Source organism: Alteromonas sp. 07-89-2 (genome assembly GCF_013113925.1).
GTDB lineage: Bacteria > Pseudomonadota > Gammaproteobacteria > Enterobacterales > Alteromonadaceae > Alteromonas > Alteromonas macleodii.
The window spans coordinates 57672-257070 of record NZ_VTYM01000003.1 but is presented as its reverse complement, the minus strand read 5'-3'; the positions used below and the strand labels follow the sequence as shown (position 1 = coordinate 257070).

The 199399-nt window shown below is 45.4% G+C and carries 174 protein-coding genes (1 of these 174 running past the window's edge); 104 read left to right on the top strand and 70 right to left on the bottom strand.

Annotated elements, in window-relative coordinates; translation table 11 throughout:
• Positions 1-489: 489 nt before the first annotated feature.
• The 6 genes from accC to cutA form a co-directional block, all read right to left on the bottom strand.
• Positions 490-1833: an acetyl-CoA carboxylase biotin carboxylase subunit gene (gene accC, locus F0261_RS03905; protein WP_039221532.1), complete on the bottom strand. Its 1344-nt coding sequence runs from the start codon at positions 1831-1833 to the stop codon at positions 490-492.
• 14 nt (positions 1834-1847) lie between these two features.
• The gene (gene accB / locus F0261_RS03900; RefSeq protein WP_039221534.1) at positions 1848-2312 is read right to left on the bottom strand and encodes an acetyl-CoA carboxylase biotin carboxyl carrier protein; all 465 of its coding nucleotides are present in this window, start codon (positions 2310-2312) and stop codon (positions 1848-1850) included.
• 14 nt (positions 2313-2326) lie between these two features.
• A complete protein-coding gene (aroQ, locus tag F0261_RS03895) occupies positions 2327-2767 on the bottom strand; it encodes a type II 3-dehydroquinate dehydratase (RefSeq protein WP_039221539.1) in 441 nt (146 codons plus the stop codon).
• A 232-nt stretch (positions 2768-2999) separates the two neighbouring features.
• Positions 3000-3827 (bottom strand): M23 family metallopeptidase, encoded by an 828-nt coding sequence (locus F0261_RS03890; RefSeq protein ID WP_171337271.1) that lies wholly within the window; start codon positions 3825-3827, stop codon positions 3000-3002.
• Positions 3828-3915: 88 nt separating this feature from the next.
• Positions 3916-5808, bottom strand: coding sequence for a protein-disulfide reductase DsbD (locus tag F0261_RS03885; protein ID WP_171337270.1), 1893 nt, complete (start codon positions 5806-5808; stop codon positions 3916-3918).
• Positions 5809-5875: 67 nt separating this feature from the next.
• Positions 5876-6190: a divalent-cation tolerance protein CutA gene (gene cutA / locus F0261_RS03880; RefSeq protein WP_014977752.1), complete on the bottom strand. Its 315-nt coding sequence runs from the start codon at positions 6188-6190 to the stop codon at positions 5876-5878.
• 214 nt (positions 6191-6404) lie between these two features.
• On the opposite strand from cutA, the gene F0261_RS03875 reads away from it, so the two are divergent.
• The 4 genes from F0261_RS03875 (at position 6405) to F0261_RS03860 (ending at position 9649) form a co-directional block, all read left to right on the top strand.
• A complete protein-coding gene (locus F0261_RS03875) occupies positions 6405-6929 on the top strand; it encodes an FxsA family protein (RefSeq protein ID WP_171337263.1) in 525 nt (174 codons plus the stop codon).
• Positions 6930-7206: 277 nt separating this feature from the next.
• Positions 7207-7497: a co-chaperone GroES gene (locus F0261_RS03870; protein WP_012520088.1), complete on the top strand. Its 291-nt coding sequence runs from the start codon at positions 7207-7209 to the stop codon at positions 7495-7497.
• 41 nt (positions 7498-7538) lie between these two features.
• On the top strand, positions 7539-9176 hold the full coding sequence (gene groL, locus F0261_RS03865) for a chaperonin GroEL (RefSeq protein WP_014980670.1): 1638 nt from the start codon (positions 7539-7541) through the stop codon (positions 9174-9176).
• A 167-nt stretch (positions 9177-9343) separates the two neighbouring features.
• Positions 9344-9649 carry a hypothetical protein gene (locus tag F0261_RS03860; RefSeq protein WP_171337262.1) on the top strand — a complete coding sequence of 102 codons (306 nt, stop codon included), beginning with the start codon at positions 9344-9346 and terminating at the stop codon, positions 9647-9649.
• A 175-nt stretch (positions 9650-9824) separates the two neighbouring features.
• Here F0261_RS03860 and F0261_RS03855 read toward each other — a convergent pair whose 3' ends face one another.
• A complete protein-coding gene (locus tag F0261_RS03855) occupies positions 9825-10457 on the bottom strand; it encodes a hypothetical protein (protein WP_171337261.1) in 633 nt (210 codons plus the stop codon).
• Between the two features lie 217 nt (positions 10458-10674).
• On the opposite strand from F0261_RS03855, the gene F0261_RS03850 reads away from it, so the two are divergent.
• Entirely contained in the window at positions 10675-11178 is a 504-nt protein-coding gene (locus tag F0261_RS03850) for a hypothetical protein (protein WP_171337260.1), read from the top strand.
• Between the two features lie 104 nt (positions 11179-11282).
• Here the strand turns inward: F0261_RS03850 and F0261_RS03845 are convergent, their stop codons facing one another.
• The 4 genes from F0261_RS03845 to F0261_RS03830 form a co-directional block, all read right to left on the bottom strand.
• The gene (locus F0261_RS03845; protein ID WP_171337259.1) at positions 11283-11708 is read right to left on the bottom strand and encodes a hypothetical protein; all 426 of its coding nucleotides are present in this window, start codon (positions 11706-11708) and stop codon (positions 11283-11285) included.
• A gap of 56 nt (positions 11709-11764) precedes the next feature.
• A complete protein-coding gene (locus F0261_RS03840; RefSeq protein ID WP_171337258.1) occupies positions 11765-12238 on the bottom strand; it encodes an RNase H family protein in 474 nt (157 codons plus the stop codon).
• Between the two features lie 40 nt (positions 12239-12278).
• Positions 12279-12449 carry a hypothetical protein gene (locus F0261_RS03835; protein WP_171337257.1) on the bottom strand — a complete coding sequence of 57 codons (171 nt, stop codon included), beginning with the start codon at positions 12447-12449 and terminating at the stop codon, positions 12279-12281.
• Between the two features lie 1321 nt (positions 12450-13770).
• Positions 13771-14328 carry a recombinase family protein gene (locus F0261_RS03830; RefSeq protein ID WP_171337256.1) on the bottom strand — a complete coding sequence of 186 codons (558 nt, stop codon included), beginning with the start codon at positions 14326-14328 and terminating at the stop codon, positions 13771-13773.
• 496 nt (positions 14329-14824) lie between these two features.
• On the opposite strand from F0261_RS03830, the gene F0261_RS03825 reads away from it, so the two are divergent.
• The gene (locus tag F0261_RS03825) at positions 14825-15586 is read left to right on the top strand and encodes a hypothetical protein (RefSeq protein WP_171337255.1); all 762 of its coding nucleotides are present in this window, start codon (positions 14825-14827) and stop codon (positions 15584-15586) included.
• Between the two features lie 198 nt (positions 15587-15784).
• On the opposite strand, the gene F0261_RS19855 is transcribed toward F0261_RS03825, so the two are convergent.
• From F0261_RS19855 to F0261_RS03805, 5 genes are all read right to left on the bottom strand, one after another.
• Positions 15785-17062 carry a tyrosine-type recombinase/integrase gene (locus tag F0261_RS19855; RefSeq protein ID WP_171337254.1) on the bottom strand — a complete coding sequence of 426 codons (1278 nt, stop codon included), beginning with the start codon at positions 17060-17062 and terminating at the stop codon, positions 15785-15787.
• A gap of 193 nt (positions 17063-17255) precedes the next feature.
• A complete protein-coding gene (locus F0261_RS03815) occupies positions 17256-19079 on the bottom strand; it encodes a DUF885 family protein (protein ID WP_171337253.1) in 1824 nt (607 codons plus the stop codon).
• 81 nt (positions 19080-19160) lie between these two features.
• Positions 19161-19544 (bottom strand): hypothetical protein, encoded by a 384-nt coding sequence (locus tag F0261_RS19850; RefSeq protein WP_014980668.1) that lies wholly within the window; start codon positions 19542-19544, stop codon positions 19161-19163.
• A 48-nt stretch (positions 19545-19592) separates the two neighbouring features.
• Positions 19593-19790: a hypothetical protein gene (locus F0261_RS19845; protein WP_014980667.1), complete on the bottom strand. Its 198-nt coding sequence runs from the start codon at positions 19788-19790 to the stop codon at positions 19593-19595.
• Complete coding sequence (locus F0261_RS03805) at positions 19790-20533, bottom strand: IclR family transcriptional regulator (protein ID WP_231513126.1); 744 nt, start codon at positions 20531-20533, stop codon at positions 19790-19792. The genes F0261_RS19845 and F0261_RS03805 overlap by 1 nt, the downstream gene beginning before the upstream one ends.
• A 516-nt stretch (positions 20534-21049) precedes the next feature.
• Between F0261_RS03805 and F0261_RS03800 the strand changes: the two genes are divergently transcribed.
• The 6 genes from F0261_RS03800 to cyoE all read left to right on the top strand — a co-directional run bounded on the left by F0261_RS03800 (position 21050) and on the right by cyoE (position 26618).
• Positions 21050-21457 (top strand): hypothetical protein, encoded by a 408-nt coding sequence (locus tag F0261_RS03800; protein ID WP_014980665.1) that lies wholly within the window; start codon positions 21050-21052, stop codon positions 21455-21457.
• Between the two features lie 150 nt (positions 21458-21607).
• On the top strand, positions 21608-22549 hold the full coding sequence (gene cyoA / locus F0261_RS03795) for a ubiquinol oxidase subunit II (RefSeq protein ID WP_014951264.1): 942 nt from the start codon (positions 21608-21610) through the stop codon (positions 22547-22549).
• 2 nt (positions 22550-22551) lie between these two features.
• Positions 22552-24540 (top strand): cytochrome o ubiquinol oxidase subunit I, encoded by a 1989-nt coding sequence (gene cyoB / locus F0261_RS03790; RefSeq protein WP_171337252.1) that lies wholly within the window; start codon positions 22552-22554, stop codon positions 24538-24540.
• Positions 24537-25154: a cytochrome o ubiquinol oxidase subunit III gene (cyoC, locus tag F0261_RS03785; RefSeq protein WP_168476750.1), complete on the top strand. Its 618-nt coding sequence runs from the start codon at positions 24537-24539 to the stop codon at positions 25152-25154. Before cyoB ends, cyoC begins: the two co-directional genes overlap by 4 nt.
• On the top strand, positions 25154-25525 hold the full coding sequence (cyoD, locus tag F0261_RS03780) for a cytochrome o ubiquinol oxidase subunit IV (protein ID WP_012520077.1): 372 nt from the start codon (positions 25154-25156) through the stop codon (positions 25523-25525). Before cyoC ends, cyoD begins: the two co-directional genes overlap by 1 nt.
• A 196-nt stretch (positions 25526-25721) precedes the next feature.
• Positions 25722-26618: a heme o synthase gene (cyoE, locus tag F0261_RS03775; RefSeq protein ID WP_014980663.1), complete on the top strand. Its 897-nt coding sequence runs from the start codon at positions 25722-25724 to the stop codon at positions 26616-26618.
• Positions 26619-26745: 127 nt separating this feature from the next.
• Here the strand turns inward: cyoE and F0261_RS03770 are convergent, their stop codons facing one another.
• Positions 26746-27258, bottom strand: a complete 513-nt coding sequence (locus F0261_RS03770) for a YgjV family protein (protein WP_014980662.1) — start codon at positions 27256-27258, stop codon at positions 26746-26748.
• Positions 27259-27444: 186 nt separating this feature from the next.
• Here F0261_RS03770 and ppiC point away from each other — a divergent pair, with 186 nt between their 5' ends.
• Complete coding sequence (gene ppiC, locus F0261_RS03765) at positions 27445-27726, top strand: peptidylprolyl isomerase PpiC (protein ID WP_012520075.1); 282 nt, start codon at positions 27445-27447, stop codon at positions 27724-27726.
• A 107-nt stretch (positions 27727-27833) separates the two neighbouring features.
• Here ppiC and F0261_RS03760 read toward each other — a convergent pair whose 3' ends face one another.
• The 3 genes from F0261_RS03760 to F0261_RS03750 all read right to left on the bottom strand — a co-directional run bounded on the left by F0261_RS03760 (position 27834) and on the right by F0261_RS03750 (position 30445).
• Entirely contained in the window at positions 27834-28580 is a 747-nt protein-coding gene (locus F0261_RS03760; RefSeq protein ID WP_171337251.1) for a hypothetical protein, read from the bottom strand.
• Between the two features lie 175 nt (positions 28581-28755).
• The gene (locus tag F0261_RS03755; RefSeq protein WP_171337250.1) at positions 28756-29862 is read right to left on the bottom strand and encodes a FecR family protein; all 1107 of its coding nucleotides are present in this window, start codon (positions 29860-29862) and stop codon (positions 28756-28758) included.
• Complete coding sequence (locus F0261_RS03750) at positions 29855-30445, bottom strand: sigma-70 family RNA polymerase sigma factor (RefSeq protein WP_171337249.1); 591 nt, start codon at positions 30443-30445, stop codon at positions 29855-29857. The genes F0261_RS03755 and F0261_RS03750 overlap by 8 nt, the downstream gene beginning before the upstream one ends.
• Positions 30446-30655: 210 nt before the next feature.
• Between F0261_RS03750 and F0261_RS03745 the strand changes: the two genes are divergently transcribed.
• The gene (locus F0261_RS03745) at positions 30656-33820 is read left to right on the top strand and encodes a TonB-dependent receptor (RefSeq protein ID WP_171337248.1); all 3165 of its coding nucleotides are present in this window, start codon (positions 30656-30658) and stop codon (positions 33818-33820) included.
• A 35-nt stretch (positions 33821-33855) separates the two neighbouring features.
• Here F0261_RS03745 and F0261_RS03740 read toward each other — a convergent pair whose 3' ends face one another.
• Positions 33856-34038, bottom strand: a complete 183-nt coding sequence (locus F0261_RS03740; RefSeq protein WP_039229326.1) for a DUF6435 family protein — start codon at positions 34036-34038, stop codon at positions 33856-33858.
• A gap of 164 nt (positions 34039-34202) precedes the next feature.
• Positions 34203-36530: a TonB-dependent hemoglobin/transferrin/lactoferrin family receptor gene (locus tag F0261_RS03735; protein ID WP_171337247.1), complete on the bottom strand. Its 2328-nt coding sequence runs from the start codon at positions 36528-36530 to the stop codon at positions 34203-34205.
• A 225-nt stretch (positions 36531-36755) separates the two neighbouring features.
• Between F0261_RS03735 and F0261_RS03730 the strand changes: the two genes are divergently transcribed.
• Genes F0261_RS03730 through F0261_RS03720 form a run of 3 tightly spaced genes read left to right on the top strand, consistent with a single transcriptional unit; the run spans position 36756 to position 39914 of the window.
• Positions 36756-37550 (top strand): DUF4198 domain-containing protein, encoded by a 795-nt coding sequence (locus tag F0261_RS03730; RefSeq protein WP_171337246.1) that lies wholly within the window; start codon positions 36756-36758, stop codon positions 37548-37550.
• A 25-nt stretch (positions 37551-37575) separates the two neighbouring features.
• Positions 37576-38475, top strand: a complete 900-nt coding sequence (locus tag F0261_RS03725; RefSeq protein WP_171337245.1) for a calcium-binding protein — start codon at positions 37576-37578, stop codon at positions 38473-38475.
• Positions 38475-39914 (top strand): DUF2271 domain-containing protein, encoded by a 1440-nt coding sequence (locus tag F0261_RS03720; RefSeq protein WP_171337244.1) that lies wholly within the window; start codon positions 38475-38477, stop codon positions 39912-39914. The genes F0261_RS03725 and F0261_RS03720 overlap by 1 nt, the downstream gene beginning before the upstream one ends.
• A 104-nt stretch (positions 39915-40018) precedes the next feature.
• Here F0261_RS03720 and F0261_RS03715 read toward each other — a convergent pair whose 3' ends face one another.
• From F0261_RS03715 to F0261_RS03700, 4 genes are all read right to left on the bottom strand, one after another.
• Entirely contained in the window at positions 40019-40726 is a 708-nt protein-coding gene (locus F0261_RS03715; RefSeq protein WP_171337243.1) for a DUF6445 family protein, read from the bottom strand.
• Positions 40705-41448: a SapC family protein gene (locus F0261_RS03710; RefSeq protein WP_171337242.1), complete on the bottom strand. Its 744-nt coding sequence runs from the start codon at positions 41446-41448 to the stop codon at positions 40705-40707. The genes F0261_RS03715 and F0261_RS03710 overlap by 22 nt, the downstream gene beginning before the upstream one ends.
• A gap of 27 nt (positions 41449-41475) precedes the next feature.
• On the bottom strand, positions 41476-43044 hold the full coding sequence (locus F0261_RS03705) for a tryptophan halogenase family protein (protein WP_061486785.1): 1569 nt from the start codon (positions 43042-43044) through the stop codon (positions 41476-41478).
• Positions 43045-43128: 84 nt separating this feature from the next.
• Entirely contained in the window at positions 43129-46035 is a 2907-nt protein-coding gene (locus F0261_RS03700; protein WP_014951247.1) for a TonB-dependent receptor, read from the bottom strand.
• Between the two features lie 541 nt (positions 46036-46576).
• Between F0261_RS03700 and F0261_RS03695 the strand changes: the two genes are divergently transcribed.
• The 5 genes from F0261_RS03695 (at position 46577) to speA (ending at position 52095) form a co-directional block, all read left to right on the top strand.
• Positions 46577-47734, top strand: coding sequence for an NAD(P) transhydrogenase subunit alpha (locus tag F0261_RS03695; protein WP_171337241.1), 1158 nt, complete (start codon positions 46577-46579; stop codon positions 47732-47734).
• Positions 47735-47736: 2 nt separating this feature from the next.
• Positions 47737-48018, top strand: a complete 282-nt coding sequence (locus tag F0261_RS03690) for an NAD(P) transhydrogenase subunit alpha (RefSeq protein WP_014951245.1) — start codon at positions 47737-47739, stop codon at positions 48016-48018.
• Between the two features lie 11 nt (positions 48019-48029).
• Positions 48030-49418, top strand: coding sequence for an NAD(P)(+) transhydrogenase (Re/Si-specific) subunit beta (locus F0261_RS03685; protein ID WP_014951244.1), 1389 nt, complete (start codon positions 48030-48032; stop codon positions 49416-49418).
• A 185-nt stretch (positions 49419-49603) separates the two neighbouring features.
• Positions 49604-50026, top strand: coding sequence for a hypothetical protein (locus tag F0261_RS03680; protein WP_039233749.1), 423 nt, complete (start codon positions 49604-49606; stop codon positions 50024-50026).
• Positions 50027-50184: 158 nt separating this feature from the next.
• Positions 50185-52095, top strand: coding sequence for a biosynthetic arginine decarboxylase (gene speA, locus F0261_RS03675; protein ID WP_014951242.1), 1911 nt, complete (start codon positions 50185-50187; stop codon positions 52093-52095).
• Positions 52096-52138: 43 nt separating this feature from the next.
• On the opposite strand, the gene F0261_RS03670 is transcribed toward speA, so the two are convergent.
• Positions 52139-53287: a serine hydrolase gene (locus tag F0261_RS03670; protein WP_014951241.1), complete on the bottom strand. Its 1149-nt coding sequence runs from the start codon at positions 53285-53287 to the stop codon at positions 52139-52141.
• 299 nt (positions 53288-53586) lie between these two features.
• Between F0261_RS03670 and F0261_RS03665 the strand changes: the two genes are divergently transcribed.
• The 3 genes from F0261_RS03665 to F0261_RS03655 are packed head-to-tail and all read left to right on the top strand — an operon-like array spanning position 53587 to position 56510.
• Positions 53587-55029, top strand: coding sequence for a DNA-3-methyladenine glycosylase 2 family protein (locus tag F0261_RS03665; protein WP_171337240.1), 1443 nt, complete (start codon positions 53587-53589; stop codon positions 55027-55029).
• 14 nt (positions 55030-55043) lie between these two features.
• Entirely contained in the window at positions 55044-55592 is a 549-nt protein-coding gene (locus tag F0261_RS03660; protein ID WP_039221607.1) for a methylated-DNA--[protein]-cysteine S-methyltransferase, read from the top strand.
• A 33-nt stretch (positions 55593-55625) separates the two neighbouring features.
• Positions 55626-56510 (top strand): DMT family transporter, encoded by an 885-nt coding sequence (locus tag F0261_RS03655; RefSeq protein ID WP_039221610.1) that lies wholly within the window; start codon positions 55626-55628, stop codon positions 56508-56510.
• A gap of 17 nt (positions 56511-56527) precedes the next feature.
• Here F0261_RS03655 and F0261_RS03650 read toward each other — a convergent pair whose 3' ends face one another.
• On the bottom strand, positions 56528-57949 hold the full coding sequence (locus F0261_RS03650; RefSeq protein ID WP_061486779.1) for a diguanylate cyclase: 1422 nt from the start codon (positions 57947-57949) through the stop codon (positions 56528-56530).
• A gap of 231 nt (positions 57950-58180) precedes the next feature.
• On the opposite strand from F0261_RS03650, the gene glmU reads away from it, so the two are divergent.
• The 8 genes from glmU (at position 58181) to F0261_RS03610 (ending at position 69248) form a co-directional block, all read left to right on the top strand.
• On the top strand, positions 58181-59539 hold the full coding sequence (gene glmU, locus F0261_RS03645; protein WP_171337239.1) for a bifunctional UDP-N-acetylglucosamine diphosphorylase/glucosamine-1-phosphate N-acetyltransferase GlmU: 1359 nt from the start codon (positions 58181-58183) through the stop codon (positions 59537-59539).
• 289 nt (positions 59540-59828) lie between these two features.
• Complete coding sequence (locus tag F0261_RS03640; protein WP_171337238.1) at positions 59829-60869, top strand: Gfo/Idh/MocA family oxidoreductase; 1041 nt, start codon at positions 59829-59831, stop codon at positions 60867-60869.
• Positions 60870-61066: 197 nt separating this feature from the next.
• A complete protein-coding gene (locus F0261_RS03635) occupies positions 61067-61879 on the top strand; it encodes a DeoR/GlpR family DNA-binding transcription regulator (protein ID WP_039221926.1) in 813 nt (270 codons plus the stop codon).
• Between the two features lie 2 nt (positions 61880-61881).
• Positions 61882-63714, top strand: a complete 1833-nt coding sequence (glmS, locus tag F0261_RS03630; RefSeq protein WP_171337237.1) for a glutamine--fructose-6-phosphate transaminase (isomerizing) — start codon at positions 61882-61884, stop codon at positions 63712-63714.
• Between the two features lie 274 nt (positions 63715-63988).
• Entirely contained in the window at positions 63989-64975 is a 987-nt protein-coding gene (locus tag F0261_RS03625; RefSeq protein ID WP_061486776.1) for an LLM class flavin-dependent oxidoreductase, read from the top strand.
• Positions 64976-65099: 124 nt separating this feature from the next.
• Positions 65100-66122 carry an ABC transporter substrate-binding protein gene (locus F0261_RS03620; protein ID WP_061486775.1) on the top strand — a complete coding sequence of 341 codons (1023 nt, stop codon included), beginning with the start codon at positions 65100-65102 and terminating at the stop codon, positions 66120-66122.
• Positions 66123-66141: 19 nt separating this feature from the next.
• Complete coding sequence (locus tag F0261_RS03615) at positions 66142-68067, top strand: ATP-binding protein (RefSeq protein ID WP_061486774.1); 1926 nt, start codon at positions 66142-66144, stop codon at positions 68065-68067.
• Positions 68068-68171: 104 nt separating this feature from the next.
• Positions 68172-69248, top strand: coding sequence for a diguanylate cyclase (locus F0261_RS03610; RefSeq protein ID WP_156078988.1), 1077 nt, complete (start codon positions 68172-68174; stop codon positions 69246-69248).
• Between the two features lie 26 nt (positions 69249-69274).
• On the opposite strand, the gene F0261_RS03605 is transcribed toward F0261_RS03610, so the two are convergent.
• Positions 69275-70273 carry an NADP-dependent oxidoreductase gene (locus F0261_RS03605; RefSeq protein ID WP_061096130.1) on the bottom strand — a complete coding sequence of 333 codons (999 nt, stop codon included), beginning with the start codon at positions 70271-70273 and terminating at the stop codon, positions 69275-69277.
• Positions 70274-70660: 387 nt separating this feature from the next.
• Here F0261_RS03605 and F0261_RS03600 point away from each other — a divergent pair, with 387 nt between their 5' ends.
• On the top strand, positions 70661-72019 hold the full coding sequence (locus F0261_RS03600; protein ID WP_014951198.1) for an OmpP1/FadL family transporter: 1359 nt from the start codon (positions 70661-70663) through the stop codon (positions 72017-72019).
• A 126-nt stretch (positions 72020-72145) separates the two neighbouring features.
• Here the strand turns inward: F0261_RS03600 and F0261_RS03595 are convergent, their stop codons facing one another.
• Positions 72146-73030 (bottom strand): LysR family transcriptional regulator, encoded by an 885-nt coding sequence (locus F0261_RS03595; protein ID WP_156078987.1) that lies wholly within the window; start codon positions 73028-73030, stop codon positions 72146-72148.
• 314 nt (positions 73031-73344) lie between these two features.
• Between F0261_RS03595 and F0261_RS03590 the strand changes: the two genes are divergently transcribed.
• Positions 73345-74355: a 5'-methylthioadenosine/S-adenosylhomocysteine nucleosidase gene (locus F0261_RS03590; protein WP_156078986.1), complete on the top strand. Its 1011-nt coding sequence runs from the start codon at positions 73345-73347 to the stop codon at positions 74353-74355.
• Between the two features lie 194 nt (positions 74356-74549).
• Here the strand turns inward: F0261_RS03590 and F0261_RS03585 are convergent, their stop codons facing one another.
• Positions 74550-74993 carry a DUF2721 domain-containing protein gene (locus F0261_RS03585; protein WP_014951195.1) on the bottom strand — a complete coding sequence of 148 codons (444 nt, stop codon included), beginning with the start codon at positions 74991-74993 and terminating at the stop codon, positions 74550-74552.
• 317 nt (positions 74994-75310) lie between these two features.
• Here F0261_RS03585 and F0261_RS03580 point away from each other — a divergent pair, with 317 nt between their 5' ends.
• On the top strand, positions 75311-77380 hold the full coding sequence (locus F0261_RS03580) for a TonB-dependent receptor (RefSeq protein ID WP_171337236.1): 2070 nt from the start codon (positions 75311-75313) through the stop codon (positions 77378-77380).
• A 185-nt stretch (positions 77381-77565) separates the two neighbouring features.
• Complete coding sequence (locus tag F0261_RS03575; protein ID WP_171337235.1) at positions 77566-78858, top strand: NAD(P)/FAD-dependent oxidoreductase; 1293 nt, start codon at positions 77566-77568, stop codon at positions 78856-78858.
• Between the two features lie 76 nt (positions 78859-78934).
• Here the strand turns inward: F0261_RS03575 and F0261_RS03570 are convergent, their stop codons facing one another.
• Both F0261_RS03570 and F0261_RS03565 read right to left on the bottom strand, forming a co-directional pair.
• Positions 78935-79501, bottom strand: a complete 567-nt coding sequence (locus tag F0261_RS03570) for a YceI family protein (protein WP_014951192.1) — start codon at positions 79499-79501, stop codon at positions 78935-78937.
• 22 nt (positions 79502-79523) lie between these two features.
• Positions 79524-80051: a cytochrome b gene (locus F0261_RS03565; protein WP_171337234.1), complete on the bottom strand. Its 528-nt coding sequence runs from the start codon at positions 80049-80051 to the stop codon at positions 79524-79526.
• Positions 80052-80511: 460 nt separating this feature from the next.
• On the opposite strand from F0261_RS03565, the gene F0261_RS03560 reads away from it, so the two are divergent.
• The 4 genes from F0261_RS03560 to F0261_RS03545 all read left to right on the top strand — a co-directional run bounded on the left by F0261_RS03560 (position 80512) and on the right by F0261_RS03545 (position 82437).
• Positions 80512-80745, top strand: a complete 234-nt coding sequence (locus F0261_RS03560) for a hypothetical protein (protein ID WP_014977718.1) — start codon at positions 80512-80514, stop codon at positions 80743-80745.
• 43 nt (positions 80746-80788) lie between these two features.
• Positions 80789-81352, top strand: a complete 564-nt coding sequence (locus F0261_RS03555; RefSeq protein ID WP_014951189.1) for a CBS domain-containing protein — start codon at positions 80789-80791, stop codon at positions 81350-81352.
• A gap of 130 nt (positions 81353-81482) precedes the next feature.
• Positions 81483-81908: a hypothetical protein gene (locus tag F0261_RS03550; RefSeq protein ID WP_171337233.1), complete on the top strand. Its 426-nt coding sequence runs from the start codon at positions 81483-81485 to the stop codon at positions 81906-81908.
• A 94-nt stretch (positions 81909-82002) separates the two neighbouring features.
• The gene (locus F0261_RS03545) at positions 82003-82437 is read left to right on the top strand and encodes a hypothetical protein (protein ID WP_014980625.1); all 435 of its coding nucleotides are present in this window, start codon (positions 82003-82005) and stop codon (positions 82435-82437) included.
• Between the two features lie 9 nt (positions 82438-82446).
• Here the strand turns inward: F0261_RS03545 and F0261_RS03540 are convergent, their stop codons facing one another.
• Positions 82447-83376, bottom strand: coding sequence for an alpha/beta fold hydrolase (locus tag F0261_RS03540; RefSeq protein WP_014980624.1), 930 nt, complete (start codon positions 83374-83376; stop codon positions 82447-82449).
• A gap of 146 nt (positions 83377-83522) precedes the next feature.
• On the opposite strand from F0261_RS03540, the gene arfB reads away from it, so the two are divergent.
• The 4 genes from arfB to F0261_RS03520 all read left to right on the top strand — a co-directional run bounded on the left by arfB (position 83523) and on the right by F0261_RS03520 (position 87047).
• The gene (gene arfB / locus F0261_RS03535; protein ID WP_014980623.1) at positions 83523-83939 is read left to right on the top strand and encodes an alternative ribosome rescue aminoacyl-tRNA hydrolase ArfB; all 417 of its coding nucleotides are present in this window, start codon (positions 83523-83525) and stop codon (positions 83937-83939) included.
• 126 nt (positions 83940-84065) lie between these two features.
• A complete protein-coding gene (locus tag F0261_RS03530; RefSeq protein ID WP_014980622.1) occupies positions 84066-84743 on the top strand; it encodes a hypothetical protein in 678 nt (225 codons plus the stop codon).
• 123 nt (positions 84744-84866) lie between these two features.
• A complete protein-coding gene (locus F0261_RS03525) occupies positions 84867-85778 on the top strand; it encodes a hypothetical protein (RefSeq protein ID WP_171337232.1) in 912 nt (303 codons plus the stop codon).
• A 249-nt stretch (positions 85779-86027) separates the two neighbouring features.
• Positions 86028-87047 (top strand): outer membrane beta-barrel protein, encoded by a 1020-nt coding sequence (locus tag F0261_RS03520; RefSeq protein ID WP_171337231.1) that lies wholly within the window; start codon positions 86028-86030, stop codon positions 87045-87047.
• Positions 87048-87088: 41 nt separating this feature from the next.
• Here the strand turns inward: F0261_RS03520 and F0261_RS03515 are convergent, their stop codons facing one another.
• Complete coding sequence (locus F0261_RS03515) at positions 87089-88465, bottom strand: S8 family serine peptidase (protein ID WP_171337230.1); 1377 nt, start codon at positions 88463-88465, stop codon at positions 87089-87091.
• Positions 88466-88816: 351 nt separating this feature from the next.
• Between F0261_RS03515 and F0261_RS03510 the strand changes: the two genes are divergently transcribed.
• Genes F0261_RS03510 through F0261_RS03500 form a run of 3 tightly spaced genes read left to right on the top strand, consistent with a single transcriptional unit; the run spans position 88817 to position 90676 of the window.
• A complete protein-coding gene (locus tag F0261_RS03510; protein ID WP_171337229.1) occupies positions 88817-89314 on the top strand; it encodes an RNA polymerase sigma factor in 498 nt (165 codons plus the stop codon).
• Complete coding sequence (locus F0261_RS03505; protein WP_171337228.1) at positions 89311-90165, top strand: DVU3141 family protein; 855 nt, start codon at positions 89311-89313, stop codon at positions 90163-90165. Before F0261_RS03510 ends, F0261_RS03505 begins: the two co-directional genes overlap by 4 nt.
• Positions 90155-90676, top strand: a complete 522-nt coding sequence (locus F0261_RS03500; protein ID WP_014980616.1) for a hypothetical protein — start codon at positions 90155-90157, stop codon at positions 90674-90676. Before F0261_RS03505 ends, F0261_RS03500 begins: the two co-directional genes overlap by 11 nt.
• Positions 90677-90833: 157 nt before the next feature.
• On the opposite strand, the gene F0261_RS03495 is transcribed toward F0261_RS03500, so the two are convergent.
• From F0261_RS03495 to F0261_RS03475, 5 genes are all read right to left on the bottom strand, one after another.
• Positions 90834-91025: a CsbD family protein gene (locus tag F0261_RS03495; protein ID WP_014951177.1), complete on the bottom strand. Its 192-nt coding sequence runs from the start codon at positions 91023-91025 to the stop codon at positions 90834-90836.
• A 201-nt stretch (positions 91026-91226) separates the two neighbouring features.
• A complete protein-coding gene (locus tag F0261_RS03490; protein ID WP_014980615.1) occupies positions 91227-92000 on the bottom strand; it encodes a siderophore-interacting protein in 774 nt (257 codons plus the stop codon).
• Positions 92001-92489: 489 nt separating this feature from the next.
• Positions 92490-93704: an MFS transporter gene (locus F0261_RS03485; protein ID WP_171337227.1), complete on the bottom strand. Its 1215-nt coding sequence runs from the start codon at positions 93702-93704 to the stop codon at positions 92490-92492.
• A gap of 727 nt (positions 93705-94431) precedes the next feature.
• Positions 94432-95325 carry a GGDEF domain-containing protein gene (locus tag F0261_RS03480; protein WP_171337226.1) on the bottom strand — a complete coding sequence of 298 codons (894 nt, stop codon included), beginning with the start codon at positions 95323-95325 and terminating at the stop codon, positions 94432-94434.
• An 80-nt stretch (positions 95326-95405) separates the two neighbouring features.
• Positions 95406-96314 carry a hypothetical protein gene (locus F0261_RS03475; protein WP_171337225.1) on the bottom strand — a complete coding sequence of 303 codons (909 nt, stop codon included), beginning with the start codon at positions 96312-96314 and terminating at the stop codon, positions 95406-95408.
• Positions 96315-96509: 195 nt separating this feature from the next.
• Here F0261_RS03475 and F0261_RS03470 point away from each other — a divergent pair, with 195 nt between their 5' ends.
• From F0261_RS03470 to F0261_RS03460, 3 genes are read left to right on the top strand one after another with little or no spacing between them, the layout of a single operon-like run.
• The gene (locus F0261_RS03470) at positions 96510-97091 is read left to right on the top strand and encodes a DUF3299 domain-containing protein (protein WP_014980613.1); all 582 of its coding nucleotides are present in this window, start codon (positions 96510-96512) and stop codon (positions 97089-97091) included.
• A 5-nt stretch (positions 97092-97096) separates the two neighbouring features.
• Positions 97097-97543 (top strand): hypothetical protein, encoded by a 447-nt coding sequence (locus F0261_RS03465; protein WP_014951169.1) that lies wholly within the window; start codon positions 97097-97099, stop codon positions 97541-97543.
• Positions 97544-97558: 15 nt separating this feature from the next.
• Positions 97559-98287: a DUF3299 domain-containing protein gene (locus F0261_RS03460; RefSeq protein ID WP_171337224.1), complete on the top strand. Its 729-nt coding sequence runs from the start codon at positions 97559-97561 to the stop codon at positions 98285-98287.
• 18 nt (positions 98288-98305) lie between these two features.
• Here the strand turns inward: F0261_RS03460 and F0261_RS03455 are convergent, their stop codons facing one another.
• The 4 genes from F0261_RS03455 to F0261_RS03440 all read right to left on the bottom strand — a co-directional run bounded on the left by F0261_RS03455 (position 98306) and on the right by F0261_RS03440 (position 101398).
• On the bottom strand, positions 98306-99103 hold the full coding sequence (locus F0261_RS03455; protein WP_171337223.1) for a 5'-nucleotidase, lipoprotein e(P4) family: 798 nt from the start codon (positions 99101-99103) through the stop codon (positions 98306-98308).
• 62 nt (positions 99104-99165) lie between these two features.
• Positions 99166-100092, bottom strand: a complete 927-nt coding sequence (gene folE2, locus F0261_RS03450; protein ID WP_041449890.1) for a GTP cyclohydrolase FolE2 — start codon at positions 100090-100092, stop codon at positions 99166-99168.
• 95 nt (positions 100093-100187) lie between these two features.
• Positions 100188-100664, bottom strand: coding sequence for a MerC domain-containing protein (locus F0261_RS03445; protein ID WP_253819172.1), 477 nt, complete (start codon positions 100662-100664; stop codon positions 100188-100190).
• Between the two features lie 71 nt (positions 100665-100735).
• On the bottom strand, positions 100736-101398 hold the full coding sequence (locus tag F0261_RS03440; RefSeq protein ID WP_253819171.1) for a DUF2796 domain-containing protein: 663 nt from the start codon (positions 101396-101398) through the stop codon (positions 100736-100738).
• Positions 101399-101488: 90 nt separating this feature from the next.
• On the opposite strand from F0261_RS03440, the gene F0261_RS03435 reads away from it, so the two are divergent.
• The gene (locus F0261_RS03435) at positions 101489-103918 is read left to right on the top strand and encodes a TonB-dependent receptor (protein ID WP_253819170.1); all 2430 of its coding nucleotides are present in this window, start codon (positions 101489-101491) and stop codon (positions 103916-103918) included.
• A 40-nt stretch (positions 103919-103958) separates the two neighbouring features.
• Positions 103959-105362 (top strand): 5-methyltetrahydrofolate--homocysteine methyltransferase, encoded by a 1404-nt coding sequence (locus tag F0261_RS03430; RefSeq protein ID WP_171337221.1) that lies wholly within the window; start codon positions 103959-103961, stop codon positions 105360-105362.
• A gap of 254 nt (positions 105363-105616) precedes the next feature.
• Here the strand turns inward: F0261_RS03430 and F0261_RS03425 are convergent, their stop codons facing one another.
• Positions 105617-106039 carry a DUF4440 domain-containing protein gene (locus F0261_RS03425; RefSeq protein WP_171337220.1) on the bottom strand — a complete coding sequence of 141 codons (423 nt, stop codon included), beginning with the start codon at positions 106037-106039 and terminating at the stop codon, positions 105617-105619.
• A 321-nt stretch (positions 106040-106360) separates the two neighbouring features.
• Positions 106361-106537 (bottom strand): hypothetical protein, encoded by a 177-nt coding sequence (locus F0261_RS03420; RefSeq protein ID WP_171337219.1) that lies wholly within the window; start codon positions 106535-106537, stop codon positions 106361-106363.
• 114 nt (positions 106538-106651) lie between these two features.
• On the opposite strand from F0261_RS03420, the gene F0261_RS03415 reads away from it, so the two are divergent.
• Positions 106652-107434 (top strand): sulfite exporter TauE/SafE family protein, encoded by a 783-nt coding sequence (locus tag F0261_RS03415; protein WP_171337218.1) that lies wholly within the window; start codon positions 106652-106654, stop codon positions 107432-107434.
• Between the two features lie 155 nt (positions 107435-107589).
• On the opposite strand, the gene F0261_RS03410 is transcribed toward F0261_RS03415, so the two are convergent.
• The 3 genes from F0261_RS03410 to F0261_RS03400 form a co-directional block, all read right to left on the bottom strand.
• Positions 107590-109707 carry a TonB-dependent siderophore receptor gene (locus F0261_RS03410; protein ID WP_171337217.1) on the bottom strand — a complete coding sequence of 706 codons (2118 nt, stop codon included), beginning with the start codon at positions 109705-109707 and terminating at the stop codon, positions 107590-107592.
• Positions 109708-109778: 71 nt separating this feature from the next.
• Positions 109779-110147 carry a hypothetical protein gene (locus F0261_RS03405; RefSeq protein ID WP_232306431.1) on the bottom strand — a complete coding sequence of 123 codons (369 nt, stop codon included), beginning with the start codon at positions 110145-110147 and terminating at the stop codon, positions 109779-109781.
• Positions 110148-110256: 109 nt separating this feature from the next.
• Positions 110257-111537 carry a sigma-54-dependent Fis family transcriptional regulator gene (locus tag F0261_RS03400; protein ID WP_171337267.1) on the bottom strand — a complete coding sequence of 427 codons (1281 nt, stop codon included), beginning with the start codon at positions 111535-111537 and terminating at the stop codon, positions 110257-110259.
• 155 nt (positions 111538-111692) lie between these two features.
• On the opposite strand from F0261_RS03400, the gene F0261_RS03395 reads away from it, so the two are divergent.
• From F0261_RS03395 to F0261_RS03370, 6 genes are all read left to right on the top strand, one after another.
• Positions 111693-112298: a DUF3365 domain-containing protein gene (locus tag F0261_RS03395; RefSeq protein WP_014980599.1), complete on the top strand. Its 606-nt coding sequence runs from the start codon at positions 111693-111695 to the stop codon at positions 112296-112298.
• Between the two features lie 328 nt (positions 112299-112626).
• Entirely contained in the window at positions 112627-114207 is a 1581-nt protein-coding gene (locus F0261_RS03390; protein WP_171337216.1) for a cytochrome ubiquinol oxidase subunit I, read from the top strand.
• Positions 114204-115340 carry a cytochrome d ubiquinol oxidase subunit II gene (gene cydB / locus F0261_RS03385; RefSeq protein WP_014980597.1) on the top strand — a complete coding sequence of 379 codons (1137 nt, stop codon included), beginning with the start codon at positions 114204-114206 and terminating at the stop codon, positions 115338-115340. The genes F0261_RS03390 and cydB overlap by 4 nt, the downstream gene beginning before the upstream one ends.
• A 10-nt stretch (positions 115341-115350) precedes the next feature.
• Positions 115351-115464: a cytochrome bd-I oxidase subunit CydX gene (gene cydX / locus F0261_RS03380; protein ID WP_012519975.1), complete on the top strand. Its 114-nt coding sequence runs from the start codon at positions 115351-115353 to the stop codon at positions 115462-115464.
• Between the two features lie 172 nt (positions 115465-115636).
• Entirely contained in the window at positions 115637-117502 is a 1866-nt protein-coding gene (locus tag F0261_RS03375; protein WP_367613847.1) for an ATP-binding cassette domain-containing protein, read from the top strand.
• Positions 117492-119081 (top strand): ATP-binding cassette domain-containing protein, encoded by a 1590-nt coding sequence (locus F0261_RS03370; protein WP_171337215.1) that lies wholly within the window; start codon positions 117492-117494, stop codon positions 119079-119081. Before F0261_RS03375 ends, F0261_RS03370 begins: the two co-directional genes overlap by 11 nt.
• A 19-nt stretch (positions 119082-119100) precedes the next feature.
• Here F0261_RS03370 and F0261_RS03365 read toward each other — a convergent pair whose 3' ends face one another.
• From F0261_RS03365 to F0261_RS03355, 3 genes are read right to left on the bottom strand one after another with little or no spacing between them, the layout of a single operon-like run.
• The gene (locus F0261_RS03365; RefSeq protein WP_171337214.1) at positions 119101-120669 is read right to left on the bottom strand and encodes a sugar porter family MFS transporter; all 1569 of its coding nucleotides are present in this window, start codon (positions 120667-120669) and stop codon (positions 119101-119103) included.
• A gap of 1 nt (position 120670) precedes the next feature.
• A complete protein-coding gene (locus F0261_RS03360) occupies positions 120671-121672 on the bottom strand; it encodes a LacI family DNA-binding transcriptional regulator (RefSeq protein ID WP_014980593.1) in 1002 nt (333 codons plus the stop codon).
• A gap of 18 nt (positions 121673-121690) precedes the next feature.
• Positions 121691-123049: a GH1 family beta-glucosidase gene (locus F0261_RS03355; protein ID WP_171337213.1), complete on the bottom strand. Its 1359-nt coding sequence runs from the start codon at positions 123047-123049 to the stop codon at positions 121691-121693.
• Positions 123050-123254: 205 nt separating this feature from the next.
• Between F0261_RS03355 and F0261_RS03350 the strand changes: the two genes are divergently transcribed.
• From F0261_RS03350 to nhaC, 3 genes are all read left to right on the top strand, one after another.
• Positions 123255-124517, top strand: a complete 1263-nt coding sequence (locus F0261_RS03350; RefSeq protein ID WP_014980591.1) for a sugar MFS transporter — start codon at positions 123255-123257, stop codon at positions 124515-124517.
• 12 nt (positions 124518-124529) lie between these two features.
• Positions 124530-127082: an exo 1,3/1,4-beta-D-glucan glucohydrolase gene (locus F0261_RS03345; RefSeq protein WP_171337212.1), complete on the top strand. Its 2553-nt coding sequence runs from the start codon at positions 124530-124532 to the stop codon at positions 127080-127082.
• A 231-nt stretch (positions 127083-127313) separates the two neighbouring features.
• Positions 127314-128801: a Na+/H+ antiporter NhaC gene (nhaC, locus tag F0261_RS03340; protein ID WP_171337211.1), complete on the top strand. Its 1488-nt coding sequence runs from the start codon at positions 127314-127316 to the stop codon at positions 128799-128801.
• 168 nt (positions 128802-128969) lie between these two features.
• Here nhaC and F0261_RS03335 read toward each other — a convergent pair whose 3' ends face one another.
• From F0261_RS03335 to F0261_RS03325, 3 genes are all read right to left on the bottom strand, one after another.
• On the bottom strand, positions 128970-130853 hold the full coding sequence (locus F0261_RS03335) for a GGDEF domain-containing protein (protein WP_171337210.1): 1884 nt from the start codon (positions 130851-130853) through the stop codon (positions 128970-128972).
• Positions 130854-130990: 137 nt separating this feature from the next.
• The gene (locus tag F0261_RS03330; protein WP_014980587.1) at positions 130991-133936 is read right to left on the bottom strand and encodes a TonB-dependent receptor; all 2946 of its coding nucleotides are present in this window, start codon (positions 133934-133936) and stop codon (positions 130991-130993) included.
• 66 nt (positions 133937-134002) lie between these two features.
• Positions 134003-136684: a glycoside hydrolase family 16 protein gene (locus F0261_RS03325; protein WP_171337209.1), complete on the bottom strand. Its 2682-nt coding sequence runs from the start codon at positions 136682-136684 to the stop codon at positions 134003-134005.
• Positions 136685-137078: 394 nt separating this feature from the next.
• Here F0261_RS03325 and F0261_RS03320 point away from each other — a divergent pair, with 394 nt between their 5' ends.
• Positions 137079-138074 carry a cation diffusion facilitator family transporter gene (locus tag F0261_RS03320; protein WP_171337208.1) on the top strand — a complete coding sequence of 332 codons (996 nt, stop codon included), beginning with the start codon at positions 137079-137081 and terminating at the stop codon, positions 138072-138074.
• Between the two features lie 122 nt (positions 138075-138196).
• Here the strand turns inward: F0261_RS03320 and F0261_RS03315 are convergent, their stop codons facing one another.
• The 4 genes from F0261_RS03315 to F0261_RS03300 form a co-directional block, all read right to left on the bottom strand.
• Positions 138197-140605 (bottom strand): TonB-dependent receptor, encoded by a 2409-nt coding sequence (locus F0261_RS03315; RefSeq protein WP_171337207.1) that lies wholly within the window; start codon positions 140603-140605, stop codon positions 138197-138199.
• A 309-nt stretch (positions 140606-140914) separates the two neighbouring features.
• On the bottom strand, positions 140915-142642 hold the full coding sequence (locus F0261_RS03310) for a solute:sodium symporter family transporter (protein WP_171337206.1): 1728 nt from the start codon (positions 142640-142642) through the stop codon (positions 140915-140917).
• A 16-nt stretch (positions 142643-142658) separates the two neighbouring features.
• The gene (locus F0261_RS03305; protein WP_171337205.1) at positions 142659-144725 is read right to left on the bottom strand and encodes an alpha-xylosidase; all 2067 of its coding nucleotides are present in this window, start codon (positions 144723-144725) and stop codon (positions 142659-142661) included.
• Between the two features lie 116 nt (positions 144726-144841).
• Complete coding sequence (locus F0261_RS03300) at positions 144842-145594, bottom strand: TSUP family transporter (protein WP_014951133.1); 753 nt, start codon at positions 145592-145594, stop codon at positions 144842-144844.
• Positions 145595-145693: 99 nt separating this feature from the next.
• Here F0261_RS03300 and F0261_RS03295 point away from each other — a divergent pair, with 99 nt between their 5' ends.
• From F0261_RS03295 to F0261_RS03255, 9 genes are all read left to right on the top strand, one after another.
• The gene (locus F0261_RS03295; RefSeq protein ID WP_171337204.1) at positions 145694-146443 is read left to right on the top strand and encodes a GntR family transcriptional regulator; all 750 of its coding nucleotides are present in this window, start codon (positions 145694-145696) and stop codon (positions 146441-146443) included.
• Between the two features lie 354 nt (positions 146444-146797).
• On the top strand, positions 146798-147751 hold the full coding sequence (locus F0261_RS03290; RefSeq protein WP_171337203.1) for an aldo/keto reductase: 954 nt from the start codon (positions 146798-146800) through the stop codon (positions 147749-147751).
• A 9-nt stretch (positions 147752-147760) separates the two neighbouring features.
• Positions 147761-148768: a TauD/TfdA family dioxygenase gene (locus F0261_RS03285; RefSeq protein ID WP_014951130.1), complete on the top strand. Its 1008-nt coding sequence runs from the start codon at positions 147761-147763 to the stop codon at positions 148766-148768.
• Between the two features lie 6 nt (positions 148769-148774).
• Positions 148775-149779, top strand: a complete 1005-nt coding sequence (locus tag F0261_RS03280) for a YeiH family protein (RefSeq protein WP_171337202.1) — start codon at positions 148775-148777, stop codon at positions 149777-149779.
• 94 nt (positions 149780-149873) lie between these two features.
• Positions 149874-151148: a sulfite oxidase gene (locus F0261_RS03275; RefSeq protein ID WP_253819175.1), complete on the top strand. Its 1275-nt coding sequence runs from the start codon at positions 149874-149876 to the stop codon at positions 151146-151148.
• A gap of 44 nt (positions 151149-151192) precedes the next feature.
• On the top strand, positions 151193-151594 hold the full coding sequence (locus F0261_RS03270; protein WP_171337201.1) for a hypothetical protein: 402 nt from the start codon (positions 151193-151195) through the stop codon (positions 151592-151594).
• A gap of 152 nt (positions 151595-151746) precedes the next feature.
• On the top strand, positions 151747-152829 hold the full coding sequence (locus F0261_RS03265; protein WP_171337200.1) for a methyl-accepting chemotaxis protein: 1083 nt from the start codon (positions 151747-151749) through the stop codon (positions 152827-152829).
• An 87-nt stretch (positions 152830-152916) separates the two neighbouring features.
• Positions 152917-154422, top strand: a complete 1506-nt coding sequence (locus tag F0261_RS03260; RefSeq protein ID WP_171337199.1) for an ATP-binding protein — start codon at positions 152917-152919, stop codon at positions 154420-154422.
• Positions 154423-154578: 156 nt separating this feature from the next.
• The gene (locus F0261_RS03255; protein ID WP_171337198.1) at positions 154579-156162 is read left to right on the top strand and encodes a PAS domain-containing methyl-accepting chemotaxis protein; all 1584 of its coding nucleotides are present in this window, start codon (positions 154579-154581) and stop codon (positions 156160-156162) included.
• A gap of 117 nt (positions 156163-156279) precedes the next feature.
• On the opposite strand, the gene F0261_RS03250 is transcribed toward F0261_RS03255, so the two are convergent.
• The 3 genes from F0261_RS03250 to F0261_RS03240 form a co-directional block, all read right to left on the bottom strand.
• Positions 156280-157578, bottom strand: coding sequence for an ABC transporter permease (locus tag F0261_RS03250; RefSeq protein WP_171337197.1), 1299 nt, complete (start codon positions 157576-157578; stop codon positions 156280-156282).
• A complete protein-coding gene (locus F0261_RS03245) occupies positions 157578-158381 on the bottom strand; it encodes an ATP-binding cassette domain-containing protein (protein WP_171337196.1) in 804 nt (267 codons plus the stop codon). Before F0261_RS03245 ends, F0261_RS03250 begins: the two co-directional genes overlap by 1 nt.
• 222 nt (positions 158382-158603) lie before the next feature.
• Positions 158604-158891 (bottom strand): YebG family protein, encoded by a 288-nt coding sequence (locus F0261_RS03240; protein WP_014951121.1) that lies wholly within the window; start codon positions 158889-158891, stop codon positions 158604-158606.
• A gap of 246 nt (positions 158892-159137) precedes the next feature.
• On the opposite strand from F0261_RS03240, the gene rpsF reads away from it, so the two are divergent.
• From rpsF to F0261_RS03210, 6 genes are all read left to right on the top strand, one after another.
• The gene (rpsF, locus tag F0261_RS03235; RefSeq protein WP_014951120.1) at positions 159138-159539 is read left to right on the top strand and encodes a 30S ribosomal protein S6; all 402 of its coding nucleotides are present in this window, start codon (positions 159138-159140) and stop codon (positions 159537-159539) included.
• Between the two features lie 11 nt (positions 159540-159550).
• A complete protein-coding gene (gene rpsR / locus F0261_RS03230) occupies positions 159551-159778 on the top strand; it encodes a 30S ribosomal protein S18 (protein WP_012519954.1) in 228 nt (75 codons plus the stop codon).
• A 26-nt stretch (positions 159779-159804) separates the two neighbouring features.
• Complete coding sequence (gene rplI / locus F0261_RS03225; protein ID WP_012519953.1) at positions 159805-160257, top strand: 50S ribosomal protein L9; 453 nt, start codon at positions 159805-159807, stop codon at positions 160255-160257.
• A 373-nt stretch (positions 160258-160630) separates the two neighbouring features.
• Complete coding sequence (locus tag F0261_RS03220) at positions 160631-163816, top strand: efflux RND transporter permease subunit (RefSeq protein WP_171337195.1); 3186 nt, start codon at positions 160631-160633, stop codon at positions 163814-163816.
• 13 nt (positions 163817-163829) lie between these two features.
• Positions 163830-164918 (top strand): efflux RND transporter periplasmic adaptor subunit, encoded by a 1089-nt coding sequence (locus F0261_RS03215; RefSeq protein ID WP_171337194.1) that lies wholly within the window; start codon positions 163830-163832, stop codon positions 164916-164918.
• 188 nt (positions 164919-165106) lie between these two features.
• Positions 165107-166159, top strand: coding sequence for an MBL fold metallo-hydrolase (locus F0261_RS03210; RefSeq protein WP_171337264.1), 1053 nt, complete (start codon positions 165107-165109; stop codon positions 166157-166159).
• A 22-nt stretch (positions 166160-166181) separates the two neighbouring features.
• On the opposite strand, the gene F0261_RS03205 is transcribed toward F0261_RS03210, so the two are convergent.
• Entirely contained in the window at positions 166182-166832 is a 651-nt protein-coding gene (locus F0261_RS03205) for an MOSC domain-containing protein (protein WP_171337193.1), read from the bottom strand.
• 117 nt (positions 166833-166949) lie between these two features.
• On the opposite strand from F0261_RS03205, the gene F0261_RS03200 reads away from it, so the two are divergent.
• The 5 genes from F0261_RS03200 to dnaB all read left to right on the top strand — a co-directional run bounded on the left by F0261_RS03200 (position 166950) and on the right by dnaB (position 171271).
• The gene (locus F0261_RS03200; protein WP_171337192.1) at positions 166950-167525 is read left to right on the top strand and encodes an RNA polymerase sigma factor; all 576 of its coding nucleotides are present in this window, start codon (positions 166950-166952) and stop codon (positions 167523-167525) included.
• A complete protein-coding gene (locus F0261_RS03195) occupies positions 167518-168030 on the top strand; it encodes a hypothetical protein (protein WP_014977659.1) in 513 nt (170 codons plus the stop codon). Before F0261_RS03200 ends, F0261_RS03195 begins: the two co-directional genes overlap by 8 nt.
• A gap of 13 nt (positions 168031-168043) precedes the next feature.
• The gene (locus tag F0261_RS03190) at positions 168044-169045 is read left to right on the top strand and encodes a DUF4097 family beta strand repeat-containing protein (protein ID WP_171337191.1); all 1002 of its coding nucleotides are present in this window, start codon (positions 168044-168046) and stop codon (positions 169043-169045) included.
• A gap of 254 nt (positions 169046-169299) precedes the next feature.
• Positions 169300-169770 (top strand): hypothetical protein, encoded by a 471-nt coding sequence (locus F0261_RS03185; protein ID WP_171337190.1) that lies wholly within the window; start codon positions 169300-169302, stop codon positions 169768-169770.
• Positions 169771-169885: 115 nt separating this feature from the next.
• Positions 169886-171271 carry a replicative DNA helicase gene (gene dnaB, locus F0261_RS03180; protein WP_014951107.1) on the top strand — a complete coding sequence of 462 codons (1386 nt, stop codon included), beginning with the start codon at positions 169886-169888 and terminating at the stop codon, positions 171269-171271.
• A 126-nt stretch (positions 171272-171397) separates the two neighbouring features.
• Here dnaB and F0261_RS03175 read toward each other — a convergent pair whose 3' ends face one another.
• From F0261_RS03175 to F0261_RS03155, 5 genes are all read right to left on the bottom strand, one after another.
• A complete protein-coding gene (locus tag F0261_RS03175; protein ID WP_075177285.1) occupies positions 171398-172594 on the bottom strand; it encodes an OmpA family protein in 1197 nt (398 codons plus the stop codon).
• Between the two features lie 101 nt (positions 172595-172695).
• Positions 172696-173133: a secondary thiamine-phosphate synthase enzyme YjbQ gene (locus tag F0261_RS03170; RefSeq protein ID WP_171337189.1), complete on the bottom strand. Its 438-nt coding sequence runs from the start codon at positions 173131-173133 to the stop codon at positions 172696-172698.
• Entirely contained in the window at positions 173123-173587 is a 465-nt protein-coding gene (locus tag F0261_RS03165; protein WP_014951104.1) for a chemotaxis protein CheX, read from the bottom strand. The genes F0261_RS03170 and F0261_RS03165 overlap by 11 nt, the downstream gene beginning before the upstream one ends.
• A complete protein-coding gene (locus F0261_RS03160) occupies positions 173577-174050 on the bottom strand; it encodes a transcriptional repressor (RefSeq protein ID WP_014951103.1) in 474 nt (157 codons plus the stop codon). Before F0261_RS03160 ends, F0261_RS03165 begins: the two co-directional genes overlap by 11 nt.
• A gap of 35 nt (positions 174051-174085) precedes the next feature.
• Entirely contained in the window at positions 174086-174550 is a 465-nt protein-coding gene (locus F0261_RS03155) for an Rsd/AlgQ family anti-sigma factor (protein WP_014977657.1), read from the bottom strand.
• Between the two features lie 161 nt (positions 174551-174711).
• Between F0261_RS03155 and nudC the strand changes: the two genes are divergently transcribed.
• The 3 genes from nudC (at position 174712) to F0261_RS03140 (ending at position 177552) form a co-directional block, all read left to right on the top strand.
• The gene (gene nudC, locus F0261_RS03150) at positions 174712-175545 is read left to right on the top strand and encodes an NAD(+) diphosphatase (RefSeq protein WP_081334030.1); all 834 of its coding nucleotides are present in this window, start codon (positions 174712-174714) and stop codon (positions 175543-175545) included.
• Positions 175546-175813: 268 nt separating this feature from the next.
• On the top strand, positions 175814-176905 hold the full coding sequence (hemE, locus tag F0261_RS03145; RefSeq protein WP_014951100.1) for a uroporphyrinogen decarboxylase: 1092 nt from the start codon (positions 175814-175816) through the stop codon (positions 176903-176905).
• 23 nt (positions 176906-176928) lie between these two features.
• Positions 176929-177552: a hypothetical protein gene (locus F0261_RS03140; protein WP_171337188.1), complete on the top strand. Its 624-nt coding sequence runs from the start codon at positions 176929-176931 to the stop codon at positions 177550-177552.
• Positions 177553-177616: 64 nt separating this feature from the next.
• Here F0261_RS03140 and queG read toward each other — a convergent pair whose 3' ends face one another.
• On the bottom strand, positions 177617-178759 hold the full coding sequence (gene queG / locus F0261_RS03135; protein ID WP_014980562.1) for a tRNA epoxyqueuosine(34) reductase QueG: 1143 nt from the start codon (positions 178757-178759) through the stop codon (positions 177617-177619).
• A gap of 6 nt (positions 178760-178765) precedes the next feature.
• On the opposite strand from queG, the gene F0261_RS03130 reads away from it, so the two are divergent.
• From F0261_RS03130 to F0261_RS03060, 15 genes are all read left to right on the top strand, one after another.
• Positions 178766-180265: an NAD(P)H-hydrate dehydratase gene (locus tag F0261_RS03130; RefSeq protein WP_171337187.1), complete on the top strand. Its 1500-nt coding sequence runs from the start codon at positions 178766-178768 to the stop codon at positions 180263-180265.
• A gap of 69 nt (positions 180266-180334) precedes the next feature.
• Complete coding sequence (gene tsaE / locus F0261_RS03125) at positions 180335-180817, top strand: tRNA (adenosine(37)-N6)-threonylcarbamoyltransferase complex ATPase subunit type 1 TsaE (RefSeq protein ID WP_171337186.1); 483 nt, start codon at positions 180335-180337, stop codon at positions 180815-180817.
• Between the two features lie 85 nt (positions 180818-180902).
• On the top strand, positions 180903-182252 hold the full coding sequence (locus F0261_RS03120) for an N-acetylmuramoyl-L-alanine amidase (RefSeq protein WP_049585701.1): 1350 nt from the start codon (positions 180903-180905) through the stop codon (positions 182250-182252).
• Between the two features lie 94 nt (positions 182253-182346).
• Positions 182347-184206, top strand: coding sequence for a DNA mismatch repair endonuclease MutL (mutL, locus tag F0261_RS03115; RefSeq protein ID WP_049585703.1), 1860 nt, complete (start codon positions 182347-182349; stop codon positions 184204-184206).
• 43 nt (positions 184207-184249) lie between these two features.
• Positions 184250-185143: a tRNA (adenosine(37)-N6)-dimethylallyltransferase MiaA gene (miaA, locus tag F0261_RS03110; protein ID WP_051129072.1), complete on the top strand. Its 894-nt coding sequence runs from the start codon at positions 184250-184252 to the stop codon at positions 185141-185143.
• Between the two features lie 78 nt (positions 185144-185221).
• A complete protein-coding gene (gene hfq / locus F0261_RS03105; protein WP_014951092.1) occupies positions 185222-185470 on the top strand; it encodes an RNA chaperone Hfq in 249 nt (82 codons plus the stop codon).
• 17 nt (positions 185471-185487) lie between these two features.
• Positions 185488-186777 carry a ribosome rescue GTPase HflX gene (gene hflX, locus F0261_RS03100; protein ID WP_014951091.1) on the top strand — a complete coding sequence of 430 codons (1290 nt, stop codon included), beginning with the start codon at positions 185488-185490 and terminating at the stop codon, positions 186775-186777.
• Positions 186778-186844: 67 nt separating this feature from the next.
• Positions 186845-187996 carry an FtsH protease activity modulator HflK gene (hflK, locus tag F0261_RS03095; protein ID WP_014980559.1) on the top strand — a complete coding sequence of 384 codons (1152 nt, stop codon included), beginning with the start codon at positions 186845-186847 and terminating at the stop codon, positions 187994-187996.
• A gap of 5 nt (positions 187997-188001) precedes the next feature.
• Positions 188002-188883, top strand: a complete 882-nt coding sequence (hflC, locus tag F0261_RS03090; protein WP_014980558.1) for a protease modulator HflC — start codon at positions 188002-188004, stop codon at positions 188881-188883.
• 319 nt (positions 188884-189202) lie between these two features.
• Entirely contained in the window at positions 189203-190780 is a 1578-nt protein-coding gene (locus F0261_RS03085) for an AbgT family transporter (RefSeq protein ID WP_014951088.1), read from the top strand.
• 212 nt (positions 190781-190992) lie between these two features.
• Positions 190993-192072, top strand: a complete 1080-nt coding sequence (gene hemH, locus F0261_RS03080; RefSeq protein WP_014951087.1) for a ferrochelatase — start codon at positions 190993-190995, stop codon at positions 192070-192072.
• 93 nt (positions 192073-192165) lie between these two features.
• Positions 192166-192567 (top strand): DUF4112 domain-containing protein, encoded by a 402-nt coding sequence (locus F0261_RS03075; protein ID WP_014977648.1) that lies wholly within the window; start codon positions 192166-192168, stop codon positions 192565-192567.
• Between the two features lie 142 nt (positions 192568-192709).
• Positions 192710-193594, top strand: a complete 885-nt coding sequence (locus F0261_RS03070; protein ID WP_171337185.1) for an intradiol ring-cleavage dioxygenase — start codon at positions 192710-192712, stop codon at positions 193592-193594.
• A 151-nt stretch (positions 193595-193745) separates the two neighbouring features.
• The gene (locus F0261_RS03065; protein WP_014980556.1) at positions 193746-195386 is read left to right on the top strand and encodes an acetolactate synthase large subunit; all 1641 of its coding nucleotides are present in this window, start codon (positions 193746-193748) and stop codon (positions 195384-195386) included.
• 32 nt (positions 195387-195418) lie between these two features.
• Entirely contained in the window at positions 195419-196849 is a 1431-nt protein-coding gene (locus F0261_RS03060) for an aldehyde dehydrogenase family protein (protein WP_061486730.1), read from the top strand.
• Between the two features lie 84 nt (positions 196850-196933).
• On the opposite strand, the gene F0261_RS03055 is transcribed toward F0261_RS03060, so the two are convergent.
• The gene (locus F0261_RS03055; protein WP_014951082.1) at positions 196934-197293 is read right to left on the bottom strand and encodes a DUF2237 family protein; all 360 of its coding nucleotides are present in this window, start codon (positions 197291-197293) and stop codon (positions 196934-196936) included.
• A gap of 164 nt (positions 197294-197457) precedes the next feature.
• On the opposite strand from F0261_RS03055, the gene ubiG reads away from it, so the two are divergent.
• On the top strand, positions 197458-198210 hold the full coding sequence (gene ubiG / locus F0261_RS03050) for a bifunctional 2-polyprenyl-6-hydroxyphenol methylase/3-demethylubiquinol 3-O-methyltransferase UbiG (protein WP_014980554.1): 753 nt from the start codon (positions 197458-197460) through the stop codon (positions 198208-198210).
• A 249-nt stretch (positions 198211-198459) separates the two neighbouring features.
• Positions 198460-199399, top strand: partial view of a triacylglycerol lipase gene (locus F0261_RS03045; RefSeq protein ID WP_014980553.1) — the 5' portion only. Its footprint extends 50 nt past the window's final position; 940 of the gene's 990 nt are visible here — the first part of the coding sequence; the start codon lies at positions 198460-198462; its stop codon lies beyond the right edge, outside the window.

The following is a 199399-nucleotide window of genomic DNA, read 5'->3' as shown; positions in this document are numbered from 1 at the left end:
TTCCCAGAATGAAGCTAGGAAGCTTGCCAGACCTTCCCGAAGGGCGAGTTTAAAATGTCCGTACTCTTTGTTGTGTCACCTTGATGTAGAACCACTATACCTGCAGTAACACGCCGCGATTACGAACATTTTAAATCTCGCTGAGTGGGTAATGATCTATGCAGACTGGTATTACTTAGCGCAACGAATAACGTAATTAGCGCTACGAATAACGGCTTAAGAAAAAAATACAAAAAAAAGCCGGCAGGGATGCCGGCAATAAGTGGAGTGGGACTCCAATGAGGGTAAAACACACAAAAGCATTAAAACTCAGGGAGAAGTCTTAAAACTTGTATGCAGTATAGAACCCGTTTTTAAATAGGAAAATCGTTAAAAATTGATTGTAGTAATCGGAAAATTAGAATGTGCTGAATAGCGAATAGCGAATAGCGAATAGCGAAGAAAGAAAATTGGGCTACACAAAAAACAGCGTGTAGCCCAAAGGGGGGATTAGGCTAAGCCTAGCTTCTTCTCTAGGTAGTGGATGTTGGTTCCACCCGCAAAGAAGTTTTCATCGGCCATAATGGCGCGCTGAAGAGGTATATTCGTTTTAATACCTTCAACTACAATCTCTTCAAGGGCGTGGCGCATACGAGCAATCGCTTCGTCGCGGCTTTCACCATAGGTGATAAGCTTACCAATCATTGAGTCGTAGTAAGGAGGCACGTGGTAGCCCGCGTAAATATGCGACTCCCAGCGAATACCTAAACCACCTGGCGCATGGAACATATTGATAGGACCAGGGCTAGGAATAAAGGTTTTAGGGTCTTCTGCGTTAATTCGACATTCAATAGCGTGGCCACGAATTTGAATTTGCGACTGATCAATTGATAGTGGCTGTCCGGCTGCAATGCGCAGCTGCTCTTTAATAAGGTCAACGCCTGTGATCATTTCAGATACAGGGTGCTCTACCTGAATACGGGTATTCATTTCAATGAAATAGAATTCACCGTTTTCATATAGGAACTCGAAAGTACCTGCTCCGCGGTAGCCAATTTCAATACAGGCTTTGCGGCAGCGATCGCCAATCTTGGTGCGCATTTGCTCAGAAATACCCGGTGCAGGCGCTTCTTCAACCACTTTTTGGTGGCGACGCTGCATTGAACAGTCACGTTCACCTAAGTGAATAGCGTTGCCTTGGCCATCGGCTAATACCTGAATTTCGACGTGACGTGGGTTTTCAAGGAATTTTTCCATGTAAACCGTTGAGTTGCCAAATGCAGCGCCAGCTTCCGCTTGCGTGGTTTCAATGGCTTTAATCAACTCAGCTTCGCTGCGTACTACGCGCATACCACGACCACCGCCGCCGCCCGCAGCTTTAACGATGATTGGGTAACCAATGCGCTTAGCAATGGCTTTGTTGCGCTCTACGTCGTCAGTTAGCGGGCCGTCAGAACCGGGTACACACGGTACGCCTGCTTTTTTCATGGCGTTGATAGCAGACACTTTGTCACCCATAAGGTTGATAGTTTCAGCTTTAGGGCCAATGAAAATAAAGCCACTTTTTTCTACCGCTTCAGCAAAGTCAGCGTTTTCCGCTAGGAAACCGTAACCTGGGTGAATAGCAATAGAGTTAGTGACTTCTGCAGCAGCAATAATGCGAGGAATGTTCAGGTAGCTTTCGGTTGCCGATGCTTTACCAATACAAATTGATTCGTCAGCCAGCAACACGTGCTTCAAGTTTTTATCCGCAGTAGAGTGCACTGCTACGGTTTTGATGCCTAGTTCTTTACAGGCTCTCAAAATACGCAGGGCAATCTCACCACGGTTAGCAATAAGTACTTTATCTAGCATAGTTAAGCACTCGCTTATTCAATGATAAACATTGGCTGGTCGAACTCTACAGGGTCTTGGTTTTCAACCAGGATTGCCTTAACCACGCCTGCTTTATCTGCTTCAATTTGGTTCATCATCTTCATCGCTTCAACGATACAAAGCGTGTCGCCAACTTTTACTTGCTGACCCACTTCTGCAAACGGTTTTGCAGTTGGTGAAGAAGCACGGTAGAAAGTACCGACCATTGGAGACTTAACAACGTGACCCTCTGGCTGTGCTGGCTCAGCTGGCGCTTCAGACGCAGTGGTAGCTGCCGCTGCAGGAGCTGGTGCCATTTGCGGTGCTGCTGGTGCTGCAAAGCTGTAGTTCATTGGCGCTTGAACACCCGTTGGACCACGGTGGATGCGTACAGACTCTTCGCCTTCAGTGATCTCTAGCTCGGCAATGCCAGATTCTTCCACTAGTTCGATGAGTTTTTTAATCTTTCTAATATCCATGTTCTGTCTCTGCTTTATTTTTGCGATTTCGGTAAATTGATTGCTGCAGTAAGCGCGAGCGAGTAGCCCATGGCACCAAGGCCAACAATGACGCCAGCTGCAACATCAGAAAAATAAGAATGATGACGAAAAGGTTCACGAGCGTGAACGTTCGACAAATGCACTTCAATAAACGGGATATTGACACTTAATAACGCATCGCGAAGGGCGACACTGGTGTGCGTGAAGGCAGCAGGATTAATAATAATGGCATCAACAGTTCCCATAGCAGCGTGTACGCGGTCGATCAGTTCATACTCAGCGTTTGACTGAAAATGCGTTAAGGTCACGTTGCTTGACGCGGCCTGCGCCTGCAAATCATCAACGATGTCTTGCAAGGTTTGCGTGCCGTATTTGTCGGGTTCTCTTTGGCCTAACATATTTAAGTTAGGGCCGTTCAATAACAAAATATTCATCTAGTTTGCTGCTATCTTCGGGAAAAAGTCACTGTTATTGCCATTTCAACAAAATTTTGTGACAGTTGCACGAAAAAAAGCCAATTAATTTTCTCGTTTACTGTGTTAACTGCTGATTATAGTGATAGATAAAGATTTCGCAGCAAAATACTGGTCTAATCAGGTGTTTTCGACGCAAAGTTTGAGGTGTGTTTTTACATAAAACCGCCACATGCTGCGTTCTTTAGAGGTATCAGTGTGTGTTGCCAGCAGACGTCTTGGCGAGAGAAAAAGGTACACTTACATATTTACCATGGAACTTAGCCACATAAATACCAAAGTGAAGGTGGGGCAAAGAAGAAAACCCCGTGTTGCCGCTATAACCAATAAGCTGCCCGCGCTTTACAGTTTGCCCTCTTGTTACTACAACACCTTTATATTTCAGGTGGTAGTATTCGCCGGTGGTTCCGTCGCTATGAAGAATAACAACGTAGTTAGCGTATTTTGCAAAACGCATAGAGGGACCGCCTTGGTTACCGTCATCTTTGGTATCTATCACTACGCCATCGCGCGCCGCAAGAACCGGTGTGCCAACAGGGGCGGCAAAATCCAACGCATACCGTGACGCCCCTGAGTGGCTATAGCTTCCATTGAAGCCCTGAACAATGCGGTATTCACCAGCAGGTTGTAGGGGTGATAGATAGGCGTAAGCGTTATCGTGCGAAGCATCTATGCGCCCTACCGTCCATTTCACACGCATTGATTGCCAAAATGCGTGGGTGTCTTTTACTACACCAAGCGGTATTGCCTCATCAGTACTTAAAAACGCATTGACGTGCGCTTTTGACTGTAACGCATCTTCGCCCGTTGGTATTTGAAACAGCGTATCTGAATACAACGTCAGGGCCACAGGCAGTGCCACTTTTCTTTGCACTGTCACCAGATAAAGTGAAGAAGACGAAGGGGTAAGCTCAAAGCAAAAGCGTTTGTTATCAAAGCAGCCTGATGTTTTTGCTGCCACTGAAAGAGAAAAAGAAAAGGAAATAGCAAAGAAGGTTAGCAAACACGCTAACCTTCTCATTAGTGACTGGTTCCAACTCGAAACTAAGATGGCCGAGCCTTGAGACGCTCGCCATGTTAGGGGGAGAAATGCCGCGGATTTAGGCTCCTTAGTTGGAGCCATTATTTTGGACGTTACTGGTGTTAGACCCATCGTTAAGCCATTCGTTTACGTGACCGGCAAAGGCGTCTGCTTTCATAAACCCGGTGACACGGGCTTTGGTTAGCTCGTCGCCGTTTTTGTCAAAGAACAAAATAGTCGGCAAGCCTAGCACCGTAAAGGTGTCGAAAATCTCCTGACGCTCTGGTGTGTTATCGGTAAGGTCCATTTGCATCCATACCGTATTGCTAAGCGCAGATACCACTTTCTCGTCAGGGAACGTGTACTTCTCGAACTCCTTACAGGCTACGCACCAGTCGGCGTACAAATCGACCATCACGGTTTTACCTTTTGTGTTAGCCGCCGCTATTTTATTACGTAAGTCTGCCAAGTCTCGCGCAACAACAAAGTCTGGATGCCCTGCGTGGACACCATCAGAGTCCTCGCCCCAAAGCCCTGTGTTTAGCCCTGCTTGATAAGTAAGGCCAGCACTTCCCATAATGCCTATCGCAACTAAAACAGCACGCACAAGCTTCATGAGCGAGTTTTTGCTGGCGCGATTGAGTACCCAGTAATAACCGAATAAACCAAAGCCAAGCAATGCCCATAAGAAGCCAGTAGCAGGGCTGTTGTATAGACGCTCAATAAACACAATGGCCACGGCAAGCATCATAAATCCGAAGGTGACTTTAACCACATTCATCCAGTTACCTGCTTTAGGTAGCAGTTTTCCGCCTGTCATGCCGAACAGGATAAGTGGAACGCCCATACCAATACTTAACAGGTAAAGAGAGATAAAGCCCAGAGTCATGTCGCCAGTTTGGGCAATAAATAGCAATATGCCGGTGAGCGGGGCAGTAGTACAGGGCGAAGCGATAAGGCCAGACAGTACACCCATAACAAACACACCTGCGAAACTGCCGGGCGTTTGGTTGTTACTCATGTGAGTGAGCTTTTCTTGATACTTTGCTGGCAGCTGAATTTCAAAGCCACCAAACAGGGCAACGGCAAGTGCTACAAATAGCACAATGAATACGCCCAGCACCACAGGGTGTTGCAGCGCAGCCTGAAACTGCGCTCCGGCTACCGCAACCACTAGTCCAAGCAGCGAGTAAGTAATCGCCATGCCTTGTACATAAACAAAGGTTAGCCAGAATGAATGCGATGCGGTTTTAGATTTGCCCTGACCAATCACAATGCCCGACACAATGGGGTACATAGGAAACACGCAAGGCGTAAAGGCGAGGCCTACGCCTAGGGCAAAAAATAGAGCTAGAGTAAGAGCAAGGTTATCTTTATCGATCAGCCTTTGCGCTAAATCGAACTGCTCGCTTTGTGAAGACGACGAGGTAGACGCGCCATTTGATTCTGCTGTCGCATCTGCGTTTACTGCACTATTGCTTCCGACTTCATTTAAATACACCACTTTTACTGTGGGCGGGTAGCAAAGCCCTGCGTCAGCGCAGCCTTGATAGCGAATTTTTACTACGCCGTCACTGAGTGCTGATTCTATGGGCAAAGTAATAGATACGCCGTTGTAAAATACTTCAGACTCACCAAAGAACTCATCTTCAATCATTACCCCATTTGGGTACTCAGGCTCGCCAATTTCGGCTTGTTTCGCCACAAACTTAAACTGTTTAAGGTATAAGTAGTAGCCGTCGGCAATGTCGAAATTTAAAGTAAGAACGTTATCTTTTTGACTAAAGTCAAAAGCAAACGCTTGGTCAACATCGAGAAATTGGGGCTCATTTGCAAATGGGTCGTCAAAAGCACTTGGCACTTGTGCGAACGCAAACGTAACTAACAGCGACATCAAACAAAGCACTGACAATACGGACGCAATAAAGCGACGAAACAGCGAAGCCAACGATAGGCAAGGCGAAGGCAAAAGGGTAGTCATAAGGTTGTCATTCATTTTAATCTATTTTTACGTCTTAGTTATTCTTGTTAAGAAAATACGGGTTCAGTTAGCGCTGCAGTGTGTTTTGTAGCCAATGCCCATAAGCGCTGCTGGCTTCAGCGTTAAGTTCTAACCATTCTGGTACGTCATAGGGGTGAAGTTCACTTACCTTATCAAACGCCTGCAAAACGTATTGTGTATTTGTTTTAATGAGTAACTGACATTCGGTGTCGGTTTCTATTTTTCCCTGCCACTCATACACAGACTCAATACCTTTAATAATGTTAACGCAAGCAGCAAGCTTATCTTCAACAAGCGTACTGGCAATTAATTGCGCTGTCTTTTCATCTGGCGTGGTACATAATACAAGCTTTATTGTCATAAACTTTTCCTACTTTATTTCGCGCCTGTTACTTTGCTAATGGGTCGATATGTAATTGACCTGAAAAGTCGCACTATTCTTTCACAGCGAAAGTATATCACGGTCGTTATCGGTCGCTTTAAGTGGCTATTTAAGCGAAAGGGTGGGCACCTTTTCTTGTTATTACGTACAAAGACCCTATAACAGGTTATGAATACATGAAAGAGGAAGCATTTTGCGGGTTTTATTTATACTGTTTGCCCTATTACCTATTTTAGAGATTGCGTTGCTGATAAATGTGGGCAGCGTGATCGGTGGTTGGAATACCGTTGGCTTGGTACTTCTTTCTGCCTTTATTGGTGCTTACTTTGTTAAACGCGAAGGCGTGAGTACACTGCAAACTGCACAAGAAAAAATGCAGCGAAATGAAGTGCCAGGAAAAGAACTAGTTGAAGGCTTGATGCTGGTGGTTGCGGGTATTTTACTTGTGACGCCAGGCTTTATTACCGATATTTTCGGCTTCTTATTGGCAATGCCAGGCTCTCGTCACTTCTTTGCTGCTCAGGTCAGTAAGCACATGAAAATGCGTGTTGTCGCTCCGGGTATGGGGCCGGGAACTGCAGGCTTCGGACAGGGTCAGACACCGTTTGGGCAAAGTCCTTTCGGTGATCGCTCTAACTCGTCCAATAGTGATGGTGATGTGTTTGAAGGTGAGTACACCGATCACACCACTAACGACCCAGATAAGCGCTTAAAATAGCGAGCCCCAACGCCCTCTCCGTCGGGTTATGAGCGCCGTTTACCGCGATAAACGGCGTTTACTTGCCCAATAAAAAGAAGTATTTAGCGAAAAAACCAATTTTTTTACATTTTTTTGCCTAAAAACCCTTGAAGTTATCTGGGTACTACCCCATCTATCCGTGCAGAAACGATTTTAACAGCTCAGTAATGAGCAACCTTAAACACGCGACGTTTAGATAGTCTGAATGTCGATAATTACATTCATTTGAATAGTGGAATTTTCAGGAGACTTGAAAATGGCAATTCGTCCTTTACACGACCGCGTAATCCTTAAGCGCGCAGAGCAAGAAAGCAAATCTGCAGGCGGTATCGTTCTGACTGGTTCTGCAGCAGAAAAATCTACACGCGGCGAAGTAATCGCAGTAGGTAACGGTCGCATTCTTGAGAACGGCGAAGTTAAAGCGCTAGACGTTAAAGTAGGCGACACCGTTATTTTCAACGACGGTTACGGCGTTAAAACAGAAAAGCTGGATGGTGAAGAAGTACTTATCCTAAGCGAAAGCGACATTCTAGCGATTGTTGAGTAATTACAACTAACGTTAAAACGAATTTTTAGAGGAATTTAATCATGGCAGCTAAAGAAGTACGTTTTGGTGATGACGCTCGCAGCAAAATGCTAAAAGGCGTAAACACACTAGCTAACGCAGTTAAAGTAACACTAGGTCCAAAAGGCCGTAACGTTGTTCTAGACAAGTCTTTCGGTGCACCGACTATCACTAAAGATGGTGTGTCTGTAGCGAAAGAAATCGAACTTGAAGACAAGTTCGAGAACATGGGCGCGCAGATGGTAAAAGAAGTAGCGTCTAAAGCGAACGACGAAGCGGGTGACGGTACTACTACTGCTACTGTACTTGCGCAAGCAATCGTAACTGAAGGTCTTAAGAGCGTTGCAGCGGGTATGAACCCAATGGATCTTAAGCGCGGTATCGACAAAGCGGTAGCGGCAGCAGTTGAAGAGCTTAAAGCCCTTTCTACTGACTGTGCAGACAGCAAGTCTATTGCTCAAGTAGGTACTATCTCTGCAAACTCTGATGCAGAAGTTGGCGATATCATTGCTCAAGCAATGGAAAAAGTAGGTAAAGAAGGTGTTATCACTGTAGAAGAAGGTCAGGCACTTCAAAACGAACTAGACGTTGTTGAAGGTATGCAGTTCGACCGCGGTTACCTTTCTCCATACTTCATCAACAACCAAGAAAACGGTACTGTTGAACTAGACAACCCGTTCATCCTATTGGTTGACAAGAAGATTTCTAACATCCGCGAACTACTTCCTACCCTTGAAGGCGTAGCGAAAGCTGGTAAGCCGCTAATGATCATCGCTGAAGATGTTGAAGGCGAAGCGCTTGCTACACTAGTAGTTAACAACATGCGCGGTATTGTTAAAGTTGCAGCGGTTAAAGCACCAGGTTTTGGTGACCGTCGTAAAGCAATGCTTCAAGACATCGCTATCCTAACTGGCGGTACAGTAATCTCTGAAGAGATTGGTCTAGACCTTGAAAAAGTGCAGCTTGAAGACCTAGGTACTGCTAAGCGCGTAGTTATCAACAAAGACAACACAACAGTTGTTGACGGTAACGGCGACCAAGAAGCGATTGAAGGCCGTTGTGCTCAAATCAAAGGTCAAATTGAAGACTCTACGTCAGACTACGACAAAGAGAAGCTTCAAGAGCGTCTAGCTAAGCTTTCAGGCGGTGTTGCAGTAATTAAAGTTGGTGCAGCAACTGAAGTTGAAATGAAAGAGAAGAAAGACCGCGTAGAAGATGCACTACACGCAACTCGCGCAGCGGTTGAAGAAGGTGTGGTACCTGGTGGTGGTGTAGCACTAGTTCGCGCAGCAGCTAAACTTGCTGACCTTACTGGCGACAACGACGACCAAACAGTAGGTATTAAGCTTGCACTACGTGCAATGGAAGCGCCTCTACGTCAAATCTCTATCAACTCAGGTGCAGAAGCATCAGTAGTAGTTAACGAAGTGAAGAACGGCGAAGGTAACTACGGTTACAACGCAGGTAACGACACTTACGGCGACATGCTAGAGATGGGTATCCTTGACCCAACTAAAGTAACGCGCTCTGCACTACAGTTCGCATCTTCAATTGCTTCACTAATGATCACAACTGAAGCAATGGTAGCTGAACTACCTAAAGAAGACGCACCAGCAATGCCTGATATGGGCGGCATGGGCGGAATGGGCGGCATGATGTAATCAATTGCTGTCTCTTATAGTCCTTTAAAATCAATGGCTTATGTTTAATGTATACAGTTAAGTATACGCAAATGTAGACAGTGATGTAGGACGAAAAGAAGCTTCAAGAAAGGCGTTGGGTTTAGACTCAGCGCCTTTTTTTCTCAATGTAATAAATGGAAGTAAAGATGAAGTATGCAATGTTAGTCTCATTACTAGCGGCAATATCAACTAATGCGACAGCGCAAAATGCAGATAGAATGAATATGGCAGTGTGCCTTGATGCATCATTTGTAAAAGGCTTTGCTGTGTTTAATGAATTCATGGAGGAGTGGAAAAAGGAAGTTTCACATCTGTCAGCTTTGGACGCCGAAAAGTACGAGTTTGCAGGAAGGGATTTTAGAAAAGAACAGATGCTTGCGACAGGGAACGATAGAAACACGCAACGTGAAGAGAACTGGAACAGCAGAAACTGTAAAAGGTTTCTAAACTAAAAATTTGCTGGTTCATTTGTAAGTTAAACTATCAGTGTTTCTTTTTATCTTAAGCTCTCGAACTAATATATTCGACAAATGCATAAGTTAAGCGGCCGACCTTTAAAAACCTGTAAAAGTTACAGCTAGGTCGCCGCCCAAAAAGCTTACATTATCAGTACTGTAGCGGCTTTATCTATTTAATATGCGCCACGTAAAAAGTCTTTAAGTTGGCCATAAAGTCTGGAGTAATATCAGAAGGTTCATAAATAACTGAGCGCTCACTGCCTGATACTTTCACGGCTAAACTGGAAGCATTCATGATTTTTTCATACTCAGATTTTGTAAGAAATATTGCACCAGACTCAATGATTTCACTCGATGCAGAACGGCTTACTGAGTTGTAGTAAGGTACATCTGCCCAGTCACTATTTGGCCCCTCGACTTCTTTCACTATTGGACTTTGGCCATCGACTACGAAAGAAACTTTACTCAATATTCCTAAACGATTTGGTCCACCGTAAGCGGTGTCAAACTGCGTCATATTATATATATCGAATAAAACACTAATCAGTGATGAATTGTCAGAAGAGCGAACCGCTACAGGGTTTAAAAATACTCCTTTGCCATCTATATGAGTACCGCCAGCAACCGACTTTGTTGAAATACGATTGTTTGAGGAGTAGTAAGTGATATTTTTAGACTCTTCAAATCGATTATCTGCTTGAGTAATTGTAAATTCGCCAGGTCCGAACAAACCACCTTGGCCTTGCGTAGCAGCGCAACCAGACAGAAACAGCGCAACAATTATGAAGGTTACTTTTTTCATTAGTTAAATTCCCTATTAAGTTTGAAAATAAAATACAGTAAGCAATGTAAAAGTAATAATCAGCTTCTGCATAGCGGCATGCTAAACTATTTTTGTTCATTAAGGCTATGGTTTTATCCACGTTGAGCTGTATATTGGAAAGCATTATTGCAGTAATAAATAGCTACCTACTAGTCATGCGTGGCGGACAACAGTCCACATGCTTATGGAGAAATATATGTACAAGGGAATGCTTATAGCTCTGTTGATGCTCGCTCATTCATCTGCCTTTGCAGGAAAGATATCAGAACTGTTTGCTGATGGTGCTTTCGGAGTTAAATGGGGGGCGGACATAAAGCAAGTTCGTGAAGTTCACCCCGAAGGTGAGATAAAGAAATACGTCGGTATCCTTAATTACGTAGTCCCTCACTCTAAGCCTGTCCTCAAAATAAACCGAAGAGACTCTGAAGTTACTTTTACATTCGACTCGACAGGAAAACTTCATGCTATTGGTATTAGTTTTGAGGGCAGTGATGTCGTAGAGCTATTTAGTAGCCTTAAGACCTACTTCGGGGAAAACAAGCCTTTGTCAAATTCGCCTCGAATCGAGTGGGAAAAAGATGGCTCAATTAAAATGTACCTTCTGTCTATGCCATCTGGTTTCTCAGTTAAGCCTATTCTTACAATTGAAAACGTTGCAATACAGAACGATGCATCTAAAGATGAATTAGGCTTTAATTAGTTTAGGATGGGACGGCCTCCCGCAATCTAAAGCAGCTTGAATATTATGGGGTTATATAATTAATCTAGATAAAAAACGCCTCGCATAAAGTCGCACAAAACACTCTAGGAGTACTGTTTGGCAATATCTGACTTCATGTAAGACTCTATGGCTTTGTCTACGAGTGCCATATTCCCCTCGAAAGCGGCTAAGTATGCTTCACGCATTTGCCGAGTCATCTCCCCGTATGCCCCAGTAACCCAAGCAGTGAACTCCCAAGTCAAAGAGTCTTGTCGCCCAAGAACTTGCTCTACTCTTTTGTCGAGAATATCAAAGACTTCTTCACCAAAGGCCATCTGAATATCAAAAACTCCGCCTTCATCCACTCCAAATTTTCCTTTCAAGTAAGCTTTAACCATAGGGCAAAGGTCCTCGTCAGAAGTTAGATAGTTGGTGATGGTGGCGCGAGTTCCTGAGCGATGATATGCATCAATTACAGCTAAGATATCTTTGTTATTTGCGATTGTTGGGTTAATAGTAAGATGTTTCATATTCAATATTCTCCGTTGGTTATCTTTATATTAGTTTGCTAAATGGTGTTTTTTGATTAAGACGCTGCTGCGGTCGCTAGACTGTCAGCTAGTTCATTGCCGTAGACACCGTTGTGACCTCTTACCCATTTGATGCTGACCGTGGGCTTTTCTAGCTTCAGATTGTCGATACATCTCCATAGGTCTTGGTTTGCTACAGGCTTTTTGTTAGCTGTGCGCCAGCCTTTTGCTTTCCACCCATCGAGCCACTGGTTATAGCCATCAGCAATCATTTTGTTATCTGTGTGAATGATATCTTTGGGCTCTGCTAATTCGAGCGCTTTAATTACAGCAATCATTTCACACCGTACATTCGTTGTCGTATCGTTTGCTTTGGGTAAAACGGCCTCACTAAGCTCACTTATAAGTTCGTTAGTAGGGCTTAGCACAGCTATGCCAATACCTCCCAATGTGCAGCCGTTTTGATTGTCTGGAGCTGCGCCATCGGTGTAGATATGGCGTACGGTGATAGTAGATTCTTGGTTAGTCATTGGTGTTCCTTTTTTGGTTATTTAGTCTTGTTGTTTATGGTTAGTAAGAATGGGTCAAGTACTGCTCTACGCACTCATTAATGAGCTTGTTAGCACTGAGCTTTTTATCTGATGTTGCTTGTCGTTTTGCTTGACGTTCACGTAGAAGTTGAAGCGCCTTGTTCGATAGCTTCACGCTTAAATTCTGTGTGTTAAGTGTTTTGTATGGCATGGTGTTACCTCTTTAGATTTTTTGAAAAACAGTAGCCGTACGCTGGAGGCGTAAAGCTGCTGATGGTTAGGCTTTTAGAGTTTTAGGAAAACGCTAGACAGGGACTTACACGCGAACACTTACAAAAAAGTTGTGAGTGGTTATAAGTCTGTCTTAGGTAGTGAATACATAAATGGTTAGTTGTAATGTGAGTTAGGTACAACCACTAACTACTGAGCAAACAAATAGCCCTAGTTACATAAAGGAGTGAACTGTAAAAAGGGCTAGGTGTACTAACTAACAACCATCTAATGTGTATATGTAGAGGGAATAGATAAGTCTAGCTTAGAGCCCAGCTTATAATTCTTATTGCTCTCCCTTCCTTCAAAGGTTGGACAGCCGTACGTCTTGAGAAGTCAGGAGCTAAGTGTACTAATTAACAATCGTCTAATGTGTATATGTAGAGGGAGTAGATAAGTCTAGCCTAGAGCCCAGCCTATAGTTCTGACACTCTCTTCCTTCTAAGGTCGGATAGTCGTACGTCTTGAAAAGTCAGGGGCTAGTTTACTAACAATCATCTCATATGTTTATGTAGGGAGGAGTGGGTATGTATAGCTTAGAGCTTAGCTTATAGTTCTTATTGTTTTCTTCTTTCCCTCTTATGTCGGACAGTCATATGTTGGTCGTAGTTAACGTCTCTCGAACTATTCGAGTTAAAGCTGTAGAGGCGGCTCAATTCAGCCGTTTGTATCGTTTAGTTTTTTCTTTGCCTATGTCGGACAGTCGCAATCGTAGTGAAGTCAGAGGCTTTAAGGTTAACCAATATCCATGAGATGTGCGTATGTAGTGAGGTGCTGTAAAGCAAACCATAAGTCTACTTTAGAGCTGGTTTTGGGTTCATTAGACCTGCCACCTGCCTTTGTTGAACCTCAACCCAGCGCTACAAAATCAATGACTGAGCTTTGATGCTCTGTTATATCCTGCGAATAGTTGGGCTCTCGTAGTTCGTCTTTTTCTTTGTATATGTCGGACAGTGGCAACAACAGTAAAAAATGAAGTTGTAGTGCATAGCCACTTTTTACACGACTACATTCTGTAAAAATGTTAATGAAGCCTATGCCAGCTATGTTTATTAGGCGTGAAGTGTGGTCATGAGAGCGCCTGTATGGATCTGTGAGAAACCTAAAGGCGCTTGAGGTCAGGTTGTACCATCTATCTGACTGCTAGGCTCAGAGAGAAGCACAGATCGAAATACTTGGTTTACCTCAACATTGATGTTTACAGGTTTCATAGAGGTGAATGAACACTTAACTAGAAACTAAACAGATGATAGTGCTTAAGGTTAGCTTGTAGCTCTCTCTTTCTTCACAGCTTGAACAGTTGAAGGTGAAATATTGAGTTGTGTTGCTATCTTACGAATACTCACACCTTCATCTAGCAACTGATTCACACGTTCACGGTCAACGCTTTGCGGTCTGCCTTTGTACTTGCCTTCCTTCTTCGCTATGGCGATACCTTCACGCTGTCTTTCTAACATCATAGAGCGTTCAAACTGATAGATACCGCCAAGCATAGTGAGCATTAGGTCTTGCATTGCGTCATTCGCATCGGCTGTGAAGGTCATGTTCTCTTTGTAGAACTTCAATGTAACGCCCTTGGCTTTGAGCGACTCCACCAGCTCTAGTAAGTCACCTACGTTTCTAGCCATACGTGATATGTCGTGTACGTGAACAGTGTCACCAGCTCTCAAGTGTTCGAGCATAATCGTTAGCTGTGGCCTGTTCTTGTCCTTACCTGAACATTTATCAGTGTATACCTTGTCCAGCGTTAGCCCTTCAAGCTGTCTTGCTGTGTTCTGGTCTACTGTACTAACGCGAATGTATCCAATGTTCTGGCTCATGCTACTGCTTCCCTTAAGTGTGTGGTTTTATATCTAAGACGTTTAAATGCTAACCGTACCAATAATTAAAAGTCAACTTAAAACCATACGAATAACTTATCGAAAGTGTACCAACCAAGTGTACTGCTATGGATATACCCTATTGTTACAGTGCTTTTGGTCGTAGTGAGAGTTAGTTACAGGAGCGCTTGCGAGGCTATAAGGTTAGCTTGGCTGCTTGAGGATATAATTGACTGGCGCTAGATGACACTACTGAGTGTGTGCTGTCTCATTGCGTTGAACGCTGGTGGATTGAGTTGACTGGAGAATTGGTTTTAATAATGATTTGTGGCGTATAGCCCCCTACGGGGGGGAAACGGGACTTCAAGTTGTTTAATTTGGGCGTTTAAATTTTTCACTAAAAATAGTTTTCTATTTAGACATACTCTTACATTTGATTTTTAAGTTGAGTATTCTGTGGTCTGCTTTTGAAATATTAAGAAGGGAATCTTGTTCAATGAAACAGCTTAGCGATTTGATTGGTTTTCGCGCAGTGTACGCACTCATAGTCTTAATTGTTACTCTTTTCCTGTCAGAATACACAAAAGATTTTTGGAGTGGATACAAAGTCGAGTTTGCCGGCATTCTATTAGAAGTCGCAATAATTTATCTCCTTGTAGAAAATCTATTCCAAAGAAAGAAAAACAAACAATTAATTCCTGTAAAAAATAAGTTGCATGAGCGTGTAGTAACTCTTCAAATGCTAATGTTTGAATCTTTAGAAGAATCAATTCACCAAGTACTTAGGAAGCAGAATGGAGACTATTACTATCGAGGCGATAACATTCAAACGTACGACTATGATTTTTTAAAGCAAAACCAAAATATTATCATAGAGCACCTGTCCCACTCGGCCTCATTTTTACCAGTAGAGTTATATACTGAATTAATGGACTATATAGATAGTTCTACGGAGATTTTACGGTTAATTCAGTTTTTGCAAATGGTAACTCGAAGAGTGCCGCCTCCCGTAAGAGAAGATGGCTCTCAGGACGATTTGACGAATTGGTTTTTGATAGGCACAACATCATTTCAAACATCTGCTATTGAGGAAAGTCAAAAGTTCTATTTGAAACTAAAAGGGCAATCAGGTGAGCTTACAAAGCCTTTCTTTAAATCAGAGCCAGTAGTTTCAAGCATTGAAAATCTCGCGGAAGCAGATACCTTGGTTACTATGCTAAAAAACGTAAAAGTCGTAAAGCTTCAACACAACAATTGAGCAAAGCCTTATAGTAGTCAGCATCATGTTTTTTCGAGCCAATACGAGAGTTCATTCTTGTCATTCAACTTGGTTGGTTAAAGGCAGCTTTTGTGACACTTAAAATGAGTGTGAGCCAGTAATATTAACTTCTGCTATTAGGGCTAGCTAACCTCTTTAGGAGAACCTCATTCTTATCTCGCCGCCGTAGTTCTATAGCTAACTCATATAAACCAATGCTTTATTCACCGCGCGTTTTAACTGAGTTAGCTCATGGCCTTTCGAGTAGTACCCGTAAGACATTGTTTTGCCTCGCTCATGCCCAACAATCTGAGCGGTAACATTCTCTTCGATGCCCGCTCTTTCCATTGCAGTTATATACATATGTCTGAACGAGTGAAAGCCTTTTAAGTTGTTATCGGTAACGTGTTGTGTCTTGAAGCGAGAGAAAGTTCGAGAGGCAGTTTTAGCTTCAACTCCGATAATTAAGTCATCTTCACTTATGTCTTCAATTCGGCGTAGAAGCTTCTTTCCCATTTCGTCTGGTAGGGGTACTGTTCGTGTGGCTGCTTTTGTTTTCCCTTTTTCTATGTTGATAGCAACAATTTCGTTTTCAACAACAACGTGTTTTTTCTTTAGGTTGCAAAGCTCACTTATGCGACAGCCTGTATATATACCTAGTTCGACCAGCAGACTGTAAATAGGCTTTTCCCACTTGTAGTCTACAATTTTTTGCATCTCGCTTGATGTGAATGGTTCTCTTTTTTCGGTTTGGTGCTCGTCTGCAGAAGAGTACTTATGCCCTACAAACGGGTTCATGCCTGTAACTTCTTCCATAGTCTCGGCAAACTCCCATACCATTTTGAGTCTGCTCACTTTGGCTTGAACGGTTGCTTTTTTAAAAGAAAATTCTAAGTGCTTAATATATTGATAGACCATCTTCTTTGTAACGTCTTCAATCGCTATATCAGCCATATCTACCCAGTCGAATTTTTTAAAGCAGAATTTATTGAAGTCGTGAACTGCTTTTTCGACCTTTTGAAGCGTATCCTCAGTTTTATCTTTACCCCAGTCTTCTTTCCACATTGAAAAAGCTTCTGATAGTCTGAAGCGATATTTAGTACTGAAGTCACGTTTTCCATTCACTGTCATGTAGGCTTCAAGCTCAAGGCTTCTCTTTTGAGCACGAAGCTTTTCAGGGTCTACCCATTCATCCCAGCTATGTGGGTGAAGCTTACTGCTGCGCTCCATTTCTTTCACGAGCTCTCTGAAGCGCTGCCCATCGGTGGTCGTAGTTCTATTAAGTTGCTTCGATTCTATTTCACCATTGATAACCGCGCGTTTGCGGCGGGCTTCCCTAATATCTCCCGTTTCTAGGCTAACTTGTATAGACGTTTGGTCTGGGTAATATTCCTTGAGGTGTTTAGGAACTCGTCTTTGATACCACCATATGTTACCGCGAAGCTTAAGATGTACTGTGTCGGATTTATTGCTCACTACAACCTCAATGTATCCAGAAATGTAGACAGCATTGTGGTCATAAGTATATGAAAGTCAATAGGAATAAGGTCTGCGTGATAGTTCGCTCGGCATGATGTAATCATCCCCCAAGCTTAACGCTTAAAAGAAAGGCGCTGCTCATAGAGCAGCGCCTTTTTTGTTTGTGAGACAAATCTAGAGCGTTACAGGGCTATGCGCCCTGTTTTTCTGCAATATACTCGTCCACCAATTCTTCAAGAATGGCAAGTGGCACGGCACCGTTTTTAAGTACCACGTCATGGAAATCGCGTAAGTCGAACTTATCGCCTAATTCTTGTTTCGCTTTCTCACGAATTTCTAAAATCTTAATCATGCCCACTTTGTAAGAGGTGGCCTGACCCGGCATAACAATATAGCGCTCAATTTCAGATGTAACGTCGCTAAGCGCCATACCTGTGTTGCGTACCATATAGTCAATTGCCTCTTCACGGGTCCAACGTTTATCGTGAATACCCGTATCTACCACTAAGCGTACTGCTCTGAATAGTTCAGCTTGAAGGCGACCCAAGTTATCTAAAGGTTTATCTTGAAAACCCATCTCCCATGCCAGGTATTCTGAATACAAAGCCCAGCCCTCGGTGTAGGCAGTAAAAGGCGACATTTTGCGAATAAAGGGCATGCCTTCAAGTTCCATCGCTAAGGCTACCTGGAAATGGTGGCCTGGGATGCCTTCGTGATAGGCCAATGTGCGCATGCTGTACTTAGGCGTCGCTTTAATATCATATAGGTTGGCATAAAATCGCCCCGGGCGAGAGCCATCAATAGCGGGCTGCTGGTAGTAGGCGCCTGGCGCGGTTTTCTCTTTAAACTCCGGAATACGTACCACTTCCATGCCGGCCTCAGGGCGAATTCTAAATACATCACTTATACCTGCATCAATCTCATCAAGTATGGTTTGGTAATCTTTTAGAATTTGCTCGCGGCCTTCATCACTGTCTTCGTAATAGTGAGAAGGGTCGGCGGCTAACGCGTCCATCGCGCTAGAGAAGCCCTGAGTTATGTCGTAGCCTTCACCAGCAAGAATAGTCAACATTTCGCCCTGAATTCTTGCTACCTCTTTTAAGCCTAGGTTGTGAATTTCATCGGCAGTCAGGTCGGTGGTAGTGAAAAAACGCAGCGCATTGGCGTACACTTTGTCGCCGTCAGGTAAATGCCAGTAGCCGTGGTCATTGCCAGCTTTGGCTTGAAGCGTGGTGAAGTAATCTATAAATAGCTGGTAGGCGCGGTCAACGTCATCACCTATGACTGTTTGAGCTTCAGCTAAAAATGCGTCTTGCTGTTCCGCAGAGATTTCTTCAGCCTTAGACATCTTTTCTTTCAGTGAGCTGTAAAGAATATTCTCTTCTATTGGCGAAGATATAAAGCCATTCATTTCATCTAGTACGCGGTCTATCACGAAGCGCGGAGGGATAATGCCTTTTTCTTCACGAAGCTTAAGCCCTTCAAGTACTTGCGCGAATTTCTCGTCTACGGCACGCAAACGGCTTAAATAGTTCTCTACGTCGGTAGCATCATTAATCTGATGCTGACCTTCCATAAAGCTTGGAAACCCGTTTTGTACACCGAAAAGCTGGTTTACTGGGTAGCTGTGATACTGAAACGGCTCGTTACTAATGAGATAATCAAGCAAGTACAGCGTGATTTCTTTTGAAAGCTTCTCATCGTCGTTTAAATCTTCGTCGTCATACGCTAAAACTTTTTCTCGTATATCATGAGCTTTTACAAACAAGGCTTCATTTTTTTCTTGGCTAACGTCATCAAGCTCGGCGTTGTGGCCTTTAATGCCCATTGATTCTAAAAAACCGAGAGAGGTTAAGGTTTCAGGACTATCAAAAGCTACTTTCACCATTTCTCGGTTAAGTAGGTTATTAAAGTAAAAAGGTTTATCCGCATACCACTCGTGCGCAGCAAAAGTACCGCCTGCCAATACAATTACCAGTAAACCAGTACCAATCCATTTAAAAAATCGTTTCATCGTTATTATTGTCCGAATTTTATCCAACGTTTACGTTAACGGAAAAACTTAATAAAAGTAAATGGTAATTATGAACCCGGTTTAAAAAGAAAGGCGAACTTCATTACTGCCACCCCAAATGCCGCCATAGCCATGGCTACCTTTGTGATGGCCCGCGTTGTTTAAACTCTCTGATAATATGCTGTATTGCAGTGTAAAGCGCTGATTATTGTAGAACGAACCTACCTCGTCTTTTGACCAACTGAGCGAGCAGTGATCGATGATGACGTCAGTAGTGTTTCTTACAGTGACCGCGTCGCCTTCTTTACTGTCTTTCCCTGGCCTAAAACGCATGTGACGAATAATAACCTGGTTAGCTTCAACGCTTGTTGATGCGCCAGAAATTACAATTCCGTGGGGAGATGTCTGTCCTGCAATGGTGACGTTGCCATGTTTTATTTCTAAATCCTTTTCTAGCGCTATCACGCCAGACACATTAAAGACAATTAGTCTGGGATAGTCTTGCGCAATAGCTCATCGCAATGTTCCCTCTTGTGGGCTTTTGGCATTATCAGACAAAGAGCTAACAACTAACACTTTTCCTTGGTTTCCACCTTGTGTGTATTTTCCGAACCCCAGCGCACCTTCAAACGCCAATGATTGTGCGTGACAGTTAGACAAGATGAGAAACGCGACAAAAGCGACAATCAGTTGAATTGGAATATGTTTCATTACTGCATGTCCTGCTCGTAAGGGTGGGCACCGGTGGTTGGAAGGCGGGCGATGTCTTTGAGTTTAGCGCTCCATGCTTGGAGTACCTTAACATCGTGGATCATACCCTCTAGTTCTATTGCTAAAATTGATACAAGCTCTCCATCTCGCATGAAGACTGGCACGGCAACAAGCGTTACGTTGCGCGGTGCGAAGTGGCTGACGGCATAGCCCCTGGTACAAGTTGTTGCTCGTAATTTCGCGGCTTGTTGTTCATCAAAGTTTGCGGGGTGTGTGCTGTCGTTCATGTTTTGATACTTGGGATGGTAGGCCAACATGACATGACCCGCAGCAGATTCAAATAAGGGCAGCTTTGTCCCTGGTCTTATTGTTGTTATCTGCTTTTCTCTGGCATCTAAAACGTCAATAACAAACGCGCAGTAGTCGCCTAATGTACAGATAATTGCGCTAGCGTTGGTTGCAGCTATAAGTTTCGAAAGCGCAGGTGCAGTGATTCTCTGAACGTATCTGCTGCGCGAGTTAGCGGCGCTAATTTCGTAAATGCGTGTGCCATAGAAGTATTTTGTACCACGCTTTTCGACTACCCGTTCGCTGGTTAATGTTCTAAGTAACCTAAATACTGATGTGCGGGGAAGTTTAAGCGCTGACTCAATTTCAGAGGCACTTAACCCCGAGCGAGACTCGGCGATGGCTTGACATAGCTGCAGCGCCTGCATAACACTGGGAATTACATACCTTTCCATCTTTTTGCGGTCCCGAAATCAAGTTAATACTGCTCGATATTAACACGAATTAAACAAAATGCTACCGGTGGCATTTTAAGTTATTGATGATTTTTAAATTAATTACGTTGCGAAAAAAGAGAAAACTGTCGTGCAATTCATCGCATCTATAAGAAGGTTAACGCTTTATCAACCGTGTCCTGTAAGCGGTTTAATTTTGTATATTTGAAACAAAAAATTAACATATATGTGTGCTGCCGAGGTGCAAGTTGAAGACTCAGCGAGCGAAAAAGTGAATGAATGCGTGACATCTGTACTAAGGGCGACGATAAATCTGTGAAAGCAGAGTCTTACCTTCTGAATGTTAATAAAATAGTCATTTGTGTCTGGTGCTTTAATTACTAGGTCTTTTTAGCCCGTCGATAGGTGGCTTGTACTTGTCCTTATTTGAGATTACTCTGCCACGCCTGCTTTCTCATTCTCATTTGAAGCAGCGTTAGACTTAGAGCATTGTTCTTGTAAGGCATTACATTCTATATGGCACCACGTTCTTTCGTTTTTTTAGACGAACTGAATTCTTCGATTAGACCCGCAATAAACTACACCAGTGGTGTAGGCGCTATGCTGTGGTTGGCTAATCTGGTGTTACTGCTGAACATTGCGCTAGTTATCAGTGGTACCTTGGCTGACTCGGCAGAATTTGTCAGTGCGTTTAATGAAAGTTTGGTTGTAGAGCCTTTTTTCATTGCATTGGCCAATCACACGCTTTCGCAATTTATTGTTCCCACCATTGCATTAGTATTAGTCGGTCTCTTGGTAAAAGCCACGGCTATAGCAAAGGCGCAAATAACAAAACAGCGCCGACCTATTCCTTTCCTTTGCCCTACATTCCCCCAGCCTTTTGTTCAGACGGTTGGCAGTAGAGCGCCCCCACTTTTTAGTTAAACGTCTCCGATTTAATTATTTAACGCCGAAAGCGTTGCGCAGTAAGTGTGACAAAGCTTTACCGGTGTGTTTTTCGATGCTGTAACGCTGCCATTCTCTATTAAGCGGCCCAGTCATCGCCGTTTAACTTGTGGGTTATAGGAACTTGTTTTGTCTATTCGTAACCTTTTTACTTTAATTGTTGCTGGTGCAGGGCTGACGTTGGCCGGTTGCAGCGGTGGCGTGCTTGACCCTAAAGGGCAAGTGGGTATGGATGAAAAGAATCTGATTATTCTTTGTACCATCCTAATGCTGATTGTTGTTGTTCCCGTTATTTTTCTTACGCTTTACTTTGCGTGGAAGTATCGCGCTAGTCGCGATTTCGAAATTTATACCCCTAAATGGGCACACTCGACCAAAATAGAAGCGGTGGTGTGGTCCATTCCAATTCTCATTGTCGTGTCGTTGAGTGTGATCACCTGGCGCTCTACTCACGCACTCGACCCTTATGCACCGCTAGAAGGTCAAGGAGAGCATCTTACTGTTGAAGTAGTCTCGCTTAACTGGAAGTGGCTGTTTATTTACCCTGAACAAGGTATCGCAACGGTCAATGAATTGGTGTTTCCTGCCAATAAACCCGTTGCGTTTAAGATTACTTCTGAAAGCACCATGAATTCGTTTTTTATTCCTCAGCTCGGAAGCCAGATTTATTCCATGGCGGGAATGGAGACCAAGCTTCATCTTATTGCCGACGAGCCAGGTACGTACAAAGGCATTTCTTCAAATTACAGCGGTGCGGGATTCACTGGAATGAAGTTTAACGCTATTGCCACACCTACCGAGGATGACTTCGAGGCGTGGGTTGCCAGCGTTAAGCAGTCGCAAACATCGTTAACGTCAGGTGCCTACGAGCAGCTTGCTGAGCCAAGCGAAAACAATCCGGTGACCTATTTCAGCAAAGTCGATGACGGCTTATTTCATAACATTGTTATGAAGTACATGAAAGATCACGGCTCTATGGATTTCTACAACAAGCCGGAAAATGCCGCTATGGGCGAACATCACGCCATGCCTGAAATGCAACACAGCCATCACCAAGAGGATGCACAATAACCATGTCTTTATTAGGTAAATTATCTATTGAGGCCGTGCCCTATCACGAGCCGATTATTATGGTGACACTAGCTGTTGTGGCAGTGGTGGGTGTGGTCATTGCCATGCTTATCACCAAGCACAAACAGTGGGGAACCCTATGGTTTGATTGGATAACGTCTGTCGACCACAAACGTCTTGGTATTATGTACATTGTGTTGGCTATGATCATGCTGCTGCGTGGCTTCGCCGACGCCATTATGATGCGTACTCAGCTTGCAATGGCAACCAATGGGGCGCCCGGGTATCTACCGCCAGAGCACTACGACCAAATCTTCACAGCCCATGGCGTTATCATGATTATCTTCATGGCGATGCCGTTTATGATTGGGTTGATGAATATCATTTTGCCACTACAAATTGGTGCTCGCGATGTGGCGTTTCCATTTTTAAATAACTTAAGTTTTTGGCTGACCGCAGGTGGCGCAATTCTAGTAAATGTGTCTTTGGGGTTAGGTGAATTCGCAAAAACAGGGTGGGTTGCTTATCCGCCGCTAGCCGGGTTGGAGTTTAGTCCCGGGGTTGGCGTCGACTATTACATATGGGCCCTGCAGATATCCGGGCTCGGTACGCTGCTAACCGCCGTAAACTTCTTAGTTACCGTGTTTAAAATGCGTGCGCCCGGCATGAAGTTAATGCAAATGCCTATTTTCACATGGACCTGTACGTGGGCAAACATTCTGATTGCTGCTTCGTTCCCTATTCTTACGGCTGTGTTAGCCATGCTGACGCTAGACCGCTACATGGACTTCCACTTCTTCACGAATGAAGCTGGTGGTAACTCTATGATGTATATCAACCTGTTCTGGGCGTGGGGACACCCTGAGGTTTATATTCTGGTACTGCCTGCATTTGGTATTTTTTCAGAAGTTATATCTACGTTTACCGCTAAGCGCCTGTTTGGCTACAAGTCGATGGTGTATGCGTCCGGTGCCATTGCCATTCTTGGTTTTATTGTTTGGCTGCACCACTTCTTTACCATGGGGTCGAGCGCCAATGTGAATGCCTTCTTCGGCATTATGACCATGGTTATTGCCGTACCCACGGGCGTGAAACTGTTTAACTGGCTATTCACCATGTATCGCGGTCGCTTAATTTTGAGTGTGCCTGTACTGTGGACGTTAGGCTTTATGGTGACCTTCACCATCGGCGGCATGACAGGTGTGTTACTTGCCATTCCAGGTGCTGACTACGTACTTCATAATAGCTTGTTCCTAATTGCACACTTTCACAACACCATTATTGGTGGTGCGGTATTTGGCTATCTGGCTGGCTTTGCTTTTTGGTTCCCGAAAGCCATGGGCTTTAAGCTTGACGAAAAAACCGGAAAAGCAGCCTTTTGGTGCTGGCAAATTGGTTTCCTTTTGGCGTTCATGCCCCTATATATGCTTGGCTTTTTGGGTATGACACGCCGCTTAAATCACACCGACAATCCTGACTGGAATATCTGGTTATACATTGCTGCATTTGGTGCGTTTGTTATAGCAATTGGTATTTTCTTCCAGCTACTTCAGCTGTTTGTAAGCTTCAAAAACAAAGAGAAGCTTAACGATACAACGGGCGATCCGTGGAATGGTCACACGCTAGAGTGGTCAACGGCGTCACCGCCTCAATTTTACAATTTTGCCAAGATTCCTCACATCAAAGACATTGATGCATGGACGGATATGAAGGAGCGCGGCGAGTCGTATCAACGCCCTGAAAAATACACACCTATTCATATGCCAAAAAATACTTCAGCCGGAGTTTTCATGAGCATGAGCTTTACCCTAATGGGCTTTGCGCTTATCTGGCATATTTGGTGGCTTGCTGTTGTCGGTTTAGTGGCAGGAATAGGAGTATTTATTAAGCGTTGCTATACCTCGGATGTTGATTACTACGTGCAGGTAGATGAGGTTGAACGAGTTGAAGCTACGCACTTAAGTGCCAATACAGTGGGAGGTCGCTCATGAGTACTATTGCAACATCAAGCGCCGCATCAATGCCGCATGAACACGCACACGAAGAACATCATGAAAACAACACCGTGTTTGGTTTCTGGTTGTATTTAATGACCGACTGTTTGTTGTTTGCTTCTTTCTTTGCCACCTATGCCGTGCTGTTTATGAATACGGCAGGCGGTGTGTCTGGCAAAGATATTTTCGAGCTCAACTTTGTTGCAGTTGAAACCGCCGCACTGCTTTTAAGCAGCATTACCTTTGGCTTTGCCATGATATGTGCTCACCGACAAAACAAGTCAGGCGCCCTTGCTTGGCTGGCGGTGACATGGGCACTGGGTGCGTGTTTTATTGGTATGGAGGTGTACGAATTTCATCACCTTATTGAGCATGGCAACGGGCCGCAGCAAAGTGCGTTTCTAACGGCGTTCTTCTCGTTAGTGGGACTGCACGGAATGCACGTTACAGCGGGCCTTATTTGGATGACAATCATGTTTATTGAAGTAACCCGCCGAGGTCTAGGTGAGCAAACCGTTACTCGACTTAGTTGCTTAAGTCTGTTTTGGCACTTCCTCGATATCGTATGGATATGTGTATTTACCGTAGTGTATTTAATGGGGGCAATGTAATGGCGTTACACGATGCGAAATTAGCTTCAAATACGGACGGTCACGCTTCATCGACCCACAATAGTGATGACGCACATGGCGATGTGAAGTCTTATATTATTGGCTTCATTCTATCTGTGGTACTTACCGCTATTCCGTTCACTCTAGTGATGAATGGCGACCTATCTAAAGTTACCACGATTTGGAGCGTGGTAACTTTGGGCTTGGTTCAAATTTGGGTGCACCTTAAATACTTTTTGCACCTTAACTTTGTTACTGAAGAAGGCAGAGCCAATACGTTTTCATTCTTATTCAGTGCGCTTATTATTTTCATGGTGGTTGGGTTATCCGTTTGGATCATCTACGAATCAAACGCCATGATGATGTATTAGCAAATCTCTGTATATGCGTGGTCTAGCCTGGCGATCATGTCAGGCTTTTCAATGTGATCAATTCATCGCGGTCATTACGTTAAGCCCTCATGTTTCGTCCTCCTATTGGTGCAACCTATTTGGGGGCAACATTGGGGCTTCTCAGTACACCTTGATACGTGTCTAAATGGGCGCGTTTTAAATTTGGATTTTACCCATGACCTCTACTTATAAACGTTACCTCTCAGTCACCAAGCCCGGCATTATTATGGGCAATGCTATTTCGGTAACGGGCGGTTTCTTGCTCGCGTCCCGTGGCGATATAGATTACTGCCTATTGCTCGCAACGCTCATCGGTTTATCGCTGGTGGTGGCTTCAGGATGTGTCATTAATAACTGCATTGATCGAGATATCGACAGCAAAATGCAGCGCACGGCTAACCGGGTTACGGTAACAGGCGAGTTGCCATTACGTACTGCGATGTTGCACGGTGCTGTGCTAGGCATTGCAGGGTTTGGCTTGTTAGCGCTTTACACCAACCTTACTGCCGTATTTTTTGCTGTTTTTGGCTACGTTATTTATGTGGGTGTGTACAGCCTGTATATGAAGCGAAACTCGGTGTATGGCACCTTCGTTGGCAGTTTGTCGGGGGCCGTTCCGCCCGTAGTCGGTTATTGCGCGGCGAGCGGTCAGTTTGATATGGCTGCAGCTATTTTGCTGGGTATGTTCAGCATTTGGCAAATGCCCCATTCCTATGCCATCGCTATCTTTAGGTATAACGACTATAAGGCGGCTGGCATTCCGGTATTGCCTGTATCGCAAGGTATTGCGAAAGCAAAACGCCATATCGTCCTTCATATTGCATTATTTGCTTTAGTAGTAATGCTGCTTCCACTTAGCGGTTATACGGGGATTGGCTTTTTGACAGTTGCTTTCGCAACAAGCCTTTGGTGGCTGTTGATGGCGCTGCGCGGATACAGACCCGACATCAACGTAGAAGGCTGGGCAAAACGTGTTTTTGGCTTTTCCATTGTGAATATAACGCTGTTATCCGTCGCTATGTCACTGGACTATCATACGTCAGTAACGAGTCTGTTTGCGCTCTCGTTATAATTGACGTGTTTCGACTCTCTCGACGAGGTTGGCTTGAAAGCTTCCAATGCAGTATGCGTATAGCAACGTATTCACTTTGGGCAATCAAGGCGTGTAGATTGGAGCATAGTCTGGCATAGATTGGGAATCAGGCCTGACCGAGTGCTTTTTGCCCTCTGTACAAGCGAATAATGGTGAAGCTATTAACTGCCAGTAGCGTAGCTTCAAGCAGGGTGCCGCCAATAGAGCCGACAATAATATTGTTGGTTAGCCAACATATAGCGCCGCACAAAAACGCTAAACGCATGCGTATTCCCGACAAACAAAACAAGGCATAAGTGCCTATACACGTGCCCAAAATAGGGAATAAATCGTACCAAACCTCGGCCAAATAGAGCCCGGCTGCTAGCGATATTAATATAAATAGATAGGCGACACTTCGGGAGCGAGTTTTAATTGAAATGCCTGTTCTTACCACTGAAAGCAAGGCACTTAAGCATGCAGTAACTGCACCAAGTAGCGCAAAATGCAGGGCGTGATTTAAATTCATCACCACCATCATTATTCGCAGGTGCTGATCATCACGCTGATAAAAGCACAAAATGCCAAGCGCAAAACTCAACATTCCTACCGCTTGGGCCAAGTCGAATTCTGGTAACAAAAGGAAAGGCTCGTCAATGATTGATAAAGGTTAACGATACGCAGTTTTTAAACAGCAGAGTAGCCTCTACATCGCTTTTTTAACCCAACACATCACATTGACTAATGGCAGGCGGGTTGTTCACTAGGGTATACTTAGCGTGCACGATATTATTCTTAAACCCCCGATACAAATTAGGTCCTTTCCATGGCAACGGCATCCGCACTTCACATTTTGGTTAAAACAGAGAAAGAAGCGCTTTCTATTTTAGAGCAGCTTAAAAAGGGTAAGGATTTTGCGACATTAGCAAAGCGTCATTCTAAATGCCCGTCGGGCAAGCGTGGCGGCGATCTTGGTGAATTTCGTAGAGGCCAAATGGTAAAAGCCTTCGACGATGTGGTATTTAAAAAAGACGTGCTGAAAGTACACGGGCCGGTGAAGACCCGTTTCGGCTACCACCTTATCAAAACGCTCTATCGTAGTAATTAAAACCAGAGCCTTTTAAAACCAAAGCCGCTAAAGCTGAAGCCGCTATAGCCGAAGCAACCCCGATCCATTCAACAAGCGTTTAAAGTATGTCCTAGCTAATTACCTTGTTAATTGCCCGGCTCCCACTTTTCACCGCATACTGAATTTTTGGTAAATATGGCGTACGGGCTGTTGGTGTCGTGCAGTGAATTGCGTAGCGCTGCGCCGTGATCTACCGTAATAAAAGCTGTGTCAGAGGCCTTACCTTGTTCATTTAGCATAAAGTAGTCGCTGGAGTAGCTTGTTAGCATCATGCGATTGTCGTAACCCATATCGCTTAAGCGCACCCGGGTAATGGCTTTAAATTTAGCATCGGGGTTAGAAAGGCCTACGATTTTCTTAAAAAAGTAGCCTTTATCAGACTGCAGCTGGGAAAAACCATTTAACGTGTTTATCAGGGTTTTTAAATCTATTGCATCGCGCTGCAGCATGAAGTCGTGCTGGATGGCATTGCCATCTTTTCTAAGGCTGTCTTTCGACGGTGCTTTACCAGCAGTATAGGCCTGCTCTGCTTCCATTGAAGAAAGGTGCGCTTGCCCTTCCTCTGTATAGTGAATCAGTGCGCTCGTATTCATGTTTACGTAGTAGTCGCTGATCCCCGCAGGCACCACTTCAAATAGCATAACATCTGGGGTTACGGCGCCTCGCTCTTCGGGCGTTTGAGGGCCTTTAGCCACGCACTTGTCAGAAATGAAATAGTAATATTGGCCAGCTTCAATGGCGAAAGCTGTATTAGATAGCACCGCGCAGGTGGCCAGAAATAGTAGCCTGGAAGTGAGCTGCTTAATTGCCGTTAAAGTACTGCCTATTTGCATATCAAAGACGCCTTATTGTTTAATGCATTTATCTATCATACCAATGCTTGCCGACTGGTATAAGGCGTCATTGTAAGGGGGAGTGGGTAAAAGCGCGAGTTAAGCTTTAGAACGCGCTTTACGCTTAGTTTGTAGCTCAATAAAGCTAAGTAAGAACTTATGAGCAAACCCACCGTTAACGGGGGCGAAGAACAATAGTGTCGCTAGAGTAGTCTGTAGATATCTGTAAATTGTCGGCAAGGGCGGCAATAAGCGCATCTACGTCGTTGGTGTTGAATAGCCCTGCTACTTGCATATTGGCAAGTGCCGCATCACCTAAAACAACCGTTTTATCCGTATATCGGCTTACTTCTTCAATCACGTCAATTAATGGCTCGCCGCGAAATACAATCTTGCCTTCCCGCCAGCTTAAATCATTCGCGATATCTTCATCTGACACGGTCTCAACGGTGCTGTTAGGCAAAGATAAAAGCGACTTTTCACCTTGAACTAACGTCAGTGGCTGAGCCTGCGGTTTAATAATTGGATCAACAATGCTTTCGTCATTCGCTTTGTTAAGTGTATAGCTGGCGACTTCTACCACACCTTCGGTAACTACCAGTTCAAGGTCGCCGCGGTGATATTGCACATTAAAAGCAGTACCAACCGCCTGTATGGCTTTACCGGCTGCAAGTACATTTAGCGGGCGGGATTTGTCTTTCGCCACTTCGATATGAAGCTCACCTTTGACAAGCTGAATAATTCGTGAGGTTTCAGTAAAAGCGATGTTCACTTGAGAGTTGGTATTAAGCCATAGTGTACTGCCGTCCTCTAAGCTAATACTCTTGTGCTCGCCCGGTTTGGTCGAGGCTTGTAACGAGTAGCTTGCCATTTGTGCAACAGGTTCGGTTTGATTAGACGGCGAGAATAAATTTAGCCCCTGATAACTTAACAGCCCAACCATTAAAAACGAGGCAGCAATGGCCAGCGGACGCTTCCAAGCCACGGTGCTGTTTATTTTGTGTTTGGCGTTAGGCTCAGGTGTATGAGGTACTATCTCAGCCAGTTCGCTAAGTACCGACATCTTGTCCCATAACGCTACCATCTCTAGGAAAGTGTCTCGATGCAAAGGCGTTGCAAGCCATGTTTTTAACGCTTGCATTTCTTCGGCATCCAGCCCCTCGTCTAACTTTACAAGCCATTCGCTGGCGGCATCAAGCACACGTTCATCTGTATTAAACTGTACAACGTTACTATCGGTGTCTGACTTAGCGTTTTTTGTTTCGTTTGTTGAACTATTCATGGGCGTCTCTCTTTACATCCGCCGTACTGTGTTGCCCACCACTTTGATAAGCATTCGGCCGTGTATGCGACGTCGTTTGTCGTCGCATAAACAAAGTGCATCTTTTTATTCCTTCAGCAATATGCTTTTCCACGGTTTTTTCGCTTATCTCTAATTCTTGGGCAATCTCTTTAAGAGAGTAGCCATACACTTTCTTCAATACAAATGCGCGCCTGCATTGTTTGGGTAGGGCGCGCACTGCATCACAAAACAACTTAAACTCTTGCTGGGTAGCGTTGTTGTGAAATGTTTCATCTTCAACACCGCTAATTGCACTTTCCAGCGCTGCCGCAACCTCTACGCTGTCGTCTACCATACGCGTATCAGCACGCTTTAAATGATCGTAAGCCAAGTTTTTTGCGGTCTTAAACAAAAACGACTTAGGCTCTTTAATATGCTCAGTAGATTTAGCCTGACACAAGCGAACGTACGTATCCTGTAGTATGTCGTCGACTTCTTTAGGCGGCACAAGGCGCGATAGCATTTTGGCCATCGAGCCGCGCGCCGATATATAGGCATTATGTATGGCTGTTTCTATGGGCATATTGTTATTTTTTATCGTTATTACTTACTAAGACGACAGCCACGCTATTTTCCCCCAGTATTTTCAACATTATCGCTCAAAAATTAAATTTGTTAATGGGTTGTATATAATGCGGCGCTAGTTTAAAACAACACCAACAATAAAGAGGAGGGTGACGCGTAGGCATCACACACTCTAATAATCAATAATAACAATAGCGTAAAACCGAATATGCCTGTGGCAAGTGAACCATTCGACACAATAATCATGCTGCCTTTTAAGCCTAAAGCTTTAACGGTTGCACTGTGCATGATGTCGTTCGGCGCAAGTCACACAGTTATTGCACAGTCAGTGCTGCCTCACCAACAAGCAGAAGTGATTACACAGAATACATCGCCGCTCTCCGCAATAGATTTCGCTATTCCTGCACAAAGTGCAGACGAGGCAATCATCGCGTTTGCCAATCAAGCCGAGCTGACCGTTGTCTTCCCCTTTAACAAAGTCAGGCATATTTTTGCAAATGAAGTAAGTGGTAACTATACGCCACAAGTAGCAATAGAAAAGCTTTTGGCTGGTACAGGCCTGAGTGCTGATATTGTCGATAACACCCGAATAAAAATAGTGCCTGCTAGCGATAGTGATGAAAACAATCACTTGCTTGGTCGTCTTTTTAACGCCATTACCGCACAAGACGATAGCTTGGTGACTGTACCTGACGAGCAAGGTAGTTACGATATTGAATATATTGAAGTAAGGGGATTACGAGCGCGTGTTGCTCAATCGGTGGGGATCAAACGCAACGCGAACGTCATCATTGATACTATTCAGTCGGTGGATATGGGCAAGTTTCCCGATCAAAACCTCGCAGAAGCGCTGCAGCGTGTGTCTGGCGTATCTATCGACCGCGCAGAAGGTGAAGGCCAACTTGTTACCGTGAGGGGTTTTGGGCCGGAATTTAATCGGGTGTTATTAAACGGCAGGCCTATGGCAACCGATAAGCTCGGGCGCGAATTCAGCTTTGATACACTGGCCTCTGAGATTGTCAGCAGTGTTACCGTGCACAAACAAAGCCAGGCGACCATGCAGTCAGGTGGCATCGGCGCTACGATTGATGTTCACACCGCTAAACCTCTTTCTTTCAAGGGGATGCGGGCGGCTGGCAGCATCAAAATGCAGTATGATACTAACTCGCAACAATATGCGCCTTCCACCTCTGCTATGTTCAGCAACACTTATTTGAATAACTCGTTTGGCATTCTAGCCTCTTTTACTCAACACAAGCGTCAAGCTCGACTAGAAGAAGCGCAAATTGATGGTTGGTTGGTAAATACTAACATACCTGAAAGTGAGCTTTCTGATGACATTTCTACGCTATATGTACCCAGGAATTATGATCAAAGAGTACGCTTTGACGATAGAACCCGTACGGGGTCTGCACTCGTTTTACAGTATAGACCTAACAACAAGCTAGAGCTTACTGCCGACTATTTGGGGTCGACGTTCGATGTGGAGACCTCGGCAACCTCAATGGGGCATTGGTTCACGTCAAGTAACCTTGAAGATGTTACGGTTGATAAAAACGGCACAGCGGTGTCTTTTTCACAAAACAGTGGGCATGCCACCGACTTTCACGCTCGCACTTTTAACCGTTCGTCGACCTTAAAAAGCTTCGGTTTTGCAGCAAACTATATCGCGAGCGATAGCGTAATTGTTGATGCTGATCTGTCTTATTCAATGGCTAATGTCGATGACAATAACGGAGAGGGTAATTCACTCTCTCTTATCGGCTATTTAAATCGCTCTTCATTTGATCATACTCGATCAAACACATTGCCGGCTATATCGGGCTTTGAACAAGCCAACCCCCGTCAAATAAATGCCTTGGGGGAGCCGGTTGGCGTGTCCCATTACTTAGATCCAGCCAACGGCCGTTCCCACGTGATGTTGCGCAGAGGATGGAGTATTGATGACGATATAGGGCAAGCAAAAATCAATGTAAGTGTGCTTGGGGATGAAAACTGGTTTAGCAAAATTGACGTTGGTGGAGCATTAACTCAGCGCGAAAAAGCCAACGAAAGAAGAGACAACGAAGCAGACGCAAGACACTGCAGTTTTTGCGGCTATTTTGATGCCCCAGATATTCCTGATAGCTTCCAAACCATATTTGACGCAGGCGACGATTTTCTTGGCTCGATTAGTGGACATGAGAACATACCTCATCAGTGGCTACGCCACGACGGCGATACATTATTCCGTTACTTGGAAAGCGCTGGGGATGTCAGCCTAGCCGCTGAAACCCGGGGAAGCTCTTTCGCTGTTAAAGAAACAGTGTATGCGGGGTATGTTCAAGCCGCTATTGAAAAGGATTTTGCGCCTTGGTTTATCGATGTGCATGCAGGGCTACGCGCTGAGTACACTGACGTAAAGGTAAGCGGTGTCGATGAGCAGTTATCGGCGTTAGTTATTTTAGACCAAACCGAACTGGGGCAAGAGTTTGGTGCCTCGGTAAATATTGATAAATCGTCAAGCTACACCAATCTCTTACCTAGCGTGAGTGTTAAAGCCAGCTGGTTAGATAGCTGGGTATTTCGCGCGGCTTATAATCACAGTATCACCCGCCCAACCTTAGAACAGATGGCGCCGGGTGTAACCTATACCACAACGCGACAAGGTGGCGATTTGCGGGCGCGTATCGGAAACGCACAGCTATTGCCCTTTGAGGCAAAAAACATTGATGTGGCTGTTGAGCATTACTACCAGGAAAATAGCTATATATCGGCAGGTTACTTTAGAAAAACGGTAGACAATTTCATTGTTAATGAAAGCAGTACGCAAACCTTTAATAACGTGACCGACCCTAGTACCGGCACAGATCCAAATGCGGTTGATGACACTGATGCGTTAGCGCAGTTTTCAGTAATATCTCCTAGCAACGGTGAGTCTGCAACGGTTGAAGGGATAGAGGTAGCAGTACAGCATTTGTTTGGCGAGTCAGGGTGGGGAATTCAGGCCAATGCGAGCTTTGTAGATAGCAACGCTGAATTAGACACCGCCAATATCCGTTCAACTTTCGCACTTACAGGGTTGTCGGGTGCCAAAAACATGGTGCTGTTTTATGAAAAAAACGCGCTGCAATGGAGGGTGGCCTGGAACCAGCGAGAAGGGTTCTTGCAATCGCTGAACCAAACCCAAAGCACCGAGCCTACCTTTGTAAGCCCCTACAAGCAGTGGGATATGAGCCTTTCATACCAATTTAGCCCGAGGGTTTCTGTATTTTTTGAAGGTATCAATATTACTAACGAAACCGTGCATAAGCGCGGCCGATTCAGCAATCACCTCTTGCTTGTGCAAGACGCGGGGGCGCGCTACGCCTTGGGTGTAAACATCACGTATTAGTATACGGTCACACGCAATGTGCAAGCGCCTAGCATTTATGTTCCTTGTGTGTTCTTCTCCAGTGTTTCTATTTCTTTCCACAGTTTTTCTGATTGGGCGGTAAGCAATGAATAAGTCTTTATGTCACCGTTTCTTTGCGCGTGCATGGCCTTTTCAAGAAGGGCGTCATACTGCTTTCGCATTTTTTTGGTTGGATTGCTTTTAAAAAGTCCAAACATAGTGAAAGTCCTAAAAAGAGAGATAGCGAGAAAACGTTTGAACAGGAACTTTCGATCACCCATTTTCGTGAACAAACTTTCATAAACATTCATGGGAGAATACTTGGGTGTATAGCAGGCCACTTGGCTAAGTTGAGCTAAGTATGGCCTGCACTTTGGTTACATTAGAACTGGTAAGTGACGTAGGCACTAATACTTCTGCCTGGCTCTGAGTAGCGCTGATACCCATTACCGCTCACGCCGCCAAAGAAACCACCAGTACCGTCTCTTACGCTATTAAGTACTTCCCAGCGGTAATACTCTTTGTCTGTAAGGTTGTAGATCGCCGTGGTAAAGCGCAGGTTTTCAGTAATGTCGTAGTAGGCGAGCAGGTCGAAAACAGCATAGCCTGCAGGCGTATGCGATGGACCTGCGCCATTGTTCAACGAGGTGTAGCTAAGTTGAGTACTTTCTTCTACCCCTTTACTCAAAATTGCGACAAGTTCTGCGCCCCAATCGCCTTCATCAGATACGTAGCCTAGTCCAACTGTTGCGGTATCTGGCGATACGGTTTCTAAGTCGTCGCCCGCATTGTTAAAAGCAGATGCGGTGTCGTAGGTACCGTCCAATGCCGTATAAGCAAAACGACCTGATACATTATCGGTAAAATGGTAATTGGCCGTAACTTCAAAACCGTCAACAGTCAGTTCGCCCGTATTTTGTGGCTGTGTGAATACATCATCAGTATTCACTACGGTTTCACAACCGAAGCGACCGCACTGCACGGTAGTTACTTCAGTGCCATAAGGCGTTGAATAAGTCTCGTCTTGAATCATGTTAGTGTATTCAGTTCTAAACACCGACACGCTGACATTTCCGTTCTCGAAATCACCAATATAGGTGAGTTCAAAGTTAGTCGATTCTTGAGCATCGAGTTCACTGTTGGCAATACGGTCAAGGTCAATAAACGTGTTACCAGTTATGATATCGGTGACTTCATCGCCTGAGTTTGTACCAAAATACAAGCTTTGGAGCGTAGGCGCTTGGTAGCCCTGAGCAATTCGGGCATTTATAGAGTGGCCTTTTACGAATTCGTAGGTAGCACCAATCTCTCCTACCACCGCACTAAATTCGCTGTCTGTGATACTTAATCCTGTGGGATCTGAAAATGTACTGTCTACAGTAGGCGTATATTCCGTAGAATCGTAGCGAAGTCCAAGGTTTACGCTTAATTGCTCGCTAAGGTCAACCGTGTCAGCTAGGTAGGCTGTAATTAACGTTTTTTCGGTTTCTGGAACGAAGCTTTGGTCGCGAATAGGGTAGCCGTCTAATATAGGCGAGTCCGCGGTTTGTCCAGCGAACCTGCGGTCGAACATCACCGCTTCAGCGTCCACCTGTTGAAAACTAAAACCATAAATAATCTCATGGTTAAATTCTCCGGTGATTGATTTGGCTAAATCAACATTGAAACTCAATGAGTCCTGGCTGAAATTGCGGTCTTCGGTACGCAATATAGCGTCGCCGTCTGCACTGCCGTAAAGAAAGCTGGTTACACCCGATGAAAACAGCTCTTGATAGTTCAATGTCACATCTATGCTGTCAGCAAACGCTAGGCCTAGGTTTTCGTTGTTAAAGAAAAGCCCAATTCGCTCGCGGTTATTTTCATCCGCTGAGGTGAAGTCAAAATAAGAGTCACTTTGGCGAGAAAGAGGTACGCCGTTCGTTTCTCTGTCCGTTTTTTCGTAGACAACGCCTAGTTGCTGGTGCTCGGAAAAGTTATAAGCAAGTTTAAGTAAAACTGCATCAACTTGATTATCCATCGGGTCAGCCTGACCCCGTCCTGAGCCAGAGATATTCTCACCATGGCTGTGGGCCTCTGTTTCGCTACTGTCGCGCATTGTGTATTGCAATAGCGAGTCGAAGTTACCCGTTCTATTAGCGACGGTGCCGTGTACTAGCCATTCGTCAGAGCGTGCATCAAAACCGGTTTTCAATTTAATGCCTGTAGCATCACCTGTGGCAGGTAAAAAGTCGCTCGCTTCATTGGTCACGTAGGTGACTGAGCCAGCAAGGGAGCCTGGTCCTTGTGCAACAGCGCTTGGGCCCTTAGTGATGTTAACGGCTTTTACGTGTTCCAATTCAATTTCACCGCGGCTCGATCCATACATACCATAAGCGGCGAATGAGCTTGGGTTTAGCGTTTCGCCTTGACCGACGCCATCTACAGTTACTGCTACGGCGTCTCCTTCCAAGCCGCGAATGTTGAAGCCATCGTTACCAAAACGGTTACCCGTATCATTAGTTTGTACTCCTGGGATATAGCGAGCGGTATCTTCAATATTTGTAATTGAGCGCTTTGACAGAGTTTGTGCATCCAGCACGGTTTCGACAGTCGTTGTCAGGGTTTCTTCACTTTTGGCCTTTGTAACTGCCAATTCTGATTGTTGAGCTAGGGCAGGAAGTGTTAGCGCACAGCCAAGCGAAATAGCTACCGTTGAGCGTTTAAATTTCATTGTTCTTTTCCAATTTTTAATAAAAGTGCAAATAATTAGTATTTCGTATCAACGTCAAGCCTCCTGTTTGCGTCGGTTGATATCATTTTTATTTTTCTTAAATCGCGCCTGTCAAAGTGATTTCTTGACACTTCGTGCGTCAAAAATCGATCGTAATACTATTGATAACAATTATCATTTGCAATAGTATGATTTCACTTTTACACAACTAGAAAATAAAAAACCATGAAAAAACACACGCTCATCAGTTTACCCTTGCTTATTGCAAGCTGCTTCAGTGGCGCTGCTCTAGCCCACGTGGCTTACCTAAAACCGCTTCAGTTTGAACCGGTTAGAGGCGGTAAAGTCACGCTGGATGCATCTTTTGCAGAACAATTTTTTGTACCAGAAGCGGCAATTACGAATGCATCGTTTGAAGTGGTAACCCCTAGCGGCAAGCTAGTGAGTGTGGAGAAGGTTGTCGATCTTTCTACCCGTAATGTTCTTGAGCACACTTTAGAGGAAGAAGGGACTTACCAGTTTTCAACCGGAAAACGCATGGGGGCAATTTTTCGCGTGTATGAAAAGGACGGTGAGCGTGGCTCTATGCGAGGTAATGAAAAGCCTCTACCTGAAGGTGCGATACTAAAAGAGCACTTTCAATCAGTTACGTTTGCAACAACGTACATAACGAAGAAAGGGCCAAGTGAACAGGCGTTAGCGCCAAGAAACGACGGCTTAGAGATCGTGGCAATTAATCACCCTAACAGTTTGTTTGCCAACGAGAGTTTTAATTTCAAAGTTCTGTTTAACGGTAAGCCTGTAACCGATCATGAAGTCTCGGTGTACCAAGGAAAAGATCAGTTCGCCGAAGAATCTGATGTAGAAAAATTAACGACAAATGCCAAAGGGCAAGCGTTATTTACTCCTTCAGCACAAGATGTCTATTTGATGCAAGTAAGACTGCGTACCGACGCGCCTGATGGTGCAGACGTGTCCACTTATAGCTACACCACCACACTTTCGTTCGAAGCCTATTAATCATTGAGGGTACAAGGAGATAATTATGTTTAAAACAGTAAGTTTAGCCGTTGTATCTGCGCTTTGTATTAGCGCTTCGGCAGTAGCTGCACCACATAGCGCCAGCGGCATTATATTGACCTATGACTTAAACAAAGACGAGTCACTTCCATTAGAAGAGTTCGTTGATGCCAGACGTGCTCGCTTCAATGCGTCTGATACCAACAAAGACGGTGTACTTGATGAAAGTGAATACGTTTATGAGTGGGAAGGCAAAGTAGAAAAACGGTTAGCTGAAGACAGAAAAGCATCGGTAAAACAAACTCACATACGTTTCCATGCTGTTGACAGCAACGATGACGAGTTCATTACTATTGATGAAGTCAATGCGGTGGGTGAGCGAAGTTTCTCGCGTATGGACAGTGATAATGATGGTGTAGTTGCACTGGGCGACCCTGAACCAGCACCCCGTCGCTCGGCGTCACAGGAAAAAGATGACAAACCTGAGCTAGTACAGCGCCCTATGTTGCGCATGCCGACCAGCCACAATATTGAAGGCTTTGTTACCTTGTACGAACAGAACGGTGACGAAAAGGTAACAAAGGAGGAGTTTCACGCCGTTCGCAAAGCGCAATTCCAGCGCACAGACGAAAACAGTGACGACAAACTCACAGAGCAAGAATATGTACTTGAGTTTGAAGACAGACTGGATGCACAGATTGAGAAAACCCATGAAGGACAAATTAAGCAAACTTACGTTCGCTTTGAAGTTCTAGATACAGACGAGAATGGCAAAATGACATTTTCAGAGTACATGGTGTCTGGGTTTAATGCTTTTCATCGCTACGACACTAATGGTGATGGCTACTTAACGTTAGCTGATCCAGCGCCTGCGCCACGTCAGCAGGAGCAAAGTGACACCACCACTGCACAAGTCAGCGAATAATGGTTGGGCGTTTCCTTTTATATCTGGCGGTATTTACCGCCAGCTATGCTGTTAAGGCCGAGTTGTATGTGTTTCCTGCACCATCACCAGAAGCAACCTCCCACACGCTTAAAATAGAAATAACCCTGTACGAAGAGCAGACACTTAGCGCCATTGAACGGAAAAATATTGATCTACTGATTAAAGACACCTATCAAACGTTAGATAAATCAAACGCAACGAGTGCGCTTAGCGAAATTAATCAACGTTACAAAGGTACACTTCCGGCGTGGCTGTACAGTGCCATTAAGCGGTGCGAGGATTGGTTTAATCGAACTGAAGGTAATATAAGCTGCCGCAACGGTGCGCTTTATGACTATTGGGCCGAATATGTTCAAGGTAAGCATGACCTTTCACGTCGCGAAGTGAGACGTCTTGCTCGTGTGGCGCGCATTGCTGAGGTCAATTTTAATAACGATAACAGCGTGGCATTTGCGTCACCTATCCAGTGGGATTTATCCGAGTTCACAGCTTCTCTTGCCGTAGATCGTATTGCTAACTACCTGACATCAATTAATATTCGTTCTTACCACATTAGCGCGCAAGGGCTAGAAACCCACGCGTCGAACCAAGGTTTTAGTTGGCAGGGGACCGTGGCGCAAGAGGCTGTAATTCAAAATGGCCGCGCAACGGACGCTGTTAGTAATCCAAGCACCATCGCATACATCAGGCCGTGGCAACGCCCAGTACTTTCTACTTCAAAGCTGGCGTCTTTAGAAAAAGGCGTGTTAAGCCACAGTGACGGTTGGCCTAGCGCCAAGTTTCAAGCCATATCAGTGGCGGATAACGCATTTGAAGCAATGTTGTTAGCACACTTTTCGGCAACCAAAACAGCGCAGCAAGCCATGGAGTTGGTTAACGCGAACCCATCACTAGCGCTGAAGTTAATTGATGAAAATGGCAGGGTATTTACCAGCAACACCTATACGGCTCGCACGTCGGGGAAAAACAAGGCTGAAAAAAATGGCCACGCCATCTCAATTGATATCACCTTACCGCTATTTGACATTGCAGATTATCGCGGTCCTTACGTAAGCGTGTGGATAAGCGACGAAAAGAACCGGCTAGTAAAAAGCTTGGCGCTTCGCGGCACCAGCGAAAGATGGCTAGGCGAGCTGCGCACATGGTGGCGAAGAGTGGGTCGGAAAAATGAAGGTTTAGTCGATGGGTTTGCCGGGGCTACAAAGAAAAACGCGCCCTTGCACATAAAGTGGGATGGATTGGATGATTTTGGACAAAGCGCAAACTCGTCGTCGTTAATACTTCACGTTGAAGTGGCTAGAGAACACGGTGGTCGTAGCTATGAGAAAATTCCATTTACCTTTGATAGCCTGACTTCACCAATAACCGTAACGGGCACGGATGAAATCGCGTCTATTACATTTTCACTAATGAATTAGTCGTCAATCTTAAAATTGCAGTAACGTAACGAGCACTACCAAAGGCAGCTATCGCAAATCGCTATCTGAAGTTTTCATAGCCCTCATTATTAGGGCTGAGCGTTTTACCCTTTAAACGTGATACTGGCGTTTGCGGTTAGCCTGCCTTCTTTCACATCAACAAAATCCGAAATATCGTTAGGTAAACAGCCGCTGTGCAGCAAGTTGGCTGGATACAACACGGCGCGATTAAACATAGGCTCAATACGGGCGATTTGGGTGAACATGGCGGTATCACCGTTTATGTACGCTTTAGGTGGTAACCCTACGCTGGTGGCTTGACGTTTTAAGGTTTTAAAATAGCCTTCGTATTGCGCTGCATTAACCCGCTCTAACCCCGTTTCAATATGTCGATAGAATGCAGTACCGCCCAAAGGAGCGCTAAACAGATAGTGCACCAATGCCCATTCATTATCCTTTTGTGTATCGATGTGCGGAATACATTGAATGGGCGATAAACTTTTCGGCGCTTGATTGGCTATGGAAAGTTGCACTAGGGGTATTTGAAGCGGCTTTTCCACGCCAAAATCTTGTAGCCCATTATGCGAAGCAAGTTGGCTAAACAGCAGTGGAAGCGAGGTATGTAGGTGTTCAACATACTCCTGGGGCGGGTGACTTCTCACCCCAGGATAAAAGTCGCCATCTTGTTTTGTAAATGGGTGGTGTTGCGCAATTGTTTCTACCAAACTCAGCGAGTCTGGTATGAAACCATCGATAACAACAATCGGTGTGGCTTGCTCACCAACCTTAATCAATTCGTAGTTTGAAACCATGCGTCTGCGTTTTTATTCGCCTTGTTCTTTTTGTCGATAAGGGCATAGATTTGTGCGTTTGACGCTATGAGCGTGTAAATGCTTTGCAGCATGTGTTGTGCATGCAAATCAGCAATCGCGTCAGCACTAAGCGCCGCTAGCTTATCTTCATCAATGGTATATAGCCCTGTTATAAACGTTTTGCTTTCGTTTTCAAAGGTTATATCTAGGGTGAATGGTGTGATAAGGTTATGCTGTTGAAGCGCGGCAATAAAACGTTGATTTTGCGTTTCACCGTCAAGAAGCTGAGCAAGGATCTGCTGCTTTTCTAACAGGTAGTTACTGGGCTCTCCCGTATTATCAAAAAGCGGTGTGCCTTTTTCTTCGCTTACTGAAGCGTTATCCATATCAATGCACAGCACCCGGTTACTGCTGTCAGCGCTTTGCGCTTCCGTTCCTACATAAAAAGGCAAGCGTTCAAACTGTGCCGGAATATAAACCGCATTCCATTCACCTTGCTGCCAAAATAGGTTTTCCTTTTCTTCAAAACCTAACAAGGCAGATAAGCCAAATTGTCCCGAGTCGTCAAACTTGGTGATCACCACGGGATAATGCACCACTAGCTTGTTTAGCTCAGAGACCACCACAGGAACAAGGTGCTGATTGGCACTTAGTGACAATGCATCGTCGGTTACTTTCAAATCTGCATGCTGTTTATTATTAATGGCAACCATATGAGTCATACGTAGGTCCTGCTTATTGATTTGCTGTTAAACGGCCTGCAGGCCGAATTGGTGAATTTTATTAATAAGTTCGCGATGTTTAGGCAGTTTCTCCACCGCCATGCCGCGAGCTTTTCTGTTCTGCATCAACTGTTGCTTAGCAAAGTCGGCGTTCACCCATTGCTGATGTGCGCCTAAATCTGAGGTAAACCCCATGCCGTACAGGACATACTGATAGCTTGCCGCGGGGAATACCTCGTTGTTGCTGGTAAAGTCTTTGTCACTAGGCGGGTGGTATTGCCACAGTGCGAGTAATTCTTTTAATGAGTCTGGAATACTATGACTATCGCGATTGTCCCGCCAAAATGCGCTGTCTTCTCGCTTACTTAGCATGTAATGAAGCTTTAAGAAGTCGATAATTCGCTGCCAACGGTAGGAAAAGGTGTCATTGAAGCGCTTCGCCATAATATCCATCACGGCTCGGTTTGCGGGTAACTGTTCGGCAATCATTGAGGCAGACAGCTCAACCAGTACAAGCGCTGAGGCTTCTAAAGGCTCTAGAAAGCCCGCCGCTAGCCCAACAGCCACGCAGTTATTTTGCCAAAAGCGCTGCCTGTGTCCGCTTTGAATAGTAATGTCTTTTACGTTTATCCCATCTATGCCGTTTAACGTGCTGGTTTGGCGAACGTATGTGTCTAAGCGAGCATAGGCGTCATCTTTACTCTGATGCCTACTGGAATAGACGTGGCCTACACCTCGGCGTGACTGCAAACCGATATCCCAAATCCAACCGGCGTCTTGTGCGGTGGAGATAGTGTGGGATGCAATAGGACTTTGCGGGGTGTCATAAGGCACGTGTACTGCTAATGCTCGGTCGATAAAAAGTACATCGTCACAGGGAATAAACGGCACCTTGAAGTGTTCGCCGAGCAGCATAGATTTGAAGCCGGTACAGTCAACAAAGAGGTCGCCTTCTACTGTTACCCCTTGCTCGGTATGAAGGGCTTTGATATCGCCGTTATTGCTGCTTTCGACGCGGTTAACGTCGGCCAGCACATGGTGTACACCTAGTTTTTCCGTGCAGTGTTTGGTTAAAAAGGCGGTAAATTTTCCTGCATCTAGGTGATAAGCATAGTTAGCGGTGCCTGCAAACTCTGCGTGGCGTATGCTTTTAGGTGCACAACCTGCTTCGCATATAGCTTCCTGAACACATACTGCATGGGAAAAAGACTCGTTTAATTCTGGTGCTACAGTCTGCCAGTAAGGACCTAAATTTGTTTGCGAAAACCCTTGGGGCAGCATGAGAGGGTGGTAGTAAAAATCGTGCTCTTCACCAGTGGTCCACTTAGCAAACTTTGCTCCTTGCTTGAATGTGGCGTCGCATTCTTTGATGAAAGTGGTTTCGCTAATACCCAATGCAATTAGTGTTGAGCGCATGGTTGGCCAGGTGCCTTCGCCCACGCCAATAATAGGCACATTGGGGCTTTCTATTAAGGTTACTTTAATGTCTTTGCGGGTAGCGCATTGATGTTGCGCTGCAATACGACCAGCCGTTAGCCACCCTGCGCTACCGCCACCAACTACTACAATGTGCGTTATGGGAGTTGCTGTTGTCATACTGATTTCCTGAATAAAAACTGTGGCTACCAAATGGTAGCCACGAATGTGGGACCGACAAATGTCGCCCCCAATTACGCGAAACTAAAAGTTTCCGCGCACACCGAAGGCCCAACGTCTGCCGCTGTCTTCAACCAACAGCAAGTGATTAGAGAAGCGACCGCGTTTATGTACAAACTCTTCTGTAAGGTTAATACCTTCAAAGAAGATTTCTACATTGTCTGTCACGCTGTAGCTACCGCTAATGTCAAGCTGTTGATAAGACTCAACAATGGTTGGGCCGTCACCCTGCCCTTGTGTTAACGACTGAACGAACTCATCACGCCAGTTATAGGCAAGACGAATTTGATAATCGTCAGTTTCATAAAATGCCACCAAGTTGTAAGAATCGCTTAACCCGGTTAGTGCAAATACCTGATTAATATCGAATGGATCGAGTTCGGCGTCACTGTCAACGATAGTTCCGTTGGCAAGCACCCCAAAGCCATTATCGAAAGTGTGCTGAAGCGCAAGCTCGAAGCCGTCTACCGTTGCGTCTTCACCGTTATTTGGCAGAGTATTGGTAAACACAGCAACGTCGTCACCCGCATCTGGCGCGCTAGCGTTAGTGCCTGTAGAAGGGTCGGTTAGCAAGCTGCCGTCAGCAAGCTCGAAGGTTTTGTCTTCTTGGCTATTAACAATAAAGTTCGATACCAACTTTCTGAAGTAACCAATCGATGCATAGCTTGCTTCGTCATAGTAATACTCAAGCGACAAGTCCAAGTTGTCCGATTTGAATGGCTCTAGTGCAGGGTTACCACTGGTAGACGTTAAATCACCACCTTGGCGGGTGGTCGTAATTACGGTTACCGGCGACATGCTGTTAAGCGTAGGGCGAGTAATAGTTGAACTCGCCGCAAAGCGCGCAATTAAATCGTCGGTAATTTCTAAACGTACGCTGAAGTTTGGCAATAGCACGTCGTAATCAGACTCAGTGGCAATACTTTGCGCATCGCCAAAACCAGCCAGCATTTCGGTTTGATCCAGAATCGTTAAGCCCGTTATTGGCGCTTGCGTTCCGTTAACCGTCACATCCGTCATTTCATAACGCACACCAGCGGTTGCGCTTAAGAACATGTCTGCAACTTCGCCTTCAAAGTCGAATTCCATATAGGTAGAGATAATATCTTCTTCAACTTCAAAGCTGTTATTGCGACGCACCGCATCAAAACTAATCGAATCACCATTTACGCTTTGATAATAAGACTCTAAAAACGCAAAGTTGGCTTCGCCATCATGGGCAAGCCAAGAGGTGGGCATGCGACCGCTACCACTTACGTCAGAAAGAAAATCGCTGCCTGCGTCAAAAACGTATTGGCTGCCTGCTGGGATCTCAGGTAAGTCTGGGTAACCACAGTAAGTACAGTGAATACCTACACCTTCATTGTCCCAACGGGTAAGTGATTTGGTTTCGGTGCTGTACTGTGCGCCAAAGCGAATTTCAGTTAAGCCGCTGCCATCGGTTACGTATTCGCCGTCAAAGCGCAGCTGGCTCACTTCATCTTCTACCGCCCAGCCTCGACGCAGCATTACGTGAGCTCGGCTGTTAGCTTCATCAAGATGATTGCTCACACCATCAGGTGTCAGTGCAGGGTTGTATATAGGGAAGCCGTCAGGACCAGTAACAATCGCGCCATCTAGTTCTTGTTGTCCGCTATAAATATTGTCATTAGGCGAAGCGAACATGCTGGCAACTGGTAAAATGTTGTCATCTACTTGGAATCGTACGCGGTTGGCATAACCAATAAGTGAAAGCTGATCGCCGCCACCATTATTGGCTTCGCGTTCGGCTTCTGAATGACTTAAATCAAACGATAAATTCAGATTATCAGAGTACTGGTAATCAAAGTTAAGGCCTATGGCATAGGTATCAGTTAAACGGTCGAACGTTTTGGCGTGCATATCTGTCGCCAAACCTACCTCTTGGTATAAATCGACAATAGTACCGTTTGCATCAACCGTTGGGCTGCGGCGATTGCCGTTTTCATCAAACAGGCTGCCGTCATCACCTACACCCTGAATGTTAGGTGCGGTAAACCAGTGGCCGTACGACGTTGCTTCAGACTCTACGTCAAAATCTGAATACAGTGCGTCAGCAGTTACAACCAGTTTGTCGTTAGGTGCATATTGGAATACAAGATTAGCGTTTGTACGGGTACGCTCTTCAAAGGTCACTTTGTGATCGTAGTTTCGCGGTGAAAATACATTGCCTGTCCAAGCGTCGCCTGATTGGGTAACAGGGTTTGGCACGCCAACGTTTTCTAGCCAACCGTCCATCTGAGCCTGGTTTAAGCGAGTCTCACGCTCTTGGTGTGAAACGGCGAGTAATACACCGAAGGTGTCGTCATTGAACGTGTTGCTAATAAGGCCAGAAAATTGCGGCGTAGTTTCTTCGCTATTTTCGTCGTACACGCCTTTTACCGAGCCCGCCATTTTAAAACCGTTTAATGCGAACGGGCGCGCGGTATTAATATTAATGGTAGAGCCTACACCACCAGACTGCATTGTGGCCGTTGACGTTTTATGCACATCAAGGCTGCTTACTAACTCAGAAGCAATCGTGTCGAAACTGAACGCACGCGAATCGTTTTCAGACGCCATTTGACGGCCATTTACCAACACGGTGTTAAACTGTGGTCCAAAACCACGTACGGTAATTAGCTGGCCTTCACCGCCTGAACGGTCGATAGATACGCCGGTAATACGCTGTAGTGATTCAGCTAAGTTGGTATCGGGAAAATCACCGATGTCTTCTGCACTAATGGCGTCGACTACGCCAGCAGAGCTGCGTTTAACATCCATCGATTTTGCAACCGATGAGCGGATACCACTTACCTCAATCACTTCTACGTCTTTATTGGGTTGCGCGTCTTGGGCAAATGCACTATTCGCAGAAATAGCCGACGCTAAAACTGCTGCCACTGAGCATGCAAGCTTGGTTTTCCTATACATGATGGTGTGTGTCCTAATCGTTAATTTTAATGCGCCTTATGGTGTGCACCCCACTTGGCTTTCTCTCACAGCATTTCGCTGTTAATTCATCAAGACGACACGGTTTGTAAAATCCCCCAAATTTTTTTAACAATTTTTTAAATTAATTGAATCACCTTATTTAAAAGGCGTTATTTCTTAGACTTCGATTAGCGTATTTCACCTTTACGTGTGTTCAAAAAATGCGCAATACTTGATGTATTCACAGAATAAATGCTTCATTATCTATTTCATTTATCGCCTGTATGCCATTTCTATATAAATATTAGTTATGACTCGTAAGTAAATGATACTAGTGATGTATGCCCATATAGCGTAGCTTTGCCGCTGTTTCGCTTGAAAAATAAGCGGAATAAGGGGGGCTATTCGAAGCAAAATAAATACAGAAATTGCCTGTTCTGTTTTTGATTTTGCTAGAGAATGCTAGGCATAAGTGAATAAAATGGCTTAGTACTGTTTAAAGGGTGTCATTCTCGGATAGCCGGAATGTGAGGAGAAGCGTGTGAAAATCATAATATTAAATGAGTCAAAAGCGCCAGATCCGCTAAATAATGTGGAGAAGCGATGTGCGGCTACACCTAGTAGTGCACAGCGTCTGGTGAAAAAAGGGGCGACCTTGCTGCTAGAAGCGGGGGCGGGCGTACACTCAGGGTATTCAGATAAAGAATACAAAGATGTAGGCGTAACTGTCATCGATGATGTGAATGATGCATTATCAACAGCAGATATGCTCGTGGCGGTGAACAAACCCACCGATGCACAGCTAGCGTTGATGAAAAAAGGGGCCATTGTGGTAGGCCATCTCGACCCTTTCTTTCAGCAATCGCTTGTTGAGTCTATTGCAGAAAAGGGGCTAACCGCTATTTCTGTAGAGATGATCCCTCGTTCTTCTCGTGCACAAAAAATGGACGCATTGAGCTCGCAAGCGAGTCTTGCGGGTTACGTAATGGTGATGCAGGCGGCGAATCAGTTGCCATCAATATTACCTATGATGATGACACCGTCAGGAACAATAAAACCAGCAAAGGTATTTATTATTGGAGCTGGCGTAGCGGGTCTTCAAGCTATAGCAACCGCGAAACGCTTAGGCGCAAACGTACTTGCTTATGACACCCGCCCTGTGGTGGCTGAGCAAGTAGAATCCCTAGGTGGCAAATTCCTTAAGATCGACATTGGGGAAACAGGCCAAACGAAGGACGGTTATGCAAAAGAACTGACCGATGAACAAAAAGCGAAGCAGCAAGAAGCGCAACGCGACGCGATTGCCGACTCTGACATTGTTATTACGACAGCGCAGTTATTTGGTCGCAAACCACCAGTGCTTATCTCAAAAGATACATTAGCACTCATGAAACCGGGCAGTGTGGTTGTAGATATGGCCGCAACATCAGGTGGTAATGTTGAAGGTTCGGTTGCTGGCGAAACCGTTGAAGTTAACGGTGTAAAGGTAATTGGTAATGGTAACTGGAGCCAGTATGTGGCTAAAGCCGCCACCGACATGTACGCCAATAACATCTATAACCTTGTGGATGAGTTCTTTGACGATGAAACCAAAACCTTTGGGCTGAATTTAGAAGACGACATTCTGGCCGGCTGTGTTATTACCCACGACGGTAGCATCACCAACGACATGCTTAACAACGCATACAAAGGAGCCTAATCATGGAAATCATTTACCTACTTTTCATCGTGCTACTGGCTGCTTTTTTGGGTTTTGAGTTAATTCGAAAAGTCCCAGCAACCTTACATACACCCTTAATGTCAGGCTCTAACGCGATATCGGGTATTACGTTAGTGGGAGCATTGGTAGCCTCGGGTAGCGACAACAATTTGCTAACGACCATTCTTGGTACCGCAGCGGTGGCGCTGGCCAGCATCAACGTGGTGGGTGGTTATCTTGTTACCGATCGCATGCTTGGCATGTTCAAGAAAAAAGATAAATAAGGAGTACGCAAGTGAGTGATATCGTAACCGTAATAAACCTTGCGTACGTAGTAGCTGCGGCACTATTTATACTAGGACTTAAGTTACTTAGCCATCCAGATACCGCGAAAAAAGGTAACTTTATTTCTGCCATTGGTATGCTGGTTGCTGTCGTCGTCACCCTGCTTGACCAGCAGATTATTAGCTATCATTACATCCTGCTAGGTTTTGTTATTGGTGGCGCCTTTGGTGCGTGGAAAGCTAAGACCGTTGAAATGACGGCAATGCCAGAAATGGTGTCGTTATTTAATGGCTTTGGTGGCGCAGCGTCATTGCTTCTGGGTTGGGCAACATTAGCCGGAATGAGCCTAATTACTCTTAAAACTGAAAGTGCGTTTACTTTTATTACCCTGTTTTTCACAATTTTAGTTGGGGGCATTACGTTCTCTGGCTCGGTGGTAGCCTGGGGTAAGTTGTCAGGAAAAATGAGCTCTAAAGCCGTTATTTTCACAGGGCTTCGCGAGCTAAGCATCTTGCATCTAATTGGCATGGTGGTGATTGGTTATTTCTTTACTACCGACCCAAGCAACCCACTTTGGATTTACTGTGCTATTGCGTTGTCACTAAGCTTCGGCTTGTGGGCTACCATTTCAATTGGTGGTGCAGATATGCCGGTGGTTATTGCGCTTTTAAATAGCTACTCAGGTGTAGCAGCGTCGGCGGCAGGTCTTGCTACAGGCAACACAATATTGATTGTTACCGGTTTACTAGTAGGCGCTTCAGGCTTAATTCTTACCAATATTATGTGTAAGGCCATGAACCGTTCATTGATGAATGTGCTGTTATCTGGCTTTGCCAAGCCAGTCGAGGCCGGCGAAAAAATAGAAGGCGAGATTAAAGTACTGTCGGCGCAAGATGCATTTTATGTATTAGAAGCAGCGCAAGCAGTACTGGTGGTGCCTGGTTATGGTATGGCGGTTGCGCAAGCGCAGCACGCGGTACGTGAACTTCAGTCGTTGCTAGAGGAAAATGGCTGTACGGTTGACTACGCCATTCACGCTGTAGCGGGGCGTATGCCGGGCCACATGAACGTGTTATTGGCAGAAGCTGACGTGCCTTATGATCAACTATACGAGATGGATGACGTTAACCCTCGTATGGAAAACTATGACGTGGTTATTGTTATCGGTGCAAACGATGTAGTTAACCCAGCAGCCAAAGAGATGAAAGGCAGCCCTATTTACGGAATGCCAGTTATCGAAGCACACCGTGCGAAAACGGTCTTTGTACTTAAGCGTTCTGCGAATGCCGGTTTTGCCGGTGTAGACAACCCGCTGTTTTTCAAAGACAACACGCGCATGGTTCTGGGTGACGCTAAAGACACCATTAACAGCATTATTCGCGAGTTCGGAGACGACTAATACAGCGTATCTCTTTGTTACATCTTCTATAAAGGCCTGTTTAAACACAGGCCTTTTTATTGGGTATTAAACTTAATTATAAAGTACTCAACTATAGTTGTAGTTGATGCTTATCAGCTCTAGTATGTGAATGCTATAGATGTTGAGTTAGCTATTCATATAGTCGCATAGAGATGTACGAGTAAATGTCTACGACCCCTTTTCATATTGAGCCGTTTAGAAATTGTATTTTGGTCACGCTTCGCGGTAAGTGGGATATGTCCACGAACATTCAGTACCTTGCTAAGCTTTCTGATTGCTTGAAAACCCGTAAAGGCAGACCCTTTCACTTATTTGTAGACATGCGTAGTTGGCAAATCCCCAATTCTGATACCTTCAATCAAATAAAAGCGCCCATTAAGTTAGATAGGCGAAGTCAGCTCAGCGAGACATGGCTGGAAGATGAAGCAACAGATGCTGATCACATTGCAGAGAAGTTTTTTAGCGCGCCATCAATTAAACTGGGATTTGAACTTGAACGTACTCAAAGCATCTCAGAGTTTATAACCCATTGTGAAGAAAAAACAGATAACGTTGTTATAGATTATGTTCGAACTTGGATAGGCTAAAAAAGCCCGCGTTCGATAAACAAAATTCGTCGCGACAATAGATATTTTATATCGCAACAACTATCGCGTTCAGTCTTACGTTGACTATAATACGCTGCTTATTTTCGCACTTTCTATGCTAGGTATTGGCCTAGCCCACTTACAAATAGGTGAATAAATTGTCAGATTGGAGCATCGAAGAAGCGGAGCGCGTCTATGGCGTGTCTCAATGGGGTGGCGGCTATTTTCAAATTGGTGAAAACGGCAACGTCCATATTACCCCTGTTCCTGAAGATCCTAGCATTCGAATCGACTTTAATTCGGTAATTGAAGATATCCGCAAAGAAGGCGTACAGTTTCCTGTTGTTGTGCGCTTCCACGATATTCTGCGCTCGCAAGTTGCAGGCTTGAACAAAGCATTTAGAAGCTCCATCGAAGAAGCCGAATACCAAGGCCAGTACCAAGGTGTGTATCCGGTAAAAGTAAACCAAATGCGCGAAGTCGTTGAGGAAATTGTCGATGCGGGCAAGCCATTTAACTATGGCTTAGAAGCGGGGTCAAAAGCCGAGCTTCTGACTGTGCTTGCCATGAATACTAACGAAGAGTCTCTGACTATCCTAAATGGTTATAAAGACGACGAAGTTATGCGTCTTGCGCTGTTAGGAAGAAAGCTGGGTCGCCGCGTTGTGGTAGTAGTTGAAAAATACACCGAGCTTCTTCTTCTGGTAAAAATAGCCAAAGAGCTGGATATCGATCCTATCATTGGTGTGCGCTCAAAAATGACGGTGAAAGGTCGTGGTAAGTGGGAAAGCTCTGGTGGTGAACGTGCGAAATTTGGTTTAACCATTACTGAGATCATTAACGCAGCCCGCTACCTTGAAGAGCAAGGCATGGCGCACTGCTTAAAGCTGCTGCATTTCCATATTGGTAGCCAATTAACAGACATTCGTGCGGTTAAAGAAGCGGTAACCGAAGGCGCGCGTATTTACGCAGACCTTCACAAAATGGGCTTCGAGCTAGATTATGTTGATGTAGGTGGCGGCCTTGGTATCGATTACGACGGCAGTAATTCAACTAATGAATCGTCGCGTAACTACAGCATGCAAGAGTATGTTGCTGACGTTGTCTATGGCATGAAGGAAATGTGCGACCTTGAAGGCGTACCGCATCCGCATCTGGTTAGTGAAAGTGGACGTGCAATCACTGCGCATCACAGCTGTGTTATCACGGAAATTGTGGGCGAAATTAAGTCGAATGCGTCGCAAATGGATACATCAGCAAAAGCGGGTGAACACTTCTTCCTTAAGAATATGCGCGAACTTGCAGACACGTTTGATGAACAAACGAACATGCATGAAATTTACAACGATGCGTCGCAGTATAAAGAGCAAGCGCTTGATGCATTTAAATTACGCGTGTTGTCACTTGAAGAGCTGGGCAAAATAGAAACGCTGTACTGGCAAATTATGGGTCGCTTACAGCAGTGGTATCGCAACGAAGAATATGTTCCAGAAGAGCTTCAAGAGCTAGATTACAGTTTGTCGTCTCAGTACCTTTGTAACTTCTCTGTATTCCAGTCAGCTGCTGATACATGGGCCATCGACCAGCTGCTGCCGGTAGTGCCTCTTATTCGTATGAATGAAGAGCCAACGGTCAATTGCTCGCTAGTGGATATTACCTGTGATAGCGACGGTAAAATTGATCAGTTCACTATTGGCCGTGAAATTACTGACGTACTGCCAATGCACCCACTTAAGAAAGATGAGCCGTACTACATTGGTTTGTTCTTAACGGGCGCTTATCAAGACGTTATGGGCGACATGCACAACTTGTTTGGTCGCCTAAATGAAGTACATATTTACAGCTATGACGACGATCCTGAAGACTTTTACATTGAAGAAGTGGTGAAGGGTTCATCGGTAGAAGATGTACTTAACGTTATGCAGTATAACCCGCGCGCAATGGCATCAGACGTAAAACGCATGATAGACAAGCAAGTGTGGGACGGAAAATTGAACCCTCGTGAAGGGGTTCGCTGGACTGATTTTTACGAAAACTGTTTGGCAGGTTATACCTATCTAAAACAGTAGCGTTTAATATCTGAATGAAAGTACCGAAAAGCCGATGCCGATATTACTTATCTGCGTCGGCTTTTTTCAAGTAACGCTTCCAAAACTCGGCTGTCGTTGAATTAATCATATTCGACTCTGCATTCATCAGCATCACATAGCCAACTTTGTGTTCAGGCAAAAACGCCACGTCAGCACGATAGCCTTTTACCCAACCCCCATGATAGTTAAGCTGTAATCCATTTAAGTCGTAAATACGCCAACCCAAACCATAGTGAGCATCGTCAATCATGCCGCGCCAACCTCTGCGGTAGGTTTCGCGCTTCGTTTTCACGCGCTCTGTAGTGACATAGTCCACCATTTCATCGGATATGACCGTGGGGAACTCGCCTAGCAGCGCTTGCAGATAAATCGTCATATCTGAAATGCTAGCGTTAACGCCAGCAGCTGGAGAGAACCGATAGTAGTTGCTTTCTACCTTTCCCTCGCGCCATTTATTTCTGGCGATAGCAATATGAGGTTGAGCCCATGATTCTGATGCAAACAATCCGCCTTTTCCAACACTGGCTGTTTTCATGCCTAGTGGTGCAAACAGATTGGCCTGAAGCTGTCGTGAGTAAGAGGTATTATTGTTACTGAAGTAGTATTCCAGCGCACCAAAGAGTGCATTTTGATAGGTATAGCATTCACCCGGCGCACACAGTGGTTCAAGCTCGCCCAGGGATTTAAGCACGCGCTCCAGCGAGTAGTCAGCTTCAATAAGGTTGTCGTAAGCGTTGGGCATAAAGCCACTAGATTGGCCAACGATATGTTGCAGTTGCAGCGCATTCATTCCTTTGCCTTTAAAAGGAATGTCGGGTAATAAGGTGGTTATCGGTGTTTCCCAGCTAAGCTGGTTTTTTTCTACAAGTTTAGCTGACAACAACGCAGTAAAGGTTTTTGATACAGAAGCTAGCCTGAATACTGTGTTCTCTGTAACTTTCTCTCCGCCGCGTTTGCGGGTACTTCCATATACGTAAACCCTTGGCGCTTTGCCCTGTTCATAAAACACAAACGCATAACCAGGCACGTTGTATTTTGAGGCTTCCTTTTGAACGTAACTAGCATAGTCATCAAGCCAATCCGCAAAAGCGCTTTGTGTAATGACCATTAGCATCGCTATCAGCCAAATTTTAGACAGGCGCAGCTTGAAGGTGCGCAAAGAGTTCAGCATACAGTCAGCTCGTTAAGCCTGTGGTTTTCTGATACATCCATCAGGCGCTCATTATTATTATCGCATTATTATGCGTTTAGCTGCTCCAATGATCAAATGTCGCTAATTATGCTCACTATCTCTTCAATGATTTGATTTATTCTAGCGGTAAGCGAACCGTTGTAAGAATATGCAAGAAAGGAAGAAAAGTTCGACTAGCAAGGTTTGTAATTATTGAGTTCTGATTTTGTCGCACCAACAGGGCCAATGCACGATACACTAGATAAAGGTGATAAACGACAGGTGGGAAGCGCATTCTAATGCCAGACAATCTTTTTGTCTCAGACATGGGGGCTTCAGAAAACTCAACAACTGCTGAGTCAGTGCTTTCAAAAGCAAGACTTAGCAGAGATCCTCGCTTTGACGGACGATTTTTTGTGGCGGTAAAAACAACCGGTATTTTCTGTAGGCCAATCTGTCCAGCGCGACTTCCTAAAGAAGAGAATGTGACTTACTTTCAACACGCCACACAGGCAATGGCACATGGTTATCGTCCATGTTTTCGCTGCAGACCAGACAGTGCACCTCGTTCAGCGGCGTGGAAAGGCGTGGGTGCAACGATTAACCGAGCGTTGTCGCTGCTATCTGTTATTCCCATTGAGCGCGTTGCGGATATTGCTATGCGGTTGGGTATTAGTGAGCGGTACCTAAATAAGTTGGTCGTCAATGCTGTGGGCATACCGCCTAAGCAGTTTCAAAATATGCAGCGCACTTTGTTTGCAAAGCAGCTTATTCAACAAACTCATTTATCTATGACAGATATCGCAATTACGGCAGGCTATCAATCACTGAGACAACTGCAGCGGGCCATAGAGCAATATTGCGCTACGTCTCCTACCCAGCTTAGAAAAAAAGAGCCGGTTCAACAAAAGGCTATCTCTTTATTTCTTTCTTATCGGCCGCCTTACAATTGGCCCTATGTACGAGATTTCTTGGCAACTCGCGCTATTGAAGGAATGGAACGAGTAACGGACGAGAGCTATGAACGATACTTTTCATGCAATGAAAGTATAGGCTTTTTTAAAGCTACTCACGACGAGGCGCGCCACGGATTCAAACTTCTCATCGACATGCCTGATTTAGGTCGTCTTCATACGATAATTGAAAATATAAAGCAGGTACTAGATCTTCACGCTGACCCGATTTTAATTGAACAAAGCCTATTGCAGTCTGGGTTACCGCCGAGCAAGTTAACGCCTGGGCTACGCCTTCCCAGTGCATGGAGCGTATTTGAAAGTGGCTGTCGGGCTATTGTAGGCCAGCAAGTTAGTGTAAAAGCGGCTATTGGCCAGGTGACTTTACTGGTACATCAGCTGGGCGAAACGGTCTCTGATGCGCTCCCGTCAAACGGTCTTGAATCTAAAACGAGTGAACGCTACAGCTTTCCCTCGCCTGAAAGTGTGGCCGAAAACAGTCTTGAATTCTTACGTATGCCACAGGCGAGAAAAGAGGCCGTACGTCATTTTGCTCGTTTATTCATAAACGGCAACATGCCAAGCCACGAAGACATACTCGCCATTAAAGGCGTGGGCCCGTGGACGCTCGACTATTTAAAAATGCGGGGGGAGAGAAATCCTGACGTCTACCTTGGCGGTGATTTAATCGTTCGTAAAATGGCGCAGCAGTACCCCGTAGCGCCCGAAAAAGCGGCACCTTGGCGCAGTTATTTAACCCTTCAATTGTGGCAGTTAAGCAATCAGTAAAGAGAGTCGTAAGTATGAAATATACAGATTTCGTGAACAGCATACAGGGGCTTGTTAAAGTTGAAGCCTCTGATAAAGGCATAACGGCTATCGAGTTCGTGAGTGCCGCTGAATCAGGTAATACGGCCAACGCGAGGCAGGGTGGAATAGGCAGAGAAACTGCAGCGCAAGAACGCGTGCTAAGCAACGGCTTTCATTCGCAAAAAAACGCCATCACCGAAGCAGCGTGCAGTCAATTACAGGCATACTTTGACGGTACATTACGCGAGTTTGACCTACCGCTTTGCCCTAAAGGTACGGCGTTTCAGAACCAGGTGTGGGATGCCTTGCAGCAAGTTAAATACGGCGAAACGGCCAGCTATTTAGATATCGCAAAAGCCATTGGCAACCCAAAAGCTGTCCGCGCCGTGGGTATGGCAAATGGTCGTAACCCTATTGCTATTGTTGTACCTTGCCATCGTATAATCGGAAGTAATAAAACCCTAACGGGCTACGCAGGTGGTTTACCGCGTAAGCAGTATTTACTTAATTTAGAAGGAGCCCAGGGGGTGCTGGGGCTATAAAAGAATGGGTGATAAGAAAATGGTGATAAAAGAATGGCAATAAGAGACATTATCGCGCTGCTGGTGTTAGCCGGTATCTGGGGCGGTTCATTTATTTTCATGCGTGTTGCCGCACCAGAATTTGGCATTTATGTATTAGTAGCCATTCGTACCGTGCTTGCTACAGCGGTATTGCTACCATTGCTGTTAATACGAGGGTCGGTTAAAGACATAAAGCGACACTGGTTGGCCATTGCGCTAGTGGGCATGGCTAACACTGCGGTGCCTTTCGTCCTGTTTAATTACAGCAGCCTACATTTAGAGGCAGGGGTGAATGCCATTTTAAATGCCACGGCTCCTATGTTTGGCGCCATTGTCGCTTGGCTGTGGTTAGGTGACAAACTAACAAAGTCAGCAGTAGCGGGGCTTTTTGTAGGCTTTGTAGGCGTAACCGTTATTAGTCAGCAAAAGCTCGGCGAGGGCGATATTAGTTTTCTTCCTATTTTGACTGCATTATTGGCCACCACTGGCTACGGCATAGCGGCATGTATGATGAAAAAATGGCTACAAGGGGTTAAACCTTTAGTTGTTGCAACAGGTAGTCAGGCCATGGCAAGCGTAATGCTGGCACCTTTCGCCCTTGCAACTCTGCCCGCCACTATGCCAAGCGTAAATGCGTGGGTTAACGCGGTAGCGCTGGCTGTCGGTGGCACGGGCATAGCGTATATCTTGTATTTCAAACTCATAGCTGACATCGGCCCAGCCAAAGCCATTACCGTAGCTTACTTAGTACCACTATTTGGCATTATTTGGGGTGTACTGTTCTTGCAAGAGCACTTATCGATTCAAACCATTGTGGGTGGTTTAATGATTTTATTCGGTGTGGCGTTAACCACAGGCGTTCTCAAAAGAAAACGCCTCAAAATTAAACCTGCTTAGATTAGCTTGAACTAGGGCTAGTCAATCAGCTGCATTCTTACTAAATTGCTGCCGTCGCGCTTGGCTTGATAAAGCGCGTCTTCCGCGTGCGCTGTTACTTCGTGCATAGCGCGCGGTGACGCAGTGTAAGAAATACCAATAGAAGCGGTAATCACAATTTCCGGTAACTCTTGCAATGGTGAAAGCGTAGCTATGCCATGTCGAAGGTTTTGCGCTATATCAAAGGCTACATGGGGGCCCGTGTGTGGCAACAAGATTATAAACTCTGCGCTACTCCATCTACCCAATATATCCTGGTCGCGCATATGTTCAGCTAAGTAAGAGACCACTTTATCAAGAATGTCATCTCCCGCATTACGGCCGTGGGCGTCTACAATATCTGAAAATTCGTCAACGCTTAGCAACATTACGCTGAGTGATTTGTGCTCGGCTAACAGCGTTTTATAAATAAGCTGCAAGTTATCTTTTTCAGGAAGTCGGTTGCTGTGACGTACCACCAAGTCTGGCTGCATATCTTTTCTGAAATAGTACAGTAGATTGTAGATAAGTAAGAACAGCGAGAAGACAACAACCAGCAGCGTTACCACGCTAAAAATAAACGCTTGAGAAATCTCTGCTTGGCGGTCTTCAAGCGGACTTAAAAGAAACACAGTCCAACCAAATTGATTCAGCTTAACTTCCGCAATCAGAAAGTCTTTTTGGTCAATAGTGACCAGCTTGTTATTCAGCGCCTGCTCGCTTTGAATTGTCACTGGCAAACTCGCGTACCAAGGCAACTCGGACAAGTTGGTGAATTCTGAGTAAGAGGCGATAAGACTTGGATCTGAAGACAACATAATATCGCCTTCACTATCCACGAATAAGAAGTCATAGCCGTATTCTTGTTTGTAGGTATCGAACACTTCGATAAAGCTGCGCAGGCTTTTTCCTACACCGAAAAAACCTAAAAAGCGGCCATTTTTGTCGTGAATTTTAATATCAATATAAAAGTGTGTGTCTTCCCATTTACCAATATCGGCAACGGCATCAGCGGGATAATCGCGATATTTGAAGTACCAGCTTACTTCACCTTCGATAAGGTTGATAATACTGCCGTCAGAATTATATTGCTTTCTGTCTGCCTCGCTGGCGATAAAGAAAGATAAACCAAACTCATTTTCAAGGCGATCCAATGTCTTAAAAACAGCATCTTGATCAATTGTTTCTCCATCCATCAAGTCTACCAACTCAGTGGAATGCCCTAATGCTTCAGAAATATGTAGAGGCTTAAGAAGTTGCTCGACGATAAGCGATATTGCAGGCGACAGTGACTGCTGCTGTGCGCGACTTTGTTCGGCAACGATTTTTGAAATACTGAAATGAACCAGTGTCACAATAGCGATAACCACTACCGCAAATAACACCAGAATACTTCTATGTAGTGTACGAAATGTGTTCACAGACTGCGCATGCTCCCTTGCCTGACTGAACCTAACCTAAGTGTTGAGTATACCTGTTGCAATAATGAACTACTAGGCGGTTTCTTTTAACTTAGACTAAATAACGAAGAGCAAAAGCGCAATGTGAAGTCGTCCGGTCAGACCTCAAAGTGAATCAATCGCTGACATATTGTTGGGCCTTGGTTACACTATACTCCGATTTTCATTCTCTTTGCGAAATAAAGGAATTATATGGCTTTCTCAGTGGTTGTATTAGCAGCGGGTAAAGGTACCCGTATGAAATCGTCGTTACCGAAGGTATTACACAAAGTAGCTGGTGTGCCTATGGTGCAGCGCATTATCAACACAGTAAAATCACTGGGTGCTGACAATATTCATTTGGTCTACGGCCATGGCGGCGACCAGCTAAAGGCAACGGTTGTTGAAGACAATCTAAACTGGTGCTTACAGGCCGAACAGTTAGGTACAGGCCACGCTGTTCAACAAGCTGCACCCCACATTAAAGATGATGAAGACGTGCTTGTACTTGTTGGCGACGCACCACTTATTCGCGAAGAAACACTAAGTGCATTAAAAGCAGCAAAGGAAAGCTGTGATTTAGCACTGCTCACTGTAAATTTAGACGACCCCACAGGTATGGGCCGCATTATTCGCGAAAATGACAATATTACCGCGATAGTCGAGCACAAAGACGCCACTGATGCTCAGCGTGAAATCAAAGAAATTAACACTGGCATGATGATGATGTCTGGCGCTGATCTTAAGCGCTGGTTGGGTGAGTTAAGCAATGATAACGCGCAAGGCGAGTATTATCTTACCGACGTTATTGCCATGGCAGCGGCCGAAGGCAAGCGAATTCAGTCAGCACAGCCACAGTCTGCGGTAGAAGTGGAAGGCGTTAATAATCGTTTGCAGTTAGCTAACCTAGAACGCGCGCTTCAGCGTCGCCAAGCCAAAGAGCTAATGACCAATGGCGTAACCTTGCTGGATCCTGCTCGTTTTGACTTACGCGGCCAGCTTGAAACCGGTAATGACGTAATTATCGACGTTAACGTTATTGTTGAAGGTAAGGTGACACTTGGTAGCAACGTCAACATTGGCGCTAACTGTATTCTGCGAAACTGTACTATTGCCGATAACGCTGTAATTGAAGCTAATTCTATTGTTGAAGAAGCCAGTGTGGGTGAAGCCTGTACGGTCGGGCCTTTCGCTCGACTACGCCCTGGTGCAGTAATGCAGAAAAATGCCAAAGTGGGTAACTTCGTGGAAATGAAGAAGGCTATTTTAGGCGAGGGCGCCAAAGCAAATCACTTAACCTACCTAGGCGATGCAGAAGTGGGTGCCAAAGCGAACATTGGCGCAGGCACAATTACCTGTAACTACGACGGTGTGAACAAGTCCAAAACCGTCATCGGCGAAAACGCCTTTATCGGCTCAAACTCGTCGCTTGTCGCGCCTGTAAACATTGGCAAAGGGGCTACGGTAGGTGCTGGTTCCGTGATCACGTCAACCGTAGACGAAGACGCGCTAGCCGTTGCCCGCGGTAAGCAGCGCAATATTCCAAATTGGCCGCGCCCGACCAAAAAATAAAGACGTACCCTAATTAAAGCTCGCTAACGGGTTATATGATGAGATAGGGCTGGCAAACACAAATAGTGATTAGCTAGCCCAGTTTCTTCTTCAGTCCCATCAAAATATCGCCCAGTCAGAAAGATGACAAAATCAGAGGGTTTAAATTAACGCCTACTGTGTCGCTGTAAACGCAACTCATTCAGCTATCTGTCTTCTAAATAATGAACTATCTAAGGTTTCCCCTATCTATCATTACTGATAGTGTGTGTTTACTTACCTCTTAATTCTTTTTAAATAAGGATATGCGATGATATCTACCCTTCTGGTTGGCTTTGGATTTTCCGCCACAACCTTTCATTTGCCATTTCTAAATTATCTACCGCAGTTCTCTGTCGATGTGGTTATCTCTTCAAAACCTGATGTGGTTAACGCAGTTTTACCCCATGCTGAAGTGTATGGCTCGTTGGAAGAAGCGCTTAAAATTCACGATGTAGACTTGGTGGTTATTACAACCCCAAATCACCTTCATGGGCCACAGGCGAAACTGGCATTAGAGCACAGTTGTCACGTATTGGTAGAAAAGCCATTTACATTAGATAGTGAAGAAGCAGAAGCTTTAGTAGAGCTTGCACATTCTCAAAATAAACAGCTTTGTGTTTATCACAACAGACGTTTTGATGGCGATTTTCTTACGATTAAGCAGCTAATTCACGATGGAAAACTTGGCGACATTAAACGTTTGGAAAGCCGCTTCGATCGATTTCGCCCGGTACCACGAGACAGGTGGCGTGAAAATGCAGGGCCAGGAAGCGGTATCTTCTGGGATTTGGGTCCCCACTTAATCGACCAAGCGCTACAGCTTTTCGGCGAGCCGGAAGAAGTGTCGGCAAACATACAGGCCTTGCGTGAAAATGGGCAGTCAGACGACACGTTCGATGTAACTCTTCACTATGTTGATAAAGTTGTAAAACTAGGTAGTTCAGCCTTTCAGGGAGGAGCAACATTGCGCTACGACTTGCAAGGCACAAAAGGCAGCTTTCGAAAGTTCTATTTAGATCCGCAAGAAGATCAATTGCGTGGAGAGCTATCCTTTGATGATGAACACTGGGCGATTACAAAAGATAACGAGCATGGCGTGCTAGCTGTGGTCAATGAAAGCGGCCAGCTAGTTGAAGAGACGGTGACAACATTGAAGGGTGAATATCTCACGTTTTTCAATCGCCTTGCTCACGCTATTGAAGACGGTAAATTCTCGCCGGCTGACGCAAGTACGGTCGTACCTGTTATCAAAGTCATTGAGCTAGCCATAAAAGCGAGTGCTCAAAAGAAATCGCTGGCGTTTAATTAAACAATTACCTTGATCGTCGTTTCAATTTAACTTACGATACTTTCACTTTAAAACTAATGGCTTTCGTTTTGAAAGTTATGGTTGAATGTTGAAGATGTGTTTGCGGACTGTTTTGCAGACTTTTCATGGCTTGTTCTCAATTGGAACAACGCGTACAGGAAGGTTTAGCGAGAAGGCAGCAAGAGCATGAGGTTATATTGAAAAGTAGTAAATCAGTTGAACAGCGCCGCCAGCAGATAGTGGCGTGGGTGAAAGAGCATGGTCAATCACAAGTTGAAGATTTGGCTGTGCGTTTTGCTACGTCTGAAGTCACCATTAGAAAAGATCTCGCAGCCCTTTCGCAGCAAGGTTTACTGATTCGACAGTTTGGTGGCGCAGTGCCTGTACCATCATCTACCAACTCAAATGCTGGGCCATCTCAATTTATTACCAATGACCCTTCCACGAATTCAACTACTAGCCCAGCAATTAACGCTATAGGCCAACTTGCAGCGAGCTTGGTTAAACCAGGCAATAAGCTCGTTATAGACTGCGGGTCTACCACCGCATCCATCTTGCCCCATTTATCCCATATCGATGATTTAGTGGTAATGACCAACACGTTATCAACCGCCAATTACCTTACTCAAAGTGAAAAAGAGCCGACGGTGTTAATGGTAGGGGGCACATGGGATGCCCAATCACAGTCGTTTCAAGGCGCTATGGCTGAACAGTTGGTTAGTGCCTATAGTTTTGACATTGCGTTTATTGGTGCCGCGGGCATAGATGTCAACAGAGGCACCACCACCTTTAACGAGCTTATTGGTGTAACCCGCGCCATGGCTGTGGCGGCGAGTAAGGTGGTTATAGTAGCCAGCTCAAAGAAATTAACGCATAAAATGCCTAACCTAGAGCTAAGCTGGAAAAACATTTCTGTTTTGATCACTGATGAAGGCATTTGTGAACAAGACAAACTTAATATTGAAAATCAGGGCGTGACAGTACTTATTGCAGCGCCGAGTGGAGAATAATTATGTGTGGAATAGTTGGCGCTGTAGCTGAGCGTAACGTGGTTGAAATCCTATTAGAAGGTTTAAAAAGGCTGGAGTATCGCGGCTATGATTCAGCTGGAGTGGCGCTATTGCAAGGCGACGGCACGCTTACACGTATTCGCCGTACAGGCAAAGTACAAGAGCTTGCTGATGCGGTGGCAGAAGGCGAAGCACTTGGCACGACAGGTATTGCCCATACCCGTTGGGCAACGCACGGTGGGGTGACAGAAGCGAACGCACACCCTCATTTCTCAACTGATCGTGTTGCTGTAGTGCACAACGGCATTATTGAAAACTACGTTAACTTAAAAGCACAGCTAAAAGAGCAGGGCTATACCTTTACCAGCGACACCGACACAGAAACTATTGCTCACACCGTACACGAAGAGCTTAAGTCAGGTAAGACTTTACTAGACGCTGTGCAAAGTGCCGTTAAAACCTTCCACGGTGCGTATGGCACCGTTATCATGGATAAAGAAGACCCAAGCCGCGTGGTCGTTGCACGTTCGGGCAGCCCGCTTGTAATTGGTTTAGGCCTTGGCGAGAACTTCATTGCGTCAGATCAAATGGCATTATTGCCAGTGACACGCCGCTTTATCTTTTTAGAAGAAGGCGATGTGGCAGAGATTACTCGTCGCGATGTTAAAATCTTCGATAAAGACGGCAATGCCGTTGAACGAGAAGTGATTGAGTCGAATATCGAGCACGACGCGGGTGACAAAGCGGGTTACCGCCACTACATGCTCAAGGAAATTCACGAGCAGCCAACCGTTGTGCGTAATGCGCTTAAAGATCGTATTGACGAAAACGGACTTACCGCAGACATATTTGGTAAAGGTGCTGACGAGATATTCAAAAAAGTACAGCATGTACAAATTATTGCCTGTGGTACCAGCTACCATGCGGGTATGACGGCGCGCTACTGGCTGGAACAATATGCAAATGTGTCGTGCAACGTAGAAATTGCATCAGAGTTTCGTTACCGCAAGTCAGTGGTTCACCCGAACAGCCTGCTCATCACCATCTCTCAATCGGGTGAAACAGCCGATACGTTAGCTGCCCTTCGCTTAGCCAAAGAGCTTGGCTATATGTCTAGTCTGACTATCTGTAACGTTCAGGGTTCGTCATTGGTACGCGAGTCAGACCTTGCATTTATGACCCGCGCTGGCGCGGAAATTGGCGTAGCGTCTACCAAAGCCTTCACTACTCAGCTCACTGCGTTCTTAATGCTTACCCTAGCGCTGGGCAAAGAAAACGGCATGACAGACGCTGACAGCAAAGCTATTGTCTCTGCGCTTCATAGTCTACCTGCAAAGCTTGAAGAGACCTTAGCGATAACTGGTGGCATTGAAGATTTAGCTGAAGAATTTGCAGATAAGAATCACAGCTTGTTCCTAGGTCGTGGCGATCAATACCCTATTGCCATGGAAGGAGCGCTAAAGCTTAAAGAGATTTCTTATATTCATGCGGAAGCGTATGCGTCTGGGGAATTGAAACACGGCCCACTTGCGCTTATTGATGACGAAATGCCCGTTATTGTGGTTGCACCGAACAACGAACTCCTCGAGAAGCTAAAGTCGAACGTTGAAGAAGTACGTGCCCGTGGCGGCATCATGTATGTATTTGCGGATAAAGATGCGGCGTTTGAAGGTGATGAAACCATGCGCGTTATCGACGTACCGCACTGCGACGAACCAATCGCACCTATCATTTATACCTTGCCACTACAGCTATTGAGCTACTACGTAGCGCTAATTAAGGGCACGGACGTTGACCAGCCGCGTAACTTGGCGAAGTCGGTTACGGTGGAATAAAGCGCACTGCTGAAGCACTTATTCGTGCTCACAAACAAAGCCTGCGACTGACAAAAGCGCAGGCTTTTTTGTTTTCAATAGGCGATTATTGGCTGCTAATTAAGTGGCTTTCCTGCAAGCCCATGACTCACTATTATTTCACTTCTCTTTCCACCACTCTCACTTTATCGATAAACCTTCTCCATCCGTCTTACTTTGTCAGGTAAGGCAGTTGTAAAACGAGGAGTAAGGTCATACGTATAAGTCATACCAAGTTTCAACATTGCGAGGCAACATGGCTATCCCATACTCACTGCTAGATTTAGCGCCAATATCTGAAGGGTTTGGCGTAAAAGACGCGTTAAACAATTCGAAGTTGATGGCTGTGGAAGCTGAGCGCTGTGGCTATGAACGTGTGTGGTTAGCCGAGCATCACGGCATGCGTGGTGTTGCCAGTTCTGCCACCTCAGTAGTGTTAACGCACATTGCTAACGCCACCGCTACCATTAAAGTTGGTGCGGGCGGTATTATGCTGCCTAACCATGCACCTTTGGTCATTGCTGAACAGTTTGGCACCTTGGCTGAATTATTTCCCAATCGCATAGAGCTTGGACTTGGCCGTGCACCAGGCACTGATATGGCGACCGCACGCGCGCTTCGTCGTAATTTCCAAAGCGATGTGGACAGTTACCCAGAAGATATTCAAGAACTTCAGCACTACTTGGGTACACCGCAAGACGGGCAGCCAATTGTTGCAGTACCTGGGGCGAATACACACGTCCCCCTGTGGTTGCTTGGCTCTAGCTTATACAGTGCCCAAGTGGCGGCAAAGATGGGGCTGCCATATTCGTTCGCCTCGCATTTTGCGCCCGATGCGCTATTCGATGCGCTTCATGTGTACCGCAATATGTTTAAACCGTCGCCTCAGTTATCAGCGCCAAAAGCGATGGCTGGGGTAATGGTGGTGATTGCTGAAACCGATGAAGAGGCTGAACTCCTATTCACGTCAGTGAAGCAGCAATTTATGAACATGCGACGTGGTCTTAATAGGCCTTTCGCTAAGCCTATGCCTAACTTTGACGAATATTGTACGGCGACTGACGAAGCAATGTTATCGAATGTATTGAGGTATGCGTTGGTAGGGTCGAAAGAGACGGTGCAAAACAAGCTAGCTCAGTTTGTTGAAGCGACGGAGGTTGATGAAATTATCGTGTCGATGCCGATTTACGATATAGAAGCGCGCCTGTTTAGTGTTAACGCATTTGCGGAAATCGCATCTTAGTTTTAAGAAAGCTATTCCCAGTATTGAATATTTGGTTATAACTTCCACTATGAATGACCTTCGAATAACTTTATGATACGTTTATATGTGCGTATTTTCAGTTAGTTGTGTTAGGTTCACAGTCATGACAAAGGTCTGGTTTTCCCTTCTTTTAGCTTTATCATCTTTGATGTGGGGCGCTAGTGCTGCTTTTGCGAAAGAAACCCTGGACCTAATTGTTCTTGAAACACTGCCTGTTCCCATTGTCGCTGATTCGCGGGCCGAGTTCGAAAAGGAACTTGCGCGGATTATGCCCGAACACGAGATTAACGTAACATCGTATAACGCCGAAGGCTCTGAAGTTCGTGCTAAGGAGATACTTACCGAGCTTGCAAAAAAACCAGCGCCTGACCTTATTGTATCGGTGGCGACCCTTGCCACCAGAGCGCTGAATGCGTCTGAAGCGTTTGTTGATGTACCTAAGCTGTTTATGGCGGTCTCAGCACCGGTTGAAGAAGGAATAGTTTCTGCTATTGGTGCGGTTAGTGAACGCAACATGACGGGCGAGTCACACGTGCTAGACGCAAAGGTAAAGCTAGATATGTTAGAGGGCGTGCTCAGAGCGTCTAAGCCCTCATCGCTTTTTACCATCGGTCTAGTCCATTCTACATACCCATCGTCAAGTAACTTGGTTAATCAACTTCTGGCACTGAATGGTGACTACGAGAACATAAATCTTGTTGCTGTTAGTACACCGTATATAGAAGGCGATGATGGACTGGTTGAAATGACTGACAGCATCATCAACAGCTTGCAGCAAAAAACAAACGAGCTGGATGGTTACTGGCTTTCATCTGGGCCGCTCGCGGAATCGAATGGCTTAGTAACAAAGGTAAAGGAAGCTACGGGACTGCTTCCTTTATTCGCAGAAAGCATTTCCTCTGTGAAAGAAGGTGCGCTTCTTGGCGTAGTATCTGAGCCAGCGAGTATTGGCAAATCAGCTGCAAGAAAAGCCAAGCTAATTCTTGAGAAAAAATCGGCGAGGGACATTCCCGTTGATAAAATGGATACGTACACTGTAGCGGTAAATGTGTCTACAGCAATCAAACTGCAGTTGCCCATTCCTTCAAACTACTTGAAGCTGTCGAAAAAACATGTGTATCAATAAGGCCTAATTAGAAGTAAGTATGCGGATTAAATCGAAACTGCTGGTTATCTACATTCCAATTTTATTAATTGGTATGGCACTTACTGGGTATTGGGCTTATTTGACGGCGTACGATTCAGTACGCGAAAGAGAATATCAGCTCCTCACTCAGACGCTTACATTAAACGTTTTAGAGATCATTGACGAAAGACGTGAACTGCTTATTGAGTCGGGCCTAGAGAATGTGCCTGTGTTTCGCGAGGCCTATCAAAAGGAAGTGTTTGAAGAGCTAAAGTCGTTGCAGCAAGCCACCGACCGCCACTTTGCGATCAGTGACAAGAGTGCCGATACTGTGGTGTTTAGTACGATGGAGCACACTGTGGTTCCTAATGTCGAAGATGCGACAATCGCAACCATTGCCAGTCGTAAGGTCGCCTTTGGTGAGTCGAATATTAACGATGCTGACGTGTTATTTGCGTGTGCGGAATTTGCGCCATGGAATTGGAAAGTTACCGTATTACAGCCTGCTGACGCACTGCAATCTTTCCTATCTACTATTGCGTGGCTAACGTCATTAGTGACGCTATTTGCTGTCGTTATTGTCAGTTTGCTTATGGGAAGAGTCACACAGGTGTTTGTTGTTTCTCCTATCGAAAAAATAAAATCAGCAGCAAGTCGCATTGCCCTTGACCATAAGAAGGTCAGTATAGACTTACAGCAAAACGACGAGTTAGGTAGTTTAGCGCGAGACGTTGAGGCAATGTCTGGTGAAATAGAGCAATACGTTGCTCAAGCTCAGCAAGCAAACCGCGCAAAAACGGATTTTCTTGCAGTAATGAGTCATGAAATTCGCACCCCACTGAACGGTATTCAGGGATTAGCAACGCTACTTCTTGATACGCAACTGTCGGATAAACAGCATCAGTATGCCAGCGATTTGAAATCATCGGCGTCTATTCTAGCGACCGTTATCAACGATGTTCTGGATCTCTCAAAAATTGAATCAGGTATGTCAGAAGTTGACGTTACAGAGTTCGATCTTGACGCAATGCTGAATGACCTTATTACGCTACTGGGTACCAATGCTAGCGCCAATAGTACGCGTTTGGTTTACAAAAGTAAGAACATGGAATCGGTGGCAGTAACCAGTGATATTACGAAGTTACGCCAGATAATCATTAACTTGGTGAGTAACGCAATTAAGTTTACTCATAAGGGCACGGTGACTATTTCCGCCAAACTCAAACAGCCTTCACAGGATACCGTGAGCGAGAACCATTTGGTAATTGCGGTTAAAGATACCGGTATTGGTATTGAGCCAGACAGACTCGAGCATATTTTTGATAAGTTTACGCAGTCCGATTCATCAATTACGCGTAAATACGGTGGCACTGGGCTAGGTCTTGCTATTGCAAAGCAGCTTGCACAAATATTAGGTGGTGATATTAAGGTGGTGAGCAAAGTAGGCGAAGGTTCATGTTTCACCGTTACCGCCAAGGTGCAGAGTCGTCGCGTGGTGGAGTCGTCGGCCGATTCGGATTCCGCGCGACAAGCAGAGCGCGCTAGCTTACCAGAAGGTATTAAAGTTCTGTTGGCTGAAGATAATGCCATTAATGCTGTGGTAGCACAGGCACTCTTAGAGCAGCTGAAATGTGATGTTGAGCACGTTGATAATGGACTGAAAGCCGCTGCACGAGTAGAAGAGGGCGGTATTGATGTTGTTTTCATGGATGTGCACATGCCAGTGATGGACGGCATTGAAGCGACAAAACGCATTCGAAAGCTTGATGGAGAGCTTAGCAAAATCCCAGTTATAGGGCTTACCGCCGAAGCATTCAAAGAGCGTCACGTGTCATTTAAGGAAGCGGGGATGGACGACATCGTTACCAAACCTGTCACCGTTGAGGCACTGCAAGAAAGTTTGTCAAAACTGGCGCTTAATCAGGAAGTCACTGATAATAGTTAAAGTGATGCAGCCTCAGTAATTTGAAGTTGTAAGAGCCCGTGGGTGATTTCACCATGGGCTAATATATAAATGCTTTAACAGTAACTTATTGCTTAAGGTGGCGTGTGCAAATCAATAAACCCCGCGAGCTACTTCGGCTGAGAATTGCGCTGATCATTGGTGCTGTACTTGTGCTTGCCTTTATGGCTGCTGACTTGATGCTACTACCAAGCAGCATGTACGAGCTGTACATATTCGATCGCTTACTTCTTCAATTCCCTATTATACTCGTCGTTGTTGTACTCTCCTTCTGGCGCAGGTTCATTCAGCATCGAGCCTACATTTTCGCAGGGTTACTTATTGCGCTTTCTTACAGCAACTACTGGTTAATATGGGTTTGCTGGGAAGAGCACAGCTTCATTTTCCCCTACGAGGGCACAATTTTATATGCTTTCTTCTGTGTGTTTGCGCTGGGTATTGCCTTTAAATTAGCGCTAGCAGCCAACGTCATCAACATTCTGGGTTTTTTGGGGTTAATGTGGGTTGCGCCGGTTTATGGTGACAGAGTTCCAATTTCAATGGCATTTGTATCTGGGTCTTTGTTTATTTGTGTCTATGCCCGTTATCGGTTAGATCGCAGCGTACGCATGTTAAAAGAAACCAATGACAGGCTACTTAAACTTAGCAAATTTGACCCCTTATCTGATTTATTGAATCGGCGTGCGTTACGAGAGCAGAGTGAAAAACTGTTGGCGTTGAGTAAGCGTCATAAAGTGTCGATGGCTGTGATGATGCTCGACTTAGATGATTTTAAAAAATATAACGACTGTTTTGGTCATCAGCAGGGTGATGAAGCCATAAAAATACAAGCCCGCATTATGAAGCAGGTCTTTAAGCGAGAGACAGACATATTAGGTCGGTACGGTGGCGAAGAGTTTATTGTTGTATTGAGCGACATTCAGAAAGAACAAGTTGAGAAGCACTGTGATGCACTCTTGAATAAGTGGACAGAAGTCGCATTAGAACATGCTCAAGATGCAAAGCATCCTTTAATGAGTTGTTCCATTGGTGTGGTGTTTGCCAAGTCGGCCGAGAACATGTCAATCGATTGCCTTATTGACGAAGCAGATAAAGCACTTTACGAAGCAAAAGAAAAAGGCAAAGCCCAGTTTGTATTAAATCAGGCGCAGTGCTTAGCCTAACACTGCGCTTTTTTTTCACGATTGGCTTACAGCTTCACAATCATCTTGCCGGTGTTCTTGCCTTCAAATAACATATTTAGGCCTTTCTCGGCGTTCTCTAAGCCTTCCACAGTGTGTGCACGGTACTTGATTTTACCTTGTTGAACATAAGGCGAAAGCTTTTGCAGTAGTTGTGGGATTTCACCCCAGTGATCAGGCATAGCAAAACCGCGAATGTTAATTCGCTTTTTAATCAGCGGGATCCAGTTCGGGCCCGGTGACGGCTTTTCAGACTGGTAATCGGCAATCATTCCACATACCACAATTCGGCCATGGGCATTCATTCTGTTAAAAATGTGCTGCTGAATAGGACCGCCCGTATTTTCAAAGAAGACGTCTATTTTATTTGGTGTTAGTTCGGCTAACTTTTCTTCTAAATTGTCGGTTTTGTAGTTTATAGCGCCATCAAACCCAAGCTCGTTAACAATCCAATCGGCTTTGTCTTCGCTTCCTACTACGCCAATTACACGCAGCCCGTCTGCTTTAGCAAGCTGACCTACAATTGAGCCTACAGAACCTGCTGCACCCGTAACAATAAGTGTCTCACCTTCTTTGGGCTGGCCAAAATTATATAAACCTGTTGTGGCCGTTAGGCCTGGTAGTGCAAAAACACAAAGGGCCATTTCCTCAGTAATGCCAGGCTGAAGTTTGTTAAAACCAGAACCGTCACTGAGCACATATTCACTCCAGCCAGTCATTCCCATAACTTTGTCGCCTACCGAAAAATTAGGGTTGTTAGACTCAACCACTTCGCCCACACCGCTTGAGCGCATTACATCGCCAAGCTCCACAGGTGGAATATAACTCTCTCTGTCTTCACTCATCCAACCTAACATCGCAGGGTCTAAAGACATGTGAGTTTGCTTTATCAAAATTTGACCGTCTTTAGGCGTGGGAATTTCGAGCTCTTTGCTTTCAAATAAATGTGGCCCAATTTTTCTGTCATGGGGGCGATTAACGAGTGTAATTGCTTTGTATGTTGACATGGTGTCCTCCTGTTACAAGCACAAATGGTCGACGTCTTATCGAATGTAAAAGCGCATCGCTAAACACGGTTACATCTGCGCTGTTTAAAATAGGGTGGGGGTTATAGACATAAACACAACCTATAACACAGCTTGTTTATAAATTTGAGTGAAACCTTTTTGCATTTCCAATAGGTGTTAGTGATAGTTAATTAAAATGGCGTTAACAAGATTGAGATCTTTTGTTAACGTCGTTTTATCAAAGTTGTTTATAAATGCGTCGAAGTTGTAGCTATAATTGTAAAAAATGCGATAAAAGTGCGTAAATGGCGTTTACTTGCATTGAACAAAAGTACTCAGATCCGTAGAATGCCCGATGCAATTTTCCCCTTTTACAATGAGTATCTTATGAAGCAACAGTTTTCTTTACGTGCCTCAGTTTGCTTAGCGCTTGCTACCTTAGCCTCTTCTTCTGCGCTGGCAGCTGGTTTCCAAGTTAATGAACACAGTGCAAACGGTCTAGGCCGTGCCATGGCTGGTCAAGCGGCTAAGCCAGAGAATGCCTCCATTTTAGCAACTAACCCTGCAGCGATTGGTGTATTTAAAGAAGCTGAGTTCAGTGCATCAGTAAGCTTTATCGATCCGAACGTAGATATCGATGGTGATGTTAGCTATGCGTTAGGCGAAGCCCCAGTTGGCCAACCTATGCCAGCAGCAGAAGACAACATTGCAGATACTGCTTTTGTTCCAGGATTCTTTTATGTAAGCCCAATTAATGAAAAGCTATCTGCTGGTGTAGGTGTATTCACAACCTACGGTCTTCGTTCAGATTACTCTGATGATTTCGGTGCGCTGCATTTTGCTGACACAGCTGAAGTAAAAACGGTAACCCTAAACCCTGCTGTATCTTATAAAGTGAATAAGCAGCTTATGGTAGGTTTTGGTTTAAACATCACTTACGCTGAAGCTGAAATTGGTTCTGGCGTATCAAACACGCTAGCGGGCACTGTTGCAGGCCTAGCGCCAACAGCAGAAGCGTTAGGTATTACATTACCTACGCTTACTCCTGGCAATTCACTGTTTAGCATGGAAGGTGACGATTGGGGCTATGGTTGGAACGCCGGTATTTTCTGGCAACCAACGGATATGACTAATGTTGCGCTTTCATACCGTGCAGAAACGAAACTAGAACTAGAAGGCGCGGTATCTTCAGAGACGCCAGTGTTTCCTATCAACTTAAACCAGCCTGGTAGTCTAGATTTGAACCTTGCTGCGATTACAGAGCTAGCGATTGATCAAAAAATTGACAATCAGTGGTCTGTACAAGCAAGTGTTACTTTCACTGACTGGAGTACGTTTGAGAAGCTTGAAGCTAACCTAGAAGACGGCATCGATTTCCTAATTAAAGAAGAGAATTTCGACGACTCATGGCGTGCAGCGCTTGGTGTAACTTACATCCTAAACGATGAAATTACCCTTCGTGCTGGCTATGCTTATGATGACGGTGTGGTATCGGTAGAAAACCGCTCACTAAGTATCCCAGATACAGACCGTCATTGGTTCTCTGGTGGTATGACTTACACGGTTAGCGAAGATACATCAATAGACGTGGCTTACGTATTCATAGATGGCCGTGAAGCGAATATCGACAAAGATAGAACGATTCTAAGCAATGTTCTTCCTGGTACTGACTTTACCACTAACTTCTCAGGCACACAGTCAGCTACTGCGCACATTCTAAGTGTTCAAATGAACACTCGCTTCTAATTTCAAAGAAGCCAAGTTAAATAAGAAAGGCAGCGTATTTACGCTGCCTTTTTGGTAATGACCTATGCACATTGGTATAACTTCGCATTTTTATGTGCGATGGGGTTCTTGTGCGCTGTTTAACGACTAAATTTGCGCAAATAAATCTTGCAGGCATGTAATTGCTGCGCCGATTTTAGCCGGCATTAGCTCCCGTTTCGGTGTAACCGCATAAACCGTATAATCTGGTAACTCCCAGTCAGTGAAGAGCTGCTTCATTTCACCAGACTTTAATAGATGTCTCACTTCTGGTTCGGGAAGAACCGCATAGCCAACACTATCTTGGGTAAGTTTAATCAATGTCTGCATTGAGTTGACATCAATGCGTTGTGTATCTAATTCATACTCGCCTTCGCTTTCGTGCTTCATGACGTATTCTTCAATATGTCTGTGAGCAATGTATGTATGCGCGTTAAGCGCTTCAGGCGAAGTCAGAGTTTCGTTTGCAAGTGGATGTTCTGCAGAGACACATAAGATGCGCTTCCAGGTAGCGAGTACCAAACTGCTGAAATTTGTATCTGAGACTGGGGCGAAGCAAAGAACAAGATCGGCACTGGAAGCGATAATGTCTTTAGGCTCGTCAGTTACGGTTAAAGAAATAGTTATTTTAGGAAATTCTTCACAAAGCTTTTTCAGTGGCTCGCTTAACAGTCCTCCGCCAAAACCCTCCGGCGCGATGATGTTTATTTTACCTGTGGGGTCATCCTGCAGACTTTCAATTTTTTGCTGGGCAAGTTCTGCGGTTTGCAGCATTTGCTTACTGGTTTCGTAATAGATGCGCCCTGCTTCCGTTAGGCTCAAGCTTCGGGTATTTCGATTAAAAAGGCTAAGGCCGATATCGTGTTCTAGCTTTCTTAACTGCTGACTAATAGCAGAGACAGTCATGTGCAGCTCTCTCGCAGCTACACTCATGCTACCGCTATCTGTTACTGCAACAAAAACCTGAAGAGAGCGAAGTAATTTAGTATTCATGGCGCTTAGTTAATCCTTTTTATTGGCCGCAGTATTTTGACTCTTCATTTGTAGCAAATTAACGACGGAAATAGTCGAATTCTACCGTATTTTAACGTTGATGAACGCTTTTGAAGCACGTCTTTACGCAATGCTTACAATGGAAAGTTATGCATTCTCTTCGCATTTGTAGCTAAAAGTAATTTTAGGGATCACCTTGTTTTAAAGATGTTTTCTTTATGTTTTTAAATGGTAAATTATTGAAATCCAGCGTTTCTTTGCCCGATTAAAGTGCTAGTTTAATTATTCACTAACTATGCAGCTGAGAATCGCGAATGAAACAGTTTACTTTGATGATTATTGTTCTGCTCTCCACCTCGTGGATGGGCGGTTGTACTTCTACTAAAACGTCCGTTGGCGCTTCATACGGGCCCGCCGCGTTCTCACAGCCTGCGTTTACTGCTGTTACCGTAGCCTACGCACCCGAAATGCAGGGTATCCTTAACCGTATTGAGCAAGATCCCAATGCATCCATTCACACAACCACAACCATCAAAGGCGTTACGTATCGCATAGGTACCTATCACGACGAGCCAATATTGATATTCGCGACGGGAATGAGCATTGCAAACGCTGCTATGACTATGCAGATGGCGTTGGATTACTTTCCGGTTAAGCAAGTGGTTTACATGGGGATTGCAGGAGCGGTTAACCCAAAATGGCAACCGGGTGACGTCATTGTTCCGGCGCGTTGGTACTACCATGATGAGAGTGTGTACACCAATGAAGATCCGAATGCTCCGGGGGAATACATACTGCCTGAATATTATGCAAAGTTCATTGAAGAGCAAGATGAACGCCGCGCTAAAGATCCTCACACACCAAAATATAAGCCCTTTCATTTCATTCATCCTGACGAAGTGCTTATTGTGAAAGAGGGGATGGATAAACCACAAGACACCGCCTATTTCAGCGCGACACCGCGTCTTTTAACTGCGGCGAAACAAGCTATGAGCACTATGCCAACGCAGCGCGTGCTTGGAGAGCGGGATGCCGAGCTCTTTGTAGGCGGAAATGGTATTACCGGGTCTGTCTTTATGGATAACCGCGAGTATCGAAAGTGGACAAGAGACGTGTTCAATGCCGAAGTAACTGAGATGGAGTCAGCCGCAATAGGTCAAGTATGTACCGTTAACGACGTTGACTGGATTATTGTTCGAGCTATTAGTGATTTGGCTGGCGGTCAAGAAGGCGTTAACGTAGAGAACAAGTACGACCAAGAAGTGTCGCGAATTGGCGCTAACGTTCTGTTTTCTGTATTAGATACACTCGCTGAGGACGAGTAGTCGATAGTATGGCAAACATTGAGGCAACGTTGCTTCTTTGCAAATGAATGTTAGCTTCAAAACTAAGCCAATCGCGACAGCCTAAAAATAAGTAGGCGGATAGAGAAGGTAAACATTACGCGCTATCCGCCTTTTTGGTGTGTCGCTGATGGGAACAATTGAACGCCAGCGAGCAAGCTGTTGTCGATACGTGGCTAGCGGATGGTTCTGACCATATTTATGGTATTTGTCGCAAGTTTTACTTCAACCAGAAAAACAATGAGCGCACTGATTAGAAACATCATAGCCAGTATGAACAATACGATGACTGGTGTTTTTAAATCGACAACCCATAGCGACCCAGAAAACAGCGCCATAATGACGGTACACACCATCAGTCCAGCGGCGACACATAGCCCAATCGCCCAGTTAATCACTTTTACCCTGCGCCATAGCACCTTAATTTCTTTCTTTGAGCGATCGACAATATGCGGGTCTGATAGAGTATGAATCTGTCTTTCTGCCACCCTCACCCTGTCGGATATTCGGCCCAGCCGAGATGACATAACATTGAGGAAGCCCGCAATACCGGTAAGTAAAAATACGGGGGCAACAGCGAATTCGATAAGCTGTGAAAGACTAGGAATAAGTGTGTCCAATGGTTCCTCCAGCGAACAAAGTTTGGTGTTCTTACTTCAGGCAAAGAGTGATTAACCCATTGCTGCAATCTACTAACGTACTGCCAGTCTATATGCGTTAGATACACGTAAATTAGAAATAGTGTATAAAACTAAGACTTGTGTTGTGACAGTAAAGTCTGCGAACTGCAAAGTCTACGCCAACGCTTAACTCAGAGATATGACGTAATTGTCAAAATGCCGCAACAGTTTAGCGAGTTTTAACCCATTCTTGCCTAAATTAACGATACACTAGCATCAGTTGCTAAAAAAACATTTTGTCATCATAAGGATAGATAATGCGCTTTGCCCCAAGCTTTCCTCTGTTGTTGCTAGCTGTGTCTCTGCTATCGCATTCAGCCATCGCTCAACAAACCAATGAAATAGAAAGAATTGAAACCACGTCTTCTCGTTTACAGGGAAATATGAATGCTTCCGGTTATGCAGTGTCGTCTATTTCAGAAGAAACGCTTTCGCTGCTTTCATTTCAACATATCCAAGAGTCGCTGAATTACATTGCGGGTGCTGGCGTACAGCGGGGCAATGGGCAAGAGTATTTACCTGCCCTTCGTTCGCCAGTGTTAACCGGCGCTGGAGCGTGCGGCGGAATTTTAGCAGCAGAAGATGGTATTGCGTTGCGCGCAGCAGGTTTTTGCAATATTAACGAGCTGTTTGAAGCACACGGTGAAATTGCACAGCGTATTGACGTGATAAAAGGCCCTGCGTCAGCGCTTTATGGCTCTAATGCGATACATGGTGTGATTAATGTGATTACCCCTGACACAACCCAAGGCGACGGAGAGCTTAGCGTTGATTACGGGTCTTATGGGTTTCATCGCGTAAAGCTTAAAGAAGGGAAAGACTTTGGTCGCAGCGGCGTGGGTATCGCCGCCAGTGTTACCAGAGATACAGGATATCGAAATGAAGAGGGCGTTGACCAAGAGAAAGTCTCGCTTCGCCACAGGCTAGAGTGGGACAGCACGGTTATCACGAGCGGCCTTACCTATACCCATTTAGACCAAGAAACTGCCGGCTACATCGAAGGGTTTGAAAGCTACAAAAATACACAAATAGCCAAAAGCAACCCAAACCCCGAAGCGTTTCGAAAAGCAGAAAGTTTTAGGCTATGGAGCAAGTTCGATACTAGCTTTAGCGGAGGTCATGCACTGTCGATTACACCTTACGTACGCAACCAGGACATGCGTTTCCGTATGCATTTTTTACCTGGCAAACCCCTTGAAACGAATGCTCAAAAAGGCGTTGGTGTGCTGTCTCAGTTCAATTACGTCATTAATGACAGCCTAAGTGCAGATATAGGATTAGACGTAGAATACACAGAAGGTAAATTAACCCAGTCACAAGACAGCGCCACAGAAGGGTCTGCCTTTTTGGTTGAAACCATACCTGTAGGAAAGCACTATGATTATGATGTAGATGCCACGCTATTTGCGCCTTTCTTTACCTTTAATTGGCAAGCTGAGCGTTGGGTTATTTCTGTCGGCGGGCGTTTTGAGTCTATGCAATACGACTACACCAACAATATGAATGTTGGTCGTGTACGCGAAGATGGCACACAGTGCGGTTTTGGTGGCTGTAGATATTCCAGGCCAGCAGACAGCGAAAATGATTTTGATAACTTTAGTCCGAAGCTTTCACTTCGTTATCAACTTAATCCTCAAACCCAGTTATTTGGCGGCATCGCAAGAGGCTATCGCGCGCCTCAGGCAACAGAGCTGTATCGTTTGCAGCGTGCACAGACTGTTACTGATCTTGACTCGGTAACGGCCGATAATATCGAGATGGGCGTTACAGGTACATTATTTGACGGCAGCTATACGCTTAGCCTTTACAGCCTACAAAAAGATAATGTGATTTACCGCGACAGCGACTTTTTCAACGTAAGCAACGGCGAAACGTGGCATAGAGGCGTAGAGCTTACTTTTGACCAACCGTTAAGCGATGTACTGCGCTTAGATTTTGCTGGTACATACGCAAAGCATACCTACGAGCACAGTCAGCTCTCAGGTGAACAAGACATTAAAGGTAATGATATTGATACTGCGCCAAAGCTTCAGTTTAACGCTCGTTTAAGCTTTGAGATGTCGAGCAAGGTACAAACGCAGCTAGAGTGGCAGCATGTTTCGAGCTATTTCACCGACGCTGAAAATCTCAACGAGTACGAGGGGCATGACTTGGTACATGCGCGTGTACGCTACAGCGTGAACGAAGACGTTACATTGTATGCGCGGGTTAACAACGTATTTGATACGGACTACGCTGAACGCGCAGACTTTACTAGCTTCACAGGCCCTCGATATTTTCCTGGGCGGCCTCGAAACTTCATGATAACGGCATCGTTCACGTTATAGCTTTAAATAAGCAGCCGTAATAGATAATTATTAATCTTGAAAATACAGACTATTGCCGTGATTTGCTTGTACCGCAGCGGCATCAGGCGTAGTCTGTAGGCATCAGCATGGGTCTCAGTCACGCCATGTATAGCGCTTGGAAAGGTCAGGCGGCATACGTGGAATGATTGTTAATAGGTATACCCATGCAAAAAATAGTAATTGTTGGTGGCGGTGCTGGTGGTCTTGAATTAGCCAGTCGCTTAAGCCGCACCCTCGGGAGAAAGAAACAAGCCGAAATTACCCTCGTCGACCGCAGTCGAACCCATATCTGGAAGCCGCTATTACATGAAGTGGCCGCCGGTGTAATTGATAAGCATTCAGACGGTGTGGACTACGCCATCCACGCTGCAGCTCACCACTACCGCTTTCAATTAGGTGAAATGTGCTCGCTTAACGCGCAAGCGCAAACCATAACCTTGTCGCCTTTAATCGATGAAGAAGGGACTCAGGTTTTGCCTGAACGAGAGATTCATTATGACCAGTTAGTGCTGGCGGTTGGCAGCGTGAGTAACGACTTTGGCACACCTGGCGTTGCTGAGCATTGCTACTTTCTTGACTCGTTAAAGCAAGCTGAACGTTTTCACAGAGCGCTTCTTAATCAGCTAATCCGCATCAATCAGCAAGAAGATAAAGACGCCAGAATTGATGTCGCTATTGTCGGGGCAGGAGCAACAGGTACTGAGCTAGCCGCTCAACTTCACCATGTGGCGAATTTGTCCAAGGCGTACGGAATGCCAGACATGTCAGCTTCTCGTCTTAAGATTACGATCGTAGAAGCGGGAGAGCGTATATTGCCTGCGCTACCTGAGCGTATAGCAAACTCTGCAAGAAAAGCGCTGCATAAGTTGGGCGTAGACATTAAAGAGCAAACCATGGTGGCAGAAGCCGACGCGAAAGGGCTGATCACAAAAGGCGGTGGTCGGATTGACGCTGATTTAATGGTGTGGGCTGCGGGGGTGAAAGCACCGGACTTCATAACAAAGCTTGCGCTTTTTGAAACGAACAGAGCTAATCAAATTCTTGTTGATAAGCAGCTTCGCAGTTCATCTCATAAGAATATTTGGGTGTTAGGCGATTGCTGCGGTTTCCAGCAGGAAAATGGGAAGTGGGTGCCGCCTCGAGCGCAGTCTGCCCACCAAATGGCGGATATTGTTGCGCATAATATAACGTCGTTATTTAATCAAAAAGACACGAAAGATTTTACTTACAAGGACTATGGATCCTTGGTTCACTTAAGTAAATACAGCACTGTTGGAAGCTTAATGGGATCACTGTCAAACAGCAGTATGTTCATTGAAGGGCGTCTAGCTAAGTTGGTTTACGTTTCTTTGTATAATATGCACCAGTTTGCAGTACACGGAAAAATTAAAGGTGCTCTAAAGCTCCTTGTGAAGAAGTTAAGTCAGGCCATCAGCCCTAAGCTGAAGCTTCACTAACCACATGTAAAAAAAGCCCCATGTTTGGGGCTTTCTTAAATCATAAATTTAGTTCGCTGGGACTAAATGTAAATAGCTATTGTTTCACGCCTTCAACGTGAAGCTCTAATTCTACCGTTTGCGACGCTGGGCCTAAATCATAGTCGATGCCATAATCTTTAAGTGCAATCGTCGTTGTGCCCATAAAGCCTGCTCGATAGCCGCCCCATGGGTCTTTGCCTTCGCCAATCTTTTTGGCTTCAATTGTAATAGGCTTTGTCACACCATGAAGCGTGAAGTCACCCATTACATCCATCATGCCGTTGCCTTTATCGACAATTTTTGTACTGACAAACTTCGCCTCTGGAAAGTCGTCAACGTTTAAGAAATCGTCGCTCTTAAGGTGCTTGTCACGCTCTGCGTGGTTTGAGTCGATACTGTCGGTATCGATAGTCACCATAATTTTTGCTGCACTAGGTGCTGCGTCGTCGTAACTAAAAGTACCTTTAAAATCGTTGAAGCGACCAGTAAGCCACGAGTAGCCCAAGTGTTGAATTTTAAAGTTGATAGACGCGTGGGCGCCTTTGCTATCAATCACATAATCTGCGGCGTTAGCGGTGCTTAAAGACAGCGCAGCGGCCAGGGCAAGTGTTAACTTCTTCATCATTTCTCCTTTCTTCTCAATATCATCGAAGCCGTAACATCTGCTTCAGTGTGTCATCGTTACTAATAAAGTGGTGTTTCAGTGCAGCCAGCGCGTGAATGATCGCCAATACAATCACCGACCACGCAATATAAAAATGGGCCTCTCCTGCAATGTCTTCTTGATTTTCAAAGAACTCGCCCATTGCAGGTACAGAAAACCAATTAAATACGTCGATGCTTCTTCCATCGGCCGTTGAAATTAAATAGCCGCTCGCGAATAGCATGATAATCAAGGTGTACAGAAGCCCATGACCTATGCGACTTAACCTTTTTTCTAACGGGGTGCCATGTGACGGCGGCCGTGAAGTAACAACGCGCGTGACTAAGCGAATAACAGTGATGGCAAGCAAAATTAATCCAATACTCTTGTGCCAATGCGGTGCCGTCTTATACCAGTCGCTGTAGTATGTGAGATCGACCATCCACAGCCCTGAAGCAAACATGCCGACAATGGCAATGGCAGATATCCAATGCAAAATAACTATAGGTCTGGACCATCTTGATTTCATATCACTTCCGTTATTACTTACTTGCAATCAGGTTGTTTAGACCTTCAGTTAATGCGTTATCTCAACCGCTAAATGACCGCTGAAAAAACACCTCATGCATCAATTGAATCTAGTGTATTTCTAATTACGTTGGCTAAACATCACATTTAATGGGAGTGTTCGTTCTTGTTTTTAGAACGAATGTACAGCAAACAACCCACCAAACCTGAGTCGCGACACGATTAGTTTTCGAAGACGCGTCGTTTAATGGTCGATAAAATGCGCTAAACACCTCTATTAAACGCGCTAAATACTCTTATAGTTTAAATAGGCAGTAACAAAAGTGGCTGCTTTGCTTCAATGTTGTTTAATTCAGTAGAGGTTGTACGCTTTGCGCGTTTCGTACGTTTTGTTGGCCGTTATTCTGCCAGCGTTATTTTCATCACTAGTATCCGTCTCCGTATTGGGAGAGGGAAGAAGTGTGCAAAATATTGCGGGGCAGTCGAACAGTGCAAATACGCTCTCAACCCTCATTAGCGAATGGGAAAGCTCCGCTTTTGAAGTATCTGACGACGACATTGATGATGGCATTTCGTTTGTCGACATCACCAGCGGCTTGGAAAAATACCGGTTTTCGGCTGGAAAAACGATTGATGCAAAAGCCTTTACTAGGCAGCGCGATAACATCATTCGAGGGCCACCTTCTTTCACTTAATCATTAAAAAACTGAATTTTTTATTTTTGATTAGGAGAAAGGTATGCACGCCTTAAATCTATATAAAACCGAAGCTATCGATACATTGGCATGGCCGGTTGTTGAAAACACCATTACTGTAAAATCATCTGCTATGGCGGTCTTCACTGACTTTAAGCAGCACTTACCACACGTTATTGATGCTCGAACTCCAGCGACAAAAATAGAGTCGATTATGCGTCAGTCTCATGTTCGTATGATGCTGGTGGTAAACAGTGAGAACCGTTTCATTGGTATTGTGACCAGTCACGATGTCGGTGAACAGCAAATTATTCAGCGTGTGAGCGAGCTTAAGATTAAGCGAGAAGAGCTCACTGTTCATGATTTCATGCGTCCTAAAACCTCGCTCATGTCGTTCGATTTCAGTGAGCTAATACGTTCATCAGTGGGGGACGTGATAGAAACACTCAAAGACTACGGGCAGCACCATTGCCTTGTCATGGACAGAGACAGCCATGAAATTCGTGGCGTAATCAGCGTGAGTGACATTGCTAGAGAGCTGCGTTTGCCGCTTGATATACAGGGCCGCCCTACGTTTGCTGAGCTTATCAACATTCTTGCCGCTTAATTTTCAATTTTCTCAATACTGAACCATACTTTGACTATGCGTTGTTTCAAAACAACACGTAGTCAAAGGCATATATCGCCTTAACGGTATTTGCTAGCTTAATATTTTATCGAAGTAGTTAGGTGGTTATATGCAGTATGCTCATGGCGAATTTATTATTACACGCTGTGGTGATGCGGTGCTAACGCAAGCTTATGGGCCGTGGAACAGAGAGTGTGTAAATAGCTTTGCCAGTGAGTATCGCACGCTTTCCGAGTGCTTACATGGGAAAGCTTGGTGCGATATTGTTAGTGTTGTTGGCGAATCACTACTCATTCCTGATGCTGAAGCGCTGCTTCACGAACGTGTGGCTTCGGTAAATCCCATGGGGCTCACTCATGTGGCATTAGTGATGGGAGAGTCAAGCGTTCGAGCAACCACGCAGGCACAACTTAAACGCGTGTATCGCGATACCAATATTGATTATATTTTTGTGGATTCCATAGAAGATGCTATTGATTGGTTGTCTTCAAAAGGATTTTCCGTCGATAAAGATGGCATCGATTTGCATCGTTAGAAAGTAGCAATGAAGCTGTAGATAAAACTTGGTACGCATTTCGCAACGTTTCATAACATCTGTATAACATTGTTCGATGAAACGAGGCGATATTATGAATAGATCACTATTTCCTACCAGCGTTGTTACGAAAGCCTTCACTTGGGCATACCAGGAACTCGGTTTAAATATCAAGCAAGCTTCTGAAATATTGGGTATTTCTCCATCTTCTTTGGCGCAGACTACGCTACTTGGGTTTGAGAGTGGCACATCAGAGTACAGAAAGCAGCTCGCTTTTATTCGTATGTATCATTTACTCATTTCATTGTCAGATGGGGACAGTGAGCAAATGAAGGCGTGGTTTAGCAGTTACAATATAACGCTGGGCGCGACCCCTTTTGAAATGTGCAAAGCGTATGACGGCATTGAGAGAGTCGCCGATCAGCTTCGCAAACTGAAGCAGTCGACTTGTGGTAGAGAGCGCACACTCGCCGTTGTTGAGTTTTCTCATAAAGAGCACGTTGAAAAGGCAGGCGCAAGGCTTCACTAAGCCACTTACTTAAGCGCTTTCGTCAATCGATATTATAAAGTCTGCGCACGCTTGCACCTGAGTAACGGGGATCATGTGGCCAGCGCCCGAAATAATTTTGTGTACCGCACTTCCTATTGCCTTTGTTACCGCGGTGATGTGCTCATCGGGCCTCAAGATAGTATCTTTTTCACCATACAATACCCCAACAGGGCATTGAATCTCTTCATAATGAGTTTGCTGACGGTGCAGACTGCCCTGCGCAGATACTGTATCTCTGCTACCTTCATAAAAGCTTCGAGAGTGAAGCGCTAATAAACCACCGCCTTCAGTTGAAAAGGACGGGGGGACAGGTTCGGGGTGAAAAATTTGTGCGACTTGCTTTCTACCTAACTTTGCACGCAGTGGACTGGCAATGGTTTTTGCAACACTGCTGCGTACCCATTCATTGGGTATGTAAAGCACCGAAAGAGGCCCGGCACCACCTTTTAGTGGTGTAGTTAACGGGCACAGAAGTGAAACCGATTTTATTTTGTCAGGTGCATCGATTGCCATCCTCAGTGCAATTCCTCCTCCCATTGAATGCCCAGCGATGCTCGCACTACCTATTCCCTCTTTTTGCATCCACTCGAGTATCATTTTACTTTGCTGTTCGAAGCTGGCGGATGTGCTTTTGTAGCGGCTCGAAAATCCGCTGCCTGGACGATCAACGGTATAGACCGTGTAGCGGGAAGCGAGGGTTTTTGCTAATTCGCTAAAATTGTTACTATTGCCAAGTAAACCATGAATCAGCACAAGCGCCGGACCGTTTCCTTGCTTTTGCCAGTGAATAATTCCACCATCAACAGGCGTAAGTTTTCCTGATGGTGTGAATGAAGCTTCGATATTGCTGTCCATTTTGGCGGTAAACCAAATAAGCGCTACAAAGATACAAATAATGATGAGCAATGCGATGATCATGTTTTATGTCCAAAATAAGGATAAAAAACAACCTATCGGTTAACGCAAAAATGGTCAAGTAAGCAGTAGTGATAGTGACGTATAGATGTAGGGCCGCTAGTGCTGCAACGTTAACGTGGTTACGCCATGACGTATTAGGATTTGAGATGGAATTAATAATAACCCCTTCTATCGCGATAGATGAAAGCGAAGCTGAATTGCAAGCTATTCGAGCACAAGGTAGCGGTGGGCAGAATGTGAATAAAGTAAGTAGCGCCATACATTTACGCTTCGACATAAATGGATCATCGCTGCCTGAAAAGCTGAAAGAAAAGCTACTTCAGCTTAAAGATAGTCGCGTTACCAACGACGGTATTTTTGTGCTTAAAGCGCAAAATTATCGAACGCAAGAACAAAACAGAGAAGATGCGCTAGCGCGACTTGTTGCGTGGATAAAGGCTGCGACAATTGAACAAAAACCGCGCATAAAAACAAAGGTGAGCCGTGCGGCAAAAGCACGTCGTGTAGATGTAAAAAAACAACAAGGTGCTAAAAAATCTATGCGCAAGAAAGTGGAATTTTAAACAAAACTAATCTAAAGTATAAAGCCTTATAGATGTCATTTCGCAAGACAACGGAAAATTCTTACAATAATAAATGAATGTGTCTTGTGCTTATGCTAATTATTGGAACTTAGGGAAGCATACAAAGTGACGCGTTCGAACGTTATTCCTATGGTGCTATTTGCAGCCATAGTGGTTTCGCTTGGGATTAATACACCGCAAGCCGCAAACGAGATTATTGCTCGTTTGTTCAACAAATCTATTTCAAATACTGAACTACAGCCCTCACAGGCTGATGTCGACCGTTTTCAGTCTATTTTAACTGACAAGTCTGAGAAAGAAGTACGAGCTATTTTAGCTCAGCGTGCACTTGGTAATAAAATTACCGAGTCTGTTCTTTCAGATTTTGCCGATAAGAATGCGATTGAGCCAAATGAAAGCGAAATTCAATCTGCGTATTCTGTAATAAAATTATGGACCGTTGATTTGAACAACGATGGCGCCTATCAAGATGAAGAGCTAGAGCGTTACCGTTTGGCAATGGCGGAAGGCATGGCAAAAAGCTGGAAAGTATCGAAAGCCCTTTACGAAGCGTATGGCGGAGATGTGGTTTTTCAACAGGATAACCCGTTAACACCGGTAGGAGCTTATCAAAAACTGTTTGAACAGTATCGCGAAAAGGGTGAGTTCGTTATTTATGACCCTGCCTTTAAAGCTGCGTTTTGGAGTTCAGTTAAAATGAAATATGCCAAAACTTACGACCCAGATAATATAGATTTTTCACTTCCCTGGTGGGAAAAGAGCATGACTGCTTCAGAAAAATAGTTCGAAAAGCCCTGTTTTTACAGGGCTTTTTTAATTCTTTTAAAAAAATCAAACTCAGTGCGGAATAAAAACTTTTCTTCAATCGTTATCTCAGTGTCCTTTATGAAAAACGGAGATAAACGGATGAAAAAGTTAAATACTGCAATTGCACTGGCTTTAGGTATCGCGTCAACGTCTGTGTTGGCTCAAGAAACCACGTTCTCTGCTAACACATCAGCTAATGCGTCGAATTCTGCATCGCTTTCACTAACAAGCGGTGCAACTACACAGTCTGCAAATCAGGTTAATACACAGACTTCTGCCGAAGGCGAAGCATCTACGCAGAGCCAAATGTCCACCGAGACCTCAGCCGATACCGGTGAACAATTATCCGCAAACCAAACAAGCAACGATCTATCTGCCGATCAGGGAGTGAGTCAAGTTTCTGCAACATCAGATATGGCGAACTCGATAACTTCGCCAGTGGCAGGCGCACTGACAAGTAGTGTGTCTGGGCCATTATCTGTATTGTCATCAGCGTCTGGTAATGCAGAACAAGTCGATGGAGCAGAAAGCGAAGCAGAAAGTACAGCGCAGACAGCGCCAAGCTTGGCATTGAACCAAATCGGTTCACTAACAAACAATGGCGCGGAAAATACCGCAGGAGGTTCGCTAGCTGGCAGTGTAAGTGGTGCACTAAACAATACTGCAGAAACAGCAGCAGGTAGTACCTTATCGAACACGGCTGACAGCACGGCTGCAGGCACCATCGAAAGTGCGGTAAACGGCGGCGTAGCCAATACAGCAGCCAGCACCGTAGCAAGCTCAGTGACCAGTTCTGTAACCGGAACGGTTGGCACCGCTGTCGAAGGAACAATTACTGACACGGTAGGAAATACGGTAGAAAGCACGGTAGAAGGCACGGTAGCAAGTACGGTGGATACCACCGTAGCAGGCACGGTAAATAATACCGTGGCGAGTTCGGTTGAAAGCGCCGTAACAAGCACTGTAAACGACAACGTAGCTTCAAGTATTTCAGGTGCGCTTGGCCTTTAATATAAAGGCCTAAACCACTAGGTGGGCGTAGAGCAATCTTGAGCTAGCACGTTAAATAGCCACCTTAAAGTCTGAGTGCGGCTTGTCTAAATAGAAAGGCAAGCCGCTATTTAAGGTCTAGGCTGCAGGTGCGAATACACTGCCTCGCTATCGTGCATTCCCTAAAGCGAGCACCTCAAGTCAAATCTCACGTCTCTCCTTAAAAACAGCAATCGCTAACTTTCACTTTCTCTGTGGTAGGTAACAACAATGAATACGCAAATACTTCAACACTCATCAACAACAAACAACTTTATTCGTGGCGGTCGCAAATGCCTATCGCTGTCCGTGGCAGCTGTTTTACTCGGTAGTAGCGCTGCTAATGCGGGCTCTGACAGTCACTCGCACAATGATGAAGATGCGAATCATACAAACGCAAAACACCAAACGATTTCATTCTCAGGGACTGGCTATTTAGGGTACCGCTCTGATAGCAATGTGAGCGTTAGCGAGCTCGATACGAATTCAGATGTGGCCGACGACGCGGTACAGTCAAAAGCTCAGCTAAAGGTGCTGGTGAAGCCCACAGCGAAATGGGAAAATGTACTGTCGGTAAGTCAGGCGAATACCAACTATCAAACGCTAAGCGAGTTCGATCTTGGCCTTACCACACTGTCCGCTAGCACCAGCTATGCGTTTGACTTCGCCAAACTAGGAGCGCACTACTATCACGCTAGCGCTGAGCTAGACGGGCGTGACTTCCTCACCTATCAACAATCTGGATTATCTGTCGGAAAATTGTTGGGGCAGCGCACTTACTTGCGTGTTAGTAGCGACCTTATCGATAAACAATTCGAGAACACGCCTGAAGGTGCGCCAATTCGAGATAGTGAAGCAGCTGCTGTGCGCAGTGACCTATTTTACTTCTTCGAAGGGGAAGACTTCTTCCAAATCGCACTTAAGTATCAAAATGAAGATGCCCAAAATAATGTGTTCGATTACACCGGTATTGGGATGGATCTAGCGTACACCTATCTTCTAGCGGTGTTTAGTAAACCCTTGAAGCTTACGGTTGCCTATCAATTAGATGTAAGAGATTACGCCTCAGAACAAGATGGAGGTATAGGCAGGGAAGACGATAGACACGTCGTTGAGATGAGTGCCGATTACGCCATTCACAACAATGTTGATATTAAACTGTCTACGCAATATGGAGACTTTGCTTCTAGTGTCGATGGCGCAAATTACCAAGAAACCATTGCTGAGTTAGGCATTAACGTTCATTTTTAGTGGGCGTTAATATAAACTCTATAATGAACAGCACGCTTAATTTAAGGCAGCACACCAAAACCGAATACGCTGTCTCGTCCGGGAGGCCCTGCATCTAAAGCTAGCTGCTGAAGTTTCAACAAGGCAGCGTTCCTTTCTTGTTTTTCGCGCAAAAAGCATGCATACAAAGCGGTGGCGCGCGGTGAAGCCATAGAGGTTCCCGTTTGCCTGATCGTTTTTCCATTAGGATGTGCGGCATCTACCGACACGCCAAACGCAGCAAAATCAACGTAATCCCCTTGGTTTGCCCACCGGTAAATTACATTAGATTTATCAACGGCCGTAATGCCTAATGTTTCTGTATAAGCCGCGGGGTACAAGGGTAAAGAGGCTGGTCCCTCGTTGCCCACTGCAGCAATGATTTGAATACCGCTCTTATCCAATTGATTTATGACCCGCGCTAAAATAGGGTTGTCGGGACCTGCAAGACTCATGTTTATGGCGTCTACCTGCTGTGATGCAAGATAGTTTAAACCTTCAATTAACGACATCAACGTAGCGCCTTGGCTAACACTATTACGCGAATAAAACACACTGGCGTTAAACACCTGGCTAGACTTTGGCAACGACGCCGCCAATAGGCTGGCTACTGCGGTACCGTGGTCTGGCGAAAAGGCAACGTCAGTTTCGCTGCCCGCATTGCCATCTTGCTCCTGATTTCGATCTTGATTATGACCAACAATAAAAGACGCTTGCGTTAGATTAACGTGTGAGAGCAGTGGGTGATTGGACGCTACATGAGTATCAACCATTCCAATGCGCAGTGGGGTTGGACAGGTTTCCAGCTTTTCACTGCTTATCTCTTGAAAAGACCCGTTCGAAGTGGGCTTGGTCTGTGATAAATAAATATGATTTCGACCAATTTGAGACTGCAAATTATGGGGCAAACTGTTGCGAATAGACGACACGTCATCCTCATCTCCTGTGACTTTAACTTTAAAGAGCCACTGAGAGAGCGCGGGCAAAAACTGAGCTTTTTGTATTTCAATATTGGCACCTTGAAAGTGTACTTTGTCGGCTTCTTCTCCTAGGAATAGCCACTCCTTTTCGACAGCCAGAAAGCCATTTTCAACCGTTACTTCATTAACAACTACCTGGCCTGAAGTCGATAAAATAGTGGTTGCTGCAGGAGCGATAAATTGGGGGGCAGGAATGTCGCCTAGTACGCCCGACGCCACTGTTGATAAGTCTCTGGCGCCTTCGATAGATGATTGCGCTTTTCGTCTTGCTTCCTCGCGAATGGCCTTTAGGTCGGAGGAGGTTCTATCAATTATCGGACGCACAGGAGACACCACTTGATTCAATGTTCCTGCTAGTTGGGCTTGTGATGTTGGTGCCGCAATCAAACTCAAAATCGCCACAATGAGTGTGTACTTCATTTTACTACCTTTACGTTAACGTTGGGGCAGAACGGTGCCTAAAGAAGGAATGGCATAAATTGTGCCATAGCCTCTATTAAAGGCCTGTGGTCCATTGTGCACAAACGTTGTTCTAAATGTGCGCTAAAGGCGAACAGGCATTTACCACTACCTTACAGTGTAGTGACGATTAGACAGAAGAAAAATTCCAATGCGACCCTTTAGACTGTTAAACATTCGCCTTGTCTAGATGGCTCATAGACCGCTGCAATACAGTGCAGCAAAAAAATAGGTCGTCGTACGTGGAATAAAAACAAAAGTGGCTCGTTAACAGGGTAGAGATAACGGGAACCCTCACAAAGGTACATGAAAATGAAAGATGAGTTGACTGAACTCGTCCCGTCATTGCGAAAATTTGCATATTCGTTGACGGGTAACATGCATGATGCTGATGATTTACTTCAGAACACGCTTGAACGGCTATTGAGTAAACCGCTTCCTGAGCAAGTTACATTAATGGCTTGGGCATTTAGAGTGTGCCGCAACTGTTGGATAGACGAATACAGAGCGAAGAAAGTTAGAACCAATGCGACTGATGCCATTTCCTATGAAGCGCAATCGGCGAATAGCTGCAATGACATAGATGACGCTATAACGCAGACAATTACGCTTAAACAAGTCTCAAGCGCTATGGATGAGTTACCCTGTGAGCAAAGAGAAACCCTTTCTTTGGTTGCTGTACAAGGGATGAGTTACGCGGATGCTTCTGAAGTGTTGCAGGTACCGACGGGCACCATTATGAGCCGTCTTGCCAGAGCGAGAGCAAAAATATCAAACTTACTAAATGGTCAAAACGAGGTGCTATCGTGATCTTAACTGACGAAAAACTCTCAGCATTTTTAGATGGAGAGTTAGATACCGCTGAGATGGATCTGGTTCGTGAAGCGATAGCGCACGATGTTACCGTTTCTGACCGACTCGCCGCACTTGCAGAAGTGGATAGAGTTGTGAAGGTGGCTGCAGAAAAAGCGACAGCAGTGGCGCTGCCTAAAGAAATCGTGGCACTTTTGAGTGATGAAAAACCGTTAAGCCAGGCAAGCGACGTAAAGGTATCCGATACAAGCTTAGCCAGCGTAAGCGCTGCAAAGCAAGGCTCTGTAAATCAAAGCCCTGCGGAAAACGTTAAGCCGTTTCCAAACAAAGCGAATTCAACTAATAGTGCGCCACATAAACAAGCGAAATGGAAGGGGCCTTTTGCAATAGCTGCGAGTGTGGCGGTATTAGCGGGCTTAGTGTTCTTTAATCAACAGGGCGCTGAAACAACGCAGCCTTCTCATTGGGCGAGAGTATCATCGGTACTCGACAGTAACCTAACTGGCGAAGCAACAACTTTTGATTCGGGCGTGACTGTTACGCCGCAGTTGTCTTTCGTAAATACGGAGTTTAACTACTGTAGACAGGCTGAAGTCGCATCGAAAGATGAACTAAATGTAATGATTGCTTGTAAAGATAAGCAAGGTGCGTGGCAGCTTGCCGCTAGCAAATTGGACGAGCTAGGTGAGAATGCAGGTCAATATCAAACCGCCACTAGCGTTAAAGTAATGGAAGAAGAGTTAGACAAAATGATGGCGTCTGCGCCATTAAACCGAGAGCAAGAGAAAAACGCAATTGAAGCAACTTGGCTAGCTGACAAGTCCGAAGGAATAAATGATGAAAACTAAAATTATGTTAGTACTTGCGGTATTAATTATGGCGGGCTGCGCCAGTCAACCCGATTATAGACAGGCCAAAAAAGGCGGCTATGGCTACACGGAAAGTAAGTTGAGTGATACCCAATACCGCGTGCATTTCAAAGCGAAGGGGTCTGATAAAGGCAAGGCGATGGATTACGCCATGCTCCGTGCTGCCGAACTTACGTTATTAGAAGGTTACGACTGGTTTGTAGTGACTGATCGAGAGACCTTAGTAGATAAGGAGACCGTGCAAACCACACCTACCGCAGGCTTTAGCCAGCGATATGCACGGGTTACCGAGTGCGGTGTGCTCACTTGCAGAACGTCCTACCACCCTACTACCCAATTCGAAACGGGTGTATTTGTAGGGGGCTCTCAGCAAAGTGAGATCGAAAGTATCTTGAGCATTGAGATAGGCAAAGGTACGCGTCCAACGTCGGCAACGAGCTTTGACGCAAGGGAAGTTCGCGATAACTTACAGCCTAAGACGGAAGAGTGATAAAAAATCAAAGGGCATAACCTTCCTTGACTACGACACAAATAAAAAGGGCCGCTGCATTATGCAGCGGCCCTTTTAGTAGCAGTAAAGATTAACAACATAGTGATACCAGATTGTTATACTGCCAGTGTCTTAATTCATATAATGAAGACGGCGATTAATTAAAATAACCATCGACCTCTTTTTCAGCTTCGTCACGGCTTTTGCCATAAGCTTGTTGAATCTTACCTACTAGTTCTTCACGTCGACCGTCAATTACATCTAGGTCGTCATCGGTAAGTTTGCCCCACTTTTGCTGCACCTTACCTTTCATTTCTTTCCAATTACCTTCAATACGATCACTGTTCATAACTTGCTCTCCTTATCCAAACAATTGGTTAAAAAAACTGGCGGAATAATTGGCCAGTTATTTTCTTAGCAGCAAATGCTGTTCCATTGTGTAGGTGCTTGAAAGTATTGAATTTGTTGTTTATGAGAATTCTGCCGTACAGTTGTTTTTTATGCAGAATTTACAAGTTCTTGCAAAGCCTACAGGAAGCATTGTCATCAACTAGGCCAATGTTTTAGCATACGCTTCACTGTCCTGCCTTTTTTCTATTTTATGTTGATCTTCGCTGCGGCCTTTCTTCCAGTAGCTGCTAATGTAAATATTCTCGTGCGCCACGGATTTTTCGTCCTTGAGCCATGCCCGAATCGCCCGCATATCAGAAAATTCACACGCCACCCAAACTGTGGGGTTTCCGTCGAGCCAAGTTAACTGGTCAAGGCGGGAAGGTAAAGATTGCTCATGTTCCCATATCACCGTTACTCCTTCGGGCTTTTTAAGTGTAACCGCATCCTTTTCGTCTTCAATTTTAATCACGGCGTAGCCTTTGGTTTGCACAGGAAGCTCGGCGAGGTGATTTCTAATACTAGGAAGCGCTGTCATGTCGCCAGCCAACAGTATCCAATCATATTGCTCGCTTAGTCCCTTACTAGAACCGGGCCCTGCGAGCGTGATGATGTCGCCGGGCTTTGTACTTGTTGCCCATGCCGACGCAGGGCCAGTTTTACCACCATCGGCATGGATAACCATATCCAGAACCATTTCAGGCTTCTCTGCGTCAAAGTGCGCAACTGTATAGGTGCGCATTGCCACTTGGCTTGTGTCTGTGGGGCGTTTCAGCGGGTTTCCTTCTAGGTCGAACATAAGTTTAATGTACGCACCTGCAGTGACCGAGGGAAAGGTAAAAAGGTCTTCCCCACTAAGGTGTACACGCTGCATATTTGGGGTAATTCGGACTGATTGGGTGACAATAGCTCTGCGAGGTTGCGGTTTAGACATTAGCTTACTCCTGTAATCTTGAGTAACTATTTTATTTAGTAATAATTCTCATTTCTATTTCTAAAGGTGAAATGATCAGGATTGTTTAGTTCTATTTTTTAGATTAACTGATTGGTCTTAAGAGAAACTAATGCGAATAAAATAGATAGGTGTACGTTGGGTTAGCACTATAAAAGTAAGCGAGGAATACGCACTGGAAAAGGAAAGATTAGAGCAAAAGAAAAGGGGCTAAATAGCCCCTTTAAAAACCACAACATAACTTGGAAAACACATTTACACACCACAAAGACGCACACTCAACGACTTCATGTATAAGTTAAGATAGCCTAATTATAAAAAGGTTCCGCTTTTTTAAAAATAAAAGGTAAAAAAATAAATACCTTTGAAATAGGCGTATTACTGTCACCTGTCAGGCTGGCATTAATTCGCTAAGGCCTGTTTAGCTTTGATGACGAATTGGGCCAAATGTATAGCAACGGTTAACAGGCCCTAGCCAACGTGTCTTATTCTTCGCAATGTTATGTAGACGACGCACGTGGTTACTGCGATTAGCGCTGACGCTATAGCGAACGGAAGCGCGATATCCAATTGGTAAATGAAAGCTGCCAGTGGCGGACCTATTACGTAGCCCATGGCAGTCGTTGCTGTAATTAATCCAGTGACAGTGGCTTGTTGAGAGGGGGCACAGTAGGTCGTTGCCGCAGCTGCCAAAGATGGGTAGGCCATTCCCATACCTAAACCCATTAATGTCATGGCCGCATAAAGCATAAATAACGAATGTTGAAGAAAGAGCAGTAAGTAGGCTAAGCCCAATAGCGGAAGCGCGATAGTGATCATCGCTTCTTTGCTTATTCGGCCTTTTTGTACCCACCCCAATTGGGCTGTGAGAGACGCGGCAGCACTGACCATCATCGCGAAACCCACTTGCCGAGCAGCGTCTACGGGTGAATAGTCGTAAAAATCGATAAAAAAGAAACCCAGTGATTGCTGCATCATCGCCATTGCGCAAAATACACAAATACATGCGGCGACGAATACATAAGGTACTTTGCTAGGCGCTTGGTCATTGTCGCTAGTCTGCTGAGCGTTTTTTTGCTGAGACAAAGGCGGCAGAACAGGTAGCTTAAAATATACCAATGTAAGCGCCAGTAAGGTTAGCAACACGATGCTGTACAACGGTGCCAATAAGCCAAAACCGACTAAAAGCCCAGCGTAGGCGGGCCCCACAATTTGCCCTACGTTGCTTGCAGAGGTGACTTTGCTGATTGCACTTACTCTACTTTGGGGCGTACTGATGGCGACGGCATAACCTACCGCAGAAGGCGGAGTTGCAGACATAATGGTTGATTGCAGACTTCGGCTTATCAACAATGCCAAAAACAAATTGGTGCCGCTTATAATGCCAGAAAAACCTGCCATCCATGCACTAGCGAAGGCAAACGTGCCCAAGCTATAACCCGACAGACCAACCATTAAAATACGTTTAAAGCCCGCACGCTTAGCGACCTTGCTCCACACATTCGTACCGAACGCAAAGATAAGTGCAGAGCTAGACATAATAGTGGCAATGTGGAATTCAGAAAGGTTCGCCTGTCGCCCCATAGAAGGGAGCGTGGTAAGCATAACGCTTTGGCCAACAGACGTAGCGAGCAACGCACAAAAAAGAACTCTAAAAACGATAGTAGATGCAGACGGCGAAAGCACGCAGGTAGCCCTTTTGGTAGGCGATAAAGAAACAACGCAATTTTATCACAAATGAAGATAAAAAAATGCCCGCCAAAGGCGGGCCAAAATCAGAGGTATGTAAAGGCCGGGATGGGCCTTTGAGGGGAGAGGGTAGTCGTCGGATGACAACTCACTAGTAACATCGACGACATTACCAGTGTCCTCACTATGGTCTCGCTGAAGCAACACACATGTACATTCAACGAATCCAAATTGGGTCAACAATCCCTTGCTGCACGAGACATCACTGTCGGTGCTTGCGATGTAGGTACTCAGAGCTTGTTTGCAATCCTTATGAAACAAGTGCCTTGCATCCTGCGAGTTTAATTAGGTTGTCTTTTACCTAACCTCATCATCGACCAGCAATTTAACGAATCTTCTACAGGCATCCATTAGTTACAATACTGACACATCCGTTTTTCCTTGGTGACACACTCCATGCACTTCCCATGTCGTCACCTTCAGTATTTGTCATCTACGCAATTTGGCCTCTCCGTCGCTAAAGCTGTCCTAGCTACAAACTGCGTTCTGTATTTATCCGTTAGTCTAATGTATGCGTGATCTGTGCCAGGTTGTGTTGTTTCGTTTTTGGTTTTTTAAGGTATTGAATTTTATGGATAATTTTGTTTTTTTGAAAAGGCTGAAAATATATTGAAAGGTGCAATGAGAAAAGATGTGAATATTTTTCCTAGTGACATGTCTCAAATTACAAACAATTAAATATTACGGTTTTGCCTCTACCAGACTCTTTGGCTTGGTAGAGTGCTATGTCTGTATTTTCCAAAACAGAGGTGACGCTTTGCGAGGTTGATATAGCCATTAAACCTGCTGAAAAGGTGAGTTTAATTTCATTAGATAGTTCATCTTGAGAAGTTTCTTTTAATGAGCAGCGAAACACGTCGAGGGAAGCTAGCGCCTCTTTTAACGAAATTTTATCGAAAATAAATAGAAACTCCTCTCCGCCTAAGCGTCCCATTAATACATTGTCAGTGAAGTGTTCACGCGCGACTTTGGAAAATAGACGTAATGCATCGTCGCCCACCTTATGTCCGTATTTATCGTTTATCATTTTAAAGAAATCGATGTCTAGCATGGCCACACAAAAATCATGGCCATTCTGTGCAAGGTTATTAATTTGAGCATCTAGCAGCTCTAAGGTTTTACCTCTATTGAAGAAGCGCGTTAATGAATCTGTTGTTGCTAATTTTTCCAATCTCCTCTGGTAGCGAATGCGTTTAGCGTATAGCAGAAAAAGCGATATACTTAGAAGGAATAGAAGCCCTGCCAAGGCTCCAAAAAGGTAGTTGCGCTGTTTATTGAGATTGAGTTTTTCAGCTTGTAGTCGAGTTACCTTTTTTAAATTAGTATTTTCCTCTTGAATTTCGTCTAATTCGTATAGCGTCCTGATGACTTGAACCCTTGATTTGTCGAGTGATTGTGACACTGTCTCACTAAGCGAGATAAAATTTTTAAGCGCATTAATTTGTGATCGCTCGTTATTGCTAGTTTCCATAATCGACAATCTAAGGTGCGCCGCCTCAAGGTTTTGCTGTCCCGGCTTTTTTCCTTTCAATAACGCTTCGGCCTCTTCCAATCGCAACAAGGCTACTTCGATATCTCCATTGGAAAGCGCCAACTTCGAGAGAGCAAGCAGTGCGTCAAAAAAAAGGGTCTTGTTATCTAAATTGCTGGCGAGTAAAAGGGCCGTTTCGTAGTAAGAGCGGACAACCTCAATACTTTTTTTTTGTCTGCTTGGCGTAGCAACAATTTTCCTTTTCCTAGCAGTGAGCGGGCTAGTAAAGGTGTGTCTTTAATATGTTGGGCAATCTCTATGGCTTGGTCGAAATATTCTTCTGAGCTCTCGGCATTTAATAATTCGTATTCTACTAGCGCAATTTTTTCGGCGAAGCGCCCTTGGACCAGTGCATTGTTTTTCTTTTTCGAAAAGTCATAAGCTTCTAGTAAATAGTTTCTTGCATCTTCATATCTGGACAGTTCTAAATAAACAGTTCCAATTAACCCGGCAATATGAGGTGCTGAAATTTGCGTTTTAAACTGTATGGCCATTTCATAGGCCACCAAGTAGTTATCCAGTGCTAATTGGTGTTCTTGTATGCTTTCAAAGACTGTGCCGAGCGTCATAAGAACGCCAATGTTTAATTGTATGATGCCATTGTTGATAGACCACTTCTTTACTGAATTAAGTAGCTTTATCGCAGTCATTACTTCGCCAGTATTAGCATAAATCTTGGCTTGTAGCATCTTCAGACGTTGCCGCATCAAACCTTCTGTATTGATGTTGCGTAAACCGGCTTCCACTAAGTTTAGTGCTGCATCATATTCACCGCGTTTTTCCTTGCCCAGTGCATACAAATAAAGCCATTTGTGTCGCTCTGGGTGAGCGTCATTTTCTTCTAATAAGGTTTTTAACTTAGTCATTTCTATTTCTGGATTACGATGCAGTGCTTTAATGCCCTTGATAACGTCATCGTTAGGTGCCAAGTTTAATTGAGTATTAGCAATTGCTAATTTATTTAAGAAAAAGAAGGTCATCAAAAAGGTTAGGGCGATGAAACCAAGTTTGGGCATGTGAAGGCGTTCCGTCTGCTTTCAGGTTTTCTCTCCAATAACTATAGCCTTGTTTCAAGGTTGCGTGAGAATACAAGAAAAAAATTAATAACCAAGGCCTTTAAACAGCGTTTTAAAAGGATAAACGTTTATCACAATTCACTACGTTGTGATATGTTATAACGTGATTGTTGAATAATATGTTAGGTCACCTTTGTGAAATTTTTTGCTATGCACACTAGCGTTAAATTGGGTTTAGTTGCTGCACTATTGATTTTAATTAGCACATTAAGCCAAACCCAAGCCGCCGATTACGAGGAAATTGACTGGGTTGCCCTTATGCCCGAGGACGATTTGAGCGCGCTTTTAAACAGGCCTGAGTTTTTAAACGATATTGCCGATGGCTCTGCCGCCGACTCTGTCGATGACTTTGCTTCAAAGCAGCTAGAAGATGAACAAGCACAGCGATACCAACAAGCGTTAGTGTCAACGCGAGTAATAGAGGCGTTTGACGGGAAGGCGATTCGCATCCCTGGATTTATTGTGCCTTTAGAACAAAACGATGAGCAAAAAGCGACGGCTTTTTTCGTCGTTCCTTATTTTGGGGCTTGCTTACACATGCCACCACCGCCGCCAAATCAAATTTTGTATGTTGAATACAAAGAAGGCATTGCAGTTGAGAACTTGTACGACCCTTATTGGTTTGAAGGCACGGTAAAAATAGACAACCACGAAAGCGCACTAGGTACATCTGCCTATTCGTTAGTGCTAGACAGCTTCGCGCTTTACGAGGAGTAACTGATATGAAAAAAACAGTCGTTGCAGCTACCGTTTTATCAAGTCTTATAGCATTTCATAGTACTGCGTGTGAACTACACGCAGGTATGGGAAACATGCAATTTGGCTTTCAGCACCCCATGATGCAACAGCATTTAGCGGCAGCTAAGGAGCCACTTATTTCGCTCAATATCGACAGAAAGCGAGAAGTGGCTAAGCTTGAGGCGTCAGCCGTTCCGCTGCGATTTACCATTCCTTCGAACTACAAAGAAGTTAGCGTAGATGTGATGGCAAGTGATGGCGTAACGCTACTTTCGCCGCAGCGCTTTTCTCTGCCGTCTACAAAGGGCGAACAAGCCATTAGCTTTCAGGCACAAGAAGAAGGCACGCACGAACTTGTTCTAAAGGTCTATGCGCTTAAAAAGAATGTGCCGGTAACTTACACCCGCAAAGTCAAAATTTTAGCAAGTTAAAAGCTAGGATAATGTATGAAGCGCGCCACGTACGTTTTACTGGCTTCTCTTATTGCTTTGATTGCATTGGGCGCGCTGGTGGGGCTCGGCCTGAGGGGCAAGCTTGATAGCGTAATTGAGCGCTTTTTCGAGAATAACACGGCGATTTATCAAGACAGCCACAGGTTAACTACAGTTCAACAGTTCCAACCCTTATCGTGGGACGCGCTGTTACCTGATGCCGAAAAGGCGCTGTTGGGCAAGACCCAATCGACTCAAGATCCTCAGCAGAATTTACCCCTTCATGAAAAGATATTTCAGTCTATTCAACGCACATTTGACGATGAATACCAGCAAGCGCTTATCTCAGTGAATACGGTTGATACATTTAACGGCAAGTACGTCGAACTCAGCGGGTTTATTGTGCCTGTAGAGGCCAATGCACAGCGAGAAATAACGGCGTTCTTCATTGTGCCTTATTTCGGCGCGTGTATTCATTACCCACCACCGCCACCGAATCAAATTGTGTTTGTTTCGTTGAATAATACCCACGAGCAAGGCGGTATTAGAGGAATAGACATCCAGCAGGCGTATACGTTCTCGGGTGAGTTTTCTACCGGGTTGTATGAAGACCCTCAGGGCACATCCGCTTACTTACTGGATGTGGTAGAAATAAAGCCCTATTCAGGGCTGGGAAATGGCATTAACGATGACAACGCTAATTTAACGAACGGCGCTTTCCATATAGAAAGCGACATTCGTTGATTTTACTTTATCAATGGTCTACCAAGAACCATACATGGGGTTTGGCAGAATAAAAATCTCTGTGCCCACTCGTGGCATGAGCAACTCAACGTTGGCAGATTCTTGGGTTACGCCGCCCACATCTTCAATGTTGTCGCCAATTTGCATGATAATAGTGTGAGGCGCAGCCCACGTAGACGTCGCGTCTTTAGACGTATTCGAACATGCGATCTTGCCCTGGGTAAGCTGCATTCTGCGCAAGTCTTTGTCATTAACCATACCTTCTTGGCCTACCGCTTCTTTGTCTTCAGCAGTGCGGCCAACAACACAGGTATTACTTGAGGTAAGCGGCAAACCTTGCGCCAAAAGGTTATTCCACGTGTGACTATCAAGCGCTTTATTGCGATTCGTAATAAGCGCCACCTTGCCATTTCGTGCAACTACTTCATCGATGAAAGCGGCTACACCAGGCACCAGTGTGGCTTCTTCACGTTTTACCCATTCGGCCCAGCTTTGTGAAGAATATCCCAAGCCAGCACTTTCCCGTTCTTTTTGATAGGTGCTATTGTCTAGCACGGTTTCATCAACATCCATCACCACAACATCGCCATTAGCAAAACGCGTAGGTAGCGCTGAAATAGCTTGGCCATACACAAAACTTGAAAGAACAGGGTACTCTTTGCTGCTGGTTTGATATATCACGGCATTTGACAGAGTGTGTGATTTTACACCAGCAAGCGGGGTTGATGGCGTAGACGAGCACGCCGCAATGGCTGATACTGCAGCGCCTATGCACGCTGCTTTGCTAATGTAAGAGAGCTTGTTAAGAGATAACAATGTTATTTTCCTTTTATTGTTTCTTCCGCCTACCGGTTTCAACACCCAAATTATGTCTGAATTTATCGATAAACTGGGCCTGATAATTCAGCAATGGCGTCGTGTGCATGCAGACTTTCTTGATGTTCTACTTTTACACGAAAATAGGTAGCTTGGTAATACGTACTTAACGCTTCATGCAGTCGCCTTACCGAATCTTCTACAAACATTAGGTTTTCAGCATTACGCTTGGCAAACGCCTGTTCATCTTCACGCTTAACTGCGGTTTGAAGCGGTGTGCCTAACGCGTTTTCTACCAAGTCTACAATGCCAACAAAATCGGGGATCTCGTTGTCGCTTAAATCTAGGGTTATATCGGCAAAGGAACGCTGTGCATGCGCCGTGGCGATGCTGGCTTGTTTAGAAGCGAGCCAAGCGCCCATTTCTTCCACGGATAAACCTTTTCCTTCGAATTGCTGCACAAATACTTCTGATAACGCCTTGCGAGAGAGGGAGGCCGAACAAGGACAAGTACTAGAGTACGGTACTCTTAACTTAAGCTGTGCCTCATAACGTTCAGGTGATCGTCTTACGCAAAGTGAAGCAGGGTACGATTGATATCCTGACATCCTACTTATGAGCGCCGGACGCGACACGGTGAGGTCAAAGTGTAAATTAAGCTGGGCGCTGTTGCTCAGCCCATCTTGAGACTCGATAAGCGCGTTCATTAACGACACAAGTGCCGACTTATGTAAGTCTTGGTTGCTCAAATATCGCTGCAGCAAGCTATACAATCGAGACATGTGAATGCCTTTGGCATTGGGGTGATCTAAACTCACTGTTACATCGACTTTTGCTTGGCTGGCTAATCGCTCACCGCGCTTACCTAGCACATGCAGAGGGATAGCAATGCCCTGCATGCCTACACTATCAATAACCGGAAGTTGCGCAGTGGAATGCTCTGTAGTGACATCGGGAAGTACCGTGTCGGAATGATTGAAACTAGACAAAATAACCTCTGAATGAGACCTCAAAAACGGCTTACATCACTCATATTGCGAGCGTCGCTCGATAAGAATTGCCCGCTTTTGAGGTTATGATGAAACTAATAGGGTTGTGATGGGGTGGTCTCGCGCTCTTCGCAAATAGGTTCCTGCACGGTCGACCTAAGCCTATAGTTGATAAGGTGCGCACCAACGATAATAAACGACGCGATTACCGTGATTATCACTTCACCATATTCACCAAGCACTTCGTGTCCTAAGCCTATCCACTCAACGAGCAGCGGACTACTTAAAAGTGTTAGGCCAAAAACGCCAGCAAACACTACCCACTTATTTTTGTGATGTAGGTAGCCTAGTGAAAGTGCAAGAACCCCAATGGGCAACACGAAGAACAGTAATATTTGATGGAAGGTTTCATCATTGAGAATTGACACACCTGCCAATGCAGGTATGGAAATTAATAAAATAGGCGTTAATAAACAATGTATTACGCAAAGGGATGAAAGGAGCATAGCGAGCCTGTCTGAAATGAACTGCACTTTTGGCATTGCGCTGCTTCCTTGATATATCGAATTCATAATATGTCCGAAAATTGCTATGGCGCAGCTATAATGGGTGAAGCTTGCGCCTGAGAGAGTAAAAAATCTAACTAGCTGCTTATCAGTAAGGTTGGCTGACTTGGAGTTATCTCCAGTGCGCCTTGTCCTTTGTTGGTTACCCAAATTGCATTAATATGCTGCAGGCTTGGCCAATGGGGAAACCCTGTCATCTCAATACGTTTTATGGGGCCTTGGCAACTAAGCAAATATGCGACACGAAAATCAGAATGCGTGTTGCGATGGGCATGGCCTTCGTGTTCACTTTCATGCTCGTCATGCTCGTCATGCTCGTCATGCTCGTCATGCTCGTCATGCTCGTCATGCTCGTCATGCTCGTCATGCTCGTCGGCGATTTCCCATGGGCTTTCAAGTGTGGTATCGAGTAATTCACACGTATTGCTTAGGGTAAAAATGTCGTCAAAGCGCTGAAAAACCTTTTGCGTTTCTTCATAACGTTTTTTCTCGCTAGTCGTGGATGGCGCGTATTCAAACCCCAGAACATCAGCAGCAGGCAGCTGCAGCACAAACTGCCACTCACTTCCCGCTTGTAGGATTTGTAGTTTGCCTTCGCCGTGAGTATGAGGCGCAGCATGAACAGCGTTGATACCCATCCCAGCCAAGTTTAGTCCTACAAAAGTACCTACCTTAAGAAAAGTTGAAGAGGCGCGTAGCGCTTTTTGTGAATTCTTCCACGTAATAGAAATGGTTTTCATTTTTACCTCTTGCGTAAACGTTACAATATAACATACCATAAAAATAGAGTTGATACATTATCACATTACACAAATTCAGAGGTTAGAATAATGAAACTGTCTCGATTGGCGTTAGGCTTATCGCTTTCAGCGCCTGCGTTGCTATTAGCATCTCCGTCAGTGCTGGCACAAACACTTTCTGGCACGGTAACTAATGCAGCCGGAAAGCCGCTCGCCAATGCCACTGTTGAAATTGAGGCGCTAAAGCGTGTTACCAGCACTAACGAGCTGGGCGAGTTTACTTTCTCTGACGTAAAGGAGGGCGACTATACGCTTCACATATTCGCCTCTGGCTTCGCTCACTTACATGAGCGTACGCAAGTTCAATCTGACAACGCGGGTGGCGCTAACTTTGTCTTGGCGCGTAGTGCTATCGAAGTGATTGACGTGCACGCTACGCCTATGCATTTATCGGTGATGGAATCGGCCACACCAGTGAGCGTGTTATCTGGCGAAACCCTACGTCGTCAACAAGCGGCCACGCTGGGCGATACACTAGAAAAATTACCCGGCGTACAGTCTAACTTCCATGGCAACGTTGCGAGCACGCCAATCATTCGTGGACTTAGTGGCCCACGGGTACTGATTACTCAAAATGGCTTGGATGTGAGCGACGTTTCCCGTGTTGGTCCCGACCACGCAGTAGCAAGTGAAGCCTCAACTGCTAAACAAATTGAAGTGCTGCGTGGGCCAGCAACCCTGTTCTTCGGAAGCGGTGCGATAGGTGGTGTGGTGAACGTAGTGGACCAACGTGTGCCCACGTCCACTGAAACGCGTGGTGAATTTGTATTAGAAACGCAAACCGTTAACGACCAGAAACTTGGAACGTTTAACGTGACTACTGGCGTGGACAACATGGCCTTCTATGCTGACGGTTTTTATCGCGATTCAAATGATTATGAAACACCTGTTGCCCCTGATATTGATGATCCAGATGGCGCCCATGTGGTTGAAAACAGTAACGAAGAATCGAATGGATTTACGTTAGGGACCAGCTACTTATTCGACCAAGGCTATGTTGGCGTAGCGGTAGAGCGATTCGAGCGAGAATACGGCGTGCCTGGGCACAGTCACGGCGGAGATACTTCGGTATTCGCTGATCTTGAGCAAACGAAGTATCAGCTTTTAGGTGAGTACAACTTTACCAGTGATTTTTTGCAAAGTGTTCACTTTAGAGCGGGCTATACCGATTATGAACATGCTGAAGTTGAGGGCGGTTTAGTAGGTACCACTTTTAGTAATGAAACCGAAGAACTTCGCGTAGAGTTATTGCATAAACCCATGGCTGGCTGGCGCGGTGGTATCAGCCTTCATTACAAAGGGAGCGATGTATTTGCTCAAGGCGAAGAAGCCTTTACACCACCTTCAGAAATGGAGATGTTTGCTATAGCACTCATGGAAGAGCGTCACTTTGGTGATTTTCTGGTTCAGTTAGGGGCCCGTGCAGAAAGAGTAACACTGGACGCTTCGAGTGTGCTGCTGCCCGAGTTGGATGCTCACGACCATGGCGATGAACACGAACACGAACATGACGACCACGATCACGATGAGCAGGCTCACGACGAACATGAACATGAAGGCAGCGAGTTCATACGACAGTTCGCGGTAGATCAAGAGTTTACCCCTATATCACTGTCGGCAGGTGTGGTTTATACCATTAATGAAAGCTATAACGTGGGCGTTTCACTTTCCCGATCAGAGCGTGCGCCTTCAGCGTCCGAGCTTCTGTCCTTTGGCCCTCATATTGGCACCCGTACTTATGAAGTTGGCGCGCTGTTTGATTTGTCAGAGGAAGACACATTTGTACTTTCTCAAACGCCTATTGATTTGGAGACTGCCAACAATATCGACCTAACGTTCAGAAAAACACAAGGTGATGTTGGTTTTGTATTTAACGCGTTTTATAACCAAGTAGATAACTATTATTTCCAAGACGAAACTGGCCTATTCGCTGAAAGCGGTCATGACCATGCTCACGATGAAGAAGGCCACGGTGAAGAAGAGCATAGCGAAGATGAACACAGCGATGAATTACCTGTTTACCTGTTTGGTTCAGCTGACGCCATTCTTCATGGTTTTGAGTTACAAGTTGCCTGGCAGACCACTGACAACCTAAAACTAGATTTCTTCGCCGACTACGTTAAAGCCCGCCTTAAAGATGGTGGCGCACTGCCTCGCACTTCGCCCATGCGAGTGGGCTCACACGTTGCCTACACGTTAGATCACATTCGCGCAGATTTAGACATCACATATTTTGCAAAACAAGACGATATCTCGACGTTCGAGACTGAAACGGACGGCTACACCCTTGTTGATGCTTCAATCACGTACGATATTCCTTTGGGAGATATTGATTTATCGGTTTACCTGAGCGGTGAAAACCTAACCGACGAAGAAGCGCGCGTTCACACCTCATTTTTGAAAGATATTGCACCACGTCCGGGTAGAAACTTTGCTTTCGGCGTACGCGGTTATTTCTAAGATCAGCTTATAAAAAAGAATTATTGATAGGGATACACACATGAAAAATAGACTAGTACTAAGCGCCATAGCCAGCGCACTTTTGCTTGCAGGCTGTGGTGATGCAGAAACCAATATCGTAGAGCTGGACCCTATTGAGGTGCCAGAGGATGATCACGACCACGACCACGACCACGACCACGACCACGACGATCACGACTCAGACTATGAAATTGAAAGTGAAGGCAGATTGGTTGTTGCCGATGCTGCTTCAAATACGCTCACTGTCTTTGATCTAGATGATAATTCAGTACTTGATACGTTTTCTGCAACCTTTGATGGAAGCAGTGTAAGCGCCTCTGCAGACTATCGCTTTGCAGTCATCAACAGCCGAGCAAACGGCTTAACTGAGTTTCTTGATGGTGGATTATGGCGAGAAGATCACGTAGAGCACCTGCACGACTATGAAGAAGCCCCAAGTCTGTCTGGTTTCACACTTGAAGGTAGTCAACCAACTCACGTAGTAACACACGACGGTCAGCTTGCTGTGTTTTACGACGGAAATGCGGATACCAGCATGCCGGCAGCGGTAAAAGTGGTAACTGATACCCAAATTGCCAGTGAAATTACAGAAGTTCCTACTTTGGAATTTACTGTAAATATGCACGGTGTCGCCGAACCGCGTGGAGACATGCTAATTAGTACTGTACGTCGTGATGATGCAGAGTCTCGTTCTGCTAACCCAATCTTGCCAGACAGCGTTGCGGTATATCACTGGCATGATGGCGAGTACGAAGAAGAGCAACGCTTTGATGGCGAGTGTGCTGATTTACATGGCGCCGCTCAAAACGAAATCGCTGTGGCATTTGGCTGTAGCGACGGCGTATTAATTCTCAACGAAGATGATGAGGTATTTACCAGCGCGTTTATTGACAACATTGATGAGCTTGGCGATCTGCGCATTGGCACAATGTATGGACATGATCACGCAGAAGCGTTTATTGGTATTGCTTCACAGCACGGCGGTGGCAGCGCCATCTTGGCCAATGTGTCGCCTGTAACTAGCACAATGAGCGTGATAGACTGGCAGCCAGGGACTGACGCTCATGCAGTGTCATACGGTTTCTCAATGGGCGGTGAATTCTTTGTTATTTTAGATGACAAAGGTTTTGTAACACTGCTAGAAGCGCATGCAGAAGATGGTGACACTCACTGGGAATTCGCGCACAAAATTGATGTGGCCAGTGCCAGCGCGGCAAACCTAACGGATGACCAGTCATTTAGCATGGCAGCATCACAACATGAAGAAGCCTTGTTTGTTGTTGATCCTGTTGCGCAAGCTATCCTTGCTGTTGATTTGGAAGCCGAGACCACGGAAACCTTGCTTGAACTGGACTTTGAGCCTGCAGGTGCAGTTTGGCTAGGTATTGCTGAAGAACACGAGCACGACGATCACGACCACTAATCAGATGTAGTGCTTTGCAAAATGCTAACAAGCATTTAGATCGCAGATGATAACTAGGGGCATAGCAATATGCCCCTATTTTTGTGAATCTTTCATACTCATTTTACACTCACTTACACTCACTTACACTCACTTACACTCACTCAATTTTTGGTTAGCTGAACCCTCACTCCTTCTGTACCTTATTTAAGAAATCGTCTGCCCCCAATTTACCTACTTCCGCTTTTGACTCTGATCTTGTGGATTAAAGAGAATCACGCAAAATCTAACAAGTCAGTACCGAAGAAGTTATCGATGACACAGCGCCATTCTCCACTTGCATCCCTTTGCAGAACATAAACGGCGCGCTTGCCCTCGCAGGGTAGTGCGTTGGGGGTAGCTTTTGGCACAAGGTAAAGTTTGGCGACGACTAGCGCTACGTCACCGGCCTGTATAACCCGTTCATCTCCGGTTGTTACAAAATGGTCGGGCATGAATTTCTTTTGAAATTTAAGCAGGGCATCAACGCAGTCGCGCTGCGTGGCATGTTCTTCAGCGGCTTGGTTTTGCGTTGAGTTGGACATAGGGGTCGCGACCACTGTTGCATCGCTAGCATAACATTGGGATAAGGCGTCTTTATCGCCGCGGTTTACTGCGTCATGCAACTGTTGTAACACGTGAGATATTGGATTGTTCATGGCTGTCGTTCCGTTATTTTTACCGCAAGACGAGCCAATAAAAAACCCGCCTTTGCGGCGGGTTTAGTGAATTCTATTTACGCACTAGCTAACCCGCCCATTCCTTAGAATAGCGAGAATAATAATCAGCGCAGACGCTGAGTAAGCAGTATGTGTATTCGTGTTTTTAGGCATCGTGTTTAAAAACAAATTGCTGCTAGTGAGTAATTTATGAGCTGAGTATCCTGTTCACCAAAGAGAAAGTCAATGGTTTTTTCAGGCGAACAAGTTAGCCACGTATGGTCAGGCGGATAAGCGGTGAGAATTGGGATTAATGCCAGTTTAGGCTTCAAATATGGTTATGCGAATAGTGGAGCCCTGCTTTAAACATTCATAGATGTCTTCATCAGTAAAGCCACTGTTATGGAGAATTTGCCTGGCAACACGCTTGGCATCTTTTGTACTATTCCTGTCACTTAATATTTGAAGTGCTTTGTTTAAGTAATTAACTGAAGGCATGATAAAAACCTCATGTGCCACACTGTATCGCTGCTTATTTATTGAACGAATAAAGGTGGCGTTGTGATCACTGAAACGTCGTAAGGCAACATAAATTATGGTGGAGTTTAAATCTTGAGTTTACTTTATAGTTGGTTAACGGCTAATGATGCGTTGTCGATGTCAACGTCAGTGGTGCTTGTTGTCACATCATTCTTTACGTCTATGATGACAGCAACATTAGGTATTGGCGGCGGCGTGTTATTACTTGCTGTAATGGCTGGTACTGTGCCGGTTAGTGCGTTGATCCCCGTTCACGGGTTAGTGCAGCTTGGTTCTAATGGGAACCGTGCACTAATGACGGCGAAGCATATCGACTGGACTATGCTGAAATATTTTTCTCTAGGCGCAATCGTCGGCGCTTTCTTAGCGTCGTTTATTGTGGTTCAGCTGTCGCTCGTTATCATTCAGTTTGCAGTTGCCGCATTCATTTTATTTTTAGTGTGGGGGAGTAAACCCAAAGCACAAGAAATGAGGCCCGCGGGTAGAACGTTGGCGGGGTTGGTGACCACCCTGGTATCAATGTTTGTAGGTGCCACAGGGCCTTTGGTGGCGGCATTTGTACACCGAAATAATTACAGCAAAATGCAGATAACCGGCACGTTTGCCAGCTGTATGACACTTCAGCACGGTCTCAAAGCGTTTGTTTTTACCTTTGTAGGGTTTTCTTTTGCGCAGTGGGCAGGGCTTATCATTATTATGATTACCAGTGGTGCGCTCGGCACGTTTTTCGGCTTGAAGGTATTAAAGCGTGTGCCGGCCGATAAGTTTATGCTGGCGTTCAAGATAGTAGTGACCTTGTTGGCCCTGCGCTTACTATGGCAGGCATTCTCAACCTTATTTCCCGCTGTAATCTGACACAGTTCTTTACCTTCAAAATACTTACGTTAGTGCGCAAGTTTTCATTTCTAGCGTTCAAAACGGCATGTGTACCAGACATTACGAGTAGATAAACCAGCGAAGGAGAATCACTGGTTTATCTTCATGCCTTTTGGAGTTTGAGTTTTAAACGGTTAGAACCTGTAGCTCAGCGATAAATGCCACTCTCGTCCCGCAGCGGGTACTCGCTCACCTACTACAACATCAGTATTCATCACGCGGTTAATTCCGGCAGTGTGCGGGGCGTAGTGTTTATCAAACAGGTTATGAACGGTTGCCGTTACCTGAAGGTTTGAATGTGCATTATCTATAAGGGTGAAAAGCCCCGTAATATGCACCAATCCATATCCAGCGGTAGTGTTTTCACTTTGTAGCGCTGAAACGTGGTTTTGTGCTCCTGCCAATTCTGACGTTAATTGGAGTGCCATTGGCGCATCAAGCAGCTGTGTGTCCCACTGAATGGTGGTGATCAGCTGTTCGGGGGCAATACGAAACAACGCATCGTCGATATCGTCGCGATTACCGTGCTGAACACTTGCTACTGCGTTAAGCTTCACGTTATCAAACACGTTACCCGAAACAGTAAGATCTGCCCCTTTGATTACGGCGTCTGTATTAGTCCATTGAAATGGTGTTGTGCCTGCCATCATGGTAGAGACCATATTGGCAGCCATATTCATGCTGGGAGAACCAGTAATATAGTCTTCAATATCTTGATAAAAGAGGCGAGGAGAAACTGACCAGCTTTTGAAACGGTAATCAAGACCTACATCTATTTGGCGTGCAGTTTCGTTGTCTAGAGCCAAGTTTCCAATGTAGTTAAACCCGTCTGCCATTCCCCCAGAAATACCAAGAGGCAGCCACGTATAGCGTTCGAAGTAAGTAGGGGCACGGTTTTTCTGCGATATGCCAAGGACAACATCGACATTGTCGCTGGCGTGATATCGCGTGCTAGCGGCAATATCTAACATGTTATAGCTCTTACTGCGTTCTGCCGCGTTGAAATCATCAACGAGTGAAGCAATGGCAGGGTTCATCATAACCATATTAGAACCGGCTAGCCCGGCATCCATGTCAACACGTGTATATCGGGTACCAATTGTTGTTGAAAAAGATGCTTTATCTCGCTGCCATTCTGCGTATACGCTGGCTGTGTCTTTTTCTACGTTGGTAAAGTTATCAACGAAGAACATGCCGTTATTAGGGTTGGTGATGGTCGAGTTATTCCTGCTGTGGTGCAGATAGGCACCCAGTTTGAGGTCACCTTCATAAAATGGCATTACATAGGTGGCATCTACACCTTGAGCAATAGCATCAGCGTTATTCTCTCTCGCCATGTCGGCAGACATCACCATGCGTTGTGAGAAGTTGTCCATGGCATGTTGGTTGCTGTTGCCAAACCAGCTTAACGTGAAGAACTCCCTATCGTTTGCGTTATAGCGATAGCCCAGTCGATACCAAGCGGCATCAATAAAACCAATGTCCATGGCTAAAGCAGGCGTGCCGCTTTCGTTAGTATTAAGTTGCTGATAACTCACATCGACTTGGTGATTGCCCCACTCGACTCCCGCCCTAAACTTACCGCCATTTCTTTGGTAATGGCTGTTTGGTATAACACTGTTATCTCCCGACTCTTGTTCGTCGCGCTGCTGATGAGTGAAGGCGCCGCTAACAAAAGCCTGCTCACTCTTGTAAAACACATTGCCTTGGTATTGCTGACCGCTCCCCGGAGATATTGCGCTGGCACTTACGCTACCGCTAAAGCCTGTATTCAAGTCAAAAAGTGCTGAGGCATCAGAGTGAATGCGAAGCTTTCCGCCTAGCGTCTGCACACCAGCACTTACTGGCACAATCCCCCGGTAAAGGGTGGCGGTCAGTCCTGGCTCTGGCAGCACATGAGAAAGGGGCGAGTCCATGGCGTTTGGTCCTGCTCCAGCAATATCAACGCCATCAATGCTTACGCCAACTCGGTCACCGTAAAGTCCTCTATACTGAATAAGTCCGGTGACTGGGCCGTTTCGAGATATCGACACGCCAGGTAATGTGGCAAGCTGATCGCCAAAGTCAGCGTCAATATTGCTGGTAGCACTAACAGACTCTTGCTCGATATTTTGCGTGCTAAGGGAAAGCGGTGTGCCAATAACGGTGACCACTTCTGTCGAAGTGTTATCGGCCAAGTCGATGGTGTTTGCGTAAATGTGTACGGGCGCGCACGCAGTGAATACGGCAAGCGCAATGATAGATTGCTTCATAACAATTCCATTTTAAAAAACGAGTGTTGTGCATGGTGAAGGCATGCATGTTCAGTGTGTTTTGGAGGTTGTTATGCGTGTGGTGGGGCACGACTTAGCGGCGCCGCGTAAGCAAAATCTGTAAAGGGCTTAGCCGCTAAACGCGCGACTAAAGCGCGATAGCGAACCAGCGATAGTAAAGGTAATGTGGCATGTAGTGGCTCGTCAACCTGAGGTAAGTCGGCTAACGTACCATTGGTACAGTCAACATGCTCGGCGGGTGCTTTGTGCAGTTCGGGGCTAACAAAAACGAACTCACCTTCAAATTCAGTGGCGCTAATTGAAATGTAGCGCATAGTCTTGCCAGTACAAATAAGTTCAATATCTTCACCTACAAACGCACGTGCTTGCTGCATAGTATGGGCAGCAAGGCCAAGTGCTAATGCATTCTGCAAAAGCATACAAAGGCAAAGTGTTAGTGTAAGTAGGCGTCTTAGAGTCATTTTTCTTTATCTGGTTAGCGCCTTTTTATCATAGCCTGCGTTTTGGTAATTTTTCTACCTATTATTTTTAAGTATCACCAACCCCCGCTTTTTTCAGCTTTCTGTAAAGTGTACGGGTACTCACTCCCAGCGCTTGTGCAAGTTGCTGGGTATCGCCTTCAAAAGACGTGTAAACCTGACGTAAGTATTGGCGTTCCAATTCGTCTAAGGTCACAACGTTAGCGTGAGATGAAGAGGCATCATTGATAGCATCAGAGCTTATGTTATCGAGCTCGGGTAAGTCTGTATCGTAAATAACGCTTTCATCAGCCAGTAAAATAGCTTGGTCTACAATGTTTTTTAGTTCGCGAATATTGCCTGGGAACGGGTAGTTGGTTAGTTTTTCTAGCGCGTTTTTATGAAACCGTTTTTTCTCTTTGGACATTGCCAAAAAGTGAGCGGCTATCAGTGCTATATCTGATTTTCTTTGTCGTAAAGAAGGGAGGTTGATAGGAAAACCGGCAATGCGGTAGTAGAGGTCCTGTCTGAATTCGCCCGTTTCCACCATATGCTTTAGATTTTTGTGTGATGCACACACTAAACGAAAATCAGCCTTTTTAGACACTGTGCTTCCTACAGGCCGATAAGTTTGAGACTCGAACAGCCGCAGAAGCTTTACTTGTGTTGAAAGTGGGATATCGCCGACTTCATCAAAAAACAATGTGCCGCCTTCCGCTGCTTCTACGAGCCCTTTCTTATTTGTGGTTGCGCCTGTAAATGCCCCTTTTTCATAACCGAATAGTTCGCTTTCAAGCAGCGTGTCGGACATGCCGGTACACTCGATGACAACAAATGGTTTGCCAGCACGGTGACTACTCGAGTGAAGTGCTTGGGATACCAGCTCTTTACCCGTGCCGGTTTCGCCAAACAGTAGTACTGAAATATCTGAGTTAGCGGCGCGATTTATTTTGTTGAGCATTGCTTTAAATGCCTCTGATTCGCCGACCATCTTTCCTGCTGAAGGTCGGTTTGAGGCAAACGACAGCTTATCAAGTATTTCCAAGAAACCTAATAATTCTCCGCTACCGTCGAAGATCGGGCGCATGAGGATGTCGCAGTAGCTTTGACCCTCACTGGTGGTATGAACGTGTACTACGCTAGCCGCTCGTCCTGTGGCTTTACTCTCTTGCATGGGGCAATGCTCGCCGCACTTATCGCAAGGTTTGCTGTTGCGGTGAGAGACTTGATAGCAGGTACTAAAGCCAAGCTTTATATCCACAGGGTAGGTGTCTCTGTAGGGCTGGTTGACAGCTTCAATAACGTAGCTTGGGTTAATGAAGATTGCGGGTTTATCTATCGCATCTATCATCGCTTGTACTATGGATATATTCATGGGTGGCTGAATATTAGTTTGTTCTAATTTGATTTTGGCAATTTATCATATTGGCATAGAGCTTGTTCACTGTTTGAGACAAACGGCAATACTTCGGTAGCAACTCATTCAATTCCAAGGAGAGTTTTATAATGAAAAATGGCGTAATGCTGGTGGCGATAAGCTTATTGGCAAGTAGTGCTCATTCATTGGCAGATACAGCGACTGCCAATGAGAAACAAAGTGAAAATAGTGCCCAAGAGAAAGTCAAAGAAGCGCGATTACACGCAAAAGCACTGGGAGGCGCGCTAAAGTCACGATTACAGCAAGCAATTCAATCCGGAGGGCTAGAGGCTGGTGTTAACGAATGCCAGATTGCAGCGGCTCCTATTGCTCAGGCGCTTAGTCAAAACGGGTGGGAGGTCGGGCGTACCGCCCTGAAAGTAAGGAACCCAAACAATGCGGCAGATCAATGGGAGCGTGAGCAGTTAGTATGGTTTTCACAATTACTGACCAAAGCTAAGCAAGACAATTTGACCCCTAAAAGACCCCTTGAAACTTATCAATACGATAGCGAAAGCGGTAAGTTTAGATACATGATGGCTATTGAACAAGGTCAGGTATGCATGGCATGCCATGGAGCTAATGTGGCACCTTCAGTAAAACAATCCATTTTAAAGCACTATCCCAACGATCAAGCTACAGGGTTCGATTTGGGAGAATTACGAGGCGCGTTCACACTCTCATATACCCCTTAACTTTTCCTTATGCTCCACTTTTTGACATTCGGCTAAGCAGCCTTTCTCTTGTGCCATATTTGTCACCTAAATGACAAATATGGCGAATGTATCGCCACCAATTGTTGCGTTGGATCAATAAGCCACACGCTCGGTCGTGGAATAATTTATCTGCACAGTACGAAAATACCGCCGTTTATCGGTAATTGCGCTTTAGCAGCCAAATTACTGATGTATGGCATAAACCGTGCTCTTGCCATGCGGCATATTCATGTGTTCATCACTGAATTTTAAACCACTTTTTCTGCTAAGCGTTTAACGCGCACACGAAATACAAGGGAGATAACCCATGAGCGATACGTTAATAGAACTATCGCGGTGGCAATTTGCATTAACTGCAATGTTCCACTTTATATTTGTACCCTTAACTTTGGGGCTTAGTTTCTTACTTGCCATTATGGAGTCGGTCTATGTGATGACAGGTAAAGAGATATACAAGCAAATGACCCAGTTTTGGGGAAAGCTGTTTGGTATTAACTTTGCCATTGGGGTCGCCACAGGCTTAACCATGGAATTCCAGTTCGGCATGAACTGGTCATACTATTCCCACTATGTCGGCGATATCTTTGGCGCGCCTTTAGCTATTGAAGGGCTTATGGCCTTCTTCTTGGAGTCTACTTTTGTGGGCCTGTTCTTTTTTGGCTGGGACAAAATGTCTAAGGTGAAGCACCTTATGGCTACTTGGTTAGTTGCCATTGGTTCTAACTTCTCAGCACTTTGGATCCTAATCGCTAATGGTTGGATGCAATATCCAGTAGGCGCTGAATTTAACTTTGAAGCGATGCGTATGGAAATGACCAGCTTCGCTGACGTTATTTTTAACCCTGTAGCACAGGTTAAGTTCGTTCATACGGTTTCAGCAGGTTACGTGACCGGCGCCATGTTTGTATTGGCAATCTCTAGCTACTATCTACTAAACCACAAGCATATTGCGTTTGCCCGTCGTTCGTTTGCGATTGCAGCCAGCTTTGGCTTAGCTTCAACTTTGTCAGTTATTGTTTTAGGTGACGAAAGTGGCTATGAACTTGGTGACGTGCAAAAAGTGAAATTAGCTGCAGTTGAAGCTGAATACGAGACCCACCCTGCGCCAGCACCGTTCACGGTTTTTGGTATACCCAACGATGAAAAAGAAGAAACTGAATACGCCCTTCAGATTCCGTGGGCAATGGGCATTATTGCTACTCGCTCGTTAACCGAAGAAGTCAAAGGTATTAAGGATCTTAAAGAAGAGAATCGCGAGCGTATTTTAAGCGGCATCAAAGCTTATGAAGTGCTTGATGATGTAAGAAATGGTACCGCAACAGCTGAGCAGCGCGCGGCCTTTGAAGCCAATAAAGACAGTCTTGGCTACGCCATGCTGCTTGAGCCCTACACAGACGATATGTCAAACCCATCAGACACAGCCATTCAACAAGCCGTTGACTACAGCATTCCACCGGTGGCCCCGCTATTTTGGAGTTTCCGAATTATGGTTGCCGCAGGCTTTATTATGCTTGCTCTGTTCTTGTGTGCATTTTATTACAGCACAAAGCATAAAATCACCAAGCCTCGCTGGCTACTAAGAGGCGCTCTTTATGGTTTGCCACTTCCTTGGGTGGCCTGTGAAGCTGGCTGGTTCGTTGCTGAATATGGTCGTCAGCCATGGTCTATTGCAGAAGTATTGCCGGTGCATACCTCAGTGTCTAACCTGGCGATTAGCGATGTGGTAACCACTATTGTTGCCTATACCGTCTTCTACACAGCAATGTTCATCATTGGCTTTTACCTAATGAAAAAATTCGCGAAGAAAGGTCCTGTGCCTCCTGAAGATACAAAGACTGAAACTGAGCTTGATCTTATTGACCTTGATGAGCAAGGAGCAAAAGCATGATTGATTATGAACTGTTACGCGTCATTTGGTGGTGCTTAGTTGGCGTGCTGCTAATTGGGTTCGCCGTAACTGACGGCTTCGACTTAGGGGTGGGCGCTTTGCTTACCCTTATCGGAAAAAATGACAAAGAACGTCGTGTGATGATTAACACCGTTGGACCTCATTGGGACGGAAATCAGGTGTGGTTTATTACCGCTGGTGGCGCCATCTTTGCGGCGTGGCCAATGATTTATGCGACGGCGTTTTCCGGTTTTTACCTTGCTTTGGCTTTAACGTTAATTGCCCTATGGATGCGTCCTATTGGTTTTGATTACCGCAGTAAATTACCTAACCCACAGTGGCGCAAAGCCTGGGACTGGGCGCTTTTTGCTGGTGGTATTATTCCGTCGCTCATCTTTGGCGTGGCGTTTGGTAACCTGCTATTAGGTGTGCCATTCGAGCTAGATAGCACCCTTAAATCAACCTATACAGGTTCGTTCTTTGGTTTGCTAACGCCTTTTGCTTTGGTGAGCGGATTACTGTCAGTGGCTATTTTACTTAACCACGGTGCGACCTGGTTACAAATGAAAACCGATGGTTTTATTGAAGTTAGAGCCCGCGCCGTGTCCGTAGTATTGAGCCTTGTAGGTGTAGCCTTGTTTGTTATTGCAGGTTTTTGGGTAGCATTTGGCTTAGATGGCTTTGTGATTACCTCTGCGGTAGACACTATTGCTACATCGAACCCGCTTAAGAAAGAGGTAGCTATTGAAGCGGGCGCTTGGATGAGCAATTACAGCAAATATCCTTTCATGGTGGTAGCCCCTGTATTAGGTGTAGTAGCTGGTCTTGCCTGCGCGTTCTTCTCTAAGAAAGGCAATCCGGGTATGGCGTTCGTATCAAGTGCACTGTTTATCGCTGGCGTAATTTTAACTGCGGGCTTTTCAATGTTCCCGTTCTTAATGCCTAGCATCACAATGCCAGAAGCTAGCCTTACCGTATGGGATGCAACGTCTAGTCACATGACGCTAAACGTTATGTTCATCGTTGCCTGTATCTTTGTGCCCATTGTACTGAGCTATACCGCTTATAGCTTTTACGTGATGCGTGGTCGTATCAAAAATGATGACCTCGACCAATCTCACACTATCTATTAAGGAGATATTTATGTGGTATTTCGCTTGGATATTAGGTGTTTTACTGGCGTGCTCTTTCGGCATTATTAATGCGATGTGGTTGGAAGCAACGGAAAACATGGATAGACCCGAAGACCAAGAGTAGAAGTAGGCTGGCCGCAAGGAAACGTCGTGAACTCGTCCATGGGGGCTCTTAAGCAGCGTCCCTGCCGCTGAGGGTTCTTGCAGCCAGCCCACCACCACTTGGAAAAGAATGCAAAAGAAATGCGAAATTTGCTCTCATTACTAAGTAACGCAAAAGAAGAGTCAAAACCACAGTGATCAAAGAAAAAGTTCCCAACCGGCAAACGCTTAATGCGTGGTGCAATAAGATGGATAAGGCGCAGTCGCTTGGCTTGCGCACTTCGCTTATGGCGCAAGTAGTGGTTAAGTGTTTGTCGCTTTTTTCTTTGATTATTGGGTTCTATTATTTTTCACATATTGCTCATGACTGGGTAGTAAACCAGACTCCTGCAACAGCGAGTGATGTCACAGGACTTGCCGTTTGTTTGGGAATGAATTGGCTGCTACAAGGCGCATTCAATGCCTTATCTAGTAGTGCAAGAATGCAGGTGTTAAACAAGCTCGAACAGCACCTACAACACGTATTCATTGAGCGTCAACATGCGCTTATTCGCCAGCACTCGGTTTACTATTGGCAAACGGTGTGGCTGCAGCACTTACAGGCTTTTGCTGACTGGGCACTTGAATATCGAGTGCAGCAAATGATTGCAGTTGTTGTCCCCTTGTTTGCTTTAGCCGTTATCTTTTATGTGAACCCCGTTATAGGGATTGGCCTATTACTAACATTGCCGGTAGTGCCGCTTTTTATGATCATTGTGGGCAAGGGAGCCGCTGCCCTACATCGAAAGCATTTTATCGCCCTTGAACGTTTGGGAAGTTTATTTACTGATAGGTTAGCCGCGCTGCCGATGCTGGCAAATTATCAGGCGCATCAAAAACAAACAGCCCTGCTTAAAGATGCCAGTGAAAACTTGAATGCGCGAACTATGAAAGTAGTGAGCGTAGCCTTTTTGTCCAACAGCGTGCTCGACTTCTTCGCAACACTCGCAGTTGCACTTACGGCAGTATTTATTGGTTTTTCACTGTTAGGTGAATTGAGTATTGGGCCGGAGATAACGCTCCAGCAAGGCTTATGGATATTGCTGACCGTACCTTTGCTGCTAAGTGAAATGAAAAAGTTGGGGCAGGTATACCATCAGAAGGCGCAAGCAGAAGCAGCCAAAACTGAACTCGCGCCGTTATTCTCGTGCTTCGCGCAAAACCTTGATTGTAGTGCAGTGAATCCGGCTAACACTGCCACATCCCACTATCATTTATCAGAACCCGGTGTATTGCTAACGGCTAACAATCTTAAGGTCTATGACATTAACGCCGGGCAAACTCACTCGCAAAGCTCTTGCGCTACAACGGATGTTAATGAGCCGTCTGTGCTTTTGCACGCTGAATCTCTAGAAGTATCAAAGGGCGACAAAATACTTATTAGCGGGCGCTCAGGTTCGGGTAAAACACTGTTATTAGAAGCCCTAGGTGGTCAAAGACCTAGCACACATACATTCAGTGAACCGGTAATTTGGATAACCCAGCTCCCCGTGATCACGCCAGGTACTGTGCGTGAAAATTTGTGCTTAAACGACACCTATACAGACGACGCGCTTATGAAAGCACTAGAAGCAGTAGAACTTGACGCGTGGCTGTCGTTATTGCCTTACGGGCTTGATACGGTAATGACTGATTATCCGCTACTTTCAGGTGGAGAAGCGCAACGGCTGTCGTTAGCGAGAGCGCTGTTGCGCAAAGACAATATATGGTTACTAGACGAGCCTACAGCCCATTTGCCAGATTCCCAGCATGCAAGATTGGCACAGTTAATTGAACGCTTGGGTAGAGATAAAACACTGATTTGGGCTTCTCACAAAGCACTCCCTGCAAACTGGTTTAACCGCTTTTGGACGGTATCGCGCAGTACGCCCGAACAAGACGTTCTCTTAAAGTCAAAGGCAGGACTTAAAAGCAAGCTGGGCGCAAAACATGAAGGGCACCAACAAGGTTGTAGTAGCGTTGTAGAAACAAGTTTCAAGACGAATGCCAATCAAAAGGAGCGTAGCCTTGATGAAAAGTAAACCGGCTTATCTCACGCTACTGCTTGCTCTTTTACACGGTGTGGCAGGAATAACCATTCTCGTTATTTCTTCGTGGTTTATTGCTATCAGTGCTATTGCACCTGTAGGTTTTAACTACGTTATTCCGGCGGTGGTTATTCGCGCGCTAGCACTACTTCGCATTGCTTCGGGATATGCCAGTATGTGGGTGGGTCATAACGATTTGCTTACCCGTATCGCAGAGGGGCGCTTGCTTGTATTCAGTCAACTTGAAAACAGTAAAATTACCGACAAAGCATTCACAACAGAAGCATTAGCCCAGCATACCGAAACGCTTGCCAGTCGGTGGATTGCTTGGATAGCTCCGCTTTCTAACATCACATTTATATTCACTAACCTTTGCGTTGCTGCGGTATGGTTTGACCTTCCCGGCACCTCGTTTTTACTTACACTTTTTGTTATTTGGCTCTTCATCGTTGTGCTGCAAGGCTTTAGTGGTTTAAACGTTGCGAAAAAAGCGACAAAGGAAAATAAAGTGTTTCGCCAAGAGTCAGCCGACTTTCTCAACTGCAGCGCTTTATGGCACTTAAATAAAACAATGACAGATAAGCCACAGGAAGAGGGTGGGCATGTGATCAATAGTGTGCCGAGTGCTGACAGGGTGTGGCGACAACAAACTGCGCAGAAAGACAAAGCGCAACGCGCGAGCTGGTGGTTTCAAGGCGCGGCATTTTTTGCGGTAGTGTTAGTTATGTCGGGCGCAGTAAGTCCAATATCTGACTTTTCGTATATGCCTATTGCTATTGTTGTGCCCATGATATTGATGGCTGCGCCTGATTGGACTGGTGCAGCTTTTCACAGCATTACCAAGTTTGTACAGCACAAACAAAGCGCGAAAGCCCTTAAGAAGCTCAAAACCTCACCCATTAAAGTACTTGAACGCACCGAACTGCACCATTCACTTACGTTATCTGATTATACTGCCAAAAATAGACGCTTACCTTTGGTCAATGCTACATTCCCAGCCACTGGCATCGTATGTATATCCGGGCCGTCAGGCTGTGGTAAGTCATCTTTGCTTCAGTCAATTGCGGGGGTTGTGCCTTCTACTGGACTTAAAGAAGTGGATGGCATGCGTATACCCGATGGCTTAATTAAAAACTGGCGCTATGTGGAACAAGAGCCAATAGTGCTTTCTGGCAGTGTCTCTTCAAATTTAGACCCTGCCGGAATGGGTATTCCCCTTGATGACATGACTAACCTGTTGGCTCAATTAGGGCTAGAGGCACTGTTGCCTTTGTCTATGTGGGTTGGCAAGGCGGGAAGGGCGCTTTCTGGGGGAGAGCGTAAGCGACTAGCCTTAGCGCGCGCTATTTTATCTCACGCAAAAGTGTTGCTTGTTGATGAACCCTTCGAGGGCTTGGATGTGACTACTCAGCATAAAGTGTGTGAGGTATTAAATCGCTACGCTGCCAACCATCTCATCCTTGTTGCTTCTCACGTTACGCCAAGCGCGTTAAATGTATCATCAACACTATCACTAGATGAAGGGAGTGTTGGTAACCTGAGTAAAGGTCAGCGCCTCAACATGGTCACTTGAACATCAGTGCTGTTTTAAATTATGCACATTGCTCAAATTCTTCTGTGATTTCCTCCAAGGTTCTCCCTTTTGTTTCTGGGAAGAGCTTGGCAACTAAGATCAGACTGACTAAGGCGAACCCGCCGTAGATTGCAAACGTGGCCGCGGCTCCCAAATTAGCCAGCTCCCAAGGAAAGATAACTTGAACAAGAAAGCTGGTGAGTGAATTCACCATGCCCACTAATGAAATAGCCAAAGCGCGGGTTTGATTCGGAAAAATTTCAGCAAGCATCGCCCACATCACAGGGCCAAGGGACATCGCGAACGAAGCAACAAACGCAATGATGCCAAACAATACTAAAGGTGCATTCATATTAATACTGCTAGTTAGCAATGATTGCTGATATGCATCGTATTCGTCGCTGGTAAGTGTGGTCTTTAGCGTGCGCTTAAACTCAACGTCTGAATAGTAAATATCGTTGGTTAGTGGAGTTAGCTTTATTGCCACACTCGGCGCATCTTGGTGTATTTCGTTTATGGCCGTTTGCTGTACTTGATATGTCGCCTGTTTAAAGCCATAGGTACAAATAGACATGCTGATCACTACGCCAGTTAACCCAATAAGTAGCAGCGGTTTTCTTCCCCATTTATCAATAGTTAGCATAGCGACTACGGTAAATGCTACGTTAACCAAGCCAATCCATACAGCCTGCATAAATGCCGCATTGGTACCTACACCGCTTTGTTCAAAAATCGTGGGCGCGTAAAAAAAGATAACGTTAATGCCGGTAATTTGCTGAGCAATGGCAATAATAATGCCGACCATTAACGGAAATCGCATGGCCTTTGCCTTTAGAAAGCCTAGGCGTTCACGAAAAGGCCACGACTTTTCTTTAAGTGAAGACGCTATATCTTCAACAAGAGCGCTGGCTTGGGCTTTGTCGAATAAGCGGTTTATAACCTGTTCGGCTTCCTCGTGTTGGCCTTTGAGTACCAGCCACCTGGGGCTACGCGGAATAGTAAACAGTAAACCAAACCATAGTGCTGCGGGTATAATCTCCAAGCCCAGCATGTAGCGCCACAAATGTGTATCTATACCCCATTCAGCAACCCAACCTGCACCGCTGTTACTCAGCTGCAACAGATAATAGTTGGTGAAATAGGATAGGGCGAAGCCAAATACAATGTTTAGCTGGTTCACCGACACCATTTTGCCTCGGTTTTCTGGGGCGCTTATTTCCGAGATATACAGCGGGGCAATGATCAGCGAACAAAACGCAATGCCGCCAATAAAGCGAGAGAGCACTAATAGTTCGAAATTAGGGGCTAAGGCCGAACCGACAGAAGAAAGCAGGTAAAGGAAAGCGACAAGAATGAGTGCTTTGCGCCTGCCGATAGCGTCGCTAACGCCGCCTGCAAATAGCATGGCTATTAGCGCGCCTAGTGTCGGTGAGCTTACGACGAAGCCTTGCTGCCAATCGCTTAGGTTAAATTCGGCATCGATGAAGCCATTGGCTCCTGCTATTACACTGGCATCGAAGCCAAAAATAAACCCTCCAAGAGAGACAATGAGTGTGTAATACAGCGACGGAGACAGGGCTTTATTCATTTTATAATTTGCCTAATGTGTCCCTATTTACTACTTCGGGTTCAAATAAGTGCTCAATAGGAATAGGGCTTTTTATGTCATAAACATGTTGTAGCACCCAATAAGCAGACATTTCTCCCATAGCGTGAATAGGGTTATTAATTGTAGTGAGTTTTGGATAAAGGTAGCGCGAAAACAGCACATTATCGAAACCGATTATGGAAAGCTGCGAAGGGATATCAAAACCCGATTCTCGTGCAGCTGTCATTGCGCCAGACGCCATTTCGTCGTTCGCGCATACCAAAGCTGTAAAGTGAGGGAATGCCTTTTGAAGATGCTGCATACCCTCTTGGCCTGATGACTCGTGGAAATCGCCTTCAAAGACGCTCGTTTCATCAAAAGTTAGCCCTGCTTCTTGAAGGGCTCTTTTGTGACCTGCCAGACGATCGCTCGCATCCTTTTTAAATAGCGGGCCGCTAATGTACGCAATCTTTTTATGACCAGCATCAATAGCGGTTTTAGTTGCCATGTAACCGCCTCTTTCGTTGTCCACAACAAAGCAATTTTCGTCAAGTTCTTCCACTTTTCGGTTTATCACAACAACGGGGATCTTACTGTCTACTAATGTTTTTAAGTACTCATCAGATACCGCTTCAGCGTGCAGAATTAACGCATCGCAACGGCGGCTTTTTAAAAACTCAATAGCTTCGTGCTCGCGCTTTTCATCCACATGACCGGCGGTAATAATAACGTGCTTACCATTTTGTTTTAGCACATGTTCTACCGTACTCATCAGGTCGCCAAAGTAAGAGCCGTGAAGTTCTGATACGAGCAAACCGACGCTGTTAGTGCGGTTTGACGCAAGAGATTGAGCGATGGCATTGGGTTGATATCCCAACGATGCCATAGCATCCTCTACTTTTTTGCGGGTGCGCTCGCTTACCTTCGCGTTGCCATTCATAACGCGAGAAACGGTAGCTAACGAAACACCTGCGGCCTCTGATACTTGGTAAATTGTTGCCATACGGTTTGGTACTTGTCCTTATTTGATACCGCTAATGTACCCATTTATCCGGCTCTTAACCAGTTTTGAATAAGCCAAAGCGCTTTGTTTTGGCGTACGTTTTTGGGTTTCGTAGTCGACATAAACTATGCCGAAACGCTTTGAATAGCCCAGTGCCCACTCAAAGTTGTCCATTAGGCTCCATGCAAAATATCCGCGTATGTCTACGCCTTTTTCTATTGCCTCATTTACCGCATTTAAATGGGTGTGAAAGTAGGCGGTACGCCCATTGTCCAACACTTCCCCATCTATGAGCTCATCATCCATTGCTGCTCCGTTTTCAGTGATATAAATAGGCGGTAAGTCGTAGCGTTGGTGCAAATCAACAAGCAGCTCGGTAAAGGCATCAGGAGTGATTTCCCAGCCCATTGCGGTTAATTCGGTTGTGGCTGGAGGCACAATTTCAAACCAACCATTGCCATCACTTTGATACACAGTGCGGGTGTAATAATTAATGCCTAAGTAATCGATTGGTTGGCAGATAATAGCCATATCACCTTCCGCAATGTCGGGCTTAACGTCGGGAGCGAGCTTATCGATAATGTCTGGATATTTGCCTTCAATAATAGGTTTTAAATACCATTGGTTTTGGTAATCATCGGCGAGTTTGGCGGCGTGTATGTCTTCCTGTGAATCACTTTTTGTATGGCAATTGCTAAAGTTAAGTACGATACCGTTTTGGCTTTTTGGGCAAATTCGGTTAAGCACCTTCAACGCTAAACCGTGAGCAAGCAATAAGTGATGCGCTGCCTTTCGACCATTTGCCATGCCTGTCTTTCCAGGTGCATGAATGCCTGCCTCATAACCCAAATAGGCTGAACAAAATGGCTCATTTAATGTCGCGTAGGAGTGGACTTTTTCGCCCAACGCGTTTGCTACGGCTTCAGCATATTTTTCGAATGCATAGGCTGTATTGCGATTAAGCCAGCCACCGTTGTCTTCAAGGTGTTGCGGTAAATCCCAGTGATAAAGCGTCACGAACACTTTCATGCCGCGCTTGATAACTTCATTGACTAAGTTTACGTAAAAGCGCATGCCCACTTCGTTTACGCTACCGTCCTGTTTCATCACTCGTGGCCACGAGATAGACAGTCTATAAGCGTCAACACCAAGAGAATCAATTAGCTCTACATCTTGTTTCCACAAATCTATGTGGTTACAGGCAATGTCACCATTAGTGGCATCAGTAATGGCATTTTTCTTTTCGCAGAACGTGTCCCAAATACAATCTAATCTTCCTTTTCTGTCTCCCTCTATTTGGAAACTTGATGTAGCCACACCAAACAAAAAGTCTTTCGACAACATCATTGAATTGGATGGAAGGTTAATTTCTTGCATCGTGGGTATGTCCTGACTATAACAATTTTTTCATATTAACCCTGCGCTAGACAGGGCAAATAACATCATATTTACATTGAATTCGATTACGCTTCGTGTAATTATCTCTTCAATGTAAGCGCTTACAAAATTACTTGCAGTTAGATGTAAGCGCTTTCAAATGTAAATTTATCATTAAATAGAAAAATAGCAACAGAGGTTATTCGTGGACACACCAGTGCAGCCTAATATTTCAAGCGCCCAAGAGGCAGAGGCAAACGGTGGATACCGTTTTGCGCTTATCTCACTCACCACGCTGTTCTTCATGTGGGGTTTTATTACCTGTTTGAATGACATCCTTATTCCTTACTTAAAAGGTGCATTTAACCTTAGCTTCACACAAGCAATGCTGATTCAGTTTTGCTTTTTTAGTGCCTATTTCATTGTGTCACTGCCTGCAGGCATGGTGGTGTCGCGCATTGGTTACCAGAAAGGTATTGTACTTGGGCTCGCTATAGCCTGCGTGGGGTGCTTGCTGTTCTTCCCCGCTGCATCAAGTCAAATATACGGTATTTTTCTGTTAGCTCTTTTTGTATTAGCGTCTGGTATAACCGTACTTCAGGTGTCTGCCAACCCTTATGTAACGGCACTCGGCGACCCTAAAACAGCCTCGTCACGACTCACCATGACCCAAGCATTTAACGCTTTTGGTACAACCGTGGCTCCCTTCTTCGGTTCTTATCTTATATATGGCGCTACAGGAGAGCACGGAGGCGGTACGCCAAGTGCGTCAGACGTGCAAGTGCCTTACCTAATTCTTGCTGCATCACTGCTTCTTCTGGCTCTTATTTTCATGTACTTAAAGCTGCCGAAGCTAAATCACACCAGCGCAAGCACTGGAGTATTTAAAGGAGGTGCATGGCATCACAAGCACCTTGTTTTAGGCGCTGTCGGCATTTTTATGTATGTCGGCGCGGAAGTGGCTATTGGCAGCATGCTAGTGAATTATCTAGCGAGTCCGGCGGTTGGCGGATTAAGTGAGGCAGGGGCGGCCAAGCTACTTGCTTACTACTGGGGAGGCGCGATGGTAGGGCGCTTTATCGGTGCTGTGGTTATGCAAAAAATCTCGGGTGGCTACGTGCTGGCGTTTAACGCTTGTATGGCTATTGCGCTTATTTTGCTATCACTTTCAAGCACAGGAGACATCGCGCTATGGAGCATTTTGGGAGTAGGTTTGTTTAACTCAATCATGTTCCCCACCATTTTTAGCCTTGCACTCCACCAGCTTGGAAAAGACACCCCACAAGGTTCCGGCATTCTTTGTTTAGCCATCGTTGGCGGCGCCATTGTTCCACTTCTACAGGGCATGCTGGCAGACACTATCGGCGTTACTCTGTCATTTTTACTACCCGCTTCTTGCTACCTTTACATTGCCTACTATGGCCTTGTAGGAAGTCGCGTATCTCACATTAATACCACTGAAAAGTAACGAGGATTAAGAATGCGAAAAAGTATAATCGCGAAAGTTGTTACCGGTGCATTGGTTGGCGTTTTAGTTAGTGCATGTTCTGCTGAAAAAGATGCTGCTTCAGTTGAAAGCGTTGAGCCGACGCCAAGCAAAGCGAGCGCTGTGTGGCCTAAGCTTGATATTGAAGTTAAATCAAACCCTGCAGTCGAAACCAAGGTTGAAGAAATTCTGTCTACCATGACTATCGAGCAAAAAATTGCGCAGATGATCCAGCCTGAAATTCGCAATATCACGGTAGAAGATATGCGCAAATACGGATTTGGTTCTTATCTCAATGGCGGTGGTGCATTCCCTAATAACGACAAGCACGCCACACCAGAAGACTGGATAGCACTTGCAGAAAAGCTTTATCAGGCTTCCATTGATGACAGTTTGGACGGCTCGACAATTCCTACAATGTGGGGGACAGACGCTGTTCACGGTCATAACAATGTTATAGGCGCAACCTTGTTTCCTCACAACATTGGATTAGGCGCGGCGAATAACCCTGAACTGGTAGGGAAGATTGCGCACGTTACAGCTAAAGAGGTCATGGCGACGGGTATCGATTGGGTATTTGCGCCTACCGTTGCTGTGGTACGTGACGATCGCTGGGGCAGAACCTACGAGAGCTATTCTGAAGACCCAGCCATTGTTAGAGAGTATGCCGCTTCAGTGGTTAAAGGTCTTCAAGGCGCGGCTGACAACGACTTTTTAAGTGATCAGCGTGTAATTAGTACAGTAAAGCACTTTGTAGGTGACGGCGGTACGGTTGGCGGTGATGACCAAGGTGACAATGTTGCCAGCGAACAAGAGTTATTTGATATACACGCCCAAGGCTATGTGGGCGGATTAACGGCGGGCGCGCAGTCTGTCATGGCGTCGTTCAATAGCTGGAATGGCGAGAAGCTTCACGGTCATAAATACTTGCTAACCGACGTACTTAAAGAGCAAATGGGCTTCGACGGGTTTGTTGTCGGTGATTGGAACGGTCATGGGCAAGTTAAAGGTTGCAACAACGAAGATTGTGCACAGGCCATCAATGCAGGCTTGGATATTTTTATGGTGCCAAACGATTGGAAGGTGCTGTATGACAACACTCTTGCTCAAGTAAACGATGGCATCATTCCTATGTCGCGTATTGATGATGCGGTACGCCGAATTCTTCGAGTGAAAGTACGCGCTGGCCTGTTCGAAAAGCCAAGCCCGGCAAACCGCCCGTTATCTGGCGACCGTTCGCTTATTGGTAAGGCAGAGCATAGAGAAGTGGCGGCGCAAGCGGTGCGCGAGTCTCTGGTACTGCTGAAAAATAAAAATAAAACCCTCCCGATTTCTGCAAGCAAACGCATATTGGTAGCGGGCGATGGTGCGGATAACATCGGCAAGCAATCAGGTGGTTGGAGTATTACGTGGCAAGGCACAAATAATACCAACGATGACTTCCCTGGCGGCAGCTCTATTTATGACGGTATTAAAGCGCATGTAGACAGTGCTGGTGGTAACGTACAGCTATCGGTTGACGGTAGCTTTGAAACTAAACCTGACGTCGCCATAGTGGTGTTCGGTGAAGAGCCTTATGCCGAAGGTCATGGCGATAGAGAAACCTTAATTTATCAACACGGGAGCAAGACAGATCTGGCGTTGCTCGAAAAATTGAAATCTCAGGGAATTCCGGTGGTGTCGGTGTTTATCAGCGGCCGACCGATGTGGGTTAACGCAGAGCTAAATGCATCTGATGCATTTGTTGCAGCTTGGCTTCCTGGCTCTGAAGGTGCAGCGGTGGCAGACGTTTTGTTTGGTGAGCAGGACTTTAAAGGCAAGCTGTCTTTCTCTTGGCCGTCAGAGCCTCAGCAGATCGTTAACAAGGGCGATGAAACCTATGAACCTTTGCTGCCTTATGGCTTCGGCTTAACGTACAGCGATGACAACGTTCTAAGCGATACGCTAAATACTGAAATTAAGGTGAGTACTGACAGCAACAAGCCGATGGAAATTCTAAAGGGCTCGGTTGAGGCACCTTGGGTATTATGGCTTTACTCTGGTGATGATTCTCTGGCAGTGAACGCAAGCACGCATACTGTTGGAGCCATTACTTATCGTACGGTTGATAAGGAAGTGCAGGAAGATGCGCGTAAAGTCACTTTCGATGGCACTGAGTTCGCCGCTATGCGTTTTGCAAGCAAGAGCTTTTTCCGTGAAGATTTAAGTGCGCAACTACTTACGCATGGTGCCTTAAGCTTTAACGTTAGTCGTCACTCAGACATAAATGCACCTGTAACGGTAGGCATGAACTGTGAAGGCGAGGGAGACGCAGCAGGCAGCTGTTCAACTCAAATTGATATTAGCGAGCAGCTAAAGGCGATGCCAGCTGACACATGGACAAACATAAGTATTGATCTACAGTGCTTTGTTGATGAGGGTATCGATTTTACCGGCCTTGTTGTGCCGTTTGAGCTGGGAAGTTCAGGGAAGGCTAGCTTGAGTGTGGCAGATATTCAGTTTACCCCTGAGGCTGACAAATCGGCGAGTATAAGTTGCCAAAACTAAACAGACAGTAGCTCTCAACGCTACTAGAAAAAACAACGCCGCCAACCTCAAAAACTGGCGGCTTTTTTTATTTACACCGACCTTGAGCCTTCCGTTTATCGATCTATTATGCAGTTCATCCCGTAGCCAACCTGTAATATAAACAACAATCGTTGGTGAGATGAAAGTAGGTAAGACGTGTTTCCGTCCTGCATTCATTCTTGTCATTCGGGAAAATTACAGGGTAGTAAAATGACAGACGAACAGCGTGCTACTCCAAGTCTCTTACTTGCGTTAACACCTGTTGTATTAACGCTTTTGATTCTCGGCACCCAGATATTTTACTTTGGTGTGTTTGAGCCTCATATACCGCTAGCCATTGGTATTGCATTGACAAGCTTTGTAGGTACCTATCTTGGACTTACATGGGAAGAAGTGCGAGCTGGAATCTTTAAAGTTATCCATGTCGCCTTGCCGTCGGTAAGCGTGCTTATTGTCGTAGGAATGATTATCGGTATATGGATAGCAAGCGGGACAGTCCCGACTATTATTTACTACGGGTTGAAAACCCTGTCTCCTCAGATATTTCTTGCAGCAGGAATGGTTATCTGTGCAGTGGTATCCGTTTCACTAGGCACAAGTTGGGGGAGTGTAGGTACCGTTGGCCTTGCCTTGATGGGTATCGGCGAAGGATTTGATATTCCTATGTATTGGACGGCGGGCGCAGTAGTTTCCGGCGCATTTTTCGGCGATAAAGTGTCGCCCCTGTCCGATACTACAAACCTTGCCCCAGCTGTTACCGGCACGGATGTGTTTTCACATATCAAAAATATGATGGCTACCACAATTCCAGCCATGGTTATCGCATTTTTAATTTACCTTGGCGTTGGCTTTTTCGTCATTGACGCTCAGAGTGTTTCGTTTGCAAAAATTGCTGGTATTACTACAGCATTAGAAGATAACTTTACCATTTCCGGCTGGGCATTATTGCCAGCGCTTGTTGTTATGGGGCTGGCGTTAAAGAAAATTCCGCCCCTACCTGCACTATTCGCTGGGGCTGTAGTTGGAGGCGTGTTCGCCATGTTTATGCAGGGACAAAGCCTGCAAGCCGTCTTCGACTATGCAAATAACGGCTATTCAATTCAAACTAATATCGTTGAAATAGATAGTTTGCTTAACCGTGGTGGTGTTCAGTCTATGATGTGGACTATTTCATTAGTATTGATTGCGCTTGGTTTCGGTGGGGCGTTAGAAACGACAGGCTGCCTAAGAAGTATTATCAATGCAATAAAGAGCAAAGCGAAAACCTTTGCTGGTACACAGATAGCAGCGGTGGGTACGGCGTTTGCTACTAACCTAGTAGCTGGAGACCCATATTTATCAGTTGCCTTACCGGGAAGAATGTATTCACCCGTTTATCGTGGTATGGGGTATTCCACACTTAATCTGTCTCGTGGCATTGAAGAAGGGGGCACGTTAATGTCTCCGCTCATCCCTTGGAATGCCGGTGGTGCGTTTGTGATATCTGCTCTTGGCTTGGGTATTTCTGGCGCAAACTTAGAAAATCTGCTGTACATCCCTCTTGCCTTTGCTTGTTGGACGGCACCCCTAATAGGGATATTTTACGCCTACGTTGGCTGGTTCTCACCCAAAGCCACTAAAGCTGAAAAGGAAGAGTGGGAGTCTTCTGGCGCTGAAATAGCTAAATTTAATAAGGACGGGACGCCAGTTACTGACTAATGGTAATAGAGTGAAAATAACGGCTTATGGGCGTTTGCTAAGCCATCATCTTACCAAGTAAAAGTGAGTAGTCGTGTGAAGGCTAGTAAGCCTTCACACAACCATAAGTATTAATTTAAAGAAAATAATGGAATCTTTTGATTTGAGCGAACAGAAATTTGTTACTCTCTAGTCACCCTGTGCGGAGATACAAACCCTATTTCTACCATGTCTTTTGGCTGCATATAACGCATCGTCACATTGCTTAATGAGCTTCGAGATCTCCCCCCCTTTTTGATAAACAGCAATGCCTGCAGAAAAGGTCTGCGCACTGATCGCAGCGGAAATACGTACTTTCCGGTAACCATCAAGGATAGAATCTACGACCTCTTTAGCTTCGGCGGCTGATGTTTTTGGTAAACATAGAATGAATTCCTCACCGCCATAACGTCCAAATATATCTGTTTTTCTAATAGACTTGGATACATACTCACAGAAGGCTTTAAGTAAGTCATCTCCACACTCATGACCATGGTTGTCATTGATAGCTTTGAAGTAATCCAAATCGATTAACGCCAGAGATAAGTCATTTTGATAGGTTTTTGCCTTGTTAATCTCTAACTGTACGGCGCTGAGTAAACTTCTTCGATTGCGCACGCCCGTGAGTGTATCTACCTTCGCAAGCGTCTCTTGTTCTCTTTTAATTCTTCGTTGAACGGTGTATAGGTAGCTTATGAGGGCTAGAAGTGCGACTAGAGTCAGTGCTCCAGCACCAAGAATGAAATTCAATCTGTTGCTGTTTGAAAGCTCCATTTGGGCTAATTCGTGCTGTTGTTCCAGGAGTTTTAGCTTTCGTTCAGCTAAAGCACTTTCATAGTAGTCGCTAAAGATCTCTTCTCTGTCATCAGTTTGGTAGTAAAGAGATTGGTAAAAGTTTCTGCTGTCTCTTAACGCGGCGATGGCCGCTTTATCATTGCCTGTTTGCTCGAATAAAGAAGACTGAATAGATTTGAATTGCGCCCAATGTAAGTCTGATGAGCTGTACTCGTCATTTAAGTTGTCGATAATCGCGGCCGACAGTGCTTTAGCGCTTTCAAATTCTTTCTGTTCCACTAGTCCTTTGAAGCGAGAAATTTGATAGGTGTTAGTGTCATATGAGGTTGGTAGTGAAGATACAAAGTGCTCAGTTTTCTCAATTAATTCATGAGCTTTATTAACTTTGTCTAGAGAATAAAAATAATCGATTTTTAAAACTATGCCATATACGTACGAGTCCCAGTCCTCAATAGAGGTGGCGTACTCAACATATCGTTCAAGGGTGGCAAAAGCCTCATCTATTCGACCTGAATTTTCAAGACTTCTTCTTTGGCAGTCGAGGGCAATTTGATAATATCGATAAGGGCTTGCTACAGGCCTGTCTAAAAAGAATGCCTCTGCCCGCGAACACAGTTCTAAAGCGTGACTGTCTTCACCCAGATAAGACATGTTAAGCCCTATCTCCAGTTCCATGTTTTCTATTGCGCCATCGCCAAAAAAGCGTTTTTCAGACAACGATGGTAGCTCACCCACTATTTTTGCATTGGAATTTAAAGACGCCCTGATTAACCCCATACGTGCCAGAAAAATAGATTTGGTTGCATTAGCATCAAAGAAAAGCTCGGAATCATTGTTATCCGCAAACGCTATTACTTCGTCTATTTGGCTGTGGGCCAAACGCCACTTGTCTTGAATGGCAAGGTTATAGGCTGACAGTATTTTGTGTCTGTAATACAACGACGGTTGCGAATTTTTTACTTCTTGCAAGTGGTGTGCAGGAGCAAGCTTGTATTCTTCAAACCCTGTGGGATGGTCAACCAAGGATTGCAGCAGAGCAATGTACACAGATGCAAAAGGTGAAGAATCGGACAAGACCCTAGAGTCAGCGACTAGTGTCATCAACGCTTCTTCATTATTAGGCTTGCTGTTTATAATTTCGGAATATGCTTGAAAATATCTATCATCGTTAGATGCGAAGGTGATGTTTATCCCTAACAAAAATAGCGCTAGTACGCTGATACACTTCTTATACTTCACTCGATCTCTTCTTTTACTACTCGTACCTGAGCTTCTTTGATGAGGTTATCAAAAATTGTGGACAATGTTCGATAATTTTAGAGTGCGAAGAACAAAAAAGGGCCTAGAAAGGCCCTTAATAATATTGCTTGCTGAACTTAGAAAGTATATCTAGCGCCCAGCGTATAGCGCGGTCCGTATTGACGAGCAAACAAGAATTGCTCTTCGAAGCGGCCGTAGCCACGCTCTGTTTCATCGTTGATGTTCACGCCTTCTAAGAACACGGTTAGGTGTTCGTTAACGTCGTAGTTGATGCTGGCATCAATTTGACCGAAGGTGTCGAACTGAGTAGCTGGGTTATCTGATGACCCTTGTGCCTGACCAATACCAACAACGTAGTCTGAGCGCCATGCATAGGTGACTTTTACCGATAGACCTTCTTTCTCATAAAACACCTGGAAGTTGGCAGAGTCGCTGATGCCTACAAGCGGGTCTTGCTCGTTCAGGTTGTAAGGGTCGTATTCAACGTCGCCGTCAACCAACGTCGCGTTCGCGCCGAAGCCAAAGCCAGTGTCTCCAAACGTATGCTGAATAGCTAACTCAATACCTTCAACGGTTTTTGAATCGCTAGAGTTACCTGGCTGTGTGGTGCGCCACGTGATTAACGGGTCGTCCGCATTAGGGGTTACCACACCGTTTTCGTCAGCATAGCCGTTATCAATGAAGTAGTTATAAATAGCACTATCGGTTGCCTGCTCACCGGCTGCCGTTAATGCAGTCACTGCTTCGTTCCAGCGTGGTCCTTGGTAGATGTCGCGTAAACCTTCAAACTGCTGGTCTTGACCTGTGGTCGTAATATAGTTTTCTACCGACTTTCTGAATAAACCAACGGCAAGCATGCTCGACTCGTCGTAGTACCACTCAAATGATAGGTCTAAGTTAGTTGACTCGAACGGTAACAAGCTTGTGTTACCAGCCGATGCGGTTCTTGCACCAATTTTAGGGCTGCCACTAAATGCTAGGCCACCTTGTAGCAAGCCAATTGGCGCTCTGGTAATTGATTTACCCCAAGAGAAACGCGCAACAATGTCATCCGTCACATCTACTTTTACGTCGAACATGGGTAATAAAATGTCATATTCGCCAGTAAAGTCTTGCACTTGTAGCTCGTCTTCAAACTGTGTGATCCACTCTGAAGCTGCGACCCAATTTACCTGTACAGGTACACGAACCTCCGCAGAGCTTGGCACTTCTGTTTCTTCGTAGCGTACACCAGCATTTATTTGTACGTAATAATCACCGACCTCGAAGTCCCACTCTGATTGAACATAAATCGAGTCGGTAATCTCTTCTACGTTACTGACAGAAGGTGCGCCGCTAAAATAAGGGTCGATAGAGTAGGCGTTACTTTCGCCGACCACGTCGCCTGTGATAAAGGCAAGTTGACGGGCAATCGCTTCATCAAAATCATAGGTGTAGTAATAGCCTGGATTCATGCTTGCGCCACCGCCATCAAAAGCGTCTAAGAAGCCAGAGGTATCATGGCGAACAAACATACTGTCAGGGAAAATTTCGGTAAACGATGGGCTAAACCCTGGGCCACCGCGCAGTCCACTCCACGCACTAAAGCCGGATAGCGCTTGCTCTGTGCGAGCGTAACCAAAATCGATTTTTACAAGTGGAATCTCAAACGCTGAGTTGTACCAAGTGCCGTCTAGTTGAAGCTGCTCGATATCAGAACGACCAGGCGAGTAAATGAATTGACTGAAGTTTGAGTCAATTTCACTAGGCAGAATTTCATTGGTGCCATTATTCCAGTTCACATAAACCTGCGGAATCTCACCTTCGCGGAAATCATAAACCTTTGAATCAAGTTGGTTTGAGCCTAAGATGATTTGGCCAGAGCTACCTAAGCCTTTATCGTAGCCGTTGTCTATTTCGTTGTACGAGTCGTGGTAATCAAGCCTGACGTGCCAGTCGTCGTTAATCATCCAGTCAAAGTTAACACCTAGTGAGCGGGCATCAACACGAGTGGTATTTCTACTAGCAGTAAATGAACCATCATCACCGCTAATGTCAGCGTACACCGCCGTACCATTCTCATCTAATTCATACGCATTAATGTTAGCGCCGAAGTTGTTCCATATTCCCCAACCCACGGAATTTGTGCCAGTTGTGGCGCGCGAAGCGGTATAGTCTACTGTCGCTGTAAAAGCATCAACTGGGCGGAATTGCAGTGTGACTTGTCCGTTCTGGCGCTCACGCTGAACATCATTGATGCCATAGTTCATATCTTTCGGGAAGAAAGCTACGTCGGTAATGTTCGTGCGGTTGTCTACCACATTCGCAGGGTCAAGATCAGGCAGAGCTGCATTTTCTTGAAGCTGCCACCCTTGGATATTTGCAGACTGCTGTTGGAAATCACGCTCTTGGTGCGAGAACGAAACACCGAAACCGAACATTTCATCCGCAAAAGTATTGCTATATACACCTGCAATTTCAGGCGTGAGGTCATCGCCTTCCTCAACAGAGGTGTCATGAATGCCTTTCACCGAGATCGTAGCATTTTGTCCCGGCTGAGACAGAGGCTTCATAGTAATAATATTTACTGTCGCGCCTAGACCGCCACTAGGATTTTCTGCGCGTGCAGTTTTTTGTAGTTCAAGCGTACTTACACCTTCAGAAGACAAATTCGCTAGGTCGAATGAGCGAGTGAATCCGGTGCCCGGCATTTGGCGTCCGTTTAGTGTAACCAAGTTAAATTCTGGTCCAAAACCACGCACAGTAATCTGACTACCTTCACCGTTATTTCGGCTGATAGTTACACCGGTAATACGCTGAAGTGCTTCCGCCAAGTTAGTGTCTGGAAATTTACCTAATTCCTCGGCAGAAATGGCATCTACAACGCCATTGGAACTGCGTTTCAAGTCCATGGAGCGGATCATACTGCCGCGAATACCGCTTACTTGAATAACTTCGACTTCATCTTCTGCCGGAGTAACGGCTTCTGATTCTTGCGCGTAAGAGGGAAAAGCTAGGGTAGAGCCCATCAACAAAGCCATTGATGTGGCAAGCTGGGTCTTTTTAAATGGTGTGTTTTTCATAATTGCCCTACTAATTCTTATCAATTGGTAACTGCCGCTTTAAAAGATAAAGCGGCATTTGCTTTGTTACTGTGCAGCTATTTCTACATTATCTATGCGATACACCGCGCCTTCACCTTGACCCCATGCAGGGAACATCATGATGACGTTAATAGCGCTGATATCTAAGCCAGCATCAAATAGTGTTTGTAATGGAAAAGTGTAGGTTTGCCATTCGCCTTGAACGGGGTCGGCCCCTTCTAGACTTGCCGAAATAGGTAACTCAACAGCGGTTGATGCGCCTATTGACTCTATTTTGAATAGCCAAGGTGCTGTCGAATCATTTGGCATTGAGCTTACTTTCATCTCAAAGCGCACTGCACCATTGGTTAGCAGAGCAGATGCATCATATGAGTGACCGTCGTCAGCGATAATTCCCATAACAGTTGGTGTCGCGCCAATGCGGAACTCGGCAACCGTACCATGCTCAGTATCATCCACTTCTTCTGTTGGTGTTGAACCGCCACAGCAATCCCAAATACGCCATTGGTCCGCTGCTGTGTCTGCAAAAAGCGTAATGCCGCCTGCAGGTGCTTCCGCGCCGCTATCAGGGTGGTAGAACTTCACATTGTCTAAACGATAAACCGCACCTTCACCTGTGCCCCAGGCTGGGAATACCATGATTACGTCAATGGCACTCACGTCTAAGCCGCGTGCTTGGAGGTCAGAAATAGGGAATGTGTAAGTTTGCCATTCGCCTTCTACAGGCGCTTGACCTTCAACACTTTCAGAAAGTGGCAGTTCAACAGCGGTAGCGGCACCATTAGATTCGATTTTGAATAACCAAGACGCATCGGCGTTATTAGGCGCACTTACTACGCGCATATCAAATTGCAACAGGCCGCCATCGGTAAGTGCAGTAGCATCAAATGGCGTGTCACCGCCGCCCGATTCCGGACGTGTTATAAAGCCCATTACCGTTGGATCCGCTCCAATGCGGAATTCAGCAGTTAGACCATGCTCTTCGTCGTCCATTTCTTCAGTAGGGGTAGAGCCACCACAGCAGTCCCACATTGGCCAGTTAGGGTTTTGTCCTTCTTCGAAGATGACTAGTTCTGGGTAGGTTACACCGCCTTCCTGAGAAATTTCGACATTAGCCATGCGATAAACCGCACCATTTCCGGTATCCCACGCAGGGAAAACCATGATGACATCAATAGCGCTTGTGTCTAAACCTGCTGCTGCAAGCGTGCTAAGTGGAAATTCATAAGACTCCCATACACCTTGTTCAGGAGTGGCTCCTGCGCTATCTGCTGGCCCAACGTAGCCATCCATTAATGGAAGTTCAGCGGCAGTCGACCCTTCAGAGCTTTCAATTTTGAACAACCAATTGGTGGTTGCATTCGCAGGTAGTGAGGTTACTTTCAAATCGAACTTAACACTGCCCGTTTCTTCCATAGGAGAAGCATCAAACTGTGCAGCTTCGCCTTCTGGGTCTGTGATAAATTGAGCTCGACTAATAAAGCCCATTACGGTTGGTGCTTCATTAATAGCAAATTCGTAAACTTGACCTTGCTCAGCGTCCTCTACAAGCGCTGGCGTTGAACCACCGCAGCAATCCCACGCTGGCCAGTTTGGATTAGGCGTTCCGTCAAAAATGGTAAGGTTTTGTGCAACACCAGTAGACGGTGGAGCTGGAATAGGTGCTGCACCTTCAACTAACGCATCATCTAGCGAGTTGTATCCTGGACGAACAGTTTCGCACCCTTTACCTGTGTCGGGGTTTGAAGCACATTCGTAGACACGAACATAATCAATCTCGTAAGTCTGACCTTCTGCAAATGCGCTAGCGTCAATACCTGTTTCGTTTACATTAGCTGGCCAGTCGCCACCTACAGCAAAGTTAAGAATAAGATAAAATTCTTGGTCAAAAGGCGCATTATCCCAATGCGTGGTTAATTCGCCCGTGCCTTGTTCGTAGTATTCTGCATACCAACCACGGTGTGATAGCCCGGTTGCATCGCCGTTTGCATTATAGCGAACTTGTGAACGACGCTGTGTCGCATAGAGGTAATCATCCATGTACCAGCGAATTTCGCCTTCTTGCCATTCAACTGCGTAAGTGTGGAAATCGTCTGCCGGATTTGCACCATTAGGTAGTGAATAAGCCTTACCTGAACTATCGTTGTTTGGCCATTCTTGGCCGTAATGAAGTGTGCCGTAGATATGGCTTTCAGGGTTACCGTCGGCATCTGATGCCTTAAGATTAACGGCTTCCATAATGTCGATTTCGCCAGAACGAGGCCAGCCGCCATATACTTCATCAGTAGGCATCATCCAAAACGCAGGCCAACTGCCTTGGCCTGAAGGTAACTTGGCGCGCATTTCAATACGGCCGTATTTAAAATCTGCTTTGTAGCGGGTATTGAGACGGGCTGATGTGTACGGCTTTTGCGCTCCCTCTTCCGCGGGTAGTGCAACAATTTTTAAGCTACCGTCAGAAACGAATGAGTTATCTTCACTGTCGGTATAACACTGAGATTCATTATTGCCGCCACCGTCGCAGTTTACTTCGTGAGTCCAGTTGTCATCGTCAATACTGTTCCCATCGAACTCGTCGCTCCATACCAGCTCCCAGTCAGAAACGGGTGCCGCAGGATCAACAACGTCGATGTCTGTAGATGTGGTTGCTCCGCCTCCACAGCCAAATAGGGTTGCGACTGAGATCGCGGCAGCTATCCGCGAAAGTTGAGATGCTTTTTTCGTCATTGTTTTCAGCCCTGATCTAAAGAAATTGGGTTTTTATGTAGTGGCAAATGCCACGTAAAAAGCTTTTTGTAAGCGCTTACAATTTAGGTCAAATAAAAATGGCTGTTTGAAAGCGCTTACATTACATTAAGCGACTGACACGTAAAGATCAATACTGTTCTCAAAAAATTAACATTTGGCTGCCGGTCTTATTTTTGTTGTTTTTCGTTTATCTTTAAATAAAACAATAATATAAGGTTGTATTACAGGGTGGGTTAAAATTTAAAGGTGCTTGTTTCACTGACTATTTACAAATTATCTCAGAGACTTGTTAATGATCTGTGCTCGATATTTTGTTCGCACCTGGGTACACATCACGTTAAGCTCAACGTACGATCTCATGTGAGTTGTTATTATGCATCACCACAATCACAGCACTTCCGCCTCTATTTATCAGAAAGGTCAGCATCACGGCCATCACCACGGTGCGCATGCTGAAGCGCTAGGCAAAGATTCCACACGCATTGGATGGGCGTTCTGGCTAAATTTCATCTTTACTATTATTGAATTCATCGGCGGTTGGCTTACTAACAGTGTCGCCATAATGGCAGATGCTGTTCACGATTTAGGAGACTCTCTATCCATAGGTCTGGCGTGGTATTTAAGTAAGCTCGGGAATAAAGCATCTACCGAAAAGTATACGTATGGCTTCAAACGGCTAAGCCTTATGGGAGCTATGATCAACGGCGTTATCTTGGTGATTGGCTCAATTTGGGTGTTGTCTGAGGCCATCCCTCGTTTATCTAACCCCGAAATGCCCGTTACAGAGGGTATGATTGGGTTGGCGATTCTTGGTATTTTCGTGAATGGCTTTGCTGCGTATAAGCTCCACGGCGGTCATTCGATGAATGAAAAAGTGCTTAACTGGCACTTAATTGAGGACACGATGGGGTGGGTAGCGGTACTGGTAGTAGCCATTGTGCTCCATTTTGTTGAATGGCCTATACTCGACCCAATTTTATCTATTGGTTTTACGGTATTTATTTTGGTCAATGTTGTTCGGTATGTTGTGCAGACCATGTCTTTGTTTCTACAGGGCGTACCTGACTTGGCTACAAGGAATGCTATTAGCAACACGCTTTTGAAAATCGAGCACGTTGAAGAAATTCACCATGTACATTTTTGGTCGCTTGACGGAGAGCAGCACGTGCTTACTGCACACGTGGTAATAAACTGTGCAATAGACAATGACAAACTGAGAGCACTCAAAAAGGAAGTTCACGAGCGTTTAGCCCCCTTTGAACTTGCTCATACCACGATAGAGTTTGAGTTGCCGGGTGAGCCATGTCGTGATGATAATGACCATTTACACGCCCACTCTCATGAACACCAGCACGAAGAAATAAATTAATACTATTATTTGGGCAAAGGCGTTTGTTTTGATTTTCAGGGACTAACAGCCTGTAGTTGTACAAAAAAGAGGGGCGTTCACACGCCCCTTTCAACACACACGTTTTTTAATTTATAACGAGATTAAAACCTTGCTTTAAATGCTACGCCGTAATAGCGATCTGCATCGCGCGGTATTTGATAGCGGAAGTTGTCGCCGCTATATGTGGTCGCATAGCTTTCATCTAGCAAGTTCTTCGCAATCAAAGATACGCGGAAGGCATCGTCTTTGAATGAGAAACTCACGCTTGCGTTAAGCATGCTGTAGTCAGGTAACAATGAGTGAGGATTGAACTCCCCCGTGTTGCCTGGCAAGTCAGAGTACTGTTCATCGGTATAGATGTAAGACGCGTTGTAGTAAACGTCAAAACCATGCTCTGTTTCCATAAAGTACTCCGCTGACAGCGAGTATTTCATGTCAGGTGAGAATGGTACATCCAAGCCCGAACGGTCGGTACACTCTGCTTCTTCAGGGCAATTAAATCTATCGATCTCAGCCTTGGTGTACGCAGCGCCACCGATTAGCGTTAGGTTGTCGGTTGCGTTCCACATAAAGTCTACTTCAATGCCTTGGGTCGTCACATCACCAGCATTGGTAAGGCGCGTAATACATGCGCCGTCAGAACAATCAAAGTTGTTTGCTTGGAAGCCTTCGATGTCGGTGCTAAATAGCGCGATATTTAAGAGTAGATCGCGACTTGCGTACTTATAGCCAATTTCGTAAGCGTCAGATTCTTCCGCGCCAATAGGGCGTCCGTCATTCTCTGGGTTGAAGTTATAGTAAACATTGAAACCAGGGCCTTTGTAGCCTTGAGAATAGGTTGCATAAACCATTTGATTTTGGTCGAGATCGTATTGAACACCAAGGCGGCCAGACAAATTGGTTTCATCTACCACACCTTCTGCATCGGTGTTCTCGGTCGCAGGGCGAACGCCCACACCGCGGCGTCCATATTCGTCGTTACTTATACGACGGTGAGTGTAAGACACTTCATCATCGGTATAGCGAAGACCGAAGATAAGGCGTAAGTCATCGCTTAAGTCGTAGGTGCCATCTCCGTAAACGGCCCAGTTATTAAACTCAGTGCTCATGAATGCCGTGGCAGACACAATGTCGTTGGCATTACATGTCACACCTAGCGAATTAGCGTAAGCGTCTAGGTCAGAAAGTGCGTCTGTCAGCGCATCTCCAGATAGGTTATTCTGCGCATAGAATGTCAGTGCTTGGTCAAGTTGAAGGTTATTGTTTTGGCAACTTGCATCACGAGTGAAGTTACGCTCTGAATCCATGTTCCAGTAGAACATACCGGCTAAGAAGTTGAATGGGCCAGCTAGGTTTGATGCAACACGGAATTCTTGAGAAAACTGACTCCATTCTTGCTCACCTACGTCATGCAGCTGAAACGGCACTCCAAATACTGGCTGGTCGCTGTCGCCAGCAATAGACGTAAAATCACCTTCGCGGAATTCTGTATTTTCCCATGAGCGCTGGGCAGTGATCGACGTGAAGGTGTAGTCACCAATGGTTTTGTCCACTTGTACGGAGAAAGCCGAATGGTCGTCAATAGTGCGAGATTCGAAGTCATGATCAATTTGACGCTGTTCTAAATCGATACCGTCGGCAATGGTCTCACTGTTGGGCGCTGCCTTTGAGTCGGGATTTCGACCGCTAGATACGCCTTCTAAATCAGCACAACAGTCGTCATCCGCGCTGTAAATTTCGCTAATGAACTTTACTTTTAAATCATTGGTTGGCTCGTAAACCACAACTGCACGGGCACCTTCACGGTCATAGCCGTTTACTTTTTCATTGTTGTAAACGTTGTCGATATAGCCGTCGAATTTACCTTGGAAGACGGTTAAGCTGGCTGAAAGGTCGTCGGTTAAGCCACCACTTACTGTGCCTTTTAAACGGTATTCGTTATCTTGATAAAACTCAGTAGAAAGACTGCCTGTGAGCTCCTGAGAAGGATCTTTGGTGGTGATGTTTACCACACCAGCAGAGGCGTTCTTGCCAAATAAGGTACCCTGTGGACCACGTAGTACCTCAATTCGATCTACATCGTACAAATCGGCAAACGCTTGACCAGAACGCCCTAATACAACGCCATCTACCACCGTGGCTACGCTTGGCTCTGCGGCGATACTAAATGAAATTGTTCCAATACCACGAACGGTTAAGGCTGAATTTCGAGTTGTTGTCCCTTTGCGGAAGCTCACAGAAGGCACAAGCGCTTGTAGATTTTCAACATTGTTAGCAAAGGCAGATTCTATCTGGTCACCGCGTAACACTGATACAGCAACGGGCACATCGCTGATGCTTTGAACACGCTTTTGCGATGTAACGACAATTTGTTCAAATGATTTATCATCTTTTGAGGCGTCGACTTGCTCTGTATCTGTCTCTTGCGCAAATGCATTGGTGTGAAGTAGCAATCCAGATGTCATAGCAAGGGTTACCGCCTTGCTGATGAGTGATCTCTTTGTATTCATGTTGTTCTCCAGGGTGTTTCGCTTATCACGCCCTCACTTACACCTTGCTACCTTTATTCGGATACAAAAGCATTTGAGCAAGTAATCGGCGTTTCGTTTTTTATTCTGGCTGCGTAGGGTACAGCGCTACGCGTATTATTCTTTCAGTAGCAAAATTCAATAGCGTTATAAATACGGTCTTCTATATAAAAGATATCTTGCATCTGATGTCTTATATAAGAGTAGTTAAGTTAAACAATTGTTAAGCTGTTTGCAAACGTTATGTTAATTTTTTTTGTGTTTTTTCTATACAAAAATGACGAAGAAGAGTTAGGCGTGCTGAGAAGCAAGGCGCTTCAAGCCTTGCTCATACTTTACTCGCCACCATTTCAGACTTATACCGATTGCCACGAAACATGTTGCCCACAAGCCGACAAGTGCAGGGACAAACGCGTTGCTTAGTCCATTCACAAAGCCTACAGGAGAGAACATCAGGTAAAGCGTTGCGATAAGGCCAATAAGCACGATGGCGCAGGGAATGGCATAGCGCCATGGCGTCATATTGACTTCAGCCTTTGCAGTGAAATGCCATGGAGTAGTCATTGGGTAGAGCCTGCCTATAGTCAACATAATAGCCAATTCAATAGCGAACAAAATGGCGTAGATATGGATAAAGTTAATATCGACTTCCCATACAAACTTAAGCAGCCCATAGGCAATTACGTGGAAGATAATCGCGACTTTTGCCGCCAGCGCAGGAACGCGTTTTGTAAATAAGCCAACAAGCACAATAGTGATAACGGGAATATTGTAAAAGCCGGTAAATATGCGAATGATTTGCCACAATCCTTCAGGGGCAAACATAAGCAGCGGCGCCGTGATAAACGAAAGCACAGCAATAACAATACTGGTGATCTTGGCAACGCGAATAAGCTTTTCGTCGCTCACTTTGTCTTTTTTGAAGGGTTTGTATACGTCTAAGCAAAATAGGGTGGCAGCACTGTTAAGCAGTGAATTAAAAGAGCTAAACACCGCACCAAGCAATACTGCTAAAAAGAAACCCGACAAATACTGTGGGAGTACATCTTTAACTAAATGAGGATAGGCAAGGTCGATAGTTTGAAGATTTTCGTCTTGATATAAGTGATAAGCAATCACACCTGGTAACATCATCATAAAGGGCACAAGCACTTTAAAATAGCCAGAGAACAACACCCCTTTTTGGCCTTCAACCAGATTTTTAGCGCCTAAGGTTCGCTGAATTACGTATTGGTTAGTACCCCAGTAAAACAAATTGGCTAAAATCATACCCGTGAAAATAGTACCAAAAGGAACAGGGTCGTCGGGACCACCTATAGCATTGAGCTTTTCAGTTTCCGTTGTAGCAATAGTAGAAAGACCTTGGCTAAAGCTGCCGTCGCCTAAGGCCACCAAGCCAAGAACGGGAACCAATAAACCCACAATTAAAAGGCCAACTCCATTAATCGTGTCTGATACGGCTACCGCTTTTAAACCACCGAAAATGGCATAGAGAGCGCCAATCGTACCGACTATGACGATGGTAAGTACCAGTCCCACCTCATAGCTTACATTGAAAAGCCCGGGTACATCAAAAAGCCTAAGCACGGCAATAGAGCCAGAGTAAAGTACCGATGGAATGGTAACCAACGAATACCCCACCATAAATAAAACTACTGTCATTCTGCGAACGCTATCATCGAAACGGTCGCGCAAAAACTCAGGTAGGGTAGAGAAAGCACCCGCTAAGTAACGAGGCAGGAAAATAAGCGCCATAATAATGGTAGAAATGCCGGCTGTAACCTCCCATGCCATCGCACTTAAATTGTAGCCAAACGCAGAGCCATTTAATCCAATAAGCTGCTCTGCGGAAAGGTTGGTAAGGATCATGGACCCAGCAATAAAAGTGCCGGTCAACCCTCTTCCTGCAAGGAAGTAACCGTCTTGCGTGTTTACTTCCCCTTTTGTTTTCATGTAAGAAATAACGGCAACCAGTGCCATAAATGCCATGCATGACAATAGGGTAAGGGTAATATCCATGAACTGCTCCTATGCGCTACGCTGGCCAATGTGTGGTGTTCGACATATCCATATCGGTATGTTGAACATCTGGGCCCATTACAATGCGACTGCCTTTTTGAATGAACACCGCCACATCGTTAAGCGCAAGTATTTCTTCTCTGTATTGCTCACCCTGCACGACTTCTTCGGTACCAAAACGTATCCATTCACCTTTTGGTAAGTAGTATTTAATTTTTCCGCCGGGCACCACGCAAGGCACAACGAGTAGATCATCACCGCACATAAATTGTTGTTCAAAACCATGCGAAAGCGGCTGTTCAGGAAAGGCTAACGCCATGGCGCGCTGAACCGGAAGTCCTGTTTGTGATGCTTTTTCTGCGGTTTCCTTTAGGTATGGAATAAGCTTATATCTTAGCTTAAGGGCCTCAAATACTGCATTGGAAGCGGCATCGCCGTAGGACCAGGGTTCACGAGGGCCAATACCGTGCAATCGCATATGGGCACTAAACACTGATGCTTGTGCCCATCTTACGTAAAGTTCTGCATCTCGGGTGTCTTTGTAAAAACCGCCTATATCGGTAGCGAAGAACGGCCCGCCTGACATACCCCAAGACAAACTGCCACGAATACTTGCGGCTAGGCCATGCCAGTCGGCTTGCGGGTCACCGCCCCATTGTGATGGGTAGCGCTGACTTCCTGTCCAAGCTGAACGGCTAAATAGGAAAGGACCTGTTTTGCAGTAAGCGTCGGCAGCCTCGTACACACAGCGGTTGTAAAGCATACTGTAAACGTTATGTAGACGATTACCTGAATCACCGCTATACGACAGCATATTGTCGTCTTCCAACTGTTCGCCAAAGTCGGCCTTTATCATATCTACACCAAGGTCAAATAAAGGTTTGTGCGACGTTTTCCAAAACTCGTAAGCTTCAGGGTTGGTAAAGTCTAAAATACCTGAGTCTGGCAAAGGCGTAAGTACTTCGCCAAATGGGCTTAAGTCCCACGCATAGCGGTACGCTTCGCCAGTGCGTTTGTCCTTTATCAGCCAACCCTTTTCGGCCGCCTTTTTGTAAAGGGGGTTTTTCACTGAAATCATGGGGTATTCCCATACGCAAATCTTAAAGCCTAACGCTTTAAGTTCATCAATAACCGGCTGAGGATCGGCGTAGCGTTTAGGGTCCCACTCAAAAGCAAAGCGAGTATCTGTGTCTTGCCATGCGCGGCCATCAAGGGTAATAACATCGCAAGGCATATTCTTTTCGCGCACTTCGCGGGCAACGGCTAGTAGCTCGTCGGCGTCTTTATAATACGCTTTAGACAGGATTACGCCTAAGCTCCATGTTGGAGGTGTTGGCGCAAAGCCTGTTAACTCACTGTAGGTTTGAAGGCATTTAGCTGGCGAGTCTTGATGGAACAAGAACATGTCGAGTACGTCATCTTCAACTAAGCACACATAAGCTCGCTGTGACCAAAGTGCGTAGCCGACTCCATGGGTGACGGGTGCTGGAGTGTGCACAAATAAATTCCAGCCTTCAGGACTCCATGCGTAAGGTGTGTTTTTATAAGACTTTTCGGCGTTTACGCCTAAAGCGTCGTGGTTGTACGAGCGAATTAGCTGGCCGCGTTTATCAAGCTTGCCCCATTTCTCTCCAAGACCATAAACGGCTTCGTCGTAGCTTAGCTCTAAACTTACTAACCAACCTTTGTCGGTTTTAGCGAATGGCGGTAAGCGATGCTGACGTACAAAGTGGCCGTCGGTTGCGCTTTGCTGAACTAAAACGTCATTTTTATACAGCTTGAAATGAAGAGGTGCGGCAAAAACTTCTAATCGATAGTCGCCTGATGCCAGGGTGCTGTGAGACTGATCACCGGAAAGTACTAGCGATAGCCTTTCCGGCGCCTGAGTAAGCATACCAAAATCATCTGCTGCATTTACGTTACTTTGAATGCGTAAACCAAACTGACTAATACTTAGACTCAACTCACCATATTGGGTGGGGACAATAAGTGTCTTATCATCCGACAAAAAGGGCTGCTCAGTAATGTCAGCGGCTTTAATATCGTTCCATTCTGGCTCATTTACACAAAACGCGTTACTCATTTCTACATTACCCTTCATGTCTTATATAAGACATAAGTTAATGAAATGTAACTTGGGTGTCAATCTGCAATTAGAAAATTATAAAGATTTAGATCCGCGTTCACTATCAAGCCGTCTTAGATACTGATATTTTGGACAATAAGGGTTACGCCACTTAATGCAAGCATGGTTAAGGCTAACAGTCGAACAGCGGCAGCGGATACGCGAGCAGCGAGAATTCGTCCTAATCGCGTGAAAATTAAAATGACGGGAATGGCAAAAACAGCAGACAGAAACACTTCTGTTGAAGGCAAAGTACCAAACGGTATTATGGCAAGGCGTATAAGTGAGGTAACACTAAATACGGCCAACAGCGTTATTCTGATTTCATTTATTGGCCAGGTTTGTCGATAACACTGAAATACCACAGGTGGGCCAAAGGTAGAAAAAAGACCGCCTAGCAATCCACCTAGAGCGCCAGCGATAGAAAAACCGTATGCGCGACCAGATGGCTGTGTCCGCTTTCTTTTTATTAATAAAAGGCCACAGCAGCTGAGAATAGCCAAGCCGAGCAGTAGATTGAGCCAAGTTGCCATCCCAACGGACAGGTATTCCAACAATGCGTAGCCTACCGCCATAAAGGGTATACCGCTAACCAGTATAATAGTGAAAGCACGTCTATTTATTTGCTCCGTGTTTTTCACTACTAAGCTGATGGAATTGAAAAGACTTAGAAAACTCACCATAAAGGTGGTCGCCGTAAGCGGCAAGATGCCGAATAACGTAAAGCTTGATACCACCATAAGGCCAAAACCAAACCCGCTTAAGGTCTGTAGCAGTGTCGCAAGCCCTAGTAGCGCAAACATGGGAAGCAGTGTTTCCAAAAGCATCACGTGTAATTCCTGCAATGTATGTGATTTATATCAAAAGTGCGCTATAACTCTTGTGTATGATATAACAACAAAAATTAAGCGTTTAGGTTAGGGTTCATGTCTTCATCTCAATTCGATCACAAACTCAGCGGTCCAAGTCTTGCCTTTCAGCCGCTGTATCAACAAGTCGCTGAATACATTAAGCAGCTTATTGTCGAGCGCCGTTGGCAACCAGGCGAGATGCTACCTAGTGAGTTTAAGCTTGCTGACGAATTCAATGTTAGCCAAGGAACCGTTCGCAAAGCGCTAACATTGCTGACAGATACCAAAATTGTAACCCGTCGTCAGGGGGTCGGTACATTTGTTTCTGAGCATACGGCACAAGATGCGCTGTTTCGTTTCTTTCCGTTACAAGCTGACGGAAAAGGTGCTGACCTACCCAAAGCTGAACTGTTAAGTAGAGAGCTGGTCGAGCCAATTGAAAGTGTCCAAACTGCACTATCAATTACCGCTAAAGACAAAGTAGTGAAGCTTAAGCGTAGGCGAATTCTCGATAACGAATTTTGTATGCTTGAAACTATTTATTTACCGTCTAAGCGATTTCCTGACATCGAGAAGCGAGAAGATATTCCGCATACTCTGTATCATTTTTATCAAACGGACTACAACCAAACTGTATTTAAGACCCGTGACAGCATTAAAGCAGTTTTGGCCTCAAAAAGTGATGCAAAAAGCTTAGGTATCGAAAAAGGAATGCCGTTACTTATGGTTACGCGCGTCACTGAGTCTATTGACGGTAAACTCATTGAATATCGTGAAAGCAAATGTAGAACTGACCACTACCATTACCAAGTTGAACTTGATTAATCCTTTGCTATCAACGCCAAACTGTTCAACCACAACGTTTTAAACGTCCGTTCCTGTCAAATTGTTTCTTACCGACTCTCGAACACCTAGCATAACAAGGTAACGCTTTACCTTGTTATGCTACCGCTAGACATTTCTTTTTATTGCACTCCAAACTTTTCATTAAGTTTGTTAACACTTTGTTGACATCGGTATATCTGTGTAATAACTTATGTCTTATACAAGACTAAAGTTTGAAGCTAAAGTTATACAAGAGCATACTGCAAAAGTAAACCGCGGCTTTTTATCTTTGCAGTACGTTTAAGAGAAAGTCCGTACTAGCTTAAAGCAACGAATTCTAAGGTGAATGAAACAATGAATAAGATACCAGAGGTAGGTTTTGGTTTTTGGAAGGTCGATACAGCCATATGTGCGGAAACCACGTACCAAGCGATTAAGGCTGGCTATCGACACTTAGATTGTGCCGCTGATTACGGCAATGAAAAGGAAGTGGGTGAAGGCATTAAGCGAGCGATTGATGAAGGCTTGTGCACCAGAGAAGAGCTTTGGGTTACTTCTAAACTATGGAATACCTTTCACGCCCCTGAACACGTAGGCCTTGCTTTAGAAAAAACCTTGTCAGACTTACAGTTAGATTATGTAGACTTATACCTGATCCATTTCCCAATAGCGCAGAAATTTGTGCCTATCGAGACCCGTTACCCACCGGAATGGTTTTACGAACCTGATGCTGACGAGCCTAAAATGGAACTCGCGCCTGTGCCTTTACATAAGACGTGGGAGGCAATGGAGTTGCTTGCCGATAGCGGAAAAGCAAAACAAATTGGTGTGTGTAATTACAACACCGGTTTGCTTAACGACCTGATGAGCTATGCGCGTATTAAGCCAGCCATGCTGCAAATTGAATCTCACCCGTACCTTACGCAAGAGCGACTAATTCGTTTGGCAAAAGACTATGGACTGGAGGTGACGGCCTTCTCTCCGCTAGGTGCCTTATCTTATTTAGAGCTTGAAATGGCTGATCAGACGGAATCAGTGCTTGAGCAAAGCGTAGTAAAAGCCGCGGCAGAAGCCCATGGTAAAACGCCAGCGCAGGTTGTCTTGCGTTGGGGAATTCAGCGCGGTAACGCCATCATTCCAAAAACGTCAAAAGTTGAGCGTATGAAAGAAAACCTCGCACTTTTTGACTTCTCACTCAGCGACAGTGAAATGCAGGCAATATCTGCATTGAACGTAAATCGCAGATTTAACGATCCAGGGCACTTCTGCGAAGCTGCCTTTAACCGTTTCCACCCTATTTACGACTAGGAGTTAGCTATGAAAAACGTCAATGACAGCTCTGCGGTAGCCTACGCAAGTGTACCTACTCAGCACAATTATAACGGCGGTGTGTTCCCTGAAATAGTCGTGAACAACGAGGGTTGTACAACGGTAGAAGAGACCGTTGCATTTGTAAAAGCAAATCAATCAGAGCTTGAAGCAAAACTTGCAAAGTCGGGAGCACTACTTTTCCGAGGGTTTCCAATTGATTCCGCAGAGACCTTTGACGTTTTCTCAGCAGGCTTCGGCTATCCTAACTTTACCTATCAGGAGTCGTTGTCTAATGCCGTGCGTATTAACTTTACTGAGCGCGTATTCACAGCAAATGAAGCGCCGAAAGACGTAGAAATTTTTCTACATCATGAAATGGCGCAGACGCCTATTTCACCTAGCAAACTGTTTTTCTTTTGTAAGACTGCAGCGGATGAGGGGGGAGCAACGCCTTTGTGTCGCTCAGACAAATTGTTTGAAGCATTGAAGGAAGAAAATCCTGCGCTTGCTAAAGACTTTAAAGAGAAAGGCCTTAAATATACGACTACTATGCCAGCAGCCAATGATGCCAACTCTGGCCAAGGAAGAAGCTGGAAAAGCACGCTAAGCGTTGAGTCATTAGAAGAGGCAGAAGCTAAATTAAAAGAGTTAGGATACACCTGGCAATGGTTGGAGGATGGTAGTCTAAGAGCCATTACGCCTGTATTACCTGCGGTTATCGAACTTAGTGACGGCTCAGAAGTATTCTATAACCAGCTAATAGCTGCATATATGGGATGGAAAGGCGTAAGGGAAAACCCGTCGTCGGCAATTACTTTTGGCGATGGAAGTGCAATTCCTAAAGCCGGTTTAGAGCGCGTTGCAGAACTGTCTGAAACTTACACCTTTGACTTAGAGTGGCAAGATGGTGACGTGGCTATTGTTGACAATTACCGTGCAATGCATGGCCGCCGCCCTTATTCTGGCGAGCGAAAGCGCGTAGTGCTTGTTGCGCTTGTGGCCTCAGAGCGATAAAAGAAAATGAACGATATAGCAGTAAAATGTAAAAATATTTGGCCCGGGCTGGGAATTGCAACCATTACCGGTATGGCGGCGCTCTTTTTGAGTGAGCATTACAATGCCCCTGCTATGTTGTTCGCATTACTTTTGGGTATGGCTGTATCGTTTTTGTATCAGAACGATACGCCCTGTGCGTGTGGTATCGATTTCACGGCAAGTACTCTTCTTCGCGCTGGAGTTGTTCTGCTTGGTCTACGCATTGCGCTAGGTGACTTAGCGGTACTTGGGTGGCAGACCGCTCTTATGCTGGCCGCTGCCATACTCACAACAATTATTATCGGAGTGGGTCTCGCCAAATTACTCGGGTTACAAAAGCGTTTTGGTGCATTAACGGGAGGCTCAGTAGCCATTTGTGGTGCGTCTGCGGCTCTCGCCATTTCCACCATTCTTCCCAAGGGAGAAAACCACGAAAGAGACACGTTGCTGACGGTTATTGGCGTAACCGCTATGTCGACCATCGCCATGGTGCTCTACCCAATTGTGGCAGCGCAGTTGGGCATGAATGATACGGAAGCTGGCATTTTTTTAGGCGGCACTATTCACGATGTGGCGCAAGTTGTGGGGGCAGGTTACTCGGTGTCTGACAGTGCAGGCGACATGGCGACACTGACCAAGCTGGTACGAGTAGCCATGCTAATGCCAGTGGTACTCATTATGATGATTGCCATTAAACACTTTTACAAAGCTAAAAGTCAGGCTGACGGGGCGCAAGTGCCTAAAATGCCGATGTTTCTAGTTGGCTTTATCGTACTTATGTTACTCAACAGCTTTGTAACCTTGCCCGAAGTGGTTATTGAAACGGGGACCCAGATATCACGCTTCTTCTTAGTCGTTTCAATTACGGCAATCGGTATGAAGTCTAACCTCGGTAAGTTAGCCGAAGTCGGTATGCTGCCAATTGTGATGATTGTGGCAGAAACGCTGTGGATTGCGCTGCTTATATTGGGCTATTTGTTCGCAATATAGTGGGATTTTTTTGCGCGATTTATCACAATTATTCTTAATACACAAAGCACTCAATGACGAGGTGGTAGCAGTGAAAAAACATGGCCTTCACGAACTGTATGCTAAGGACCCTGTAAAGGCCGACGAACAGGTTTTTCAGCGAACTAGCAACGCGCTGACTCGGCGTGGTTTTATCAAAGGTCTAAAGTCTCTGTCTTTGCTACTCGGTGCTGAAGTCGTTTACGGTCAGTTCATGCCAGCAGGACTTATTCCCGCTGCATTTGCTCAGTCGAATACACCTTTTTCTATCGAGGGAAAAGACGGGCTAACAATACTTAACGACCGGCCAATTAACGCTGAAACGCCAGCGCACCTACTTGATGATGCCGTTACGCCTGCCTCTCGATTTTTCGTAAGAAATAATGGTATTCCCCCGCAAAAGCCAGACGCGAGTACGTGGACGCTTACTATTGAAGGGGAGTCGGCCGAGCAGTCAAAAACCTTCACGTTGGAAGAGCTCAGAACCCAATTCAAACATTACACCTACCAACTAACGCTGGAATGCGGCGGTAATGGACGTGCCGAGTTCTCGCCAGCAGCGACGGGGAACCAATGGACTACTGGAGCTGTGGGATGCCCTAAATGGACAGGTGTAAGGCTTAAAGATGTACTCACGTCAGTGGGCGTAAAAGATAGCGCTGTTTACATTGGCTATTATGGTGATGACCAGCATTTAAGCCGTACACCGGGCAAAGCGGCTATTTCTCGCGGGGTGCCGATAAACAAAGCGATGGAAGATGAGTCGTTGATTGCATGGGCAATGAATGATGAACCTATGCCTTTAATGAATGGCTATCCGCTCCGACTGGTTTTTGGTGGTTGGCCAGCGTCTACGTCTGGTAAGTGGCTTAAGAAGATAGTGGTCAGAGACCGCGTGCATGACGGTGCAAAAATGCTGGGAAAAGCGTACCGACTCCCTTGTAAACCTGTTGCTCCGGGGGCGAAAGTAGCCGATGAAGATATGTGTATCATTGAAGCTATGCCTATTAAGTCACTCATTACTTTTCCACAGTCGGGCACTGATCATCCTTTGGCCAAGAAACTTAGCGTGCGCGGTCATGCATGGAGTGGTGAGGGTAAAGTAGCTGAAGTGTACACCTCGATTGATTTCGGACAAACATGGCAAATAGCAGACCTTACGCAACCCGTAAATAGACATGCATGGCAGCAATTCACTACAAAAATAGCCTTTCCTCAACAAGGTTATTTCGAAATATGGGCCAAAGCCGTAGATGAAAATGGAAAAGCACAACCTATGGTATTGCCGGGCTGGAATCCAAAAGGCTACTTAAACAATGCCTGCCATCGCATTGCTGTGCGGGTTGTGTAAAAAACATGGTACCGAGTAACGTGTTTGAGATATGGAGCGCTCGCATGCGCCATCTATTCGTTTTTGTTTCTATTATGGCAGGGTTAGTTAGCACACCACTGGTTGCGGCCATCAATGAAAGTAGCGATAAAAATAGCGGCTCAAGTATGCATTCCGCTGACGCCACGACAGTGTCTGTTGACCCCCAGTCTGGTCTTACTGTAGCGCCGGGCTATAATCTAGTGTTTGCACACTGTAGCGCATGCCATTCGCCTTCACTAATCACACAGAACGCAATGAGCAGAGAGAGATGGCTTGAAACTATTCGATGGATGCAAGACACGCAAAAGCTATGGTCATTGGGTGATGCAGAGCCCGCTATCCTAGATTATCTGACGTTGTGGTATGGTCCTAAAAAACGCGCCCGTCGACCGCCATTAGAACCGCATTTACTGCCACAAAAATAAAGCTCGTATCATCCAAGCGTTTTATTTCATCAGTTTTTCAAGATTCCGCCGATACGCATAGCATAACGCTACTTCAGACTAATAGTTAAATGGTTTGAATATCTGTTAATCTGAACAAAATAACTCTATAAAAAACATATCGGTAACCACTCATGTTTGTATCTCGCAGTAAATACGAAGAAAAAGAAGCGCAAGTACGTAAATTAGAAGCAAGAATGCAAGAAGCCTTAGACAAAATTGACGTTTTAGAGGCAGAAAATAGTGAACTCATTAATGCGATTGAGGCTGCAAATAGCCAGCACGCATCGTCGAATGATTCTGTTGTAATGAAGTGCATTGTTGATGGTATGCGTCAATTAGAAGGTATTCGTGAAACGGTGTTGGCTACTTATCAGCGTATCGATGCTGAGAACCAGTCTGTAGCTAATATTCATGAGCTCTTTAGTGACTCAGCTACTACACTAAGCAAAATTGTTACCGACATGAGCGGGCTTAATGTCCAAATGGGCAGCATGAGTGAACGTATATCGGGGCTATCAACAACAGCAGATAACATTAATAAATTTGTTACTACTATTACGAGTATTTCTGATCAAACTAACTTACTTGCGTTAAACGCTGCTATCGAAGCTGCGCGAGCAGGCGATGCAGGCCGGGGGTTTAGTGTTGTTGCTGATGAAGTACGTGCATTGGCGACAGAAACCAACAAATCAGCGACAGAAGTATCAGAGCTGGTGAACGGTATAATTCAGTCTACTTCCAAAGCGGTTTCAGGTGTCAATGAACTGCGCGGAAACAACGAGCAGCTAGAGACCGGCATTAATCAGCTAAATGGCAGCTACGAAGTTATGGTGCAACACTGTGACAGTATGAAGTCCACCATTAGCGAAGGTGCAATTGCTACGTTCATTCAAACAGTAAAATTGGATCATGTAGTGTGGAAGGCCGAGGTTTATGCAGTGCTGTGCGGTTACAGCAATAAATCTGTGGCGGACTTTGGCGATCATAAAAACTGCCGCCTTGGGCAGTGGTATAGTGACAATGCTAACAAAGCGATTGGCCAGACAACGGCATTCAGAGAGATTGAAGCGCCGCATGCAAAAGTGCATAGTAGCGGTATCGCTGCCGTTCTAGCTAAACAAAATGGCAACAATGCTGAGGCAGATGCTAAGCTTATGGAAATGGAACAAGCCAGTGAGAGAGTACTAACACTACTTGATAGGCTAGTTAATTAGCGCCCGTAGAGCCTTGCGGTTCAACTGGCCCTATTGAAAAGCGTGGCGCCCGAATTCATAGCGGCGCCCTAAACGGAGGGCTTTTTGGTGAGTGAAACATCGTATTCCACCGAACAAGAGCGCATTCTAGCGCTGGAAGCCCGCGTTAACTCTTTAGAACGACAGCTTAAACGTCAAAAAATAGCGCGTAAAAACGCAGAGTCTTTTCTTGAAACTTACTCACAAGATGCTTACTTAGCGAATCAAGCGCTCAGAAAAGCCTTAAAAGATTCAAAACAGCGGGAAAGAGAGTTGCTGTACCTTAACCGTGCCGCATCACAGCTTTCAAATGCTCAGCCGGGTAAGAGTTTTATATTTTCTGCGCTGGAATCGGCGGTCGAATTTAGCGGTGCCCATTGTGGAAAAGCATTTATTGTAGAAGGTGAAGCGCTAACAGTGGGGGATGATAACCAGGTGCTATCTCACGATAATGGATGGTATAGCTCTCCCGAGCTCGCCAAACTTCTCAAAGACGAAACCCCTCTGACACTGCGCGAGAGCTATTCCCACTGGTGCGTTAATGCAGTGCAGCGACCAGATACAAAAGAAGAAGCAAGGCTACTTCACTTTATGCATGAAATGGCAGACGGCGAATTCGCTTGGCTCGTGTTGCTTACCAAAGACGATCACTTAGAAGAAGAAACGCTTCACGTTCTTGATACCTCCAAACATTATCTAAACATTACGTCTCGTTACCAGAACAAAAAAACTGAGCTCACCAGTCGGCAAATAGAATTGAGTTCGGTTAAAAAAGACAGAGACTTTCTAGAAGAAAGGCTGGTTAGTGCAGACAAGATGGCGATGTTGGGGCAACTTGCTGCGGGTATAGCACACGAAATCAATAACCCTATTGGCTATGTTCGAAGCAATACGGTGGTTGCAAAAGAAATTTTTAGCGACTATCAACACGCGTTAGAAGAAATAGGCAAGCTTTGTCGCACTGCTGGTGGAGAGGTAGAGTCGCAGTTCGAGGCGCTGGAAAAGCGCTTTTCACTACAAGAAAGTGCGAGCGAAATTACAGAGATGTTCAATGAATCTCACGAGGGCATTGAACGTATTATTGAAATTGTAAAAGCCCTGCGAAGTTTTTCGTATCCTGGTTCAGGAAAGCATACACAAATTAGTGCCATCGAAGCCATGAATACGGTGATCAAGCTAACGAATAACCTGCACAGGTACAAAAACAAACTTAATGTAGAAGTACCCGATAAGGATGTCTATTTCCTTGGTAATGCAGGACAGATTCAGCAGGTGTTGGTTAACTTTGTGACCAATGCTATTTATGCAACCCCAGAAGGGAAGTCCATAACACTAAGAGTGCAGCAAGATGAAAAAAGCGCCATGCTTATCGTAGAAGACGAGGGTATTGGTATGTCGAAAGAAACACTGGATAGAATATTCACGCCCTTTTTTACAACTAAACCACCCGGCGAGGGAACAGGGTTGGGAATGTCTATTTCCATGACTATTGTTGAAGAGCACAACGGAAAGATAAATATCACTAGCGAAGAAGGAAAGGGTACGCGCGTTGCCGTTTTGTTACCTCTAGCCTAAAGTATAAAGTGCTTTCCTAAATAGCTGATAGAATATAGAATTTCTCTAATTTTTTCTTCCTGCTAGACAGAATTTATTTATGTTCTAGTCTTAGGAGGTAAGCAATATTTCCTACGATTAACGGATGATTGCTTTGCTACATGGAGAAAGCAACCAATGAGAAATAATCAGCCAGTTACCCAGAAAGAGTACAAGTTTCCCGTACATCATCGTCTTATTTCATCTACCGATAAGCGCGGTGTAATCCAGCATTGTAACAGCGCATTTGTAGAGGCAAGCGGCTTCAGTCGTGAAGAACTCATTGGCAAAAATCACAACATTATCCGTCATCCAGATATGCCTGCTCCTGTGTTCAAAGAAATGTGGCGTACTTTGGAATCGGGGCAAAGCTGGATTGGGTTAGTTAAAAACAGAAGAAAAAATGGCGATCACTATTGGGTTTCGGCGTTTGTGACTCCCGTTTATGAAGGTAAGTCAGTAGTAGGCTACGAATCTGTTCGAGTGCCGGCGTTAAATGACGAAATAGCACGCGCATCTAGTGTTTACGCCAGAATGCAAGAAGGAAAATCTGCGGTATCACCGATGTCGCGACTGGGGCAAGGCCTCATGCACATGGCGCCAACAATACTGTTAAGCGCCCTACTTGTTTTAGTACTCGCGTTTACCCATGGTTGGGCAGCGGCAGGCATTGCGCTGCTTGGAACTATAGTTTTAATGATTGCTCAAGAAACCAAGACAAGAAAAGACTGGGGCACGCTGCTTTCTCTTAGCCCAGAAAGCTACGCTAATGAAACGGTGGCACAAACCTACTTCCCAGACCCTCCTCACATAAGCCAAGCCAAACTTGCACTGGGGTGTGAACTTGCCAGAAATCGCACGGCGTTAACCCGAATTAAAGATGCATCAGCGGGGCTCGAATCAATTGCTAACACCACGCATCAACAAGCGGAAAACACCAGTGCCGCGGTTGTTCAACAAAATCAAGCTACACAGCAAATTGCGTCTGCGGTAACGCAAATGAGTCAAGCGATTCAAGAAGTTGCCGAACGAGTAGAAAGTAACGCAAAGAGCGCAAGGACAGCGGCATCTAATGTAGAGACAGGCAACCAAAAAGCAGAACAAGCCATGCAGGCGATCGTTGCGTTGCGCGAGGCGGTAGAGTCTATCTCTACCACAGTGACAGAGTTGGCTCAGTCAACCAGCGATATTGGCGAAGCGGCCAATATCATCTCGACCATCGCTGAGCAAACTAACCTGTTAGCGCTTAATGCAGCGATTGAAGCTGCAAGGGCTGGTGAGCAAGGAAGAGGTTTTGCGGTTGTTGCCGATGAGGTTCGTACTTTAGCTTCGAAAACTCGCGAATCGACCGATAAAATCCACAACATCATTAATGAATTGGCTGAGCGTTCTGACCGCGCTGTTAGGGTATCGACGGAAGGGCTAGCTTCAGCAGAGCACGGCAGCGCTATAGTAGAAGAAACCCGAGGTGCATTGTTTGAAATTAACAATGCAGTGAAAGGTATCGCTGATGCCACGGTAGAGATGTCTTCAGCGGTAGAAGAACAAAGCACGGTGGCAGAGCATATTAACCAGCAGTTAGTAGAAGTCGCTGACGGCGCGTCTGAAACCCAGCGTTCATCTGAAGCATCGCTTGCAGCAAGTCACGATTTGCGCGCAACGGTTAATCAGGTTCACGAGCTAATATTGCGTTTCAGTACAGATAAGCGAGTGGGAGAGTAATACTCTCTCCACCTCGCTTAAGCTCACTCCATTAAAAGACCTATTGCCTATTGGCGCACAGATGTGGGGCTAAATAGAAGCCTATAAAACCCGAAACAACGCTGTAGGCATGGGTATTTATGAGTTCGCGTTTAGTCCCGCGTGTAGGCCGCGTCTGTAGGCCGCCACAGCGGGGAATAGCGAAACCAAGTATGTGCACCCCAGTATCAGTAAAATGATAATAACACTGCTTTGTCCAAACAGCGGGCTGCTTAAAAACAACCCATAGGTACTGCTTAACCAAGGTTTTAGTGCGCTCATAAGCCCAGCTACCAAGCCTAAACTCAGTGCGGCACTCACAATCGTAAGCAGCATCGCTTCAATCTGTATGAGTAGCAGTAAGGTAAACGGCCCTGCGCCTATAGTTCGTAAAACGGCGATTTCTTGATAACGCTCCCTCATCGTTGCTAGCAGCATAGTCGCAAGCCCAATAAGCGCGCAGATGACGATAAGACCGGAAAGGCCAAGCAATAGCGATTCAACATTTCCCATAATTTGCCAAAGTTCTGCGAGTGCCATGCCCGGTAGAATAGCCATTAGCGGCTCTTTTTTACTTTGATTAATTTGATACTGAAGCTGCAGTGCAGTTACCCGATGTTTAAGCCCCAGCATCACCACGGATACTGACTCAGGCGTAAACGCTTCGCTATTGTAAGCTGCATGTTCTTTTGTATGCTCATGCTCATGCTCTTTCGCCTTGTCAGCAGGTTTACGGCCTAACATTGAGGTGGGCGAATGTTTAGGCCCTGTGTGGGCTTCTTCAAGTCCCTGTAGGGTAACGTATACGGCTTTATCTACGGGCGTACCGGTTTTCTTAACTATGCCTGAGATAGTGAAAGGGTGATCGTCATGGTTGTTGAACGATACGCTACCCAGACCATGGGAAATAATAATCTTATCCCCTACCTTGTACCCCAATGATTTGGCGATGTCTGCGCCAACAACGGTAGACAGTGGCTGCGTAAATGCTGAGCCTGCTGCCATTTCAAGTGACTGCATATCACCGTATTTAAAGTGATCGAAGAAGCTGTTGGTCGTACCTACTACTCTAAAACCTCTGTGGGTATCACCCAAAGATAGTGGGATAAGCCACGATACCTGCTTGTTAGATTGAAGCGCAGCAATACTTTTATATTCAATACCTTTGGTGGGAGTGCCTATATTAAATACTGACGACAGGAGTAAATTAAGCTGCCCACTTGGTGCGCCAACAATAAGATCAACACCAGAAACGGTGCGCGTAAAACTGGTTTTAACTTGGGTGCGAATAATGTCCACGCACAAAAGTAAACTAATGCTGATGGTAATGCTTAAAAGTGTGAGGATTGCCGTTGTTTTCCTGCGCTTTAAGCTTTCAATAGCAATGGTACTTAGCATTACGCACGCTCCTGTGCTTTTGGGGCCTCATCGCCTCGCGTTTTTAAGTGGTTTGTACTTGGGCTTAATTCACTCATGCTGCAGTGGCGGTCAAAATAACTCTCCATGGCTTTATCGTGACTAACAAAAATCATGGTGCTTTCACCTGCAACGTCTTTTAGCAGCGACATAAAACTATCTCTGGCATCGGTATCTAGGGCAGAGGTAGGTTCATCGACAATTAATAATTGTGGGTCGTTAATCAGTGCTCTGGCAATGGCAACGCGCTGCTGCTGACCAATACTCAATGCGTCAGCTTTCGCATGCAGCACGCGAGAAGGCAGTTGTAGCTTGTCCAGTAAATGACGAAGCTTTGCGTCTGATGCTTTCTTGCTGACGTTTGTACTTGCAAAATACACCGCCGCATTAATGTTCTGTGCCACAGAAAGGTAGGGAATAAGATTAAATTGTTGAAAAACAACGCCGATATTGCGTGCTCTAAACTTGTCCCGCTGTCGATTCGATAATGCGGAGAAAGGCTGCGCTAATAAGGCGATGTCGCCCTGAGTTGGAGTTAATGTTCCGCACAGCAAATTGAGCAATGTGCTCTTTCCGCTACCCGAAGGCCCTGAGAGAAAAACGTGCTCACCTTGCGAAACTTGCCACGCTTTAATGTCAACGATGGGGGGACTTTCTTTGGTGTACGAAAACTGTAAATTGCTAACTTCAATCGCTGTGTTGCGTTCTTTATTCACTGCGTTGTGCTCTTCAGACACTGCGTTGCGCTGGGAGTGAGTGCTATTGTTTTTATTGATGGTATTCACGCTAAGCCCGACCTGTATTTACGTCTTATGTTCACATTAGCAAAAGCAACACGTCTGTTCACCCAGTTAAAAACCAGAGAAAACACATTGCCGCGTTGAGGTAATGTTATCAAATAACATTGTTCCGTATAGCTATGCTATCAGATCTCATCAGCCTAAAGCGGCAATTGCTCTTATTAATTGCTCATCATAACGACGCAAAGGAGAGGCGCGCCTAAATTATCAGCCGTTAGCTTGTAGCTTTACCACTTCTGCGCTTTCGTCTTCTAATACGCTTTCTGCGGTAGCGCCTTTGAAAATCTTACTTATTTTATCTTTGTTTTTAGACAGCATGATGGTGAGCTCTTCCACTACGCTATCGTCTAGCTTGATGCCCTTCGCATGAATGTAGTCAGCAAGGTTATCTGCTGCATCGAGCATTTTGTCATACTGATCGGCTTCTTTTTTGTCGGTAGTTACCAATTTTTCTACCCCTTTGTGCGTAACAACATACTGTGTGGTAATGGCCATGGTAGGTCCCCTGTTTATTAAAGACTCAAAAACTGTACAGTATTTTACTGTATAAATAAACAGTATTTTGGTTAAATGTCTGAGCGTAGTGTTTGGGGACAGGGCAAATGATTGTTCTAAAGGTGATTAATGCTTGTGCAATTAGTAACTGCTGCGTATAATGCGCGCCCTTACAGCCATCCCAATTCGTTCCTTGTCTCCATACAGTCGGCTGTACTGTCGAGGCTACAACCGTAAGGAGCTATAATGCGTCATTACGAAATCGTATTTATGGTTCACCCTGATCAGAGTGAACAAGTACCTGGTATGATCGAGCGTTATACCACAATCCTAAAGCAAGACGGTGGTCAGATTCATCGTTTAGAAGATTGGGGCCGTCGTCAACTGGCTTACCCAATTGAAAAGCTGCACAAAGCCCACTACGTACTAATCAATGCTGAAGCGTCTGCAGAAGCTGTTGATGAATTGGAAAATGCTTTCCGTTTCAACGATGTGATCCTACGTAACATGGTTATGCGCACTAAGACTGCTGTGACTGAGCCTTCTCCAATGATGAAAGAAGAGCCTCGTCGTGAGCGTCGTGACGATTCTGCTCCTCGCCAAGATCGCGCGGAAAAGAAAACTGAAACCACTGAAGACAACGCTTAAGGAGATCACCCATGGCTCGTTTTTTCAGACGTCGTAAGTTCTGCCGTTTCACTGCAGAAGGTGTGACTGAGATTGATTACAAAGATATCGCTACTCTTAAGAACTACATCACTGAGAGCGGTAAAATTGTCCCTAGCCGTATTACTGGTACAAGCGCAAAATATCAGCGTCAGCTGTCTTCTGCGATCAAGCGCGCACGTTTCCTTGCGTTGCTTCCGTACACTGATTCACACAAGTAATTTGGCGAATATAAGGGTTAGCTAAGATGAATATCATCCTACTAGATAAAATCGCCAACCTTGGCGGCCTGGGCGACCAAGTGACTGTTAAGTCTGGTTACGCTCGTAACTTCCTTTTCCCACAGGGTAAAGCGGTTCCTGCAACTAAAGACAACGTTGAAAAGTTCGAAGCACGTCGTGCTGAACTTGAAGCGAAAATTGCTGAGCAACTAGCTGCTGCTAACGCACGCGCTGAAAAAGTTGCTGAGCTTGCTGAAGTTACAATCGCAGCTCCTGCTGGTGACGAAGGTAAACTATTTGGCTCTGTTGGTACTCGTGACATCGCTGATGCAATCACTGCAGCTGGCGTTGAAGTACAAAAAGCAGAAGTTAAACTACCTACTGGTACTCTTCGTGAGACTGGTGAGTATGACATCGACTTACAACTTCACTCTGACGTTATCACTTCAATCAAAGTGATCATCATTGCTGAAGCGTAATCGCTGACGTATTTGAAAAAAGCCGCTCCTAGAGCGGCTTTTTTTTTTGCTCTAAATTTTTGTCCGATACTTAAGATCAATACCAATCCGCATAGATGATTGCCCACCCAGAAGGCGCTGGCAAGTTTAAAATATCCCTACCCTCACTCCACGTCGCGACGCCTAATTAACGATGGGTGTAAGCAAATATGTCCAGCGCCGACAAATGGCGTACTTTTGAGGTCCACTCATCTGCGATAAATAACGTTTTTTAAACGGTATTTAAACAAAATGTTAATAATCGCTGAAATTCTTAGTGTCATGGCTTTAAACTTTTTCTGTCATTCCTGCGACCTATAGTAAACCAAACAATAAAAAGCATAAGTGCCATATTATGGACATCACTAAGCAAGCAATAAAAAACGCGACTGGGGTAAGTATAGGAATAACACTGCTGGTATTTTTAGGGCTATATAGCCTGTTTAATTTACCTGTACAGCTGTTTCCTGACATTGAACGACCGAATATTAACATCCAGACCTCTTGGCGCGCTGCGTCGCCTCAAGAAATCGAATCTGAGATCATTGAGCCTCAAGAGGAAGTGCTGCAAGGGATCCCTGGCCTTGAGTCGATGAGTGCTTGGGCAAACCAAGGCAACGCTTGGATTAATCTAGAGTTTGGTTTAGATACGGACATGCAGAAAACGCTCATTGAAGTGATTAGCCGCATGAATCGCGTACCGCCACTACCTCGCGATGCCTTGTCCCCTAATATTATGCTTGCTGGAAGTGGGGGAGACGCCCCCGCTTTGACCTACTTTTTTCTTCAGCGCCTTCCGGGCAATCCAAACGAAATTAATACCTATGTAACCTTTTTTACCGATGTCATTAAACCTCAGCTTGAATCTATCCCGGGCGTTGCAAGGGCGCGTATGGAAAGCGGGGTTGGCGGCGTTGAGGAGTTTCAAATTGTTTTTGACCCGTTTAAAGCGGCGCAGTTAGGCATTGACCTAACGGAAGTTGCCAACGAGTTGGGGCGTGCGAATGATATTTCAGGCGGCTTTGTCGATGTGGGCAGAAGACGCTATACCCTGCGTTTTGAAGGTCGCTACGAGCCTACGCAAATGGGTGAAATGATCCTTGAATGGCGAGACGGCAGCCCTATCACTCTAAATGACATTGCCGAAATTAAAATCACCCGCGCTGACGGTGCAAACTACAGTGTGCAAAACGGCAATCCGGCTATATCTATTCGCGTAGACAGACAAAACAACGCCAATGTTTTAGCTACCTTAGAAGCCGTAAAAGCAAAAGTTGCACAAATAAACGAACAGGACTTGGCCCCTGAACAGTTAGTAATGGCGCAAAGCTTCGATGCCTCAGTTTTTATCTATAGAGCGGTGCAGCTAGTTACCAGCAATTTATTTATAGGCGTGCTGCTTGCCATTGCCGTGCTTTGGCTCTTTATGCGCCAGCTGCGGGCGACGCTCATAGTAGCATTGGCCATTCCAATCTCCCTACTTAGTACTTTTGTGGTGCTTCAGCTTACCGGTCGCTCGCTCAATATCATTTCACTGGCAGGACTCGCCTTTGCGGTAGGTATGGTGCTAGATGCCGCTATTGTCGTGCTCGAAAACATTGTAAGAACACGCAAGAGCGCCGAAGCCGAAATCGAAAATAAAGACCCAAATTCACAAACGCACATGGAGGGTTGTGCCCATCGGGGAACGAAAGAAGTGTTTGGTGCCCTCATGGCGTCAACAGCCACCACCGTTGCTATTTTTATTCCCGTAATGTTTTTGGAAGATGTTGAAGGGCAATTGTTTGCTGACCTCGCTCTTACCATAGCCATTGCAGTGTGTATGTCGCTAGTGGTTGCGGTAACGGTATTGCCTGTTGTTGCCGCTCGATACCTCAATGGCAACATGCCAGCTGATAGCTTACAGCGGGTATGGGCTAAGATAACCCGGGCTATTATGTCGCTATCAAGTACGCCGCTTCGCCGCCTTGTATTAGTCATAACACTCATGGGCGTGCCTATTACAGGTAGTGTTTTGCTTATGCCTTCTATGGATTATTTGCCGCCCGTAAAACGCGATGCCGTTGACGCCTTCTTAAGTTTGCCTGCGGGTGCCAGTGAAAACTTTATTAGTGAAGAAGTGATGCCAATTATCAAAGAGCGACTGCAGCCCTATATGGACGGAGAAAAGCAGCCAGCGCTGAAAAACTACTACATTATTACGTGGCCAAATGGCGGAAATTTGGGTGTGCGCGCTAAAGATCAGTCTAAGGTCAAAGAGTTAGAAGCCATTGTTCGCGATGAAATTTTAAAGGATTTGCCGGATACACAGACCTTTTCACAACAAGGTAATTTGTTCGGTGGCTTTGGAAACGGTCGCTCAATCGACATACATCTTCAAGGTACCGACCAAGCCATGCTCGGCATTGCTGCGCAAGCAGGTTTAGACAAATTGAGAGAAGTTTTCCCTAACGCTAATGCGCGTTCGAATCCTCCTCTAGAGCAAGCCGAACCAGAGCTTCGCTTTTACCCTAATGACAGCCGAATGATGGAAGTTGGGTTAAATCGGGGCAGTATGGGGAACCTGGTACGTGCCATGGGTGATGGTATGTATGTGGGGGAGTACTTCGATGGCAACAAACGCATGAATATTATCTTTCGCTCAGCCCCCTGGTTTACACCCGAAGACTTAAACAGCACGCCAGTTATGACGCCATCAGGCGAGGTGGTGCAATTAGGCGAACTGGTAGGTATTGAAAGAGCCGTAGGACCAAGCCGTATTCAGCGCATTGATGCTCGAAGAACCCTTACGCTAAACGTCAATCCGCCAGAGGGTATGAGTTTAGAAGAAGCCATGAAAGTCATTGCCTCTGAGGTTGAGCCCGCCATTATGGCCATGATGCCTTCCGATGGCGCTATTAATTATGGTGGCAGCGCGGATAGCCTAAAAGGCGCTATTGCCTCGATGGCTGATAACTTTCTTTTTGCCATGGTGTTGCTACTGCTGTTAATGGCGGGGCTGTTTAAATCGTTAAAAGACAGCGTGCTGGTAGTACTTTCTATTCCGCTAGCCACGGTGGGCGGGGTGATTGCTATTCGTATCATGAACATCTTTACCTTCCAGCCCATGGATCTGTTAACCATGATTGGCTTTATTATTTTGTTAGGGCTTGTAGTAAACAATGCCATTTTACTTGTGCATCAGACTCGCATAGGAGAGCAAGAAGGGCTGACCCGTGATGACGCGGTAGAACAAGCCATCAAACTACGTTTACGGCCTATCTTTATGAGCACGATGACCTCAATCTTTGGCATGCTGCCCCTGCTGTTACTACCTGGTGCAGGCAGCGTTATTTACCGAGGTCTTGCGGCTGTTATTGTGGGAGGAATGACGGTGAGTACCATATTCACCTTGCTATTACTGCCTACCTTGCTGCGCATGACGGCTTCAACGTCATCTGTAAATATACTCAAACCCCTGGCCGAGCGCATAGAGAGCACTGGCGCTTCACCGACTACCTCATCCACCGTAAAACAAAATAAATACAACGATAATGTGTAAGGAAAAGACAACCATGAAAGCAATGACTTCTACTCTCGCCCTTAGTTTGTTTACCTTATTTGCAAGCAGTGTATCGTTGAGCGCACAAGCACAGGATAGCAATCAACCACCGCCGGTGCTGGTACAAATAGATGAAGCCAGAGAGCAAGCGATTTCGCAACTTACCTGGGTTCCTGGAACGGTACTTAGCGTTATCGATGCGAACCTAGCCTCTGAGGTAGACGGTCGCATCACTTGGATGGCAGAGGTAGGTGATGTGGTAAAAGCGGGGGAGCCTTTAGTTAAAGTCGACGATACTCGCTTAAGTATTACCCGCAATCAAAATGCCTCAAATATTGCAAGATGGCAGTCGCAGGTTGAACTGTTTACCAAACGTCTCGCGAGGTACAAAAACCTTCAGGCCAGTCAAAACACGTCCAGAGGTGAGTTAGAGGAAGTGGAAGCTGACTTAGAGAATGCTAAGCAGGAGTTAGCGCAAGCCAAATTGGATTTAGAATTCACCGAATATCAGATAGCACAAAGCAGTATTCGTGCTCCCTTTACGGCTTTGGTGGTTGAAAGGCTGCAGTCGCCGGGCGAATACACTGGGGTAGGGCAAACCCTGCTTCGCGTGGTAAACCCTGATAGCGTTGAAGTTCAGGTGCGCGCACCGCTCAACGTATTACCCTATATTGCTAACGGCATGAGCGTAAGCGTTCACAATAACGTGAACCAGGTAGAAGAATCTATTCGTGCCATTGTACCGGTAGGCAACAGTACATCGCGCATGATGGAGCTACGAATCGCCATCAACCCCGGTGACTTTCCTATAGGCAGTGCAGTGCGTGTGGCGTTGCCCAGCAGCGATACTCATGATGGTGTCACCATACCCCGCGATGCACTGGTACTAAGAAAGTCGGGCACCTTTATTTATCAGCTCAATGAAAATAATGAAGCGGAGCAGGTTAAGGTGACAACCGGGGTGGGCATGGGCGATAGAATTGAAGTGTTTGGCGATGTGAACCCGAAGCGCTCGGTTGTGGTGAGAGGAGCTGAACGCCTGCGTGCGGGCCAGAAAGTACGTTACAACAATGAGCGTGAGTCTTTAACAGCGAAGAATTAAATAAGGAACGAGCAAGCCAGCCAGCTCTCTTCCGATAAAGAGACGGTCAACTTGTTACAAATAAAAGGTGGCGAATTGCATGCTACTAATTAGACTGTTAGCCAATCTAGTTATTCGTTAGCGAGCGAGACATTAAGGGACTAAAGCAAGTGAAGCAGTATATCGCCACCTTTTTTATAACAACCTACATGCTAGCTGGGTGTGCAGCACCTAATCAAGTGACGAGAGTTGAAGAGAGCAATGCTGTAATCAAGTACACCAATGAGCCGGGTTATGAGGACAGATTCAGCAATATTTACGACGGTTTTAAAGCATACCCTGTGACGTGTACTAATGATTGCTACCCAGCGTCTGCCGATATTGAATGTGAAAGTGACATGCAAAATTGTCAGTTCGTTGGCAACAACCCGACAGTGAAATCGAACACCGGGTTTACCGTTACCTGGTTAGGGCACGCCAGTTTTTTACTTAACACCGCAAGTGGTGAGCAAATACTTATCGACCCTGTGTTTGGGCAGTTTGATTGGCCCGTTAATTGGGCTTTTCGATTGGCGGAGGGGTTCAGCCGTAACGAACCCGCTGAGGTAGGTGAAGACAAACTCGCACAAACCGATGCTGTGGTTTATTCCCATATTCACTATGATCATTTCAATAAAGCCGATATTGCCGAATTAGGCACAAAGCCCGAATATCTTGTTCCGTTAGGTTTCGCAGAGCACTTCCCTAATAGAGGCTACACCATTAAAGAAATGGCGTGGTATACCAGCAAAAACGTAGGCAAAACCTCTATTCACTTCGTGCCTGCCCATCATTTCAGTAACCGAATTTGGGTGCCTTATTTGTACGAGGACGACAATGCGACACTGTGGGGTGGTTGGTTATTTGAGAGTGAAGGCAAAACATTGTTCTTTGCGGGTGATACGGGATATTCACCGCACTTCAAGGATATTAAAGCGCGCTTTGGGGAAATAGATGTTTGCCTGTTACCTATAGCGTCTTATTTCAGCGAAACCTCACCTAAATGGTATCGCAAGGTACATACTACGCCAGAAGATGCCATTGTTGCGGCCCAAGACCTAGGCTGTAAAGCCGTAGTGCCTTGGGGATATGGAAATGCCAGTTGGATGATGGGCGACAAAACCTCACATTCTGCGTTATTTCGACTGATGAAAATGAAGCAGCAACTAGACCCCGCTATGCCTTGGGTAATTTTAAATGAAGGTGAGAAAGTGTCTTTTTAAGCGAAACCCTCACAACAGTGGTTTATTTATTCGCCACCTTACCCGCAATTTTCTGGCATTTTCCGCGCCACTCATCATCAAGCGGTTCCAGCTTAGCTAGCTTTTCAGCCAATGCTTTGTCGGCTTTCGTGTGTGCGCACTGCATTAGAGTGTGAACATTAACGGTATCGTCCTCACGGTGCAGTAGTGTTACTTCGTCGCCAACACTGATGGTTCCGGTTTTAATAACCCGGTAATACCAGCCAGTGATACCTCTTTCTCCGACAAATCTATCTAAATTGGGCACTTCGAAGCGTTGCGAGATTTTATTGCAAGGGGCACGGGGTGCACTTACTTGCAGTTCTACCTCGCCGAACTTCCATATATCGCCAATATAAACGGTAGCATCGTCCATGCCCTCTACACTGATGTTTTCGCCAATGCTGCCCAGCGAAAATTCGCCTTCAGGAAAATGCTTTCTTAATGTCAGATAGTTGGTCGGGTTGAACTGATGCAGCACTTTCTCCGGTCCACCGTGAAGCCGTTTGTTGGCCTGTTCGTCTTCATCGGTTCTGTCCATATGCACCGTTAACGCGTCGACGGGGGCTTTAACAATACTGCTTGGTGCCCCACGAGGGCCTAGCGGCTGAGGTTTTCCAGCAAACAGAGCGTTAACAGAAAATGAGGTAGACATGGCATCTCCAAAAAATATTTTTGTGCATTTAAACCTTTCTACTATAGGGTACGACTAACCTTATAACACTAACAAGTGCTAATGCTAATCAGCACCACAAATAACAAAGAGAAAAGAATGGAACACACACAACAACGTGTTGTACACGCCAATGTGGTGTTTGGTAATAAAAGCGAAAATGAGCTGATATCTAAAGCGAAAAAGGGCGATAAGCAGGCGTTTCGGTCCCTTTACGATGAACATATTGGGCGAGTCTACGCGCTTTGTTACCGGCTTACAGGTGAAAAGGGAATGGCAGAAGATGCCTCGCAAGAAGTCTTTATTCAGCTATGGAAAAAATTGGGTAATTTTGATGGGCAAAGTCAATTTTCCACGTGGTTACACAGCGTTACGGCAAACATTACCATCTCTTATATGCGTAAGCAGAAAGGGTGGGTGCAGCGCATGTTTAACTTGGAAAGCAGCGGCATTAACGAGATGCCGGCTGAAGAAAACAGCACCGATGTGGATTTAGAAGCACTAGTTATTCGCTTACCCGTGCGAGCCAGAATGGTTTTTGTCCTCCATGCAATTGAAGGTTACAGACATGAAGACATTGCCAGCATGTTGAACATGGCAGTGGGCTCAAGCAAAGCACAATTTTTCCGTGCTAAGCAATTATTGAAAGATTTTATGGGAGTCGATGATGAGTAATTTTGACGACAAGCTTGCTCAGCATATTTCTGAGATATCGAAAGAGAAGCAGCCAGAACGAGATTTGTGGCGAGGTATTGAACTCGGCATAACATCGCAGCAAGGCGACGCTTCACAAGACGACGCTTCATCATCTACGGTTACATCAAAACAGTGGATGGCAATAGCCGCAAGCGTTTGTTTAGTTACTGTATTGTGGTTTGCGGCTCCTTTTGCGTTTAAAGCTGATGAAAGTCGAAGCGATGGCTATGCCCTGATTGACGCAATGAGTATGCAGCAGCAACAACAAGTGAATAGTCTTCTTGCTAGTTATGAAAGTACAACGGCGCTAACTGAAGATTGGCAAGAGCAATTAAAAGAATTGGACGATGCTGCAGATGTTATTAAAGCGGCATTAAAGGACGATCCAGACAACTCAGCATTAATCAAAATGCTGCATCACGTATATCAACAGCAGATTGCCTTAATTGAGCGAGTGCACGCGCCAAAGTGGCAGCAAATTTAATAAGGGTTTAAAGATGAATATAAATACGAAAAGCACATTTTTGCATACGTTCATGGCACCTTTGGGGGCCAAGGTATTACTTACTACTGCGCTGCTAAGTATCGCTACTGCGGCGTTTGCAGGAGAAAAAGTAGATAAGACCATCGACACATCGTCTTCGCCGAAAGTGGACATTGAGCACATCAACGGAAAAGCAGATATCCGAGTTTGGGATAAGTCTCAGGTTCGTGTCACCGGTGAACTGGGCGATCAAACTGAAGAGTTCATCTTTGAAAGACGCGGAGATGTTGTGGTTATACACGTTGAAGTCGAGCGCCACTCAAAGAGCTGGTTTAATAAAGGAAAAGACGGCGACGACCTTGTTATCTACATACCTTCAGCAAGCGACCTCCACTACACCGCGGTCAATGCTGATCTTATTGCAGAAGGTATAACAAAAGCAGTAGATGTTGAGGTGGTAAACGGCGACGTAACCCTTAAAAACATAGGTGAGCGGGTTGAAGTTGAGTCGGTTAATGGCGATATCGTGCTTGAGAATGTGAGAGGCCGTTTAGAGGCGGAAACAGTGAATGGCGAAATTGAAGCGTCACACTCAGGAAACACGCCAGTAAGTTTTGCGTCAGTTAATGGCAAGCTCGACATCACTTCCGATAGCCCAGACGTATCAGTAGAAACCGTCAACGGTCGAATCGATGTGTCACTTCAAGCGGTGGACGTACTGCAAATCAATACGGTTAATGGAAGGACTTACGCAAGTTTAGGTCTTAATAAAAACGGTAGCGTAAAAGCGAATTCTGTAGGCGGTGCGATGGAATTTGTTTTTCAAGATGGCGTATCGGCACAATTTGATATTGAGACGCACGCTGGCGGCAACATAGTAAACAATATCAGTGATGAAAAGTCGCAAAAGCCTAAATATGGCCCAGGTAGCTGGCTACGCTTTATCCACAACGGTGGGGCTGCAAATGTAGACATCTCTACGGTACACGGGCGAATTGAAATAGACCAAAACTGAATAAGCTATAGGCAACACAATTGAAACTTTAGGTTGAAAAAATGAATTTAGTCCACATTTATTAATCAGACATGTGGTGATTAATGAAAAGCTGCGAATGATCGCAGCTTTTTTTGTTTGGTCGCTAAAAATGTGTAGCTGAGCGTTTGTAAGTAACAAAAGTGCGTTTTAATGGCTCTTAGTTACAAGTTAGCGGACCTGCACGCTTCACCCACATCATCACATGGTTTGTTATTTTTTGATTGGAGGTTAAATTGAGTATTGTTGGACACGTCAAAAGGTTTTGGCGATTTCATAGTCTAATTATTGGTGCGTTTGGAATATGCGCATTTACGCTAGGCTGTGCTGTTCAGGAACCCGCTTATTACGAAGGTACTTGGGTGGTGACTAAGGCCTATAATGTAGGTGTTTCAGCTCACTCATCAATAGAGTCAGAAAAGTTCTTGGGTCGCTCGGTAACCTATGCTTCAGACTCGGCTAAACTCGATCAGGCATTTTGTGAGTCACCGGTGTATTCAACGAAAAATATCAGTAATCAAGGTTTTTATGCTGCTTTTAAAGCCTCTCCATCATCGCTCGGCTTTAGCGACGACAAGATTACTGAAGTAAGTTTGTCGTGCCTTGATAATTCAGCAATCATGGGTTCTACACTCATTTTTCAGGAAGGTGGCAGCGCCTACACCTTGGTTGATGGTACGTTTTTAAAGCTGGAGAAAACGCTTTAAACGATGTTGTCTTTTTGCGCTTTCGCAACAAAATGACGACTTCCTTTGTTGAGTGATGGACGTTAAAAGCGCATAATATCCAACTGACTTTTGTGCATTGGAATAGGTTTCACTCGTGGCGTCTGCGTCTAAAAACGATAAGAATGTTGAAAAATTGAAGGTTCCACCTCATAGCATTGAGGCTGAGCAATCTGTTTTGGGCAGCATGCTTATTGACCCTGAAAGCTGGGACAAAGTCGCGGAGCTTGTTACCGATAACGATTTCTACAATCGCTCACACCAAATTATCTTTCGTGCTATCACTCGACTACTAAACAGTAGCCAGCCAATAGATCTTATAACAGTATCAGAAGAGCTGGAAAAGCATGATGAACTGGAAGATGCCGGTGGTTTTGCCTACTTAGGTGAACTTGCCAAAAACACGCCAAGTTCTGCGAACGTTGTGTCTTATGCGCAAATTATCAGTGAGCGCGCGATAACCCGTGAGCTTATTGGCGTGGCGCATGAAATAGCGGAAGTTGGGTACAACCCCGAAGGCCGTGACAGTGCAGACATTCTTGACCTGGCCGAAAGTAAAGTATTTGAAATTGCCGAGCGAAGAACTGGTGAAAACGAAGGTCCTCGCGATGTCGAGTCTATCTTAGGGAAGACCATTGACCGTCTAGAAGAATTGGTGAAAACCAATAAAGACGTTACCGGTGTTACTACCGGCTTTACCGACCTAGACAAAATGACTAGTGGTATGCAGCCCTCTGACCTTATTATCGTGGCGGCTCGTCCATCGATGGGTAAGACCACCTTCGCCATGAACTTGATTGAAAACGCCATGATGGCGGAAGACAAACCTGTACTTGTTTTCAGTCTTGAGATGCCCTCAGAACAAATCATGATGCGTATGTTGGCGTCATTAAGCCGCGTTGACCAAACCAAAATTCGTACTGCTCAGCTGGATGATGAAGATTGGGCACGTATCTCCAACACCATGGCGATGCTTAAAGACAAAGATTGTTTGTTTGTTGATGATTCATCAGGCCTTACACCAATGGACGTGCGAAGTCGCGCAAGAAAACTCGCTCGCGAACGCGGCGGAATCAGTCTAATCATGGTGGATTATCTTCAGTTGATGCGCGTACCTTCTCTTAGCGATAACCGAACATTGGAAATTGCAGAGATCTCTCGCTCATTGAAAGCATTGGCTAAAGAGCTTGAAGTGCCGGTAGTTGCTCTTTCACAGCTTAACCGTACGCTAGAACAACGCGCCGATAAACGTCCTGTAAACTCTGACCTTCGTGAGTCTGGCTCAATCGAGCAGGATGCCGACCTTATTATGTTTATTTATCGTGATGAGGTTTATCACGAAAACAGTGAGTATAAGGGAATTGCAGAGATTATTATTGGTAAACAGCGTAACGGCCCAATTGGTACCTGTCGACTTACGTTCCAAGGCCAATTCTCACGATTTGACAACTATGCAGGCCCTGCCATAGCCGACGAATATTAGCCCCTCTTTTAGCGACTAAAGGCTTCGACCGTGGCCACGGTCTACATTTTAAGGGTTAACAAGTTAAAGTATTTCAGACACAAAAAAGGCGCCGTAGGGCGCCTTTTTCAATTCATATACAATGAATTACTTTTCTTCAGCTACTTTCACTGTGTCTTTAACTGTCACTGAAATGCGACGGTTAACACGGTGTGCTTCAGCATTCTTACCATTGTCTAGAAGCTGAGTTTCGCCGTAACCGATAGTCTCTAAACGAGAACCTTCGATACCGTACATGTCTACCATTACTTCTTTGAAGTTCGCAGCACGACGCTTAGAAAGGTCCATATTGTAAGCTTCACTACCTGGTGCAGAAGTGTGACCTTCAATTACCGCAGTTGTTGAAGGATACTGCTTCATGAACTCAGCAAATTCAGAGATTTCTGGATCTTTTGGCATTTTAACTACAGCACTTTCGTTGTCGAATAGAACGCGTAGTGTGATTTCTACCGTCTCTTCGTCAAATACTGTACAACCTTTTGCATCAACTTTTACGCCAGCTGGTGTATCTGGGCACATATCTTTGCTGTCTACAACGCCGTCGTTGTCCGAATCTTTAATTGCACAGCCAGTTGCATCTACTTTAGTGCCAGCTGGAGTGTTAGGACACTGGTCAACGTTGTTTAGAACGCCATCGTTATCATCATCGATGCTACAACCATTTGCGTCAACACGAACACCTGCTGGTGTCATTGGGCACTGGTCTTTGCTATCTACAACGCCATCGTTGTCGCTGTCTTTAGGCGCAGAAGGTGTGCTCTTACCAAATGGAATTGCAAGACCTACTTTAACGCTGTAATCGTTATAGCTTTCGCCGAAATCGTGGTATGTCGCGATTTCTGTGATTAGGCGAGCAGTTTCACCTACTTTCCAGTGTTTACCGATACCGATGTTACCAAGTGTCGTTGAATCACCAACTGATTGGCGTTTAACACCACCAAAAACGAACCATGCATCGTTTGGCATAAAGTACATAGCATCTACGCCAGTCATTTCGCCGCTCTCATCACCGCCGTCACGGAAGTCTACAGACAATTTTGTGAACTCTACACGTGCAGCCCAGCTTTGAGTGAAACGGAATCCGTATTCGAATGTCGCACCTAAACCGTCGTCATATACTTCGCCTTCAGTAAGAGAAAGCGGACGCGATTCGTCAGTGTTGTAATGCATACCTGAAATACCAAACCAGTTTTTGTACTCTGGCTCAGAAGAGTCTTGTGCAAATGCATTAGTTGCAGAAATTACAGCAAGAGATAGCGCTGCCATTTTAAAGTGTTGTTTCATAGTCACATCCTGTTTAACGTTGAGTGATTATCGATTTTTGATAATTTTGTGTTGTGCTTAACGTTTAACGCTAGCACAAATTGTGCCATTTATAATATGGGTTAGGCTGCGATCCCTTGTAATGTGGCAATAATTGTTCGTCTTCCACCATGATCTCGGTGTTCGCCGAGCATGATACCCTGCCACGTGCCAAGTGCAAGCTTGCCTTGTTGGACAGGTATAGTAAGTTGACACCCTAGTATACTCGATTTTAAGTGAGCAGGCATATCATCTTTACCTTCATAAGTATGCCTGAAAAAAGAAAGCTCTTCTTTTACACTATGGGTGAAAAACGCTTCCATATCATGCCTCACTGTAGGGTCGGCATTTTCATTGATTGTCAAACTAGCGCTTGTATGCTGAAGCCATAGGTGCAAAAGGCCGACTTCAACATGACGAATACTGGGTAGTGCAGATTCCACCTGCTGTGTTATCAGGTGAAATCCTCTCGGGTAGCTGTCGAGTGTAATTTTTTCAGACTGCCAGAAATTATTTGTCAAAACAGATTTCCAAATGCGCTAATCCTTCGTCGCACATGAAAGGAAGAATAATTTTAGCACCATCAACCTGGTGACTAATCGTATGTTGCTTTCCTGATACAACGATGGGTGTTGCCATTCCAAACTCGTAACCCCGCTCAGCAAGGTCTCGTTTTGCGTTACCGCAAATCATGTTGGTAACTTCGCCAACCATGTCGCCTACTTCTGCATCAAGCTTCTCAGGGCGCTCGCCCACCATTCTCTCCATTATGGTCAGGGCCAAAGACTCGTCAAAAGTAATAGACATAGAGCCGCGAACGTCAGGGCCCACCATGCCAATTAACCCCGATACATCGCCTTTGGCGATATCACTTTGTTTGCGCTTGGGCTTGCCCGGCGTCAATTTAGTTTGAGCCATGGTTTCAAGCACGTTCAAAAGACCAGCAATAAACGGGTTCACAAAATCAGCATTCATGTACACTCTCCTGGGCAGCGTGATCTTCCGTTTGTTGACAATCGGCACATAATCCATGGGCCTCTATAGTTTGTTTCGATACTTTGAATCCGTGTTGCTTTGCTTGGCTATCAAGGGTCTCTTGAAGACCTTCAGATTGAATTTCAGCAACATCACCACAGCTGTCACAAATTAGGAACTGAACAGGGTGGTTACAGCCAAAATGATAGCAGGCCACAAACGCATTGGTAGACTCTAAACGGTGAATGAACCCAAAATCGAGAAGAAAATCAAGGGCGCGATAGACTGTTGCAGGTTTAGCACTAGACTCTGTTTCTTTCAGAGAGTCGAGTAGTTCATAAGCACCCATAGGGCCGTGCTTTGAAACAAGAATTTCGTACACCTTTTCTCTAAGCGGTGTGAATCTGGCGCCGCGTTGCTCGCAATAAGCCCGTGCCTTATGAATAAGTGTGGTTTTGTTCATTGATGATAACCGTAAACTCGACTTTCATTGTTATATTAAAGCGTCACTTCTGGATCACGTTTTTTAGTGTGTACATGAGCTATTAACTCATCTTCCAAGGCAAAACGCTCTTCTAATGTCTCACCAAGCTTGGCTAGCGCTGAGTCAAATTCAGCTGCCTGCTCGGGCGTTACTGCTTGTGCAAACGTATCATTAAATGCGAGTGCTGCGTCAGTGGTTTTTGTCAATCTGGGGTAAAGTTTATCTCGTAGTGCAAGGCCTTCATTGTCGTTTTCAACCAACATATCGAAAACCTCAAAGTGTCCTACCGACAAATAATCGAGTAATGCGCTGCAAAAGTTGTCTATTTCATCTGGGTCAGGTAAACACTCGCTTCGCTTGTTAATACCTGCTAGTTCACAGAAAGAAACTAACAGTGCCTGTCTGTCCATTAACCAGCGGTCAATAACCTGGCTTTTCCCGCCCCATTTTGATTTAACGCTTTCTAACTGTTGCAACATTTTGATGTGTTACCCGTTTAGCGACAATAAGTTTCAGTATAACACTGTGCACTAGCGACACAAATTTTGCGCGAAAAAGTTCGTTTCAAAATGTATGGTGGCGATCTATACGCTCAGTATTTAGTGTAGTATGAAGCATTAAAGAACAGGAGTGATGTGCAATGATGATAAAGTTGGATGAGGCGAAACTAGCTGCTCAGCAAGCCCTGTGGGTGGTTTTTAGTCGCGGCAAAATTGTAGTACAAGAATCGTCTGAGTCTATCCCCGTTGCTTACCTGAGTGATATTCCATTTTTAGCATCTTATGTCGATGAAATTCATCAACTTCCGCCGCTCAATGAGACGGCACATAGAGACCTGCCCGTATACGTTGTTGATTTGGGCGCTGAGCATGTTGACGAACCCGGTTGGGAACGGGTATCGCTTAGACAGCTTCTTTTTGCCGAATACGATATTGCCTTTTCCGTTATTGGGCGAGCCTGGCAATACATCCACTTCTTGCGTACTCATCAATTTTGCGGGCAATGTGGAGCCAAGACTGAACGCGTAGACTGGGAAATGGCAATGCATTGTCACCGCTGCCAACATCGCAGTTATCCAAGAGTGTCTCCCTGTATCATTGTTTCTATACACGACAGCGAAAAAATACTTTTGGCCAAAGGCGTTCGCCATCGTGAATCCAATATGTATTCAACTCTTGCAGGCTTTGTAGAAAGTGGTGAAAGTCTGGAGCAAGCGGTACACAGAGAAGTTTTCGAAGAAGTAGGCGTTAAGGTTAAAAACTTGCGCTATTACAATAGTCAACCATGGCCATTTCCACATTCCTTAATGGTCGGGTTTATTGCCGAGTATGACGAAGGGGAAATTCGTTGTCAGGAGAACGAGATAGATGATGCGCAATGGTTTGATATAGATGCGCTGCCGACTATTCCACCGAAAGTGTCTATTGCAGGACAATTAATTGCTGAAACGGTGTCTCTAATCGGCGACAAATAAAAAACCCTGCCGAGGCAGGGTTTCAATAAGTTTAGCACGGTCCCATGTAGGGCTTCTTTTCTTTAACGGTTATAGTAATAGCAAACACTCACTTTAAGTGCAAGCGTCTTTTTAAAGTAATGTTCAAGTATTGTTTGTCTTTAATAATCGACACTACACCGATTTGTCGTTAAAACATTGATTTTTTAATACAGGTTTTAGCACACCTTAGTTAAGAATACTGGTATACTTTCGCGCTCAAATATCTTCAGTAATTTAGGTGAGTTATATGTCGCAAAATTTCCCCAGTGTTGATAAGCCCGCGTTAAAGAACGATCGTTACTTACGTGCGTTACTTAAGCAGCCGGTTGATGTCACACCTGTATGGATGATGCGACAAGCCGGGCGCTACCTCCCAGAGTACAAAGCGACTCGTGCAGTAGCAGGCGATTTTATGTCGTTGTGCAAGAATGCAGAACTTGCATGTGAGGTGACGCTACAACCTTTACGTCGTTTTCCTCTCGACGCTGCAATTCTCTTTTCGGATATTTTGACCATTCCAGATGCGATGGGCCTCGGTCTTTACTTTGAAACAGGTGAAGGCCCTCGCTTTAAAAATCCAATCACGTGTAAAGCGGATGTGGATAAAATCGGCCTTCCTGATCCAGAAGGTGAATTACAGTACGTAATGAATGCCGTTCGTACTATTCGCCGTGAGCTTAAAGGTGAAGTGCCATTAATTGGTTTTTCTGGAAGCCCTTGGACACTCGCGACTTACATGATTGAAGGTGGTTCAAGTAAAGCCTTTACCAAAATCAAGAAAATGGCATTTGCTGAGCCAGCAACGCTTCATGCGTTACTAGCAAAACTGGCTGATTCTGTTACCGAGTATTTAAATGCTCAAATCGCTGCTGGCGCGCAGTCAGTCATGGTATTTGATACTTGGGGTGGCGTGTTATCTCCACGTGACTACAAAGAATTCTCGCTTCAGTACATGGAACGCATTGTAAGTGGGCTGACCCGAGAAAATGAAGGCCGTAAAGTACCTGTTACCTTGTTCACCAAAAACGGTGGCATGTGGCTAGAATCGATTGCGGCGACAGGCTGTGACGCAGTAGGTTTAGACTGGACTATCGACATTAAAGAAGCGCGTGCGCGCATTGGCGATAAAGTTGCACTTCAAGGTAATATGGATCCATCAATGCTGTATGCTCAACCGCAAAGAATTGAGCAAGAAGTGGCGTCCATTCTAGAAGGTTACGGTGAAGGTAGCGGTCACGTATTTAATTTAGGTCACGGTATCCATCTAGACGTACCACCTGAAAATGCAGGTGTGTTCGTTAATGCGGTACATGAACTTAGTAAGCAATATCACAAGTAAGCGACTTCGATAAAGGAAGTAAAATGAAAACGTGGCTTGTGTTGTTGCTGATAGCGTTTGCATTGATAGCAGGGTATAAATTTTCTGGCTATCAACACCAACTCAGTGAATCCAATGCAGAAAAAGAGCGACTAACCAATGTGTTAGCGCGCTCTCGCGCCACGGAAACGAGTGAGCTGAAAGTTATTAAGCCCGCCGCCAAGTTGGTTTCAAATGAAGCAGGTGCGGTGCTCTTGGATACAAGCGTTACGAAAAACGACGAGATGAATATTGCCCCCGTTGCTGAGAATATCCAAATCATGGCGCCAGAGGTTTTCTACACGAAAACCGAAGGCTCACTCAATACGTTTTTTGCGCTGCCGCCTAACAACGAGCGCTTTGTTTTAGACTCGGTAAAATGTGAGAACGGACATTGCGAAATAACAGGTGAGTATGACGGTTCTGAAACTGAGCTGTCGCGAGTTATTGAAGCATTGGAACAGGAGCCGTGGTGGGAATTCGGCTCGCCCATCATAACCACGCAAGTGGCACAGCGAGGCCTCAAACTTAACGTTTCTTTCGCCGCATCCCATTCGCCAAATGCTCGTGTGCGTTATCGGAATAGCACTCAGGCCGATTTAAACAGTCAGCTTGCTTCGGCGGGTTAAGCCTAAAACCTATATACCTAAACTAAATGAATTCGCGGTATGCCTTATTCAAGCGTGTACTGCGTTAGGCGTCTCTTGGTAAGCCTTTTTCAATTACGCGAATGAGCCGCGCTTGCTGCCTGTTTTTTGCATCAGACGCTTGTTGCTTCTCTTGCTGCCGCTTAAGGGCCCAATCAATATGTCTGTCCACCAAGTCACTCACGCTCCCTCGTCTTTCTTTCAAAAGCAGAATGCTTTGTTCATCATACGGAGCGTTTCCTAACGCAACGGCAATATTACGCTGCCACTTCTCAAAGCCAATCCGCCTGATGGGAGAGCCTTCCGTATTGCGTAAGAAGGTTTCTTCAGACCAGCCGAAAAGCGCATTGAGACTTTGGCCGTGTAGTACTTGTCGCGGGTGGAAATCTTCTTCACTGGTAACATCGGCAAAGCGATTCCAAGGGCAAACAAGTTGGCAATCGTCACAGCCATAGATGCGATTGCCCATCATGGGGCGCAAATCTTCGGGAATATCTTTGTCTGATTCAATGGTGAGATAGGAAATACAGCGACGGGCATCTACTTTATAAGGCGCAACAATTGCATTGGTCGGGCAGATGGTTAGACACGCCGTGCAGGTGCCGCAACCCTCTTCAATTGGTGAGTCAGTGGGTAATGGCAAATTGATGAACAGCTCACCTAAGAAGAACCAAGAGCCGGCTTCTTTGTTGAGTGTCAGGCTGTGTTTCCCCGTCCAACCAATACCCGCTTTTTCAGCAATAGCGTGTTCCAATACGGGGGCTGAGTCTACAAACGGGCGATATTGGGTATGCGCCAGGGATGCGGTGATTTTCTCTCCCAATTGCTTCAGACGTTTGCGCAGCACTTTGTGGTAGTCACGGCCCAATGCATAGCGGCTGATGTATCCTATTTCTGGCTTTTTTAAATGCTTAGCAAACGAGGCGTCAGGAGGTAAGTAGTTCATGCGAACGCTTATAACCCGTAATGTCCCTGGGACCAACTCATCAGGGCGGGCACGCTTCATCCCATGACTTTCCATAAAGGCCATGTCACCGTGATACCCATTGTCTAACCATTCCTGAAGGTGTGCCTCGTGCTGATGTAGATCAATATCGCTGATGCCAACCTGCTGAAAGCCTAGCGCTGTACCCCAAGCCTTGATATTGTTGGTTAATTCAACAAGGTCGATAGAACTAAATTCGGACATGTGCTCATGCTAGATACTCAATTAACATCAAGTTTATCATACAAATTATTTCGGGCCGATCAGGTTAGGGAAAATGAGGGACAAGCCGCCGCGGATTCGGGCTGCGATATGTTCACGTTGATGCAACGAGCCGGCGATGTGGTGTTTAAGCAGTGTCTTGAGCTTATGCCAAACTCAGACGTTTACTTAGTGCTGGTGGGCCAAGGTAACAATGCGGGTGACGGCTACATTGCAGCAATAAACGCAAAACTTGCGGGTAAACAAGTGCATTTATGTGCGGTTGAGCCTGAACGTACGCTGGAAGGTGATGCTGGCAAAGCACAACAGCGCTGGCTCGATTCAGGTGGCAGTATCAATGGGTTTGACGCTGCGCTCCTCGAGAAGTCTGACGTAGTGATTGATGCGCTTCTTGGTACAGGTATTAATAGCTATATTCGCAATGAGTTTGCAGACATCATTGATGCGGTGAATGCGTCATCAACGCCGGTAGTAAGCGTTGATGTGCCGTCAGGGCTTGATGCAAATACAGGACAGAGCCTGGGGCGATGTGTTCAGGCTGATATCACCGTTACTTTTGTGGGCATTAAGCCGGGGCTTGTTACTGGTGCGGGTAAACAATCGTGCGGTAAGTTGGTGTATGCGGACTTGGGTATCGGCAAAGCGTTCCAAGCATTAGCTAAAGCGAGCGCGACCATGCTAAATATCGACCACTTTAAAGGTATGGGGCCACGGGAGATTAACAGTCATAAAGGGACTTACGGTCGACTATTGTGCATTGGCGGTAACCGCGGAACAGCAGGTGCCATTCGACTCGCCAGTGAAGCCGCACTGAGAAGTGGTGCGGGCATGGTACGCGTGTATACCCATGAGTCGTCAGTCGTTCAGGTCAGTGCAGGCAGACCTGAACTCATGGTCACCGACTTTAATTTGGAAGATGCATTAGCTTGGGCAACCTGTGTGGTTATTGGACCGGGTCTTGGGCAAGATGAATGGGCAGAAGGCGCATTTGAAACCACCATGAAGCACTGTCAAAGCCAAAATAAGCCTGTGGTCATTGATGCTGACGCGCTAAATCTGTTGTGTCAGCAGTCAACCGCGTACACCTTGTCTGACAGTATTTTAACCCCTCACGCAGGCGAGGCTGCGCGTTTACTTGGTGTTTCTATTGATGATGTAGAAAGCGACCGTTTTAACTACGCAAGGCAGTGCTCACAGCGATACCATGCGGTCTGTGTGCTAAAAGGGGCGGGTACGCTTATCGACAATGAAAAGAAAACCTGGGTTTGCCGTCACGGTAATCCTGGCATGGCTACCGCAGGAAGTGGTGATGTATTAAGCGGAATATTGGGCGCGTTGCTCGCGCAAGGCGTAGAAACAGATATTGCAGCGAAATATGGTGTAGTGCTTCATGCTAAGGCTGGCGATGATATTGCCCAACTGTATGGTCAACGTGGTATGATAGCGAGCGATTTGTTTGACGCAGTACGTGCGCTTATAAACCACTAGTTAGCGTGGTTTTGTCTTGAACGGGCAGGCATCTACTGTGTTTCTTTCTATTACCGTGGAATATTGTTGATGTCTTACCCGCATACCTCTTTTTTTGCTAATGAAGTAGATGATACAGCGCAGCTTGCCAGAGATTTAGCGCAGGCCGTTTCGAGTCAACTCCCTACCGATGCTGTTATTTATTTAAACGGCGACTTAGGTGCAGGGAAAACGACATTTAGCCGATATTTCATTCAATCTTTAGGTCATTCAGGTAGCGTTAAAAGTCCAACCTATACATTGGTTGAACCTTATGAGTTGGACGGCGTCAATATCTATCACTTCGACCTGTATCGCTTAGCCGACCCAGAAGAGTTAGAGTTCATGGGAATTCGCGATTACTTTGATTCGGGCGCTGTCGCGCTTATTGAATGGTCGGAAAAAGGGGGCGAATACTTGGCATCCCCAGACTTAGTGATTAGTATAAATATTACGCCATCGGGTAGGCAGTTTAATTTGGAAGCAAAAAGTGCCCACGGTGCGAAATTGCTTCAGCAATGCAAGCGCGTTTAGCGCAAATGCGAAATGAAAGAAAAACTGAATAAATAGCCGCTCCGGAGTTGACGAGAGCAGCATAACAATAACAGAAAGGCTAATTATGGTGCGCAGTATAGTTTCGGTATTATTATTGTGTTTCGTCGTGCAATTCGCACACGGTGCGCAAAATAACATCGACGGGGTTAGGATATGGCCGTCGCCGGACAATACGCGCGTTGTTTTCGATATGAAATCAGCGCCAGAGTTCACCTATTTTACGCTCAAAAATCCGCTTCGGCTTGTCATCGATCTTAACAACACCAGCGACACCGCTAAGCTTTCTGGTATTGAAAACAGCGGTGATTTGATTAAAAAGCTGCGCTACTCCACGCCGAAAAACAAGTCATCTGCCAGAGTGGTTGTTGAGCTCAATAGAAATACAAAGCCCTCGTTATTTGCAGTAACCCCCGATGGTGCTTACGGACACAGGCTGGTTGTGGATTTACCAGATAGTGCGCCGAAGCCAACGCCAACGTTATCAGCGTCGGCATCAACTGGCTCTGTCGTTATTGATGATTCTACCAGTGCCCGAGACCGAGACATTATCGTCGCCATCGACGCCGGGCATGGTGGTCATGATCCAGGTTCAATTGGTCCGGCTGGTACCTATGAAAAGCACATCACCCTGAGTATCGCCAAAAAACTGGAAGACATGATAAACCGAGAGCGAGGTATGCGCGCCATCATGACTCGTGGCGATGATTATTATGTCTCTCCTAATCGACGTCCTGAAATTGCGCGCGAGAAAAAAGCCGATTTGCTTATTTCCATCCACGCCGATGCGTTTAGTCAGCCTCAACCGCGAGGTGGTTCGGTGTGGGTACTATCCATGCGAAGAGCAGACACTGAATTAGGCCGCTGGCTAGAGAAATCTGAACGTCACTCTGAATTACTCGGTGGTGCAGCTGAAGTGATCAATGACAAATCAAGCGAGCGATATCTTACTGAAACCATACTGGGTTTATCGATGGATCACAGTATGGCAACCAGCCACGATTTAGGTAATAAAGTGGTTGAAGAGCTAAAGCAGGTGACCAGTCTGCATAAAAGAAAACCACAAGCCGCCAGTTTTGCAGTTTTGACCGCGCCTGACATCCCCTCTATTTTGGTCGAAGTTGGTTTCATTTCTAATCCGCAAGAAGAGAAGAATCTGAACTGGTCAAAACATCGCGAACGCTTAGCGAATGCCATGTTTAATGCGACTAAGCGTTACTTCAAGCAAGTTCCCCCTGATGGTACACTGTGGGCACAAGAAAGGGCGAACAACCGAACGCACAAAGTAAGAAGCGGCGAGTCGCTCTCGTTATTAGCACAGCGTTACAATGTAAAAGTAAGCAGCATCAAAGCAGCGAATGATCTTTCAAGTGATGTTGTACGCGTAGGGCAGGTACTAAATATTCCGAGAACATAAACCAAGGTTTTGTTTCATCGGCTTTTTCAGCACTTATTGCACTTACATATCGTATCGCCACGAATCCATATAGTTAAAATCATAGGGTAGTCCTTTGCCTATACAGCTTTTATCTCCCCAACTTGCAAACCAGATTGCCGCTGGTGAAGTGGTTGAGCGCCCCGCGTCTGTGGTTAAAGAATTACTAGAAAACAGCCTTGATGCTGGTGCCACCAAAATAGAAGTCGATATTGAAAAAGGTGGCCACAAACGCATTCGAATAAAAGACAATGGGTCAGGCATTGTCAAAAGTGAACTGCAGCTGGCCTTGAGTCGCCATGCAACCAGCAAAATCACCACGCTGGATGACTTAGAACAAATTCTCTCTCTTGGCTTTCGTGGCGAAGCGCTGGCCAGTATTAGCTCGGTAAGCCGGTTAACACTGACATCGCGCACTGAGTCTCAAGGTGAGGCGTGGCAGGCCTATTGTGAGGGTAGGGAAATGGCGGTAAATATCCAGCCAGCGGCCCACCCTGTTGGCACCACAATTGACGTGGCAGATCTGTTTTACAACACGCCAGCAAGACGTAAGTTTTTACGCACCGAAAAAACCGAATTTCAGCATATTGAAGAAGTCATAAAACGCATAGCACTGAGCTATCCCAAGGTTTCATTTGTTTTAAAACACAACGATAAAGTAGCAAAGCGCTTTATCGCCGACAAAGCAGGCAGTTTAGCCACCCGAATTGGCGCTGTGGTTGGACAAAAGTTTGTTCAAAACGCCGTACATATTAGTACTGAGTATGAAGGTCTTCACATTGATGCTTGGCTAGGTAATGAGGCCATGCTTCGCAGCAGTAATGATTGCCAGTTCAGTTTTGTTAACGGCAGAGGCATGCGAGATAAGCTTATTATGCACGCTATTCGCCAAGCGTACGAAAGCGTTTGGGGTGTGCTGGAGCAACCAAGCTTTGTGGTGTACTTAACGGTTAACCCTAAAGATGTGGATGTAAATGTTCATCCCGCCAAGCATGAGGTGAGGTTTCAACAAGGCAGATTGGTGCACGACTTTATCTGTAAAACCGTGAGTGATGCGCTGCACGCCATGACCGACGAACAGCCTTTATCAGGAATGGACGCAAACCGTCCTTCGGGCTCAGATTTCATGTCTTCTCAGGTAGAACACGATTACATTAGGCCTTTACAGAATCAAACGTCGGATAATGCACAGGCGTTCAATGAGTCTTCTCGTTACTCGACGGGGGGAGTCTCTCAAGGCGCGCCACAGCCTTATGGGCAATTTACAGGCAGTCCAAGAAATACATCCTCGGGGAGTGCCAGTGGCGGACGAAGTGGTGGCGCTACACATAAGCAAAGTCGAGGGCCAAGCGCGGCATATCAGTCAAATTACAATGCGTTAATGACGCCAAATAGCGACATTATTAACAACAATGCAGACCCAATAGCCGGTGTAGAGCACGTTAATCTAACTTCCCAGTGTAGAATTTACCCAAAATCAGAAAAAATTTACCTTCTTTGTGCAACTAAAGTTGCAAGTATCTGGTTAAGCGAACTATTTTTAAAAGCGCAGCATGGGCAACCGTTGTTAATGCCCGTTGCTGTTTCGCTCAATAATGTCAATGAGCAACTGGTTACACTGTTAAACGACGCGCATTTTGAAGTGAATAAAGTGGCTGGCAAATATCGGCTGCAACAGGTGCCGGCCGGCACCAGGCACTTGCCGTGGCTCAAGTGGTTTGAATACTTCTTATTAGTTGAACTAAATGATGAAGTAAATTCACTTGATGATGCCGTAAAATCATTGGTTTTGCCTGAACATGTTTTAGATGAAGAGACATCAAATGCGCTGTGGTACTGGTTGGATCAGCAGAGCGAAGTGAAACAATGGGAAATTATTGAGCAATTTGCTAAAGTGCGCCCCTTAAATTCAGTGCTAGATGTATGGGGAGAATAAGGTGTCCAATGGCATAAATTCTGCATTGCCAGTAATAGCAATTATGGGCCCCACGGCATCAGGCAAGACAGGCTTGGCGCTTGATATAGCGGCCAAGGTTGAAAGCGAAGTAATTAGTGTTGATTCAGCCCTTGTATATAAAGGTATGGACATCGGCACTGCGAAGCCAACGCAGGAAGAGCAAGCAGGTGTAGTACATCATCTTATTGATATTATCGACCCTGCACAAAGCTATTCGGTGTCGCAATTTGTAAACGACACTAATGCGCTTATTGGCGATATTTTAGCGCGTGGCAAGGTGCCAATTTTGGCTGGAGGTACAATGATGTACTTTAATGCCTTGATAAATGGAATTTCGCCACTACCTAAGTCAGATGAAAAGATACGGGACGAAATAACACAGCAGGCACAACGCTTGGGTTGGTCTAAATTACACGATGAATTACGTGGTGTAGACCCAATTAGTGGTGAGAGAATTCACCCCAACGACCCACAGCGGATTACCCGTGCGCTGGAGGTGTATAGAAGTACCGGCAAGACGTTGACACATTGGCAACAACAAGAGGGTGAAAAGTGCCCTTATAACATTGCACAATTTGCCATAGCGCCCGCAGACAGGGCAGTGTTGCACGAACGTATAGCGACCCGCTTTGATTTGATGTTGGAGCAAGGGTTTGAGAATGAAGTAGTAAAACTCTACGAACGCAGTGATCTTCATGAAGATTTGCCTTCTATTCGTTCGGTAGGGTACAGACAAATGTGGCAGTACCTAGACGGCCAATTGAGTTACGCAGAAATGCGTGAAAGAGGCATTATCGCTACAAGACAGCTCGCCAAGCGTCAGCTCACGTGGTTACGGGGCTGGGAGCAGGTTACATGGCTAGACACATTTGCTAACGATAATTTGACTAAAATTACAGCGAAAGTCACACTTTAAATGTTTGAGTGTGGTATATATTAGACGTGCAGTGATAGTGAAATTCCTATCACGAATAATAAAAACTAAGGATATCAAATGGCTAAAGGGCAATCTTTACAAGACCCATTCTTGAACGCTTTGCGTAAGGAACGTATTCCAGTATCAATTTATCTGGTAAACGGTATTAAACTTCAGGGACAGGTTGAATCTTTCGACCAGTTCGTAATTTTACTGAAGAACACAGTAAGCCAAATGGTGTATAAGCACGCGATTTCTACTGTCGTTCCAGCACGCGCTATCACAATGCCTAGCGCAGGAGATTCTGAAAATACTAAAGGTGAATAATTTAAAAGGTAACGCGCTTGTTTGACCGTTATGAAGCCGGTGAACAGGCTGTACTTGTTCATGTTAATTTTTCCGACGAGAACAGTAAAGAAGACTTAAGTGAGCTTGAATTACTTGTGTCTTCAGCAGGGGTTAATGCGGTAGAAGTTATTACGACTTCGCGCAGTGCGCCTCATGCTAAGTTTTTTGTTGGTTCAGGTAAGGCAGAGGAAATAGCAGCGGCAGTGAAAGCACACGATGCCAACGTTGTTATTTTCAACCACGCGCTTTCTCCTTCTCAGGAGCGTAATTTAGAAGCGGTGTGTAAATGCCGGGTGTTAGATAGAACGGGGCTAATTCTTGATATTTTTGCGCAGCGCGCAAGAACACATGAGGGTAAGCTCCAGGTCGAACTAGCCCAGTTGAGGCATATCTCAACTCGTCTCATCAGAGGATGGACCCACCTCGAGCGTCAAAAAGGTGGTATTGGTCTTCGCGGTCCAGGTGAGACACAGCTAGAAACTGACCGTCGACTACTTCGTGGTCGTATTAAAGCCATTCTTCGTCGTTTGGAAAAAGTGCAAAAGCAACGCGAGCAGGGTCGTCGCTCGCGCAAACGCGCTGAAATTCCAACGGTATCCTTAGTTGGCTATACGAATGCGGGAAAATCGACGCTGTTTAACACCATTACCGACTCACACGTTTACGCTGCCGATCAGCTGTTTGCAACGCTAGATCCCACGTTACGCAAAATCGATTTAAAAGACGTAGGGCCGGCTATTTTAGCCGACACGGTAGGTTTTATTCGTCATCTTCCTCACGACCTAGTTGCTGCGTTTAAAGCGACACTTCAAGAGACTCAAGAAGCAGATTTACTGCTCCATGTGGTTGATATTGCTGATGCAAAATATCGCGAAACCATGGATGAAGTTAATGATGTACTTGAAGAAATTGAAGCTGGAGAGATTCAACAATTACTAATCTGTAATAAGATTGATAAACTAGACGACGTTCAACCGCGTATAGAAAGAAACGACGAAGGCGTGCCTGTTAGAGTGTGGCTATCTGCACAAACAGGCGAAGGAACGGAATTATTGAGCCAAGCTTTAACCGAATGTTTAGGTAAAAGTATGGTGAATTACACATTAAAGATTCCGCCTGCACAAAGTCGATTGCGCGGCGTGTTGTACGAACTAAACTGTATTGCTAGTGAAGAATACGACAGTCAGGGAGACTGGGTAGTTGATGTAAGAATGCCCGCCGCTGACTGGAACAGACTTGAAAAACGTCTGGAAAACGGAATATCAGAGTATGTTGTGCGACATTAGTCAGTGCTAGTCACTGCATTGAGCATGCGAAATTCAAAAATATAACAGTAATCTATGGAGTATCAGCATGGCTTGGAATGAGCCGGGTGGCAATAATAACGACCCGTGGAAGAATCGCGGTGGGAAAGAGCAAGGTCCCCCAGATTTGGACGATGTTTTTAAGAACTTATTTGGTAAGTTTGGAAAGTCAGGTGGCAACGGCGGTGGCTCAGGCAAAAGCCTAGGTGGTATCGGCGCTGGTATTCTTGTAGGTTTACTTGTCGTAATTTGGTTCATTAGTGGTTTTTACACTATTCGTGAAGCAGAACGTGGCGTAGTGCTTCGCTTCGGTGAGTACCACGAGCAGGTTGAGCCGGGTCTTCGTTGGGCGCCAACGTTTATTGACTCAGTAATCCCAGTTGATGTTCAGTCAATTCGCGACCAGTCATCTTCAGGCTCTATGCTTACAGAGGACGAAAACGTGGTAAGCGTTCAAATGGAAATGCAATTTCGCGTTGTAGACCCATATCGTTGGACGTTTGCCGTTGAAAGCCCTGAGCAGAGTTTAAGTCAGTCTCTTGATAGCGCTATTCGCTACGTAGTTGGCCACTCCAAAATGGACGACGTACTTACCGACGGCCGTGAAGTAACGCGTCAGCGTGTATGGGAAGAGCTTCAAGCGATCATTGAACCCTACAATATGGGGGTTTCCATTATCGATATGAACTTCCGTGATGCCCGCCCACCAGAGCAAGTTAAAGATGCTTTTGATGATGCGATTGCTGCACAGGAAGATGAACAACGTTTCATTCGCGAAGCAGAAGCCTATGCGAGAGAAATTGAGCCTCGTGCACGTGGTCAAGTCAATCGTATGAATGAAGAAGCGCAAGCATACAAAGAACGTGTAACGTTAGAAGCGCAGGGTGAAGTGGCACGTTTTGAAGAGCTGCTTCCTCAGTACGAGCGTGCTCCTCAAGTTACTCGCGAACGTATTTATCTAGAGACCATGGAAGAAGTGTTGGGTAACACCAGTAAAATCATGGTTGATAGCAAAGGCGGTAATAACATGATGTATTTGCCTTTAGATAAGATTATGGAACGTCAGCAATCTACGAACAACAAGAATACGCGCAATACACTGGAAGGCTTACAAGCACCAGTAACTGATGCTAACGGCCGCAGCCGCAACAGCTCGCCAAGTACAGGCTTGCGTGGCGATAGCTACAGAGAGGGGAGATAAGCACAATGAAGAATTTGTTAATTGCAGTATTCGTTCTTCTTGTATTGCTTGCATCAGGCTCACTGTTTGCAGTTAAAGAAGGCGAGCGCGCCATTGTTATTCAGTTTGGTAAGGTTCAGCGCGATGACGCGACCGGTGAAACTCGGGTTTTTGAGCCAGGTTTACACTTTAAACTTCCGTTTATTGACTCGGTACGCCATCTAGATGCGCGTATTCAAACGTTGGATGGAACGCCTGATCGCTTTGTAACAAGCGAGAAGAAAGATCTGATTGTTGACTCTTATGTTAAGTGGCGCATAGAAGACTTTGCACGTTACTACCTATCAACGGGTGGCAACAAGCTGCAAGCAGAAGCACTACTGAAGCAAAAAGTAAACAACGGTCTACGTTCTGAGTTTGGTACTCGTACTATTGCACAAATCGTTTCTGGTGAGCGTTCAGCGCTTATGAACCAAGCAATGGAACAAGCTTCTACATCGTCTGACGAGCTTGGTATTGAAATTGTAGACGTACGCGTTAAGCAGATTAACTTACCTACTGAGGTGAGCAACTCGATCTTCCAGCGTATGCGCGCAGAGCGTGCCGCCGTAGCTCGTGAGCACCGTTCAGAAGGTCAAGAGCAAGCCGAAGTCATTAAGGCAAATATCGATGCTAAGGTAACGGTAATGCTTGCTGATGCTGAGCGTAATGCACGTCAACTTCGCGGTGAAGGTGATGCGATTGCGGCACAAATTTACGCTGACGCTTACTCAAAGAACGCTGATTTTTACAGCTTCCTGCGCAGTATGGACGCGTATAAGCAAAGCTTTAACAGCAAACAAGATGTCATGGTTATTGCACCAGACAGCGACTTCTTCAAGTATATGAACAAGTCAAACGGTAACTAAATAGCCGAAATTTAAAGCTTTAAAAACCAGTCTTTTTAGACTGGTTTTTTTACGCCTTTTGAAAGGCTAACGGTATGATATAGCGGGTTATATCTAATCAGCGTAGCCGGACAATTTAGGAAAATGTACACTGACTTAACCCTTCATTTACCCTATCCACTGCCAAAATTTTACTAAATCGGGTAAAATACCGTCTGAATACTATTAAAACACGTCACTATTTATGTACAACGTTGATGCCTTCCCAGCATTAACCTTGGTGTGGTAGACGTCAATAAACGACAGAGGGAAGATTTTGACAACGGAAAATACAAATACAGTGTCTGCCGATGATAGGGGCGGACAAGGTGGGTTATTCTCGCGATTTCTCACCACGGTGGAATGGTTAGGAAACCTGCTCCCACATCCAGTAACGCTGTTCGCACTGCTTTCACTTTTCATTGTGTTACTTAGTGGGATACTTGGTTACTTTGACATTGCTGTAGCTGACCCTCGCCCAATAGGTGCAAAGGGGCGTGAAGAAGACGGTATGATTGAAGTCATATCGCTGATGAGCGCAGAAGGTTTGCAGCGAATAGTGACAGGCTTGGTTACCAATTTCACAGGCTTTGCTCCACTGGGTACCGTACTTGTTGCGCTTCTTGGTGTATCGGTTGCAGAACATTCTGGCCTGTTATCAGCAGCAATGCGCGCGTTGGTGATGAATGCCTCTAAACGTGCCGTGACCTTTGCTATCGTCTTCGCAGGTATCATTTCAAACACAGCATCAGAGCTTGGCTACGTGGTACTAATTCCGCTGGCAGCGATGATTTTCCACTCGTTAGGTCGTCACCCGTTAGCGGGTCTGGCCGCCGCGTTTGCAGGTGTATCGGCTGGCTATAGCGCCAACCTACTACTTGGAACTGTCGACCCACTGTTGTCGGGTATCACGGAAGCCGCTGCTCACATGATTGACCCCGACTATATGGTAGGCCCAGAAGTAAACTGGTACTTCATGTTCATCAGTACCTTCGTTGTAGCCACAATGGGAGCGTTGGTCACCGAAAAGGTTGTTGAGCCGAGACTCGGTAAATTTGACCCTGCTGATGCTTCCATAGATTTAGGCAAGCAATCTATGGACGCGCCTACGGATTTAGAAAAGAAAGGCCTGCGTTGGGCAGGTATATCGTTTGTTATTGTTTGCGCAATACTAGCGCTAACGGTAGTGCCAGAAAACGGTATATTGCGTCATCCAGAAACAGGTGAAGTAGCGGGCTCTCCGTTCCTTAAAGGCATTGTTGCATTCATATTTATCACCTTTGCTATTCCTGGCTTTGTTTACGGTAAAGTTACCAAGTCGATGAAGAACGACAAAGATGTTATTGATGCCATGTCTAAAAGCATGGGGGCAATGGGTCTTTACATTACGCTAGTATTCTTTGCTGCGCAGTTTGTTGCGTTTTTCAAATGGACAAACCTAGGCACAGTATTAGCCGTTAAAGGTGCTGCGTTGTTACAAGCGGCAGGGTTAGATGGCCCAGCGGTGTTTATTCTGTTCATTCTGATGTGTGGTGTAGTGAACCTGTCGCTAGGGAGTGCATCAGCGCAATGGGCGGTAACAGCACCTATTTTTGTACCAATGCTCATGCTCATAGGCTACGCGCCTGAAGTGATTCAAGCTGCATACCGTATTGGTGATTCAGTCACAAACGTTATCGCACCTATGATGAGCTATTTCGGACTAATCTTGGCCATGGCTGCAAGGTACAAGAAAGACTTGGGAATGGGCACGCTCATTGCCATGATGCTGCCTTACTCAATGGTGTTTATCGTAGGTTGGACAATTTTGTTCTACATTTGGGTGTTCCTACTCGGTATGCCGGTAGGCCCGGGCGCAGCGACTTACTATCAGCCTTAAATAGATAGCTTTACGCGCTGCCACACGCATAATGCGGCAGCAAACTAAGAAAGCGGCATGTGTTTTTGAAAAGTATTTTCGAACACCTGTCGCTTTTTTAATGTCCAAAATCTATTAGCGCAATCGCACTTTTTTGGCGTTATAGCAGATCATAATCTAAGGTAATTCAGTATAATACGGATATAGCGCAGTACTTCTCGGACTATGAAAACATGAAATACAAATCGAACAAAGGTTTTACTCACGGGCAACCAGATAAAATTGGCGTACTGGTAACGAATTTGGGGACACCGGAAGCGCCAACTAAGCAGGCGTTACGCCCTTATTTGAAAGAGTTTCTTTCTGATCCGCGGGTTGTGGAAGTGCCTAAAGCGATTTGGTGGTTTGTATTAAATGGTATCATTTTAAACTTTCGCCCTAAGCGTTCTGCTGAGGCTTATTCCACCGTATGGACGGAAGAAGGCTCTCCACTTATGGCTATTACTAAAGCGCAAGCATCAGCTATTGCTGAACGCTGTAAAGCCCAATATGGCGATGACGTAATAGTCGACTTTGCCATGCGCTACGGCAAGCCCGCCATAGGTGATACCATCGAGTCCATGTTGGAAAAAGGCGTACGCAAACTCGTCGTCTTACCGCTTTACCCTCAATACAGCGCGTCGACAACTGGCTCCACATTTGATGCTATCGCTAAGGATTTCACCTCTCGCCGTTGGCTCCCAGAACTTCGCTTCGTGAATCACTATCACGATCGCGATAATTTCATCACCGCGCTGGCGAACAAAGTAAAAGCGCATTGGGAAACCCATGGAAGGGCGGACAAGCTTATTTTGTCTTACCACGGTATTCCAAAGCGCTATTTAATGAATGGTGACCCCTATCACTGCGAGTGCCACAAAACGTCACGCTTGCTTGCCGAGAAACTTGGCCTTTCACACGACGAATATATGACGACCTTCCAATCTCGTTTTGGTCGAGAAGAGTGGTTGAAACCGTATACAGATGAAACGTTAAAGTCTTTACCTGAAAAAGGGGTGAAATCCATTCAGGTTATGTGCCCTGGCTTCTCAGCCGATTGCTTGGAAACTATTGAAGAAATTGGTGAAGAGAATCGCGAGTACTTTATGGAAGCTGGTGGTGAGCGCTATGAATACATCGCGGCACTTAACAGTGACAAAGAACATATAGACGTGCTTTTTGACATAGTGCAAGAAAACCTGCATGGGTGGACAGTACAGTCGGACAACGGTTTGCGCGCAGGCTTAGCAAGAGCGCTAGGCGCTGAAAAGTAGTGTTTGAAAAGCTGACAGTAAACGTTTCGAGGAAAACCAATAGGGAAATCACCCTTGGTGGCGCATTTATTATATTAAAAGGGAGATAAGGTCGTGGAAGGAAAAGCACCAAAGGCACTACTTAAAGCGCAAAAACTGGCGAACTTGCTGGATACTGCTGTAAAGCTCCCTTTTATCCCAATAAGAATAGGCTTGGATTCAATCGTGGGCCTTATCCCAGGAGCCGGTGACGCGCTGATGCTCTTCGTTTCACTTCGAATAGTTTGGCTGGGAAAATCATTGGGTATGCCCAAAGCGTTAATAGCTCAAATGGTAAAAAATTCAGCAATCGACTTTGGCTTAGGTTTTATTCCATTTGTTGGCGACATTGTGGATATATTCTATAAAGCCAATCAGAAAAATGTTCGTATTATGGAGCGCTGGTGGATAAGCGAAAATAAACATGAGGTAGATAAAGTAACACAGAAGGCGCTATCCGAATGGAGTGCTGAATAACCGAGGTTTAGTTACCCAAATACCTGCGCTTTTTTCACTTTGCTTATTTACTGTGTAAAGCTACGTAAAGCTTGAGTAAATAAGAGAACCTTGTCCTTTAGCTAAATGTCTTTTTTGCAAAGACAACCAAGGGCAACGTACGATGACATCAAAAAAATTAACGGAAGAGTCGCTCAAGCGACGCCGCTTTATGAAAACAGCGGTGGGGCTTACATTGGCTCCTATTGCTATCGGGTTGTGGGGGTGTGGAGGTTCCAATTCCGCCTCTGACAGTTCCACAACATCTAACTCCTCATCTTCCAATAACGACACCGATTCAAATGCCGAACCTGAAGAAGATTTTGACGGTTGGGCAAGCGGTGGCACGTCAGCTATGACATCAGATTTTCCAGACGATAGTTTATTTGACACTGCTTCTGTATGCAGTGTGGCTCTCACAGGTTCTCAAACGGAAGGCCCGTGCTATTTTCAAAGTGACTATCTTGACGACATATCATATGAGCAAACAGGTTTGCCGATGATGTTGTGTTTTCAGTTAATTGATGAAGCGTGTAATCCCCTATCGGGTTATGAAATTGAAGTATGGCATTGCGATGTAGACGGCGTTTATTCAGGAGATACCAGTGATAGTGCCGATGCCAGCGGATTTAATTCGGCATTTTGCACGGGAAACGAAGTGGATGCATTAAGTGCGAAGTGGTTCAGAGGTATTGCGGTGACAGATGCTAGCGGAAGAATAAACCTAAAAAGCTGTTTTCCCGGCTGGTACAGCAGCCGAGCTATCCACATCCATTTTCGTATACGTCGCAATAATACTGATCAATTGGTTTCTCAATTTGGCTTTTCCGATAGCTTTTGCCAAGACATTTGTACCAATCATCCCGACTACAGTCAGCGGGGTGAGCCAGACACGTTGCTGGGGCAAGATACAGTGTTTGGCAGTGACTACAATGAATATACATTTAGTGTGTCACAAAACGAAGATGGTTCTTTGCTCGCATACAAGCGCATAATAATCAGTGATTAGACTTCCTTTTTCTCTCCTATACACTATTTTTTAACATGCCCGTTAGCAACGGGCATTTTATTACGCACAGTAAACCCATTCGCAGCATTGTTTCGTAGCACAACTAATAAGAACTTTATTTTCTGCTCAAATTACAAGGAGCGTGCAGCACATGAAAGCGTCCGATTTATTTGTTAAAGCGTTAGAAGCAGAAGGCGTGGAATACGTCTTTGGTATCCCAGGTGAAGAAAACCTCGACTTACTTGAGTCGTTGCGCGAGTCCTCTATTAAACTGGTGCTGACTCGTCACGAGCAAGGCGCTGGCTTTATGGCTGCTACTTACGGCAGGCTTACCGGAAAAGTGGGAGTGTGCCTTTCGACCTTAGGACCTGGGGCCACTAATCTAGTTACTCCCGCAGCTTATGCTCAACTCGGCGCTATGCCAATGTTGATGATTACCGGGCAAAAGCCGATCAAAACCAGCAAGCAAGGTCGCTTTCAAGTTATCGACATCGTTGACATGATGCGGCCGATCACTAAATTCACCAACCAGATTGTGAGTGGCGATAGAATACCTTCTACTGTGCGAGAGGCATTTCGTCTAGCCCATGAAGAGCGCCCTGGCGCTGTACACATTGAACTGCCAGAAGACATTGCCGCAGAACAAACCAGTGCCCAAATACTAACACCTAGCATGGCCCGTCGACCTATCGCCGAATACAAAGCAATTGCTGCTGCGATTACCATGATTGAAGAAGCCCAGTCACCTTTGTTATTGATTGGCGCCGGAGCAAACAGAAAGCTAACAGCGAAAATGCTCAGGGAGTTTGTTGATAAAACCTGCATTCCATTTGTTACAACCCAAATGGGTAAAGGGGTACTAAACGAAAGCGACCCGCGCTTTGCAGGGAACACTGCTCTGTCTGACGGTGATTTTGTACACAGGGCAATAGAGCGTGCCGATCTTATTATCAACGTAGGCCACGATGTGGTAGAAAAGCCACCGTTCTTCATGCATCACAACGATAAAAAAGTGATTCATGTCAACTTTGATTCGGCTGCCGTAGACCCTGTTTACTTCCCGCAACTCGAAGTCGTTGGAGATATTGCTAACAGCATCTGGCAAATAAAAGAAGGCATTACTCCCCAAGACAGTTGGAAACTCGACTTCTACAAAGATGTGCATCAAGCCTATGTAGATCACCGTGCTGAAGCAGAAGACGATAATCGATTCCCTATCTTACCAGAACGTCTTGTACGCGATATTCGTAAAGTTATGCCTGATAACGGCATTGTTACGTTAGACAACGGCGTATATAAAATATGGTTTGCCCGAAATTACCCCGCATATCATCCGAATACCCTGCTCTTAGACAACGCACTGGCTTCAATGGGAGCCGGTTTACCATCAGCTATAGCTGCCAAACTAGTGAAGCCTGATGTCCCTGTGGTAAGCGTATGCGGCGATGGCGGCTTTATGATGAATAGCCAAGAAATTGAGACTGCCGTTAGACTTAAGCTTGACCTTGTGGTGATCATCTTGCGCGACGATGCGTACGGAATGATCAAGTGGAAACAAGCAAACATGCAGTTCGATGAGTTTGGTTTAGATTATGGCAACCCCAACTTTGTTAAATACGCACAAAGTTACGGCGCACAGGGCTGGAGAGTTGACGACGCGGATGTACTTATTCACTTAGTTGATAAGTGTTTGAACACAAAAGGCGTACATATTATCGATTGTCCAGTTGATTACAGTATGAATGACAAAACACTAAATCATACGATTAAAGAGCTTAGCGCCAAGCTTTAAGCCAAACGTAACAGAAAGGTAAGGAGTAAAAAATGTTGAAGGAAAGCTATCCCTATTATTTAGCGAGTGAGCCACATTATGCCAATACCGACTTGGACGTGACTAATAAATACACCGGAGAGGTAGCAACCAAGGTGGCGATGGCCGATGCGGATACCATCGATAAGGCCATTGCTGCAGCAGAAGAAGCGCAGCCTGCGATGGCCGCCATGGCTCCTTTCGAAAGACAAGCAGTGCTAGAGCACTGTGTGAAGCGCTTTACCGAAAGAGCCGATGAGTTGGCACAAGCGCTCTGTATAGAGGCTGGTAAGCCAATTAAAGACGCTAAGGGCGAAGTCAGCCGCCTTATCGATACCTTCAAAATAGCGGCAGAAGAATCAGTGCGTATTAACGGCGAGGTGGTGAATTTAGAAATCTCGGCGCGCGCCAAAGGTTATCAGGGCATGACCAAGAAGGTCCCTATAGGTCCATGTTCATTTATATCGCCGTTTAATTTTCCTCTGAATTTGGCTGCGCACAAGGTGGCTCCTGCAATCGCAGCAGGCTGTACCTTTGTACTTAAGCCTGCCTCGCGAACCCCTATTGGTGCGCTTATTATCGGTGAGGTATTAGCTGAAACTGACTTACCCAAAGGCGCGTTTTCTATTCTACCTTGTAGCCGCGACGGCGCTGACTTATTCACTACTGATGAAAGACTAAAGCTGCTTAGCTTCACAGGTTCACCTGATGTGGGCTGGGCGCTTAAAGCAAAAGCAGGAAAGAAGCCTGTGGTATTGGAGCTTGGCGGTAACGCCGCATGTGTAGTTGATGAAGATGCCGATATTGAAGACGCCATCGACCGCGTAATTGTCGGAGCTTATTATCAATCAGGGCAAAGTTGTATAAGTGTTCAGCGCCTTTTAGTGCATAGCAAAATATACGATGAGTTTAAGTCGCGCTATGTGGAAAAAGTGAAAGCGTTAGTGTCTGGCGACCCGTCTAATGAAGACACCTTTATTGGCCCTATGATCTCAGAAGGCGAAGCAGAGCGCCTTCACGGCTGGATTGAAGAAGCAAAAGAGAAAGGTGCCACCATTCTATGCGGCGGAACGCGAGACGGCGCCATGCTTGAGGCTACGGTAATGGAAAATGTACCAAAGGATTGTGATGCCAGTGCCGAAGAAGCGTTTGGCCCTCTATCTATTCTGGTGCCATTCGATGACTATGACGAAGCGCTTGAAGAAGTAAATAACAGCCGCTACGGACTTCAAGCAGGTGTGTTTACCCGCGATATATACAAAGCGCACAAAGCATGGGACGTGCTTGACGTTGGTGGTGTGGTCATTGGAGATGTACCTAGCTGGCGGGTGGACAACATGCCCTATGGTGGCGTGAAGGACTCAGGCTTAGGTCGCGAAGGTATTCGCTATGCGATTGAAGATATGTCTGAGACTCGCCTTATGGTAATTCGTACTCCTCAGTAGTAGATTGAGCTTCACTGCTCAATCAAGCAATGTTCACGCAATAGTGCGAATATAAGCATTCGAGGGCGAGGCGGCAGGTTTAGATTAATCTGCCGCGTACTCTTCTAGCAGTGAAAGTGGAATAATGTCTAACGCTTTTTCATGTGTGGCTTCCAAGCGTACTTTCGGCGCTACACCTGCCTCATAGGCTTGTAGCCAGCGAGCGGCACACAAACACCATCTGTCGCCTGCCAACAGGCCAGGAAATGTCATACTAGGCCACGGCGTGATGAGGTCGTTGCCTTGTCGTAGCGAAAACTGAAGAAATTCGTCAGTGACAACCGCGCATACGCTGTGATTACCCACATCAGCGTCTGGTACATAGCAAAACCCTTCTCGCGTAAATCCAGTATTTCCACAGCATAGCTGGAGTGGGCGTCCATAAACATTTTTTGCGTTCGCCAAAATCAGAACCCTCTTTTACAACGTATGGTTTAATAGGTATGTCTTATTCAAATCGCCAAGTAGCGAATTAAGGATGAATAGAACCTTATCTATCCACCTTATGACCCTGCTCGACAAGGGTCAACAATAAGCGCTACGGTAACTACGTTTTAAGGTAAAAAATCGTGCTCGATAAAAGCAAAAAAACAGGCGACAGTAACTTTTCTGAACAAGAAATTGCGCGCTTCGATGCGCTGGCTGACTCTTGGTGGGACCCAGAAGGCAAATACAAAACCGCGCTGGATTTTAATCGGGCAAGACTAAACGTTATAAAAGCACAAATAGAAAATCATTTCGGTCAGGGCAACTTGCCTCCCGATTATTCCGCCTTATCAGTGATAGATATTGGCAGTGGCGGTGGGCTAATAAGCGAACCGCTAGCAAAATTAGGCGCTCAAGTTACGGGAATAGATGCCAGTGCGGTGAGCGTAGAAGTGGCAAAGCGCCATGCTCAAAATACAGGAGTAAAGGTAGACTATCAGCATAAACTCTCAAGCGAGGTAGTAGAAGAAGGTCGGCAATATGATGTGGTAATTAACGCCGAAGTTGTTGAGCACGTGCCTGACCAGCAGCAGCTTATGCGCGAGTGCGCAAGTTTGGTTAAGCCGGGTGGCCTGCTGATTTTGGCGACGCTGAACCGCACGCTGAAAAGTTATGTTGTTGCCATAGTGGGAGCGGAATACGTAATGCGCTACTTACCAATAGGAACCCATGACTGGAAGAAATTTGTTAAGCCCAGCGAATTAAAACGCTGGATTGGAAATGAGTTTACCCTTAAGTATCAGGTCGGTATGAGGCTAAACCCACTTAAAGGAAAGTGGCTAACCACTTCGAGCCTAGCCGTAAACTACATTCAAACATATTCCAAACATAAATAAGCGACTATAAGTGTTATTTATGTCCTGTATGTTTAGTGCAAATGGTATGGGTTAACATACTTCATACCTGACGCTATCTTTCTGAATTAACTGACTAATAGTAACTAACTCCGTCGAAAATTTACCTATACACAGCAAAAGCCTTTATTAAAGATTTCACACAAAGGTTGATCTTTACATAGTGTTTACATAATTATAACAAAGGTCTGACCACAGACCATATATAACCATAATTATGGGACACACTCGATGACACTATATAACCACTTACGCTCTATAAGAATACGCTCTACAAAACCATGGCTTGGTAAATTCGCCGTGATATTAGCTTTGTTCAGTATGACATTAGGCTTGTCTGGCCAAGCCTACGCTGGCACCTACGCAAAAACCAAGCACCCTATTGTGTTAGTTCACGGTCTGTTTGGGTTCGAAGATATCTTATTTGTTGATTATTTCTATAAGGTGCCGCACAAACTTAGCCGAAACGGCGCTGTTGTCTATATCGCAGAGGTCTCACCAGCAAACTCGACCGAAGTCCGCGGTGAACAGTTACTCGATTACATTGATGAAGTTCTGGCGCTATCAGGAGCTGACAAAGTGAATTTAATTGGACACAGTCACGGTGGTCCAACGGCACGTTACGCCGCAAGCGTTGCCCCAGATAAGGTTGCTTCGGTAAGTTCAGTTGCCGGCGTAAACTGGGGAAGCAAAGTGGCAGATGAACTACGAGACGCTTTTTCTGAAGGTTCAGTGGGCGAGGGTGCTGCGGGCGTTGTAGTTAATGCGTTCGCCAATATCATCGAGATTGCCTCTGGGTCTGATCCGCGAGACAAACCTACAGATTCAATCGCTGCGCTTAATTCATTGTCTACGTCTGGCTCTGTTGCTTTCAATCAAAAATATCCAGAAGGGATGCCTACTGCCTACTGCCGCAACGATGGAAAAATGTTGGCTGAAAATGGCGTGTACTATTTCTCGTGGAGCGGAGGCAGAACTTACACCAATGCTCTTGATGTAGTTGACCCATTCTTAGCTATTACTGGCACCGCATTCAAAGAGCCAAACGATGGGCTAGTATCGACCTGTAGTTCTCATTTAGGCAAAGTACTTAAAGACAACTATAAGATGAACCATCTTGATGAAGTCAACCAAAGCTTTGGCATAACGCACTGGTTTGAAACCGACCCAG

Excerpts from the sequence above, each read along its gene's own strand:
- accC (WP_039221532.1), bottom strand. The coding sequence starts at position 1,833 with ATGCTAGATAAAGTACTTATTGCTAACCGTGGTGAGATTGCCCTGCGT.
- accB (WP_039221534.1), bottom strand. The coding sequence starts at position 2,312 with ATGGATATTAGAAAGATTAAAAAACTCATCGAACTAGTGGAAGAATCT.
- aroQ (WP_039221539.1), bottom strand. The coding sequence starts at position 2,767 with ATGAATATTTTGTTATTGAACGGCCCTAACTTAAATATGTTAGGCCAA.
- F0261_RS03890 (WP_171337271.1), bottom strand. The coding sequence starts at position 3,827 with ATGAGAAGGTTAGCGTGTTTGCTAACCTTCTTTGCTATTTCCTTTTCT.
- F0261_RS03885 (WP_171337270.1), bottom strand. The coding sequence starts at position 5,808 with ATGACTACCCTTTTGCCTTCGCCTTGCCTATCGTTGGCTTCGCTGTTT.
- cutA (WP_014977752.1), bottom strand. The coding sequence starts at position 6,190 with ATGACAATAAAGCTTGTATTATGTACCACGCCAGATGAAAAGACAGCG.
- F0261_RS03870 (WP_012520088.1), top strand. The coding sequence starts at position 7,207 with ATGGCAATTCGTCCTTTACACGACCGCGTAATCCTTAAGCGCGCAGAG.
- groL (WP_014980670.1), top strand. The coding sequence starts at position 7,539 with ATGGCAGCTAAAGAAGTACGTTTTGGTGATGACGCTCGCAGCAAAATG.
- F0261_RS03860 (WP_171337262.1), top strand. The coding sequence starts at position 9,344 with ATGAAGTATGCAATGTTAGTCTCATTACTAGCGGCAATATCAACTAAT.
- F0261_RS03855 (WP_171337261.1), bottom strand. The coding sequence starts at position 10,457 with ATGAAAAAAGTAACCTTCATAATTGTTGCGCTGTTTCTGTCTGGTTGC.
- F0261_RS03850 (WP_171337260.1), top strand. The coding sequence starts at position 10,675 with ATGTACAAGGGAATGCTTATAGCTCTGTTGATGCTCGCTCATTCATCT.
- F0261_RS03845 (WP_171337259.1), bottom strand. The coding sequence starts at position 11,708 with ATGAAACATCTTACTATTAACCCAACAATCGCAAATAACAAAGATATC.
- F0261_RS03840 (WP_171337258.1), bottom strand. The coding sequence starts at position 12,238 with ATGACTAACCAAGAATCTACTATCACCGTACGCCATATCTACACCGAT.
- F0261_RS03835 (WP_171337257.1), bottom strand. The coding sequence starts at position 12,449 with ATGCCATACAAAACACTTAACACACAGAATTTAAGCGTGAAGCTATCG.
- F0261_RS03830 (WP_171337256.1), bottom strand. The coding sequence starts at position 14,328 with ATGAGCCAGAACATTGGATACATTCGCGTTAGTACAGTAGACCAGAAC.
- F0261_RS03825 (WP_171337255.1), top strand. The coding sequence starts at position 14,825 with ATGAAACAGCTTAGCGATTTGATTGGTTTTCGCGCAGTGTACGCACTC.
- F0261_RS03815 (WP_171337253.1), bottom strand. The coding sequence starts at position 19,079 with ATGAAACGATTTTTTAAATGGATTGGTACTGGTTTACTGGTAATTGTA.
- F0261_RS19845 (WP_014980667.1), bottom strand. The coding sequence starts at position 19,790 with ATGAAACATATTCCAATTCAACTGATTGTCGCTTTTGTCGCGTTTCTC.
- F0261_RS03805 (WP_231513126.1), bottom strand. The coding sequence starts at position 20,533 with ATGGAAAGGTATGTAATTCCCAGTGTTATGCAGGCGCTGCAGCTATGT.
- F0261_RS03800 (WP_014980665.1), top strand. The coding sequence starts at position 21,050 with ATGGCACCACGTTCTTTCGTTTTTTTAGACGAACTGAATTCTTCGATT.
- cyoB (WP_171337252.1), top strand. The coding sequence starts at position 22,552 with ATGTCTTTATTAGGTAAATTATCTATTGAGGCCGTGCCCTATCACGAG.
- cyoC (WP_168476750.1), top strand. The coding sequence starts at position 24,537 with ATGAGTACTATTGCAACATCAAGCGCCGCATCAATGCCGCATGAACAC.
- cyoD (WP_012520077.1), top strand. The coding sequence starts at position 25,154 with ATGGCGTTACACGATGCGAAATTAGCTTCAAATACGGACGGTCACGCT.
- cyoE (WP_014980663.1), top strand. The coding sequence starts at position 25,722 with ATGACCTCTACTTATAAACGTTACCTCTCAGTCACCAAGCCCGGCATT.
- ppiC (WP_012520075.1), top strand. The coding sequence starts at position 27,445 with ATGGCAACGGCATCCGCACTTCACATTTTGGTTAAAACAGAGAAAGAA.
- F0261_RS03760 (WP_171337251.1), bottom strand. The coding sequence starts at position 28,580 with ATGCAAATAGGCAGTACTTTAACGGCAATTAAGCAGCTCACTTCCAGG.
- F0261_RS03755 (WP_171337250.1), bottom strand. The coding sequence starts at position 29,862 with ATGAATAGTTCAACAAACGAAACAAAAAACGCTAAGTCAGACACCGAT.
- F0261_RS03750 (WP_171337249.1), bottom strand. The coding sequence starts at position 30,445 with ATGCCCATAGAAACAGCCATACATAATGCCTATATATCGGCGCGCGGC.
- F0261_RS03745 (WP_171337248.1), top strand. The coding sequence starts at position 30,656 with ATGCCTGTGGCAAGTGAACCATTCGACACAATAATCATGCTGCCTTTT.
- F0261_RS03740 (WP_039229326.1), bottom strand. The coding sequence starts at position 34,038 with ATGTTTGGACTTTTTAAAAGCAATCCAACCAAAAAAATGCGAAAGCAG.
- F0261_RS03735 (WP_171337247.1), bottom strand. The coding sequence starts at position 36,530 with ATGAAATTTAAACGCTCAACGGTAGCTATTTCGCTTGGCTGTGCGCTA.
- F0261_RS03730 (WP_171337246.1), top strand. The coding sequence starts at position 36,756 with ATGAAAAAACACACGCTCATCAGTTTACCCTTGCTTATTGCAAGCTGC.
- F0261_RS03725 (WP_171337245.1), top strand. The coding sequence starts at position 37,576 with ATGTTTAAAACAGTAAGTTTAGCCGTTGTATCTGCGCTTTGTATTAGC.
- F0261_RS03720 (WP_171337244.1), top strand. The coding sequence starts at position 38,475 with ATGGTTGGGCGTTTCCTTTTATATCTGGCGGTATTTACCGCCAGCTAT.
- F0261_RS03715 (WP_171337243.1), bottom strand. The coding sequence starts at position 40,726 with ATGGTTTCAAACTACGAATTGATTAAGGTTGGTGAGCAAGCCACACCG.
- F0261_RS03710 (WP_171337242.1), bottom strand. The coding sequence starts at position 41,448 with ATGACTCATATGGTTGCCATTAATAATAAACAGCATGCAGATTTGAAA.
- F0261_RS03705 (WP_061486785.1), bottom strand. The coding sequence starts at position 43,044 with ATGACAACAGCAACTCCCATAACGCACATTGTAGTAGTTGGTGGCGGT.
- F0261_RS03700 (WP_014951247.1), bottom strand. The coding sequence starts at position 46,035 with ATGTATAGGAAAACCAAGCTTGCATGCTCAGTGGCAGCAGTTTTAGCG.
- F0261_RS03690 (WP_014951245.1), top strand. The coding sequence starts at position 47,737 with ATGGAAATCATTTACCTACTTTTCATCGTGCTACTGGCTGCTTTTTTG.
- F0261_RS03680 (WP_039233749.1), top strand. The coding sequence starts at position 49,604 with ATGTCTACGACCCCTTTTCATATTGAGCCGTTTAGAAATTGTATTTTG.
- F0261_RS03670 (WP_014951241.1), bottom strand. The coding sequence starts at position 53,287 with ATGCTGAACTCTTTGCGCACCTTCAAGCTGCGCCTGTCTAAAATTTGG.
- F0261_RS03665 (WP_171337240.1), top strand. The coding sequence starts at position 53,587 with ATGCCAGACAATCTTTTTGTCTCAGACATGGGGGCTTCAGAAAACTCA.
- F0261_RS03660 (WP_039221607.1), top strand. The coding sequence starts at position 55,044 with ATGAAATATACAGATTTCGTGAACAGCATACAGGGGCTTGTTAAAGTT.
- F0261_RS03655 (WP_039221610.1), top strand. The coding sequence starts at position 55,626 with ATGGCAATAAGAGACATTATCGCGCTGCTGGTGTTAGCCGGTATCTGG.
- glmU (WP_171337239.1), top strand. The coding sequence starts at position 58,181 with ATGGCTTTCTCAGTGGTTGTATTAGCAGCGGGTAAAGGTACCCGTATG.
- F0261_RS03640 (WP_171337238.1), top strand. The coding sequence starts at position 59,829 with ATGATATCTACCCTTCTGGTTGGCTTTGGATTTTCCGCCACAACCTTT.
- glmS (WP_171337237.1), top strand. The coding sequence starts at position 61,882 with ATGTGTGGAATAGTTGGCGCTGTAGCTGAGCGTAACGTGGTTGAAATC.
- F0261_RS03625 (WP_061486776.1), top strand. The coding sequence starts at position 63,989 with ATGGCTATCCCATACTCACTGCTAGATTTAGCGCCAATATCTGAAGGG.
- F0261_RS03620 (WP_061486775.1), top strand. The coding sequence starts at position 65,100 with ATGACAAAGGTCTGGTTTTCCCTTCTTTTAGCTTTATCATCTTTGATG.
- F0261_RS03615 (WP_061486774.1), top strand. The coding sequence starts at position 66,142 with ATGCGGATTAAATCGAAACTGCTGGTTATCTACATTCCAATTTTATTA.
- F0261_RS03605 (WP_061096130.1), bottom strand. The coding sequence starts at position 70,273 with ATGTCAACATACAAAGCAATTACACTCGTTAATCGCCCCCATGACAGA.
- F0261_RS03600 (WP_014951198.1), top strand. The coding sequence starts at position 70,661 with ATGAAGCAACAGTTTTCTTTACGTGCCTCAGTTTGCTTAGCGCTTGCT.
- F0261_RS03595 (WP_156078987.1), bottom strand. The coding sequence starts at position 73,030 with ATGAATACTAAATTACTTCGCTCTCTTCAGGTTTTTGTTGCAGTAACA.
- F0261_RS03590 (WP_156078986.1), top strand. The coding sequence starts at position 73,345 with ATGAAACAGTTTACTTTGATGATTATTGTTCTGCTCTCCACCTCGTGG.
- F0261_RS03580 (WP_171337236.1), top strand. The coding sequence starts at position 75,311 with ATGCGCTTTGCCCCAAGCTTTCCTCTGTTGTTGCTAGCTGTGTCTCTG.
- F0261_RS03575 (WP_171337235.1), top strand. The coding sequence starts at position 77,566 with ATGCAAAAAATAGTAATTGTTGGTGGCGGTGCTGGTGGTCTTGAATTA.
- F0261_RS03570 (WP_014951192.1), bottom strand. The coding sequence starts at position 79,501 with ATGAAGAAGTTAACACTTGCCCTGGCCGCTGCGCTGTCTTTAAGCACC.
- F0261_RS03565 (WP_171337234.1), bottom strand. The coding sequence starts at position 80,051 with ATGAAATCAAGATGGTCCAGACCTATAGTTATTTTGCATTGGATATCT.
- F0261_RS03555 (WP_014951189.1), top strand. The coding sequence starts at position 80,789 with ATGCACGCCTTAAATCTATATAAAACCGAAGCTATCGATACATTGGCA.
- F0261_RS03550 (WP_171337233.1), top strand. The coding sequence starts at position 81,483 with ATGCAGTATGCTCATGGCGAATTTATTATTACACGCTGTGGTGATGCG.
- F0261_RS03545 (WP_014980625.1), top strand. The coding sequence starts at position 82,003 with ATGAATAGATCACTATTTCCTACCAGCGTTGTTACGAAAGCCTTCACT.
- F0261_RS03540 (WP_014980624.1), bottom strand. The coding sequence starts at position 83,376 with ATGATCATCGCATTGCTCATCATTATTTGTATCTTTGTAGCGCTTATT.
- arfB (WP_014980623.1), top strand. The coding sequence starts at position 83,523 with ATGGAATTAATAATAACCCCTTCTATCGCGATAGATGAAAGCGAAGCT.
- F0261_RS03525 (WP_171337232.1), top strand. The coding sequence starts at position 84,867 with ATGAAAAAGTTAAATACTGCAATTGCACTGGCTTTAGGTATCGCGTCA.
- F0261_RS03520 (WP_171337231.1), top strand. The coding sequence starts at position 86,028 with ATGAATACGCAAATACTTCAACACTCATCAACAACAAACAACTTTATT.
- F0261_RS03515 (WP_171337230.1), bottom strand. The coding sequence starts at position 88,465 with ATGAAGTACACACTCATTGTGGCGATTTTGAGTTTGATTGCGGCACCA.
- F0261_RS03510 (WP_171337229.1), top strand. The coding sequence starts at position 88,817 with ATGAAAGATGAGTTGACTGAACTCGTCCCGTCATTGCGAAAATTTGCA.
- F0261_RS03500 (WP_014980616.1), top strand. The coding sequence starts at position 90,155 with ATGAAAACTAAAATTATGTTAGTACTTGCGGTATTAATTATGGCGGGC.
- F0261_RS03495 (WP_014951177.1), bottom strand. The coding sequence starts at position 91,025 with ATGAACAGTGATCGTATTGAAGGTAATTGGAAAGAAATGAAAGGTAAG.
- F0261_RS03490 (WP_014980615.1), bottom strand. The coding sequence starts at position 92,000 with ATGTCTAAACCGCAACCTCGCAGAGCTATTGTCACCCAATCAGTCCGA.
- F0261_RS03475 (WP_171337225.1), bottom strand. The coding sequence starts at position 96,314 with ATGCCCAAACTTGGTTTCATCGCCCTAACCTTTTTGATGACCTTCTTT.
- F0261_RS03465 (WP_014951169.1), top strand. The coding sequence starts at position 97,097 with ATGAAAAAAACAGTCGTTGCAGCTACCGTTTTATCAAGTCTTATAGCA.
- F0261_RS03460 (WP_171337224.1), top strand. The coding sequence starts at position 97,559 with ATGAAGCGCGCCACGTACGTTTTACTGGCTTCTCTTATTGCTTTGATT.
- F0261_RS03445 (WP_253819172.1), bottom strand. The coding sequence starts at position 100,664 with ATGAATTCGATATATCAAGGAAGCAGCGCAATGCCAAAAGTGCAGTTC.
- F0261_RS03440 (WP_253819171.1), bottom strand. The coding sequence starts at position 101,398 with ATGAAAACCATTTCTATTACGTGGAAGAATTCACAAAAAGCGCTACGC.
- F0261_RS03435 (WP_253819170.1), top strand. The coding sequence starts at position 101,489 with ATGAAACTGTCTCGATTGGCGTTAGGCTTATCGCTTTCAGCGCCTGCG.
- F0261_RS03430 (WP_171337221.1), top strand. The coding sequence starts at position 103,959 with ATGAAAAATAGACTAGTACTAAGCGCCATAGCCAGCGCACTTTTGCTT.
- F0261_RS03425 (WP_171337220.1), bottom strand. The coding sequence starts at position 106,039 with ATGAACAATCCAATATCTCACGTGTTACAACAGTTGCATGACGCAGTA.
- F0261_RS03420 (WP_171337219.1), bottom strand. The coding sequence starts at position 106,537 with ATGCCTTCAGTTAATTACTTAAACAAAGCACTTCAAATATTAAGTGAC.
- F0261_RS03410 (WP_171337217.1), bottom strand. The coding sequence starts at position 109,707 with ATGAAGCAATCTATCATTGCGCTTGCCGTATTCACTGCGTGCGCGCCC.
- F0261_RS03405 (WP_232306431.1), bottom strand. The coding sequence starts at position 110,147 with ATGCTTTTGCAGAATGCATTAGCACTTGGCCTTGCTGCCCATACTATG.
- F0261_RS03400 (WP_171337267.1), bottom strand. The coding sequence starts at position 111,537 with ATGATAGATGCGATAGATAAACCCGCAATCTTCATTAACCCAAGCTAC.
- F0261_RS03395 (WP_014980599.1), top strand. The coding sequence starts at position 111,693 with ATGAAAAATGGCGTAATGCTGGTGGCGATAAGCTTATTGGCAAGTAGT.
- F0261_RS03390 (WP_171337216.1), top strand. The coding sequence starts at position 112,627 with ATGAGCGATACGTTAATAGAACTATCGCGGTGGCAATTTGCATTAACT.
- cydB (WP_014980597.1), top strand. The coding sequence starts at position 114,204 with ATGATTGATTATGAACTGTTACGCGTCATTTGGTGGTGCTTAGTTGGC.
- cydX (WP_012519975.1), top strand. The coding sequence starts at position 115,351 with ATGTGGTATTTCGCTTGGATATTAGGTGTTTTACTGGCGTGCTCTTTC.
- F0261_RS03370 (WP_171337215.1), top strand. The coding sequence starts at position 117,492 with ATGAAAAGTAAACCGGCTTATCTCACGCTACTGCTTGCTCTTTTACAC.
- F0261_RS03365 (WP_171337214.1), bottom strand. The coding sequence starts at position 120,669 with ATGAATAAAGCCCTGTCTCCGTCGCTGTATTACACACTCATTGTCTCT.
- F0261_RS03360 (WP_014980593.1), bottom strand. The coding sequence starts at position 121,672 with ATGGCAACAATTTACCAAGTATCAGAGGCCGCAGGTGTTTCGTTAGCT.
- F0261_RS03355 (WP_171337213.1), bottom strand. The coding sequence starts at position 123,049 with ATGCAAGAAATTAACCTTCCATCCAATTCAATGATGTTGTCGAAAGAC.
- F0261_RS03345 (WP_171337212.1), top strand. The coding sequence starts at position 124,530 with ATGCGAAAAAGTATAATCGCGAAAGTTGTTACCGGTGCATTGGTTGGC.
- nhaC (WP_171337211.1), top strand. The coding sequence starts at position 127,314 with ATGACAGACGAACAGCGTGCTACTCCAAGTCTCTTACTTGCGTTAACA.
- F0261_RS03330 (WP_014980587.1), bottom strand. The coding sequence starts at position 133,936 with ATGAAAAACACACCATTTAAAAAGACCCAGCTTGCCACATCAATGGCT.
- F0261_RS03325 (WP_171337209.1), bottom strand. The coding sequence starts at position 136,684 with ATGACGAAAAAAGCATCTCAACTTTCGCGGATAGCTGCCGCGATCTCA.
- F0261_RS03320 (WP_171337208.1), top strand. The coding sequence starts at position 137,079 with ATGCATCACCACAATCACAGCACTTCCGCCTCTATTTATCAGAAAGGT.
- F0261_RS03315 (WP_171337207.1), bottom strand. The coding sequence starts at position 140,605 with ATGAATACAAAGAGATCACTCATCAGCAAGGCGGTAACCCTTGCTATG.
- F0261_RS03310 (WP_171337206.1), bottom strand. The coding sequence starts at position 142,642 with ATGGATATTACCCTTACCCTATTGTCATGCATGGCATTTATGGCACTG.
- F0261_RS03305 (WP_171337205.1), bottom strand. The coding sequence starts at position 144,725 with ATGAGTAACGCGTTTTGTGTAAATGAGCCAGAATGGAACGATATTAAA.
- F0261_RS03300 (WP_014951133.1), bottom strand. The coding sequence starts at position 145,594 with ATGCTTTTGGAAACACTGCTTCCCATGTTTGCGCTACTAGGGCTTGCG.
- F0261_RS03295 (WP_171337204.1), top strand. The coding sequence starts at position 145,694 with ATGTCTTCATCTCAATTCGATCACAAACTCAGCGGTCCAAGTCTTGCC.
- F0261_RS03290 (WP_171337203.1), top strand. The coding sequence starts at position 146,798 with ATGAATAAGATACCAGAGGTAGGTTTTGGTTTTTGGAAGGTCGATACA.
- F0261_RS03285 (WP_014951130.1), top strand. The coding sequence starts at position 147,761 with ATGAAAAACGTCAATGACAGCTCTGCGGTAGCCTACGCAAGTGTACCT.
- F0261_RS03280 (WP_171337202.1), top strand. The coding sequence starts at position 148,775 with ATGAACGATATAGCAGTAAAATGTAAAAATATTTGGCCCGGGCTGGGA.
- F0261_RS03270 (WP_171337201.1), top strand. The coding sequence starts at position 151,193 with ATGCGCCATCTATTCGTTTTTGTTTCTATTATGGCAGGGTTAGTTAGC.
- F0261_RS03265 (WP_171337200.1), top strand. The coding sequence starts at position 151,747 with ATGTTTGTATCTCGCAGTAAATACGAAGAAAAAGAAGCGCAAGTACGT.
- F0261_RS03255 (WP_171337198.1), top strand. The coding sequence starts at position 154,579 with ATGAGAAATAATCAGCCAGTTACCCAGAAAGAGTACAAGTTTCCCGTA.
- F0261_RS03250 (WP_171337197.1), bottom strand. The coding sequence starts at position 157,578 with ATGCTAAGTACCATTGCTATTGAAAGCTTAAAGCGCAGGAAAACAACG.
- F0261_RS03240 (WP_014951121.1), bottom strand. The coding sequence starts at position 158,891 with ATGGCCATTACCACACAGTATGTTGTTACGCACAAAGGGGTAGAAAAA.
- rpsF (WP_014951120.1), top strand. The coding sequence starts at position 159,138 with ATGCGTCATTACGAAATCGTATTTATGGTTCACCCTGATCAGAGTGAA.
- rpsR (WP_012519954.1), top strand. The coding sequence starts at position 159,551 with ATGGCTCGTTTTTTCAGACGTCGTAAGTTCTGCCGTTTCACTGCAGAA.
- rplI (WP_012519953.1), top strand. The coding sequence starts at position 159,805 with ATGAATATCATCCTACTAGATAAAATCGCCAACCTTGGCGGCCTGGGC.
- F0261_RS03220 (WP_171337195.1), top strand. The coding sequence starts at position 160,631 with ATGGACATCACTAAGCAAGCAATAAAAAACGCGACTGGGGTAAGTATA.
- F0261_RS03215 (WP_171337194.1), top strand. The coding sequence starts at position 163,830 with ATGAAAGCAATGACTTCTACTCTCGCCCTTAGTTTGTTTACCTTATTT.
- F0261_RS03210 (WP_171337264.1), top strand. The coding sequence starts at position 165,107 with ATGCTAGCTGGGTGTGCAGCACCTAATCAAGTGACGAGAGTTGAAGAG.
- F0261_RS03205 (WP_171337193.1), bottom strand. The coding sequence starts at position 166,832 with ATGTCTACCTCATTTTCTGTTAACGCTCTGTTTGCTGGAAAACCTCAG.
- F0261_RS03200 (WP_171337192.1), top strand. The coding sequence starts at position 166,950 with ATGGAACACACACAACAACGTGTTGTACACGCCAATGTGGTGTTTGGT.
- F0261_RS03195 (WP_014977659.1), top strand. The coding sequence starts at position 167,518 with ATGAGTAATTTTGACGACAAGCTTGCTCAGCATATTTCTGAGATATCG.
- F0261_RS03190 (WP_171337191.1), top strand. The coding sequence starts at position 168,044 with ATGAATATAAATACGAAAAGCACATTTTTGCATACGTTCATGGCACCT.
- F0261_RS03175 (WP_075177285.1), bottom strand. The coding sequence starts at position 172,594 with ATGAAACAACACTTTAAAATGGCAGCGCTATCTCTTGCTGTAATTTCT.
- F0261_RS03165 (WP_014951104.1), bottom strand. The coding sequence starts at position 173,587 with ATGAATGCTGATTTTGTGAACCCGTTTATTGCTGGTCTTTTGAACGTG.
- F0261_RS03160 (WP_014951103.1), bottom strand. The coding sequence starts at position 174,050 with ATGAACAAAACCACACTTATTCATAAGGCACGGGCTTATTGCGAGCAA.
- F0261_RS03155 (WP_014977657.1), bottom strand. The coding sequence starts at position 174,550 with ATGTTGCAACAGTTAGAAAGCGTTAAATCAAAATGGGGCGGGAAAAGC.
- nudC (WP_081334030.1), top strand. The coding sequence starts at position 174,712 with ATGATGATAAAGTTGGATGAGGCGAAACTAGCTGCTCAGCAAGCCCTG.
- hemE (WP_014951100.1), top strand. The coding sequence starts at position 175,814 with ATGTCGCAAAATTTCCCCAGTGTTGATAAGCCCGCGTTAAAGAACGAT.
- F0261_RS03140 (WP_171337188.1), top strand. The coding sequence starts at position 176,929 with ATGAAAACGTGGCTTGTGTTGTTGCTGATAGCGTTTGCATTGATAGCA.
- queG (WP_014980562.1), bottom strand. The coding sequence starts at position 178,759 with ATGTCCGAATTTAGTTCTATCGACCTTGTTGAATTAACCAACAATATC.
- F0261_RS03130 (WP_171337187.1), top strand. The coding sequence starts at position 178,766 with ATGCTAGATACTCAATTAACATCAAGTTTATCATACAAATTATTTCGG.
- tsaE (WP_171337186.1), top strand. The coding sequence starts at position 180,335 with ATGTCTTACCCGCATACCTCTTTTTTTGCTAATGAAGTAGATGATACA.
- F0261_RS03120 (WP_049585701.1), top strand. The coding sequence starts at position 180,903 with ATGGTGCGCAGTATAGTTTCGGTATTATTATTGTGTTTCGTCGTGCAA.
- miaA (WP_051129072.1), top strand. The coding sequence starts at position 184,250 with ATGGGCCCCACGGCATCAGGCAAGACAGGCTTGGCGCTTGATATAGCG.
- hfq (WP_014951092.1), top strand. The coding sequence starts at position 185,222 with ATGGCTAAAGGGCAATCTTTACAAGACCCATTCTTGAACGCTTTGCGT.
- hflK (WP_014980559.1), top strand. The coding sequence starts at position 186,845 with ATGGCTTGGAATGAGCCGGGTGGCAATAATAACGACCCGTGGAAGAAT.
- hflC (WP_014980558.1), top strand. The coding sequence starts at position 188,002 with ATGAAGAATTTGTTAATTGCAGTATTCGTTCTTCTTGTATTGCTTGCA.
- hemH (WP_014951087.1), top strand. The coding sequence starts at position 190,993 with ATGAAATACAAATCGAACAAAGGTTTTACTCACGGGCAACCAGATAAA.
- F0261_RS03070 (WP_171337185.1), top strand. The coding sequence starts at position 192,710 with ATGACATCAAAAAAATTAACGGAAGAGTCGCTCAAGCGACGCCGCTTT.
- F0261_RS03065 (WP_014980556.1), top strand. The coding sequence starts at position 193,746 with ATGAAAGCGTCCGATTTATTTGTTAAAGCGTTAGAAGCAGAAGGCGTG.
- F0261_RS03060 (WP_061486730.1), top strand. The coding sequence starts at position 195,419 with ATGTTGAAGGAAAGCTATCCCTATTATTTAGCGAGTGAGCCACATTAT.